This window comes from Shewanella sp. 10N.286.48.B5 (assembly GCF_002874355.2).
In the GTDB taxonomy this organism is placed as follows: Bacteria; Pseudomonadota; Gammaproteobacteria; order Enterobacterales; family Shewanellaceae; genus Shewanella.
In genome coordinates, this window is record NZ_MCVG02000001.1 from 1,845,488 (window position 1) to 2,076,173 (window position 230,686).

General features: G+C 40.4%; 195 protein-coding genes and 1 pseudogene (2 of these 196 cut by a window edge). 106 read left to right on the forward strand and 90 right to left on the reverse strand.

The annotated features are described in order from the left end of the window. The 4 genes from BCU57_RS07955 to lrp all read right to left on the reverse strand — a co-directional run. A protein-coding gene (locus BCU57_RS07955) for a replication-associated recombination protein A (RefSeq protein WP_102437389.1) crosses the window boundary here: on the reverse strand, positions 1-1,031 show its 5' portion. Its footprint begins 301 nt before the window's first position; 1,031 of the gene's 1,332 nt are visible here — the first part of the coding sequence; its start codon is at positions 1,029-1,031; the stop codon falls past the left edge of the window. Positions 1,032-1,037: 6 nt separating this feature from the next. Further along, positions 1,038-1,676: an outer membrane lipoprotein chaperone LolA gene (gene lolA / locus BCU57_RS07960; RefSeq protein ID WP_102437387.1), complete on the reverse strand. Its 639-nt coding sequence runs from the start codon at positions 1,674-1,676 to the stop codon at positions 1,038-1,040. Positions 1,677-1,850: 174 nt separating this feature from the next. Then, complete coding sequence (locus tag BCU57_RS07965) at positions 1,851-4,619, reverse strand: DNA translocase FtsK (protein WP_102437385.1); 2,769 nt, start codon at positions 4,617-4,619, stop codon at positions 1,851-1,853. A 243-nt stretch (positions 4,620-4,862) separates the two neighbouring features. Beyond that, a complete protein-coding gene (lrp, locus tag BCU57_RS07970) occupies positions 4,863-5,369 on the reverse strand; it encodes a leucine-responsive transcriptional regulator Lrp (RefSeq protein WP_076537850.1) in 507 nt (168 codons plus the stop codon). Positions 5,370-5,547: 178 nt separating this feature from the next. On the opposite strand from lrp, the gene ald reads away from it, so the two are divergent. Continuing rightward, positions 5,548-6,663 carry an alanine dehydrogenase gene (ald, locus tag BCU57_RS07975; protein ID WP_102437383.1) on the forward strand — a complete coding sequence of 372 codons (1,116 nt, stop codon included), beginning with the start codon at positions 5,548-5,550 and terminating at the stop codon, positions 6,661-6,663. Positions 6,664-7,059: 396 nt separating this feature from the next. Beyond that, a complete protein-coding gene (locus BCU57_RS07980) occupies positions 7,060-7,479 on the forward strand; it encodes a secondary thiamine-phosphate synthase enzyme YjbQ (RefSeq protein ID WP_102437380.1) in 420 nt (139 codons plus the stop codon). A 25-nt stretch (positions 7,480-7,504) separates the two neighbouring features. On the opposite strand, the gene BCU57_RS07985 is transcribed toward BCU57_RS07980, so the two are convergent. The 4 genes from BCU57_RS07985 to BCU57_RS08000 all read right to left on the reverse strand — a co-directional run bounded on the left by BCU57_RS07985 (position 7,505) and on the right by BCU57_RS08000 (position 14,401). Next, complete coding sequence (locus BCU57_RS07985) at positions 7,505-9,748, reverse strand: EAL domain-containing protein (RefSeq protein WP_102437379.1); 2,244 nt, start codon at positions 9,746-9,748, stop codon at positions 7,505-7,507. Between the two features lie 249 nt (positions 9,749-9,997). Continuing rightward, the gene (locus BCU57_RS07990; protein WP_102437376.1) at positions 9,998-11,215 is read right to left on the reverse strand and encodes an RsmB/NOP family class I SAM-dependent RNA methyltransferase; all 1,218 of its coding nucleotides are present in this window, start codon (positions 11,213-11,215) and stop codon (positions 9,998-10,000) included. A gap of 161 nt (positions 11,216-11,376) precedes the next feature. After that, a complete protein-coding gene (locus BCU57_RS07995; protein WP_102437415.1) occupies positions 11,377-12,642 on the reverse strand; it encodes a sugar MFS transporter in 1,266 nt (421 codons plus the stop codon). Positions 12,643-12,772: 130 nt separating this feature from the next. Next, the gene (locus tag BCU57_RS08000; RefSeq protein WP_102437374.1) at positions 12,773-14,401 is read right to left on the reverse strand and encodes an alpha-glucosidase; all 1,629 of its coding nucleotides are present in this window, start codon (positions 14,399-14,401) and stop codon (positions 12,773-12,775) included. A 501-nt stretch (positions 14,402-14,902) separates the two neighbouring features. Between BCU57_RS08000 and BCU57_RS08005 the strand changes: the two genes are divergently transcribed. From BCU57_RS08005 to BCU57_RS08020, 4 genes are all read left to right on the forward strand, one after another. Then, complete coding sequence (locus BCU57_RS08005; RefSeq protein ID WP_102437372.1) at positions 14,903-17,626, forward strand: TonB-dependent receptor; 2,724 nt, start codon at positions 14,903-14,905, stop codon at positions 17,624-17,626. A gap of 85 nt (positions 17,627-17,711) precedes the next feature. Continuing rightward, a complete protein-coding gene (locus BCU57_RS08010) occupies positions 17,712-19,199 on the forward strand; it encodes a tryptophan halogenase family protein (protein ID WP_102437370.1) in 1,488 nt (495 codons plus the stop codon). Between the two features lie 19 nt (positions 19,200-19,218). Then, positions 19,219-21,114, forward strand: coding sequence for a glycoside hydrolase family 13 protein (locus BCU57_RS08015; protein WP_102437368.1), 1,896 nt, complete (start codon positions 19,219-19,221; stop codon positions 21,112-21,114). A 142-nt stretch (positions 21,115-21,256) separates the two neighbouring features. After that, the gene (locus tag BCU57_RS08020; protein WP_413211420.1) at positions 21,257-23,167 is read left to right on the forward strand and encodes an alpha-amylase family glycosyl hydrolase; all 1,911 of its coding nucleotides are present in this window, start codon (positions 21,257-21,259) and stop codon (positions 23,165-23,167) included. A 144-nt stretch (positions 23,168-23,311) separates the two neighbouring features. On the opposite strand, the gene BCU57_RS08025 is transcribed toward BCU57_RS08020, so the two are convergent. After that, positions 23,312-23,944: a molecular chaperone gene (locus tag BCU57_RS08025; protein ID WP_102437364.1), complete on the reverse strand. Its 633-nt coding sequence runs from the start codon at positions 23,942-23,944 to the stop codon at positions 23,312-23,314. A 187-nt stretch (positions 23,945-24,131) separates the two neighbouring features. On the opposite strand from BCU57_RS08025, the gene BCU57_RS08030 reads away from it, so the two are divergent. Further along, a complete protein-coding gene (locus BCU57_RS08030; RefSeq protein WP_102437362.1) occupies positions 24,132-24,575 on the forward strand; it encodes a hypothetical protein in 444 nt (147 codons plus the stop codon). 153 nt (positions 24,576-24,728) lie between these two features. Here BCU57_RS08030 and BCU57_RS08035 read toward each other — a convergent pair whose 3' ends face one another. Beyond that, positions 24,729-25,271: a 4Fe-4S dicluster domain-containing protein gene (locus tag BCU57_RS08035; protein ID WP_102437360.1), complete on the reverse strand. Its 543-nt coding sequence runs from the start codon at positions 25,269-25,271 to the stop codon at positions 24,729-24,731. A gap of 24 nt (positions 25,272-25,295) precedes the next feature. Continuing rightward, entirely contained in the window at positions 25,296-27,569 is a 2,274-nt protein-coding gene (locus tag BCU57_RS08040; protein WP_102437358.1) for a molybdopterin-dependent oxidoreductase, read from the reverse strand. Between the two features lie 450 nt (positions 27,570-28,019). Here BCU57_RS08040 and BCU57_RS08045 point away from each other — a divergent pair, with 450 nt between their 5' ends. The 4 genes from BCU57_RS08045 to BCU57_RS08060 all read left to right on the forward strand — a co-directional run bounded on the left by BCU57_RS08045 (position 28,020) and on the right by BCU57_RS08060 (position 35,279). Continuing rightward, a complete protein-coding gene (locus BCU57_RS08045; RefSeq protein WP_102437356.1) occupies positions 28,020-30,116 on the forward strand; it encodes a glycoside hydrolase family 97 protein in 2,097 nt (698 codons plus the stop codon). 496 nt (positions 30,117-30,612) lie between these two features. Next, the gene (locus tag BCU57_RS08050; protein ID WP_102437354.1) at positions 30,613-32,181 is read left to right on the forward strand and encodes an MFS transporter; all 1,569 of its coding nucleotides are present in this window, start codon (positions 30,613-30,615) and stop codon (positions 32,179-32,181) included. Positions 32,182-32,244: 63 nt separating this feature from the next. Further along, a complete protein-coding gene (locus tag BCU57_RS08055) occupies positions 32,245-34,752 on the forward strand; it encodes a glycoside hydrolase family 15 protein (protein ID WP_102437352.1) in 2,508 nt (835 codons plus the stop codon). A 173-nt stretch (positions 34,753-34,925) separates the two neighbouring features. Continuing rightward, positions 34,926-35,279: a DUF805 domain-containing protein gene (locus BCU57_RS08060; protein WP_102437350.1), complete on the forward strand. Its 354-nt coding sequence runs from the start codon at positions 34,926-34,928 to the stop codon at positions 35,277-35,279. Positions 35,280-35,382: 103 nt separating this feature from the next. On the opposite strand, the gene BCU57_RS08065 is transcribed toward BCU57_RS08060, so the two are convergent. The 4 genes from BCU57_RS08065 to BCU57_RS08080 form a co-directional block, all read right to left on the reverse strand. After that, positions 35,383-36,324, reverse strand: coding sequence for a DUF808 domain-containing protein (locus BCU57_RS08065; RefSeq protein ID WP_102437348.1), 942 nt, complete (start codon positions 36,322-36,324; stop codon positions 35,383-35,385). A 26-nt stretch (positions 36,325-36,350) separates the two neighbouring features. Further along, on the reverse strand, positions 36,351-37,325 hold the full coding sequence (locus BCU57_RS08070; RefSeq protein WP_241903485.1) for a transporter: 975 nt from the start codon (positions 37,323-37,325) through the stop codon (positions 36,351-36,353). 76 nt (positions 37,326-37,401) lie between these two features. Continuing rightward, the gene (locus BCU57_RS08075) at positions 37,402-38,442 is read right to left on the reverse strand and encodes a LacI family DNA-binding transcriptional regulator (protein WP_102437347.1); all 1,041 of its coding nucleotides are present in this window, start codon (positions 38,440-38,442) and stop codon (positions 37,402-37,404) included. Between the two features lie 88 nt (positions 38,443-38,530). Beyond that, a complete protein-coding gene (locus BCU57_RS08080; RefSeq protein WP_102437345.1) occupies positions 38,531-39,229 on the reverse strand; it encodes a DUF3334 family protein in 699 nt (232 codons plus the stop codon). 305 nt (positions 39,230-39,534) lie between these two features. Here BCU57_RS08080 and BCU57_RS08085 point away from each other — a divergent pair, with 305 nt between their 5' ends. The 11 genes from BCU57_RS08085 to BCU57_RS08135 all read left to right on the forward strand — a co-directional run bounded on the left by BCU57_RS08085 (position 39,535) and on the right by BCU57_RS08135 (position 48,951). Then, positions 39,535-41,181: a methyl-accepting chemotaxis protein gene (locus BCU57_RS08085; RefSeq protein WP_102437343.1), complete on the forward strand. Its 1,647-nt coding sequence runs from the start codon at positions 39,535-39,537 to the stop codon at positions 41,179-41,181. Positions 41,182-41,283: 102 nt separating this feature from the next. Continuing rightward, positions 41,284-41,556 carry an HPr family phosphocarrier protein gene (locus BCU57_RS08090; RefSeq protein WP_102437341.1) on the forward strand — a complete coding sequence of 91 codons (273 nt, stop codon included), beginning with the start codon at positions 41,284-41,286 and terminating at the stop codon, positions 41,554-41,556. A 25-nt stretch (positions 41,557-41,581) separates the two neighbouring features. Further along, positions 41,582-43,276, forward strand: coding sequence for a phosphoenolpyruvate--protein phosphotransferase (gene ptsP / locus BCU57_RS08095; protein WP_102437339.1), 1,695 nt, complete (start codon positions 41,582-41,584; stop codon positions 43,274-43,276). Between the two features lie 74 nt (positions 43,277-43,350). Beyond that, positions 43,351-43,860 (forward strand): PTS glucose transporter subunit IIA, encoded by a 510-nt coding sequence (gene crr, locus BCU57_RS08100; protein WP_102437337.1) that lies wholly within the window; start codon positions 43,351-43,353, stop codon positions 43,858-43,860. Between the two features lie 54 nt (positions 43,861-43,914). Further along, on the forward strand, positions 43,915-44,265 hold the full coding sequence (locus tag BCU57_RS08105; RefSeq protein WP_102437335.1) for an arsenate reductase: 351 nt from the start codon (positions 43,915-43,917) through the stop codon (positions 44,263-44,265). Further along, the gene (gene dapE / locus BCU57_RS08110) at positions 44,265-45,395 is read left to right on the forward strand and encodes a succinyl-diaminopimelate desuccinylase (protein WP_102437333.1); all 1,131 of its coding nucleotides are present in this window, start codon (positions 44,265-44,267) and stop codon (positions 45,393-45,395) included. Before BCU57_RS08105 ends, dapE begins: the two co-directional genes overlap by 1 nt. Then, entirely contained in the window at positions 45,389-46,075 is a 687-nt protein-coding gene (locus BCU57_RS08115) for a M15 family metallopeptidase (protein WP_241903484.1), read from the forward strand. Before dapE ends, BCU57_RS08115 begins: the two co-directional genes overlap by 7 nt. Positions 46,076-46,174: 99 nt before the next feature. Beyond that, positions 46,175-46,981 (forward strand): alpha/beta fold hydrolase, encoded by an 807-nt coding sequence (locus tag BCU57_RS08120; protein ID WP_102437331.1) that lies wholly within the window; start codon positions 46,175-46,177, stop codon positions 46,979-46,981. A 190-nt stretch (positions 46,982-47,171) separates the two neighbouring features. Next, positions 47,172-47,786, forward strand: a complete 615-nt coding sequence (gene can, locus BCU57_RS08125) for a carbonate dehydratase (RefSeq protein ID WP_102437329.1) — start codon at positions 47,172-47,174, stop codon at positions 47,784-47,786. A gap of 175 nt (positions 47,787-47,961) precedes the next feature. Beyond that, positions 47,962-48,705, forward strand: coding sequence for a 3-deoxy-manno-octulosonate cytidylyltransferase (gene kdsB / locus BCU57_RS08130; protein ID WP_102437327.1), 744 nt, complete (start codon positions 47,962-47,964; stop codon positions 48,703-48,705). Between the two features lie 39 nt (positions 48,706-48,744). Then, positions 48,745-48,951 (forward strand): DUF2897 family protein, encoded by a 207-nt coding sequence (locus BCU57_RS08135; RefSeq protein WP_102437325.1) that lies wholly within the window; start codon positions 48,745-48,747, stop codon positions 48,949-48,951. Between the two features lie 236 nt (positions 48,952-49,187). Here the strand turns inward: BCU57_RS08135 and BCU57_RS08140 are convergent, their stop codons facing one another. Together BCU57_RS08140 and BCU57_RS08145 are read right to left on the reverse strand one after the other, a co-directional pair. Continuing rightward, positions 49,188-50,294, reverse strand: coding sequence for an AI-2E family transporter (locus BCU57_RS08140; protein WP_102437323.1), 1,107 nt, complete (start codon positions 50,292-50,294; stop codon positions 49,188-49,190). A gap of 69 nt (positions 50,295-50,363) precedes the next feature. Continuing rightward, positions 50,364-50,597: a sulfurtransferase TusA family protein gene (locus BCU57_RS08145; RefSeq protein WP_102437321.1), complete on the reverse strand. Its 234-nt coding sequence runs from the start codon at positions 50,595-50,597 to the stop codon at positions 50,364-50,366. A 120-nt stretch (positions 50,598-50,717) separates the two neighbouring features. Here BCU57_RS08145 and BCU57_RS08150 point away from each other — a divergent pair, with 120 nt between their 5' ends. The 4 genes from BCU57_RS08150 (at position 50,718) to BCU57_RS08165 (ending at position 55,223) form a co-directional block, all read left to right on the forward strand. Then, positions 50,718-52,187: a M48 family metalloprotease gene (locus tag BCU57_RS08150; RefSeq protein ID WP_372000844.1), complete on the forward strand. Its 1,470-nt coding sequence runs from the start codon at positions 50,718-50,720 to the stop codon at positions 52,185-52,187. Positions 52,188-52,283: 96 nt separating this feature from the next. Continuing rightward, a complete protein-coding gene (gene arsC / locus BCU57_RS08155) occupies positions 52,284-52,640 on the forward strand; it encodes an arsenate reductase (glutaredoxin) (protein WP_102437319.1) in 357 nt (118 codons plus the stop codon). 8 nt (positions 52,641-52,648) lie between these two features. Beyond that, positions 52,649-53,026, forward strand: coding sequence for a DUF2069 domain-containing protein (locus BCU57_RS08160; RefSeq protein ID WP_102437317.1), 378 nt, complete (start codon positions 52,649-52,651; stop codon positions 53,024-53,026). 247 nt (positions 53,027-53,273) lie between these two features. After that, complete coding sequence (locus tag BCU57_RS08165) at positions 53,274-55,223, forward strand: hypothetical protein (RefSeq protein ID WP_102437316.1); 1,950 nt, start codon at positions 53,274-53,276, stop codon at positions 55,221-55,223. A gap of 122 nt (positions 55,224-55,345) precedes the next feature. Here the strand turns inward: BCU57_RS08165 and hda are convergent, their stop codons facing one another. Together hda and BCU57_RS08175 are read right to left on the reverse strand one after the other, a co-directional pair. After that, positions 55,346-56,056, reverse strand: coding sequence for a DnaA inactivator Hda (hda, locus tag BCU57_RS08170; protein ID WP_076537757.1), 711 nt, complete (start codon positions 56,054-56,056; stop codon positions 55,346-55,348). Between the two features lie 53 nt (positions 56,057-56,109). Then, the gene (locus tag BCU57_RS08175; protein ID WP_102437314.1) at positions 56,110-57,240 is read right to left on the reverse strand and encodes a DUF2066 domain-containing protein; all 1,131 of its coding nucleotides are present in this window, start codon (positions 57,238-57,240) and stop codon (positions 56,110-56,112) included. 186 nt (positions 57,241-57,426) lie between these two features. Between BCU57_RS08175 and BCU57_RS08180 the strand changes: the two genes are divergently transcribed. Beyond that, a complete protein-coding gene (locus BCU57_RS08180; protein ID WP_102437312.1) occupies positions 57,427-58,653 on the forward strand; it encodes a uracil-xanthine permease family protein in 1,227 nt (408 codons plus the stop codon). A gap of 158 nt (positions 58,654-58,811) precedes the next feature. Here BCU57_RS08180 and grxD read toward each other — a convergent pair whose 3' ends face one another. After that, positions 58,812-59,153, reverse strand: a complete 342-nt coding sequence (gene grxD, locus BCU57_RS08185) for a Grx4 family monothiol glutaredoxin (RefSeq protein ID WP_076537750.1) — start codon at positions 59,151-59,153, stop codon at positions 58,812-58,814. A gap of 233 nt (positions 59,154-59,386) precedes the next feature. Between grxD and sodB the strand changes: the two genes are divergently transcribed. The 4 genes from sodB to BCU57_RS08205 all read left to right on the forward strand — a co-directional run bounded on the left by sodB (position 59,387) and on the right by BCU57_RS08205 (position 65,196). Continuing rightward, the gene (gene sodB / locus BCU57_RS08190) at positions 59,387-59,971 is read left to right on the forward strand and encodes a superoxide dismutase [Fe] (RefSeq protein ID WP_102437310.1); all 585 of its coding nucleotides are present in this window, start codon (positions 59,387-59,389) and stop codon (positions 59,969-59,971) included. Positions 59,972-60,287: 316 nt separating this feature from the next. Then, positions 60,288-62,222 (forward strand): PrkA family serine protein kinase, encoded by a 1,935-nt coding sequence (locus BCU57_RS08195; RefSeq protein ID WP_102437308.1) that lies wholly within the window; start codon positions 60,288-60,290, stop codon positions 62,220-62,222. 70 nt (positions 62,223-62,292) lie between these two features. After that, positions 62,293-63,564, forward strand: coding sequence for a YeaH/YhbH family protein (locus BCU57_RS08200; protein WP_102437306.1), 1,272 nt, complete (start codon positions 62,293-62,295; stop codon positions 63,562-63,564). Positions 63,565-63,573: 9 nt separating this feature from the next. Beyond that, positions 63,574-65,196, forward strand: coding sequence for a SpoVR family protein (locus tag BCU57_RS08205; RefSeq protein WP_102437305.1), 1,623 nt, complete (start codon positions 63,574-63,576; stop codon positions 65,194-65,196). An 80-nt stretch (positions 65,197-65,276) separates the two neighbouring features. On the opposite strand, the gene fadR is transcribed toward BCU57_RS08205, so the two are convergent. Continuing rightward, entirely contained in the window at positions 65,277-66,008 is a 732-nt protein-coding gene (fadR, locus tag BCU57_RS08210; protein ID WP_102437303.1) for a fatty acid metabolism transcriptional regulator FadR, read from the reverse strand. Between the two features lie 445 nt (positions 66,009-66,453). Here fadR and nhaB point away from each other — a divergent pair, with 445 nt between their 5' ends. Both nhaB and dsbB read left to right on the forward strand, forming a co-directional pair. Beyond that, a complete protein-coding gene (gene nhaB / locus BCU57_RS08215) occupies positions 66,454-68,040 on the forward strand; it encodes a sodium/proton antiporter NhaB (RefSeq protein ID WP_102437301.1) in 1,587 nt (528 codons plus the stop codon). Between the two features lie 110 nt (positions 68,041-68,150). Next, positions 68,151-68,660, forward strand: a complete 510-nt coding sequence (dsbB, locus tag BCU57_RS08220) for a disulfide bond formation protein DsbB (protein ID WP_102437299.1) — start codon at positions 68,151-68,153, stop codon at positions 68,658-68,660. 7 nt (positions 68,661-68,667) lie between these two features. Here the strand turns inward: dsbB and BCU57_RS08225 are convergent, their stop codons facing one another. The 3 genes from BCU57_RS08225 to BCU57_RS08235 form a co-directional block, all read right to left on the reverse strand. Beyond that, a complete protein-coding gene (locus BCU57_RS08225) occupies positions 68,668-69,108 on the reverse strand; it encodes a YcgN family cysteine cluster protein (protein ID WP_102437297.1) in 441 nt (146 codons plus the stop codon). Positions 69,109-69,148: 40 nt separating this feature from the next. Beyond that, positions 69,149-70,123: a lytic transglycosylase domain-containing protein gene (locus BCU57_RS08230; protein ID WP_102437295.1), complete on the reverse strand. Its 975-nt coding sequence runs from the start codon at positions 70,121-70,123 to the stop codon at positions 69,149-69,151. 134 nt (positions 70,124-70,257) lie between these two features. Continuing rightward, a complete protein-coding gene (locus BCU57_RS08235; RefSeq protein WP_102437293.1) occupies positions 70,258-70,536 on the reverse strand; it encodes a YcgL domain-containing protein in 279 nt (92 codons plus the stop codon). A gap of 122 nt (positions 70,537-70,658) precedes the next feature. On the opposite strand from BCU57_RS08235, the gene minC reads away from it, so the two are divergent. Genes minC through minE form a run of 3 tightly spaced genes read left to right on the forward strand, consistent with a single transcriptional unit; the run spans position 70,659 to position 72,425 of the window. Continuing rightward, complete coding sequence (gene minC / locus BCU57_RS08240) at positions 70,659-71,324, forward strand: septum site-determining protein MinC (RefSeq protein WP_076537727.1); 666 nt, start codon at positions 70,659-70,661, stop codon at positions 71,322-71,324. A gap of 28 nt (positions 71,325-71,352) precedes the next feature. Beyond that, complete coding sequence (gene minD, locus BCU57_RS08245) at positions 71,353-72,162, forward strand: septum site-determining protein MinD (RefSeq protein WP_076537724.1); 810 nt, start codon at positions 71,353-71,355, stop codon at positions 72,160-72,162. Between the two features lie 2 nt (positions 72,163-72,164). Next, positions 72,165-72,425, forward strand: a complete 261-nt coding sequence (minE, locus tag BCU57_RS08250; protein WP_076537720.1) for a cell division topological specificity factor MinE — start codon at positions 72,165-72,167, stop codon at positions 72,423-72,425. 117 nt (positions 72,426-72,542) lie between these two features. Here the strand turns inward: minE and rnd are convergent, their stop codons facing one another. The 8 genes from rnd to BCU57_RS08290 form a co-directional block, all read right to left on the reverse strand. Beyond that, complete coding sequence (rnd, locus tag BCU57_RS08255; protein ID WP_102437291.1) at positions 72,543-73,655, reverse strand: ribonuclease D; 1,113 nt, start codon at positions 73,653-73,655, stop codon at positions 72,543-72,545. A gap of 69 nt (positions 73,656-73,724) precedes the next feature. Further along, positions 73,725-75,398 (reverse strand): long-chain-fatty-acid--CoA ligase FadD, encoded by a 1,674-nt coding sequence (fadD, locus tag BCU57_RS08260; RefSeq protein ID WP_102437289.1) that lies wholly within the window; start codon positions 75,396-75,398, stop codon positions 73,725-73,727. A 230-nt stretch (positions 75,399-75,628) separates the two neighbouring features. Then, positions 75,629-76,543: an alpha/beta hydrolase gene (locus BCU57_RS08265; RefSeq protein ID WP_102437287.1), complete on the reverse strand. Its 915-nt coding sequence runs from the start codon at positions 76,541-76,543 to the stop codon at positions 75,629-75,631. A 43-nt stretch (positions 76,544-76,586) separates the two neighbouring features. Then, complete coding sequence (locus BCU57_RS08270) at positions 76,587-77,363, reverse strand: class I SAM-dependent methyltransferase (RefSeq protein ID WP_241901057.1); 777 nt, start codon at positions 77,361-77,363, stop codon at positions 76,587-76,589. Between the two features lie 165 nt (positions 77,364-77,528). Further along, positions 77,529-78,215 carry a M50 family metallopeptidase gene (locus BCU57_RS08275; protein ID WP_102437283.1) on the reverse strand — a complete coding sequence of 229 codons (687 nt, stop codon included), beginning with the start codon at positions 78,213-78,215 and terminating at the stop codon, positions 77,529-77,531. Then, the gene (locus BCU57_RS08280) at positions 78,208-78,606 is read right to left on the reverse strand and encodes a hypothetical protein (RefSeq protein ID WP_102437281.1); all 399 of its coding nucleotides are present in this window, start codon (positions 78,604-78,606) and stop codon (positions 78,208-78,210) included. The genes BCU57_RS08275 and BCU57_RS08280 overlap by 8 nt, the downstream gene beginning before the upstream one ends. Positions 78,607-78,733: 127 nt before the next feature. Continuing rightward, entirely contained in the window at positions 78,734-79,441 is a 708-nt protein-coding gene (gene tsaB, locus BCU57_RS08285; RefSeq protein WP_102437279.1) for a tRNA (adenosine(37)-N6)-threonylcarbamoyltransferase complex dimerization subunit type 1 TsaB, read from the reverse strand. A 147-nt stretch (positions 79,442-79,588) separates the two neighbouring features. Then, entirely contained in the window at positions 79,589-81,532 is a 1,944-nt protein-coding gene (locus BCU57_RS08290; RefSeq protein ID WP_102437277.1) for an ATP-dependent DNA helicase, read from the reverse strand. 585 nt (positions 81,533-82,117) lie between these two features. Between BCU57_RS08290 and hisG the strand changes: the two genes are divergently transcribed. The 8 genes from hisG (at position 82,118) to hisIE (ending at position 89,399) form a co-directional block, all read left to right on the forward strand. Further along, a complete protein-coding gene (hisG, locus tag BCU57_RS08295) occupies positions 82,118-83,017 on the forward strand; it encodes an ATP phosphoribosyltransferase (RefSeq protein WP_102437275.1) in 900 nt (299 codons plus the stop codon). A 26-nt stretch (positions 83,018-83,043) separates the two neighbouring features. Next, positions 83,044-84,330, forward strand: coding sequence for a histidinol dehydrogenase (gene hisD / locus BCU57_RS08300; RefSeq protein ID WP_102437407.1), 1,287 nt, complete (start codon positions 83,044-83,046; stop codon positions 84,328-84,330). Positions 84,331-84,353: 23 nt separating this feature from the next. Further along, on the forward strand, positions 84,354-85,421 hold the full coding sequence (gene hisC, locus BCU57_RS08305; protein WP_102437273.1) for a histidinol-phosphate transaminase: 1,068 nt from the start codon (positions 84,354-84,356) through the stop codon (positions 85,419-85,421). Between the two features lie 126 nt (positions 85,422-85,547). Next, positions 85,548-86,615 carry a bifunctional histidinol-phosphatase/imidazoleglycerol-phosphate dehydratase HisB gene (gene hisB / locus BCU57_RS08310; protein ID WP_102437271.1) on the forward strand — a complete coding sequence of 356 codons (1,068 nt, stop codon included), beginning with the start codon at positions 85,548-85,550 and terminating at the stop codon, positions 86,613-86,615. A 9-nt stretch (positions 86,616-86,624) separates the two neighbouring features. Continuing rightward, positions 86,625-87,263 carry an imidazole glycerol phosphate synthase subunit HisH gene (gene hisH, locus BCU57_RS08315; RefSeq protein ID WP_102437269.1) on the forward strand — a complete coding sequence of 213 codons (639 nt, stop codon included), beginning with the start codon at positions 86,625-86,627 and terminating at the stop codon, positions 87,261-87,263. Beyond that, positions 87,260-87,997, forward strand: a complete 738-nt coding sequence (gene hisA / locus BCU57_RS08320) for a 1-(5-phosphoribosyl)-5-[(5-phosphoribosylamino)methylideneamino]imidazole-4-carboxamide isomerase (RefSeq protein ID WP_102437267.1) — start codon at positions 87,260-87,262, stop codon at positions 87,995-87,997. Before hisH ends, hisA begins: the two co-directional genes overlap by 4 nt. After that, positions 87,979-88,752 carry an imidazole glycerol phosphate synthase subunit HisF gene (hisF, locus tag BCU57_RS08325; protein WP_102437265.1) on the forward strand — a complete coding sequence of 258 codons (774 nt, stop codon included), beginning with the start codon at positions 87,979-87,981 and terminating at the stop codon, positions 88,750-88,752. The genes hisA and hisF overlap by 19 nt, the downstream gene beginning before the upstream one ends. Before the next feature lie 23 nt (positions 88,753-88,775). After that, the gene (gene hisIE, locus BCU57_RS08330; RefSeq protein ID WP_102437263.1) at positions 88,776-89,399 is read left to right on the forward strand and encodes a bifunctional phosphoribosyl-AMP cyclohydrolase/phosphoribosyl-ATP diphosphatase HisIE; all 624 of its coding nucleotides are present in this window, start codon (positions 88,776-88,778) and stop codon (positions 89,397-89,399) included. Positions 89,400-89,522: 123 nt separating this feature from the next. Here hisIE and BCU57_RS08335 read toward each other — a convergent pair whose 3' ends face one another. Then, on the reverse strand, positions 89,523-89,969 hold the full coding sequence (locus BCU57_RS08335) for a DUF4826 family protein (RefSeq protein WP_102437261.1): 447 nt from the start codon (positions 89,967-89,969) through the stop codon (positions 89,523-89,525). A gap of 261 nt (positions 89,970-90,230) precedes the next feature. Between BCU57_RS08335 and BCU57_RS08340 the strand changes: the two genes are divergently transcribed. From BCU57_RS08340 to BCU57_RS08350, 3 genes are all read left to right on the forward strand, one after another. Further along, on the forward strand, positions 90,231-91,262 hold the full coding sequence (locus tag BCU57_RS08340) for a Leu/Phe/Val dehydrogenase (RefSeq protein ID WP_076537679.1): 1,032 nt from the start codon (positions 90,231-90,233) through the stop codon (positions 91,260-91,262). A gap of 347 nt (positions 91,263-91,609) precedes the next feature. Beyond that, positions 91,610-92,032, forward strand: coding sequence for a CBS domain-containing protein (locus BCU57_RS08345; RefSeq protein ID WP_102437259.1), 423 nt, complete (start codon positions 91,610-91,612; stop codon positions 92,030-92,032). A gap of 254 nt (positions 92,033-92,286) precedes the next feature. Then, positions 92,287-92,631 (forward strand): hypothetical protein, encoded by a 345-nt coding sequence (locus tag BCU57_RS08350; RefSeq protein ID WP_102437257.1) that lies wholly within the window; start codon positions 92,287-92,289, stop codon positions 92,629-92,631. Positions 92,632-92,781: 150 nt separating this feature from the next. Here the strand turns inward: BCU57_RS08350 and BCU57_RS08355 are convergent, their stop codons facing one another. Next, positions 92,782-93,174 (reverse strand): PliI family lysozyme inhibitor of I-type lysozyme, encoded by a 393-nt coding sequence (locus BCU57_RS08355; RefSeq protein ID WP_102437255.1) that lies wholly within the window; start codon positions 93,172-93,174, stop codon positions 92,782-92,784. Positions 93,175-94,813: 1,639 nt separating this feature from the next. Continuing rightward, the gene (gene ltrA / locus BCU57_RS08360) at positions 94,814-96,358 is read right to left on the reverse strand and encodes a group II intron reverse transcriptase/maturase (RefSeq protein WP_413211421.1); all 1,545 of its coding nucleotides are present in this window, start codon (positions 96,356-96,358) and stop codon (positions 94,814-94,816) included. A 617-nt stretch (positions 96,359-96,975) separates the two neighbouring features. Between ltrA (BCU57_RS08360) and BCU57_RS08365 the strand changes: the two genes are divergently transcribed. Next, positions 96,976-98,133 carry an acyltransferase family protein gene (locus BCU57_RS08365; RefSeq protein WP_102437046.1) on the forward strand — a complete coding sequence of 386 codons (1,158 nt, stop codon included), beginning with the start codon at positions 96,976-96,978 and terminating at the stop codon, positions 98,131-98,133. A 63-nt stretch (positions 98,134-98,196) separates the two neighbouring features. Here the strand turns inward: BCU57_RS08365 and ltrA (BCU57_RS08370) are convergent. The 5 genes and pseudogenes from ltrA (BCU57_RS08370) to BCU57_RS08390 all read right to left on the reverse strand — a co-directional run bounded on the left by ltrA (BCU57_RS08370) (position 98,197) and on the right by BCU57_RS08390 (position 106,669). Continuing rightward, positions 98,197-99,543 (reverse strand): annotated as a pseudogene (ltrA, locus tag BCU57_RS08370) (group II intron reverse transcriptase/maturase). Positions 99,544-100,364: 821 nt separating this feature from the next. Beyond that, positions 100,365-102,725, reverse strand: coding sequence for a fatty acid cis/trans isomerase (locus BCU57_RS08375; RefSeq protein WP_102436503.1), 2,361 nt, complete (start codon positions 102,723-102,725; stop codon positions 100,365-100,367). 755 nt (positions 102,726-103,480) lie between these two features. Further along, positions 103,481-104,671 (reverse strand): class I SAM-dependent rRNA methyltransferase, encoded by a 1,191-nt coding sequence (locus tag BCU57_RS08380; RefSeq protein ID WP_102436505.1) that lies wholly within the window; start codon positions 104,669-104,671, stop codon positions 103,481-103,483. A gap of 374 nt (positions 104,672-105,045) precedes the next feature. Beyond that, positions 105,046-105,474 (reverse strand): DUF2057 family protein, encoded by a 429-nt coding sequence (locus tag BCU57_RS08385; protein WP_102436507.1) that lies wholly within the window; start codon positions 105,472-105,474, stop codon positions 105,046-105,048. 274 nt (positions 105,475-105,748) lie between these two features. Beyond that, positions 105,749-106,669: a LysR family transcriptional regulator gene (locus tag BCU57_RS08390; RefSeq protein ID WP_102436509.1), complete on the reverse strand. Its 921-nt coding sequence runs from the start codon at positions 106,667-106,669 to the stop codon at positions 105,749-105,751. 212 nt (positions 106,670-106,881) lie between these two features. On the opposite strand from BCU57_RS08390, the gene BCU57_RS08395 reads away from it, so the two are divergent. The 5 genes from BCU57_RS08395 (at position 106,882) to BCU57_RS08415 (ending at position 114,270) form a co-directional block, all read left to right on the forward strand. Continuing rightward, entirely contained in the window at positions 106,882-107,571 is a 690-nt protein-coding gene (locus BCU57_RS08395; RefSeq protein WP_102436511.1) for a type 1 glutamine amidotransferase domain-containing protein, read from the forward strand. A gap of 22 nt (positions 107,572-107,593) precedes the next feature. Next, on the forward strand, positions 107,594-108,751 hold the full coding sequence (locus tag BCU57_RS08400; RefSeq protein WP_102436513.1) for an iron-containing alcohol dehydrogenase: 1,158 nt from the start codon (positions 107,594-107,596) through the stop codon (positions 108,749-108,751). A 392-nt stretch (positions 108,752-109,143) separates the two neighbouring features. Next, on the forward strand, positions 109,144-109,812 hold the full coding sequence (locus BCU57_RS08405; protein WP_102436515.1) for a TetR/AcrR family transcriptional regulator: 669 nt from the start codon (positions 109,144-109,146) through the stop codon (positions 109,810-109,812). Position 109,813: 1 nt separating this feature from the next. After that, positions 109,814-111,166 carry an efflux RND transporter periplasmic adaptor subunit gene (locus tag BCU57_RS08410; protein WP_102436517.1) on the forward strand — a complete coding sequence of 451 codons (1,353 nt, stop codon included), beginning with the start codon at positions 109,814-109,816 and terminating at the stop codon, positions 111,164-111,166. Further along, complete coding sequence (locus BCU57_RS08415) at positions 111,163-114,270, forward strand: efflux RND transporter permease subunit (RefSeq protein WP_102436519.1); 3,108 nt, start codon at positions 111,163-111,165, stop codon at positions 114,268-114,270. The genes BCU57_RS08410 and BCU57_RS08415 overlap by 4 nt, the downstream gene beginning before the upstream one ends. A 183-nt stretch (positions 114,271-114,453) precedes the next feature. Here the strand turns inward: BCU57_RS08415 and BCU57_RS08420 are convergent, their stop codons facing one another. From BCU57_RS08420 to ppsA, 4 genes are all read right to left on the reverse strand, one after another. After that, positions 114,454-114,870: a MarR family winged helix-turn-helix transcriptional regulator gene (locus tag BCU57_RS08420; RefSeq protein WP_102436521.1), complete on the reverse strand. Its 417-nt coding sequence runs from the start codon at positions 114,868-114,870 to the stop codon at positions 114,454-114,456. A gap of 329 nt (positions 114,871-115,199) precedes the next feature. Further along, positions 115,200-115,640, reverse strand: a complete 441-nt coding sequence (locus tag BCU57_RS08425; RefSeq protein WP_241901000.1) for a DUF1285 domain-containing protein — start codon at positions 115,638-115,640, stop codon at positions 115,200-115,202. Then, positions 115,633-118,710, reverse strand: coding sequence for an FAD-binding and (Fe-S)-binding domain-containing protein (locus tag BCU57_RS08430; RefSeq protein ID WP_102436535.1), 3,078 nt, complete (start codon positions 118,708-118,710; stop codon positions 115,633-115,635). Before BCU57_RS08430 ends, BCU57_RS08425 begins: the two co-directional genes overlap by 8 nt. Positions 118,711-118,825: 115 nt before the next feature. Beyond that, entirely contained in the window at positions 118,826-121,195 is a 2,370-nt protein-coding gene (gene ppsA, locus BCU57_RS08435) for a phosphoenolpyruvate synthase (protein WP_102436525.1), read from the reverse strand. A gap of 124 nt (positions 121,196-121,319) precedes the next feature. On the opposite strand from ppsA, the gene BCU57_RS08440 reads away from it, so the two are divergent. Both BCU57_RS08440 and BCU57_RS08445 read left to right on the forward strand, forming a co-directional pair. Next, a complete protein-coding gene (locus BCU57_RS08440) occupies positions 121,320-122,138 on the forward strand; it encodes a pyruvate, water dikinase regulatory protein (protein WP_102436527.1) in 819 nt (272 codons plus the stop codon). 192 nt (positions 122,139-122,330) lie between these two features. Further along, the gene (locus BCU57_RS08445) at positions 122,331-123,395 is read left to right on the forward strand and encodes a 3-deoxy-7-phosphoheptulonate synthase (protein WP_102436529.1); all 1,065 of its coding nucleotides are present in this window, start codon (positions 122,331-122,333) and stop codon (positions 123,393-123,395) included. Between the two features lie 78 nt (positions 123,396-123,473). Here the strand turns inward: BCU57_RS08445 and BCU57_RS08450 are convergent, their stop codons facing one another. Beyond that, positions 123,474-124,754 (reverse strand): HD-GYP domain-containing protein, encoded by a 1,281-nt coding sequence (locus BCU57_RS08450; RefSeq protein ID WP_102436531.1) that lies wholly within the window; start codon positions 124,752-124,754, stop codon positions 123,474-123,476. 287 nt (positions 124,755-125,041) lie between these two features. Between BCU57_RS08450 and BCU57_RS08455 the strand changes: the two genes are divergently transcribed. From BCU57_RS08455 to BCU57_RS08495, 9 genes are all read left to right on the forward strand, one after another. Continuing rightward, positions 125,042-126,121: a TonB family protein gene (locus BCU57_RS08455; protein ID WP_102436533.1), complete on the forward strand. Its 1,080-nt coding sequence runs from the start codon at positions 125,042-125,044 to the stop codon at positions 126,119-126,121. A 378-nt stretch (positions 126,122-126,499) separates the two neighbouring features. Beyond that, positions 126,500-127,111, forward strand: coding sequence for a SixA phosphatase family protein (locus BCU57_RS08460; RefSeq protein ID WP_198589282.1), 612 nt, complete (start codon positions 126,500-126,502; stop codon positions 127,109-127,111). A gap of 203 nt (positions 127,112-127,314) precedes the next feature. Continuing rightward, positions 127,315-127,749, forward strand: a complete 435-nt coding sequence (locus BCU57_RS08465) for an acyl-CoA thioesterase (protein WP_102438169.1) — start codon at positions 127,315-127,317, stop codon at positions 127,747-127,749. A gap of 288 nt (positions 127,750-128,037) precedes the next feature. Next, positions 128,038-128,700, forward strand: a complete 663-nt coding sequence (locus tag BCU57_RS08470) for a response regulator transcription factor (RefSeq protein ID WP_076537614.1) — start codon at positions 128,038-128,040, stop codon at positions 128,698-128,700. After that, complete coding sequence (locus tag BCU57_RS08475; RefSeq protein WP_102438171.1) at positions 128,670-129,311, forward strand: DUF938 domain-containing protein; 642 nt, start codon at positions 128,670-128,672, stop codon at positions 129,309-129,311. The genes BCU57_RS08470 and BCU57_RS08475 overlap by 31 nt, the downstream gene beginning before the upstream one ends. A 189-nt stretch (positions 129,312-129,500) precedes the next feature. Beyond that, positions 129,501-130,346, forward strand: coding sequence for a D-hexose-6-phosphate mutarotase (locus tag BCU57_RS08480; RefSeq protein WP_102438173.1), 846 nt, complete (start codon positions 129,501-129,503; stop codon positions 130,344-130,346). Positions 130,347-130,551: 205 nt separating this feature from the next. Further along, entirely contained in the window at positions 130,552-133,788 is a 3,237-nt protein-coding gene (locus tag BCU57_RS08485) for a YdbH domain-containing protein (protein ID WP_157936434.1), read from the forward strand. Between the two features lie 27 nt (positions 133,789-133,815). Then, the gene (locus BCU57_RS08490; RefSeq protein WP_241901002.1) at positions 133,816-133,998 is read left to right on the forward strand and encodes a YnbE family lipoprotein; all 183 of its coding nucleotides are present in this window, start codon (positions 133,816-133,818) and stop codon (positions 133,996-133,998) included. A 17-nt stretch (positions 133,999-134,015) separates the two neighbouring features. Continuing rightward, positions 134,016-134,348 (forward strand): YdbL family protein, encoded by a 333-nt coding sequence (locus tag BCU57_RS08495; RefSeq protein WP_102438179.1) that lies wholly within the window; start codon positions 134,016-134,018, stop codon positions 134,346-134,348. A 156-nt stretch (positions 134,349-134,504) separates the two neighbouring features. On the opposite strand, the gene BCU57_RS08500 is transcribed toward BCU57_RS08495, so the two are convergent. From BCU57_RS08500 to BCU57_RS08510, 3 genes are all read right to left on the reverse strand, one after another. Next, a complete protein-coding gene (locus tag BCU57_RS08500) occupies positions 134,505-134,912 on the reverse strand; it encodes a hypothetical protein (RefSeq protein WP_102438181.1) in 408 nt (135 codons plus the stop codon). A gap of 13 nt (positions 134,913-134,925) precedes the next feature. Beyond that, positions 134,926-135,564, reverse strand: coding sequence for a GNAT family N-acetyltransferase (locus tag BCU57_RS08505; protein ID WP_102438183.1), 639 nt, complete (start codon positions 135,562-135,564; stop codon positions 134,926-134,928). A gap of 223 nt (positions 135,565-135,787) precedes the next feature. After that, a complete protein-coding gene (locus tag BCU57_RS08510) occupies positions 135,788-137,683 on the reverse strand; it encodes a choice-of-anchor I family protein (RefSeq protein ID WP_102438185.1) in 1,896 nt (631 codons plus the stop codon). A gap of 264 nt (positions 137,684-137,947) precedes the next feature. Here BCU57_RS08510 and BCU57_RS08515 point away from each other — a divergent pair, with 264 nt between their 5' ends. Continuing rightward, positions 137,948-139,159: a multidrug effflux MFS transporter gene (locus tag BCU57_RS08515; RefSeq protein WP_102438187.1), complete on the forward strand. Its 1,212-nt coding sequence runs from the start codon at positions 137,948-137,950 to the stop codon at positions 139,157-139,159. A 53-nt stretch (positions 139,160-139,212) separates the two neighbouring features. Here the strand turns inward: BCU57_RS08515 and BCU57_RS08520 are convergent, their stop codons facing one another. Next, positions 139,213-139,818, reverse strand: coding sequence for a LysE family translocator (locus BCU57_RS08520; protein WP_102438188.1), 606 nt, complete (start codon positions 139,816-139,818; stop codon positions 139,213-139,215). Positions 139,819-140,229: 411 nt separating this feature from the next. On the opposite strand from BCU57_RS08520, the gene BCU57_RS08525 reads away from it, so the two are divergent. Both BCU57_RS08525 and ilvN read left to right on the forward strand, forming a co-directional pair. After that, positions 140,230-141,948, forward strand: coding sequence for an acetolactate synthase 3 large subunit (locus BCU57_RS08525; protein WP_102438190.1), 1,719 nt, complete (start codon positions 140,230-140,232; stop codon positions 141,946-141,948). Then, a complete protein-coding gene (gene ilvN / locus BCU57_RS08530) occupies positions 141,948-142,442 on the forward strand; it encodes an acetolactate synthase small subunit (protein ID WP_076537586.1) in 495 nt (164 codons plus the stop codon). Before BCU57_RS08525 ends, ilvN begins: the two co-directional genes overlap by 1 nt. A 315-nt stretch (positions 142,443-142,757) precedes the next feature. Here the strand turns inward: ilvN and BCU57_RS08535 are convergent, their stop codons facing one another. The 3 genes from BCU57_RS08535 to BCU57_RS08545 form a co-directional block, all read right to left on the reverse strand. Next, on the reverse strand, positions 142,758-143,330 hold the full coding sequence (locus BCU57_RS08535; protein WP_102438192.1) for a YdeI/OmpD-associated family protein: 573 nt from the start codon (positions 143,328-143,330) through the stop codon (positions 142,758-142,760). A gap of 114 nt (positions 143,331-143,444) precedes the next feature. After that, the gene (locus tag BCU57_RS08540; RefSeq protein WP_102438194.1) at positions 143,445-143,888 is read right to left on the reverse strand and encodes a hypothetical protein; all 444 of its coding nucleotides are present in this window, start codon (positions 143,886-143,888) and stop codon (positions 143,445-143,447) included. A gap of 101 nt (positions 143,889-143,989) precedes the next feature. Continuing rightward, on the reverse strand, positions 143,990-144,427 hold the full coding sequence (locus tag BCU57_RS08545) for an alpha/beta hydrolase (RefSeq protein WP_241903511.1): 438 nt from the start codon (positions 144,425-144,427) through the stop codon (positions 143,990-143,992). Positions 144,428-145,333: 906 nt separating this feature from the next. On the opposite strand from BCU57_RS08545, the gene BCU57_RS08550 reads away from it, so the two are divergent. Next, a complete protein-coding gene (locus BCU57_RS08550; protein WP_102438198.1) occupies positions 145,334-146,755 on the forward strand; it encodes a DEAD/DEAH box helicase in 1,422 nt (473 codons plus the stop codon). 209 nt (positions 146,756-146,964) lie between these two features. Here BCU57_RS08550 and BCU57_RS08555 read toward each other — a convergent pair whose 3' ends face one another. Next, positions 146,965-147,357 carry a VOC family protein gene (locus BCU57_RS08555; protein WP_102438200.1) on the reverse strand — a complete coding sequence of 131 codons (393 nt, stop codon included), beginning with the start codon at positions 147,355-147,357 and terminating at the stop codon, positions 146,965-146,967. 83 nt (positions 147,358-147,440) lie between these two features. Continuing rightward, positions 147,441-147,860, reverse strand: coding sequence for a VOC family protein (locus BCU57_RS08560; protein ID WP_102438333.1), 420 nt, complete (start codon positions 147,858-147,860; stop codon positions 147,441-147,443). 368 nt (positions 147,861-148,228) lie between these two features. Here BCU57_RS08560 and soxR point away from each other — a divergent pair, with 368 nt between their 5' ends. Further along, positions 148,229-148,678: a redox-sensitive transcriptional activator SoxR gene (gene soxR / locus BCU57_RS08565; protein WP_102438202.1), complete on the forward strand. Its 450-nt coding sequence runs from the start codon at positions 148,229-148,231 to the stop codon at positions 148,676-148,678. Positions 148,679-148,912: 234 nt separating this feature from the next. Here soxR and BCU57_RS08570 read toward each other — a convergent pair whose 3' ends face one another. From BCU57_RS08570 to ushA (BCU57_RS08585), 4 genes are all read right to left on the reverse strand, one after another. Continuing rightward, complete coding sequence (locus tag BCU57_RS08570; protein ID WP_102438204.1) at positions 148,913-149,380, reverse strand: Hsp20 family protein; 468 nt, start codon at positions 149,378-149,380, stop codon at positions 148,913-148,915. Between the two features lie 305 nt (positions 149,381-149,685). Further along, positions 149,686-151,362 (reverse strand): bifunctional UDP-sugar hydrolase/5'-nucleotidase UshA, encoded by a 1,677-nt coding sequence (gene ushA / locus BCU57_RS08575; protein ID WP_102438206.1) that lies wholly within the window; start codon positions 151,360-151,362, stop codon positions 149,686-149,688. 337 nt (positions 151,363-151,699) lie between these two features. Then, positions 151,700-152,374: an alpha/beta hydrolase gene (locus BCU57_RS08580; RefSeq protein WP_102438335.1), complete on the reverse strand. Its 675-nt coding sequence runs from the start codon at positions 152,372-152,374 to the stop codon at positions 151,700-151,702. 148 nt (positions 152,375-152,522) lie between these two features. Further along, positions 152,523-154,265, reverse strand: coding sequence for a bifunctional UDP-sugar hydrolase/5'-nucleotidase UshA (ushA, locus tag BCU57_RS08585; RefSeq protein WP_102438208.1), 1,743 nt, complete (start codon positions 154,263-154,265; stop codon positions 152,523-152,525). Between the two features lie 470 nt (positions 154,266-154,735). Here ushA (BCU57_RS08585) and BCU57_RS08590 point away from each other — a divergent pair, with 470 nt between their 5' ends. The 7 genes from BCU57_RS08590 (at position 154,736) to BCU57_RS08620 (ending at position 161,875) form a co-directional block, all read left to right on the forward strand. Further along, positions 154,736-154,921 carry a hypothetical protein gene (locus BCU57_RS08590; protein WP_198589927.1) on the forward strand — a complete coding sequence of 62 codons (186 nt, stop codon included), beginning with the start codon at positions 154,736-154,738 and terminating at the stop codon, positions 154,919-154,921. Positions 154,922-155,001: 80 nt separating this feature from the next. Further along, positions 155,002-156,384, forward strand: coding sequence for a site-specific integrase (locus tag BCU57_RS08595; protein ID WP_102438210.1), 1,383 nt, complete (start codon positions 155,002-155,004; stop codon positions 156,382-156,384). 2 nt (positions 156,385-156,386) lie between these two features. Continuing rightward, positions 156,387-158,258, forward strand: a complete 1,872-nt coding sequence (locus BCU57_RS08600; RefSeq protein WP_102438212.1) for a hypothetical protein — start codon at positions 156,387-156,389, stop codon at positions 158,256-158,258. Further along, positions 158,218-160,158, forward strand: coding sequence for a site-specific integrase (locus tag BCU57_RS08605; protein WP_102438214.1), 1,941 nt, complete (start codon positions 158,218-158,220; stop codon positions 160,156-160,158). The genes BCU57_RS08600 and BCU57_RS08605 overlap by 41 nt, the downstream gene beginning before the upstream one ends. Positions 160,159-160,197: 39 nt before the next feature. After that, a complete protein-coding gene (locus BCU57_RS08610; protein WP_133149369.1) occupies positions 160,198-160,401 on the forward strand; it encodes a hypothetical protein in 204 nt (67 codons plus the stop codon). Beyond that, positions 160,398-160,904, forward strand: a complete 507-nt coding sequence (locus BCU57_RS08615; RefSeq protein ID WP_102438218.1) for a hypothetical protein — start codon at positions 160,398-160,400, stop codon at positions 160,902-160,904. The genes BCU57_RS08610 and BCU57_RS08615 overlap by 4 nt, the downstream gene beginning before the upstream one ends. A 65-nt stretch (positions 160,905-160,969) precedes the next feature. Then, positions 160,970-161,875: a glutathione S-transferase family protein gene (locus BCU57_RS08620; protein WP_241903512.1), complete on the forward strand. Its 906-nt coding sequence runs from the start codon at positions 160,970-160,972 to the stop codon at positions 161,873-161,875. A 37-nt stretch (positions 161,876-161,912) separates the two neighbouring features. Here the strand turns inward: BCU57_RS08620 and BCU57_RS08625 are convergent, their stop codons facing one another. The 3 genes from BCU57_RS08625 to BCU57_RS08635 all read right to left on the reverse strand — a co-directional run bounded on the left by BCU57_RS08625 (position 161,913) and on the right by BCU57_RS08635 (position 164,141). Further along, on the reverse strand, positions 161,913-162,140 hold the full coding sequence (locus tag BCU57_RS08625) for a DUF3389 family protein (RefSeq protein ID WP_102438220.1): 228 nt from the start codon (positions 162,138-162,140) through the stop codon (positions 161,913-161,915). Positions 162,141-162,223: 83 nt separating this feature from the next. Continuing rightward, positions 162,224-162,706, reverse strand: a complete 483-nt coding sequence (locus BCU57_RS08630) for an FKBP-type peptidyl-prolyl cis-trans isomerase (RefSeq protein WP_102438222.1) — start codon at positions 162,704-162,706, stop codon at positions 162,224-162,226. Between the two features lie 220 nt (positions 162,707-162,926). Then, positions 162,927-164,141, reverse strand: coding sequence for a lytic murein transglycosylase (locus BCU57_RS08635; protein WP_102438224.1), 1,215 nt, complete (start codon positions 164,139-164,141; stop codon positions 162,927-162,929). A 197-nt stretch (positions 164,142-164,338) separates the two neighbouring features. On the opposite strand from BCU57_RS08635, the gene BCU57_RS08640 reads away from it, so the two are divergent. Together BCU57_RS08640 and BCU57_RS08645 are read left to right on the forward strand one after the other, a co-directional pair. Then, the gene (locus BCU57_RS08640; protein ID WP_076537554.1) at positions 164,339-164,698 is read left to right on the forward strand and encodes a DUF2750 domain-containing protein; all 360 of its coding nucleotides are present in this window, start codon (positions 164,339-164,341) and stop codon (positions 164,696-164,698) included. A gap of 100 nt (positions 164,699-164,798) precedes the next feature. Beyond that, positions 164,799-165,437 carry a hypothetical protein gene (locus BCU57_RS08645; RefSeq protein ID WP_102438225.1) on the forward strand — a complete coding sequence of 213 codons (639 nt, stop codon included), beginning with the start codon at positions 164,799-164,801 and terminating at the stop codon, positions 165,435-165,437. A gap of 69 nt (positions 165,438-165,506) precedes the next feature. Here BCU57_RS08645 and BCU57_RS08650 read toward each other — a convergent pair whose 3' ends face one another. After that, complete coding sequence (locus BCU57_RS08650; RefSeq protein ID WP_102438227.1) at positions 165,507-166,448, reverse strand: chemotaxis protein CheV; 942 nt, start codon at positions 166,446-166,448, stop codon at positions 165,507-165,509. 218 nt (positions 166,449-166,666) lie between these two features. Here BCU57_RS08650 and BCU57_RS08655 point away from each other — a divergent pair, with 218 nt between their 5' ends. From BCU57_RS08655 to BCU57_RS08680, 6 genes are all read left to right on the forward strand, one after another. Further along, positions 166,667-167,215 carry a lipocalin family protein gene (locus BCU57_RS08655; RefSeq protein WP_198589928.1) on the forward strand — a complete coding sequence of 183 codons (549 nt, stop codon included), beginning with the start codon at positions 166,667-166,669 and terminating at the stop codon, positions 167,213-167,215. A gap of 85 nt (positions 167,216-167,300) precedes the next feature. Next, complete coding sequence (locus BCU57_RS08660; RefSeq protein ID WP_102438229.1) at positions 167,301-167,849, forward strand: LON peptidase substrate-binding domain-containing protein; 549 nt, start codon at positions 167,301-167,303, stop codon at positions 167,847-167,849. Positions 167,850-168,097: 248 nt separating this feature from the next. After that, positions 168,098-168,760 carry a sigma-70 family RNA polymerase sigma factor gene (locus BCU57_RS08665; RefSeq protein WP_102438231.1) on the forward strand — a complete coding sequence of 221 codons (663 nt, stop codon included), beginning with the start codon at positions 168,098-168,100 and terminating at the stop codon, positions 168,758-168,760. Next, positions 168,753-169,130 carry a hypothetical protein gene (locus BCU57_RS08670; RefSeq protein ID WP_241903513.1) on the forward strand — a complete coding sequence of 126 codons (378 nt, stop codon included), beginning with the start codon at positions 168,753-168,755 and terminating at the stop codon, positions 169,128-169,130. The genes BCU57_RS08665 and BCU57_RS08670 overlap by 8 nt, the downstream gene beginning before the upstream one ends. Continuing rightward, the gene (locus tag BCU57_RS08675; RefSeq protein WP_241903514.1) at positions 169,015-169,437 is read left to right on the forward strand and encodes a ChrR family anti-sigma-E factor; all 423 of its coding nucleotides are present in this window, start codon (positions 169,015-169,017) and stop codon (positions 169,435-169,437) included. The genes BCU57_RS08670 and BCU57_RS08675 overlap by 116 nt, the downstream gene beginning before the upstream one ends. Positions 169,438-170,030: 593 nt before the next feature. Then, complete coding sequence (locus tag BCU57_RS08680; protein WP_102438235.1) at positions 170,031-170,204, forward strand: hypothetical protein; 174 nt, start codon at positions 170,031-170,033, stop codon at positions 170,202-170,204. A gap of 231 nt (positions 170,205-170,435) precedes the next feature. Here the strand turns inward: BCU57_RS08680 and BCU57_RS08685 are convergent, their stop codons facing one another. Beyond that, the gene (locus BCU57_RS08685) at positions 170,436-171,431 is read right to left on the reverse strand and encodes a 1-aminocyclopropane-1-carboxylate deaminase (protein ID WP_102438237.1); all 996 of its coding nucleotides are present in this window, start codon (positions 171,429-171,431) and stop codon (positions 170,436-170,438) included. Between the two features lie 243 nt (positions 171,432-171,674). On the opposite strand from BCU57_RS08685, the gene BCU57_RS08690 reads away from it, so the two are divergent. Beyond that, complete coding sequence (locus BCU57_RS08690; RefSeq protein WP_076537536.1) at positions 171,675-172,088, forward strand: YccF domain-containing protein; 414 nt, start codon at positions 171,675-171,677, stop codon at positions 172,086-172,088. 97 nt (positions 172,089-172,185) lie between these two features. Here the strand turns inward: BCU57_RS08690 and BCU57_RS08695 are convergent, their stop codons facing one another. Together BCU57_RS08695 and BCU57_RS08700 are read right to left on the reverse strand one after the other, a co-directional pair. Further along, positions 172,186-172,641, reverse strand: coding sequence for an EVE domain-containing protein (locus tag BCU57_RS08695; RefSeq protein ID WP_102438239.1), 456 nt, complete (start codon positions 172,639-172,641; stop codon positions 172,186-172,188). Between the two features lie 44 nt (positions 172,642-172,685). Then, positions 172,686-173,618 (reverse strand): LysR family transcriptional regulator, encoded by a 933-nt coding sequence (locus BCU57_RS08700; RefSeq protein ID WP_102438241.1) that lies wholly within the window; start codon positions 173,616-173,618, stop codon positions 172,686-172,688. Positions 173,619-173,866: 248 nt separating this feature from the next. Here BCU57_RS08700 and BCU57_RS08705 point away from each other — a divergent pair, with 248 nt between their 5' ends. Together BCU57_RS08705 and hppD are read left to right on the forward strand one after the other, a co-directional pair. After that, positions 173,867-175,027: a homogentisate 1,2-dioxygenase gene (locus BCU57_RS08705; protein ID WP_102438243.1), complete on the forward strand. Its 1,161-nt coding sequence runs from the start codon at positions 173,867-173,869 to the stop codon at positions 175,025-175,027. 72 nt (positions 175,028-175,099) lie between these two features. Continuing rightward, positions 175,100-176,140, forward strand: a complete 1,041-nt coding sequence (hppD, locus tag BCU57_RS08710) for a 4-hydroxyphenylpyruvate dioxygenase (RefSeq protein WP_102438245.1) — start codon at positions 175,100-175,102, stop codon at positions 176,138-176,140. 78 nt (positions 176,141-176,218) lie between these two features. Here hppD and BCU57_RS08715 read toward each other — a convergent pair whose 3' ends face one another. From BCU57_RS08715 to speE, 10 genes are all read right to left on the reverse strand, one after another. Further along, positions 176,219-176,935 (reverse strand): RluA family pseudouridine synthase, encoded by a 717-nt coding sequence (locus tag BCU57_RS08715; RefSeq protein WP_102438247.1) that lies wholly within the window; start codon positions 176,933-176,935, stop codon positions 176,219-176,221. 164 nt (positions 176,936-177,099) lie between these two features. After that, entirely contained in the window at positions 177,100-177,978 is an 879-nt protein-coding gene (locus BCU57_RS08720; protein ID WP_102438249.1) for a RimK/LysX family protein, read from the reverse strand. A 54-nt stretch (positions 177,979-178,032) separates the two neighbouring features. Further along, positions 178,033-178,383 (reverse strand): DUF3802 family protein, encoded by a 351-nt coding sequence (locus BCU57_RS08725; protein ID WP_102438251.1) that lies wholly within the window; start codon positions 178,381-178,383, stop codon positions 178,033-178,035. A gap of 57 nt (positions 178,384-178,440) precedes the next feature. Continuing rightward, positions 178,441-179,016, reverse strand: a complete 576-nt coding sequence (locus BCU57_RS08730; protein WP_076537515.1) for a YceI family protein — start codon at positions 179,014-179,016, stop codon at positions 178,441-178,443. Positions 179,017-179,147: 131 nt separating this feature from the next. Then, positions 179,148-179,597, reverse strand: coding sequence for a YaiI/YqxD family protein (locus tag BCU57_RS08735; protein WP_102438255.1), 450 nt, complete (start codon positions 179,595-179,597; stop codon positions 179,148-179,150). 60 nt (positions 179,598-179,657) lie between these two features. After that, positions 179,658-180,296 (reverse strand): pyridoxamine 5'-phosphate oxidase, encoded by a 639-nt coding sequence (gene pdxH, locus BCU57_RS08740; protein WP_102438257.1) that lies wholly within the window; start codon positions 180,294-180,296, stop codon positions 179,658-179,660. A 206-nt stretch (positions 180,297-180,502) separates the two neighbouring features. Then, positions 180,503-181,435 (reverse strand): agmatinase, encoded by a 933-nt coding sequence (gene speB / locus BCU57_RS08745; RefSeq protein ID WP_102438259.1) that lies wholly within the window; start codon positions 181,433-181,435, stop codon positions 180,503-180,505. 30 nt (positions 181,436-181,465) lie between these two features. Beyond that, positions 181,466-182,395 carry an adenosylmethionine decarboxylase gene (locus BCU57_RS08750; RefSeq protein WP_102438261.1) on the reverse strand — a complete coding sequence of 310 codons (930 nt, stop codon included), beginning with the start codon at positions 182,393-182,395 and terminating at the stop codon, positions 181,466-181,468. A 50-nt stretch (positions 182,396-182,445) separates the two neighbouring features. Then, positions 182,446-184,359 carry a biosynthetic arginine decarboxylase gene (gene speA / locus BCU57_RS08755; RefSeq protein WP_102438263.1) on the reverse strand — a complete coding sequence of 638 codons (1,914 nt, stop codon included), beginning with the start codon at positions 184,357-184,359 and terminating at the stop codon, positions 182,446-182,448. 28 nt (positions 184,360-184,387) lie between these two features. Further along, positions 184,388-185,266: a polyamine aminopropyltransferase gene (gene speE / locus BCU57_RS08760; RefSeq protein ID WP_198589280.1), complete on the reverse strand. Its 879-nt coding sequence runs from the start codon at positions 185,264-185,266 to the stop codon at positions 184,388-184,390. A gap of 498 nt (positions 185,267-185,764) precedes the next feature. Between speE and BCU57_RS08765 the strand changes: the two genes are divergently transcribed. The 4 genes from BCU57_RS08765 to BCU57_RS08780 all read left to right on the forward strand — a co-directional run bounded on the left by BCU57_RS08765 (position 185,765) and on the right by BCU57_RS08780 (position 189,242). Next, positions 185,765-186,598 carry a S1 RNA-binding domain-containing protein gene (locus BCU57_RS08765; protein ID WP_102438265.1) on the forward strand — a complete coding sequence of 278 codons (834 nt, stop codon included), beginning with the start codon at positions 185,765-185,767 and terminating at the stop codon, positions 186,596-186,598. 78 nt (positions 186,599-186,676) lie between these two features. Beyond that, positions 186,677-187,339, forward strand: coding sequence for a YceH family protein (locus BCU57_RS08770; protein WP_102438266.1), 663 nt, complete (start codon positions 186,677-186,679; stop codon positions 187,337-187,339). A 170-nt stretch (positions 187,340-187,509) separates the two neighbouring features. Continuing rightward, positions 187,510-188,343, forward strand: coding sequence for an ABC transporter permease subunit (locus BCU57_RS08775; protein ID WP_102438267.1), 834 nt, complete (start codon positions 187,510-187,512; stop codon positions 188,341-188,343). Beyond that, on the forward strand, positions 188,340-189,242 hold the full coding sequence (locus tag BCU57_RS08780; RefSeq protein ID WP_102438269.1) for an ABC transporter ATP-binding protein: 903 nt from the start codon (positions 188,340-188,342) through the stop codon (positions 189,240-189,242). Before BCU57_RS08775 ends, BCU57_RS08780 begins: the two co-directional genes overlap by 4 nt. Positions 189,243-189,940: 698 nt before the next feature. Here BCU57_RS08780 and BCU57_RS08785 read toward each other — a convergent pair. The 3 genes from BCU57_RS08785 to BCU57_RS08795 all read right to left on the reverse strand — a co-directional run bounded on the left by BCU57_RS08785 (position 189,941) and on the right by BCU57_RS08795 (position 192,379). Further along, entirely contained in the window at positions 189,941-190,147 is a 207-nt protein-coding gene (locus tag BCU57_RS08785; RefSeq protein WP_012155714.1) for a cold-shock protein, read from the reverse strand. A 279-nt stretch (positions 190,148-190,426) separates the two neighbouring features. After that, complete coding sequence (gene rlmA, locus BCU57_RS08790) at positions 190,427-191,296, reverse strand: 23S rRNA (guanine(745)-N(1))-methyltransferase (protein ID WP_102438271.1); 870 nt, start codon at positions 191,294-191,296, stop codon at positions 190,427-190,429. Positions 191,297-191,539: 243 nt separating this feature from the next. Further along, positions 191,540-192,379, reverse strand: a complete 840-nt coding sequence (locus BCU57_RS08795) for a hypothetical protein (RefSeq protein WP_102438273.1) — start codon at positions 192,377-192,379, stop codon at positions 191,540-191,542. Positions 192,380-192,662: 283 nt separating this feature from the next. Between BCU57_RS08795 and sbcB the strand changes: the two genes are divergently transcribed. The 4 genes from sbcB to BCU57_RS08815 all read left to right on the forward strand — a co-directional run bounded on the left by sbcB (position 192,663) and on the right by BCU57_RS08815 (position 196,200). Continuing rightward, on the forward strand, positions 192,663-194,075 hold the full coding sequence (gene sbcB / locus BCU57_RS08800) for an exodeoxyribonuclease I (protein ID WP_102438276.1): 1,413 nt from the start codon (positions 192,663-192,665) through the stop codon (positions 194,073-194,075). Positions 194,076-194,117: 42 nt separating this feature from the next. After that, positions 194,118-195,008, forward strand: coding sequence for a cytidine deaminase (cdd, locus tag BCU57_RS08805; RefSeq protein ID WP_102438278.1), 891 nt, complete (start codon positions 194,118-194,120; stop codon positions 195,006-195,008). Between the two features lie 210 nt (positions 195,009-195,218). Continuing rightward, entirely contained in the window at positions 195,219-195,842 is a 624-nt protein-coding gene (locus BCU57_RS08810; protein ID WP_102438280.1) for a LysE family translocator, read from the forward strand. A gap of 46 nt (positions 195,843-195,888) precedes the next feature. Next, positions 195,889-196,200 carry a putative quinol monooxygenase gene (locus BCU57_RS08815; RefSeq protein WP_241900998.1) on the forward strand — a complete coding sequence of 104 codons (312 nt, stop codon included), beginning with the start codon at positions 195,889-195,891 and terminating at the stop codon, positions 196,198-196,200. An 83-nt stretch (positions 196,201-196,283) separates the two neighbouring features. Here BCU57_RS08815 and BCU57_RS08820 read toward each other — a convergent pair whose 3' ends face one another. Then, complete coding sequence (locus tag BCU57_RS08820) at positions 196,284-197,468, reverse strand: GNAT family N-acetyltransferase (RefSeq protein WP_102438284.1); 1,185 nt, start codon at positions 197,466-197,468, stop codon at positions 196,284-196,286. Positions 197,469-197,557: 89 nt separating this feature from the next. Here BCU57_RS08820 and ggt point away from each other — a divergent pair, with 89 nt between their 5' ends. From ggt to BCU57_RS08850, 6 genes are all read left to right on the forward strand, one after another. After that, positions 197,558-199,312 carry a gamma-glutamyltransferase gene (gene ggt, locus BCU57_RS08825; RefSeq protein WP_102438286.1) on the forward strand — a complete coding sequence of 585 codons (1,755 nt, stop codon included), beginning with the start codon at positions 197,558-197,560 and terminating at the stop codon, positions 199,310-199,312. 755 nt (positions 199,313-200,067) lie between these two features. After that, positions 200,068-201,684: a methyl-accepting chemotaxis protein gene (locus BCU57_RS08830; RefSeq protein WP_102438288.1), complete on the forward strand. Its 1,617-nt coding sequence runs from the start codon at positions 200,068-200,070 to the stop codon at positions 201,682-201,684. A gap of 68 nt (positions 201,685-201,752) precedes the next feature. Next, a complete protein-coding gene (locus BCU57_RS08835) occupies positions 201,753-202,952 on the forward strand; it encodes an outer membrane protein (protein ID WP_102438291.1) in 1,200 nt (399 codons plus the stop codon). Between the two features lie 14 nt (positions 202,953-202,966). Beyond that, positions 202,967-203,359: a phosphate ABC transporter substrate-binding protein gene (locus BCU57_RS08840; protein ID WP_076537472.1), complete on the forward strand. Its 393-nt coding sequence runs from the start codon at positions 202,967-202,969 to the stop codon at positions 203,357-203,359. Between the two features lie 268 nt (positions 203,360-203,627). Then, positions 203,628-205,811: a M3 family metallopeptidase gene (locus tag BCU57_RS08845; RefSeq protein WP_102438293.1), complete on the forward strand. Its 2,184-nt coding sequence runs from the start codon at positions 203,628-203,630 to the stop codon at positions 205,809-205,811. A 531-nt stretch (positions 205,812-206,342) separates the two neighbouring features. Further along, positions 206,343-208,412 (forward strand): bifunctional 2',3'-cyclic-nucleotide 2'-phosphodiesterase/3'-nucleotidase, encoded by a 2,070-nt coding sequence (locus tag BCU57_RS08850; RefSeq protein ID WP_102438295.1) that lies wholly within the window; start codon positions 206,343-206,345, stop codon positions 208,410-208,412. A 59-nt stretch (positions 208,413-208,471) separates the two neighbouring features. Here BCU57_RS08850 and BCU57_RS08855 read toward each other — a convergent pair whose 3' ends face one another. Together BCU57_RS08855 and cobB are read right to left on the reverse strand one after the other, a co-directional pair. Next, positions 208,472-208,900 carry an AAA family ATPase gene (locus BCU57_RS08855; protein WP_102438341.1) on the reverse strand — a complete coding sequence of 143 codons (429 nt, stop codon included), beginning with the start codon at positions 208,898-208,900 and terminating at the stop codon, positions 208,472-208,474. A gap of 23 nt (positions 208,901-208,923) precedes the next feature. Next, positions 208,924-209,670 carry a Sir2 family NAD+-dependent deacetylase gene (gene cobB, locus BCU57_RS08860; RefSeq protein ID WP_102438297.1) on the reverse strand — a complete coding sequence of 249 codons (747 nt, stop codon included), beginning with the start codon at positions 209,668-209,670 and terminating at the stop codon, positions 208,924-208,926. Between the two features lie 290 nt (positions 209,671-209,960). Between cobB and fur the strand changes: the two genes are divergently transcribed. Next, positions 209,961-210,392, forward strand: a complete 432-nt coding sequence (gene fur, locus BCU57_RS08865) for a ferric iron uptake transcriptional regulator (RefSeq protein WP_076537462.1) — start codon at positions 209,961-209,963, stop codon at positions 210,390-210,392. A gap of 85 nt (positions 210,393-210,477) precedes the next feature. Here fur and BCU57_RS08870 read toward each other — a convergent pair whose 3' ends face one another. The 9 genes from BCU57_RS08870 to sdhC all read right to left on the reverse strand — a co-directional run bounded on the left by BCU57_RS08870 (position 210,478) and on the right by sdhC (position 220,810). Beyond that, complete coding sequence (locus BCU57_RS08870; protein ID WP_198589929.1) at positions 210,478-210,978, reverse strand: GNAT family N-acetyltransferase; 501 nt, start codon at positions 210,976-210,978, stop codon at positions 210,478-210,480. 196 nt (positions 210,979-211,174) lie between these two features. After that, complete coding sequence (sucD, locus tag BCU57_RS08875; protein WP_102438301.1) at positions 211,175-212,047, reverse strand: succinate--CoA ligase subunit alpha; 873 nt, start codon at positions 212,045-212,047, stop codon at positions 211,175-211,177. Then, positions 212,047-213,213, reverse strand: a complete 1,167-nt coding sequence (gene sucC / locus BCU57_RS08880; protein WP_076537457.1) for an ADP-forming succinate--CoA ligase subunit beta — start codon at positions 213,211-213,213, stop codon at positions 212,047-212,049. The genes sucD and sucC overlap by 1 nt, the downstream gene beginning before the upstream one ends. A gap of 79 nt (positions 213,214-213,292) precedes the next feature. Continuing rightward, on the reverse strand, positions 213,293-214,483 hold the full coding sequence (gene odhB, locus BCU57_RS08885) for a 2-oxoglutarate dehydrogenase complex dihydrolipoyllysine-residue succinyltransferase (protein WP_102438303.1): 1,191 nt from the start codon (positions 214,481-214,483) through the stop codon (positions 213,293-213,295). A gap of 27 nt (positions 214,484-214,510) precedes the next feature. Further along, positions 214,511-217,333 carry a 2-oxoglutarate dehydrogenase E1 component gene (gene sucA / locus BCU57_RS08890; protein ID WP_102438305.1) on the reverse strand — a complete coding sequence of 941 codons (2,823 nt, stop codon included), beginning with the start codon at positions 217,331-217,333 and terminating at the stop codon, positions 214,511-214,513. 254 nt (positions 217,334-217,587) lie between these two features. After that, positions 217,588-218,295 carry a succinate dehydrogenase iron-sulfur subunit gene (locus BCU57_RS08895; protein ID WP_076537448.1) on the reverse strand — a complete coding sequence of 236 codons (708 nt, stop codon included), beginning with the start codon at positions 218,293-218,295 and terminating at the stop codon, positions 217,588-217,590. Between the two features lie 11 nt (positions 218,296-218,306). Beyond that, on the reverse strand, positions 218,307-220,073 hold the full coding sequence (gene sdhA / locus BCU57_RS08900; protein WP_076537446.1) for a succinate dehydrogenase flavoprotein subunit: 1,767 nt from the start codon (positions 220,071-220,073) through the stop codon (positions 218,307-218,309). Then, positions 220,074-220,421 (reverse strand): succinate dehydrogenase, hydrophobic membrane anchor protein, encoded by a 348-nt coding sequence (sdhD, locus tag BCU57_RS08905; protein WP_076537444.1) that lies wholly within the window; start codon positions 220,419-220,421, stop codon positions 220,074-220,076. It lies immediately after the preceding gene. After that, entirely contained in the window at positions 220,415-220,810 is a 396-nt protein-coding gene (sdhC, locus tag BCU57_RS08910) for a succinate dehydrogenase, cytochrome b556 subunit (RefSeq protein WP_102438307.1), read from the reverse strand. The genes sdhD and sdhC overlap by 7 nt, the downstream gene beginning before the upstream one ends. A gap of 415 nt (positions 220,811-221,225) precedes the next feature. Here sdhC and BCU57_RS08915 point away from each other — a divergent pair, with 415 nt between their 5' ends. From BCU57_RS08915 to BCU57_RS08930, 4 genes are all read left to right on the forward strand, one after another. Next, the gene (locus BCU57_RS08915) at positions 221,226-222,512 is read left to right on the forward strand and encodes a citrate synthase (protein WP_102438309.1); all 1,287 of its coding nucleotides are present in this window, start codon (positions 221,226-221,228) and stop codon (positions 222,510-222,512) included. Between the two features lie 1,115 nt (positions 222,513-223,627). Beyond that, positions 223,628-224,716: an efflux RND transporter periplasmic adaptor subunit gene (locus BCU57_RS08920; protein ID WP_372000921.1), complete on the forward strand. Its 1,089-nt coding sequence runs from the start codon at positions 223,628-223,630 to the stop codon at positions 224,714-224,716. A 17-nt stretch (positions 224,717-224,733) separates the two neighbouring features. Beyond that, positions 224,734-228,003, forward strand: a complete 3,270-nt coding sequence (locus BCU57_RS08925) for an efflux RND transporter permease subunit (protein WP_102438313.1) — start codon at positions 224,734-224,736, stop codon at positions 228,001-228,003. Further along, positions 228,000-230,686, forward strand: partial view of an efflux RND transporter permease subunit gene (locus BCU57_RS08930; RefSeq protein ID WP_102438315.1) — the 5' portion only. Its footprint extends 394 nt past the window's final position; the window shows 2,687 of its 3,081 coding nt (coding positions 1-2,687); the start codon lies at positions 228,000-228,002; the stop codon falls past the right edge of the window. The genes BCU57_RS08925 and BCU57_RS08930 overlap by 4 nt, the downstream gene beginning before the upstream one ends.

Here is a 230,686-nt window from a genome sequence, read left to right on the forward strand (position 1 = left end):
GCATTACTTTTTGGCGCACTGGCCAAGTAAACAATCGCTTGGGCGATAGCACGCTCACCTTCAGCAGGCCCAACGCGGTGATAACAATCCCAAGCATTAAGCGCAATATTCATTGCAGTAGGATCGGCGTTTCCTACATCTTCAGAGGCAATAGCTAATAATCTACGTGCAACATAGAGAGGATCACCGCCGCCTTCTAGTATTCGACAATACCAATACAAAGCAGCATCAGGAGCTGAGCCTCTCACTGACTTATGCACCGCAGAAATCAAATCATAAAATTGATCGCCATTTTTATCATAAGCGGCCATTTGATGCCCAGCGACTTGCGTCAGCATCTCTTGAGTAAATTCACCGTTATCAGCAACCAAGTCACTCATTAACTCGAGTAAATTTAATGCTTTGCGCGCATCACCATCACTAATTGAAGCTAACTGCTGCATTACTGTTTCAGGAATAGTAAAACCACGTTTACCAAAACCACGCTCAGTATCCATTAATGCTTGATTGATAATCGCGGCAATATCATCGCCATCTAAGCGATTGATTAAATAAACTCTGGCACGAGACAATAAGGCGTTATTGAGCTCAAAAGATGGGTTTTCAGTGGTCGCGCCAACAAAAATAACAGTACCGTCTTCGATAAAAGGTAAAAACGCATCTTGTTGGCTTTTATTAAAACGATGGACTTCGTCCACAAACAATAATGTACGCTGACCCCGGCTCTGTGCTACCGCTTTAGCTTGCTCAATGGCGGCGCGAATTTCTTTAACCCCTGAGGTAACCGCCGAAATGCGCTCTACATGGGCATTGGCATAATGCGCCACCAATTCAGCTAAGGTGGTTTTACCTGTGCCAGGAGGGCCCCATAACAACATAGAGTGAGCTCGATTGGCCTCAAGTGCTTGGCGCAGTGGTTGCCCTTTACCGAGTAAATGCTGCTGCCCTACATACTCACTTATCTCCCTTGGGCGCATTCTTGCGGCTAAAGGACGAAAGTCTGGGGCAAAATCGAAACCTAAAGTAGACACTATAACCTACTGAGCTAGGCTTGAACGTTGATCGTCAATATCAACGTTTGCCGGTACGGTAAATTCAAATAAGCCGTTTTTGTCTGCCGCAACCTTGGTTTGATTTGTTAACGTGAACTGACTGTAATTGCCTTGCTCATCTAACAAATTAAAATCAGTAAGCTCTGCCTCATTGAAACACACAGTGACAGTCACCACACTTGAATCATCCGCTTTGGGCTTAATGGAATAACAAGCTTTACCTGACTCTGGCTGAATTTGTTCAACACGATATTGAGACCAGGTAGTTTCATCACGGTGCACCAGCAACGCCATTGGCGACGCGTCGATAGCATCAGCAAAGTCCATGACTGAAACTTCTTCAGCAAAAGGGTTATAAATCCATAAATCTTTACCGTCAGCCACAATGAGCGACTCATCAGGCTCAGTTAAATGCCAGTAAAATTTGTTTGGATAAGCAAGGGCAAATACCCCTTTACCTGACTGAATGACTTTATTGTTTATATCGGTAACTTGCTGAGTAAAATCAGCTTTTAATGAGTCGGCTTTGGCTAAGCGATCACGCAATTGCGCTGATTCATCAGCTAACGCGTTGCCTGACAATAATAATGCTAAGGCTGTAACAACAGCAAAACGCTTGTTCATATAAATTCCTAATACTGTATTGCTAATTCTTAGCGATAAACTTTTAAGGCTAGTGGCTATACTTTTTGTCACTAAGGCTTTTTCTTTATAAGGTTGATTATTAATGGCTTCATTATAACGGTTTATTTGGCCAAACTGGCTATAAGCGCAGTGATTGTTATGTTCGGTCCGAGGTTAGTTTCTCGGTGGCGGAGGAGCTAAAACCTCACGATTACCATTATGACCTTGTGTACTGACAATCCCCTGGGTTTCCATCATTTCGATAATCCGCGCCGCGCGGTTATAACCAATTTTAAACTTACGCTGCACACTTGAAATTGAACCTCTGCGGGTTTCAGTGACAAACGCTACCGCTTCATCATATAACTGATCAGTATCATCATCAGATTCTGCAGCTTCACCAGGCAGCAATACTTGCTCACCTTCACTGACGCCATTAAGGATTTCTTCAATATAACGTGGCTTACCACGAGCATGCCAGTCTGCAACGACTTTATGGACTTCATGATCGTCAATGAAAGCACCATGGACACGAATAGGTACGCTGGTACCTGGTGGCAAGTACAGCATATCACCCATACCGAGTAGTGTTTCTGCGCCTTGCTGATCTAAAATGGTTCTAGAGTCAATTCTTGATGACACTTGAAAAGCGATACGTGTTGGCACGTTTGCTTTAATCAAACCAGTAATGACATCCACTGAAGGTCTTTGGGTGGCTAAGATTAAGTGTATACCCGCTGCACGGGCCTTTTGCGCAATACGGGCAATCAGCTCTTCAACCTTTTTACCGACAATCATAATCATGTCAGCAAATTCATCGACCACTACCACAATAGAGGGTAATTTTTCTAACTCAGGGGCCTGTTCATCCATACTTTCAGATGACTTCCATAATGGGTCAACTATCGGTTCACCTGCTTCTATGGCTGATTTAATTTTAGCGTTATAACCTTTTAAATTACGTACGCCAAGCGCTGACATTAACTTGTAACGTCGCTCCATTTCACCAACACACCAACGTAGTGCATTAGCCGCTTCTTTCATATCGGTGACGACTTCACATAACAAATGTGGAATACCGCCATATACGGAAAGCTCCAACATTTTCGGATCAATCATGATAAAGCGCACATCATCAGGACCAGACTTATACAAGATACTGGTGATCATCACGTTGACGCCAACTGACTTACCCGAACCTGTAGTACCGGCAACTAATAAATGCGGCATTTTACCTAAATCAACCACCACGGGATCGCCAGCAATATTTTGTCCCAGCACCATGGATAAATCAGATTTACTTTCTTCAAAGGTTTTAGAGTCTAAAACATCGCGCATAAATACCGTTTCACGGAATTTATTAGGCAATTCAAGACCCACAAAGGCTTTACCTGGAATAACCTCAACAACGCGGACACTTTCTGCTAACAATGAACGGGCTAAATCTTTCGACAAATTAGTGATTTTTGAGGCTTTGACACCAGGGGCTAATTCAAGTTCAAATCGAGTCACCACAGGGCCTGGGAATACCCCAACAACATTAGCGACAATATTAAAGTCAGCCAGCTTAGTTTCAACCAACCTCGCGACAATATCTAGTTCTTCTTTGGTAATTGGGTTTTCTTTTCTATCAGGTACATCTAATAAGGTGATACTTGGCAGTGGCGGCATTTCAACTTTAGTTTGGCCATAAACTATTTGGGGTTCTTGGCCTGGCAACACCACAATTCCTTCAACAATACGCGCTTGCTCAACAGCTTTTGTAGTGGCAGGGTTTGGCTGCGAGGTCGCTGTTGCACCTGTGCTATTAGCTTGACTGAATGCTTCACCTAACGAGTCGCTATGACTAACATGAGCCTCAGACTGTTCACTTAAATGATGATTCGCTTGTGTGAAATCAGCTGCGGGGGCATCCCCTGATGCGATCCAAGCTGGGGTTAAATTATCATCGTCTTGGTGATCATTGCTGGCGTTTAATTTGGGTTCAAGTCTACCATTATGTGGCGTTAATTTAGCCTCATGGTCTATTTCAGCGCCAAAGCTTGGCTCTACATCTTGCTCTAAGTCACCTGCCAAATTAGTTTCTTCTTTGTCGCGACTGGGTTTCACTTTCGATTTAATACGGCTGAAAAGAGAGGGTTTTTCTTCTAATTCATCAGTTTCTATTGCTGCAGTAACTTCAGCCTCATTATGCGGCATACTAGTGAGATCAATTGCTGCAGCATCAAGCTCAGCTTTGTCATGCTTTACGTTGCCAGCATCGTCACCACGGTCCTGTTTAAATTTATCAACGACAGACATAAAGCCGCGGGTATCTTCGGTTTCGTTACTAGCTGATAAATAACTTGGGATACTAATGATCTTTTTAACACACCAAATAGTGGCTAGACCTGTACTTTCAATAACGGTTAGCCAGCTTATACCGGTAGTTAAAGTAAAGCCTGCGCCGATAAAACATAGCAGTAATAAAGTTGTTCCAAGGTTATTAAAGTAAGGCATCATTGCTTGGCTGATCACATCCCCTGCCACTCCGCCAGCAGAAAATACATACATGTCATCGGCATTCATACTCGCTAACGCTGCCAATGCAAATACCACCAGTAAAAAACCGATAATCCTTAAACCGACAGAAAAATAGTCGATTTCAAACAGCTTGTGAGTACGATTAAAAATGAACCAGCCAGAAGCAGCAATAATTATTGGTATGAGATAGGCTATGAAGCCGAAAAAATAAAATAGAACATCTGCTGTCCATGCGCCAACTGCGCCAGTTAGATTACTGATTTCACCTTGGAAATGCGACTGGCTCCAGCCGGGATCATTAGGATCGAAGCTGCTAAGTGCAATAAGAATATAAGTTGCAGTCATGCAACAAATGATCAACCCACCTTCCAAAAGACGCTGAAGGCCACTAAGTGTTTGAAGACTATTTCCCTGAGACAAACGAAAACACCCAAATAAGATTTAAAAAGAATGATAACAATAACAGAATATCAATGTGTATGCAGTGATTATGCAACGCGCGGATGCCAAGCTCAACCTAATGTTTTCAGATAGATGACTGTAGAAGATAAATAATTTTAATCTGGCTTAAGTTGGTTACTTTTAAGCCTAAGATTAAGCTTGCTGTAAATTTTTGGCAAAAAAATAAAGGGCAATGCCCTTTATTTTTATTGGTTATTAAATTTAGTAAGTATCAGCTAATAAATTTAAGGCAACTTTATTAGTTTGCTTAACTTCTTCCATAACCACGTAAGTACGAGTATCAGAAACTGATGGTAACTTAAGTAATGTCTCACCTAACAAACGACGATAAGCTGACATATCTGATACGCGGGTTTTTAGTAGGTAATCAAAATCGCCAGAAACCAAATGACATTCTTGAATATCATCTAACAACTGAACGGCTTTGTTAAAGCGTTCAAAAATATCAGGGGTATCTCGAGTTAAGGTGATTTCCACAAATACAAGTAACGATGCACCTAAGTAATGAGGATTAACTAATGCAGTGTAGCCATTAATGTATCCTTGTTTCTCAAGACGTTTAACTCGTTCTAAACATGGTGTTGGACTCAGGCCAACACGCTTAGATAACTCCACATTTGATATGCGACCATCAATCTGAAGTTCGTTGAGGATATTACGGTCAATCCGATCTAAATCTTTCACAGAATTTTTCTTATTATTTGCCATATTATTAACCTTGCTTTAGCACAAAAACAACATATTCATCTTTTAATGTGTAAAGTTTAGCAGCATAAACTGCGTCAGGGGCACTATACTAGACTTCCCTGAAATAAGCACGTTCAGGTCATCGAATATAATAACTACTGGCTCGTAAAAACGAGTAAAAATCAATTAGAGGCTCAAAATGATTATTGGTATCCCTACTGAAATCAAAAACCATGAATACCGTGTTGGTATGGTTCCTTCAAGCGTTCGTGAATTAACAATTAAAGGTCATGATGTATTTGTTCAATCAGATGCAGGTATTGGCATTGGATTTACTAACCAAGATTATATTGATGCCGGTGCAGAAATCTTAGCAACCGCAGCTGAAGTGTTTGCTCAATCAGATATGATAGTGAAGGTTAAAGAGCCACAAGCTATTGAGCGCGCCATGCTGCGTGAAGACCAAATTCTATTCACTTATTTACACCTTGCACCAGACTTACCACAGACTGAAGATTTGATAAAAAGTAAGGCTGTTTGTATCGCCTATGAAACCGTAACAGATGACCGTGGTGGCCTTCCTTTATTAGCGCCAATGTCAGAAGTTGCTGGGCGTATGTCGATTCAAGCAGGCGCGCGTGCACTTGAAAAATCACTAGGCGGCCGCGGTATGTTACTGGGCGGTGTTCCAGGTGTTGAACCAGCCAAAGTAGTTATTATTGGCGGCGGCATGGTCGGTACTAATGCTGCACAAATGGCTGTAGGCATGGGCGCTGACGTGGTTGTGCTTGATCGTAGCATCGATGCTCTACGTCGTTTAAATGTACAATTTGGTTCTGCAGTTAAAGCCATTTACTCTACTGCTGATGCCATTGAACGCCACGTATTAGAAGCAGACTTAGTCATTGGTGGTGTACTGGTTCCTGGCGCTGCTGCGCCAAAACTTGTGACCCGCGATATGATTAGCCGTATGAAGCCTGGCAGCGCAATTGTTGATGTCGCAATTGACCAAGGTGGTTGTGTTGAAACATCTCATGCAACCACTCACCAAGAACCAACTTATATCGTTGATGATGTAGTTCATTATTGTGTTGCAAACATGCCTGGCGCTGTGGCTCGCACCTCTACTTTTGCATTAAACAATGCCACGCTGCCTTACATTATTAAGCTTGCAAACTTAGGTTATAAGTCTGCATTGCTTCAAGATAAGCACCTACTAAATGGCTTAAATGTCATCCATGGAAAGCTAGTTTGTAAAGAAGTAGCTGAAGCTTTAGCGCTTACATTTACTGAACCAACTAGCATGCTTAGCTAACATAAAAGCCTTAAAAAGCATTAAAAAAGCTGCTCAATGAGCAGCTTTTTTTGTGGGTAAAATGATTATGCGACAATTTGTATCACGCTGAGTTTCACGCTAAAAGTGGCTATTTTCTAGTCTTTTTTCAGTACTATTTATCTGGCTGTTGTTAACTGGATAAAATAGACTATTTTTCTTCCATTATACTCACACAAGAATAAATCAATAGAAAAGCTATACACACCAAGGGTTTCAGTGATTACAACATCAAAAATCACCTCTTTAAAACCATCGTTTTTAGCAACAGGCGTAAATGCTGTAGTATTGTTATAAACTAGTTATTTCCACTATTGGGAAAATGCCTAAATGGTAGTAGCATTCATGGTTATAAAACGACAATTAAAGTAGACAAATATGTGGATACAAAAACAAATATCATTAAAACCCAAGGCCCGTGGTTTTCATATAATCACTGAAGAGGTATTAAACCAATTACCCGAATTAGCAAGGTTTGATATTGGCTTAGTGCACATATTGCTGCAACACACCTCAGCTTCCATTACTGTAAACGAAAATGCAGATCCAACTGTTCGGCAAGACTTTGAAGCATACTTTAATAATGTGGCGCCAGAGAATGAACCATATTACATCCACACTTATGAAGGCAGTGACGATATGCCAGCCCATTTAAAATCAAGTTTACTGGGCTGTGAATTAACCCTACCCATCACCCATGGTCAATTAGCATTAGGAATGTGGCAAGGGCTGTATTTAGGTGAACATCGCAATCATGGCGGCAGCAGAAAACTACTTGTCACAATACAAGGAGAGTAGTTTTACTGTATTACTATTGCTGAATTTATTGTGCGAGTAATTCGATGAGCGCCTGTTTAGGCAAAGGCTTATAGAAATAGTAGCCTTGAATAGCATCAACATTGTTTTGCTTAACAAAATCCAGCTGTGCTTGGGTTTCAACACCTTCTGCAGTGACTGATAAATCAAGTGCATGGCTCATGGTCGTAATTGCTTCCACTAGCGCCTTATGTCTAGGACCCTGCTCAATTTTTTGAATAAAACTTTTATCGATTTTGATTTGATCTACCGGAAAGTTAGCTAAATAGGATAGAGAAGAATAGCCGGTACCAAAATCATCCACTGAAATTTTGATGCCCCAATTTCTTAATCGACTCAGCAGCTGTTCAACCTTCTCATGCTGCTCCATCATTACTGACTCAGTTATTTCTATGGTTAATAAATGAAATGGAAAGTTTGCTATGGATTTTTCCAGCAGATACTCTTCAAAAAAGCTAATGAATTGTTGTTGTAACTCTGCAGTGATAAATTCACTAGTAGAGACATTTACTGACAAACTAATCGCACGTCCTTGTTGCCAATAGTCATAAATTAAATCTAGCGCTTGTCGCCTAATCCATTTACCGATTGGGACAATCAGCCTCGATTGTTCAGCAATAGGTATAAATTCTTCTGGCGAAATGAACTCACCATTAAGCGGCCAACGAAGTAACACTTCAGCGCTATCAACATGCGTCGATTTAGCCGACAAAATGGGCTGAAAATACAGTTCAAAAGCATCATGACTTAAGGCTTTGTTTAATTCCATGTTTAAAAAAGCGGTTCTTTCTGCTTTTTTCTGCATGCTTTGATCAAAAAATTGAGAACCATTTCGGCCTTTAAGCTTAGCATTATGCATTGCTTGGCTGGCGCAATTAATTAAAGCATCAACCTCAGTAGAATCTTCAGGATAACGTGAGATACCAATACTCATAGAAGTTTGGATAGCTTTACGATCAAGCCAAAAAACAGCGCTTACAACTTGATTGATTTGTTTGGCAAGTTCAATGAGTTCGTCTGCCGACACCTTACCTTGTAAAAACACGCCAAATTCATCACCTGCGGTTCTGGCAAAAGTGCACATTTCAGGAAACAACGGGGCTAACCTTTTTGCTACCTCAATTAATAATCGATCACCGCACTCATGACCTAAGCTGTCATTGATAAATTTAAAATTATCAATGTCCATCAATAATATTGAACAACCTATCCCGGTCTGTTTACTTCGCTCCTGCTGCCAGACATAGTCATAGATTTTCTCAACAAAGTAACGTCGATTAGCCAAACGGGTTAACGCATCATTATTGGCCTGAAAATGAATAAGCTTGCTGGCATCTTTGTGTTCACTGATATCAGCAATTAGCCAAGAAAAACAATTTTGTTCACCGTGGTGATCCCTAAAAGCCGTCACGGTCACATCGGCATCAAAGGTTTGCCCATTACGTTTAATGCCTTTGAGCTCACCTTGCCATGTGTTGCCTTTTTTAAGGTTTTTTAATATCGACATTAAACGTGTTGGATCTGAATGCCTAAAAAAAGATTCAGCATCAAATATATCTGAGTCGACAGTAAAATCTTTTGTCATTTGCTTAAACATAGGGTTAACGAACAATATAGATTTATTGTCATTAGCAATTAATAAGCCCATGGGTAATTTACTGAATATTTTACTGGTGAGTGTTTGTAGGTGTAGACCCTGGCTTCGCTCAATGGCAAGACTTGCCAATCGAGCGGCTTCTTGAATCAGTTCTAGATCCAATGCTGATGGTGACTTTTGGGTATCGTAATACTTGGCAAAAGTGCCCAATACGTTGCCAGTAGAGTCGATAATGGGTTCTGACCAGCAAGCTTTTAGCCCTGCCTTTAACGGCAATTCTTTATAAGGTGCCCAATTCGGGTGAGTGGCGATATCTTCAACAATAACTCTTTCGCCGGTGGCTGCTGCAGCGCCGCATGAACCGACTATCGGCCCAATTTCAATGCCATTAATAGCTTGGTTATATTGTTCCGGTAAACTGGGGGCCGCTCCGGTTAACAACCTTTTCTTGTCATTGCTCATTAATAGCACTGACGCTCTGGTGCCAATCTTTTGCGCTTCGATTGATAAAACTAGTGAGTGCAGAATTTCTCGTAACGGGGAACCAGCTAAAAGCATGGTAAGAATTTGGCTATAACGGTCATTACTAGAAGCGCGCGTTGTTAACACATCATAGTTTGCTGATTGTGATGCAAAAGTTTGCCCGCTATCCATAAAGTTCCTTTTGAGAATAAACCATCTGGCTTTATTACTTACCGTTAATGCAGATTATTCACTCTTAAGGTTAATTGCAACACTAAGCGAGTAACTATCTGTTTATTATGAATCTCTTCGACTAGTCACTAACATTTATCACTAAAGCAATGCTACATTTATTGGCTATATATCGCAGGCATAAAAAACAGTGAAGTTATCTAACTGCACTGTTTTTATTCGGTATGATTTTATTTTAAAACAATAAATTTACACTTCGCTTATGCGTTCCATTCTTGCTAAATAAAAACCATCAAAACCATGCTCAGCAACCAAGATTAATTCATCATCTAATAATGTAAAATGTGGGTTTGCAGCTAAAAAGGCATCAACTTGATTTCTGTTTTCATCAGGCATGATTGAACAGGTAGCGTAGACTAATATACCGCCCACTTTTACCATTCGGCTATAGCTTTGCAAAATGTCTTTTTGTAGCTCAATTAATACCGGTAATCTTTCTGGCGTGTCACGCCATTTAGAATCTGGGTTACGTTTTAACACCCCTAAACCTGAACAAGGTACATCGAGTAGGACTCTGTCAGCAGTCAACTTCATCCGTTTAATGGTTTTGCTGCTAGCGATAATGCGGGTTTCAACATTATGCGCGCCTGCTCTTCTTGCTCTAATTTTGAGGTTATCAAGTTTCCATTGCTCAACATCCATAGCAAGTAAACGACCTTTACCTTGCATTTGTGCGGCAATGTGCAAAGTTTTACCACCAGCGCCGGCGCAAGCATCAACAACTCGCATACCTGGTTTTGCATCAACTGCAGCAGCAACGAGCTGCGAGCCGGCATCTTGTTGTTCAAAATAGCCTTGTTTAAAGGCTTCAGTTTTGAATAATGCAGAATCTGAACGTATCTCTAACGCACTTTCAACGCCTTCAACCTCTACAGTAGCGACCAACTCTTTAGTTAACCGTTGCTTTAATTCTTCACGGGTGCCTTTTAAGCTGTTAGCGCGAATATAGCGTTTTGGCGCTGTTGCTAAAGCCGCTCTTTCTGCTGGCCATTTTTCGCCTAGTTGCGCAGCACCTAACTCGTCAAGCCACTCTGGGCAGCCATCCCACAAAGCCGGTTGTGCTTTTGCAACCTCTAGACGCTCGGCAAACTGTGCGCTATCAACTTGTAATGCATATTCCATCTTTGGTAAATCAAGATCGTGGAATAAATGCCAGCCGTTTAATAATTTAGAACCGGTACGTTCAATATCTTCTGCTTTGATATCAACCAAATAGCAGTAAAGGTTCAAACGACGCAAAATATCACCAGTAACGAGAGTAATTCTTGCTAGCTCCGCAGGTGGATATTGCATACCTGAAAAGTTATGTGAATAAGCGCGATCTAAAGGTTTTCCTTCAGTTAGCACCATAGTTAACACATTAATGACCAGTTCAGATGAACTGCCTGAGAGCGGGTAAGTTAGCATTGGGGGATCTCAACGAGTTATAGAAATAAGATAAAACAGAAAAAGCGCATGGATCATAGGAGTTAACCGCCTTTTAAGCAAGTATTGATTCCTATTTATTGGCGGCGAAATAACAAAAAGGCAGCCGTTAGGCTGCCTGATATAAAGCGTCAGCTTAAAGGTTACATTTTAGAGCCTTTCGCGCCGTAAAATATGATAAATGCATAGCACACTACAGGAAGAATAAACGCCGGTTGTATGCCCATGGTATCAGCCATTACCCCTTGTAATAATGGGATGATTGCTCCACCAACAATCGCTAAACATAAAAAGCCACTGCCTTGCGAAGTATGTGGGCCTAAGTCTCTTAAAGCCAAACTAAAAATAGTTGGGAACATAATGGAGTTAAATAAGCCAACCGCTAAAATTGCCCACATGGCCACTTCACCACTGGTATTAATAGCAACTAATACTAAGGTCGCAGCCATTAAACCATTAAAGGCTAACATGGTGCCTGCAGGTATTTTTTGCATAAGCGCTGAACCAATAAAACGACCAATCATCGCCCCGCCCCAGTAATAGGTAATGTATTTTGCTGCATCAGCTTCTTGCAGCCCTACAATGTGCTCTTCACCTAAAAAGTTAACCAAAAAGCTGCCAATTGATACTTCAGCGCCAACATAAACAAAAATGCCCACCGCGCCCAATACTAAGTGAATGCTTTGCAACGCGCTGGTTTTACCTTTGTAAGTAACCTTACCATCTGTTTCAACTGCGGTATGAGATTGGATAATAGGCAACTTTAATTGTGAAAAAATCACAGCTAAAACTGCTAACGTGGCAGATAAAAATAGATATGGCATTTTTACCACGTCAGCTTCAGCTTGTGCATGGCTTAACTCACCAACGGCACCCGTTGCGACTGAAAGAATCAACACAGCGCCAAAATATGGGGCGACAGTGGTGCCTAATGCATTAAAGGCTTGGGTTAAGTTTAAACGACTTGAGGCTGTTTCTTCAGAGCCTAGTGCATTTACATAAGGATTAGCGGCTACTTGTAAAATGGTGATACCTGAAGCCAAAACAAACAATGCCCCTAAGAATAACGCGTAAGTTTCCAATGCTGCAGCAGGGTAAAATAAGGCACAACCGATACTAGCAATAACTAAACCGGACACAATGCCTTTTTGATAACCAATCTTTTTAACCAGACTGCCAGCAGGTAATGACACTAAGAAATAAGCGCCAAAAAAACAAAACTGAATCAGCATGGCTTCAGTGTAACTTAATGAAAATACCGCCTTTAGATGAGGGATTAGTATGTCATTAAGACAGGTAATGAATCCCCACATAAAAAATAGTGAGGTTAACGATACTAGTGCGAAACGGTAACTACCGTCGCCAGTACTGCTAACTGTTGTTGAACCCGTTGGAATAGCTGAAGCCATAATATGAACTCTCTTGTTATCGTTGTTATCACCAATTACTAGCATGTCTACTGGCAACTGAATCTTGTTATTAAAAACCTACAACACATATAAAAACAGCAACCGATTAAGCTGCTGTTTTATCGTTACATTATTTAATTAATGCGAAGAAACTTCCAAATGCGTTTAATGTTAGTTTAGCATCAGCTTGCAAAGATGCAGACTCAAGACCGTGATCATCTTTAACTGCAACAATGTCATATGCAGAGGCATCAAATGTATTGGCACTATTATCTAAGTTAAATACTACCAGCATTTTTTGAGTTTCAAAGGTACGTACAAATACCAAAAGGTTAGAATCCACATCAATAAAGCTAATATCACCCATCACCAATGCAGGATATTGCTTACGCCATTTTAAAAAGCGGCGATAAGCATGTAGATTGGATTGTGTATCTGCTTCTTGAACATCTGCAGCCATAGCTTTATGTGCAGCAGGAATAGGTAACCAAGGTTTACTGCTGTCAGAAAAACCCGCTTGTTGATGATCTTTCGACCACGGTATTGGGGTTCTGCAGCCATCACGGCCTTTAAACATTGGCCAGAAGGTAATCCCAAATGGATCTTGCAGCTCACTGAACTCAATAGGCGCTTCCGTTAAGCCTAATTCTTCACCTTGATAACTGCATACGCTGCCTCGCAGCGAAAACAACATCGCATTGAGCATTTTAACCATGGCGGGATTAGTTTCACCTTTGCCCCAGCGGGTCGCAACGCGTTGCACATCATGATTACCTATGGCCCAGCACGGCCAACCGTCACCAATACTGGCTTCCAGTTCTTCAACTGTTTGGCGAATATAAGCCGCGCTAAAATCATTGGTTAATAGCTCAAAACTATAGGCCATATGCAAACGATCATCGCCTTGGGTATATTCAGCCATGGTCGCTAAAGAATCTTCTGCTGACACTTCGCCTAAAGTCACGGCGCCTGGGTATTGATTAATAAGTGCGCGCAGCTCTTCAATAAAGCCGACAGTTTGTGGACGGGTATTATTGTAATAATGATATTGGTAGGCATAAGGGTTATCTTCACTAAAGCCACGACCTTGGCGTTGATCTTTGGGTTTAGCTGGATTATCACGCAGATGCTCATCGTGATAGCAAAAAGTAATCGCATCTAAGCGGAAACCATCAACGCCTTTTTTAAGCCAAAAATCGACATTTTCAAGCACTGCAGCGCGAACTTCAGGGTTATGGAAATTTAAATCAGGCTGACTTTTTAGGAAGTTATGCAAGTAATATTGCTGACGACGCGGCTCCCACTCCCAAGCACAACCACCAAAAATAGCTAACCAGTTATTAGGCGCGGTGCCATCTTCTTTAGGGTCGGCCCAAACATACCAATCAGATTTGTCGTTATCACGACTTAATTTACTTTGTTTAAACCAGGCATGCTCGTCAGATGTATGACTTAATACCTGATCGATGACTATTTTGATATTGAGCTTATGTGCCTTTTCAATCAGTTCGTCAAAGTCTTCCATTGTGCCGAACATAGGATCAACATCGAGATAATCACTGATGTCGTAACCAAAATCTTTCATTGGCGACTTAAAAAAGGGCGATATCCAGATTGCATCAACATTCAAACTAGCAATGTAATCAAGTTTGGTAATTATTCCTTGTAGATCACCGACTCCGTCGCCATTTGAATCCATTAAGCTTCGTGGATATACCTGATATATCACTCCGCCGCGCCACCATGATAACTGACTCATTACTCGCCCTCTGTAATAAAAGCATTAACCATATAGCTACCTCACTCATGGTTAACCCTATGTTGCGACCTAGTAACTGGTCGTCATTATTATTTAATTGCCTCGAGGATACGTGAATAGTGAAATCAGGTTCAATAGAGCTGCATACGTATGCAAAGAATTAATACGAATTTTAAAAATACAAACCAAGCACTTAAATGCTAATATTCAATAACTTAACCAATACATAAACTATCTTTTGAATGTTAAAAAAAAGTAATAAAGTGGCCATTTAAAGTCTACAAAAGCTTTGAATACGTATGCATAACGTTGTCGATGAAAGAATGCTAGGAGTAGTATCTTTACTGTTCCGCAACAAAGTGGAAATAAACCTCAGCGCTTATGCAGTCATTTAAGCAAGCTGAAGTAAAAATACTATAAAGACTGTAATTATAAATAATAGAAATCTAGCAGCTCGACCTTATAAAAAGGGCTGCTGGCCATTCAGAAGGGGAAAGATGGATGTCGCTATTTAAACCAAGCTTACTAACGTTAGCAATGGTAGCTGCCAGTACAAGTATGTACGGTTACGCTGCTGAAGCAGAAGATGTTGCAACTGCTGATGAATCAATTGAAGTATTAAAAGTCACTGGTATTCGTCGTAGTTTAAAAGAATCACAATCATTAAAAATGTCTTCATCTTCAATCGTTGAAGCTATTTCTGCAGAAGATATCGGTAAATTACCTGATGTCAGTATCGCAGAATCACTTGCACGTCTACCAGGTGTTTCGGCTCAGCGCCTTGATGGCCGCGCAAACGTCATCTCAATCCGCGGCATGGGGCCGGATTTCACTACCGCGACACTTAATGGCCGCGAACAAGCGTCTGTTAACGATAACCGTGGTGTTGAATTTGACCAATACCCTTCTGAATTATTAAATCGTGTTGTGGTATACAAAACACCTGATGCAACCGTTATGGCTCAAGCTATTGGTGGCACGGTTGATATGCAAACAATCAGCCCGCTAACCCATGGTGAACAAACATTCGCTATTGGTTTACGTGGTGAAATGAATGACCTTGGTGCGTTAAATAGCGGTTCTGATGATACCGGTTACCGTGGCAGTATTTCTTATATTGACCAATTTGCTGATGACACTATTGGTATTGCATTAGGTTATGCACGCATGATGTCGCCTAACCAAGAAGAGCGCTGGCAAGCATGGGGTTACCCAGAAAATGATGCTGGTGAAAGTGTATTAGGTGGTGCAAAACCTTTCGTTCGTTCATCAGAACTTGAGCGTGATGGTGTATTAGCTGTATTTGAATATGCACCTAATGATTTTTATCACACTACTGTTGACTTGTATTACAGTCAATTCACTGATGACCAACGTCTACGTGGTATTGAAATCCCAGCTGCTTGGGGTGCTAACGGTGGTATCGAAGCAACTAACATTGAAAATGGTCTTGTTACTGAAGGCGTCATTCGTGGCGCTGAAGTAGTAGTACGTAACGATGTCAACAAACGTGATGCAGAATCGCTATCAGTTGGCTGGAATAACAAATTTCAAATCAATGATAACTGGAATGTTGAAGCTGACATCGGTCTATCTAAAGCCGAACGTACTGATATTGGTATGGAAAGCTACAGTGGTACCGGTCGTGGCACAGGCGTTGGCGCAGTTGATGATTTAGGCTTTGCTTACAATGGTGATGGTAGCTACAACTTTACTCACGGTTTGGATTACTCTGATCCAAATGTCATCAAGCTAGGCGATCCGCTTGGTTGGGGTAGCCCACTGGGAGCGAATACTCAAGACGGCTTCATTAACAAACCAGAAATTGAAGATGAATTACAGTCTTTCCGTTTAGCTGCTGAATATATTTTTGATGACAGTGCGATTCGCAGTGTGAAATTTGGTGTGAATTACACTGAGCGTGAAAAATCAAAATTAGATAAAGGCTACTTCCTAACCCTTAAAGGTTATGACGGCACCGATCCAAACTATGTTATGACGGTCCCTGATAAATACCTATTAAGATCAACTTCACTAGACTTTTTTGGTATGGGTGACGTATTAAGCTATGACTCATTAGCTTTTTACAATGACGGTAACTACATTGAAACAGACGTAGCCGATGTTGATGCTAGCCGTGCAGTTAATTCATGGGATGTCAGTGAAGAAGTCACTACTGCATTTGTAATGGCTACTATTGATACTGATGTTTACGATATACCTTTTACAGGTAACTTCGGTGTTCAAGCGGTTCAAACAGACCAAAGCTCTAATGGTACTGCGTCTACGTTAGAAAATGGCGAACTGGTTACTAACGCCAACTACGACAGCGCATCTTATACTGAATGGTTACCTAGCTTTAACTTAGGTTTTGAAGTTGCTGAAGGCCAAATGTTACGCGTATCTGCAGCTCGTACCTTGACCCGCGCTCGTATGGACCAAATGAACTCCAACATTGGTTATAGTTATGAAGCTAATCCAACAGACGGCGTTAACTGGTCAGGTAATGCGGGTAATACTCAGTTGCGCCCATGGTTAGCACGCCAGTACGATATCAGTTACGAAAACTACTTCAGTGATCAAGGTTACTTTGCATTAGCGGTATTCTATAAAGACTTAGAAAACTACACCTATAAGCAAACAGCATTTATTGACTTTACCGACATCGTTCCACCTCAAAATCCAGGTGATAACCCTGTAGGTCGATTTGAGCAATGGCAAAATGGTGATGGCGGTTATGTTCAAGGTATTGAAGCGTCATTCTCTATGGACTTTGGTATGTGGGCTGATGCGCTAGAAGGTTTTGGTACGGTATTAAGTGGTTCTTACAACGACAGTGAAGTGAAAGAAACCTCTGATAGCGAGCCAACAACTTTACCTGGTCTTTCTGAGAAAACCTTCAATGCGACGGTTTACTATGAAAACTCAGGCTTTGAAGCACGTGTTAGCTCTCGCTACCGTAGTGACTTCTTAGGTGAAGTAACCGCAATCAGCTTAACCCGTCAAAATGTTAATGTTAAAGCTGAGACTGTGGTTGATGCGCAAATCGGTTATGACTTCTCTGAAAGTGGTATTGATGCCTTATATGGTTTATCAGTGTTATTTCAGGTCAGTAACTTAACTAATGAGCCATTCACTTCATACACAGGTGATGATGCTCGTCATGTACGTGATTACCAAAACTATGGTCGTAACTACATGTTAGGCGCGAACTACAAGTTCTAATCTGCATAAGACCAAAAAGCCTCTGTAACCTGTTACAGGGGCTTTTTTACTTTATATCAAACCATTATTTAATGAGGCGATTACTATGAATAACAACAAAATAAAACACATTGTAATTGTAGGGGGTGGTACGTCAGGCTGGATGACCGCCGCCATGTTAGTTAAGCTATTTAAACAGCAGCTCTACATCACCTTAATCGAGTCTGAAGATATCGGCACCATTGGTGTCGGTGAAGCTACTATTCCTCCACTGCAAATATTTAATAATGTACTAGGGATTAAAGAAGCAGATTTTATTAAACAAACCCAAGCCACTTTCAAGTTGGGTATTGAGTTTGAAAATTGGGGCAACCAGCAACAAAGCTACATGCATGCCTTTGGCAATGTAGGTAAAGATATTGGCTTTACCCAGTTCCATCATTACTGGAACAAATCCAAACCCACTGATATTAATCATTTCTGGGATTTTTCATTAAATTACCAAGCAGCTAAAAATAATAAATTCTCCATAATGGATCGCGTTCAAGGCACGCCATTAGCTGGTATCACCCACGCTTATCACTTTGATGCCAGCCTCTACGCTAAGCTATTACGTAACTACAGTGAAAAGCTGTCAGTTAAGCGTATCGAAGGCTTAATCACCTCCACAACCCTTGCCAATGACGGCAGCATTGAATCCGTGTCATTAAAAGATGGCCAGATAATTAGCGCTGACTTTTTTATCGATTGCTCAGGCTTTGCTGCATTATTAATTGAAAAGCAATTAGATGTGGGTTATGAAAACTGGCAGCATTGGCTGCCCTGTGACAGTGCTTATGCCGTACCTTGTGAACGAACTGAAGCATTAACCCCCTATACTCGCTCTATCGCCCATGATGCAAGTTGGCAGTGGCGTATTCCTTTGCAACACCGTACTGGTAATGGCTTAGTTTATTGCAGTCAATATTTATCTGATGAGCAAGCCAAAGCGTTATTGCTTGAAAACCTCGATGGAAAACCGCTGGCAGAGCCCAGAAAAATCAATTTTAAAACCGGACGCCGTGAAAAGCAGTGGCATAAAAACTGTGTTGCCATTGGTTTATCAAGCGGCTTTTTAGAGCCACTTGAGTCCACCAGCTTACATTTAGTTCAATCAGCCATCATACGTCTGTCTAAGCTGTTCCCCCACAATGGCGTTCAGCAAGCTAATGTTGATGAGTTTAATCGCCAGTCGAAACTTGAATTTGAACAGATTCGCGACTTCATTATTTTGCACTATCACCTGAATCAAAAAGAAACACACAATGATTTATGGCAGCAATGCCGTGATATGGCGATACCTGACAGCCTTAAACAAAAAATTGAACTATTTAAAGCCACTGGCACTGTCAGTCGCTACCAAGATGAATTGTTTACAGAAGCTGCTTGGATACAGGTAATGCTCGGCCAAGGCATTATGCCTAATGACTATAACCCGTTAGCTAATAGTGTAAGTGATGCTGACTTACATGATTATCTGGGCAATATTAAGCAAATCATCAATAGGGCTGTTGCTGCTATGCCGTCTCATCAACAATTTATTGATAAATTGTAATTTCATCAAAGGTAAACTTATGACTATTAGAAAACTTGCTCCGCTAGCCTTGATGGTTAATTTATTAATGACTAGCGCTGCTACTGCTGAAATCAATAATGTCACCGTTGAACCACAATCTTGGTGGGCTGATATGCAAAACAGTCAATTGCAGTTATTAGTCTATGGCGAAGGTATTAGCGCCTATGAGGTCAAACTTGTTGAATCTGCCAATGTGGCACTTAAAGCGGTTCATCAGTCAGCAAGTAACAATCATCTTTTTATCGATTTAGACTTAAAGGATGCAAAGCCGCAAACCATTAAAATAGGTTTGTTTGATAACAATCAGCTAGTTCAAACCCTTGAATACCCTATTCAGGCCCGGACGGCAGATTCACGCCAGCGTGAAGGGTTTTCTAATAAAGATGTCATTTATCTCATCACTCCCGATCGTTTTGTAAATGGTAATCCTGACAACGATAATCACCCAGACATGTTAGAAACAGCCAATCGTGACGATAAAGATGGCCGACATGGTGGTGATATTCTCGGTATTCGTCAGTCACTACCCTACTTCAAAGATCTAGGTATCACACAGTTATGGATAAACCCGCTGCTTGAAAATAACCAAGCCCAGTATTCATACCATGGTTACTCCACCACTAATTTTTATAAAATTGACCCACGTTTTGGTAGCAACGAAGAATACAAATCCTTAGTAGAAGAAGCGAAGCAGTTTGGTATTGGTATTATTAAAGATGTGATTGTTAACCATATGGGTTCGGGGCATCGCTGGATGGCTGATTTTCCAACTTCAACTTGGATAAATGGCCAACAAAAATGGCAACAAAACCCTCAAGACATCATGTATACCAGCCATCGCAGAACCACAGTTCAAGATCCATACGCTATGCCATCTGATACTGCAGAATTCGAAAATGGCTGGTTTACTGACACCATGCCTGACATGAATCAAGGTGATCAGTTTATGGCAAAATACTTAATTCAAAACAGTATTTGGTGGATTGAATATGCCGGCCTCAGTGGTATTCGCGAAGACACCTACTCTTATGCAGATAAAGGCTTTTTAACCACTTGGTCAAAAGCCATTATGGATGAGTATCCCAACTTTAATATTGTTGGTGAGGAATGGAGCGATAACCCCATTACAGTAAGCTATTGGCAGGCGGGTAAACACAATGCTGATGGCTATGTCTCACATACCCCGAGCATGATGGACTTTCCACTTTATGAGGTGCTCATTAAAAGCTTAACTGATGAAGAAAGTTGGGGTAGCGGACTTATTAATCTATATGAAACGCTCGCCAATGATGTGGTTTATGCCAAGCCTACTGATTTAGTGTTATTTGAAGGTAACCATGACACTAACCGTTTATACAGTCTGATGAACAATGACCTAGCCCTGTATAAAATGGCCATGGCCTATGTGTTAACCAGTAACCGCATTCCGCAAATTTTCTACGGTACCGAAGTTTTGATGCAAAGTCCGACAAAAGATCGTAATGACGGTTTAGTTCGCAGTGACTTACCCGGCGGATTTGCTGAAGATAAACTCAGTGTATTCAAGCCATCGTCTTTGTCCGCCCAACAACAAGATGCGCTTGCCTTTAATCGCGCGCTTTTAAACTATCGTAAAAACTCATTAGCGATACAACAAGGCAGCCTTAAACACTTTGCTCCTAAAGAGGGTGTTTACCTGCAAGCCCGTGAATATAATCAAGCAGGCAACAAAGAGAGTTTATTGATTATTTACAATAAAAATCAGCAAGAATACCAGCTTGATTTAAGCCGTTTCGCACCAGTGATTAAACAACATACTGTGGCTAAAGATATCATCACACAACAAACGTATTCATTAACTAAGCCGCTCACATTAAAAGAAAAAGGTGTCATTATTCTTAAGTTAATCAAATAACGGTTAAACTCTAGATCATAACTAAAGCTTGTTAATCTCCTTTAGTTAAATAATATAAATCTGCCACGAGAAGCATATGTATTTACAAAAATTCAGCGTAAGTTTACCGATAAAATTGGGCCTGGTATTAACGGGAGTCAGTATGGTTATTGCTGGTTGCGCCACAGATAAAGCCAGTATTAATGAGACGGTTAAACAGAGCGGTACTGAGCAGCTAAGTGCTGCTGCACAACCTTTAACCGGTAAGCCGGTGGTTTATCAGGTTTTTACCCGTCTTTATGGTAATACCAACACTACCAATAAGCCTTGGGGCACTATACAAGACAACGGTGTCGGCAAGTTTAGTGACTTTACCGATATAGCCCTGCAAGACATTAAGTCATTAGGGACAACCCATGTCTGGTATACCGGCGTACCCCATCACGCATTGATCAATAATTACACAGACATTGGGATCAGTAATGACGACCCAGATGTGGTAAAGGGCCGCGCTGGCTCACCTTATGCGGTAAAAGATTACTATAACGTTAACCCTGACTTAGCTAATGACCCGGCTAACAGATTAGCTGAATTTGAAGCGCTTATATCACGTACTCATCAAAACGGCATGCAGGTGATTATCGATATCGTGCCTAACCATGTGGCTCGCCAATATCAATCTGCCCCACAAAATGCGCCGCTTCCAGCTAATCGCAACTTTGGTGAGCAAGACAATACCGCTGTTGAATACGATAAAAACAATAACTTCTATTATATTGTCGGTGAGAGTTTCTCTGTTCCCGATGCCAAAGATAACTATCAGCCCTTAGGCGGTGAGTCTCATCCCCTCGCTGACGGTCAGTTTATTGAAACACCAGCTAAATGGACCGGTAATGGCTCACGTTTAGCCAAGCCAGACGCCAATGATTGGTATGAAACCGTTAAGGTTAACTATGGCGTTAAGCCTGATGGCAGCTACGACTTCCCTACTCTGCCAAGTGAATATGCCCAGATGTCTTCTGCGCAGCATTACCAATTTTGGCAGACTCAACCACTGAGCGATATCCCTGATTCTTGGGTTAAATTTAAACACATCACCGAATTCTGGCTAGCAAAAGGCGTTGATGGCTTCAGGTACGATATGGCCGAAATGGTGCCAGTTGAATTTTGGAGTTATCTCAACAGTAATATCAAACACCTAAACCCCAATGCTTTTTTACTTGCTGAAGTGTATAACCCAAGTCTTTACCGTGATTATATTCATTTAGGAAAGATGGATTATCTGTACGATAAAGTCGATTTATACGACACATTAAAAGACATTATCCATGGTAAAAAGTCGACGGCTGAGATTGCAGCCGATCAAGCAAAAATTGCAGATATTGAGCAGCACATGCTCAACTTTTTAGAAAATCATGATGAGCAGCGAATTAATACTGGCGACTTTGCTGGCAGCGCCGAAGCCGCCTTGCCTGCGATGGTGGTGTCTACCACCATAAGTCGCTCTCCGACCTTGCTTTATTTCGGTCAAGATGTCGGTGAAAAAGCCGAGCAAGATGCCGGTTTTGGCCAAGCCAGCCGTACCAGTATTTTTGATTACGTTGGCGTACCGGCCCATCAACGTTGGATGAATAACGGCAAATTTGATGGCGGTCAATCAACGGATGCTGAAAAAGCACTGCGCAAATATTATCAAACCTTGGTTAACTTAAGTCACACGGCGCCAGCCCTGCAAGGTGAGTACTTCGAGCTTGATACTATTAACCGTTCCGCTAGCCAAAAAACCAATCAACAAGGCTATAACGATAACACCTTTGCTTTTAGCCGTTATAACGACGAGCAGTTTATGCTGGTAGTCAGTAATTTTAGCGACAGCCAAGCTACGAGTATCAACTTACACCTACCTCGAGCATTAATCACTAAAGCCCAAATCAAGGATGGTAGCTATCAATTAGATGACTTGCTCACCATTGGTGCTAACGAAAAACATCCTATGAATGTGGTAAAGCAACAAGCCAGCATAGCGATTAATCTGCAACCACTACAATCTCAAGTGTTAGTTATTACCTGGTAATTAGTATTACTAATTCGTGCTGCTAATTCGTGCTAGCAAGATTTAAACCTGCCTAAGCGCCTTTAAACCTGCAATAATTAACCTTATTGCAGGTTTTTTCATCATCTTTGCTAGCATCTTTAATGCAAGCAATGTCAGTTCAGCTTACTTGTACAATGTGACGGGCTTTAGCTCAAGCTCCTTACTAAGTGTTAGCTCAGTTAACAATAGCTGGCATAACTGGGCTGAAACACCATAAAAGTGACTTGTACTATGCTCAATCACCAAGCTTAAAAAGCGGTCACTCCAGCTAAGCAAGTGTTGTTCTAATAGTTCTTTCACTCTTTGTTGACCGTCTTGCAAGTCAAGTTCTAAGCAATACACCAGTGCAACTAGCATCAAACCAAAATGATCCATTGGTTGATGTTGTGGTAAGTTAAAGTTCAAGTGGTTTTTTTTACAGAAATCCATAAATAACAGGGTTGACTGGTCAAACAAACGATTATTATTGCTTAAATAAACTGATCCCCATGGATAAGCAAGTTTACCTTTTGGCCTGATAAATAAGGCATTGTAATCCTGTTTAATGTCATCCAGCACCAAAGTTTGGCTCAATTGTTTTAAGGTATCTAATTTTTCCCTAAAGTGATTATCTATATTGTTTTCTTTTGTTATAAATAAGGGTAACTCTAGTATTGAAATAGTTTCCTTTAATTCATCACTTGGTTTTTGATAAAATACTTCAGCTAGAAAATTAAACATTCCTGCCATATTTTTAACGTATTCATCGTTATTCATGTTTAAATTCCATTTGTTTAAATTATTTAATTACCATTATTTTATTTCAGGTTATTATAAATGTCTGTGATAGGTTCCTATTTATCTAAACAATTATTAGGACATTTTAATAAAAGTGACTTAGGTAAATATTCGGTCTATGAATATTGTGTAAGATAGATGTGTTACTGCTTATATAGGCAAAGTTATGTTACTGATGAATTTTAAAGAAAGATGGCGTGCTGCAGAGCTTAGTAGTGCTATAGAAGTAAGCCTTAAGCCACACTCAGTATGGGTCGGTTCTTCATACCCAAGGAGCTCACTAGAAACCATTTGCAGAAAGATTTCTCTAATGGTTATTAATGACTTTAGACGCGTAGACAATCTACCTAAGCGTTTGAGTGAACAGGAGTTAATGTCTACATTTTTCAATAGTTTCAGTATTTTGATCAACAATAGTCTTAATGGTGAAATATTAACGAAAGATGATTACATCATCATCGCGCTAGCCAGAGAGTTTTCAGCATTGGTAGATCAATCACATCAACAAGACCTCATTAATCATGCAGTATCAGTTATTCAATTATCCAATAACTGGGATAAACACATTATAAAATCAAATCAACGCGCCAATATTAGATTTACCGTTTAGCCACTGCTTTATTAAATATAACTTAAATTTACCTATTATTTCATTAATAGCACTTTTTATTATTGTTATTACACCGCTAAATACATTTATAAAATTTATTATTTAAATAAAAATGCCAACCCTAGGGTTGGCATTTAAAGTAAGCCTTAAGTATTAGACTCTTAATTTAATAAATACTGTTGTCGGACCTGTGCCTAAATCTTCATAGCCATCACCATTTAAACTTGCCCCTGGCAAATTTAATGCTTCTGATTGATCCATCACATCTAACACTTGCACTGGGCAGCCGGTAACACAAAATGGTTTATCACCGACATCGAGTCTGTCTTTACACATGTCGCATTTCGATAAAATACCACGCTTAGCGTCAAGTTTTGGCGCATCATAAGGACACACCATACGACATGCTCCGCAACCGACACATAGCGTTTCGTCAATATGGACAATGCCATCATCGCGTTTAACCATTGCGCCAACAGGACACTTTTCAACACAAATAGGCTCTTCACAGTGATGACAAGATTGCGATAAAAATACCGCAACTTGCTTACCTAAATGATTGGTTTTTTCACCTTGAGAGATATCTCTTACGGTGACAAATTCATTCGCTTGTCGGCCAGCCTGACATGCCACGGTACAAGCTTCACAGCCAACACAGTTTTCTTGGCGAAATACAAAAACTTTTTGTTCAGTCATTAGAAAGTTCCTTAATGATTATAATTACGCCAGTGCAATATCGACACGGGTTGAGTGGAAGGTAGAACAGTTGTTCATATCAGTTAAATCACAGTTTGCCAGCTGGTTAACTGCGGTATTACTTCCGTTATCATTAAGTTTTTTCCAGGCATTTTTCCAAACAAACAATGTGCCCACAGGTGTCATTGGTTCAACCCTTGCTACATATTGAATTTGTACACTCGGGTTACCATAGCGACTTGCAGTTAACGTCACTTGATCGCCTTCATTAATCCCTTTGCTGCCAGCATCTAAAGGATGAATATAAACAGTATGTTGAGGTAATGTCCCAGCAATATATTTAACATTGGCCCATTGAGAATTACTTAATTTAGGGTGCGCTGGTGATATTAATCTGAACTCACGCGCTTTTTCAGCATCGGTCATCCCTTTATTATCAGCAGCATCGCTTTCAGGGGTGCCGGTATCAATTACTGGATTGAATTTTTCAGGGTCAAAGTACTTGCCGCTGGTGTCTTTAAATTCAATCTTGCCGCTTGACGTTGGGAAGTCGTAATCTTTACGGAATGGATACGGTACAATTGGGCTATCCCACTTTTGCTCTAATAGCGCATCGTAACTAATATTACCTTTCCAAGTATTACGTAAAATTTCATCAATCGACTCATTGAACTCTGCATCTTCAAAACCCATTGCTTTAGCAAGTTCATTAAAGATGACTGTGTCAGGTTTGGATTCATAAAGTGGCATAATGGCTTGCGCACTATGCTTAGAGTAATAACAATGATAACTATCAATGAGATTTGATTGCTCCATAAAACTAGACGTCGGTAGCAAGTAATCAACATAATCCATGGTATCGGTTTGGAATAAATCAATACCCACTAAGAACAAATCGTCACGCATCAAGCCTTTTTCAATCAGATCAGTGTTAGGGGCAATTGCCATTGGGTTACTTGAATATACAATCATTGCTTTAATTGGATCGCACGGCTCACCAAAAGCAAGTGGACCAATTTGACCGTCTTCATGTTGATAATCTTCAGGTAGTAACGACCTGCCAATCTCATTCATATTGACCGTGTCTCTTACTGCATCTTCAGGTGTTAGATGCGGCGCATTACAATAAGCCCAATCAAACATCCCACCAGCTTGAGTATTAAGATACACAACACCTGCACCCACTTTGCCGATATTACCGGTTAACGCTGCAAGCGTTGGAATGGCTTTAACCATTCGGCCACCATTCAAGGTACGTTGTAAACCATAACCAATGCGGATCATGGCACATTCAGCACCTGCATAAGCTCGTGCAAAGGCTTGATATTCGCTTTTGGAAACACCCGTTTCTAATTCAATTTCTTCATGAGTAAACTCTTCAAGACGTGCTAGTAATGCATCATAATCTTGGGTATGGGCTTCAATAAAGTTTGTATCATGTAAACCTTCTTCAATCAGCACTTTACTAATACCCACAACTAAGGTGGCATCGGTACCAGGAGTCGGCTGTAACCAGATATCAGCTTGAGAAGCTAAAGGTGTTCTAGCCGGGTTAACCACTAAAATTTTAGCGCCTTTATCACGGGCTTCATTAATAAATTTAAGGTGGTGAATATTGGTGGCTTGCTCATTGGTACCCCAAGAAACAAAACATTTGGTATTGACGTAATCTTCTGGGCTTGGGCCTGAAAACTCACCCAATATTGAACTCATTCCAGAATAACCGGCACTGGCACAAATATTACGCTCCAAGTTACGACTGCCGATACGGTTAAAGAACCGATTCGGACCCGAGCCAGCACTGATTCCACTATAGCCAGAGTAAGAGTAAGGAATGATTGAATTACCACCATGGGTGTTAATAATCTCGTTTAAGCGGCCTGCAATGGCACTATAGGCCTCATCCCACGAAATAGGTTCGAAGCTTGCACCTGGGCCACGTGGTCCTACGCGTTTCATTGGTTGTTGAATACGGTCTGGGCTATACACAGACTGTAAATAGGCATGACCTTTAACACATGGGGTTCCCGCTGTTACAGGGTGTGTTGTATCACCTGTGATTGATATTGCCACATCATCTTTTGTGGTTACCATCAAGCTACATCTATCACCGCAGTTACGTGGACACGTTGTGTGATAAACACCATCTGGAATGCCTTCTTCAGGTGGTACTTCAATTGGTGGTTCTACTACTGGAGGTTCTTCAATATTCTCATCATCACTAGAACACCCCATAATACTGGCAGAAAATGCAAATGCACTACTCCCCTTAAGAAAACTACGTCTATTCATTGCCATGGTATTTCCTTTTTTTATGTAAAGGAACAATACCAAATCATACTTTCAGCAAATAGAAGTTTAAATTGTAAAATATAGGTAAGTCATAGATTTAGCTGAACTTTTAACACTATCACAATTGCTATTACTGCAAGGCGCATATGCAAAATCTAAATTTAACAGCCATTTTTTGAAACAATTACAGCGAGCGCAATCAAACACATTAACACCTGTATCTAAGAGGCATTTTCAGTACCAAATAAACAACGATACAACTAGTAATTTATTTCTCAATTTTCAATTAAACACCTAATTACAAATACTTCTCATTTCAAATATATTTTATAAACGTAAAAATAAATTCAACCAATTTATGACAATTGAATTGAATACGTATGTAACAAATTGCAGCTGAATAATTAACAGCTCTACTATGGGTTAAGGAAATACAAATAATAAAATGGAGTCACAATGTTATTCGCTTCAAATAACAAGCAGCATTCAATTACATCAAACATCAACTGTAAGCGAGCTCTACTAACGACATTGAGCGCCCTAACACTCTTTGCAACCCATACTCATGTGCATGCCCAAACTGTAACCGTCAGCTCGCCTGATAAAAAAATTCTTGTCAGCCTTACTGATGATGGTGATAGACCAGAGTATAAAGTCAGCTTTAATGGCCAAGATGCAGTATTAAATTCACGTTTAGGTTTGGTATTTCAGTCTTTGGGGGAATTCGGCAGCGGTTTTGAAATTAAGTCATCTGATATTGAGTCATCCTCTACCCGTTGGCAGCAGCCCTGGGGCGAACGAGAATGGGTACTTGATCAGCACAATAAACTCACCACAACATTTTCAAATGGCACCTATGAGTTTATGCTTGAATTTAAAACCTTTGATGACGGTATTGGCTTTAGATATACCGTCCCTAAACAAGCCTCTCTCGCCGATGTTACATCGCTTAATATAATTAACGAGCTCACTGAATTTTCAGTACCTGATGCCCATAATGCAACAGCTTGGTGGATCCCTGGGCGTGGTTGGAACCGTTACGAATATTTATATAACACCACAAGTGTTAATAAGGTCGACCGCGCACATACACCATTCACATACAAATTAAAGAGTGGCACCCATTTAAGTATTCATGAAGCCGCCTTAACCGATTACGCAGCTATGGTGCTAGATCAACGCAGAGACGGCACATTAAAAGCTGATTTAACCCCATGGTCTGACGGTATATTAGTTAAAACAGCACCCGGATTTACCACCCCATGGCGAACCATTCAAATTGCCGAAAAAGCCACTGGTTTACTCAATTCAGATTTAATCCTTAACTTAAACGAACCTAACAAGCTCGGTGATGTGTCGTGGGTTGAACCAGGTAAGTATGTTGGGATTTGGTGGGGAATGCATCTTAATGAAAATACTTGGGGTTCAGGTGATAAACATGGCGCAACGACCAGCGAAACCAAACGTTACATGGACTTTGCTGCTAAGTACGGCTTTGACGGCGTATTAGTTGAAGGCTGGAATGTCGGCTGGGATGGCAGTTGGTTCCATAATGGCGATGTGTTTAGCTTTACTAAACCATATGATGATTTTGATATTGATGCTGTCAGTGAATATGGCGCTAAACAAAACGTGCGCTTAATTGGTCACCATGAAACCTCAGGTTCTGTAACGAATTACCGTAATCAAATGAGTGATGCTTATGATTTATATAAAAAGCAAGGGGTTACTCAAATCAAAACCGGTTACGTAGCTGATGGCGGTGACATCAAGCGTGTTGATGAAAACGGTATTACCCGCCATGAATGGCATGATGGCCAGTTTATGGTGAATGAATACCTGCACAGTATTACCGAAGCCGCAAAGCGTGGCATTAGTATTAATACTCACGAACCCGTTAAAGATACTGGTCTGCGCCGCACCTATCCAAACTGGATTGCCCGAGAAGGCGCCCGCGGCCAAGAATTTAACGCTTGGGGAACTCCGCCCAATAACCCAGAACATACCGCGATTTTACCTTTTACTCGTATGCTGTCAGGGCCAATGGATTTCACTCCAGGGATATTTAATCTCGCACCAGAAGGCTTAGATGCGGTTAATCGGGTGCAAACAACATTAACTAAGCAACTCGCTTTGTATGTAGTGCTTTATAGTCCAATTCAAATGGCGGCGGATTTACCACGTAATTATGTTGAACGCCTTGACGCCTTTCAGTTTATTCAAGATGTCCCCACCGACTGGAGTGAGAGTATTGCGGTTGCTGGTGAAGTCGGTGATTTTGTTGCCTTTGCGCGTAAAGACCGTCACTCTGATGATTGGTATCTTGGCGCACTCACTGATGAACAAGCCCGCAGTTTTGATGTTGTATTATCATTTTTAGATAATAACCAACAATATGAAGCACAAATATATCGTGATGGCGATAAAGCGAACTGGGAAACCAACCCATATGATTACGTCATTGAAACGACAAAAGTGACTTCGAAAGACAATCTGTCACTGGTATTAGCAAAAAGTGGTGGTACTGCGATTCGTTTTAAAGCCTTAAATTAAAGTCTTTTAAAGCGCTTTAAAGACAAAACACAACAATTTTACCCCAATAAAACCTGATGTATTGCAATGTTCACTTTTTGTGTTCATTGCCATCAGGTTTTTGTTCATTTACATTGACCTACCAAATATCGGTTAATGCGCTATTTACCCCCTTCCTGTTACAAATATGATCAGCTTTCGTTGTGCATAAATGATGAATACGTATGTAATTGGTTGTGCCTAAATCCGACACAAGGCTAATATGAAACCTGCTAAATTTCTCCTCTGCTTGTGTGGATGAAATGGGCTAGGTCGTTACTGGCGCATCACCTTCATCGGATTGTGTCAGGTTTTAAGTGCCTTTTTTTACTTCAGCCTTTTTGAAGTGCAAACCAGGTCTTTGGCGAATACCCGTCTTAGGGAGATGTGTATTCGCCATTTTTTTACCTAGTACATTAGCAAACGTGATAATAAGAGTTCAGCCATGAAGTTGAACGACCTATAAAAAGGAAGATACATGTCTACCGATACGATTAGTCAAACATCGACAAATACTCAGCAGCGTCAGCAGCCAGAACTCAACTTTTGGCAAATCTTTAATATGTGCTTTGGTTTTTTGGGGATCCAATTCGGTTTTGCACTGCAAAATGCCAATGTCAGCCGTATTTTCCAAACGCTAGGTGCTGAAATTGACGAAATTCCTATTCTTTGGATAGCTGCTCCGCTGACTGGACTCATAGTCCAACCAATTATCGGTTATTTAAGTGACAACACCTGGAACGGGCTTGGCCGTCGTCGCCCGTATTTTTTAATTGGCGCAATTTGTACCACGCTGGCGTTATTTGTCATGCCGCACTCTCCTACTCTGTGGATTGCTGCCGGTATGTTGTGGATTATGGATGCATCAATCAACATCGCTATGGAGCCATTTCGTGCTTTTGTCGGCGATAACTTACCTAAGAGTCAACGCACTAAAGGCTATGCGATGCAAAGCTTCTTCATCGGCATTGGCGCGGTTGTTGCCTCTGCACTGCCTTATATTCTTACCAATTACTTTGATGTTGCAAACACAGCACCTGCTGGGGAGATTGCCGACTCAGTTCGTTATGCCTTCTACTTTGGTGGCGCAGTATTATTCTTAGCTGTCGGCTGGACGATTGTTAGCTCTAAAGAATATTCGCCAGAAGAAATCAGTGCCTTCCATGCACATGAACAAACCGCTAAGCAAGAAGACCGTATTGATGAAACTCGCAGCCGCACCGCTACGCAATATAAAACAGCAGCACTGGTTTGGATGACTATTGGTGCGATATTTACTGGGTTAGTTTATGGACTCGGTTGGGACAAACAGTTATTTATTCTTAGTATTGGCATCTTTGCTTTTGGCCCATTACAGCTTTATTGCGCTAAGGTACTTGCTGGGGTCAAGGGTAAAAAACGTGACTCTTTAGGTATGGTATTTAACGTCGTTGATGACTTATTTCATATGCCTAAAGCCATGCATCAACTGGCTATAGTACAATTTTTCTCATGGTTTGCACTCTTCGCCATGTGGATTTATACCACCTCAGCGGTGACCTCTTATCATTACGGCAGCTCTGATGTTGTTTCACAAGCTTATAACGACGGCGCTGACTGGGTCGGGATGTTATTCGCTTCATACAATGGCTTTGCCGCCCTTGCTGCTGTGATGATTCCTTTTTTAGCTAAAGCCGTAGGGATTAAATTTACTCACACCATCAACTTAACACTCGGTGGACTAGGGCTGATTAGCTTTTACTTTATTAAAGACCCACAAATGTTATGGATCCCAATGATTGGTGTCGGCATCGCTTGGGCCTCTATCTTATCCGTACCTTATGCCATGCTATCAGGCATATTACCGCCTAAAAAGATGGGTGTATTTATGGGTATTTTTAACTTCTTTATTGTTATTCCACAGTTACTTGCAGCAAGTGTTTTAGGTGTTATTTTAAATGGCTTATTCGATGGTGAACCCATTTTTGCGCTAATTACTGGTGGGGTATTTATGATTATTGCCGGTATTGCGGTGTTATTTGTCGATCTACCCAGCTCACAAGCTTAAACAGAAAATCAAAAACTCATTAAGTTATAAAAATTATTTAAAAATATTTGGGGAACGTTATTCATGAACGCAATGTTAAATATTAATAACTCACAAACAATTTGTTTTAAAAAGTCATTTGTCGCTAAGGCGATCAATACTGCTGTTGTAACGGGTTCATTACTGGCATTATCAGCCTGCTCTGACGCTGAAGTAGCACCAGAACAAACCATTGAAACAGCGGCTGAGATCACCACCATTAAGCAAGTCGCCCCCGGCGCTCCGGGTATCGATCCAACCTGGGCATTTTCTGGTAAGACTGGTATTGGCACCTCTTATGAGCCTTATGTAAACGGTCAATACCAAAGCACAGCAGACAACCCAGTGAGTAAAGTCTGGTTTTCCATAGCCCAAGGTGTGCTAACAGAAACCATGTATGGCTTGATCCACAATGCGCAGTTAAAAGAAATGCAGTTCATCATTACTGGTGATGGCTTTGTTGATACTGAAAAACAAGACACCATCAGTAGCATCGAATATTTACATCAAGATGAACAAGGCCGCCCATTATCATTAGCCTATAAAGTGATCAATAAAGCTAAAAATGGTCAGTACCAAATTGAAAAGCATATCTTTACCGATCCAAACCGTGACAGCATGATGATGAAAGTTATCTTTACCGCTTTTGCTGATGGTATTACCCCACACTTATATGCCAATCCACATGTAGATAATAGTGGCGCCAATGATATCGCCAGTATTGAAAATGGCGCGTTAGTGGCATACACCAATAATGCTGACTCATCAGTAATGACCATCAAATCTGATGTAGAATTTACTCAAGCCAGTGCCGGTTTTGTCGGTAAATCTGATGGATTAGTTGATCTAAAAGACAACGGTCAGCTCAATAACCTCTATAACACCACCAGCAGTGATAACAGTGTTATTGGCAATGTTTCGCTTACTGCTCAATATCCAACCTTAAGCAAATCAGCAGATAACAATACCCTAGAAATGAATATTGCTATCGGCTTTGGTCATGATAAGCAAAGCAGTTTAGCCAATGTCGATGCCACATTGACTAGCGGCTATGACAAGGTATTAAGTGCTTATCTTGGCGATGACAAACATGTCGGCTGGAAAGACTATTTAAGTTCGTTACCGGTATTAAACGACATGAGTGTTAATACCACTGATAACGGTCAATTGCTTTATACCAGTGCTCTTGTGTTAAAAGCTCAAGAAGATAAAACCCACGCAGGCGCATTAATCGCTTCACTGTCTAACCCTTGGGGAGACAGTGTTTCTGCAAAGGTGGGTAGCACCGGTTATAAAGCGGTATGGCCGCGTGATTTTTATCAGTGCGCCATGGCATTTTTAGCCATGGGTGACACACAAACCCCAAAAGTTGCTTTTGAGTATTTAAAGAAAGTACAAGTCAGCCAACAAACACCTGAATATGTCGGTACACCTGGCTGGTTTTTACAAAAAACCCACGTCGATGGTGAAATTGAATGGGTTGGCGTCCAGCTTGATCAAACGGCAATGCCAATTATGCTTGGTTGGAAATTATGGCAAACGGGCGTATTAACTGATGCAGAAATCAGTCAATGGTATAGCGACATGCTTAAACCTGCGGCAGAATTCTTGGTCACTGGCGGCAATGTAAAACTAGATTGGAATGACACCAGTATTACGCCTCCTAGCACCCAACAAGAACGCTGGGAAGAACAAGCGGGCTTCTCACCTTCTACCACTGCTGCGGTTATTGCTGGGCTGGTAGCCGCCAGTGATTTAGCTAAGCTGGCCAAAGATGAAGATGCTGATAAATACCTACAACTGGCGCGTAAGCTAGAAGCCAGTCTTGAATCAACCATGGTGACGACAACGGGTGAGCTTACTCAGGACAATAAACCTTATTATGTTCGAATCAGCCCAAATGGTAACCCAAACAATGCCGACAAGTTATTAGATAACAATGGCAAACCCGGTCTTGATCAAAGAGTCATTCTTGATGGCGGTTTCTTAGAGCTAGTACGTTACGGCGTGAAAGTCGCTAATGACAGTGTGATTCAAAACAGCGTTATGCTAATTGATAACACAAGCCTTGAGCACAACCTAAGAGTTAAGTACGAATTTAAAGCCAAAGATGGCAGTTTAATTCCTGGCTTTAGACGCTATGGTAACGATGGTTATGGCGAAGATATCACTAGCGGTTTAAGTTATGCTGAAAAAGGGAATACTGAAGACCAACGTGGCCGCGTATGGCCTTTCTTTACCGGTGAGCGTGGTCATTATGAACTGGCGTTAGCTAAAGCCAATGACACTCTGACAACTGAAAGCCATCAAGCGCTTATAAACACCTATGTTCAAGGCATGGAAACCTTTGCCAATGAAGGCATGATGTTACCAGAACAAGCTTGGGACGGTGTGGGTAACCCGACGCGTCATAACTACGCCATGGGCGATGGCACCAACTCAGCGACACCACTTGCATGGACACACGCAGAATACGTGAAACTGGTTCGCTCTATGACAGATAAAGCCGTATGGGACTATTACCCTATCGTGGCTGACAAACTGGCTAAATAACCGCAAAGGTTTACATACATTCAAAAGCCGCAAATAAAATTTGCGGCTTTTTTATGCACTTAGGCCAAAAAACGTGCTTAATTGTTGGTATGTCTGACTAAAGTAGTTAATACTATTCTCGCAACAAATTGTTGCAAACCAAACAATAAACAAACAACGTTAAGGAACAACCCATGGATTGGTATATTAAGGTTTTAAAACAATATTTTGATTTTTCAGGACGAGCAAGACGCAAAGAGTATTGGATGTTTGGTCTAATTAATTTAATTTTCTGCATCGTGTTGATGTTAGCGGATCAAGCTCTAGGCACGGTTTTTATATATTCACTATATTCTATCGCTGTTTTAATACCAGGAATTGCTGTTTCTGTAAGACGTCTTCATGATACAGATCGAACTGGTTGGTGGTTATTAATTGGTTTAATTCCACTAGTTGGTATTATCGCTCTTATTGTTTTCTTCTGCTTAGATAGTAAGGAAGACAATGATTATGGCGCCAATCCTAAAGCGGTTAACACTGACGCCTAATATCGAACAACGAGTATGATTACAAAGCTAAGTTAGTAAAAAAAAGCATATTGAATTTCAATATGCTTTTTTATTTGCCCAAACAAAAATCAGACTCCTGAAACTAACTCAATTGCTGTTTTAATTTTAAGCCTGCATTTATTAACAGCAAAGTGACACCACCAGCAATGAGTCCAAATAATGCGTTTAACAAGCTTGGCGTAATAGTTTGTAGTATCACGCCAACATAAGCTAACTCTCCCGCCAATACAGCGATATGGCTAATTTGTTCACTTACGATATGAATCCCATGGGTTAAAATGCCGCCACCCACCATAAACATCGCAATGGTGCCAATAATGGTTAAGCCCTTCATTAGATATGGCGCTGCTGCAAGTAGCCAAAAACCGATTTTGTGCCATATTTTTACTAATGTGCCCTCACCTTTTCTTTGGGTAAGGTAAAGGCCTAGATCATCAATTTTTACTATGCCAGCCACTAAGCCATACACCCCTACAGTCATAATTATTGCTATTACACTTAAGGTTAAAAACTGACTCATTAAACTACTTTGAGAAACAACACCAAGGCTTATCGCTATAATTTCAGCAGAAAGGACAAAGTCAGTTCTAATAGCACCTTGAACCTTCTTCTGTTCAAATGCGGCCAAATCTTGTTTTGATTTTTCAACAATTTGTTCATCTGCCACGGACACTTTTTTATCTTTACGATGTACATAACTATGATGCACCTTTTCAAAGCCTTCATAGCATAAAAAGATGCCGCCAAACATCAGTAAAGGGGTTATTGCCCAAGGAATAAAAGCGCTGATGAGTAAAGCGGCCGGGACTAGAATTAATTTGTTTCTAAAAGAGCCTTTGGCTACCGCCCATACCACCGGTAACTCACGCTCTGATGCAACACCAGACACTTGTTGCGCATTAAGCGCTAAATCATCACCCAATACCCCTGCGGTTTTTCTTGCCGCGACTTTACTCATCGCGGCGACATCATCTAATATTGTTGCAATGTCATCGAGTAAAACTAATAAGCTTGCACCCGCCATAATGGCTTCCTTGTCGTTTCTACTAATCAGTTAAAAGCATATTGCCAAACAAGTCCAAAGGTATCAAAATCATTGCCTATACGGGTAATAACACCGGTACTGGCATACACTTTAATACTGTGTTGTTGATTTAAAGCCAATGAGTAAGTCAATCCAAAACGCGAATTATCCTGACTATCATTCGCATCAATACCATTTTTATCCGTTTCACCACCAACAAAATAATTGCCGCTTAACGACAACCATTGGCCACGAGCAATACTGTAAATAATATGACCTTGCAACGTATATTGGGGGTCTTTTGAAAGTAAAACCTGATTATAAAACTCATCATTATCGCTATAAAAACGAACAGAGCCCATGGCACTGTAATACCAATCGCCTACTTTATAAGAAATACCAATGCCCGGTCTAAATACCCATTGGTTGGCACCAGCATTAATCAGTTTGGTTTCATCATAAGAACCAACAGGAATGCTCAGCTGTAAGCTTGTCCCCATTACGAGTCCTTCACGATATTGCCCAAAGTCTTTTTTTTCAACGGCTGGAGCGCCGTAAAAGTTCCATGTTAGCCGTACATTAGGATCACTATAACCACAACGATCAGCTTCTACAAATTCGCCCAAGTAATTTGCACTGCCTTTCATACAAACTCGTGAAGCAGAAACGTCTAGTTTTGATGAACGGCCCGCAATAGCAAAGCTTGTGGCATAACCCACTACCGCGGCATCAAGTGTGAGCTGGGCATCTTTGAGAGGAACTGAAGGAGATGGCGATAATGCCCCTTCAGAGTGTAAATATCCAAGGGCAACAAAGTGCATGCCAATAGGAATATTGGTGTAACTTCTCGGTTCAAGGTCTTGGGCTTTAATTGATAGTGGAAATAGTAGCAGTTCGATGAGTAAGAGGATGAGCAATAACCAGCTTAATGGCCAGTAAAATAACTGGCGCCAGTAGTGTCGAGTCTCAATGACCAGCAAAAATACACCTTTAAATGTCACATTATTATCCATAATAATTTCAAACCAGCTATGAAATAATAGCTGGTCAAGTGTGAATCCGTCAGTATTTATCTGATTAGCTTTGATCTTGCTCTGCAGTACCACATGATTGACGCACCACTAAATTAGTCGGAATAAGTTGCGGCGCCACTTCTTTCCCTCGAATGAGTTTTAGCAGACTTTCTACCAGGATCTCGCCGGCTAATTTAGTATTTTGCCTAACCGTCGTCAGCGCCGGATTAGCAAAACTCGCCACTGGTATATCATCATAGCCAACCACAACAATATCTTCAGGTACCCTCACACACCGTTGCTTTAAAGCGCGTATCGCACCAATTGCAATTAAATCACTGGCGGCAAAAATAGCGTCAAATGGATGGCCACTATCCAATAAATTAATGGCCGCATCAAAACCTGAGCTTTCAGTGCTAATGGCATCAAACTGAATATTTTTATTGGCTTTAATGCCTACTTTTTTTAATGCATCAACATGGCCTAGATAACGGTCTCTAAATTCTGGGCTATGCTCAGATGCATCACCCAAAAAGGCAATGTTTTGTTTATTTAACGAGATAATATGCTCTGTGGCTATCACCCCACCTTGCTGGTTGTCACAGCCAATTGATAACACTTCTTTGTGGTTAGGCTCTGCGCCCCAAATGACAAAATGGGTATTTTGCTCCAGCAGCTTTTGTAGTTTGTGCCCATAATCCACATAATCGCCATAACCTAATAAAATAATGCCATCGGCTTTATTACTGTCTTCATAATCGGCATGCCAGTCGGTAGAAAGCTGCTGAAAAGATACCAGCAAATCATAACCTTGCTGCGCCGTAGCACGGGTTATAGAGCCTAGCATCGATAAGAAAAATGGATTGATTAACGATTCATCGTTAGTGGGATCTTCACAAATCAATAATGCCAGCGTGTAACTATTTTGAGTACGTAAATTACTGGCGTTTTTATCCACTTTATAGTTAAGTTCTTTCGCAATAGCTTGAATACGTTGCCTTGTTTCAAGATTGACTAAGGGACTATTTCTCAGCGCACGAGAAACAGTCGATTGAGATACACCTGCTTTGTAAGCAATATCAATTGAAGTAGCTTTAGATGTCATATTCGCATCACGCCTTTATTATAGTTTTTTAGGTACTCTGTTATTGTTTATACCTAAAATGACATTAACAATCACCGTTTAATTACTTTTATAAACCTAATTCACTTAACAGATCATCAGCTTCATTTGTAACAGCAACTGCAGCACTTGTTGCTGCCAAATAATCTGCCTGCTTGTTAACACGATTGCCATGGCTTTCAATTAAAGCATCAGGGTCTATATCTTCATCCATGGCAAACTCTTTAAGTTTAATAAACTCCGTTTTATCCATGGCAAATTCAAGATAAAAGATATGATTATCTGCCGTTCTAAAGGTAACTCTTCGAGATACGGCCTCATCTAAATTGGTATCGATTGATATAGTCAGCTCTTTATTGATAGTCAACATTTTAGGCTGGCTTTGACTGATAGAGGTTTGTAATTCCTTAGAAATGGTTTTAATGAAATTACCCAAAATTTGATTCATTAATTCGCCCATCACATTGGCAACATCATCAGATGTATGTGAAATGGCTAGTTCAGATTCAGGCATGCCCATGTTAAGCATGTAGCGACGGTAAATTTCTATAGCCGCTTCTTTGGTAAAATTGATCACCACTAAGCCAGAAAAACCACCATCAAATATAGAAAAACAGCCAAGATCAGGTTTTAAACAGGTGCGAGTGATGTTTTGCACCATACCGGCATGAGTCACTTGACTGTCGCTGGTGCTTGAGAGGACATGGGTTACTGAGTGACATAACTTGAGTAAAATATCATCAGTAGTAACGACTTGCAGAGAATTCATAACAATGTTTGCCTTGTTTTAAAATTGCTTCATTTTAGGCTTATCACTGAACAAATCAAAGCTAAAACATTTTATTAGCAAAAATAAATACCCGCACCAACAAATGCTCAATATAAGCAAATATTTTTAATGGTTTAGATCAATATAATTAAACCTTTCCCCACCTAAAAATGTATCATTTTGTACGAAACCGTTATTAGCTCACAAAAAACCACATAAATTGTTATTTATATAACAATTTATGACAATATTTTACTCATAAATATTTTACTCATAAATATTTACCTAAATACATAAGGTCAAAAATGATTTCCTTTTTAGGGCAATTAACAATTTTAAAACGCCTTTTTATAATGCTAGGCCTAGCAGCTGTTGGTACTGTCATTTTTGCCAGCTTCTCGATTAATGAGCAGTACAACAATTTATTAAAGCAAAAACATCTACAACTTGATGCACAAGTTTCCACGGCGGTATCGATGCTTGATGCACTGAGCGCTAACAAGCTAACAGTTGATAATGACACTAATGATCATCAAAGATTAGCCGAGCAAGCACTCTCAATTATCAATGATATCCGCTACCTGACAGATGATGCCTATATTGTATTCAACCAAGAAGGCAGCGTAATCAGTTTTCCAGCTAACGAGTCAAATTTGGGCCGCAGCGCAGAGTCATTTATTGCAGCTGATGGCAGCCTGCCCTTTGTTGAGTTAAACACTGAAGCTAAAACCAACACAACTGCCCATTTGGATTATCAAGGCAGTGAAGGATATTCGAGTAAAGTTACAACAATTTTGGCTGAAGCGCATTTTTATCCTCAATGGGGCTGGACCATTATCGCTCAAGCAAGCGCCGCCGATGTTAATGAGAGTATGGGCAGTGTGATTATTAATTATTTGATTATTATGTTGATAATCTCCATCCCAATTTTTGGCTTTTTTTTACTGCTTAATGTATCAATCACTTCACCTATTAATGCAGCCATTGCTGCTATGGAAGATATCGCAAAAGGTGAAGGTGATTTATCTAAGCGCTTAAACAACAGTGGTAATGACGAAGTGGCGAAAATGGCTGATGCCTTTAATGCATTTGTCGAAAAAATTTCAACTATGGTGGCCAACTTAAAACCACTAGGTACTGAACTTGATACCGATGCGCAGCAGCTATTGGTGGCCGTGGAAGAATCCAACCAAAGCGCGGAGCTAATACACCGCGAAACCCAAAGTGTCGCCACTGCTGTTAACCAAATGTTAGCCACCACTAATGACATGGCACAAAACACCTATCAAGCTGCAGATGGTGCCAACAACGTTAAACAACAAGCGCAGCAGTCTCAGCAGTTTATGCAGCAAACAGTGCATGAAACCCAAATACTGGTGACTGAACTTAAAAATGCTGAAAGCGTTACTCATGATTTAGGTAAATCTTCAGTTGAAATCAGCAGCATTTTAGACACCATTGGCGCCATTGCAGATCAAACCAATTTATTAGCATTAAACGCTGCAATTGAAGCTGCGCGGGCCGGTGAAAATGGTCGCGGTTTTGCTGTAGTTGCCGATGAAGTTCGCGCCCTTGCCACCCGTACCCAAGCCTCTACCAATGAAATTAATAAAATTATTTCTCAGATCCACAATGGCGTTGAACATGTCATAAAAAGTAATACTGAAACCCAGTTGCAATCTGAGCAATTACAAACTAAAGCAATACAATCGCAACAAGCCATGACTGAAATCTTAACCGTGATTGCCAGTATCAGTGATATGAACACGCAACTTGCCAGTGCTACCGAAGAGCAGTCACATGTAACCGCCGAAATTAGCCGTAATATCACCACGATTTCAGATCTCACTGAGGTAGCGGTTAAATCCAATGAAACGAATAGCCAAGCCGCGCAGTCATTACAGCACATCAGCCAACATGTGACTCAGACCTTGAGTCAGTTTAAAACATAATTTTTTTTAATTTAAAGCCTAAAAAATACGTAAACCCGCTACTTACACTAGCGGGTTTGCGTTATTATCATTTGTATTATTAATGCTAAGAACGTAACTTCAATGTCCGATAGAATCTATTATGAAAAAACCGTTACCATTATCGCTCCCCATGGCATTCATACGCGACCTGCAGCTTTATTAGTAAAAGCGGCAAAAACCTTTGACTGTGATGTCATTGTCGAATGTAATGGTAAACAGGCCAGTGCCAAAAGTTTGTTTAAATTACAAACCTTAGGATTATATTTAGGTCAATCAGTTAAGGTCTTTGCCGTAGGTGATAAAGCAGAAGAAGCCGTTGAGACAGTGTCTGAATTACTCATCACCTTAAGTTAGTAGGATAAAATTTACAGGAAGTCATATGGCGGTATCAGGTATTGTAGTGTCACCAGGAATAGCATTTGGTAAAGCTATTCATATTAATCTGCACCACTCAAAGGTGGACTACAGATTATTGCCTGTCGCACAAATCCCACAAGAATGTGAAAAAGCCACCAAGGCGATTATCTTCCTAAGTCAATATTTAACTGATTGCCAGCAACACCTTGCCGTAGACAGCGAACACTTTAGCCTGATAGATGCTGACATCATGTTACTGCAAGATGATGATTTAGCCGCTGAACTGAAAAAGTATATCACCCGCTTTCGTTTTTCAGCCGAAGTTTCCATTGAGCGGGTATTTGCTCAACATGCGGATGAACTGGCTCAGCTAGATGACCCTTACATGGCTAATCGCAGTAATGATGTTATTTGCTTAGGCAAAAGGTTGATGGCTGCCGTAAATGGTACCTTGCTGTGGGATGTTTCAAAGTTAACTGAAAATGCCATTTTGCTGGCTGAAGACCTCACCCCTGCAGAATTTGCCACTATTCCACTCAATAAAATTAAAGGCATAGTGCTCAAAACAGGTGGGCTTACCAGCCATACTGCTATTTTAGCCAAGGCGGCCGGTATTCCAGCACTGCTAAGTTGTCAGTTTGACAATTTCAATATAAATGATGGTAGCCCACTTATTTTAGATGGCATTAGTGGTGAATTACACATTAATCCCACTGAATCAATTACCCAGCAGCTTCAGCTTAAATCAGCACAAGAAACTCAACGACGCCAAGCACTAAAACAGTATGTGGACCAAGACAGTATCACCCAAGATGGCCATCCTGTGTGCTTACTCGCTAATGTCAGTAGTTTAAATGATGTTAGCCAAATACAAGATGCGGGCGCAGCGGGGATCGGTTTATTCCGCACAGAGTTTTTACTCATGCAAGTGGATAGTGTACCTGATGAAAAACAACAGTTACATTTATACTGCGATGCGCTGCACAGCTTAAATGGAAAGGTGCTGACCATACGTACCTTCGATATTGGTGCAGATAAAGAAATCCCCTGCCTAAGTCAAGATTATGAAGACAATCCGGCACTTGGCGTACGCGGGATCCGCTACAGTTTGCAACATAAATCGCTATTTAGTACTCAAATTAAAGCAGTGTTACGGGCCGCTAATCATGGCCGAGTTCGGCTATTATTTCCTATGGTCAATCAAATAGAAGAATTAGAGCAAGCATTTGAAATCATAGACTGGTGTAAGCAGCAATTAATTGAAGAGGAAAAAGGCTTTGGTGAGATTAATATCGGCATCATGGTTGAAACACCTGCTGCAATATTAAATTTACCCCACCTATTGCCTAAGTTAGACTTTATCAGTATTGGTAGTAATGATTTAACCCAATACACCCTTGCTGCAGATCGAGGTAACCCTGAGCTGGTTAAGGATTATCCCCCCGTATCACCTGCAATGATCAAATTTATCAAAATGGCGGTTGATGAGTGTAAAGCGCATCAAACCAAAGTCTGCTTATGCGGAGAATTGGCCAGCGAACCCAAACTCATTAGCCTACTGGTGGGTTTAGGCATTGATGAGTTAAGCGTTAACAGTGCCAGTTTATTGGATGTAAAAGCCACTATTTGTAACGGCAATTACGCCCAGTTTACTCAACAAGCTGAGCAAGCATTAACCTTAAGTCATATTAACCAGCTCAACGAATTGTTAAATTAATAACAGCGATAGCGATGTGTTATCGTTAACTATTTTAAACATCGAAATAATCATAATAAAAGAGGCTGCATGTAATGGGATTTTTAAGCCGTATACGCAGATTAATATCAGGGCAACCGACCTTAACTGGTGGGATCAAAGTCTACGCGCCAATTTCTGGCGAGCTAGTTGATATCGAGAAAGTACCGGATGTAGTTTTTGCCGAAAAAATTGTCGGCGATGGTCTTGCAATTAACCCAACAGGAAAATTCATCCTAGCGCCGATTGACGGCACCATAGGTAAAATTTTTGAAACAAACCACGCATTCAGTATAGAGTCACACCAAGGACTCGAGCTATTTGTGCATTTTGGGGTCGGCACGGTCGAATTGCGCGGTAATGGCTTTAAACGACTCGCAGAAGAAGGCCAACAAGTTAAAGTTGGCGAACCCATTTTAGAATTTGATTTAGACTATCTAACCGATCAAGTTGAAAGCCTGTTAACCCCTGTAGTGCTCGCTAACATGGAAGATGTGCAATATTTAGATAAAGCCCAAGGCGCAGTAATTGCTGGGAAAGACGTAATATTTACCGTTGAATTATAACGTTAGCAGCAACATAATGACTATCACACCACCATACTGGGAAATCAAACAAAAATGAGTAGTAGTGTTATTTTCGGAATAAAGAATTGCGATACCGTACGTAAAGCCCGTAAGTGGTTAGAAGCAGAAAACCAACCTTTTAGCTTTCACGATTTTAGAGAACAAGGTATCGATGCCAAAACCATTACTCAGTGGACTGAATTAACCGACTGGGAATTATTATTCAATAAACGTAGCACCAGTTTTCGCGCCTTAACTGATGCCCAAAAAGACGGCATAGATAAACAAAAGGCCATCAGCTTGATGGTTGAACACCCAACCTTGATTAAGCGTCCCGTCCTTATTCAAAATAATAAGATCCTTATTGGCTTTAAAGCAGCAGATTATCAAGCGTGGTTTAACTAATGACTCAAGACGTATTAGCATTAACCAAAGAGTTAATCTCACGCCCTTCTGTGACTCCATTAGATGAAGGTTGTCAAACCTTAATGGCTGAGCGCCTTGAAGCTGCTGGGTTTAACATTGAACCTATGGTATTTGAAGACACCACAAATATGTGGGCAAGACGGGGCACCGAAGCGCCTGTTTTTTGTTTTGCTGGTCACACTGATGTTGTGCCCGCGGGCGATTTAAATAAATGGCACACCCCGCCTTTTGAACCTACGGTTATAGATGACTATATTCATGGCCGCGGCGCCGCAGATATGAAAGGTTCACTGGCAGCGATGACTATTGCTACCGAACGTTTTGTGGCTAAGCATCCCGATCATAAAGGCTCTATTGCATTTTTAATCACCAGTGACGAAGAAGGCCCATTTATCAATGGCACCACTCGCGTTATTGATACCCTTGAAGCTCGCAATGAAAAAATCACCTGGTCATTGGTTGGCGAGCCTTCATCGACCCATAAGTTAGGTGATATTGTAAAAAATGGCCGTCGAGGCAGCTTAACCGGTAATCTTACCGTTCATGGCATTCAAGGCCATGTTGCCTACCCGCACCTTGCAGATAACCCAATCCATAAAGCCTCACCCGCATTAGCTGAGCTTGCGCAAATGCATTGGGATAATGGCAATGAGTTCTTTCCACCAACCAGCTTTCAAATAGCCAATATTAATGGTGGTACGGGTGCGTCCAATGTCATTCCAGGTGAACTAGAGGTGATGTTTAACTTCAGGTATTCAACAGAAGTCACTGCTGAGGAACTAATTAAACGCGTGCTCAACATCTTAGATGCCCATGGATTAAATTATGAAATTGACTGGGTGTTTAACGGCCTGCCTTTTCTAACCGGCGGCGGACCCTTGCTTGAAGCCACTAAAGCCGCGATTTTAGAAGTCACTGGTTATGAAACCGATCCTCAAACAACAGGTGGCACCTCTGATGGACGCTTTATTGCACCAACAGGCGCACAGGTTATCGAGTTAGGTCCGGTAAATGCGACCATTCATAAGGTCAATGAATGCGTGAAAGTCTCAGATTTAGAAGTCTTAGCCCTATGCTATGAGTCTATATTGGAAAAGCTTTTGTGCTAAATGTTGATATCAGCAATCCAGCCCTTTATGGGCTGGACGAATCACAACTTGTCACTGTACAAGGGCATTTACTGACTCAAAAAACCGCTGACGCATTTGGCCAAATGCAGCAACACGCAGTCCTTGATGGTATTGCCATTGAGCTTTGTTCGGCTCACCGCAATTTTGCTAAACAAGCCGCAATTTGGAACGCGAAAGCCCAAGGGAAACGGATTCTTTTAGACCACAACAACCAAGTATTGGATTGTCAAAACCTCACTGACGATCAACTTGTTGATGCGATTTTAAATTGGTCTGCCCTACCCGGCGCATCACGCCATCACTGGGGGACTGACATTGATGTCTATGATGGCAATAACATAAATCGGCAACAACTAAAATTAATTAGTGACGAATACTTGATTGATGGCCCTTGCGGCGCCCTTTCAGTATGGTTGCAACATCATGCTCAACAATATGGGTTTTATTTACCTTATCAAGCCGGGCGCAGCGGCGTGAGTCCAGAACCTTGGCATTTAAGCTATTTTCCTGAATCTAGCCTTTATTTAGCCCAATACGATCGCAAAAGCCTCAAACAACTGTTGTCTAATTCTAATATCTCATTAAAATCAGCGCTGATAAATCGACTCGATGAATTAGTTGACCGCTATGTGTATTTTATTGCAGATGCGCCGAAGTGATTTTAAGCCTGTTAAATCAGTATCAAACACTAGATCTGATGAATTTATCATAGTATCCGCAGATTATTTTTATATTGTTAACCTTTATTGAGACCATTCATGCCTAATCAAAGCCAGACCTTTGCTATTAATGAACAACCGCTACATTTTATTGATCAAGGCCAAGGTCCTGTCATCTTGTTTATCCACGGCTTCCTCAGTGATTGTCAACAATGGCAGCCGCAAATAGAATTATTTAGCCTATCTCATCGCTGTATTGCGGTTGATTTATGGGCTCACGGTCAATCAGGTGCACTACCTAGTGGCACCACATCTTTGGTCACTGTCGCTCAGCATTGCTTATCCTTATTAGCCCATTTAAATATTGATCAGTGTATGGTTATTGGTAATGGTTGCGGCGGCGCTATTGCAGCAGAAATGGTCTTAGCCCAACCTAAAACGATTTCAAAATTGGTCCTAGCCAACAGTTTTATTGGCTTTGAACCACAGGTTAATAGTGCCAAATACCAATTATGGATTGATGAGCTTTGCGCAGCTAAACAGTGCAGTGAAGCACTCGCCGATACGATAAGCAGCCAGTTTTTTGCTGCAACCGATGATTCTCAAACATTAATGGCTAACTTTAACCAACAGCTAATGGGGTTATCAGCTCAACGCATTGAACAACTTGCCTTGTTTGCGCCGTTAGTATTTTATAAACGTGACAGCTTAGAATTAGCAGAGCAATTCACCCTGCCATGTTTAATCCTCGTTGGCTCACAAAATAAACTGCGAACGCCGCTAGAAGCCTATTTAATGCAAGACTGTATTAGCGCCAGTAAACAGCTGCAGATCAGTAACGCTGGTCACATGTGTAATCAAGAACAGGCAGACGAATTCAACCAGCTTTTACACGCTTTTTTATAAAGCCTAAAACAACTAATGTTACTGCTAATAAGCTGCACGACTTGATTAAAAGTTATAATAATTACGCATTTTCATCACCTTATATAGATTAAACAGTACATTGCAATATACTGATATAATAATAAAAATTTATAGTGCAACCAGTACTCCTGTTTGTCCGAGTAAACTTAAAAACGGTTATAAAGCATAAATGAAATTATTAAAGCCTCTTTTTGACAATAATCGCCGCTGGGCTGAACGCATTAGTAAGGAAGATCCTGAATTTTTTGCCCAGCTTGCCCAACAGCAAAATCCTGAATATTTATGGATCGGTTGCTCTGATAGCCGCGTACCTTCAAATCAAATTATCGACTTGATGCCTGGCGAAGTATTTGTGCACCGTAATATTGCTAATATGGTGATCCATACCGACCTTAATTGCTTATCTGTCATTCAATACGCTGTGGAAGTGCTCAAAGTAAAACATATTATGGTTGTGGGGCATTATGGCTGTGGCGGTGTAAAAGCGGCTATGAGCAAAGAGCGTTTAGGCTTGATTGATAACTGGTTAGGTCATATTCGTGATATTTACCGCATACACAACAAAAACCTAGAACAACTTAGCCCACAACAACGTTTTGACCGCTTGTGCGAGCTAAACGTTATGGAACAAGTTGCCAATGTCACCAGCACAACGATTGTTCAAGATGCATGGGACAGAGGCCAAGAAATTGCCATTCACGGCTGGATATATGGCATTAATAACGGACTACTTACAGATTTAGATGTCACGGTAAATAGTGAGCATGCCAATAATGCGCTGTAAAAATGTTGATATGGCCAACGAACCATCTCTGCAGATCAGATAATCTTTACAGAGATTAAACTAAATAGGTAACAACCAAATGCTGACTAAGCTAATTGGTTGTATATAATAAAGCATAAGTTACATTCGGGCTCAGTAGCCCCTTTGTTTAGCGTTTCAGATAAGTAGGATATTGATGAAAGTTACTCTTTTAATCCCAGCAAGATATGGCTCAAGTCGTTTTCCAGGTAAACCACTGGCACACATTAACGGCAAACCAATGATACAGCATGTGTGTGAACGTGCGGCACTCGCTAAAGGGTTAGATAATATCTACGTTGCTACTGATGATGTTCGCATAAAAGACACGGTTGAGTCTTTTGGTGGTCAAGTAGTCATGACCAGCTCTGATGCGGCTTCTGGTACTGATCGCATCAATGAGGCCATTGATATACTTGGATTGGACGACAGTGATTTAGTGATTAATGTACAAGGGGATCAACCGTTAATTGACCCTATTTCAATTGAACAAATGATCAGCTTATTTGAACGCCACCCAGGCGAATTCGAAATGGCGACATTAGGTTATAAAATTGATAAAGACAAAGATATTGATGACCCTATGCAAGTAAAAGTGGTTTTTGATAACGAGTTTAATGCCCTGTACTTTTCACGTTCTCGTATTCCTTTTTGCCGTGATAATGACAGTGAGGATTACGCGGTATACAAGCATATCGGCATTTATGCTTACACCAGTAAATTTGTTAAAGCGTTTGCTAAATTGCCCCTCGGTCGCTTAGAGAACCTTGAAAAACTTGAACAGTTACGAGCCCTTGAATATGGCCATAAGATAAAAATCGCCATCAGCGCTTTCAACTCACCAGAAGTTGATACCCCTGAAGATATCCGTAAATGTGAACAACGCTTAGCTGTTGATTAATCAGCAACTTAATGGTCAAAACACCAGTTAAGGATTATCATGAACGATTTAGAAGTTTGGCTTATTATCATTTTAGTCGTCGGTATTATTGCCAGTAATTTAGCGGTATTAAAATATAGCGCTAAGTTTAAAATGCCGCAGTTTGGTGAGCCAAAAACTAAAACTGATAAAGCTGCAGAAGACGAATCAGTAAAAGATCTTAATACCGACCAAGCGCCAACGGATAAGGGTGATAACGACAAGTAACTCAAGTAATTCAAGTAACTACCGGCTTAAATACCTTATGATGCATCAGGTATGACTCATAGGCTTCAGCCCTGGTAAATTAGCCTGACTTGATCGAAAAAAATAAAAAAAGCGAATGACACTGTTTATATGCAGTAGTCATTCGCTTTTTGTAGTTTTCTCTAAATTTATACAAACTATGCCAGTTGAATTAGAGCAGTAGCTTGGCTCAGTTTTAACAGGTTTTGAGTGTCTATTTAGGATTTTGAAACAGACGAAGTCTCTTTATCTAAAGCTAAACTGTTGTTTTGATTACTACTGTTAGGCCAAGCATTAATCACCGCTTTTACCAGTGACGCTAATGGAATTGCAAAGAATACCCCCCACACGCCCCATAAGCCGCCAAAAACCAACACCGCGGCAATAATCATCACTGGGTGTAAATCCACTGCATCAGAAAATAATATTGGCACCAACACATTACCATCAAGGGCTTGGATTATCCCGTAGCCAATCATCACATAACCAAATTCAGGGCTTACGCCCCACTGCACAAAGGCCACTAACGCTATGGGTAATGTCACCAGTGTCGCGCCAACATAGGGGATCAATACGGATAAACCCGTTAGCACCCCTAACAATGCTGAGTAACGCAGTCCCATAATGGCAAAAAATACGTAGCTCACAGTACCAATGATGACAATCTCAATCACTTTTCCGCGAATGTAATTGAAAATTTGTTGGTCCATTTCAAACCAAACTTTACGAGCTAAATCACGATTATTAGGAAAAAAACGTTTACTGCTTTTCAGTAACTGATCTTTATCTTTTAAGAAGAAAAACACCAATAACGGCACTAGAATCACGTATACCATCAATACCAGTAGCGAGGCAGAGTAACCTAAAAGTTGTTTGCCTATATCAAATAAATGCTGGGTATCAACTAACTTTTTAAGCTCTATTACCATGGCATCAATTTGTTCAATGCTGACATATTGTGGGTAATCAACCGTTAATGCCTTAAGTGACTGCATCCCGGTATCAATCATTATCGGTAAGTCCGTAGCTAAGGCAACTCCTTGACGCCATAAGCTAGGGATAAGCCCAAATGCGACTAATACCATAAGGCCGACAAATAACACTAAGATCAGTGAGGCGCCGACTGTGCGATTAATACCAAATTTCGCTATTTGCGCCACAGGCCATTCAAGTAAAAAAGCTAAAATGAGTGCTACAAACAATGGCGCAAGTAAGCCACCAGCAAAATATATTAATAGCCCGATCCCCAATAAAATAAATAATAATGTAATTGCATGTGGATCACTAAAGCGCGCTTTATACCAATCACCTAAAAATGAAAGCATTTTGTTCCTTAAACAGTGTCACAGAAGACTGAGTCATATTAAGAGTTAACTAATCTTAAGTCAGCCTAATTATTCAGTTAAATTGTTACCTTTCGTAACCATAAAAGACAGAGAGTTAGGGCTTTCATCAGTTATTTTGAGCTGATAACCCATTTTTTTTAAAAACTGCGGAACATCTCGACGTGAACCAGAGTCAGAGATACTGAAAGATAGCGATTCACCGAGCTTGAGCTTCTTCAATGCCAACTTGATTTGTACCAAAGGATACGGGCATTGATATGCAGTTAAATCAATTAATTTCATTATAAATTTGCTTAAAAAATTCTCTAGCCATTATCCTAGCAAGGATAGTAAAGTACAAGTAATTCGCTTTAGCTTAAATTGCTTACCACCCTATTTAAATAATTATAATAAAGGTTACATTTGCGCAAATTATCGTTTACCCAATTCTCAAAAAGTGTTGTAACAACTGCAGTTGCCTTAATGCTAACCGCTGGTGTGGCAAAAAGCTTTGCCAGTAACAATCTTCCCGATCTTGGTACTGCCGCAGTCAATACCTTTAGTTTAGAAAAAGAAATGGTATATGGCGATGCCTATATGCGGGTCATTCGTTCATCAGCACCTATTGTTAGTGATCCTGTGCTGAATCAATATATGTCAGAACTTGGCAATAAACTGGTTGCCCACGCCACTGGAGTAAAAACACCCTTTTACTTTTTCTTATTAAAAAATGATGAAATTAACGCCTTTGCTTTTTTCGGAGGCCATGTAGGCGTACATACTGGCTTATTTCTTAATGCCGACACAGAAAGCGAATTAGCCTCTGTACTTGCCCATGAAATTACTCACGTAACGCAACGTCACTTAGCCCGTTCGTTAGAAGCACAAGAAAAAAGTTCTACTGCTACTATTGTGGGGATGTTAGGGGCGATTTTATTAACCATTGCTGCGCCACAAGCAGGTATGGCAGCGTTAGCTACAACCCAAGCGTTATCTACACAATCACGCATTAACTACACACGTTTACATGAAAGAGAAGCTGATAGAATTGGCATGCAAACGCTCGCAGCTGCGGGGTTTGACCCCAATGGCGCCGCCGATTTTTTCTCTAAGCTTGCTATACGCTATCGCTTTACTACTACGCCACCGCAAATGCTACTGACTCACCCATTACCCGAGTCACGTATTACCGATGCCCGTAACCGCGCAACCCAGTTTCCTCATCGATATATCCCTGATCAGTTAAACTACCAACTTGCTAAAGCGCGTATTCAAGTGCGCTTTTCAAGTTACAGTGAACAAGCAGCATTATCTATGTTTGAGCAGCAACTAAAAAAAGAAAACTATAGCTTTAAAAGTGCTGCACTTTATGGGAAAGCATTGGCTCTATTTAGAGCGAAACGCTTTACTGAAGCAGAAGATATTATCGATGACTTGTTAGCAAATAAGCCAAACAATCTGTTTTATATTGATACTAAAACTGATTTGTTAGTTCAAAAGAAAGATTTTGACGGCGCCATTGAGATGTTATTGCATCACAATAAGCTTAAACCTATGTCGCAAGTAATTTCAGCTAACCTTGCCAACGTGTATGTGGAAGCTGAACAACCCGAAAAAGCCATTCCGCTATTAGAAGATCTTATATTTCTAGATAAGCAAAATATATTGCCTTATCAAATTTTAACTCAGGCCTATCGCAAAATGGGTAATAAGGCACTTGAATATTATACTAATGCTGAAGTCATGGCCTTAGCGGCCAATTATGATGGCGCGATTGATCAACTTAACTATGCCTATCGCCACTCAGAAGGCCAATCGTTACAAGTTGCCAGAATTGAGGCGAGGATCCGCCAATTTAGACAAGCTAAACGTGAGCTTGACGCTCTCAAATAATTACCGCTAAGCAATGGTGAGTTAAGTTATCAGATAGCTAACCATTGCTTAGATTTTTTGTTAATATGCCCCAAAATATAAAAAAGAAGCAATCTAATGACAACTGTTACCCTTTATCATAACCCTCGCTGTTCAAAAAGCCGCCAAACCCTTGCGTTACTAGAAGCACAAAATGTTCAAATAAACATTGTTGAATATTTAAAAAACGTTCCTTCTAGCGACGAAATTAGCGCTATTTTAGCCATGTTAGCAATCAGTCCAAGAGAGCTAATGCGCACTAAAGAAACCGAATACAAAGAACAAAACCTTACGGATGTTAATTTAACCGATGAGCAATTAATCAACGCCATGATTAACACCCCTAAATTAATTGAGCGCCCTATTGCTATTGCTATTGCAAACGGCAAAGCTGCAGTAGGTCGACCACCTGAAAATGTGTTAGCCATTTTGTGAGAATAACCATGACAACACATACCTTATTTCAACTATGCCGTGTGGGCTATGTCTCATTATTAATGCTGCTTACTGGCTGGTTTATCCAGCAAGGCATGACAGGTGAATATTCATTAGCCTTTAATTTGTTATGGATAGCCCCTTTGTTACTGCCCATTAAAGGGATATTAACGGGTAAGCCATACACTTATGCCTGGGCAAGTTTCATTTTATGCTTATACCTTTTACATGGACTAACCCTGCTGTATGTCACAGAAGATGCATTATATTTTGCGCTTATTGAATCTGTACTTATTAGCGCACTGTTAGTCGCTTTTCCTTTTTATGCCCGCCTACGTGGTAGAGAACTAGGCTTAGGTTTAAAGAAAAAGTCCAAAGACCAATAATATAAGCTTGCTACTTATAAACTAAATTACTTAAGCGCCTTTGGGCGCTTTTTTATTTAAAAACAGCAAATCACTTCGCCATAACCAAGTACCTAGTAAGTGACAAGTAGATAAAAAGATAAGTAAGTAACAAGTAAAGAAAAGGTTACCAAATAGTTTCACCGTTCTTTTTGCAAGCAAGACTCCATGCTATATTGATTTTTGATAACATTTTTAGATTAGAATGCAAAAGCAACGGAGATTGTGTATGAAAAATAACATGGCTATTACAGCTATACTCGCCTCAGTGACTTTTCTGTCAGCCTGTGGCGGTAGCTCTGACTCATCTTCGCCAGGAGCCCCTGAAACCACATTGCCCATCAATGTCTGCGAAACCAGCTCCGGTTTAACAACCGTTAATAATGGCACAGAATTGAATTTTAATGTTGAACAGCAATATTACGTCAATCAATCCGCCAGTATTACTGTTGGGGTCAGTAACCAAAACAGCAACGACTACCAGTTTAACTGGCAACAAACTGCAGGACCTGCATTAGATATCAGCTCAGAAAACAGCCCAGTGCTGGCATTTTATATTCCTGAAGCTGCAGACTATAGCTTCACTGTCGAGGCAACCAGTGGCCAAATTTCTTACAGCGACAAAATTTCCATCAGTGCTGCGCAAATGTCGCAACAGTTAAATGTCTATAGCGATCATCAAGTTGTTGCAGGTAATGATGTCAGCCTGCGCCTTGGTCAGATCAACAACCAAGTGCCATCTAACATACAATGGTGTTATTTTTCAGACCAACAAATTAGCCTTGATTTAACCAATGCAGAAAGGCCACTATTTACCGCACCAGATAATATTGCAGAAGATACCTTTGTTGGCCTTAAAGTGACCGCAGACTTTGCCGGTGAAACCTTAACCGATGAAGTGTTTGTATTAGTGACGAAACAAAACGCCATCACCTCGCCCTACTTTGATAGCCCCATCGCTAAAACCTATGCCTATAACAGTGCATCACCTTATGCAATTAACGCGCAGCGGTGTGTTTACTCTAACCAGTTAAACCAAACGTGTGAGCTCAATGACTTGCCGTTAATTGGTCAGCAATTAGATTCAGAAACCATTGCTGATGTCATGGATAGAGTGGTTGTTTCCCATGACTGGATGGGCCGAAACTTTGAGCAATTTTTAACTGAAGCGGATCCTAACAGTGATTTTATCAAGTTATTACAATCAGTAAGCGCGGTTGTCATTAGCTATGATATTAGACCATCATTTTACTGGGTGGCTACGGGCGCTATTTACCTCGACCCTGAGTATTTATGGTTAAGCCCGACGGAAAGAGACACCATCAATGAAGCACCTGATTATCGTAGTGACTTTGGTAACGATTTAAAATTTATTATGCCGTGGCGTTATGTGAAAAATAATGACTATGTATCTATTAGTTATGATCGGGCAATCCGTCAATCGCGCACTATTGCAGATCTTACACCGCGCTTAGCCAGTTTGATGTATCACGAATTAGCTCACGCTAATGACTTTTTCCCGCGTTCGACCCATAGCCAGTTACAAGGCCCGACTTTAATTGATGACTTCTATCGTAGAGCAAATAGCAATTCACTGGTATCTGATCAATTGCAGAATATTGAGCCATTAACCAGCGCTGAAATCTATGGTTTAGCCGCCGTCAGCTTTTTAGGTGAAACCGCTGACGCAATTCAAAAAGCCTATGTACCTAGTGATGTCACTAGCTTCTTTTTGACCGATTATGCTAATGATTTTTATAACTACTCGTCGACTCGTGAAGACGCCGCAATGTTGTTTGAAGAAGCCTTTATGAGTCATCGTTATCAAATTCAAAGGGATGTGGCAGTCACAGATACCGATAACTTAATCGTAGATTGGGGGCAGCGAGGCCGCATTGGCGCAGACGAACTCTCAACCCGAGCTGCATTTGTTATTAATCAAATGATGCCTGAAGTAGATGGTGAATCGTTATTAAATGGCTTACCTGCGCCAATAAACATGATTGCCGGCCAAGATTGGTTTGATAATGTCGATATATCACCCAGCCTGTCAAGAAACATGTCTAGAGCCAGCACAATGTCAAACATCAGTTCAGACGCTAACGCTGTGACATCAGATAATAGGCCTGCAATACAAGTGGGTCGTGAGCACAGAGATATGCCTATACCCTCGCGTTAACCAAATCAGAAATTAACCAATTTTTTGTGACTACCAATAAAAAACCACCTTAATCGGTGGTTTTTTATTTTAGATTGTAAGCTTTCATAAAAGCGTAAAACTCAATTATAAAAAATTGTCACTTACAATCGCAGCATTTCTTTAATGAAAGGAATCGTCAATTTACGTTGATGCACCATAGAAGCTTTATCTAGCTTATCAAGCACATCGAATAAGGTACGTAAGTCTCGAGCCATGCGAGTTAACAGAAAGCGCCCCACCTCATCAGAAAGCTGCAAACCACGCATCGCTGCACGCCGCTGTAATGCCACTAACTTTTCTTCGTCTGCCATGGGTTGTAATTGATATATCAAGCCCCACTGCATCCGTGAAATTAAATCAGGTAATGCAAAACCAGCTTCAGTTGGTGATGAGGTGCCACTTACAATCAAGCGACAATCTTGCTGCTCTTCAATACGATTGTATAAATGGAACAGCGCCTCTTCCCATATTGGGTGTCCTGCAATGGCATCAATATCATCGATACAAATTAGTTGTAACGACTCAATACCTTCAAATAGCTCAGGAGAAATACTGGCATGAATGCCAAGTGGGATATATAAAGTACGGCGCTCTAAATCGTTCGCGTGCGCACAAGCTGCGTGCATTAAGTGAGTACGTCCAGATTTTACCGGACCATATAAATACAAACTAGAAGCAAGGCTGCCTTCAGCGGCAGCCTGTAGCTTTTGGATTAACTCATCGTTACCTACTGCAGGGTAATAACTCTGAAATGTTTCATCATCAGGTAAATAAACTGGTAACGATAATTGTTTTGGTGAGTTTTGGGTCACTCAAAAATTCTCTAATAATTAATACAAGCGACAGTTAGTATAACACACTCAATCTAATGCCATTGATAGATTAATGACACTGTTGTTTCAGAATCTAGATTAGGATCAACATTATTGATACTGTTTTCTTGCCCAGCGTTTAAATTGGGTGGAACCACTGTGTTAACAGTATCAATTTGCGTCAGTCTTTTATTAATACTCAGTAATTTTTCTAAATCGCTGGCATCACCAAATAACGATAAGTTGTAAGTAACGGTATCAGCTTTAAACTGGCTTAAACTCACTGACTTAATCGCACTTAATTGGGTTAAGTAAGCTTCAATGTCAACTAATTGCGCCATAGTTTGAACCCCTACTAAGGTTAACTTAGTTTGGGCGCTGTTTCCTGAGTCAGCGAAGGCATATTGGCTAACAAAATATCCCGCTAACCTTGATAAGATTTCATCTGTTGCTTGCTCGTAATCCGCGACTTCTGCTTGGTGGTTAATTAAAGGCTGCATAACACCGCTAGCATTGCCTTTATCAAATAAAGCTACATTAAAGCGCACAAAACCGCCCACTTGATCAATATCGGCCATGGCAAAATAGTCCGCTTGGTAGCGTTTTGATGCGTTGGCAACCACATCGGCAAACATGCCTCGTACATCAGAGACATTAACTTGCATCACATCGTCTAAATCCATCACAGGTAACAGGATTGGAATGCCTTTATTATTGGCATCTAAATCGATTTGCGTTCTAATATCAGATTCAGCTGCATCCGCTAAAATAGCTCTATCGCCAGCATTTTCGATAGACATCCATAACAAAGTTGATGGGCGTTGGCGGCCCCACACTGGTAATTCTGCTTCACGAAGGACCGAAATAATACGTTTATGATCAAAGTTTGCCTTTAACACTAACTCATCATCCACTTGGCTGTAGCCGTATTGAGTCAGTAAGGATTCAGGCTTGTTAATATGACTTTTAATCAATGGGTGTTCAAGCACTGAAGTTAAGCCCGAATTCTTTATAAATACAGTGGATAGCGCTTGTTTTAAGGCAACTTGTCGTTCATTTGTGGCTCGAGAAGTTACCACAACATCAGCTTCATCGAGTAAAGCGATTTCAGCAGCAATAACAGCAAAGCTGTTTAGGGCAAACACACAACCAATAACAATGAACTGAATTAAAAGTTTTAACATGGCAAAGTAAACGCAATCTAAGAAAAGTGTTCGAAGTGTAGCATATTAATTTTACTTCTAAAATTACATTACAGTGCTGTAATTTGCAGCAAAAGGCTGTTAAAGATGATCTAAAATACAGACATTATTAGCAATTTCACTTATCTTAAATTCGAAACTCTCATTTATAATAAACATAGGATTTATATGAAACGCTTGTTCATACCCTTACAGGGCGCACAAATGCTGTTTGTTGCATTTGGTGCCTTAGTATTAATGCCATTGTTAAGTGGGCTTGATACAAGTGTCGCCCTATTCACTGCCGGATTTGGCACATTGTTATTTCAAATCATCACTAAGCGCCAAGTGCCTATTTTTTTAGCCTCATCATTCGCGTTTATAGCGCCAATTATGTATGGGGTACAAACATGGGGCATTCCCGCCACAATGGGTGGACTCATGGTGGCAGGTTTCGTTTATGTGCTGTTAGGTTTGATGGTCAAGGTCAAAGGGAGTGGCTTTATTCATAAGCTTTTACCTCCGGTTGTTGTTGGGCCTGTCATTATCATTATCGGTTTGGGCCTTGCGCCTATGGCCGTTAACATGGCGCTGGGTAAAACAGGTGACGGTAGTAGCGTTATTGTTGAACAAGAAATTGCACTATTTATCGCGCTAATGTCATTAGCGACCACTGTGTTAATTGCCGTTTTTGCCAAAGGTGTGCTTAAGCTAATGCCGATCCTTGCCGGTATTTTGGTGGGTTACGGCTTTAGCTTGGCGTTCGGTATTGTTGATTTTAGTCCAGTTGCGCAGGCAAGTTGGCTTTCTGTTCCCAAATTTGTTGCCCCTGAATTTCACTGGCAAGCGATACTGTTTATGATCCCCGTAGCCATAGCGCCAGCCGTTGAGCATATTGGCGACTTATTAGCGATTTCAAATGTAACAGGTAAGGATTACTTTAAAAAGCCTGGGCTACACCGTACGTTAACGGGTGATGGCGTGGCCACCATTGCGGCCTCAGCACTAGGCGGACCACCAAACACTACCTACAGTGAAGTCACTGGCGCAGTAACACTGACAAAAAACTTTGACCCGCGAATAATGACTTGGACTGCTATCACGGCGATCACGTTAGCGTTTATTGGTAAATTAGGCGCATTGATGCAAACAATTCCGTTACCCGTTATGGGCGGCATTATGTGTTTATTGTTTGGCTCCATCGCCGCAGTTGGCTTAAATACCTTAATTAGAAATCAGGTAGATTTAAATGAGCCACGTAATCTCAGCATTGTTGGGGTGACTTTAGTGTTCGGTATTGGGGGAATGGCTTTTGGTATTGGTGAGTTTAGCCTGACAGGCATTAGCCTATGTGGCTTAGTGGCGATTGTAATGAATTTAGTCTTACCTATGCCAAAAGAGCCTCAAGCCGATTAAGTTTTAATTCCATATTACTATTGTAGGCAACAAATTATAGGCAATAAAAAACCCTTAATTTAAGCAAATTAAGGGTTTTTACTTTAAAAGTTCATCTATTTTGCGTTTAAGCTTTGAAAAATTCGAAGCTAACGCTTACAGGCGCAACAAAAAATGACTTATTCAGCGTCTTCTTCAGTGCGGAACTTATCAGCTGTTGCGGTGATCATTGGCTGTAACTCACCTTTTTGGTACATCTCAGTGATGATATCGCAACCACCGATAAGCTCACCTTCAATCCACAACTGTGGGAATGTCGGCCAATTAGCGAATTTTGGTAATTCAGCACGGATATCTGGATGCTGTAAAATGTCTACGAAAGCAAACTGCTCACCACAGTTGATCATCACTTGCGCGACTTGAGATGAAAAACCACAGCTTGGTAATTTTGGAGAGCCTTTCATATAAACAATGATAGGGTTTTCACTAATTTGCTGCTTAATTTTGTCTACTGTTTCCATTTTTATTCCTAAGTGCTACTTAATAATCTAAGGCTATTGTACGCCAGCTTTCATCATAACAAAATCCCACAGTTTGTAGGGTTTTGTTAGAAAATGATTTTTTCGATTGACTGTATCGACATATTTCATCAAACAATGATTCACATCACAAAAATTTTAAGTACAATGTCAGGGTGAGCATGTCATACCAAAAGGTATATAAAACGATAACCTAAGTCCATGGAGAGATACTAATGGCTTTCGAATTACCAGCATTACCATATGCTAAGAACGCACTTGTACCACATATTTCTGAAGAAACTATCGAATTCCATTACGGTAAGCATCACAACACTTATGTTGTTAAGCTTAATGGTCTTGTTGCAGGTACTGAATTTGAAAACAAAACCTTAGAAGAAGTTGTAAAAACTTCAACTGGTGGCGTATTCAACAATGCAGCTCAGATTTGGAACCACACTTTTTACTGGAACTGTCTAGCGCCTAATGCTGGCGGTGCTCCAACGGGTGCTATCGCTGAAGCAATTAATGCAGCTTTCGGCTCATTTGAAGAATTCAAAGCGAAATTTACTGATTCTGCAGTAAACAACTTTGGTAGTGCTTGGACTTGGTTAGTTAAAAATGCTGACGGCTCTGTGGCTATTGTTAACACAAGCAATGCTGCGACTCCTTTAACTGACGAGTCAGTAACACCATTGATGACTGTTGATGTTTGGGAACACGCTTATTACATCGATTACCGTAACGTTCGCCCTAACTACCTAGCTGCTTTCTGGGAATTAGTTAACTGGGAATTCGTTAACGCAAACTTCGCTGGCTAAATGCTAACAAGTTTACAATGAGATGAATAAAAGGAGCTAATTAGCTCCTTTTTTATTGGTTCATGTTTAGTGTTTCTGTTTTATCGTTACTGCTCAAACCGACCAACTACATTTGCAACAGTTGCATTTGCAACGTTTTATCTTTGTTTTTATTAGAATTTTTTACAACTCCCTATTCGCTAATCTCAAATCCCTGACCTAGACTTTATCTAACGGCCATTAAAAAGCACTACTATTTTGTTTAAATTAAAATCGGCTTAACACCATAAATGCGCTGTCACTCAAGTACTTTCACCTTAGTTTAAAGGGGTTTCTTATGGGCATATTCGAACATTACCAACAACGTTATGAGCAAAAACTAGACGAAGAATACTCACTGCAGCAGTTTCTTGAAATCTGTAAGGAAGACAGAAGTGCTTATGTGTCGGCGGCCGAACGGATGTTAATGGCCATCGGTGAATCTAAAACCATCGATACTTCAAAAGATCCTAAACTCAGTAGAATTTTTTCAAATAGATTAATTTCTTACTATCCAAGCTTTACTGATTTTTATGGCATGGAAGAGTCCATTGAACAAATTGTCTCTTACCTTAAACATTCTGCCCAAGGTCTAGAGGAATCAAAACAAATCCTCTATCTGTTAGGACCAGTAGGTGGTGGTAAATCATCATTAGCAGAAAAACTCAAAGCCTTAATGCAAAAGGTGCCTATTTACATCTTAAGTGCCAATGGCGTTCGCAGCCCCGTTAACGATCACCCTTTATGCTTATTTGATCCCGATGAAGATGCTGAGCTGCTAACTAACGAGTATGCGATTCCACCACGTTATATTAAAACCATCATGTCACCATGGGCAGTAAAACGTTTACATGAATTTGGTGGGGACATTACTAAATTTAAAGTAGTTAAGGTTTACCCTTCGATCTTAGATCAAACCGCTATCGCTAAAACCGAACCCGGTGATGAGAATAACCAAGATATTTCAGCATTGGTGGGTAAAGTTGATATTCGTCAGTTAGAGCATTTTTCACAAGATGACGCTGACGCTTATGCCTACTCGGGCGCATTATGCCGTGCGAACCAAGGGGTGATGGAGTTTGTGGAAATGTTTAAGGCTCCAATTAAGGTGTTGCATCCACTGCTTACAGCCACACAAGAAGGTAATTACAACGGTACAGAGGGCTTATCTGCCTTGCCATATAACGGTATGATTTTAGCTCACTCCAATGAGTCTGAGTGGACCACTTTTAGAAATAATAAAAACAATGAGGCATTTTTAGACCGAGTTTACATCGTAAAAGTGCCCTACTGTTTACGGGTCTCTGAAGAGATGGAAATTTATCAAAAATTACTGTCAAACTCAGAACTATCCAAAGCGCCTTGTGCCCCTGGCACCCTAGAAACTTTAGCTCAGTTCAGTATTCTGTCACGCTTAAAAGTACCTGAGAACTCCTCTATTTACTCAAAAATGCGCGTCTACAATGGTGAAACGTTAAAAGATACTGACCCTAAAGCCAAGTCGTACCAAGAGTATCGTGATTATGCCGGTGTCGATGAAGGAATGCAGGGGTTATCAACTCGTTTTGCATTCAAGATATTATCTAGAGTGTTTAACTTTGACGATACTGAAATTGCTGCAAACCCAGTACATCTATTTTATGTACTTGAAAAGCAAATCGAACAGGAACAATTCCCTGCAGAGTTAAGTGAAAAGTACCTCGAGTTTTTAAAAGGTTATCTCATTCCTAAGTATGTTGAATTTATCGGTAAAGAAATCCAAACCGCATACTTAGAGTCTTATTCAGAATATGGTCAGAACATCTTTGATAGATACGTCACTTATGCAGACTTTTGGATTCAAGATCAGGAGTTTAGAGATCCAGAAACTGGCCAATTATTTGACCGCTCAGCGCTAAATGCTGAATTAGAAAAAATCGAAAAACCAGCTGGTATCAGTAACCCTAAGGATTTTCGTAATGAGATCGTCAACTTTGTATTACGTGCTAGAGCCAATAATGACGGTAATAATCCACTGTGGACCAGTTACGAAAAGCTCAGAGTGGTGATTGAGAAAAAAATGTTCTCCAATACCGAAGATTTATTACCGGTTATTTCTTTTAACGCGAAAACCTCAGCAGATGATCAACGTAAACACGATGACTTTATCAATCGCATGATGGAAAAAGGCTATACCCAAAAACAAGTCAGATTACTTTCAGAGTGGTACTTGAGGGTACGTAAATCGTCATAAGTATTGCTAACTTTGCCCTTACCTTTATGCGCTAAAAACCGTTAAGGGCAAAGTCCATTAGGAGTTGTGTATGGCAAATTTTATTGATAGACGCCTCAATGCAAAAGGTAAAAGTACCGTCAACAGGCAACGTTTTATTGAACGCTACAAAAAGCAAATCAAAAAATCAGTCAGTGAAGCCGTAACCAGAAGAAGTGTTACTGATATCGATAAAGGCGAGAAAATCAGTATCCCAACACGTGACATCAGCGAACCGACATTTCATCAAGGACAAGGCGGTGTGAGAGAGCGTGTCCACCCAGGTAACGATCAGTTTAATAAAGGTGATCAAATTGAGCGCCCCAAAGGCGGCGCAGCCGGACAAGGTAGTGGCGAAGGTGAAGCCTCTAATAGCGGCGAAGGTAAAGATGAATTCTTGTTTGAAATCTCAAATGATGAATATTTAGAGCTGTTATTTGAAGATTTGGCGTTACCGGATTTACAGCAAACTAACGCCAAGCAAATGGTTGAGTTTGAAACATACCGCGCTGGTTACACTAATGTCGGCGTACCAGCCAATATCAATATTGTCCGCTCACTGCGATCTTCATTGGCTAGACGCATTGCCATGACTGCAGGTAAAAAGAAATTACTCGCCGAGCTTATTAAGCAGCTTCACGAGCTTGAAAATACCCCCGGCACCCAAGCTGAGTTGATCATGGATTTAAAACAGCAAATTGAAGATCTTAAAAAGCGTATCGATAGCGTGCCTTTTATAGACAGTTTCGATTTACGTTTTAATAATTTTTCCAAACGTGAAAAACCATCTAGCCAAGCAGTCATGTTTTGCCTAATGGATGTTTCAGGTTCAATGGATCAAGCCACCAAAGATATGGCAAAACGATTTTATATTTTACTGTATTTATTTTTAACCCAGACCTATAAAAATCTTGAAGTGGTCTACATCCGGCATCACACCCAAGCAAAAGAAGTAGACGAACATGAATTTTTCTACTCACAAGAAACAGGCGGTACCATTGTTTCTAGTGCCTTAAATTTAATGCATGAAATTCAGCAAAAACGTTACCCTGCTGATGAGTGGAATATTTATGCCGCACAAGCCTCTGATGGCGATAATTGGGCTGATGACTCACCAGCTTGTAGGCAACTCCTTGCTGAGAAAATATTACCGGTATCTCGCTATTTTAGTTACATCGAAATAACCCGTAGAGCGCATCAAACGCTTTGGCGTGAATATGAAACCTTACAAGCACAATTTGGCAATATCGCCGTACAACACATCAAAGAAGTAGACGATATTTATCCAGTGTTCCGTGAATTATTCAAAAAGCAGCCTAGCTAAGGAGTCACAATGACAAAACCGACTACTGACGACAAAAGTGCTGGCATTGAAGAGCTACAAAACACGGCACAATCAGCCAATATTGCCGAAAAATCACAGCCTAAAGCCCATGGTAAACAGCCTTTAGATGATGGCCCTGATTGGACCTTTGACCTACTCGAAACCTACATGGCAGAAATTGAAAAAGTAGCGGCTTTTTACAAATTAGAAAGTTATCCCAATCAAATTGAAGTGATCACCGCAGAACAAATGATGGATGCCTATGCAGGTATCGGTATGCCTATTGGTTACACCCATTGGTCATTTGGCAAACGTTTTATTGAAACGGAGCAAGGTTACCGTCGCGGTCAAATGGGATTAGCCTACGAAATTGTGATTAATTCCGATCCGTGTATTGCTTATCTAATGGAAGAAAATACCATTACCATGCAAGCCCTTGTGATGGCTCACGCCTGTTTTGGCCATAATAGTTTCTTTAAAAATAATTACTTATTTAAAACATGGACCGATGCTAGCTCGATTATTGATTACTTGGTGTTTGCTAAAAACTACATCCGAGAATGCGAATTAACTTACGGTGTTGAGCAAGTTGAGCTAACCCTCGACTCTTGTCACGCATTAATGAATTATGGTGTTGACCGTTATAAACGCCCTGCTGAAATATCGTTTAAAGAAGAAAAAATGCGCCAAAAAGACCGTGAGAGTTACTTACAGAGTCAGGTTAACGACCTGTGGCGAACCGTACCAGTTAACCCTGATAACATAAAAGCGGAAAATGAAATTAAATTTCCTGAAGAACCACAGGAAAATATCTTATATTTTATCGAAAAGAACGCCCCATTACTTGAACCTTGGCAACGTGAAATCGTTCGAATTGTGCGGAAAATGGCGCAATATTTTTATCCGCAAAAACAAACCCAAGTAATGAACGAAGGTTGGGCCACCTTTTGGCATTACACCATTTTGAATCATATGTTTGATCAAGGCACTGTGACAGATAGATTTATGTTGGAGTTTCTACAAAGTCATACTGCTGTGGTCGCTCAGCCAGCTTACAATAGCCCACATTATAGTGGCATAAACCCCTATGCTTTGGGCTTTAACATGTTTGTTGATATCAGGCGTATATGTGAGCACCCTACTGAAGAAGACAAACGTTGGTTTCCTGAGATAGCCGGAAGCGACTGGTTAACGACGGTTACATTTGCAATGGAAAACTTTAAAGACGAAAGCTTTATAAGCCAATACCTGTCGCCAAAAGTTATGCGAGATTTTAAGCTCTTTAGTGTGTTAGATGATGATAGTTGTAACCGTTTATCTATTTCAGCTATTCATGATGATAGTGGTTACCACTTAATCAGAGAAAAATTATCACAGCAATATAACTTGTCAAATCTAGAGCCAAATATCCAAGTGCAACAAGTAAAAGTTAATGGTGATCGATCATTAACATTACGCTACATCCCCAATAAACGTATTCCACTGAGCCACAGCCACGAAGAAGTGCTAAAGCATTTACACCGTTTATGGGGCTTTGATGTCAGCATTGAGCAACTTGAAGAGTCTGGTAATGTAACTAAGTTGTCGCAATGCCCCCCAGCTAAAGCAGAAACTAAGATGACTACCATGTAATCACTGCTATTGAGTTCCATTAAACTTAAGCCATAAAAAAACCAACCTCGCGGTTGGTTTTTTACTGTATTAATTAGCTATTATTTATTACTGATAGCAATCTCTGCAGGCATATCATCACGCAACTTTTGCCACATAACGCCGCTGTTAATGCCATTTGATTTCATCAACCCATTAACGTCATTGTATTTGTGCTCAATGGCTAAAACTTCAAGCTTTTTGTAAAAATCTAGTGAGATCGCTCGCGCCTCTTCACTCGAGAAATAATAGCGACCTACTCTGCTATACAATCCCTTGAAACCATTAAGAATAAGAACATAGAGCGGGTTTCCTGAAGAAAACGCTAACGCATGATGTAATTCATAATCATAATCAGCATAAGCTTCAGCAGTGTCTTCTAACTGATGAATTTTTGCTAATACCGCTTGAGCTTTTTCTGGGTTATTTCTAATGGCGCCGCGAAAATAAATAATACTCACATTGGCTCGCGCTGAAAGCAGCTGATCAACCAATAACGGGAATCCCTCAGGGTTTAAATCAGCAATAGTTTCTAAAATATTTAAGCCAGAGGTTTCCCAAAAATTATTCACTTGGGTTGGTTTGCCATGTTGAATTTTGAGCCAACCATCACGCGCTAATCGTTGTAACACTTCTCTTAATGTTGTTCTTGTTACGCCAATTAATTCTGATAGTTCACGCTCTGCGGGTAATATCGACCCCGGTGGAAACTTATTTTCCCAGATGGAACGTACAATCCATTTTTCTGCAAAACTTGCAGGACCCTTTGCATTGATAATTGTCAACTTTAACATCCCGTGGTTAACCAATAGACAGATCATACCAGAGGAAATATAAATACACACCATACATAGCAGTTAAAGCCTAGATCTAACCTTGTTACCGGTTACTTTTTCACCAATCGCAGATAAGTTTGTGACGTAGCAGTTATATTCGTTGGCTATTTGTCGAATGATAGATTTTCTTGGATTACAATCAATGAAGTTTGCGCTAAAATACCGCGTCAAACAAAAGGATGTAAGTTAGCGATACAGCTAACGAATTTTGAAACTAACAAATATAATGCGTTTAAATGACTGATAAAAAAGGCTATGACGAAAAATTGTTTACTGAGCAAGATAGTTTAGAAACAATGTAATTCGTCTTATTCAAAGTCAGCTGTAAATACGTCGCTCTATTTGTCACGAAATTCCTTCCAGTAAATTTCACTATCACAAAATCACAACTGGAGAGGCTATTATGCCGTCAACTGCTGGTAATGCATTTTTTCATAACTTCTTGGGTAATTCACCAAGATGGTATAAATATGCAATATTGTTGTTCCTCGTTATAAATCCATTATTATTTTTCTATGTCAGCCCATTCATCGCAGGTTGGGTACTGGTAGTAGAATTTATTTTTACCCTTGCAATGGCACTAAAATGCTATCCATTACAGCCTGGCGGCTTACTCGCCATACAAGCTGTAATTATAGGCATGACCTCCCCCACACAAGTTCTACATGAAATAGAAGCTAACCTAGAAGTATTATTATTATTAATCTTCATGGTTGCTGGTATTTACTTCATGAAGCAATTGCTACTTTTTGTATTCACTAAAATGATCACTAAAGTACGTTCAAAAATTGTTGTTTCATTAATGTTTTGTACCGCTTCTGCTTTTCTGTCGGCCTTTTTAGATGCCCTAACAGTTATCGCGGTTATCATCGCTGTAGCCGTTGGTTTCTACTCGATTTATCACAAGGTGGCATCAGGTAAAGACTTTAGTTCAGATCATGACCACACTAAAGAAGATCGTGAACAGTTATGCGATGAAGAGTTAGAGGCTTTTCGTGGTTTCTTAAGAAACTTACTAATGCACTCTGGTGTAGGTACTGCTCTTGGCGGTGTTTGTACTATGGTCGGTGAACCACAAAACTTAATCATTGCAGCCCAAGCTCATTGGCAATTTGGTGAATTCTTTATTCGTATGTCACCTGTTACCATGCCAGTATTAATCGCGGGTGTAGCCACTTGCTTCATTGTTGAAAAATTTAAATGGTTTGGCTATGGCGCACAACTACCAGATGCGGTTCATAAAATTTTAAGCGATTATGCTGCCTATGAAGATGCAAACAGAACCACTGCCGATAAGATGAAACTGGTTGTTCAGGCTCTTGTAGGTATTTGGTTGGTCGTAGGTTTAGCCTTCCATTTAGCCTCTGTTGGTTTGATTGGTTTATCCGTTATCATCTTAACCACGGCATTTAATGGCGTGACAGATGAACATGCGATTGGTAAAGCATTTGAAGAGGCCTTACCTTTCACAGCCTTACTTGCGGTATTTTTTGCCGTGGTTGGTGTGATTATTGATCAACATTTATTCGCCCCTGTTATTCAATGGGCACTAAGCTTTGAAGGTAACGCCCAGTTAGTGGTGTTCTATATTGCTAATGGCTTATTGTCGATGGTGAGCGATAACGTGTTTGTGGGTACTGTCTATATTAATGAAGTAAAAGCAGCATTAATCAGTGGCCAAATCACCCGTGACCAATTTGATTTATTAGCTGTGGCGATTAACACAGGTACTAACCTGCCTTCTGTTGCGACCCCTAACGGTCAAGCTGCATTCTTATTCTTACTGACCTCTGCTTTAGCACCATTAGTAAGACTGTCCTATGGCCGTATGGTTTGGATGGCACTGCCTTATACGATTGTACTGTCAATTGTCGGTGTTGTTACTATTGAATCTGGCTTCTTAACCGATATGACCCAGTATTTTTATGATAGTCACATCATTATTCATCATACTGCGAAAGACGTTATTGGCGCTGCAAGCGGGCATTAATGTTTAATAATTTGAACATTATCAATTAAGCACCCTCTAATGAGGGTGCTTTTTTATATCCCGTTGAGTTTTCATACTAATAATAAATATAAGATCGAAAGGAGTTTGATTTGAATCGTTTACAGAGTTTCACTCGTTCACGTAGCGCTTGGTTAATATTACTTATGTCAGCAATTGGCCTAGAGGCTGCTGCGCTATTTTTCCAATACGTGATGAATTTAGCCCCATGTGTCATGTGCATTTATGTCAGAGTGGCGGTTTTAGGATTAATTATTGCCGCTATGGTGGGGCTGATAGCACCAAAATTCTGGTTAACCAGAATAATAGCTATCGGAGCTTGGGGAGTCAGTGCTGCCTGGGGATTAAAGTTATCACTTGAACTTAATAAACTACAGGTCGACCCATCGCCTTTCTCCACCTGCTCATTTTTCCCTGAATTTCCAACATGGATGCCACTGGATAAATGGCTCCCAGCAGTGTTTTCCCCTACTGGCATGTGCAGTGACTCGCCTTGGACATTCTTATCAGTAAGCATGGCGCAATGGATGGTTGTCACTTTTATCGTTTATTTAGTCGTACTGGCAGTAATAATCATTCCTGCAGTAAAACCAGCTAAATAAAAAATGACTATTCAACGTCTTTTAATGGCCAAAGTACGATATAGTCTTCTAGCTCACGTACTATGGTTTCATTAATGGTTTTACCCTTCACCGATATGCCAGCTTCATGCATGGCCTCTTTAGAACCTGTCAGTAAAGGATGCCAGCTGGGAAGCGTTTTGCCTTGGTATAAACGCTTATAAGCACAAGAATCTGGTAGCCATGTTAATTCAGCTACATTATCTGCAGTAATGGCCGTACAGGCTGGAACATATTTGAAGCGTTCAGGATAACGTCGACAACCGCCAGATTCATCATCTAACAAATGACAAGCTGCATTGGTGTAATACAACTCTTCTGTTTCATCATCGATTAATTTGTTTAAGCAGCATTTTCCACAACCATCGCACAGTGATTCCCACTGCACGATACTCATTTCTTCGAGTTTTTTTTCATTCCAAAAAGACATAGTTCAATAGTAATAAAATAACATTGCCGCTATTGTACCACTAATTGATTGGCGGATTTTTGATTCGTTCAGAAAGGTAAGTCACAGTTAATAAAAAATGTTCGCTGTTAGACCATTTTTGAAGCAGTTTGAAATTATTATACACCAGATATTGGCGACCTTTTTCACCGTCAGGCATTAACAAAGCAACTTGCATATCATCACGCTTGGGCAAATCATTACCGTTATAGCGACGTACACCAAGCGCTTGCCATTCATTAAACGTTTTAGCATTGTCTATACCGGTATCTTCCACGGCTAATGCTTCAATTGAGCTAACTTGACGCCCCCAGGTTTCATCATTACGCCAACCGGATGCCTGCAGCATTGATGCTGCAGTTGCAAAGGCATCGTACTGATTATTCCAAATATCTTTATTGCCATCGCCATTACCATCTTGCGAAAAAGCTAAGTACTGTGACGGCATTAATTGTAGGTGGCCCATAGCGCCAGTTGATGAACCGATTAATTGCTCGTATTGAACATCATTAGATTCAATGATGCGTAAAGCAGCAATAAATTCATCAATGTAAAATTGCTCACGATTGCCAGAATAAGCATTGGATGCGGTGACAGATAAAATCGGAAAATTACCTTGTTGCTCACCAAACTCTGAGGTTAATCCCCATAGCGCAACTAAAAAACGTGGCTGAACACCATAACGATCGCCAATAGCAACGATAGCGTCTTGTTGCTCTTTGAGCATAGCTCTTGCGGTAACGACGGTTATTTCAGGTACATTTTTAGGTATGTAACTTTCTAGATTCAAACTGGTTTCAGAGCCCTTTACTGTGGCTCTTTTAAACACTTTGATTTTTGAGAAATGTTCATCGATCGTGTTTGAGGAAATACCCGCAGCGATAGCTTTATCTTTAAGTGAGTCTAAATAATCATCAAAACTAATATCTTGCTGCGCAAAAACCAAATTCACAGCCAATAAATAAACTATTACAGATGAAATGATCTTCCAAATCATAAATTGTCCTAAATTAACTCAGCATTGCTATTCTTATTTTTATTAACTAAACGTTAACACGTTTTAGCAGGCACCGGAATAGTAAAATATATAATTATATCATAAACAAACTATAACTATTTTAAAAAATATCGCTAGTCATTTAAACCTAAACTTCTACGATGCTCTGCCAGTAAATTAACAACAGGGGGCGGTATTTGTAAATAGTAACCTTTGTCAGCAAGCTCAGCTTTTACTTTTTCAATGTCGGCCATGGCAAGTTCAGTTCTTTTTAATAAAGGCACCATCATCACCAGTTTTGGGACGCCAAACATTTTCATTAAAGCCTCAGGAACGGCATCGAAATTGTCACGCTTCTCGACAAATAAATAGGTGTCAACTTTTCGACTACTTTTATATACAGTACAAATCATCTTGGGGTTAAATTCCTCTGTTTCTTGCTTGATAGTAAACAACGCACACTATAACATGGACAATGATTAAATTAATTGTAATTCAGTTCTTAGACTGACATTTTTTGGAGAGTAAAGCCTGGATGGCCACACAAAGTCTCGAGTTAAAAGCTACCTCTTTCACGCTTTCAGTACTCCATATCAACACCCATGATTTCAACGCTATTGCAGCTGACTTAGAAAGTAAATTATCCCAAGCGCCACAGTTTTTTATTGGTGCACCGTTAATCTTAAATTTAAGTGCAATTGAGCAAGAAAACATTAATTTAGCCGCATTAAAACAACTTCTTACTGATAACCAACTCATTATAGTGGGTGTAACATCAGCAAATGAAAGCATTAGTAGCCAAGCCAAACTATTAGGCCTTGCAGTGGTTAAATCAGGCAAACAAGCTAAAAGTATGCCTGCGCCATTAAAAGAAACCAAAATAGTTAAGCAAAATATCCGTTCAGGACAACAAATTTACGCAAAAAATGCTGATTTAGTCATTTTTGGTGCGGTTGGCAATGGCGCAGAAGTCATTGCAGATGGTAGCATTCATATATACGGTGCATTACGTGGCAAAGCAATGGCCGGGGCGTCTGGCGATGTTAATAGTATTATTATTGCCAATGCATTAGACCCCGAACTCGTTTCTATTGCTGGGCAGTATTGGTTAGCTGAGCATTTGCAACAAAACTGCAGTGACCAACGCGGCTGCATTCGCTTAAATGGCGAAACACTCATGGTTGAATCATTGCCACAGTAAGTGGCAACTTAAAAGGATATATAACAACATGGCACAGATTATTGTTGTCACATCAGGAAAAGGCGGTGTTGGTAAAACAACCTCAAGCGCAGCAATAGCGACTGGCTTAGCCTTGAAAGGAAAGAAAACAGTCGTCATTGATTTTGATATCGGTTTACGAAACCTCGATTTAATTATGGGTTGTGAGCGACGAGTCGTTTACGACTTTGTCAATGTTATCAATGGTGAAGCCAATCTTAATCAAGCATTAATCAAAGATAAGCGTTGTGACAAACTGTTTATTTTACCCGCGTCACAAACACGTGATAAAGATGCCCTGACTAAAGAAGGCGTTGGCGGAGTATTAGAAGAGCTAAGCAAAGATTTCGATTATATTGTTTGTGACTCACCGGCAGGAATCGAGCAAGGCGCAATGATGGCATTGTATTTTGCTGATATTGCTATTGTTACCACCAACCCAGAAGTCAGTTCAGTACGAGATTCTGACCGTATTTTGGGAATGTTGCAAAGCCGTTCACGTCGAGCTGAACAAAATTTAGAACCTATTCAAGAGTTTCTATTACTAACACGTTATTCTCCTGCTAGAGTTAAAACAGGTGAAATGCTCAGTGTTGAAGATGTGAATGAGATTTTGGCAATTAAATTACTTGGGGTCATTCCTGAGTCACAAGCAGTGCTAAAAGCTTCAAACTCTGGTGTGCCAGTAATTATCGATGACGAAAGTGATGCAGGTCTTGCTTATGCTGATACTGTACAACGTTTACTTGGTGAAGAAGTACCATTTAGATTTCTGACAGAAGAGAAAAAAGGATTCCTAAAAAGGATATTTGGTAGCTAACTATGTCTATACTCGACTACTTTAAAAGTAACAAAAAAACCAACACAGCGGTCACAGCTAAAGAGCGTTTACAAATTATTGTTGCGCACCAACGTGGTGAACGTGACGCGCCAGATTATTTTCCGAAAATGAAACAAGAGATCCTTGAAGTCATTAGAAAATATGTACATATCTCTGAAGATCAGGTATCGGTTCAATTAGAACAAAATGATGAAAACCTATCTGTATTAGAACTAAATGTGACCTTACCTGAAGGTAAGTAAGCCTTAGTTTGTGCCTGAGCTTGTAAAAAATACTCTCTAGTCAGAGAGCGTAAAGAAAAGCCAAGAGTTTACTCTTGGCTTTTTTGTAGCAACAATTTTTACACTTGATGTGTCTATTTAGCTAAACTTGATTGCAACTAGGGCATCTTTTACTAGCTTGGCGCGCCAGCCTTTTAATAACAATGGTTTTTCTGCAGGTTGCTTATTGTACAACCACATTAAAAACTCATGAATTAAACGTTTAGAACCGATAAACTCAATAGCAACGTCATGTTGCTCAGCCACCTGAATAAGAATATTTTTCACTTCTTTAAATGAGGCTTTGTAACCATTTTTCAGAGCGATTACATCTACTGCTTCAGGCAGATTGTTTAAGTCAGCAGTTTGTAACACTTTAATCAGTTCTTTACCGTGAAAGCGTTTTTCATGCTCTGTTAGATCATTTAGCTGATTAAGCTCAATCACTGTCTTAGGTTGTTTTTTAGCTAATGCAATTAAGGCATGATCTTTAATGATAAACCCAAGGGCTGAGTCTTTTTTCAACGCTTTTTGTAAGCGCCAAGTAGCTAATACTTTTAAGTAAGCGAGCTGCTGTGGAAATAGTTGAAACGCATTTTTCACTTTTAAATAAGCAAGCTCTTCATCAGGCGGAGTTAAACGCCCTTCTGTCATGCGCTCACCTTCTTCAAGTAGCCAATCCATACGGTTAGATTGTTGTATTTTCGCTAACAATTGCGGGTAAAGCTTGTAAAGGTAAAACACATCATTTGCAGCGTATTGCAGTTGTGCATCAGTCAGTGGACGTTTCATCCAGTCGGTGCGTGATTCACCTTTATCTATTTCGATATCTAAAAAGGTATTAACCAGTTTCGCGTAACCTAAACCATGCCCTAGGCCTGTAAAGGTCGCTGCAATTTGACTATCAAATAAGGGACTTGGCTGACATTGACCATAGCGCGCGAACACTTCTAAGTCTTCACTGCATGAATGAACAAGTTTAGTGATCTTCGTATCTGACAATAACTGCCAAAATGCTGATAAATCAGCTAAGGCAACGGGATCAATCAACGCTAGCGTCTTACCATCATAGGCTTGAATAAGCCCTAACTTTGCGTAATAAGTTCGTGTTCTAACAAATTCGGTATCAAGCACAAGTAATTCACTTTGCTGATACTGTGCTACTAATTTCGCTAAACTTTCTGGGTCGTTGATATATTCAAACGATAACAAAATACGCTCCAATTTTATCTTTTTAACCAATATAAAGCTAATAAAAAGCCGGCTATTGCCGGCTTTACTTTACGCTGATTTAACTTCGTCTCGAAGTTCTCGTCGTAAAATCTTACCTACATTGGATTTGGGTAACTCATCTCTGAATTCTACCAGTTTTGGTACCTTATATCCTGTTAAATGTTGGCGACAATGCTTAATGAGATCGCGTTCAGTCACAGTGTTATCTTTTGCAACGACAAAAATCTTAACTAATTCCCCGCTTGCATCATTTGGAACACCAACAGCAGCAACTTCAACCACTTTTGGGTGCAATGCCACCACGTCTTCCACTTCGTTAGGGAAAACATTAAAGCCAGAAACTAAAATCATGTCTTTTTTACGGTCAACAATAAAAAAGAAGCCTTGCTCATCCATGTAACCAATATCACCCGTGGCTAACCAACCATCTTTATCAATCACTTTGGCAGTTTCTTCTGGGCGTTGCCAGTAGCCTTTCATTACCTGAGGGCCTTTAGCAAATAACTCACCTGTTTCACCTTGGGCTAATACCTTACCGTCATCATCTCGGACTTGAATGAAAGTCGAAGGAGCAGGAAAACCAATTGAGCCATTGTAACCTTCGAGGTTATAAGGACAACAGGTCACTAGTGGTGATGCCTCGGTTAAACCATAACCTTCTAACAGGCGCGTTTTGGTAATGGCCTGCCATTTATCAGCCACCGCTTTTTGTACCGCCATGCCACCGCCAATTGAGAACTTTAAGCGGCTAAAATCTAAATTTTTAAAATCTTCGTTATTCACTAAGGCATTAAATAAGGTATTAACCCCAGTTAAGGCTGTGAATGGATATTTCTTAAGTTCACCAATAAATGCTGGCAAATCTCTTGGGTTAGTAATAAGTAAGTTTTTACTGCCCTTGTGTAAAAACAATAGGCAATTAACAGTTAATGCAAATATGTGATAAAGCGGTAAAGCGGTAACCACAAACTCTGAGCCATTTTTTAAGGCTGGCGAATAGGCACCATTAGCTTGCAAGACATTACTGACCACATTGCCGTGAGTTAGCATTGCGCCTTTAGAAACACCTGTGGTACCACCGGTGTACTGTAAAAATGATAAGTCATCAGTGGTTATCTCAGGCTTGATATATTGTAAACGGCGACCTTTGGTAAGCGACTGTCTGAAAGATAATGCATGTGGCAAATCATATTTAGGCACCATCTTTTTGATATATTTAACAATAAAGTTAACTAGGGTGCGTTTAGGTGCACTAAGCTGATCACCAAGCCCGGTGATAATCACAGATTCTACCGGTGTTTCTGCAACGACTTCTTCAAGGGTGCGGGCAAAATTAGATACCACCACAATAGCCTTAGCGCCAGAGTCGACTAACTGATGTTTAAGTTCTCTTGGGGTATAAAGTGGATTGACGTTTACCACTACCATCCCTGCACGTAAAATACCAAACAGTGCAATAGGGTATTGCAACAGGTTTGGCATCATTAACGCGACTCTATCGCCTTTTTCAAGCTTGAGTTCGTTTTGTAAATAGGCAGCAAATGCACGACTTCTTTCTTCTAACTTACGATAGGTTAATGTCGCCCCCATGTTGATAAAAGCAGGCTGATCAGCATATTTAGACACTGCTGTTTCAAACATGTCTACCAAAGAGGTAAATTGTTCAGAGTCAATTTCTGCTGGTACATTTTCTGGTAAATTATTAATCCAAGGATGGTCCACAATTTTCTCCTATTTAATTAGCCCATTGCTATGAAGGAGCCCTTCAATATTGGCAAGGTCTAAAAATCACTGCTCTTTAAAACTAGCGTAAAATTTTATTATTGTTAGTCGCAGCAAAGTTGTTTGCGTTAATTTTTATTGTTTAGCCATAAAATCATACGGCCGTTTAAATTCGGACCATAATCACATAAATGAAATAAAAATCCTAGTGATTTCACCACAACAAGATACTAACTTAGAATAAAAGTTCTAATTTTATCGGACACAAGCTTTGCACTACCCATATGTAGGTGGTGATCACCTTCAATTTGTATATGGGATAGGCGACTAAACCATGATAATGCTTGAGGTAAAGCTAATTTTAACTGCTTAAAGCCCTGCTCGCCTAATATTAATAAACACTGGGTATCGCTCATGCTCATTAATGCGTCAACCTGTTCAAAGGTTAAACGATAAGGTGAGTCTAGCTTAAGGCGGGGATCACTTTTCCAACATAATTGCTGATGTTTAATTTCAACATTACGTTTAATGATTAACTCACACCATACTTTATCAAGGCCAGTTAACTGATGACGGGCATTAACCGCCCTGTCGAGGGTAAAGCTTTGCTTAACTATTGCTATGTTTGCCATCGATGATTTAGCGCCATTAAAACGATTATGCTGTTGAAAGCTATTAATCAACCGCTTTTGGGCATGGGTTGGCTTTTCATATAACGGTGCTAATGCTTCAATCAAAATGAGCTTATCGACTTTGTGTGCAAAGCAAGCATTATAAGCCGCAGCAATAATACCACCTAAAGAGTGTCCAATGATGTTGAGGGGGGATGAAGGGCTTATTTGATTGATTAATTCATCCAAGTCATAAATATAATCAAGCCAATGAAGTGGATAACTACCAGGTCTATGTTGTGAATTACCGTGACCTGGCCAATCAATAGCGAGTAGTTGAAATTGGCTTAATATACCCTGAGTATGTAACGCTTTAGCTAAAGGTTCAAAGCTATCAGCATTATCTAACCAGCCATGTAAAGCCAATAAAATAGGCTTATTTTTACAGCCATAGCGTTTGGCGCTTAAACGAATATGAGCCAATTGAAAATCGACTTCTTCAACTGGCAGCGATTGTTCAATTGACTCATTCATAAGCACGTAATTGACTCTTTTTATCTGAATGTCTAACTTAAGATTACTTAGCTTTTTTGATGAATTTTAGCGTCATGCGATCGCTTTCACCAATAGCAAGATACTTGTCTTTATCTTGCTCTTTTAATGCTAAACGCGGTGGTAAAGTCCAAACCCCTTTCTCATAATCTTTGGTGTCTTTAGGGTTAGCATTAATTTCAGAGGTTGCCGCTAGCGTGAAACCCACTTTTTCAGCTAGAGTAATCATTTCAGCTTGATCCATATAACCGCTTTCAAATGACATTCCAGGGTTTGATCTGTGTTCTACTACACCAAACACACCACCCTCTTTTAACACTTTATAAGATGCAGTGAAGGCATTTTCTAATTGCGCTTGCCCAGCCCAATTATGTAGGTTTCTGAAAGTCAGTACATAATCAACACTGTTATCATCCCCTAAAGCTAACGATGCTGGCGGCTGGAATGTAACTGTTGAAGCATTGCCTAATACCGCTTTGTTTTCAGCAAGCCAAGCTTCAAACTTTTTACCGGCTTTAGCGTAATACTGGGTTCTTTTAGTGTCTTCTTTTGGGTTGGTCTCAAAAATCGCACCAATATAATGGCCTTTATCAGCTAGGTATGGTGCTAAAATTTGCGCATACCAGCCACCGCCAGGCCATAATTCAATCACGGTATCATCAGGTTGAATACCTAAAAATGTTAAAGTTTCTGATGGGTTACGGTATTTATCCCGTGCGCTACTTTTCTCGGTTCTGAAATCACTGGCGACGGCTGCAGCCAGTTGCGGGTTAACCTTAACAGCCTGTGTATTTTCAGCCATGCCATGGTTATGAGCTATTGCTGTGTTAGTGACAGCAGACAAGCCTAAAACGCTAAGCCCAATAGCGGTAGATAATAATAACGTACGTTTCATTGTCTTCTCCCTGAAGAAATTGTCTCGAAAATATCAGCAACTGGTACGGCAAAGGTTGCTAAGTCGATCACTTTAGCCGATTGGCAGCTTTTTGTCGTCAACTCTTTTCCAACACATCCATAACATAAAACAACTGAATATCAGCCACATAATCACCCATATCCATGCAGGAATCCAAGTCAGTTGCGACAGTTTAGCTGCATCCCCTTGGCCTACGACTCGAAATAGTACCGTAGGGCTCGCCATGGCATTTAAGACAATCATCAATCCCATGACCCTTAATAGGCTATTAAGTAAAGCATTATGATCAAATTTAAGAGGTAATAAGAATACCACCGCAAGTGAAATTAATATGCCGATGGTGAGTAGATCCCGTGCCCACAGGATTAATGAACCAATAACGGTTATTCCTAAAATGCCTAAGGTAAAGCGGATCCCTGCACGCCAAGTGGCTAGCAAGAAAATCATATAGCCCCACAAGGCAGCACCGGGGTAGCCAGAAAAAGTAATCAATGGCGCAAAACCGCCTTGAGTAAAACAAAGGCCTGCACCATTGGGAAACAACTGGATTTTAGTGACTATGCCGCCAGATAAGATGGCTGCTATGCCATGAGATATTTCATGGAAATAACTTTCAAACCATTTGAATGGAATACTAATGAAAGGCAGTTTGGTAATTAAAAAGGCAAATAATAGTTCGAGAAAAAAGCGACCTTTTGAAGGGATAGCGGATAACTTGTTAGGTAGCGCATCATGCATATAAATCTATTCCTACCATTTGTTGAATATGTTCTCGTTGCGCAGAATGTTGGTTTATTAAATATTCTTGTATCGCACCAGCACTGGCCAATGTCTGACAATGGTCTTTGAATGGCTTATCTCTTGTCGCTGACGCCATGTCATTGTCGTATTGCAATTTAGCATCAAGCTTGGAATCAAATTCTGCGCTAGTTAGCGCCGGTAACTGTTTGCTGTCATCTTTAACGGCATCAAGCGTATCTGTTTGATTAGTTAGTTGAGTTTGATTTTGTAATGCAGAAAGCTTAACAACAGCGTTAGTTGAGATAGCTGAAACGTTTTTATGCCCATTAATATTGCTGGGATTATAGGAGGATAAAGGCTGAACTGAAGTATGTAAAAAAGCATTCATTGTTATCACTCCTATTATAAAAAGCCATTATGGCGCATTTGACAATGGCAACCCAATCGGCCTTATCTGTTACATCAGTGATAGCTGACAATAGCTCCCTATCACTGCTGTAAACTCATGGTGTTATTTATTCACGACCAGGTAATTTTTTCCAGGTGACTTTGTCACGTAAATACACAGGTGCAAGTTCATCCACTGAGGTCGCAAGTCCTTGCTCATGAGCTTTTATAGCTAACTTAATCATAGCTGATGCGTCGGGTAATGTTATCTGGGTCGCCTGTTTTTTCGCTACATCATTTAATAAATCTGGATAGGCTACAAAACCAGTGCCACAAATATGCATTGGCTTTTGCTTATCTAAAATAACGTCAACTGAATCAGGGCTAGAAACATGCTCAGCCCCCACTAGCGTTGCAATGCCGTCGACATTAATAAATTGTCCCCAATAAATTTCACTCATACGGGCATCAATGGCACAAAATATCTGTTCAGCTTGTTCGGTTTCGATGGCCATTTGCGCCATTGCTGCCAAGGTTGATACTCCAATCACGGGAATATCATGACCAAGCGCGAGGCCTTGAGTCATACTGGTACAAATACGAATACCGGTAAAGCTGCCAGGTCCACGACCATAGGCTATTAAATTTACATTTGAAATTTTAATGCCGGCTTCGGTTAGCACCTCATCAACCATAGGTAATATACGTTGGCTATGCTCTCTTGGTGCATCAAACACGCGATTATACTGTTTGTTGTCATGTAACAAAGCCGCTGAACAAGATTCAGTGCAAGTATCTAATGCGAGAATCGTTAAATCTGTATGAAGTTGAGTCATGTAAAAACGTGTTTACCTTACCATTAACTATGGAAAAAATGCTGGGCTAACTAATGCTGAGTATGGTGATTTAGCTAAATAACCTAAAGCCTGCAAGGCATTGTATCGGCACTGAGTCAGCTAAATCATCAACTGCAGTATAATAACTTATGGGATGCTTTTTAAAAAGCTTAACGCTTTATCTAAATCTCGGGTGCGATGCATTGGCGGTAACGAGTTAATAAAAGCTTCACCATAAGCTTTGTTTACGATGCGATTGTCGCACAATATTAACACCCCGCGATCTTTCTCATCTCGAATTAACCGTCCTACGCCCTGCTTTAAACTGATCACCGCTTGGGGCAAAGATATACTGGCAAAGGGATCTTTATTACTGCGTTCAGCATTAGCTGCACGGGCGCGGTACAAGGTATCATCAGGTGAAACAAACGGCAGCTTATCAATAATCACACAGCTAAGTAGCCGCCCTCTTACATCGACACCTTCCCAAAAACTGCTGGTGCCAAGTAATACCCCATTACCGAGTTGCCTGAACTTGTTTAACAGACTTTGTTTACTGGCCGAGCCTTGCACTAACAAGGGGTATTGCACTCGCCTTTGTAATGCGATAGCCACTTGCTGCAACATCTGGTGACTGGTAAATAAAATAAACGTTCGCCCTTGGGCCGCATTAATGGCTTGAATACAAACATCCACCAGCTGATTAACATTAGCTGCAGACTGGCCTGATTTCGCTAAATGGCGCGGCACGCAAAACATGGCTTGATTGGGGTAATCAAATGGGCTATCTAAAATCATTTGCTTGGCTTTCGATAAACCCATTTCATCGGCAAAATGCGTTAACTGGCGATTAACCTGCAAGGTCGCCGAGGTAAAGATCCACTGGGTTTGCTTATCAAATAATTGCTGACATTGTTTAGCAATATTAATCGGCGAGATCCGTAGCATAGTATGCTGCCCGCTGGGCTCAACACTATAAGCTGCATTACTGTCATTGCATTCAAAGTAACTATAAAGATTAGCCACCAGTGTCGATAACTTCACTACAATGTCATCTAAAGATTCACTTCGTCCGACGTGTTCGGTAATAACCTGTGTTAATAAATTGAATTCTTTCAACAATTCCCAAGATGAACTCGCAAGTGATTTATTGGAAATAACCTGTCGCCAGTCAGAAACATCAGCATCAATCAAATCATTTTGCCACGAAGCCAATTTGATTAAACAACGTTGACTTAATTGCTCAAGCTGAATGGTATCGCGCAGCTCGTTGCGATAGACCTCAATGATACGATGAAGTAATCTGTCTAGCTCTCTGGTTGGAATTTGTTGGCCGAAATAATTAATACAAACATCAGGCACCAAATGTGCCTCATCAAAAACGACCACATCAGCATCGGGCAATAACTCGGCAAAGCCAGTGTCTTTTAATAAACGATCGGCAAAAAACAAGTGATGATTCACCACCACAACTTTGGCATCTTGTGCTTTTATTTTGGCTTTACGATTGAAACAATCATCATAAAAACTGCAACGTTTACCGGTACAAGTTTCTTTGGTGCTGGTTACTGTGGCAATGGTGGCTGAGTTTTCAGCCACAGCGGTCAAGTTACCAATATCACCATCTTTGGTCACACTGGCCCATTGATTAATTTTAATGAGTTCATCAACCACTTTCGGTGGCATCTGGCTAATATGTTGTAAGTTTTTGTCCAATTTTAATTGGCATAAGTAATTACTACGGCCTTTTAATAAGGCGGTTTTGGGCGCTACTGAAAACATCTTCAGTAATAAAGGTAAGTCTTTAAAAAATAACTGCTCTTGAAGGTTTTTACTGCCAGTGCTGATGATAATTTGTTTGCCACTTAATAACGCCGGGATCAGATAGGCGTATGTTTTACCCACCCCAGTACCAGCCTCAAGGATCACATTATGCTTTTGATCTATAGCATCGCTCACCGCCAGCGCCATATCGTATTGGCTTTGTCTTGGGCGATAGGAATGGATCCCTCTCGCTAATGCGCCAGTTGGCGAAAAAGCCAGTTGTACTTCTTTTTGTAATCGAGTGGTCACATTTGACTCTTTCAGCATTGATAGTAAGCAACTTATATGTGGCTTATTATCTATTTTAATCGCTTGGGTAACAATCTTTGCCTATCAATTTATCAATTTAAAGTTGCTATTCGAACAGTAATCTAGGCTCACTATTTTACAGCCCTTTTTAAATATCGATAAAATCCTTAACTTTACATAAACTAATGTTTATCATTAACTTGTATATACAAACTGGACAAATAAACGCCTAAAAACCATGTAATCATCAGCCTGATATAAGATATATTTTTTATTTCAAAAAAATACAAAATATGTGTTTATTCTGTATTGCAAACAAACTTAAAAGCGGTTAACGTGTTTGTACACAAATTACAGTCTGTTGCAAAATAGGTTGTAAAAAAATTACATACGTTAATTTAAAGAGAATTTATTATGTTCATCCGAATCAATACAAATCATCATCATCACCATATGCGGTAGCCTTCGGATGCTAACTGCCGAAGGATTATTTCCTTCAGGCGGTGGACAAAATACCCAAACCCCTGAAAGAAATTTCAGGGGTTTTTTAGTTTTAGGTTTTAAATATTTGTTTTTTATATCAATTTTATTAGAGGCTTCATTATGAGCGAAAATAACAGACTACGTATCGCAATCCAAAAATCTGGCCGACTTTCAAAAGAGTCTCAAAAGCTATTAAAAAGCTGTGGCGTTAAATTCAATGTTAATGAGCAGCGCTTGATTGTGCACGCTGACAACATGCCAATCGATTTATTGCGGGTACGTGATGATGATATTCCGGGTCTAGTTATGGATGGTGTGGTTGATTTAGGGATTATTGGCGAGAATGTTCTAGAAGAAGAACAAATAGAGCGTCAATCACTGGGTAAACCATCAGATTGCGTTAAATTACGCGAACTTGATTTTGGTGCTTGTCGTTTATCACTGGCGGTGCCTAATGAATTTAGCTACCAAGATGCCACTTCTTTAGAAGGTTTACGTATTGCCACTTCTTATCCCAACCTGCTACGTCGTTATATGCAAGAAAAAGGCATTAATTACAGTGACTGTATGCTTAAAGGTTCAGTTGAAGTCGCACCACGTGCAGGCCTTTCTGACGGGATCTGTGACTTGGTTTCAACTGGTGCCACCCTTGAAGCCAACGGCTTATACGAAACTGACGTTATCTACCGTTCAATGGCTTGTATTATCCAATCAGCACAAGAGCAAGTGCCTGCTAAACAAGCACTTATCGATAAAATATTATCACGCATGAATGGTGTGGTTCGCGCTCGCGAAAGTAAATATATCCTGCTACACGCACCAACTGAAACATTAGATCAAATTGTGGCTTTATTACCGGGCGCTGAAAACCCAACTGTGCTGCCATTAAACGATGATAGCAATCGAGTTGCTGTTCACGCTGTCAGCACTGAAGATTTATTCTGGGACACGATGGAAGAATTAACCGCCTTAGGGGCAAGTTCAATTCTAGTTATGCCAATTGAAAAAATGGCGGGGTAGCCTTTATGGCAAATGTGAAGCAGCAAATGCAAATTCTTCAATGGACCAAGCTTGATGCTAAGGCGCAGCAACAAGCCTTAGCTCGCTCGCCATTAATTGGTGATGATAGTGTTGAGCAAACCGTGCGCGACATAATTAATGCTGTGGTTAAAAACGGCGATCAAGCGTTAACGCTCTTTAATCAAAAGTTTGATGGCGTTGAAGTCGACACCTTAGGGTTAACTGAGCAGCAAGTTAATGCCGCCTGCGCCCGCGTATCTGATGAGGTGAAGCAAGCCATTGCCGTGGCCTCAGAAAATATTGAACGCTTTCATCAGGCACAAACCTTTAGCCCTATTGATGTTGAAACTCAGCCAGGGATCCGCTGCGAGCTTCGCTCTGAAGCTATTGAAAATGTGGGTTTGTATATTCCAGGCGGCAGTGCGCCGTTGATTTCCACTGTAATGATGCTAGCGCTGCCGGCAAAAATTGCTGGATGCCAACAACGGGTTTTAGTTAGCCCGCCACCAATTAATGATGCCATTGTTTACGCAGCAAAAGTATGCGGCATCACTGAGATTTATCAAGTTGGCGGCGCACAAGCAATTGCCGCCCTCGCCTTTGGCACTGAAAGTATTCCTCAAGTAGACAAAATCTTCGGCCCTGGTAATCGCTTTGTGACTGAAGCAAAACGTTTAGTATCCCAAGATGGTCGCTGCAGTGTATCTATTGATATGCCAGCAGGTCCATCAGAGGTATTAGTGATTGCCGACAAAGACGCTGAGCCTGCGTTTGTTGCGGCAGATTTATTATCACAAGCTGAACACGGCCCTGATTCACAAGTTATGTTAGTTACTGAGTCTATGGCGTTAGCTGAAAAAGTTAATATGGCGCTTGAGTCTCAATTAAAGACCTTATCGCGCAGTGATATAGCAGCTCAAGCACTGAGCTGTAGTCGCAGTATTATTGTGAATGATATTGAGCAAGCGGCTTTAGTGTCTAATTTATATGGGCCGGAGCATTTAATCATTCAAACCAACAACCCACGTGCAGTTCTAAAACAAGTTCGCGGCGCAGGTAGCGTGTTTCTGGGTGCTTATACCCCTGAATCTGTTGGTGATTATGCTAGCGGCACTAACCATGTACTGCCGACATACGGTTATAGCCGCTCTGTATCAAGCTTATCCCTTGCAGATTTTAGCCGCCGCTTTACCGTACAAGAACTGAGCGCCCAAGGATTACAAAGCTTGGGTGAGACAGTGATGGTATTGGCTGAAAATGAATTACTCGATGCCCATAAGCAAGCCGTTGCCATACGTTTAAACAGCCTGTGAAATAAAAGTGAAGTGAGATTAGGATGATGACTGATTCGATGAATATGCCAATAGCAGCCAGACTTGCACGACCAGAACTGCTTGAGTTAACGCCTTACGAAAGTGCAAGGCGTATTGGCGGTCAAGGTGATGTATGGATAAACGCTAACGAGTCGCCATTTAACAATAATGAACTTGATAAGCTCAACCGTTACCCTGAATGCCAGCCAGCAAGTTTGATTAATGCTTATGCTGAATACTCAAAAGTGAGCGCAGATAAAATTGTCACTTGCCGCGGGGCTGATGAAGCTATCGAATTATTAATAAGAGCATTTTGTGTTCCTGCGGTTGATAGTATTGCGTGCTTTGGCCCCACTTATGGCATGTATGCCATCAGTGCTAAAACATTCAATATTGGCATCACCAACTTATCGCTAACCAAAGATTATCAGTTACCTGATGCTTTTGCCCAGCAAGTCGAGAATGCCAAACTGGTGTTTATTTGTAATCCGAATAACCCCACTGGCACCATCATGGATAAAGACACCATTGAAGCCGCTATTGCTGCTATGCCTAATGCCATTGTGGTGATTGACGAAGCCTATATTGAGTTCTCGGCCCAATATTCTGTTGCAGACTTGATTCCTAAGTACCCAAATTTAGTGGTGTTAAGAACATTATCAAAAGCCTTTGCACTGGCTGGCGCACGTTGTGGGTTCTTAATGGCAAATACCGACATCATTGATTTAATCATGCGAGTCATCGCGCCCTATCCGGTGCCTTTACCTGTTCAACAAGTGGCAGAAAAAGCCTTATCCGCAAATGGTATCTCCTTGATGCAACAACAGGTTGAAGCACTAAAAGTGCAAGGTAATAGATTATCCGCAACCTTAACTGAGTTTGGCGCCAAGGTATTACCTGCCAATGGCAATTTCATCTTAGCGGAATTTGAGGATGTAGAACGGGTCGCCGTCGCACTAAAACAAGCGGGCATTGTCGCAAGAGCCTACAAAGACAACAGACTTGCTTCGCGTATTCGTTTTAGTTTTAGCTCACCAGCCGATACCGATAGATTAATCACTATGTTCAGAACGCTAAAAACTCACTCTTAAACTAAATACAAAAAACGCTCAACCCCTATTAAAAATATAATCGCTGGATAAATAGCTACTCATAACGCATTAAATTAAGACGTTAACGTCCTGCGAAACAGAATGATAAAAATTGAAGGAAGTAAGATGAAACAGAAAATACTCTTTATCGACCGAGACGGTACTTTAGTTGAAGAACCAGCAGTAGATAAACAGCTCGATCGTTTAGACAAATTGGTGTTTGAGCCACAGGTTATCCCTTCTCTGCTTAAGCTACAAAAAGCGGGCTATCGCTTAGTCATGGTGTCTAATCAAGATGGTTTAGGCACAGACTCATTTCCACAAGCTGATTTTGATGCACCACATAACATGATGATGGACATTTTTTCGAGCCAAGGGGTGATATTTGATGATGTGGTTATCTGTCCTCATTTTGATGCTGACAATTGCAGTTGTCGTAAACCCAAGCTTGGCTTAGTCAAAGATTACTTAACCCAAGGTAAAGTGGACTTTACGACCTCTGCTGTTATTGGCGATCGCCACACAGATATTGAACTGGCTAATGCCATGGGTATTGCCAGCTTTCAATATCAGCGCGATGGCTTAGATTGGTTAGCTATTACCGATGCACTGCTCAATAAAGGCCGCACATCAGAAGTGGTTAGAACCACCAAAGAAACTGACATTAGAGTCAATGTGAACCTAGATGACACCAGTAAAGGCGTTATCAACACCGGCATTGGCTTTTTTGACCACATGCTTGATCAAATACAAACCCACGGTAATTTCAAAATGGACGTCACTGTTGATGGCGATTTAGAAATTGATGATCACCACAGCGTAGAAGACACCGCCCTTGCCATTGGCGATGCACTGCGCCAAGCATTAGGTGATAAGCGTGGTATAGCCCGTTTTGGTTTCAGTCTGCCTATGGATGAAGCCAGTGGTGAGTGTTTAATGGATATATCAGGTCGTCCTTTTATCAAATTCAATGCTGATTTTGAGCGTGAAATGGTCGGTGAGATGGCCACAGAAATGGTACCGCATTTCTTCCGCTCATTTGCTGATGGCCTTCGATGCACCTTGCATATCAGCACCACGGGCGACAATGATCACCACAAAGTGGAAGCTTTATTTAAAGTGCTGGGCCGCACCCTTCGTCAAGCCGTGAAAGTTGAAGGTGATATTTTGCCATCAAGTAAAGGCGTCCTGTAAGGAGTGAGTATGAATACTGACACTACTGTGATTTTAGACACTGGCTGCGCCAATTTAAGCTCGGTGCGCTTTGCCTTTGAACGCTTAAATGCCGACGTTATCGTGTCACGTGATCATGAGGTTATCAAAGCTGCCACCAGAGTAGTACTGCCTGGCGTAGGAACAGCTGGCGCTGCTATGGATGCCCTCAATAATCGTGATTTAACTGAGGTTATTAAACAGCTCAAGCAACCGGTTATGGGTGTTTGTCTTGGCATGCAAATGATGGCTGACAAGTCTATCGAACACGGTGGCCGCTCAGAAGCAGGCCGCAGTGACAATGATATTACTTGCCTTGGTTTAATCCCAACACAAATTGATCATCTTGATAGTAAAGGACTACCACTACCTCATATGGGCTGGAACCAAATAAGCGTGTCAGATCATCCGCTATTTGAAGGGATAGAAGATGGCAGTTACGTGTACTTTGTCCATAGCTTTAAGGCACCGATAAATAAATACACCATCGCGACATCAGAATACGGTGAAAAGTTTAGCGCCGCCATTGGTAAAGATAATTTCTTTGGGGTGCAGTTTCACCCAGAAAAAAGCGCCAATGTCGGCGCCAAAATATTACAAAATTTCCTAAACATGGGGAAACCAGCATGATCATTCCAGCAATCGATTTAATTGATGGCCAAGTAGTGCGTTTGTACCAAGGTGACTATGCCCAGCAAACCACTTTTAATTTAAGCCCATTAGCACAATTACAGTCATACCAAGACCAAGGCGCAAAGCTATTACACATTGTTGATTTAACTGGTGCGAAAGACCCTGAAAAACGCCAAATAGCACTCATTGGTGAATTAGTAGCGGGCCTGAGCACCGACATACAAGTTGGCGGCGGTATTCGCAGCGAACAGCAAGTTAAAGAGCTGCTTGAGCTAGGAGTTAAACGAGTCGTTATTGGCTCTCTCGCAGTTAAAGAACCAGCATTAGTTAAAAGCTGGTTGCTAAAATACGGTAGCGAAGCCATTTGTTTAGCACTTGATGTCAATATTAACCAGCAAGGCGAGAAAATTGTTGCAGTCTCTGGTTGGCAAACCGGTGGCGGGAAATCACTTGAATCCTTAGTCAGTGAATTTAAAACCGTTGGCCTTAAACATGCTTTAGTCACTGATATTAGCCGTGATGGTACCCTTCAAGGTGCTAACAATGAGCTTTATCAAGAGCTAGCAACCACCTACCCTGACATCAACTGGCAAGCATCAGGTGGCATTGCCTCACTTGATGATGTCGCTGCGGTGAGAGACAGTAACGCCGATGGTATTATCATAGGTAAAGCACTACTTATTCAAAACTTTACCGTTGAGGAGGCAATAACATGTTGGCCAAACGCCTAGTACCTTGCCTTGATGTGCGCGATGGCCAAGTGGTCAAAGGAGTGCAATTTCGTAATCATGAAATTATCGGTGATATTGAGCCCCTTGCGGCGCGTTACGCCCAAGAAGGCGCCGATGAATTAGTCTTTTACGATATTACCGCCAGTGCCCATGAACGGGTCATAGATAAATCCTGGGTAAGCCGGGTTGCTGCGCAAATTGATATTCCGTTTTGCGTCGCTGGCGGCATTAAAACCATTGAGCAAGCTCGGCAAATGCTGGCCTATGGCGCAGATAAAATCTCCATCAACTCGCCAGCGCTTACAGATCCTAGCTTGATATCAAGGCTTCAAGATGAGTTTGGCCGTCAATGTATTGTGATTGGCATTGATTCATTTTATGACGCCGACTCAAACAGCTATAAAGTAAAGCAATTTACTGGTGATGAAGCCGCCACTAAAGACACCCAATGGTACACCCAAGATTGGGTTGAAGAAGTCCAAAAACGCGGCTGTGGTGAAATTGTTTTAAATGTAATGAACCAAGATGGTGTGCGCGGTGGTTACGACATTACACAACTGAGCATCGTCAGAGCCATATGTGATGTACCATTAATAGCATCCGGCGGTGCTGGCACCATGGCACATTTCAAAGAGGTGTTTGAACAAGCGAATGTCGATGCCGCCCTTGCAGCGAGTGTGTTTCATAAAGGCATTATTGATATCAATGAATTAAAACAATACCTAGCCCAGCACAAGATCGCGATCAGGCTATAACTTACAAAACAACAGAGAACACTATGACAACACAAATTACCTTTGATGGCAGTAAGTTAGATTGGGAAAAACAACAAAACTTAATTCCTGCTGTAGTGCAAAACCACCTTACCGGTAAAGTCTTGATGCTAGGTTATATGGACCCAGCAGCACTGGCTAAAACCCTTGAAACAGGCAAAGTCACCTTTTTTAGTCGCTCAAAACAGCGCTTGTGGACAAAAGGTGAAACCTCAGGCAATACCCTAGATTTAGTCGCCATCGATCAAGATTGCGATAATGACAGCTTGCTTGTGCAAGTCATCCCTAATGGCCCAACTTGTCATACCGGCACAGAAAGCTGCTGGGAAGATGGTAATGCCCATAGCTTTATCGATAACTTAACCAATGTGATTATTTCTCGCAAAGGCCAAAGCGCCGAATCAAGTTATACCGCATCTTTATTTGAGCGTGGCACCAAACGAATTGCCCAAAAAGTCGGTGAAGAAGGTTTAGAAACAGCACTAGCGGCAGCCACTAATGATAAAGAAGAATTGATCAATGAAGCTTCAGATCTAATGTATCACTTAATCGTGTTACTTGAAGATCAAAAGCTATCAATGGCACAGGTAAACCAAAACCTAATGCAGCGTCATCTAAATAGTAAGTAGTAGATAAGCCACTTTCTATAGCGTGAATTATTTACTGCAGATTAGGCAACAAAAAAGGCACTATCAAGTGCCTTTGTTATTTTTATTGAAAACAGCTAATTACGGCGTTTTCAAATATAGCTGCTAGGCTTGATCAGCCCAAAGTTTTTCATCACCATGCATCTTATAAAGACTTTCAGCACGAGACACTAATAAGTTAGCAAACTTCAATTGAGTTTCATCTCGGGTCACCCCTGACTTATGTAGGTTTTCTGCTTTAAGTTGCCACATCATTGAAAAATGACGAATCGCATCGCGGGCAGTTGCAGCAACTTTAACATCAACATAATCAGACGGTAAATCACCAGACATCACCCAAAATGTTTGCTTAGTTGGCTGCTTGGACTCCATTTTCCAAATCGCTAAATAAGGCACTAAATAACGGCTTTCATCAGCAATGACTTTTGATGGTATTACACCTTTTTCAGCGAGAAATCGGTTCGCTTTTTGAAATTGTGTTTTTACCCATTCCTGTCTTAATTGCTCAGGATCTTGTTGCGCAGTTGTCGGCTCAGCCACTGATTCACTCATACTACCTTCCTATTTTATTGTTATTTGTTGTCATCATTAATTCAACAATTGCACTCATTTTCAGCTCAAAATGTTACGAAACGATTAAAAAGTTTACGTTTACGTAAAGTGGCAAGCAAAATTGCCACGTAGATCACAAAATTAAATGAATCTAACTTTGTTGAGAGTATCGCTAAATGCTATCGTTCTGCAATAAATATCATAAGCCGTCGTTAATCAGCAGTGGTTGACGACTAATAAATCGCACAGCGGAGATCACAAGTGGCTCTATTTAATCATGTCTCGTTTGATGAACACGAACAGGTCGTGTTTTGTAACGACAAAGAAAGTGGCTTAAAAGCAATTATTGCCATTCACAATACTAACCTTGGGCCAGCAGTTGGCGGGTGTCGTATGTGGAACTACGATTCAGATGATGAAGCACTGACTGACGTATTACGTCTTTCACGTGGTATGACTTATAAAAATGCACTTGCTGGATTAACCATGGGTGGCGGTAAGTCAGTGATCCTTGCCGATCCTAAAACTACAGATCGTGAAGCGTTATTCCGCGCTTTTGGCCGCTGTATTCATACACTTGGCGGTAAATATTTTTCAGCGGAAGATGTTGGCGTAACCACAGCCGATATCATGATTGCTCATGAAGAAACCCCATACATGGCAGGCCTTGAAGGTAAAAGTGGTGATCCTTCACCTTATACTGCTTTAGGTACCTACCTTGGCATTAAAGCAGCGGTAAAACACCAACGTGGTCTTGATAGCTTAAAAGGCCTTAAAATTTCAGTTCAAGGTGTGGGTCATGTGGGATATTACTTATGTAAACACCTGCATGAAGAAGGCGCTGAATTAATCGTAACTGATATTCATCAAGCATCACTTGATAAAGTGGCGACTGAATTTGGCGCGACAGTGGTTGCTCCACAAGACATTTATACTCAAGATGTTGATGTGTATGCGCCATGTGCTTTAGGTGCCACTATCAATGACACGACTATCCCGTTATTAAAAGCAACGATTGTTGCAGGTTGTGCCAATAACCAATTAGCAGAAGTACGCCATGGTGAAACATTAAAAGACATGGGAATTTTATACGCCCCTGACTATGTCATTAATGCTGGCGGTATCATTAATGTTTCGTTTGAAAGTGACTATGATGCAGCTAAATCAACTCAAAAAGTTGAAGAAATCTACAACACGCTACTAAAAATATTTAGCCAAGCTGATGCAGAAAACCGCACCACAGGCGATGTTGCTGATGATATGGCACGTGCCATTATCAATGGCGCAAAGTAACTGTTAGCGCAGTTGATTTAATAGCAGCCGATTAAGTAAAAATACTTAAACGCACATTAATTGCTAAAGAGCACCTATTTAAGGTGCTCTTTTTGTTTCCGACTTCTGACAGGTCAATAAATTAACTTTATACCCATCTTGAATCAATTTTAAATTTATCTTTCAATTCCTGTTTAAACTCAGCTGTTAACTCAGCGATAACTCAGAAATAAGCTTTGAAAGCTTTGAAAGCTTTGAACTGTACACCTCAAAGTAGCTGAATTTAACCTCATAAACTGTATCTTAATTTGATATTTGTTGTCGCTGCAATTGTCTGATATAACTTAATAAAGGAATGGGAGGAAGCGATGAAAACAATTGAACATGTAATGAGTCCTCGAGTTGTCACTGTTGAAATGGATGACAGAATAACTATCGCTAAAAACATTTTTGATAATATGCCATTTCATCATTTAGTGGTGAAGGATGAGCATAATCAAGTTGCAGGTGTTTTATCACGAAAAGATTTATTTAACGCCATAAGTCCCAATTTAGGCACAGCTGCCGAGTTAACCCGCGACATTGATACACTGCAAAAACGAGTTCATCAGGTAATGTCACACCATCCGATCACCATAGGGCCAGAGATAACAATTGAACAAGCCTCACATATATTACTAACTGAAGGTATAACTTGTTTACCAGTACTTAAAAACCAACAGCTTATTGGAATCGTAAGCTGGCGAGATCTGCTATCTCATTATTGTCATTTAGGCTGCAGCGCCGCTTAAAAAGGCATCTAGTGATTGCAGGTATATCACTCTCCACTTATTCGCCCCTTGAGGTTAAAATCATTGCCAATCTCAAGTGTGGCCCCCTGTATTACGCCGAATATACAAGTATTGTCAGCTTTTGAAATAAAAAATATTTTCCTTATCTCAACAAGTACATAGTCTAAGATTCAAAAATAGTTCATCTGATAAACTGGAAAACGTCATATTTGTCTGCTTATCTTAAGGTAGCTTTAGCAGCCAAGGAGTAGGTCATGACAAGTTTTACATATCAGCTGAATCAAGAGAAAATTGAGTTGCATGCCAGTGACTGGAGTGGTGTTGAGCGAGTATTAGTTAACGACAAAGTGGTTTCAAGCAAAATTAACTTTGGTCAGCGCAGTACTCACCAAATTAAGCTACAAAATGGCAAACCTTGCATGTTGCAGTTGCTTATTGATCCCCAAACAGAACAGCTTACCTGTCGGGTGTACAAGCAAAACGAATTGATTGCCAATTTGAAAGAAGGTAAAACCAAGCTGTTAAGCAGTAAAATTATTTTTGAAGCCAGTGTATTACTCGCCTGTTTAGCAAGCTTAGGGCTTTACTGGATGAGTTAGAGGCTTATTGGCTAGTGTGCCTTTGACTTGTTAAATTAACAAGGCTGCTAAAATCTATCTCTCCACACAATAAAAGCCACTTTAAGTGGCTTTTTGGTTATTCATTCATTCATTGAATACAACATAGGAATAAAGGCCGTAAATGCCCTATTAGCATAATGACAAGCTGTCATTATTGATACAAACCAGCTGCGTGTTTTCATAATTACCGCTACCTGCAGTTACTGTGGTAATGGTTATTTTGCGAAGCGGTTCAGACTCAATAGCCACCGACAATATGGTGCCATCTCGGGCAATAATCAGCCCATCAATAAAATCTCCCACATTTAAGTCAGCATATAATTTAATGCTCATAGTACCAATTGATCGTGGTTCAAGCCGCCCTTCTGCAATCACGACCGTTTGATTATTATCCAGTGGATACGCTTTAATAAAGGTGCCGCTAGTTGAGGTGGATATCTGATAACCATCCTTAGCATAGGAAGGACTAGCAAGGAACAAAAGCACAGCGCTTATTAACATCATTAATTTTAACTTCATCATGTCACCTATATATCAGTCAGTAAACTTAACTATAGCAGTTGTTTAGACTTCTTAGAGCAAGATTTCTTTCAAGCTAGATAGTAACTTTCTAACTTACTTTTGATGGCAGATATTAGCTTGCTAAAGCGTTTATGCCCCATAGCCATTTTGAATAAATCAACGTCGCGGTACTGAGTTCACAGCAGATTTATAACGCTGGATTTCACTTAATTTCCAAACTCCGTTTGGATTAACGTCGTGGCGCTTAACAATCCCTCAGCACCCCAACGAAAAATGCTGAAAAACGCATGATTTTCGACGGGGATTGATCCAGCTTCTGACTTCGTTTGTAGACTGCTTCGGTCTTATTCAAAAATGCTAGCGCTTCCGATGGTGCATCCATGCACCGCGGAAGCTAGCTTGGCATCCATGCCAAGCTCACGGCTTTTCTCGATGACCTCAATTCATATTGAGTCTTTTAGCTGATTAGATTCTTGGTATTTTTAGCTTTTTAATTGCAACAAATAAAGTCAAATCGAAGAGAGAATAATTCCAGTGTAGATGCAGCAGCGAGCTTCTGACTGCCAAGGATGGAGGGAATGTCATTATTTGTAGGGAACAAATATGACCAAAACATGGCGAAGTTTCACAGTGTGAAACGCTCTAATCGAGAGGCATGGATGCCGAACTGGCCGTTTAACATGGATGTTATTTGTTTTCGCAGAGCCCACAGGGATGTGTTCACGGCGTGTCTTGGATGCATCTGCACATAAGCCTGCGGCAGGCAATGGATTAGATTGGAGTAATGGCCTGCTGTAACTGAGCCAATTTAAATGAAGTATAAAGTTAGTGATCGTAACACATTTATGCCCAAAACGTGTTTGAAATGGATATCTCTCGAGGTTTAGTCATTTGTATTTACCCTCAATAATCTAATATCACCTTCAATAGAGTGGCCAAATTCGCTATACCACTACACTTTTTCTAATCGATTATGACCGCCTTACTTGTCGTCCAAATGACTGGTTGCCTATACAGGTATAACTGATTTTCTCCAAATTGAGATAATTCTGGCGCCAAAGGATGCGTAAAATGAGCTTTTTACGCATCGATAATTTTGTAACATTCGAGAAAACCCATACATATCAATCTACTGCGAATTTTTTTAAAGTGTTGTATAGACCACGTAAACAAAGACGCATTCTTTCTCCGGCAATATTTTGAGCATTACTTACGTATTTATGAAAAACATTCGATTTACAACAATGACTTAGCAATGGTATCTTTGAGGTTTGAATTGAGCAGCCTGGAACATTATTGTGCTGCTATTGAATAAGCTGTTATACGTTTCTCAAGGATGGAGTATGAAATATATTAAAGGAGCACTATTCAGCTTAGTAATAGGCTATGTCTATTTCCTTCTTACTATCGCTATGATTGGTATTGCTGCCGCAGGTAAAATATTTTGGTGGTTTGAGTGGCAAGACAATTTCCACTTTTATCATATAACTCAAAATTTTATTGGTATAAGTTTAGCTGCATTTATTCCTACTTATATAGTTCATAGCTATGAGCAGCCTAGAAAATGGATTGTCATTTCAGCTGTTATTTTATCTTCTATGATCTTTCACGGTAACATACACTCTATATTTATAGACCCTCAAGGGCTAATTAGGTTTGTACAACAAACTCTGATTAATGGAGATATAGGTTCTATAGGTATCTTTTTAGAAATTACGTTAATGCCTATATTATGGTTATTGGTATTCAAACGTATAATCGGGTAGCCGGAGGTATCTAACCTCCAGCCCCCACACCACCCTGCATGCGGCTCCGCACAGGGCGGTTCATTTAGAGCCCTAACTAAATTTCTGGTTAGGATAATGAACTGCGATCCATCTCTTAGTGAATATAATCCTGCTTTCTTCAGATACTCATTACTCAACGCTTGCTGGATCCCTGGTGTTTTTGAACTTCTCCATGGGCCTTTGCTTGTGATACCACAACCAACGGCCACTTGAATTTTGACGCCACGTTTAAGTAGGTTTTGCACCTTAGTCCGTGGTTTTCGCCACTGACGCCAGTAGCACATACGTACGCGACGACGGATCCAATGGTCTAAGTCGACACACCCTTGATAAGCATTAGCGATGCCAAAATAGTTGATCCAGCCTTGCATGTATTGACGCACTTTAAACAATTGATAACTCATGCTCACGCCCCAGTTTCGGTTCGTCAGCCGCCTCATCTTTTGTTTGAAAATGTGTAATGTTTTAGCATGCCACTGGATCTTTCCTCGGTTAAAGGTAAACCCGAGGAACTTGCTTTGACTTACCTTAACCACTTGGCTTTTCTGTGTATTAACGACCAGTTTTAGCTTAGTAGCAAGATAGTGAGTAATGCTATTAAGTACCCGTTCACCTGCTCGTTGAGATTTAACCAATATGATAAAGTCGTCCGCGTAGCGGGCGAATTTATGCCCTCGGCTTTCCAGCTCTTTATCCAAACTATCCAACATAATGTTTGATAGTAAAGGCGAGAGTGGACCGCCTTGAGGTACTCCTTCAAAGCTTGCTTCAAATTGGTCGTTGACCATCACCCCTGCACGTAGGTATTTACCAATAAGCGCCAAAAGGCGCTTATCCTGTACCTTGCTCTTTATTTGAGTCATGAGTAAATCATGATTAACTCGGTCAAAGAACTTGGACAGATCAACATCAACGGCAAATTTACGTTTCTGTTTGATGATACCCTTAACTTGCAGTACCGCTTGTTTGGCATTTCTATTCGGCCTAAAGCCAAAGCTATTATCCGAGAAAAATGGGTCAAACAGTGGAGTGAGTATTTGGGCTATCGCTTGCTGTAGGACACGGTCAATGACGTTCGGGATCCCCAATTTGCGTTTACCGCCATCGGGTTTATCGATCTCTACACGCCTGACCGCTGAGGGTAGATATTTACCTTGCTCAAGTTGAGTTTTACACTGTTGCCAACCACCTTGTTGCATCCAAATCGGGAAGGCTTCGATAGTCATACCATCGATACCAGCCGCGCCTTTATTGGCTTTAACTTGCCGCCAAGCTCGATGTAAATTCTCAGGTTCGAGTAGTTGCTGGAATAAATCGCTGTTGAAGGCCGGTTGCAGATCAATACGCTGCTGATAGTAATCGTCTGGCGACGTAGTGGGTATCGACAAGTTTGACAAGACTCCTCCTTCTTCTAAATGTTCAGGCCTTCACCATGTACCATCCATTACGATGGGCGTTGGGCTACTATGCCGTCTGCTGACTTCTGCTTAATCACACGCCGAGTTACCTCGTCATGCGCTATCGGTTTCCATCTGATTCGCTCTTTTCAGTCGATGGCGCTGAAAAGCCAAGGCACTTATAAACCAGAGCCTTACTGGTTAATTACCGATCGCGTGTTAAGTAGATCTCCCCAGATAAGAACATGAACTTTCTTTGCACTGCTGCATCATTTACGGTGGCCATTAGATCACGTGGTTTCGTCGTCTTGTGCCAACTCACCTCTAGCCTACGCCTCATATGATGTTCTTGTTCATCAGCTCGCAAATTTGCTAGCGGCTTCCTCCAGACCAATCCTCGCGGATAAGCCCTTGCCATTCGCTAGTAGTTAACGTTTAATAACAGCATGTTAATAAACGGTGACCTTCCTACAGAGGACTTTCACCTCATTAGTTCATGCCCATGCTGGGCGTACACAAACAAATTATGGCAGGGACGCACAAACAACGTGCGCCCCATATTTGAAGCGTTATAAGCCACGCAGATTATGGCACCTGTTAAATTATAAGGTTATCAAATGGAATTGAAAAACACTGTAAGGTTTTCCGAATTAGATTGGCTACGAGTGATATTGATTTTTGCAGTATTCCTTCATCATGTGTGCATGCCTTTTAATGGAGATGGTTGGCACATTATGAATAACGATTCGAGCAAAATGCTCGATGATATCATGGTGTATTTTGAACAATTTAGATTGCCAATCTTATTTTTTATTTCAGGTGTTGGCTCTGTTATCTTGCTATCAAAGGTAACGGTAGTGAAATTTGTCAAGGACAAATTTCTAAGATTATTTATTCCCCTTTTGATTGGCTCTTTGTTAGTGATTCCTCCACAAGTTTACATGGAAAATATTGTTGAGATGCAATCATATTGGCAAGAATACCCATCTCTTGCTTTAAAATTCGAAACTAATCACCTTTGGTTCATAGAGTATCTCTTTGTGTTTTTCTTGCTTGCTATCCCATTAAACAAATTATTTAGCTCATCTTTAGGCGCATCAATAATTAACTTTGTACAAAAATTGTCAAAATACAAAATAGGGCTATATCTACTTGTAACATTACTCATAATAATAAAAGTGTATTTTTCGTTAACTTTTCCAATTGAAGATAAAAAGATAGAAAATTTATCTTCCTCAGCTTTCTATTTTTTCTTTTTTATTTCCGGCATGCTCTTTGTTCGTAGCAACATTATTTGGCAAGCAATATGTGACCAACGATTTTATAATTTACTGTTGTTAGTATTTAGCACGATACTTTTTTATTCTTATTATTACTCCCCTGACTTAAGTGAGTACTTGTCACTAGATATGCGTTGGTCTATTTGGTGGTTGGTTTGTTGCTTAGTTGCATGGTCTGCATTCTTAACTATTTTAGGTTATGCGCAATTCTATTTTACAAAAACACCAAAATGGATAAGTCTTAGTAACGAGTTAATCTACCCTTTTTATATCTTTCACCAAACCGTAATTGTGGTAATAGGCTATTATGTCATCGCATGGCAAGCACCAATATTATTAAAGGTTATTTCTCTTTTCGCTTTATCCTTTTTAGTTACCTCCCTAATTTGTTGGTATCTTATTAAACCATCAAATATTTTAAGGTTTTTGTTTGGTTTAAAGCCTAAAAACAATGTTGTGCCAGTGGCTTATCATCGGGTAGCCGGAGGTATCTAACCTCCAGCCCCCACACCACCCTGCATGCGGCTCCGCACAGGGCGGTTCATTTAGAACACCTAACTAAACTTTCTGGTTAGGATAGTGAACTGCGACCCATCCATCTCTTAGTGAATATAATCCTGCTTTCTTCAGATACTCATTACTCAACGCTTGCTGGATCCCTGGTGTTTTTGAACTTCTCCATGGGCCTTTGCTTGTGATACCACAACCAACGGCCACTTGAATTTTGACGCCACGTTTAAGTAGGTTTTGCACCTTAGTCCGTGGTTTTCGCCACTGACGCCAGTAGCACATACGTACGCGACGACGGATCCAATGGTCTAAATCGACACACCCTTGATAAGCATTAGCGATGCCAAAGTAATTGATCCAGCCTTGCATGTATTGACGCACTTTAAACAGCTGATATTCCATACTAACGCCCCAATTTCGGTTCGTTAGTCGTCTCATCTTTTGTTTGAAAATGTGCAATGTTTTAGCATGCCACTGGATTTTCCCGCGATTAAATGTGAAGCCTAGGAACTTGCTTTGACTTACCTTAACCACTTGGCTTTTCTGTTCATTAACAACCAGTTTTAGCTTAGTGGCAAGGTATTGAGTGATGCTCTTGAGTACTCGTTCTCCCGCTCGAATAGACTTTACCAAAATGATAAAGTCGTCCGCGTAGCGGGCGAATTTATGCCCTCGGCTTTCCAGCTCTTTATCCAGACTATCCAACATAATGTTAGAGAGTAATGGCGAGAGTGGACCACCTTGAGGCACACCTTCAAAGCTTGCTTCAAATTGGCCATTGACCATCACACCTGCTCGTAGGTACTTACCAATAAGCGCCAACAGACGCTTATCCTGCACCTTACTTCTAAGTTGAGTCATCAAGAGATCATGATTAACTCGGTCAAAGAACTTAGACAGATCAACATCGACGGCAAATTTGCGTTTCTGTTTGATGATATCCCTTACTTGCAGTACCGCTTGTTTGGCATTTCTATTCGGCCTAAAACCAAAGCTGTTAGTCGAGAAGAATGGGTCAAACAGTGGCGTGAGTATTTGAGCTATCGCTTGCTGTATCACACGGTCAATGACGTTAGGGATCCCCAATTTGCGTATACCGCCATCGGGTTTGTCGATCTCAACACGCCTTACTGCTGAGGGCTTATACTCACCTCGCTCTAATTGAGATTTACACTGTTGCCAGCCGCCTTGTTGCATCCAAAGCGGGAAAGCTTCGATGGTCATGCCATCGATGCCTGGTGCGCCTTTATTGGCTTTAACTTGACGCCACGCTCGGTGTAGATTTTCAGGTTCGAGTAGTTGCTGGAATAAATCGCTGTTGAAGGCGGGTTACAGATCAATACGCTGCTGATAGTAATCGTCTGGCGACGTAGTGGGTATCGACAAGTTTGACAAGACTCCTCCTTCTTCTAAATGTTCAGGCCTTCACCATATCCCAACCATTACGATGGGCGTTGGGCTACTCGGCAACTGCTCCTGCGTTGCTCTACCTCCTGCATCCATGCAGTCGTATGCCGTCTGCTGCCTTCTGCATAATCACATGCCGAGTTGCCCCGTCATGCGCTATCGGTTTCCATCTGATTCGCTCTTTTCAGTCGATGACGCTGAAAAGCCAAGGCACTTATAAACCAGAGCCTTACTGGTTAGTGACCGATCGCGAGTTAAGCAAATCTCCCCACTCTTTATTGGTAGAGAAGGAGCATGAACTTTCTTTGCACTGCTGCATCATTTACGGTGGCCATTAGATCACGTGATTTCGTCGTCTTGTACCCTTGCTTCGCGGGGCAGACCCTGCCAACTCATCTCTAGCCTACGCCTCATATGATGTTCTTGTTCATCAGCTCGCCTGTTGCCGATAAAAAAGTGCTAGCGGCTTCCTTCAGACCAATCCTCGCGGATAAGCCCTTGCCATTCGCTAGTAGTTAACGTTTAATAACAGTATGTTATTCTCTTTTAGAAAGAGTAACGGTGATCTTCCTACAGAGGACTTTCACCTCATTAGTTCATGCCCATGCTGGGCGTACACAAACAAATCAACGCGGACTAATAAAGCTTGGCTCGGTTCTAAATGAGTGACCATTCCCCCTTGGCCACTCAAACAAAATGATGAGTTAAATTGATAACAAATTTCTCGGAAACAACAGTTAAATTATTTTAAAATCATATACAAGAATACTAGTAATATTGAAGCCAATTATCTTTCATCGCTAATATGATTATCTGTTTTGAATTCGATTGTAATCAAGTATGCCTGCATCTATTGGATGATTTTTTTTGTATTGCGTCATCAAGGTGTCACTGAATGCCCAAAAAGCAGGGTCAGTTCTTCGAACGCCATAGTTATCTAACAATCTTTTGTAATCAGCATTGGTTTTAACCTTAAGAACTTGAGCGACTAATGCGGGCAGCTCAGCTTCTTTTACGCGCCAAAAAGCATTGGGGTAACTTCCAAGTAGGCCGTTAACCAGTGTCACATTATCGCGTTTATATAGCCGGTTGGATTCTTCATCAAATAAGCTAGAGATGTTTTTATGGGCACTGTTTCTTATTAGGGTGAAAAGCTGAGGTTCAACAGAGGTATCTGCAGCTTCAATCACAATATAAGTAAGTTCAGGGAATATAGATGCATTTTCCCCTTGTAGATGATTAATCCTTTGAAGGTGCGCCTTACTCTCATCTGAAAGCTGGGTTGACTCAAGTGCATAACGAGTTGGCGTTACCTTTGCGACTCGCTGTTTGAGCATTTGCAATAATTCATGCTTAGGGTCGTTTGTCGTATAAATAACTTCTGTGGGTTTACTGAACTCATTGATATTGCCTTCAAGATGATCTGTTAAATACAGACTTGCATCTTGATACCAATCAGCAAGCTCTTGGTGACGGTTTTTCGTTGGTAACAAGGTTAAAAAGTTCGACTCACCTTCCATGCGAAGAAGATCCATGTACATGCGAGTAATTAATTGATGGCCAAAATTACCATAGACATCATAACCAGCCACAAGCAGGTAATGAATGCGCTCTAATAACGAATAACTGATAACCCAAGCGGTTTTAGGTTGCTCACCGATTAAGCCTTTCACGACTGATGCATTATCAAAATGGCGAAATACCGTTAGGCTAGCATTAGCATTCGTACCATTGCCGTCCCAAATAAGCTGAGTGGTTAAGTGCTCATTATTTTCGAATTCTTCTTCCAAGAATGCATTTTTAGCCCGAAGAAAGCGGCCCTGTTGTCTAGCATATTTAATCCAATTACTCACAGGCCGCAAAGTATTACTTTCCTCCTCAGCAGGAAGGGTCAGGTTGTCGGCCTGTGAGCGATAAAATTCATTTAATTGTGAGAGGCTAGACATATCAGGGTCGACAAAAAACACCCAAAATCTGTCATTAATAACATCAAGTGCAAGCTGTCCTCGACATACCGGGCCTTTTATATACGCCATAATGGTATTTTGCGCATTATCAAGCATGAACTTATAGCGCGCCTCTACGGGTAATTCTGTGAAGGCGATAAGCGGATTTGCAGCAACTGATGGTTTATAACTTGGTAAAGCGCTAACTGTATAATTTGGTTCAATAAACAATGACTTTATACGCTCAAGCTTTTTATCGCTGAGTGCATATGGCATATGTGTTTTATCGACAATGGTTTCGCGCACTTGTTCTAAGCGATAGTAAAACGAATCTGTCTTTGGATCATCGTAAGGTCGACGTGTTGCGATGACATCGACGACTTCCCCAGGGGCGGTTTTCGATCTAACCAATTTAAAAAAAGTGGGTACCCCTTGCAGGCCAATTTCCTCGTTCTCGAAATATAAATGTGAAACAAACAAATGTTCAAATATATAGCGACTTGTTAGTTGTTGTTTTAATGATTTTTTATTGAGGAATGTTTCCCATTTCTCCACCGCTATAAGTTCATTGCTTGAAGGAGGAGCGACAGCTGTCATTGGTGCTCCATCCACAAGCCACTGCAACAAGATATTATTTTCATTGTTTGATATTTGCGGTAAGCCATAAGGCATCCCCCATTTAGGGAAATCCTCTTCATAGCTGTCCATTTCTTCAATCGATGGGCACTGTTGGTTATGATCAAGGGAGAAGTCCCACGAGTCATCAAGTATGTCTTCTGTTGGTAAAGGATGGCTTTGTTTTAACAGTAGCATTCGCGCAATAACACCGGCTTGTATATTGGCTGCTGGTGATTGTGAGCGTTCATTCAGTACTGGAGTAAAGCCTTTATCACGCCATTGCGCAGTTGTTTGGGCATCGAGAAACATGCGAGTAGTATTTGCAGAAAGTAACCGCGTACCTTGGTACACTTTATCTTTATTCGCACCACGGTCTATACCTTCAGCGGATGACATCTTAAGTTGACAAGGCGCATCGTAACAAGCGTGGCAGACAACACATCGGTTATCGATTATAGGTTTAACCTCATTAATATAGCTTTGAGCTTGAACTGAGTTTGTTTCTACCATGCGCTGTTGGGGCTGCGCTTTACCGTATAACTTATCGTAATTAAAACCCACAAAAATCGCGCAACCTGACAAGATAACACAAAGAAAAATTACCATTGTGCGGCTGTAGTACTTCAAAAAAAAATTATACATAGTCAATTGGCAACCTCTTGGTTTGTTGCGTTTGCATCAAATGATTATTGATGGTTTTGTGGCAAAAAATTTGCTGTTGCTTCAGGAATAATCTTTCCCATCTCATTCAGCGATTCAATTAATCAATGATAAGGAATGAATTTGAATAGAAATATTTTGTTATTGAGTTTAACCTTTGCTGCTTGGGTTGGTATGGCTTGTCACCAATGAGTTATCTTTATCTCATTCTGTCATAGCGAGTAATTTGCCACTCCTTCAATCACTTGGCGTGGGTTTATTGAATATGCGCCTATATGGCCTAACAAGCTAGTTCAATATCAATTTATCTCGAACACATCGAGGTCCAGAACGACAAAACCTAGCCTAAAAGTAGTCTAGTTATACTGTGCTATCAATAAACACAGTAATAGCCTAGTAAAATTGAGCAGATCATCACAGAGCGAATCCAGGCATAAACGAGTGTTATATAAGTGATAGGGTTTTACGCATTCTAAAGCCAGCGTATTTTTAAGTGAAAAGACCACTGAGGGCAGATAAAAAGTCTAACTTTTTTATTGGTTAGTTGAATCATATCTTATGATTCAAGATGCTGCTGTAAAGACAAAAAGTCTGACCTTAATATCTGCCTACTTCAAGTTATTTTTGGCATAAAAAAGGCTACCCGTAGGTAGCCTTAAATCCCCAGCTCTGAAGCAAGCTTCAGCGCAAATGGTGTAAAATTAGCAGACTCTAGCAACTAAGCCTTTTAAATAGAATCCTTCAGGGAAGCCGCTACCGATTGGGTGATCGCTGGCTTGGCTTAAGCGGTCAATAAACTGTACATCACGCTTGGCATCTAAGGCTGCATCTGCCACAACCTTTTGGAATAAGTCCGCAGGCATCAGCCCAGAACAAGAGAATGTCAGTAAAATGCCGCCTGGATTTAATAACTGCATCGCAATCATGTTGATATCTTTGTATCCGCGACAAGCACCGTTTAGTTGGGCTTTATTATCGGCAAATTTTGGTGGGTCTAATACAATAACATCAAAGGTTTTACCCTCGTCACGGTACTGGCGTAATAGCTTAAATACATCAGCTTCATGGTAATTAACATGGTCATCATTAAAGCCATTGATTTGCATATTTTTACGGGCGGTATCTAACGCTAACGCCGACACATCAACGTTTTCAATGCTCGATGCGCCGCCTTTAGCGGCGTATAAGCCAAAGGTGCCGGTGTAACAAAAACAGTTAAGTACTGACTTGTCTTTTACAAATCTGGCAGCAATATTGCGGTTATCACGTTGGTCTAAATAAAAGCCGGTCTTATGACCTTTAGTGACATCAACTGCGATTTTAATGCCGTTTTCTTCAATGATCACTGGCATTTCTGGCAGCTCACCATGAAGTAAACCCGTTACCGGCTTTAACCCCTCTTTTTTACGAGAGTCAACATCTGAGCGCTCATAGATAGCGCAATCAGGATAAAGCTCAGCGAGGACTGATACTAAGGTATCACGCCAGTAATCTGCGCCCGTGTTAAGTAACTGGCACACTAATACATTAGCGTATTTATCAATGGTTATGCCAGGCAGTCCATCTGACTCAGCAGCAACCAGTCTGTAACCGGTTAAACCCTGCTCAGCAATTAATGCTTCACGGCCTGCTTGGGCTCGTTGAATGCGGCGAACAAAAAAGTCTCTATCGATAGCTTCTTCTTTATCAAAGCTCCAAATACGCACTTGAATTTGCGACTCTGGTGACCAAGCACCACGACCTAACCAATGACCATCATGGGCTACAACATCAACAGTTTCACCAGCTTGTGGTTTTCCTTTAATATTGTGTATACCACTTGCAAAAACCCAAGGGTGTTTACGTTCAAGTGATTTCTCACGCTTTGGTCTAAGCTTGATTCTGATAGCCATGATGTTGCCTTTTTCAAATTGGGATACGGATGATAAGGATCCTCAGAAAGGAACGCAAGAAACAATAGTAAAATATAGCGTATAGCAGGCTTTAACGGATTAAAAAGCAAGATGATGTTGCTAAAATGATGTTACTAAGATGAGGTCTAGCATCGCTAAATTTATACACGGCTGATTATATTTTACCGAGTGTAAGCAGTCATTAGGTTATTTTCTTGTTTATATTTACAGCTCAAATATGAGCTCTCTCATTTTTATATCATTATTCTCCTTTAAATTTACAACCCAAAAAACGCTAGTTAAAATAAATTCAATAGCGTTTTTAAATAATTTGAAAATTGAAACAGCAAATTGCAACGACAAAATATTAACCATTACTTTTCATGTAATAACAGGGTAAATAATTGAGATTGGCTTAATAAGGTAATATTTTTATAATTATTACCATCTGTGGTTAATGAAATAATCGGGTTTTGTAAAAAGTCTTTGGCATCATCTGCAGAATACAATTCTGGTATGTCTAAATGATATGTTTCACTGCCCTGTACATCGAGTCTTAAATATAGCGGCTCTGATTTTACCCAATAACCTGAGTCATCGGCATTATCTTGAAATAAATCACTATAGCTAATTTCTAACAAATGTAGCCCTTGGCCTAAGTCTACCTCACGCTGAAACTCTACAATAACACCATTAACGCTATCGACATCAAGATCGTCATGAAAGGTTATGCTGGCGGACTGGGCTGTAAAACTGCTGAGTAATAATCCCATAGCAATCGCTAATGTTAATTTAGTCTTCATGTTCAACTCCAATAAATTAATAGTTAATGTCACTTATATTCAAGCTAGCAACTGTGCTTTCACAACGGTCATTTAATTAGACCTAATGCCGCCATAAAAAATTTCACAAATACACTATTTAATTTATTTGAAGACGAACAATACAATCATTAAAAAATAAAACCTGTTGATAATCAACATCACAAACAATAATAAAATCTGATCAACACTTAAATGTTTATCAAAATTTTAATATCATTAAACATCGCTGCAGATTTACCTAATAGGCTTCAACTCACAAAATCGATTGCTCAAGATTACGTATTTTTTTATCAAAGTACGCTTTTAAGAAATCTAGCAATAAGCGCACTTTTTTAGAATCTGTCGCCCCGGGTGGAAATACCCCATAAATGGTAATGTCACTAAATTGATAATCATCCAATACGGTTTCTAAACTGCCCTGTTTCACTTTTGGCCAAGCATCATAGGTTGGCACTCGCCCTATCCCATGGCCGCCTTCAATGAATGCGGTACGCGCTGAGGCGTTATTGGTGGTAATTGAGCCTTTCATTTCAATACTAAATGAGCGTGAACCCTTATTAAGATGCAGCACTTTTTTTTGTGGTTTATACATCACCCAGTCATGGCTGGATAAATCAGCTGGGGTTTCTGGCCTGCCGTATTTATTAAAATACTCAACCGAGCCACATAGGCAAGTTTTGAGCACACATAATTTAGTTGCCTGTAAGCCTGAGTCAACCAAAGGCGCACCACGAATAGCTAGATCAATGCCTTGATTGATAATATTAACGATTTCATCAGTTAACATCACATCAAGTTCAATTTTTGGGTACAAACGTTTAAATTCATTAAGGGCTGGCACTATGGTTTCTAAGCCAGCGTTGACAGGACAGGTGATCCTAATCAAACCCATAGGCTCACTTTTCATATTCTCAATTTGCTTGTTGGCCGTGTTAGCTTGATCGGCTATCACTTTACAAGATTGATAATAGGCTTCACCTTCTTCGGTCAAACTAATACTTCGAGTAGATCGATTTAACAGTCTTACCTCTAAATGCGCTTCAAGCTTTTTTATGTGATAACTCACTACCGCCCTTGAAAGACCAATATGCTTTGCTGCGCCGCTTAAACTGCCCTGTTCAACAACTTGGGCAAAAACCACCATGCTTTTCAACTGCTCAAATGACACATTCATATTTTAATATCCAAGAGTTTATTTACTGGAATATTGTATCAATTATTTAAACAATGAAGTCAATTATATCTGCATTGTCAGATGCTAATTGGCTTTCTATACTGTAGCCACTTTCAACAAAGAGATAATAACTTTCTCTTTTGAATCACTCTACATCAGAACTTATGCAAGCTTTGTACTTGCCGTAATAACTAAAATAAAAGGGTTTTAAAATGACACAGAAAAAAGTATTAATGGTGCTTACCTCTCATTCAGAACTAGGCAACACGGGTAACAAAACTGGTTTTTGGGTCGAAGAATTTGCCGCTCCATATTATGTGTTTTTAGATGCAGGTTTTGAAATCACCCTCGCATCGCCAGCAGGCGGACAACCACCGATTGATCCAAGCAGTGAACTAGAAGGCTTTCAAACCACTGACACTCAGCGCTTTGATGACGATAGCCAAGCTAAAATGGCACTGGCTAACACCAACGTATTAGCTGATATTGATGCCAGTGATTACGACGCGGTATTTTATCCTGGCGGTCACGGTCCACTGTGGGACTTAACAGATAATGCAGACTCTATTAAATTAATCGCGCAATTTATTGCTCAAAACAAACCTGTTGCTGCGGTATGTCATGCAACGGCAGCGTTACTTAACGTAAAACAAGATGACCAGTACCTTGTAAAAGGTAAAGCGGTAACTGGTTTTACAAATAGTGAAGAAGATGCTGTGCAATTAACTGATGTAGTTCCTTTTTTATTAGAAGATGAATTACTAAAACGTGATGCAGATTACCAAAAAGCAGCTGACTGGCATGCGTTTTCAGTTCAAGATGGGCTAGTTATTACAGGCCAAAATCCTGCAAGCTCATCATTAACAGCACAAAAATTAGTTGCTCAGATCACTGAGTCATAAATTCGTTATTTAGGATATTCTCATGCTTAATTTTACATTCCAAAATACCACTAAAATTCATTTCGGTGAGGGCCAAATTAGCGCTATCTCAAAGGAAATTCCAACATCAGCTAAAATATTAGTTGTTTATGGCGGCGGCTCCATTAAATCAAATGGTGTTTATCAGCAAGTGTCTGATGCGCTCAAAGATCACACATGGTTTGAGTTTTCAGGTATTGAGCCTAATCCACAATACGATACGTTAATGAAGGCACAAACCATCATTGAAGCTGAAAACATCGATTACTTGCTAGCAGTCGGTGGCGGCTCAGTGGTCGATGGGGTTAAATTTATTGCTGCTGCTGCGAAATTTGAAGGTGATGACCCTTGGGATATCGTCGCAAAAGGCGCCAAAATTGAACAAGCATTACCTATTGGTGCCGTATTAACCTTACCTGCTACGGGTTCTGAATCAAATGGCGGCTCTGTTATTACTCGTAATGGTAATAAATTGCCTTTTGGTAGCCCATTAGTACGTCCGTTATTTGCAGTGCTTGATCCTTCAGTCACTTTATCTTTATCAGACCGTCAAATTGGTAATGGTGTTGTTGATGCTTATATCCACATCATGGAACAGTATTTAACCTTTGATGTAAACGCTAAAGTACAGGACCGTTTCAGTGAAGGTTTACTACAAACCTTAATTGAAGAAGGCCCTAAAGCCCTTGCTGCTGAAACAAAAGACGATTTAGAGATTAGGTCTAATATCATGTGGTCTGCCACTATGGCGCTTAACGGCTTGATTGGCGCCGGTGTACCACAAGATTGGTCTACACATATGATTGGCCATGAACTAACAGCAAGCCATGGTATTGATCATGCGCGCACCTTATCAATCGTGCTTCCTGCGGTAATGAAAGTGCGTCGTGAGCAAAAACATGCAAAATTAGTTCAGTATGCTGAACGTGTATTTGGCATCACAACAGGTAGCGATGAGCAAAAAATTGATCAAGCTATTGAGGCTACCGAAAACTTCTTTAAGTTAATGAAAGTCCCTACACGCCTAAGTGATATTGATCTTGGTGCAGAGCAAGTTGACGTATTAGTTGCTGCACTTGAAAGCCATGGCATGACTAAACTTGGCGAACATGGCGATATTGACTTAGCAGTAAGCCGCGAAATTCTCACCACTGCGATCTGATCTATAACTCAATTGACCATTTAGATGAAAGGCTAGCATTGCTAGCCTTTTTTAATGGCAGTTTTTATCTTTCCTCTTAATAGCTCACTGTTCTTTGCTTCTTTGCTTCTTTGCTTCTTTGCAAAATAACACCACTAAGTTTGCCAAGTGGTTTTATAGGTAAAATTATGCTTCGACTTGTAGCTTTAATCATTGACTTCATGGCAGTAAATAGCTATTCCGCTAATCCCAGCCTTCACTAGCGCTTGTATTTGTGATCTAGTTAAATAATTCATCAGATGATGAATATTGAAGAATTAATTCACTAAAACAATCCGCTGCATTGCTTTACCATATTCTACACTTAATGAATTAATGGATACGCTAAGTATCTTCAAAGCTGTGTTGAATTTATGCCTAAAAAAATAATGCCAGTTAAAAAGCCAGTCGGTAGGCCAGCTGTCAAAGCAGATAATCGCTGCGCACTTATCAATGCAGCAAAAACCTTATTTGTCGATAATGATTACGATAAAGTCTCTATTCGAGCCATTGCTGCTAAAGCAAAAGTGGATGCAAGTTTAATCCGCTATTATTTTCAATCTAAATTGGGGCTTTTTGCCGAAATGCTCAAGGAAACCATTGAGCCAGTTCATGCCCAATTAAATAATTCCAAGGAAAAATCGACTCAAGATTCACCAGAAAAAATATTACTGGCCTTTTATAAAATTATGAGTCAAAACCCAGATTTTCCGAAACTCATATTTCGCACCGCCAGCCTTAAAACCACCAAGAAAAACCAAGAGCTGCAAGCCAATTTGTTGAGTTTATTCCCGAAAAATAGGTTAACCATTTTTGAAAAGATGCATCAGCAAAACCGTCTACAGCAAGGTATTGATCCAATGTGCGCCAAAATGAGTTTTATTAGTTTAATGGTATTTCCATTCTTAATGCCTGACATATTTAAACAAGCATTGAATATTAAAACCTCAGCAGAATTTTTACAGCATTTAGCTAAGCAAAATGCACAAATATTACGTCATGGGCTTATTGCCAATGAATCTCAACTCAGTCAGGACGCTTAACATGACCCCGTTAAAAAGACACTATGTTTTTCCAGGCATCATCGCCGGTATTATCATCTTTATCGCTGCGATATCATTACGCTCGTCACCAGAGTTGCAAGCCAACCATGATAAATCACGCCTGGTCGATGTTATTAGCCTGACAAAACAGCCCGTACAACCTGTGATCAAAGCCTATGGTCGTGTGGCTCCAAAGCATATCTGGCAAGGCATTGCCGAAGTGGGCGGCAAAATTACTTATCGCCACCCTGAGCTTGAAACGGGCAGATTGATCAAGGCTGGCACCTTAGTGTTAACCATTGACCCTCTTGAATACCAACTAAAACTTGCTCAAGCTGAAGCTAACTATAATTCAGCTCAAGCGCAGTTAGTACAGCTAAATCAGCAAGAAATAAACTTACAATCAAGCATAGAAATTGAGCGCCAACGACTGACCTTAGTTGATCAAGAATATAAACGTAAACAATCGTTAAATAAGAAAAACTTGATCTCAAAATCAGAACTTGAAACCCAAAAACAAGCTTTACTGGCCCAGCGTAACTTAGTGCAAGACTTAACCAGCAGCTTAAGCTTGTTGCCTGATGATAAAAAAGTCACTGCGGCGCAAGTTAAGGTTAATCAAGCTTTACTGGAAGATGCCCAACGTCAACTCAATAATACTCGCTTTACTTTGCCTTTTGATGCACGCATTGCCGAGGTCAACATTGAGCAAGCTCAAGCCGTCACCAATGGCGCTGTGTTGTTCGAGGCCCATCAATTAGGCGCAGTTGAAATAAAGGCTGAATTGTCATTATTTGATGCCGAAACCTTAATTCATTCAATTAATGAACTGCCAAGAGATACCTCTGCATTACCTTCAATTGAAAAAGTTAATTTTGACACTCATATCACGGTCAATATGGGTAAAACCTTACACCAATGGCAAGCTAAATTGACTCGCGTTGCCGATACCATAAACCCAGATCAAGCGACGATAGGTTTTTATCTTGAAGTTGATCAAGATTTCAACCAAATGAATTTGTTAGCTAAACCGCCATTAACCAAGGGCATGTTTGTCACCTCCTATATTAAAGGTTATCCCTCAGAGCATTACGTTATCCCAGAAAAAGCCTTACATGGTGAGCAAGTTTATTTAATGGATCAAGACAACAAGCTGGTTATTAAACAGGTTGAAGTGCTATTTAGAACCGACAATGGCGTCGCCATTAAAGGCGATATTCACCAAAATGACCGTGTGGTTACCAATGACTTAATTCCTGCCATTAATGGCATGGGGCTTAAATTATCAACAGCGAACGAAACCACTACCCCAGTAACAAGTGATCTAGCGAATGACGAGGAGCAGGCACTGTGATTAATTTTTTCACTCGTCACCCCACCATTGCTAACTTAATGATGTTGGCATTTTTTGTCATGGGCTTAAGCAGTATTGGTAACATTAAACGTGAAACCTTTCCTGAATTTAGTCCGCCTTACATTATCGCCAGTGTGGTTTACCCCGGCGCATCTCCAGCAGAAGTGGAAGAAAGCCTGTGCCTGCGTATGGAAGACGCCATTGATGGCTTAAGTAATATCGAAGAAGTGAAATGTGACGCCCAAGAAGGGATTGCATCATTGACGGTAAAACTTAATGGCGAAGCCGACATTGGCCGCAGTTTGGTTGATATTCAAACCGAAATTAACGCCATTAAAGACTTTCCGGCGCAAATTGACCCACCAACGGTCAAAGAGCTTGATTGGGCTGAACCGGTTGTAGATATTGCCATCGCTGCAGATGCCAGCTTGCCACACCTTAAATCCTATGCTGAGGATTTAAAGCGACGGTTAAAAATCGAGGCGGGCGTGAGCTTAGTGAGCGTGTCTGGCTTTTCAGATCATCAAATACGAGTCGAGTTAAACGAAGCGGATATTCGTCGCTTAGGGCTAACAGTAGCCGAAATAGCTGATAAAGTGGGCAGGCAAAATGTCCAAATGCCCGCTGGCAGTATCGAGCTTTCTGATAAAAACCTGTTGATCCGTTTTGATGAACGACAAATCACCCCTGATAACCTCAGTAAAATCATCGTTTCCTCTAATACTGAAGGCGGCGTGGTTACCTTAGGCGACATTGCTACCATCACCGACTTATTTGAGCTTGAGGAAGAACATACCATCTTTAACGGCCAACCCGCGGCCATGCTTAAAGTGCAAAAAAACAAAGCCGATGATGCCTTAAGAATTAAGTCCAGAGTCACTGAGTTTATCGCACAAGAACGGCTTATAGCCCCCGATGGCGTGACCCTAACCTTAACCAACGATTTATCTTCACTACTGCAAGACCGATTATCAATGCTGCTGCGAAATGGTTGGCAAGGGATCATCTTAGTGTTCTTTTCGATGTGGTTATTTTTCTCGTTACGCTATTCGTTTTGGGTTTCAGCGGGCTTACCTGTAGCCTTTATGGGCGGCTTGTTCTTAATGAGCATGTTTGGCGTGTCAATCAACATTATGAGCCTAGTCGGCTTACTAATGGCAATTGGTATTATGATGGATGATGCCATTGTTATTGCCGAATCCGTTGCTGCCCATGTTGAAAAAGGCTTACCCACCAATGAGGCGGTGATCCAAGGGGTAAATAAAGTCGCCCCAGGCGTATTTTCATCATTTTTAACCACAGTGTTTATTTTTGGCAGTTTATTGTGGTTAGACGGGCAAATGGGCGCGGTATTGTCGGTGGTGCCACTGGTATTAATCATGGTCTTAAGTGTGAGCTTAATTGAAGCATTCTTGATTTTACCGAATCACTTAAGTCACTCGCTAAAATCTAATAAACAGCAGAAACCACCGTTAAAGTTTAAACGGGTCTTTTTAGAAAAGTTTGAACACTTCAAAAACAACACCTTAGTTAATGCCGTTACCTTTGTGGTGAAATGGCGCTATGCCAGCCTTGGGCTTACACTTGGCGGTTTAATGCTGTCTTTTGCCTTAGTGGCAGGTGGCGCGGTAAAGTTTGTCGGCTTTCCTGAACTCGATGGCGATATTGCTGAAGCAAGAATCATTTTGCCACCAGGTTCCACTTTAGAGCAAACCAAAACTGTCGTTAGTCACTTGGTTGCCGCAGCCAATACCGTTGGCGATAAATTAACGCAACAAAATGGCGAACAGTCGAATCTCATCCGCTACGTTACCGAGCAATATAATGTCAATGCGGATGCGGGCGAACAAGGCCCACATGTGGCAACGGTAAGATTAGATTTGTTATCAGCTGAAACCCGCGAAACCCTGATTGATAACTTCATTTCAGCATGGCGCAGCGCCAGTGGTGATATTGCAGAGCCCATCTCCTTGGTATTTAAACAACCGAGTATGGGCCCTGCTGGCCGTGATGTTGAAGTCAGACTGCAGCATGATAATTTAGCCACGTTGAAACTGGCCTCCGTTGATTTGCAATCTTACTTAAGTCAGTTTTCTGGGGTTAATGGCATTTTAGATGACATGCGCCCAGGCAAAGAAGAAGTACTGGTAAAATTAAAAGATGGCGCTGAAAATTATGGTGTTGATGGTGAGATGGTAGCATCGCAACTGCGTGCGGCATACTTTGGCCAAACCGCAGATGATGTGCAATCAGGCCCTGAAAACATCGAAATACAAGTCAGGTTGAATAAACAGCAAGCAGGTAATCTGCAAGCGTTAGCTAACTTCCCAATCATGTTAAGTAACGGTAATCAGATACCATTAAGCGCAGTAGCAACATTAGACTTTGAACGATCTTATGTACGTATTCAGCGCATTGAAAGTCAGCGCACTGTAACCATTATGGCTGACATAGATAATGCCAAAGCCAATGGCAGCGAAATTGTCGCCAAAGTGCAAAATGAATACGCTAATGAATTACGCCAAAAGTATCCGGGACTAAAAGTTGATTATGAAGGCGCAGCCAAAGAAACCGCTAAGACTGGCGCTTCTTTCTTACAGGGTTTTATTATCGGTTTATTTGGATTATTTGCGATTTTAAGTTTTCAATTTAGAAGCTATTTAGAACCTTTTGTGGTGATGTTAGCCATTCCTTTAGCACTCATAGGTGTGTTTTGGGGCCATTTACTCACAGGCCATAATCTATCAATGCCATCAATTCTTGGCTTTGTATCTTTAGCGGGTATTGTGGTTAACGACTCCATCTTGTTGGTGCAATATATCCGCCATCACATAGATATTGGCGATGATATTCAGCAAGCGGTAATTAAAGCGTCTCGAGACAGGTTCAGAGCAGTATTTCTCACCTCACTGACCACTGCTGCGGGACTATGGCCATTACTGTTAGAAACCTCGCTACAAGCGCAGGTTGTAAAACCCATTGTAATATCAATTGTGTTTGGAATATTTACCTCAACCTTGTTGGTACTGTTTATTATTCCCTGTGCGTATGCGGTGTTAGCAGATTTTAATTTAGTCCATAAACACGAGGATTTAGAGGCCTAGTGCTTACTAGGCTATAGCTCTCAGACAAAGTTACAAGCTAAAAATAATGGCTAATAAATAACCCGCAAGCTGTATTAATGGCTAGCGGGTTATTTTTACATGTGTAGATATATGAAAGAGCTAGAAGCTTTAGCTATAGGTTGGCGCTTTAGCCTAACGATCAATAAGCCCCAAACAATGATGTTAATCTGGCTTATTGATTTTATTTAATAATCTCATGAAAGTTTGTTGCTCTTCATAGGATAAGCCACTTAGGCATTTTTGATTAACCCACTCAGCTTCACCAATAAGATCTTGCTCTAAGGCCTTACCGGCATCAGTTAAAAAAATCTGAAAGGCGCGGCGGTTATCAGACTCTTGATGGCGAGTGATATAACCCTGTACTTGCAGTTGATCTAATAGCCTAGTCATAGTGTAATTAGCCACATCACACACTTTAGACAGTTCAGTTTGGCTAATGCCCTCTTCTTGCCACAGTGAAAACAGCACAGGCCAAAGCTTAACGTCAAGTTGGTAACGTTTTAAGCGTTCATCTAGCTCGTTTTGCAGCGTAAGATTAAGATGCGAGATTTGATAATATAGGCTTTCGTATCGTTTCATATAACCACTCCTACAGGCTCATCAATCCTTAGTTAAGCGCAAAAGTTAATCATCAACATAAAATACTTGGTGGCTGGTGCGTAAAAGAACTAACCAAGTTAATCAATGTTGCCCTAAAAATGTAATTGCTACTAATCATTGGTGCTATCACTAACGGATGTGACTAACATCAACAGGCTTAAGTACTGATATTATTTATCTTTATACTTATTAAGCTTGTTAACGTGTAGGTCAGTAAACCCTTGCGGAGCTGCTTTGTTATACAACAGCTTGCTACACAGGCCAATTAGCACCTCACCCTCTTTGTACGTATAAGACCGCTTTTTTAGTCAATCTATTACAAACTGATTTATATAACGGTAATAGCAAGCCCGCCCCAAACAAGCGATGATGCCTCGCTCAATGGGCACTTCAATGGTGTTTTCTAATAGTTTCACAGCCTTAATATCAACAATCTGATGCTCAGTGCCAATGCTACTTATTAAGGTTAGTCCATTATTTGCTAGCGGCTCATAGTCAACGATAAAAATTGCATGGTTATCTACGCTGACTTTAACCTTTTCAACCGGGGTGATAAGAAAATATTCATTATCAATACAATGAAGCACACTGGCAAAAAGCTTAGCAAATTTTGTCGGTAAAGGACTGGCTAAATAGAACCAATCCCCATGATGGTCAATATAAAACAATGGCTCAGTGCTACATAAATCAACTTCTGCACCTAATTGACTGGCAATACTCAATGGTTCATCATTTTTATGTTTAGTCATTAGCAACGTGCTCATCGGCAGCAATCAGTAACTGAAGTAAGGCTTCTACTGGGTGTTTTGGCTTAAAGCCCGCAAAACGTTTCACTTGGCTACGGCAAGAATAGCCTGATACCAATATTTGGCTTTTCTCAGCGATGCTGTCTAAGGTTGGCTGCCAAGACATAGCAAACAGCTTAGATGAGCGGCCCATATTATCCAGTTCATGGCCATAGGTGCCCGCCATACCGCAGCAACCCACGTTGATCATTTCAAACTCAGCGCCAAAATGATTAAATACCGCTTTCCATTCGTTTGCCGTAGCCGGTTTTGCGGTGGATTCTGTACAATGACTAAACCAACTAAATGACGCGCTGGTTTTGTCTAACGCTGGCATGAGTTGAATCGCATCGGTTAACCACTCATTAGCTAACAGTACTTCAAAATTGCCTCGCTGCGCCCCTAGCACCTCTTGATATTCATCTCGATAACAAAGCACTAATGCAGGGTCTAAGCCAACCATCGGCATATCAAGTTGATAAACTTGATTTAAAAAGTCTGCACTTGATTTGGCAGTCGCGGCAAATTTATCTAAAAAGCCTTTAATGTGTGATGGTTTACCATTGGGTTTAAACGGCAATAACACCGGCTTTAAACCTATTTTTTCTATTAATTGTATAAAACGATAAACCAGCTCAGCATCATAAAAACTGTTAAATGGATCTTGCACCACCAGTACATAATTGCCACGCTCTGATGTTGGAATACTTTGCAGCGCCTCTAAATCATAACCACGGCTTGGATGGCCATCCAGACGCTGTTTTAATGTGGGAACTGATAATGCAGGTGAATCTATATAACCAATAGATTTTTTGATAACCCACTGACTTAATTTATTTTGCGAGGCAAAATTGGTTACTTTTGGCATAGCAGCCATAAGCGGCAGCATGTCTTCAATACCTGCAACTAAATAGTCTTTTGCTGGGCGCATATATCGTTTGTAATAGATATTGAAAAATTGCGCGCGAAATTTAGGCACATCCACTTTAACAGGGCACTGCCCTGAACAGGCTTTACAGGCTAAACAGCCTTTTAACGAGTCCATGACTTCATGTGAATAATCATAATCTCGGCCAATGTGAAAGCTGTTTTGCGCTCGCTGCATAAAGCTTAAAGGTTTAGATTGAGCCAGTGCCTCTACATCAACGCCCTCTGCCTCCAGCAGCCTTAACCATTCCCGCATCAAGCCACTTCGGCCTTTAGGTGAATGGATCCGATCGCCGGTAACTTTAAATGACGGACACATGAACGAATAGCTACTGTAGTTAAAACATAAGCCATTACCATTACAATTCATTACATCAGGAAATGCATCACGGACTTGAATCGGAATTTGTCTATCAAAGGTGCCGCGCTTAACGCTATCAACATTAAACATCATTGGGCCACTGCCTTTAGGCGCGACTAGTTTGCCCGGATTTAATCGATTGTCAGGGTCAAATAAGCCTTTAACCTCTTCAAGTTCGCCATATAGTTCATCACCAAATACGGCTGGTCCATATTCACCACGCACCCCTTTACCATGTTCGCCCCACATCAAACCGCCATATTTAAGCGTGAGTTCAGCAACTTGATCGGATAACACTTTTAGCAGCTTTTCATCCGCTTCATCGCACATATCAAGCGCGGGACGCACATGCAGCACTCCTGCATCAACGTGACCAAACATGCCATATTGCAATTTATGGCCATCTAATAAGTCCCTAAACTCCATGATAAAGTCAGCTAAATTTTCTGGCGGTACGGCAGTATCTTCGGCAAATGGCAGTGGTTTTCTGCGGCCTTTAGTTGCGCCTAGCAAGCCTACGGCTTTTTTACGCATGGCGTAAATTTTATTAATACTGGGCTTATCTTCAGTAATTTGATAACCCACAACCCCAGCTTGTTCGCTAGCCAATTGTGCCGCCAGTGTTTTTTCAAGGGCAGCAATGCCTTGCCTAATATCAGCCTCATCCCCAGCGAATTCAACCATATTGAGGCCTTCAATGGTTTTATTGGGTACTGATTCAATGAGGTGAGACACTGAGTGCCAAATAATATCTTCACGGGCCAAATTCAGCACTTTTGAGTCTATGGTTTCGACCACGGTGGCATTGGCTTCAACCAATGATGGTGCATGACGCAATGCTGATTCAAACGAGTCATATTTAATATTTACCATCATCCGCGTATGTGGCAATGGGGTGATATTTAATTTGGCCTCTGTTAATACCGCCAGTGTACCTTCAGAGCCTGCAAGTATGCGTGATAAATCAAATTGGCTTAAATCATCATTCCATACATGTTTTAGATCGTATCCGGTTAAAAAACGATTTAATGGCGGAAACTGTTTTAGAATAAGCTCACGCTTGTCGCGGCAACGCTTGGCAATCGTGCTAATAATATTGGCAGCAAAGCTATTGGTGTTTACGGATTGGGACTCTGACTGATTTAACGCCTCATCTGCCGCTATTGGTGTGCTTGAAAGCACACTACCATCAACCAATACGCTGGTAAGGCCAAGGACATGATCAGATGTTTTACCGTAAACCAGTGAACCCGCACCCGATGCATCAGTGCTGACCATGCCGCCAACCGTTGCACGATTAGAGGTTGATAAATCTGGACTGAAAAAGAACCCATGTGGCCTAAGGGCATCATTAAGTGCATCTTTTACCACACCAGCTTGTACTCGTACCCAGCCTTCTTCTGCATTGACTTCCAGTACTTGATTCATGTGCCTTGAGACATCAAGTATTAAGCCATGGGTCAGTGATTGTCCGTTAGTGCCAGTACCGCCGCCACGGGCACTAAAAGTCACTTGTTTATATTGAGGGTCAGCAGCTAATGTCATCACCAGCTCAACATCCGCTTGGGATAAAGGGTAAATCACTGCTTGAGGTAAAAACTGGTAAACAGAATTGTCGGTCGCTTGAATTAAACGCGCACTATAACGTTTATCAATTTCGCCAGAAAACGAAGATGCTTCAAGCGCATCAAGAAAGCTTAAGTAAATTGGTTCTAACGTCTGTTGATGTGATAGCAGCGGTAACATAGTCAATTTCTGTTTATAGTAATTTAAAGCCATTATAAACAAAAAAAAAGCCGCTAAAAGCGGCTTTTGTTCATGTTGATAAATTAGTTAACTAAAAACTAACTTTTCAAGCATATTAAGCATGTTCTTCTGCTAAATATAACCAAGTGTCGATGACTGTATCAGGGTTAAGTGACACAGTATCAATACCTTGCTCTACTAGCCATTGTGCAAAATCTGCATGATCAGATGGGCCTTGGCCACAAATACCAACATAAGCACCTTTGGCTTTAGCCGCTTTAATCGCTAATGAAAGCAATGCTTTAACAGCATCATTTCGTTCATCGAATAAGTGACTGATAATGCCAGAATCGCGATCTAGACCCAAAGTTAATTGAGTTAAATCGTTAGAACCGATAGAGAAACCATCGAAATGCTCAAGGAATTGGTCAGCTAATAATGCATTAGACGGTAACTCACACATCATGATGACGCGTAAACCATCTTTACCACGCTCTAAACCTTGCTCTTTTAATAATTCGATAACTTGCGCGGCTTCATCAACGGTACGAACGAATGGGATCATAATCTCAACGTTCTTAAGGCCCATATCATTACGCACACGTTTAATTGCTTCACATTCTAGAGCAAAACAGTCACGGAACGATTCAGAGATATAACGACTAGCACCACGGAAGCCCAACATTGGGTTTTCTTCTTCAGGCTCGTAACGGTCACCACCAACAAGGTTAGCGTATTCGTTAGACTTAAAGTCTGACATACGTACGATAACTTTCTTAGGATAGAACGCACTACCGATGGTTGCGATACCTTCCACTAGACGAGCGATATAGTACTCAACTGGTGATTCGTAACCTGCAATCATTTCATTGATTTCTTGCTGCAGCTCAGCAGGTTGTGAATTAAATTCAAGCAGCGCTTTAGGGTGAATACCAATCATGCGATTGATAATAAACTCAAGACGCGCAAGTCCCACACCTTCATTAGGTAAACGGGCGAAATCAAATGCACGATCAGGGTTACCGACGTTCATCATGATTTTCATTGGTAGTTCAGGCAAGGTATCAACACGGTTAGTAATAACTTCAAACTCTTGCTTACCATCGTAGATGAAACCGGTATCGCCTTCAGAACAAGATACAGTCACTACTTGGCCATTTTTGATGCGGTCAGTAACATCACCACAACCAACAACTGCAGGAACCCCAAGCTCACGCGCAATAATTGCTGCGTGACAAGTTCGGCCACCACGGTTAGTGACAATTGCGCTAGCGCGCTTCATGATAGGTTCCCAATCTGGATCAGTCATGTCAGTAACGAGTACATCACCTGGCTCGATTTGATCCATGTCTTCGATAGAGGCTAGCACTTTAGCTACACCAGTACCGATTTTATGACCAATCGCGCGTCCTTCTGAAACAACAGCACCTTTGGATTTTAAGTGGTAGCGTTCAATTAATTGCACGTCTTCACGGCTACGAACAGTTTCAGGACGAGCTTGAACGATATATAACTTACCGTCGTTGCCATCTTTTGCCCATTCGATATCCATTGCACGGCCATAATGTTGTTCAATGATCACCGCTTGCTTTGCAAGCTCCATCACTTCTTCATCATTAATAGAGAAAGTGCCGCGTTCAGCTGCTGCAACATCTTCGATTTTAACTTGCTTGCCGTGAGAAGCATCATCAGAGTAAACCATCTGAATCATCTTGCTACCGATATTACGGCGCACAACGGCTTTATGCCCTTGCGCTAAAATTGGTTTGTGAACATAGAATTCATCAGGGTTAACAGCGCCTTGTACTACCATTTCACCTAAACCAAATGATGAAGTGATAAAGACAACGTCGTTGTTACCTGATTCAGTGTCCATGGTAAACATCACACCAGAAGACGCTTTATCTGAACGTACCATGCGTTGTACGCCAGCAGATAATGCCACACCTTGATGCTCGTAACCTTGGTGAACACGATAGGAAATTGCGCGGTCGTTAAATAGCGATGCGTAAACATGCTTAATCGCAAGCAGTACAGCTTCAAAGCCTTTAACGTTTAGGAAAGTTTCTTGTTGACCCGCAAACGAAGCATCTGGCATATCTTCAGCTGTTGCTGATGAACGCACTGCAAATGAAGCTTCTTGAGTCTCGCTAGAAAGTTGCTCGTAAGCTTCACGAATCGCATCTTCTAGTTCTGGTTGAAATGGGGTGTCGATAACCCATTGTCTGATCTGCGCACCAACTTTTGCAAGTTCGTTTACATCATCAACATCAAGGGTTGCCAAGATGTCGAAAATTTTCTGGTTAACACCACTTTGCTCTAGAAACTCATTAAATGCATGAGATGTAGTCGCAAATCCGCCAGGTACTTGAACACCGGCATTAGCCAGGTTACTGATCATTTCACCAAGTGACGCGTTCTTGCCGCCAACCTTGTTTACATCACCCATGCCTAATTCTTGATACCAGAGTATGTATTGCTGCACAGTTATCTCTCCACAAGTTTATTTCAATGGCCCCTTCACACGAGGGCAGAGGCATTCTACACTCCCCCTCAACAACCGTAAATGTATAATTTTATTTGTAATTTTATTACTACAAGAGGCTGAAATGACACCAAAAGTATTCTATATCTCAGATGGGACCGCGATCACAGCAGAAGTATTTGGCCATGCTGTCCTATCCCAATTTCCAGTTGATTTTGAAGCACTTACAATTCCATTTATTGACAGCATTGCTAAAGCTGAAAAGGTAAAACAACAAATCAATGATAGTTTTATTACAACAAGCTTAAGACCCGTTGTGTTCCATTCCATCGTAAATTCCGACATTCGCGATATTATTTTCTCCAGTGAAGGTTTAGATTATGATTTTTTGAACACCTTTGTTTCGCCATTAGAACAACAACTGGGTATAAAAGCTGCGCCGGTGATCAACCGAACTCACGGTAAAAGCACGACTAACGAATCTTATGATAATCGTATTGATGCGATTAATTTCACTTTAGATAATGATGACGGTCAAACCATGAAACATATGGATAAAGCTGACATTATTTTGCTAGGTGTTTCTCGTTGCGGTAAAACGCCATCGAGTTTGTATCTTTCTATGCAATTTGGCATTAAAGCAGCAAACTACCCTTTTGTTGAAGATGACATGGATAATCTCAAGTTACCTGAAGCGTTAAAACGTAATAAGTCCAAATTATTTGGCTTAACCATTGATCCCCAACGTTTACATGAAATTCGCCAAGGCCGCATGGAAAACAGCCGCTATTCATCACTAAGACAATGCCGGATTGAAGTGAAAGAAGTAGAAATGATGTATAAAAAAGAACGGATCCCGTTTGTTAATACCACATCTCATTCTGTAGAAGAGATTTCAGCTAAAATCCTCGATATTACCGGGCTGAAGCGTCACATGTTTTAATTTTAATGTCGCTGTGGTTATTTAACTGTTAAGCCGAAAATGTGAAATTCATAACATTTTCGGCTAACTTATGTGAATAAAATGATATCAGTTCAAAAACCTGCATGATTTGTCCGTGTCTAACGCCTGCTAATTAGTTATAATCTCGAGCAATATGATGTTAATTCATCGCAAACATGCTCGGTAAAGTGAATGACTATTAAAACAGACGAACTACGTACATCCCTTTTATGTAAGGTTATTTCTCCTGCGCAACTCGCATCTGAATACCCACTGACGCAAGATGCTGCCGATTATTTAGTTGAGCAACGTCATGAAGTTGAAGCCATTATTGCTGGCGAAGATCAACGTTTATTGGTCATCATTGGTCCTTGTTCAATACATGACACCGAAGCCGCTTTAGATTACGCCCAGCGGTTAGCCAAACTTCACCATGAGTTAAAAGACGACTTATGCATTGTGATGCGGGTTTATTTTGAAAAGCCGCGTACTATTGTTGGCTGGAAAGGATTAATCTCAGACCCTGATCTTGATGGTAGTTTTAGCCCAAACAAAGGCTTACGTATGGCGCGTCATTTACTTCAGCAAATCACTGAATTAAAACTGCCTATTGCCACTGAGTTTTTAGATATGGTCAATGGTCAATATATTGCCGATTTAATTACCTGGGGCGCTATTGGTGCCCGCACCACTGAAAGCCAAATTCACCGTGAGATGGCGTCGGCTTTATCTTGCCCTGTTGGCTTTAAAAACGGTACTGACGGCAACATTAATATTGCAGTCGATGCTGTTCGCGCCGCCCAAGTACCACATATATTCTATTCACCAGATAAAGATGGTGCTATGGCAGTTTATCGTACACACGGTAACCCGTATGGCCATATCATTTTACGTGGTGGTAAAACCCCGAACTATTCAGCCGAAGATGTTGAAATCGTCCGCGCCCAGCTCGAAACCGTTGGCGTAACCCAACGTATGGTGGTTGATTTTAGCCATGGTAATAGTGAGAAAAAACATAAAAACCAGCTAAAAGTTGCTGATAGCATCATGGCGCAAATGCGCGCTGGCAGCACTGCGGTTGCAGGGATTATGGCAGAAAGCTTTATGATTGAAGGCAACCAGAAAGTCGTTGAAGGCCAGCCATTAACATACGGTCAAAGTATCACTGATGCTTGCCTGCATTGGGAAGACTCAGAAAAATTATTACGTGATTTAGCCCAAGCCTCTAAAGAACGTAAAGCACTTTTAGCCAAATAACGGCTCAAGTATTAACTTATAAAAAAGCCAGTTAGGGTAACCTAACTGGCTTTTTTATCGCTTTAACTTGTACTGACGTTAACTCACTTTTTGTGCCGACGGCTCCACTGCTTGTAAACAAGGAACATTGGTATAAGCGGGATCGTCATCTAATGAGCTTAATGATAATTGCTGAAATTGTTCATGTACGCTCATAAAGCTCTCAACCAACCTTGGATCAAAATGTTTGCCCTTTCCTGCAACTATCACTCTTACCGCTTCATAATGACTAAAGGGCTTTTTGTAACACCGTGGTGAAGTCAGCGCATCGTACACATCCACTAGCGCGACTATTCTTGCAGACAATGGGATCTCGAGACCTTTTAGCCCTTTAGGGTAACCACTGCCATCCCACTTTTCATGATGCCCACCAGCAATATCACGGCCCATTTTTATAAAACTGCATTGAGGCGCAAATTCAATTAGAGAATCTAACACTTCTGCGCCAATCACTGGGTGAGCTTTAATATTTTCAAACTCTTCAGGGGTTAGTCGACCCGGTTTTAATAAAATAGCATCGGCAATCCCCACTTTACCAATATCATGTAATACAGCTGACAGAGTTATTTCTTCTACAAATGAGCCAGTTAACTCATTAGGCGCATCTTTGTCTAACCCTCTTTGGCTTGCCAATAACGCGGCATAGTGCTGCATACGTAATAAATGAGCGCCTGTTTCATTGTCGCGATATTCTGCCAATTTGGCTAAACCAATCACAGTTGCTCTTCTTGAAGTTAATGTTGACTGTAACGAACTGAATAATTTTTCTAATAAATAACTGATAGAAAGCGTAAGAATGGCATTAGCTGCCACAAAATTAATGCATACAACCGCCCAAATAATACTGTTGTAGCCTTCAATACTCGGCCAAGGCAACCAATTATAATGACCGCAAATACCAACAATAACTAACGACATGGCATTGAGTATTTGCGCCCAATAACTGGCATTACGACCTAATAACACCCCTGTTAATGGAGGAAAAAGAAATAACCAGAAAAAACCGGCACCACTTGGGCCTATCGCCAGTAAGAAGCCTGTTCCAATCATATAGGCAAGTAAGCAACCAATGATGAATCGCAGTCTATTTGCTAAGTTGTTTTTATAAATAATCAGCAATAAGGTGGCATAAACCACTGTATTAAAGATCGCCATCGGCCATAAGCCTTGAACAATACACAAATAAACACTAGTAAAGTAAACGGGAATACAAAGGAAGGCTAACGTGGTAAATATCCGGTCAAATACCACTTTACGCCAAATGCATAATGATTCATTTGATGCGGTGAGCTCTCTTAACAAGCCTGCAAATGGTGACATACTTCATCCTTGAATCGTTCATTGGAACAACCAACCTTGCCTTTTTAAAACAAAAATATGATGCTTTAAGCTTTAAGTATTGTAGAGATAGCGGGAATAGCAACATAAATTGCCGATAAAAACCTGTTACCTATAAATAGATTTGCCGCCACAGCCTTAAACAATTATTGCCCCATGAGCTCAATGTTTTTGCCGCTAACAGCTTGCAAGTTTGACTCAGGTAAAAAAAACCGCCAGCTTAAAGGAAAATATCAAGCACAAAATATTGATTATTTAAAAGGATTTACATGAAATCATCATCATCTCTTAAAACCATAGCTGTACTTGTTAGTAGCTTACTTTTGCCTGTGACATCTTTGGCTGCTAACAGCGATTTTAATACTGCATTTAAAGATTATAATTTAGCATTAGAAAATAATGATGCGGTGTTAGAACTACAATATGCCCGGTTAGCGTTTGATTTAGGTAAGCTCAAATTTGGCGAGGATAATATTAATAGCGCTAATTTAGCCTTAAATTTAGCTACTGCGTTAACTAAAAACGCGCAAAAATCACAAGCAATGACTTTTTACCAATTGGCCTTAGATATTTATCGTACCAATGGTGACGCCATTGACGATATAGAATTAATTGATCCACTCACCTTACTGGCCGATGCCACTACAAATAACAAACAAGCAAGATCTTTACTCAATGAAGCAATAAATATTAGTGAAGACTCTGGCAATCCACTATTACATGCTAAAACCTTGATGCTGGCATTTAAACGCTTGGTGAATACTGAGTTTTATACTTCAAGAGTTAAGCAATTTCTAATTGATGCTGAAACGATATACGTGCAGCATTTACCGGCTAATTCTGCAGATAGAGTCGATGCTACCTATCTGCTCGGCTCAGTATTACTTTGGGAAAAACAATACTCTGAAGCTGAAACTAAACTTTTACAAGCCATTAAAGAGTACAGCGTGCTCGATTATGACCATCCCTTCGAGTTAAGTGCTCACGCTAAATTAGTTGAAATTTACAGCTTGCAAGATGAGCCAACCAAGGCTACCGAGCATTGCGTAGCCATTGGAAATATGACGCCATGGGAAGCTAATCAAGAGCAAACACCACTATTTAGATCTAACCCTAATTATCCCAGATCAAAGCTGATTCAACGAAAAGAAGGCTTAGTTCAATTGTCATTAACGATTGATAAAAATGGCTTTGTCACCAATCCTAAAGTGATAAAATCCAAGGGTGGGAAATCCTTTGAAATAGAAGCATTAAAAGCACTTAAGAAATGGCGTTATGCGCCAAAATTTGTTGATGGCAAACCCGTTGAAGCAGAAACCACCCTGCAACTAGATTTTTCCATCGGATAAATTATTGGACATTCTACTGTTCTTTAAAGTCAGCCATCGCTAGCCACTTGAGTTATTTATCTAGGCTAAGACAGTAATAATAGTCTCGTTAATTGCTGTCCTAGTCTAATGTTAAGTGACTAAAGTTAAGTGACTAAAGTTAAGTGACTCATGTTACTTTACTAAGGTTAAGTGCCTCATGTTACTTTACTAAAGTTAAGTGACTCATGTTACTTTACTAAAGTTAAGTGACTCATGTTACTTTACTAAGGTAAAGTGACTCATGTTATTTGACTAATGTAAGGTGACTCATGTTACTTGACTAAGGTTAAGTGACTAATATTAAGCGACTCTCGTTAATTACTTAATCAACAACTCCCCCCGAAAAGCGATAATAAAATGATGAGCTACCCTTCAGTAAAAATTATATTTCAGTTAAGCATCATATCGATAATTTTCATTGGATTAAGTTCGCCAATTCTCGCCACAGCCAATGAAAAAAACGCCGCGGTAAATAGCCATAATACTCCTGCTATGTCTAACGCTAGCGCATCAACGTCCCATAAAACCAGCACCATTTTTTTGGTTCGCCATGGTGAAAAACAAACTGGTGAAGATCCACAATTAACAGAACAAGGTAAAAATCGCGCCCTTGCTTTAGCGAATACCTTATCAGCAATTAAGCTTGATGCCGTTTATAGCACTCAATACCAGCGCACAGAGCAAACAGCGCTGCCAACAGCTAACTCACAATACCTCAAAATCAGTTACTATAATCCCAGAGAGTTAGCTGAATTTGCCAGCCAATTACAGCTTAATAGTGGCGCTAAGGTATTAGTGGTTGGACACAGCAATACCACCCCTAAACTGGTGAATTTACTGGGCGGCGAACCCGGCACTGAGATTAATGAGAAATCTGAATTTGACCGTTTATATATAGTAACGATATTTGCCCCAAGCAGTTCAGAAAAACCAGCAGCGCAGGTTAGTACCACATTGCTAAAGTATTAGCCTACTAAAGACCTGTGTTATTGGCCTTGTTGATTTAACCTAAAACAAGTTAGAGGCTCATGAAACTTGTGCATATTATTAATTAAACTTTGCTAATCTAAGGCTACTACTCCCTCGCACAGCTACCCTTTATTCCCGCTTAAACGTATAATCGCGCCACCTTGGCGAAGCCGCCACATAAAAGCATAATATTAGGTCGTTATATGCCCTCCACTAGTCAAACAGAAATCACATCACAGCTTAGTTTTCATGAAGATGTCGCTAAGCGAATCGAACAATCAGAGTCGCGAGTGATTAAAGCAATTTTCCCTTCCAATACCAACCATCACAACACCCTTTTTGGTGGCGATGCATTGGCGTGGATGGATGAAACCGCCTTTATTGCGGCCACCCGTTTTTGCCGTAAGTCTTTAGTTACTGTTAGTTCTGATCGCATTGATTTTAAAAAAGCGATACCGGCAGGTAGCTTAGCTGAGTTAATTGCCCGCGTTATCCACGTCGGTAACACATCAATTAAAGTTGAAGTGAATATATTCCTTGAAGATATGTATCAAGACAAGCGTGAGCATGCCATACGCGGGGTATTTACATTCGTCGCCGTTGATGAGCAGCGCGCTCCAACTCAAGTGTGGCCATAAACTCAAATTGCTATAAAAAACTGCCCATCATAAATCGTGATTGACCCTATTCAATGGCGAGTTGCTTATCAAAAAGCAGGTTTAAGTAACGGAATGACTCTTTCGCTCCGTTACTTTCTGTTTTTACGTACAATCATGCCTTTAACCCATAAGCTTATTAGACAAAAGTCTAAAATAATGAGTTAAATTGTTCGTTTGCCGCTTTGTATTTGATAAACCCTAGAATTTTATCTTACTTATCTGTTACATTAAATCTTCTTCACGTGCAAACAAGACTATTAAAAAGCCATGAAGCTACATAACTTAAATATAATTATTGCCGATGACCATCCATTATTTCGAAATGCATTAAGACAAGCGTTAAGTAATGCCTTTCAAGGTACCAATTGGTTTGAAGCAGACAGTGCTGAAGCGCTGCAACATATACTTGATGATAAAGCCAGTGAGCTTGACCTCATTTTACTTGATCTTCAAATGCCGGGATCCCATGGGTACTCTACGCTAATACATTTACGTGGCCATTACCCTGACATTCCTGTGGTGGTGATTTCAGCTCACGAAGATATCCAAACCATCAGTCGTGCTATTCATTACGGTAGCTCAGGCTTTATTCCTAAGTCGGCATCTATGGATACCCTTAAAGAAGCCCTTGATGGCGTTCTTCAAGGAGATATTTGGCTGCCTAAAGGAACTGAAGTACTCCCCGTTTCTGATGATCCTTCAAGCCAAATGGCCAGTAAGCTTTCAGACTTAACCCCGCAGCAATATCGGGTATTGCAAATGTTTGCAGAAGGCTTACTCAATAAGCAAATCGCCTATGACTTTGGTGTATCTGAAGCAACAATTAAGGCCCATGCCACAGCAATATTTCGTAAACTCGGAGTGAGAAACCGCACCCAAGCAGTTATCGCATTGCAGCAATTAGAAATGGAAAAGGTCGACCTATCTTAAGCGAACTCTCTCAACTGCCGTTTTCCCAAGCTTGTGAAAATAATAAAAAACCGATTTTAACTGAGTTAAAGTCGGTTTTTTCAAGTTCAACACAAGTATTAGAAATCGGCAGTGGTACTGGTCAGCATTGTGTTTATTTTGCTAAACATTTACCTCACTTAATCTGGCAAGCTAGCGATCAAAGTGATTACTTAGCCCAGCTTAATAGCCGCATCCACATTGAAGGCCCTGAAAACCTACTAGCCGCAATCGAACTTGATGTCACCAAGGCTTGGCCAAGTGCACAAATTGCGACAAACATTGATGGTTTATTTAGCGCCAATACTCTTCACATTATGAGCGAATCTATGGTAGTCGCCTTTTTTGAAGGCTTAGGGCAATATCTTAATTTACATGCTAATGTCGCAATTTATGGGCCGTTTAATTATCAAGGTCAATTTAGTAGCGACAGTAATGCGCAATTTGATATGTGGCTTAAGCAAAATAACCCTCAAAGCGGTATTAGAGATATAGAGTGGATAACATCACTTGCAAGCGATCAAGGCCTAAGCTTACAAGCCGACACCTCAATGCCGGCCAATAATCGCTTATTACATTTCAGCCGCAGCTAAATTAAATGATTATATTAAAGCGCATCACTTAATACTTAATCTCGGCAACATTAGCATTATTGCTTATCGCTTTTGCCGAACACTAAAACCATAAAATCAAAGCCCAAATAGCTTAAGTTATGTCGCAAAACTTTGTAAGCTAGAGCTTAGTTATTTCTCTAACGATATCTACAACAAGGAACACGCATTATGGGTTCGGTTACCACTAAAAAACACCCAAACGGTTTGGAATTTGTCGAAGTTAATACCCCACTTTGTCAGGCACGTATATTTCATCAAGGGGCTCAAATAGATTTTTTCCAGCCCAAAGATAAAGCGCCTTTGTTATGGGTCTCTGATGCTGATGATTATCAGCCGGGTAACGGTATTCGCGGCGGCATTCCAATATGTTGGCCATGGTTTGGTGCCAGTGACATTGAAGGTTTCCCGCAGCATGGTTTTGCCCGCACCAGTTTATGGTCTTTAGCATCCGTTAAAATGCGCAATCAAATTGTTGATTTAGTGTTTACCTTGAAAGTTTCAGCCGAGCAGCAACAGTATTGGCCACATGATACTGAGGTAAGTGTATTATTTTCACTGTCTGAAACGTTAACTGTCAGCATAGTGAATAAAAACAATGCTGATTACCCAATTAACTTTACCCAAGCATTGCACAGTTATTTTCCTATTGAAGATATTCATCAACTTAAAGCCTCAGGCTTTAAAGATTCCAAATACATAGAATTTGCCAAAGGCCCTTTTGCCCAAGAGTCTGACGACGTGTTATTTGACCGTGAAACTGACCGAGTTTATACAGGTTTAGCACAAACCCAGGTACTGCATACTGCAGCTGGTGATATTGAAGTCAGCCGTGAAAACAGCCAGTCTGCGGTGTTATGGAATCCGTGGATTGATAAGTCCCAGCGTTTATCTCGCTTTAATGATAATGACTATCTCACTATGGTTTGCCTTGAAGCGGCTAACGTATTAGAAGATGAAGTTCACTTGCAAGCAGGTGAAAGTCATACCCTCACAACCCACATTCGCTGGCGATAAGCATAATTTGCATCAGTTATTTCCCTGTTAATAGCACAGCTTAACCTGCTGTTGTTAACAGGGTGATATCAGCGAGTAAACTGCTGTGATAAACTAGCTTACAATCAATATCTTAAAAGACTACTCAGCCCAAATGACAGTTCGCCTTTTTACTGTTAAACGATTCTTTATCCTATGCTTTTTTACCATTGCATTAGGCTTGCTTGTGCTGCAACAAAATTTTCGCCCTATCGCCTTAAAAGTACTTAACACCCTCACCTCGGCTTATGATATTCAGGTTAAAGATCTCGCGGTTAGCTTTGATACTGTTAATAAACTCAATTTTAAATTTATCTCCCTTGAGTATGAAGATAGTGTAATTAGCTTACACAATGCCGAGCTAAGATTAGTCGATGGCTATGGCGCATTAAAAAACATGGCTCTGACAATACAAGATTTTGAGGCTGTTACAGTAGAAAGAATTGATGTTAACTTAGGTTATTCATTTCTTAAGCGCCGTTTTGTGGGTAAAGATAACCAAGCAACAACTGACGCTGATGTCGGCCTGAGTATCAATCATTTGCCGTTCATTGAGCTGGCTAAGATAAATATTTACTGGGCTGATGATAAAGACTTAACTCAGCCGTTAATCGAGGCGCATAATTTAAGCCTTGCTGCCAGTGGTCAAAATCAAAACATAGCAGTTAATCAAACAAGTCGTAAAAAAAGCGCTGCTACATCTTTTGCTACTTCAACTTCAACAATACTGACAGGTAAGCTGTTGCTTATGCAGCAAGAGTTTATTGATATTGCGCTAAGCCTAAATCCACGTGAGTGGCAGCTTAATTCCGATGTCGATATCAATAAAGTGCTCCAAAGCCTGCAATTGCTGGAACAGTCAGTGACTCAGAGAATAACGGCCACCACGAATACAGATGAACAGCAGGGATTACAACTATTATCCCAAGCTTTAGCCCCTGTAATAACGCCTATTTCAGCGGCAAATTATCAATTTAATGGCAACTGGTTAGGGCAAACACGATTAGATTTACCAAGTGGGTCAATCAGCAGTCATCACGAAATTAGCAATATTGAAATCGCGCCAACTGCTGACAATAACGTTAATAGTACTATTAGCTTTAAACCTGAAATGCCCATCAGCCTCGAGGTTAATTATCAGCCACAAGATACACATAATGCTAATCAGCGGGTATCAATTTCTTTAGCGCCGTTTTCGTGGCAGCAATCCACCAGCCCAAAGGCGCTTATAAAACTCAGCGGTTACTTAAATGATATTCAAGGTAATCGTGCAGATAGCGTTGCCAACGTAAATCAAAAAGTCGAAGATCGCCAAAATCTCGAAAAAAACCAAAGTGAGAACAATATACAGTCATTACTGACTCAAGTTGCTAAGCTTAGCCCCGAGACAAATACAGGATTACCTAAGGGTGACGCCACTATTGACTGGTCTTTGGCGTTTAACTCACCGACTTACATGGATATCACACTGGCTAACGATAGCCCAAACTCAAATAGCCATTATGATTTACATTTAGCTTCATTCAATGCACAAATAGCCCATCCACTGCTTACTACTCAGCTCATTTTTACTGATAACAGCGCCGCTATTGCTAATGAAAACTACCAAGTAAAAAGCGCAATAAATGTTGATATCAACCAAGTTAAACCAATTGATTTAAGTCACTTAGATAATGTCGACAGTACTTTAATTATTGATGGCGCAAGCTTAACAGGCCAATTAGCTGTTGAGCATCAGCTAAGTCAAAATCACCCCACAACCAAAGTTAGCCTCAAACAAAACGCTCAATTACAGCTTAGTGATTTAAGCTTAATATCTGCCAACAAACTTATCGCCTTTGAGGGACTTAACTGGCAACAACAAGGGGCTAGCGAGCTTAGTTCAACCATTGACGGCAGCCAAATAAAGCTCAATGACTTCTCATTCGGATTTGATAAGTTTCATCTTCAAGATCTAAGCACAGCAACTGATACGATTAACGCCAAAGAATCGCTTGAAATACATTTAGGCCAATTTGCTGTTGATGCTAAACAAGCAATTGAGTTATTTATGCCAGCGACGTTACCCGTGGATGAATTAACCTCAAAGCTCTTACCTTCAAGTATGAACCAGCCTAAGAATCTAGCTAGTAACAATTCAACTAATGACATCAAAAGCCAACCAAGCTTACTTACGTCATTATTAAATCAGCGCAATAGCAGTGATTTAATCTGGCAATTAAACGATATCCGCATCGATAAATTGATCCCGACTAAATCAAAACTGCGCCGCTATCCACTACTGCGATTAGACAGCTTAACCCTTGAACAAAACCTGCAGTTACACAGCCAGCTGCTCACAGGTAAAGAGCTTTGGCAACTTGATGAGCTAGCACTATCGAGCTACCACCTACTGCAACTACCTAAAAATAATAACCCTTTATCATTAGCCGGTCAGTGGCACACTGACTCTGATTTAGCCCCTCTGCTTGGAGTGTTAGCGCAAACTCAAATGCTGCCGAGTGATTTATCCATTGCAGGCCATAATAAATTGGATGCTGGTTTTGCCCTTGTTGAAAGCCAAGGGGTATCCTTATTTGAAATGAAATTTACTCAGTCACTCTCTGATGTTGAGGCGCAGTACAACGAAATGTTCTTTGATAATGGCAGTATCAATGCCCAATGCCAATTTAACTGGCAACAAGCCCATAGCTCACAATTATTAACAAAAACCTACAGCCAAAGTCGATTATTGTGTCAACAAACTGAGCTAAACATTGCTAACGCCTATGTCGGCATAAACTTAGATGAACTCAATCTCAAAGCCGATATTTCATTAGGTAAAAATGAGCAAATACCTGCCAAAAACTGGTTACAAGAAATCACAGGTTTAAGTGATACAGACGTCAACTTAACAGCACGGGGCAATTTACTGGATGGCGAGTTTTTAATACCTGAGTTTTTTTTAAAATTACACGATAAGTCAGAAGGCTATTTGATGCTTAACGGCATTAGTTTACAAACCTTACTGGCAGCACAGCCTCAAGTAGGCGTATATGCCGATGGGATCTTTGACGGAGTCTTACCCGCGACTTTAGTTGATGGAAAAATTAATATTGCCGGAGGCCATTTAGCCGCCCGAGCCCCTGGCGGCTTAATCAAAGTCTCTAATAACCCAGCACTTGAGCAAGTGAAAGCAAGCCAACCTCATTTAGAGATAGTGGCGCAAGCATTAGAACACTTGCAGTATTCCGAGCTAATAAGCACACTTGATATGCAACAAAATGGCGATGCCCAATTAGCCGTTCAAGTAAAAGGACAAAGCAAAGATATTGAACGACCTATTCATTTGAACTACTCTCATGAAGAGAACCTATTTCAATTATACAAAAGCACGCAGATTGGTAACCAACTGCAAAATGATATTGAACGTTCCGTGAAGTAAAAGGACACCTTTGTGAACACTCAGTCGATTTACCGAATATTTCTTATTGCCGCATCAGTACTGCTGATAGGCGCCTGTACCCCAACCGTTAAAATTGAGCCACCAGATAAGCCTATTGTCATTAATCTTAATGTAAAAATTGAGCATGAAATCATTATAAAAATCGATAAAGAGCTCGATATTCTTTTAGAAGATGATGAGCTGTTTTAATCAATAAGGAAGCAATAATGAACACAAAAATCATGGCTTTAGTTTTAACGTTACTTCTAGGGTTAACACTGAGTTCAAATGTAGCTGCGTTGACATTGCAACAAGCTAAAGACCAAGGATTAGTTGGTGAGCAAACTAATGGTTATCTTGGTTTGGTGGTCAATGATAACGACGCAAAAACATTAATAACTGAGGTAAATAGTAAGCGAAAGCAACATTATCAAAAAATTGCCAAAAAGAATAAATTATCCACTGAAGATGTCGCTGCAAGAGCCGCGCAAAAAGCCATTGCCGCAGCCAGAAAAAGTCATTTTATCCAAACAGCTAAAGGGAAATGGACTCAAAAATAAATGACTAAATACCGATTTCAGTCGATCGATTATGGCTTAGAGCTTGGTATGAGAATTAACTGCATGAGGGATAATTGCATTATATGTACTAGCTCAGACTTTAACAAAACTAACGCGCCTTGGTTTAAAATACCTTGGCGCGCCGCAAACTTAAAATTACATAGTCACCATTGCCCAGTAATCGAGACGCGCCTTAGGATCTAACACCGCTTTTTTACACACTTCTTTGTATTTATTCATTAACGGACCTAAGCCGCTTTGGCCTTGTAAACTGGCAAGCTGCTGGTTTTTCGCTTCTGTGACCGCTTTAGCCGCCTTTTCGGCACTTAAGTAGCCCGCGGCTAATTTTTCAGCTTCAACTGCTGATGTTTTCAATCTTTCACCAACCGGTTTCATCTGCGGCGCATTCATACCCATAATCATGCTAGAGCTAATTTGATAATATGCGGCACATTGGACTAATTCATTAGTAAATGCGGCTTCAGCTTTATCTTGCGCCTGTACGCTTAAGCTAGTGGCAACTAACGTGATCGCAGCGGCGAACTGATATCCTTTTTTAAACATACTGTATCCTTTCTTAGTAATTAATTTCTGAGTGCGCAATGCTATTGCTAAATTGTTGTTGGTAATGAGCTAAACGATGCTTTAAATGCTGCTTAACCGTTGGCCATTCTGAATCAATAATGGAGTAAACAACTGTGTCTCTGACTGTGCCATCTTTCAAAAGTTTATGGTTTCTTAACACCCCATCTTGCTTAGCCCCAAGACGCGTAATTGCCTGCCTTGATGCTTGATTATGCCAATGGGTGCGAAATTCCACCGCCATGACATCCAAGGTTGAAAACGCATAATCGAGTAATAACAATTTGGTTTCGGTGTTAACACCGGTGCGCTGGGCACGTTTTGCATACCAAGTGTAGCCAATTTCTAAGCGACGATTAGGTTGATCCCATTGGCAGATACGGGTGCTACCGATCACCTCACCTGAGGTTTTGTCCCGCACGGCAAAAGCCAATGCTTCGCCAAGTTGTTCTTGGGCTATGGCTTTTTCAACATAAGCTTTCATATCATTGGCATGTGGAACCGAGGTATACCAAAGCTCCCATAAGTTGCCATCAGCAGCTGCAAGACTTAGCGCTGGCACATGCTCGAGTGTTAACGGCTCTAAAATGACATGTTCACCCATTAAAAAAGTATGACTGTCTGCGTATGCCATTGAGTGCTCCTAGATAAATAGTTAACTTGATCAAACAATGACAGAATACATGATCTAGATCAGAATAAAATCACCTTTTTGCTATTAAAAACAACAATAATGTCTTGTCTCATACGAACCAAAAAACCAAAAAGACCAATATCAATTGATATTGGTCTTTGGAGTAAGTGTTCTGGGTCAAGATTGCTGCTCGAGTGTAACGATGGATTTAGCTTATTTTGTGCTAATTAAAACTTATTTGATAAACACTGGTGCTGCCGCTTACTTCATTGCCAATAATTAATAATGGCAAACCTGTAGGGCTATCCTCAGCTAGAATAAATTTCATCCCTTCTGGGCCTAAATCACCCACAAGCTCAGGTTGCCCACTCATGGTTTCGCCGTCTATTTCAAAGTCGATATCAAAATCACGGTTCACCACATAGTCAATAAAACTGACGTCAAAAGGATTAGTAATATCGTAAATCATTATCCCAGATGTACGCTCTAAGCCGATGAAAGCATAATTTTTATCACCGATTCTACCTATCGCTAGCGCTTCAGGCTCAGGACCTTTATCATCACTGCGACTATCGCCTTTGCTTTCTTCATTATGATTGTTGAAGTTTTCACCTAGCACTGCTGCGGTAATCCTCTCAAAGTCATTACCACTATCAAAGACTAATTGACCAGCATGACTCCAGATAGAAAATGAGCGGCCACCATAAGATACAATTTTATCAAAATCGCCGTCATTATCATCATCACCCATGCTAGTGGTAACCTTTATTCGGCCTAATTGAGTTTTATCTTGGGCGGCTAATATTTGCGGGTGGCTTGAGTCTAAAATCAAATCATCGGCGCGGGCTTCTTCAGAAAAACCATCATAATCACGAGCATCACCTTCATTGGCTGTGACAATAAAGTCTTGTCCATGCCATTGATAACTGGCGATAGTGTCAGGCTGATACATCCCATAGACACCAGCATAATTAACGATATTAATGGCATCATCTTTGTCGCTGGCATCAAGCTCATTACCTGCTTTACCGTAATCTTTAAGGCCTAAAGCATTAATGGCTTCGACGGTATTATTCTCTAAGTTAATCACTGCGATAGCATTGTTTTCTTGTAAGCTGACATAAGCAAACTGATTATCTTTGGACACTGCAATATACTCAGGCTCAAGATCCTGTGAAACTGAAGCGTTTGGTCCATTAATCTTAATCATATTACTAAGCTCATTATGGCGAGCTTCACCTAGATTAAATTCATTAAAATCAATCAAAGTAGCAGTATCTGCTGGCAGACCATCGGTAATCTCTATCAACGCAATAGTACCTTCTGGATCAACGCTATAATCAGAGTTTGGCTCACCTTCATTTGCTATAACCAGTTTGGCACCATCATGGGTAAAAACCACATTATCCGGTAATGCCCCTACTTCTACGGCCTTAATAAATTCAGGCTCTGCAGTGGCTGATAATTGATAAAATGCAACGATACCATTGCCTTGGGTCGCATTGCCGGCACTATCAGCTCTTTCAACTGCAGCGGCTAATAAGTCGCCATAAATACTGACACTGTTGACGCTGCCTAAATCATTAATTTCAGCATCTTCAGCAACGTTTACACTTAAGGTTTTAGTAAGGTTGTTTAAAGTAATCGCAGTTATGTCATCGGAACTAACCCTTGCTAACGAAGATAAGTCTAGGACATCTAACATGCCACTTTGTGCATTAACTACATATACGCTGTTGCTAGCCTGATGAAAGTCAACAATTTCTGCTGCGCTTTGGCCAAAAGTTCCTGACTCATAACGACCGATTAGTCCTAACTGCAATTGACCTTGAGCTTCAGCACATAGTATTTGAGTTTGGCCAGTAAGCACTTCATCTGTGTCTAAAACACCATTTATGTTTACATCAATCCCCGTTTCGATCTGTTGACCACCAAATGGACACTGGCTATTACCGGCAGTTAATTCAGTGATTGAGATTAACGAGCTTAAACCATTCGTACCATCAACACCTTGAACGCCATTAAGACCATCATCACCATTACAGCCTGCTAGCAGCATCATTGACATTACTGTGGTTAACGGCAAAAGTGTGGTTAACGGAAAAATTTTCGTTTTCATGCTTTAGTCTCTATTAAGTAATTGTTGCAAAGTTGGGCGCTAAGCTACTCAAGTTCGATGACACTAAAACGACAACAATGTTACTTTAATGTTAAGCCTCAACAGGCTGATTTAGTAAAGATTAAAATACACTTAATTCCTGATATTTTTCGATGCTGATCACCTTTTTCATGGTAAAATTTTGCCAGAATTTCGTACTCTCTTTCCTATAAAATTCTTCGATGTGATCCTATTTTATGTCTATCCAATGAGGTTTTTGTCAGCATGTCTTCTAACTCTCCTTCTGTGACCTCGGCGCAGAACTCCCCAAACCTTGCCATGCTTATTCCGATGCTGGCTGCGATTGTGGCCATCACCCCATTAGCCATCGATATGTATTTACCAGCAATGTCTGCCATTGCTGACAGCTATTCAACCCATGTCACCACAGTGCAGCAATCGTTAAGTATTTACCTTGCGGGCTACGCGCTAGGGATGCTCACTTTTGGCCCGCTTGCTGATCGCTTTGGCCGTAGGCCCTTGGTCATTTTTGGCTTAAGTGGGTTTACCTTAATCAGTTTCTTTATTTCTATCACCGCTAATATTGAGTTATTTTTAGCGCTGCGTTTTTCCCAAGCATTTATTGGCGCAGCTGCCACGGTTGTGGTACCTGGTTATATTAAGGAAGTTTATGGTGACAATACTGCCAAAGGAATGTCTTACGTCAGCTTAATAATGATGTTAGCGCCGTTACTTGCGCCCAGTGTAGGCAGTTTAATTTTAGAAGTGGGTGAATGGCCGTTAATCTTTTTAAGCCAAAGTTGTTATGCTATATTTTTGCTTTTGTTGGTTATTTTTAAATTAAAAATGCCCAGCGACAAAGCAAAAGATGCCCGCAGTAATAAGTCTTTTTTAAACGCCTATAAAACCGTGCTGAGCCGCCAAGGTGTGAAACTCAATATTAGTTGCGGAGTACTGACTTCCTTTGCGTTTTTCTGTTATTTAACAGCTTCGCCTTTCATTTATATGGAAGTCTTTGATTTAGATAAAACCTTATTTTCAATATTATTCAGTACTAATGTCGGCGCTCTGATGTTGGCGAACATTTTAAACTCTCGAATTGTCGGGCGTTTTGGCTCAAACAGAATGCTGTTTGCTGCAACCGTGTTTGCCACCTTAGCAGCCGCAGGTTTGTTGCTGGTGAATCTTTTAGGCTTGAGTTACCACTTTACTGTCGCCATGCTGATCCCATTAATGGGCTGTTTAGGAGTGATGTCAGTTAATGCCGATGCCATTGTGTTGATGAAATTTAAACAAGAAACCGGTACTGCAACGGCTGTAATTGGCACTCTGAGATTTGGCTTTGGCTCATTAGCTGGCCCTTTATTGGCTTTCTTTTATACTGGCACCGCAGTGCCATTTTCGGCGATGATGTTGTTATCAGTAATGCTGGTAATGGGTTGTTTATTGTTTCAACGTACCCAGCCAAGAAACTAATCATCTAGCGGCTTGAACTTGTAATAAAACGGCTCATAAAGAGCCGTTTAAATTCAAACTAACACCATAGGTAATGTGCTTAGTAACATCGCCGCCATCAACCAATTAAAATTTCGCTGACGAATAGGTGTGTTTAACTTCTGACTGATAGAAGAGCCTATCAGTACCCAAAGCAATGACATTGGTAGCCCTACAATATTGAATACCAGCACCCCACCAATTGCCGTTGTCCAATATAAATCACCACTAATAGTAAATGCGCTTAATAAGCTAATTGAAGCCATCCATGTTTTAGGGTTTATCCATTGGAAAAAGGCCGCTTCAACTAAGGTTATCGGCTTAGCCCTTTCGCTGGCTTGATTGCGTCCATGTTGCGTGGCTATTTTGACCGCGAGATAGATCAAATAGCCAATGGATGCATATTTTAACATCTGATGCAGTAGCGGCCATGACTCAAATAAAGACCCTAAGCCCAATAACATAGCCACATGTAAACTTGTTTGGCCTACACGGATCCCAATCATATGCGGCACTGTTTGTTTAACACCAAAATTAGCACCAGAGTTAGCCAATAGCACATTATTAGGACCGGGTGTGCCCGTCATGGTCGCGCAAAATAGTGCGGCCGATAACATCAACATGACAACAGATGGGTCCATATATTTCCTATTTAAACATTTTAATAAAGTCGCCTTAAACTCAGCAAATACCTGTCCGAAAAACAACACAATACAAGCAAGCGTAATATACTCGGTTTAATTCAAGTTTCTGCAGTTTTCACGCTTTTGAATCAATTTAAAACGCCTAATTGTCATTTATCTTAAACAATCATGAAATACTTTCATCTAAATTACTTTAATTCAACAAGACACTTGTATCGTGCTCAAAAATAAATATGATGAAGGTATCTTGGAAATCAGCAAGATACATATTTAGTCAAATTATCTGAGGCGGTTTTCTACTGCGTAGATAAGCGAGTTCGAATTACCGTTCGGGCTTATTTTTAGAACGATTACCGTCGTTGTAGCAAGATACTGTTTACCATAACGGTAACTTAAGAGGATTTAGCAATGGAAAAATTATCCGGCGCCAGCATGATAGTGCGCTCGTTAATCGATGAAGGCGTAAAACACATTTTCGGCTACCCAGGTGGCTCAGTACTCGACATCTACGATGCGCTGCACAAAGATTCTGGCGTAGAGCATATCCTAGTAAGACATGAACAAGCAGCTGTGCATATGGCTGATGGTTATGCCCGCGCCACCGGTGATGTGGGTGTCGTACTGGTAACCTCTGGTCCTGGTGCTACTAACGCCATTACCGGTATTGCTACCGCCTACATGGACTCTATTCCTTTAGTGGTTTTATCAGGCCAAGTTCCGAGTAATTTGATTGGTAATGATGCTTTCCAAGAATGTGACATGATTGGGATCTCACGCCCTATTGTCAAACATAGCTTTTTAGTTAAAGATCCCCGTGAAATCCCCGAAATCATCAAAAAAGCTTTTTATATTGCAGCAACCGGTAGACCTGGCCCTGTCGTAGTTGATTTACCAAAAGATTGCTTAAACCCTGAAGTCCTGCACGAATACATTTACCCTGAAAGCGTTAATATGCGCTCTTACAATCCGACAACCGCAGGCCACAAAGGTCAGATACGCCGTGGATTACAAGCGCTGTTATCGGCTAAAAAACCGGTGTTATATGTGGGCGGCGGCGCTATTATTTCAGGTTGCGACCAACAAATTATTCGCCTAGCTGAAAAGCTCAATATTCCAGTCATTAATACCTTAATGGGCTTAGGGGCATTCCCTGGCACTCACCCACAATGCTTAGGTATGTTAGGCATGCACGGTTTGTATGAAGCTAATATGGCGATGCACAACTGTGACTTAATTTTTGGTATTGGGGTGCGTTTTGATGACCGTACCACCAATAATGTAGAAAAATATTGCCCTAATGCCACCATTTTGCATATCGATATTGATCCGGCATCTATTTCTAAAACCATACGAGTGGATATACCGATTGTTGGCTCTGCTGAAAATATCCTCGATAGCATGTTAGCTTTACTTGATGACACCGAAAAAACCAACGACAGCGAAGCGCTTGATGCTTGGTGGGTTGAGATTAATCAATGGCGCGAAAAAAATTGTTTAGCCTATGACAAATCAAGTAATCGCATAAAGCCACAGCAAGTGATCGAAACACTGCATAAATTAACCAATGGCGATGCCTACGTCACCTCTGATGTGGGTCAGCACCAAATGTTTGCCGCGCTTTACTATCCATTTGATAAGCCACGCCGTTGGATTAACTCAGGCGGGCTTGGCACCATGGGCTTTGGTTTACCTGCAGCCATGGGCGTAAAAATGGCGATGCCAGATGAAACCGTAGTGTGTGTTACGGGTGATGGTTCAATCCAAATGAATATTCAAGAACTTTCAACTGCGCTGCAATATGACACCCCAGTAAAAATCATTAATTTGAATAACCGTTTCTTAGGTATGGTTAAGCAATGGCAAGACATGATTTATTCAGGTCGTCATTCACACTCTTATATGGATTCAGTGCCTAATTTTGCCAAAATCGCTGAAGCTTATGGCCATGTTGGCATGACGATTAGTGATCCTAACGAATTAGAGTCAAAGTTAGCTGAAGCATTGGCAATGAAAGACAAGTTAGTCTTTGTTGATATTAGCGTTGATGAAACAGAGCATGTTTATCCAATGTTGATCCGTGGAGAAGCAATGAAAGATATGTGGTTAAGTAAAACGGAGAGAAGCTAATGCGTCGTATTATTTCTGTATTATTAGAAAACCAACCAGGGGCATTGTCTCGTGTGGTTGGACTGTTTTCTCAGCGTGGCTACAACATCGAAAGCTTAACCGTTGCGCCAACAGAAGACACCACCCTGTCACGCCTTAATATTACGGTGAATGCTGAAGCTGATGTTCACGAACAAATTGAAAAGCAACTTCATAAGTTAATTGATATTTTAAAAGTCTCTAACATAACTGAAAATGCCCATATTGAGCGAGAACTGGCATTGGTCAAAGTTAAAGCCCAAGGAGAGATGCGTGAAGAAGTCAAACGCACTGCTGATATCTTCCGTGGTCAAATAGTGGATGTCACCGCCAGCTTGTATACCATTCAAATGGCCGGTACCAGCGAAAAAATAGATGCCTTCATCAGCGCGCTTGCTGAAGTCACAAAGGTAATTGAAGTTTCTCGCTCAGGCGTTGTAGGTCTTGCCCGTGGCGAGAAAGTCATGAAAGCATAGCAGTTCACTTTTTGCATGGCTAGTAACAAGTCTATGCTTAAAAAAGTGTCACAATAAAGGGAGCTGATTAGCTCCCTTTTTTATGCTTATTATTGTTAACTTATAAATTTGACCTAATTGATTCACTGTTCATGTTTGAGAGCAATAATGTTTGATCATTTTGTAACTCAGCTTTGGACAGAAATGCGTAAGCCCTTAGCTCTGATAATGATGATTAGATTAAATTAGATTAGATTAGATTAGATTAGATTAGATTAGATTAGTGAAAGTATGCAATCGACGCTGCGCTGACGACTTTTTGCCGAACTCCACTTATTAAGGTTTTTGTTCGTTGATAAGCATTTCCATAAATTTTGTAAATCGTCTAAGCCTAGTTTCAGGTTTCTTGGCGCTTATTAATCCATATGCTATTGCGTAGCGGCTAGATTTTGTAAGTGTTTCATAAAACTCTTTCGCTTGAAGGTTGCTGTCTAGGGAGGCTATAAAATCTAAGGGAACCTCCATTTCACTAACCACATAAGCATTCTCCCAGCGCCCGTCGGCTTTGGCAGCACGGATATGAACCAGCCCCGGTTCCATCATTCTATTTTCATTTATCAAACTTTCAGCGTGTTTCGTATTACGCTTAGACCAATTACTTCGTGCTTTTCGGGGAGTAATCCTTTGAATATAAGATTGTTCATCTAGTGACTTTTTAACACCATCTATCCAGCCCCAGCACAAAGATTCAATGACTACGTCATCCCAAGTTATACTCTTAATTCCAGAGCTTTTTTTATATAACTTTATCCATAATTCATTTTCAGAGGCATGATTCAATTTAAGCCATTGCCCAAGATCTTGTGATACTTCAAATGACACAGTGTTGAATAGTTTAGGCTCAGGCATCGAATTAAACTCTTTTCGGTAGAATGCTTATTTAAACGGAAAAATATAGTTGGCTAAAATATGTGAGGCACGAACAAAAAGCCAACTGTAATTTGTCCGACTTCAAAACCCTTGTTATAGGGCAATATGACTAAGGGCCTTAATTTTTTTCATTGTTGATTTAAACGAACCATATATGTCTTCATCAGCTTCGTATAACCCTTGGTTTTGAGATATGAATTCAAGGTTAGCTTCTAATTCATAATACACAGGAGCAATAAACTCAGGTTTATTTTCTAGTATCTCTGCTATTAAAGAAAGAAAACACGAAGCAGCGTCACTTGTCCAATCATCCAAGTTATCAACGTTAATTACGAAGTCTCTAAACGCGAATATATAATACTGGAAAGGTATTTTTGGCATAAATCTGAGTTCATCAAACCTTTCAATAGGGTTTCTAGCGAAATCAGGTTGAACTTCAGAAAGAGATTTACCAAAAAATATCTTGTAGGCGTATCCTGCATCCAGATCATTCGAGTTTTGTACATCTTCCCAGTCGGTTTCTGATGGTATCTGCATAAACACCTGCTACATAACGCTCTAATAATGGACAAAAAATTGTTGGCTAAAATGTTGAGGAACGAAAACCGCAAACTGTTTTTACCATATTAATTAGCCTGTTAGCTACTCTTTTCAACTACCCACTTCTTTAAAGGAACTACCCATTCAGTAATAGGTCTATAAAAAGCACCATGCTCTTCACCTGTAGTAATAGATATTTCATCAAATGAGGTTAATTTAGGGCTTCTATTTCTGAGTATTTCACATGTAGCAGCGCCGTCAGTCGTTTCATAAATGGATAAAAAATCGCCATTAATTTTAATATCTGAATACTTATTTGAAACGATACGCCCACAACCAGCTAATAGAACAGTGTTAACCGGAGTCTCTTCTAGATAATGAGAGGTTAAACTAGTAATAAATGCTCCACGTGAGAACCCTATAATCGTTATGTGGTTAGCTGCGACTCCTTTTTTTAATAGCTTCCTAACATCACTAGCAAGTGATTTGGCATGTACAAAAGGATCCGTTCCTTTGGGCCGATGATAAGCAATCAAATTGTATTGGCTGTCAGCAAGTGATTTCTTTATTGCAGGGAACTCATAAACTCCCCATCTTTCATTCTTTGGAGTCGGATTTGTGCCCTCAACAATAAAACCATGGGAATAAAAAACATACTTTTCATTAGCTTCAATTTGTTCAGGGAATTTATCGTAAACCTCTCCAGCAAAAGATAATGATGAAAATAATATACTTATTAATATTGAAAATTTGATACGTACTCTCCTGTGTAGCTAACGCCCTATTATATTGCATTGCTAACAGTACATTGAGAAGCTATTGGTTTAGCTAAAGCTTGATTAATTTTATGTTGAATGTAAATAACATGAAGAAAAGAGCTAAATATTTGGTTCAGCCATAGTTCGCTTTCTTTTTCAACTCCAATGATTTCGTTAACCCTATTCCTTATTTTTAGCAGCCATGTAACGTGAAAAATAGAAGATAAAACATGCATCCCCTTTGAAAAAATAAGTAACTCTTGACTACCACTTACAACAAAAAATATGACAAGTGTAGTGGAACAGCAAATTTGGCCACATAGACAGAGCTCTAGACATAAGGAAAAGTAAGTCTAATCGCGTGTCTTGAAATTAGCCTCAATCCTGCTCTAGCTTGTTTTGGGCCATAAATGAGTCAGTATATCTCAACCGACTCGAGTTTAGAACGATAAAAACTGACCAACTTTATTGTAATTGATCAAACTTTATTGACTGCCGACAGTTCATATTGATTCACCTTGTTAGCTTTACGCTTAAAGCGAAAACAGCCCTACCCTATATTTTACTCACTCTGTTATACTACACAGCTATTCTTTACCACTGCACCATGATTAACGCTAAACCAAGCATTCATCATCGCTGACAGTGTTGTTAATTATCATTTTACTTTACCCGAGATTACACATGCCATTTTCGAAGCTGGGATTAAGCGATCCAATAATCAGTGCACTTAGTTCTTTAGGTTATACCAAGCCGACTCCCATTCAATCTAAGGCTATACCTGTTGCTTTATCGGGTAAAAATATCATTGCCGCGGCGCAAACGGGTACCGGTAAAACGGCTAGCTTTGTATTGCCGATTATCGAACGTTTTAAAGAACCCCATAACGTACGTGGCAAGCGCGTAAAGGCTCTGGTATTAGCACCTACCCGTGAACTGGTGATTCAGGTTGAGCAGAACATCAAAAAATACAGCCAGAACTTATCAATAAATTCAATGGTCATGTATGGCGGCGTTGACAGTAATGCCCAAAAGCAAAAGCTCATTGAAGGCATTGATATCCTGGTGGCAACACCTGGCCGTTTGCTGGATATGTATACTCAACGTGCCGTTAACTTTGACGAGCTTGAAGTGTTAGTGCTTGATGAAGCCGATAGAATGCTGGATATGGGCTTTATTGAAGACATTAACCGCATCATCGAATTGTTGCCTGATGAACGTCAAAACATGTTGTTTTCAGCCACTTTGTCTAACCAAGTTCGCGCTCTGGCTAAATCAGCTATGCGTAACCCAGTGCAAATTTCAGTGGTTGAAGATGCTGACGCAGCGCCAAAAATTGATCAATGGTTAGTTACCGTTGATAAAGAAAAGAAGTCAGCATTACTAAGCCAGTTGATTAAAGACAACGATTGGAAACAAGCGCTGATCTTTATCGAAACTAAACACGGTGCAGCAAAGCTGGTGACTCAATTAGAAAAGCGCGGCATTATTGCAGAGTCTTTTCATAGTGGTCGTAGCCAGCCGATACGTGAGCAATTACTTAAAGATTTTAAAGATGGAAAAATCACCTATCTTATTGCCACTGGTGTTGCTTCTCGTGGTATTGATATTGATGACTTACCTATCGTCATTAACTACGACTTACCATACCCTGCTGATGATTATGTGCATCGCATTGGTCGTACTGGCCGTGCTGGGGCGTCTGGTATTGCAGTGTCATTGGTGTCAAAAGATGACTTTAAAAATCTCTGCGCAATTGAGCGCCGTTTGGGTCACTTAATTGTCCGTAAAGAAGTTGAAGGCTTTACTACGCGTAAAGAAGTACCGATTTCAATCTTAGATTTTGTCCCTAAGAATGCCAAAGTGCCAAAAGCGAAAACTGATGACAAGCCAACGCTTTCTCGTGGCAAGTCAGATAAGCCAAAGAATAATCATTACGATAAAAATAAAGCCAAACGCTTTAACAAAGAAAGCGCAGCTAAAAGCCCATATAAAACTAGTGACCGCGGCGAGAATAGAAGCTCAAACTCTCGCAAGCCTAGTAAAAATAACACCAGCAGATCAGTGCCCAATGGCACTGGCGCTGTAAACCCTTGGGGTAAATAGGCTGATATTTTTATAGCCGCTAGGTTAAAAGCCACACTTGGTCAATATTGTTTAAAGCGCCGCTAATTTAATAGCGGCGCTTTTTTAATGCTGATTACCTCAGTATGAGTATCTGTAGTTAATGGTTAATGGTTAATGGTTAATGGTTAATGGTTAATTGTGAATGGTTAATGGTTAATTGTTAATTGCGAATGGTTAATTGTGAATGGTTAATTATCACGAATAGTCACTCGCCACGGTGGATTTAATCGATTCTCTCCTGCCCAATACAGCTTTATCTTATTACCTGCAGGATCAAACAGCCTTGCTTCACGCCATAAATAGTCTTGATCTGTGGGCAAAGTTTCAAATTCGATGCCTTTTTTAATCAGCTGATTAACCCATTCATCTAGTTGCTCATGTTCAAAATAGATAACGGTTCGGTTATCACTCATATTCAATTGCAGCTCATCTAAGGTTAATGAAAAACTGGCCTCACCATCAGGACACATAAAACGAGCGGAATGGGCAGTATTAACGATTTGAGTAAAACCGAGAGTTAAATAAAACTCACAGGCTTTAGTCATATTATTAACCGTTAAGGTAACTTGATTAAGATGCATACTGACTCCGACTTAAGATAAATCTCCAACTAATACTGTTCGTTTTTACTGTTGCTTATACTATTTATAAGCGCCAATGAAACTTAAACATAACGATTTCGTTCACTGGGAATATCCGTTAAATATTGGACAAACTCTACCTCAATGCCATCAGGGTCAAGATAATAAACACTGTCAGAGTAAGTATCTTCACGGCCTTTAATCGCTATTTCAAAACCAGCTTGCTCCATTCTTGCCATTAAACTTTTAAGATCTGACACCACATAAGCAAAATGGGCTAAGCCTAAATCATAACCTTCATTGGGACGCATTTTTCCTTTACCGCCATCGTTAAGCGATAAGTAATTATATTCATCACCAAAGTGCAGCCATTTACGCTGCACCCCATGCCACTCACCTTCACCACCGCCGCGAACTTGCCAATGGGGAAAAGCTGCCCGATAAAACGCTAAGCTAGCGTCTAAATTTTGTACTACTAAATTTAAATGCTCTAATCGCATAATCATATTCCTTGTTTTAAAAAGCTGACATTACTTATTAATCATCACTTGATTGAATAGGGTTCGGCTTAGTTCAATAACCGCTGTGATTGCGTTTTCTGCTGACAAATCATGATTCTTAGCGCCACTTGGGGAGCGGCTTGGGTCATCTGAAGCATCATAAGCTTGCTCAGTGACCACTTACTGTGGTAACCGGAGTTGTTGTTCGATGACTGAATGTATTCACTTGTTCAGTTTTAAAAATTAAATACGTCATTTTGTCTCCTGCATTGCAACGATTTTTAAATCAACTTGTTGTAATATAGTGCCACTATAAAACCTCAACCTTGGTTGAGGTAAAGTATTATTTTTACTGTAATAGGAATATTTTGATGCTTGATGAAATGGATTTAACAGTCGGGCAAGTGGCCAAGCGTTGCGGCATAAAAGTCTCAAGCCTGCATTTTTATGAATCAAAAGGCTTGATCACCAGTTTGCGCAATCAAGGCAATCAGCGCCGCTATCGCCGAGATGTGATCAGGCGGATATCCGTGATAAAAGCCGCCCAAACCATGGGAATAAGCTTGCAGGATATCAAGCAGGCATTTAGCCACCTTCCCAATGAACGCACCCCAACCCCTGAAGACTGGGCGTTGCTATCGACCAAGTGGCAAAATCAGTTAACTAGAAAAATCAATTATTTGACTAATTTACGTGACTCTCTAGATGGCTGTATTGGTTGTGGATGTTTATCAATGAAAAACTGCCCCATATACAATCCTAATGATGAACTGGGTAACAATGATGCTGGTGCGGTCATTTTAGATAGAGCGCTTAAATAGGGGCTTGTGACTTTTACGAGCAGTGCTTTTATTGAAAGCGACGTTATCGCGAAGTGCTTTTGTTGAGAGTGACTTTAATGTGGGATCAATAATGTGGCGTCAATTTGTTGTGAGGGGCTTTATAAACAGTCATAAGGCAAAAAGCCCAACTAGGAAAATGAATCTAGTTGGGCAAAAATCAGGGAAGAGATGAAACTAGTGCCCTTTATTATTTACCTAAAGGGCGGTAACGCATTAACTTTCAATCGTATTACTGGTAGCGCTGCGCGCAGAATTGATTTGAATTTTACGTGCTTTTAACGCTTCAGGGATTTCTCTTACTAAATCAACATTTAATAAACCATTTTCTAATTCAGCACCAACAACCTTGACATGGTCTGCTAACTGGAAAGTGCGCTCAAATCCACGCTCTGCGATACCTTGATGTAAGTATTTACGTTCATCGTTTACTGCAGCCACTTTACTGCCTTTGATAAGTAACTTGTCACCTTCGCTAGTGATATCAAGTTCTTGCATACTAAATCCAGCAACCGCCATAGTGATACGGTAGCGATTTTCGCCAAGTAATTCGATGTTGTATGGAGGGTAACCGGTGTTACCATTTTGTACTGCGGCGTGTTCAGCCATTTTAGCTAAACGATCAAAACCAATCGCACTACGATAAAGAGGAGTTAAATCTGGAGTTAAATTAAATTTACGCATTGTCATATCCTTGTCTAAAGCAATATGTGAAAAATAAAATGCCATTATTGGCTGTTTGTCATTACCCTTGCGGCGTAATGCTAGTTAGTACCTCTATTGAGCGTGCCTAACTTACAACTAGATATGAGAACGATATTTTATTTTTCAAGTAAATTAGCAAAAATAATTTTTCCTTCAGCCAATTAATTTAAATATAACCATTAATAATCAATACCTTAAAAAGATAAAATTTTCAAATAAAAAGACAACCAAGTGGTTGCCTTTAGGTTTAAATGCTAACAGAAGCTAACATTAACTCATGGATACTAATAAATACTGCAGCCTAATGAACTTTTAGATTGGGTAAATTTCACTTCATTTTTCGGATTATAATCCTCAATTTGAATATTTTTCTCTTTCTTAACGTATTCATAAAGCTCAATGGCATCTACATAACCCGCTTCAAGAATATTAATCTTAGGGTAATTGTCACCACCTGCTGCGCTAAAACTTGGAATAGAGAACTGATAGGTTGCCGATATATCAAAAGGCTGACCATTAATACTATGAATTTCAACGTCTTGATCACGACATTTTACAGTCATATCAATACCGTAAAATTGCGCATAAGCACCGCTAGTTCGGGTATTGGTAGCCACTTTTGATAAATAGCTAATTAATTTGTCACCTGACATTTCTGCTAAACCAATAGTATTTGAAAATGGTTGCACCGTGAGCACATCACGATAAGCAATATTTCCTGCCGGAATAGAGGCTCTGACGCCACCAGAGTTCATGATACCAAAGTCAGCGCGCACTTTATTACTGTGTACTTTCGCAATTAACCTACCTAAATTGGTTTGCTGGGCACGCACCACCTTGCGATCGCCTTGTAATAGCCCATCTACTTTACCTATGATCACATCAAGCTCTGCGCTGCCTTTTTGCTGATAAGGTAATAACGCCGCTTCAACCTCAGGGTTACGCTCAACATGCTCACCTACTGGCCAAGCAAGCTTTTTACCAAAAGCCATTCGCTTTAAGTTAATTGGAATTAATCGGTAGTCCACTAAATACAATTTACCGTTAATGTATTCAAAATCAGCGCGGCCAACAAAGCGTCCCCACTCATGGGCTTGCATAATCCAAGTGCCATTTTGTTTGTCTGGACGACAAGAGTCACCCGCGGTGAAGGTTTTATCATATTCACTGTTGCGACCAGCCATACACACTGGATTTTGCGAGTGCCCGCCGATAATGGCGTCTAACTGCCCTTCCTCTAACGCTCTAGCCATCGTGACATCACCAGGGGCATTACTGCCAAAATCTGCATCCTGATAATGGCCCATATGGGTAGCTGCAAACACTAAGTCTACAGTTTCATTGGCTTTTATTTGCGGTAACAACTGCTTCATTTCCGCGATAGGATCGGTAAAAATCAACGATTCTGTATGCAATGGATTAGTTAGCTTTGGTGTGTCGTTAGTGGTCAACCCCACTACAGCAATGTCAATATCACCCACTTTGAACACTTTATAAGGTTCAAAATAACGTTGATTAGATTCTTTATCATAGATATTGGCAGCCAACATTGGAAATGTCGCTAACTCTGCTTGCTCTGCCAATACTGACAATGGGTTATCAAATTCATGATTGCCCACCGCCATGGCATCATAACCAATCATATTCATGCCAATAAAATCGGGGATGGCGTTTTGTAAGTCGGATTCTGGTACACCCGTATTGATGTCGCCACCTGATAACACTAAGGTATGCCCACCATTTGCGGCGACCTCTTTACGAATACCATCAATGACAGTAAACCGCGCTGCCATGCCATACTCACCCGCTTTGTTATGCCAAAAACGACCATGATTATCATTGGTATGCACCACAGTAAATTTAGTGCAATTATTATTTTCGCAGTCAGGTTTTCGATCACACGCAGTTAAACTGGTTAATACACCGATGACGACCAGTAGACTCGGAATTTTTCTTATCATTATGTTATCCGTAAACCTTCAATTTAATACAAGTTGCCTGCAATTTGTTTGCAACTAGTTTCACTACATAAAACGAGCTGTATTTTAACAAAAGTTTACTAAATATTGTGATTTATTTTTAAGTTATCACTTTAAATAACAATGATTTAGTTTTTATTAATACACGCAGATTGTCCAATATAATAAAAAGGGATTTAGCCAAATGATTGAGCTGTTCGAATATAAAAAAGGCTCAGCGCCATAACAGCGCTAAGCCTCTTGTTTTTTATAGCATTTAACTATCACAAGTTAATAGTGACATTGTACTTAATTTGAAACAGCCACACTAAAGTGCCAGTTATGCTTTCCCGAGTTTATCGGTTAGCCATTGACCAATGTGGGACAACTGCGCAGGTATAACACTATGTGCCATAGGGTAAGTAAGCCACTTGCTCGAATAGCCTGCTTTAATTAAGGCATCATGGGCCATTTTTCCAGCAAATAATGGCACCACTTCATCTTGCTCACCATGGTTTTGTAATATCGGCGTATCACTGTTAGCTTCGCTTAAGCCCTCAGGTAAAGCCTCTCCTGCGGGTAAATAACATGACAATGCCATAATGCCTGCAAGTTTTTGCTCAAACCTCAACCCAGTAAATAAACTCATGACGCCACCTTGGCTAAAACCTGCCAGCACAATGTTTTGAGCGCTAATACCCGATTCAATTTGTTCATTGATCAGCGCTTTTACTGCGATTTCAGAGGTTAACACCCCATTGATATCGGCTCGATCATGTAAATCCATGCTTTTAATATCATACCAAGATCGCATGATATAGCCGCCATTTATGGTCACCGCTTGTTCTGGTGCATGGGGAAAAACAAATCGAATACTATGATCACTTGGTAAACCTAAAACAGGCACGACGGGCGCAAACCCGGCTCCTGAGTCTCCTAAGCCATGTAACCAAATGACACATGAATTCGCAGGTGTAGCTGGTTCAACTGTTATACGTTCTAGTAGGGTTGTCACCGACGACATAATTAAATCCTTTATGATGAATTGCGGCTATCTTATACCAATCCATAAGCACCGTTAAGCTTGAAACAAAAAAGGTAGCCGTAGCTACCTTTTTCAATTTACACCGTTTTTAACTTACTCATTAGTTAATCAAAAGAAATTATTGAGCACAACTTTTCACTAACGCGCCATTACGGTAGAAATTTAATTGACCTTCTACAGGTGCATAATCGGCAGCTGATAATACAGGGTTTGCCACAAAGTACTCACGAAAAACTGCTGCATCGGTTAATTGGGTATCAATGTAGTTTTTATGTTGATTAATAACTGGATAATCGTCACCACCAGCAGCACTGAAATGGATTAACGAGAAGGTATAATCATCTTCTAAATCGAAACTACGGCCACCAAGAGAAGCAATTTCAACGATTTCAGAGGATTCAGAGGATTCAGCATCAACACCAGCATCACAGTTTACATCCATAGCCACATCGTTAAACTGCGGAAAACCACCACCGGTTTTAACTGCCACAGCAGCTAAATAGTCTTCAACTTCCGCACCTGTCATAGTGACATAAGACACAAAATTACCAAATGGCTGCACTGTTAGCACATCACGGTATGAAATATCACCTTCAGCGATAGAAGCGCGGACACCACCTGAATTCATTACGCCAAAGTCTGCAGTGACATTGAAGTTATTGCTAACAAATTCTGAATAAGCTGTAGTGAGCAGGTTACCTAGGTTTGTTTGCTCAACACGTACCACTTCACGATCGCCTTCAAACTTACCATCAGTATAGGAAATCACCACATCTAACAATTCTTGACCGCGCTGTTGATATGGCAATAAGGTGTCATATACTGTTTGGTCTTTTTCAATTTCTTCAGTAATGAAAACTAACTCGCCACTTTCATCTTCTTGCTTTAAGTTAATTGGGATGAGTGAGTATTCTGCCAGCGTTAGCTCTCCATCCATGTATTCAAAATCAGCACGTCCAACGTACTTGCCCCATTCATGGGCTTGCATGATATAAGTCCCATTTTGCTGATCAGGTTTACAGTCATCACCTGGAGCAAAGTCGGCGTACTCATCCCCTTCCATACATACTGGGTTTTGTGAATGACCACCTATAATCGCGTGCAGTTGACCTTGCTCAACTGAGCGAGCTAGCATCACATCACCAGCGGCTTCTGTACCATGATTACCGTCAGCATAATGACCCATATGGGTTACAGCAAACACCATATCAACGTCTTCATTGGCTTCGATTTCAGCAAGAACAATAGGCAGCTCGTCTTGAGGATCGGTAAATGTCAGTCTGTCGACATTTTCTGGATTAACAATTTTGGGGGTATCAACAGTGGTAAAACCGATAATCGCAATTTTTACGCCATTAATATCAAACACTCGGTAAGGTTCAAAATAGCGCGCGTCTGCATTTTTGTCATAGATGTTAGCTGCAAGCATTGGAAAATTAGCCAATGTTGACTGCATATCAAGGGTGCTTAGAGGATTGTCAAACTCATGGTTACCCACTGCCATAGCGTCATAACCTAATAGGTTCATCCCCATGAAGTCAGGAATGGCTTGCTGCATGTCTGACTCAGGTACACCAGTGTTAATATCACCACCAGATAAAAGAATGGTTTCACCGCCAGCACGCTCTACTTCATGTCGAATTTGATCAATCACAGTTTTACGCGCAGCCATACCATATTCGCCATTGCTGTTTTCCCAAAAACGGCCATGATTATCATTGGTATGAATAACAGTAAAGCTAGTACATGCATCACCAGCAGCTTCACAAGCTGTTAGGTTTTTATCATCGTCATTACTACAACCTGACAATGTCGCGAGTAAAGCAGAGGCCACTAAGCATTTGCACAAGATGTTTTTCATGATCTAACCCTTAATCAATTTAATTTTTATAATGTACGAGCTATCCAGCCCATTGCTGAATGCTAGCAAACATTGCATAAATCTCATGTCAGTTTGATTACAAAAAACCACAATTTACCCAGCCACAACAACAAGATACATCTTGGCAAACATTAAAATCAAAAACAAAACACTCGCACAAAAAAAACAAAACAAGTCAGACATTTCAAGCTGTAACAACACAAATTGTATCTGGTTGATATTTGAACCCATATAGCCATATTTTTCTATTGATGTGAGTTTTTTGTTAAAAGCACCGCAATTAAAGCAACCAATACTCGCTATTCCAATTCAATATTTTCAGTAACAGTAAATACATTTAGGCTCAAGCAGCTTCGAATTAATCGAACGTTATAGCCCATTTAATCCGCTTTTTTTGCTAAAATTTATCACTTAAACTCAGTCATAGAAGTTGAAATTATCAGGTGGCAATGATGGGGTTATTACAAAATGGACACTGGGTCGATCAATGGTACCCAACGAAGGAAAATGGCGGCAATTTTCACCGAGAAGATGCACAATTTAGGCATTGGATAACACCAGACGGCAGTGCAGAAGTAAGTGGTGATGCAGGCTTTAAAGCTGAAGCTGGACGTCACTGTTGCGAAATAAATTAGAAAATGTACTCCTACGCTTTACAGTTGAGAAATATGGCGTTAATCTAGTCTCAATAGAGATAATTTGAGATAGATTCAAAATGTCAGAAATCGCAGTTGTTGGGCACACTTTAAAGAACTTCAAATTTAGATCCCTCACCTCAAATGTAGACAAGAGCACTGGTGAAGTAAAAATAGATAGGGATCTTAATGTACCTGAAAAACATATTGATAAAGTAACATTGCTTTATTACGTAGAGATTGATGATAAAGGGAACTGCGTATCGTACAAACCCATTATCCCTGCCAACAACTACCTTATTCATTTGAAAGTAAATAAAGAGCTTGAAGATACAAGTCACATAACAAATGGGTTAATACATTACTTCTCAAAACTACTAGATTGGAACACCAAATGGGATCACTTTCCTTACCGTGAATCAAGTAGGCCAACTTATAAGTTCAAGAGTTTCTTGGAAGACGCTGCTAAATCCAAAACACCTAATACCAAATTAGCTAGCTCTACAGCAAAGAATTATATGTCCGCAGTCAAAAACATGTATCAACACTATATGTCTGTAGGTTTAAAGTTTGATAACCCACCCATGCAGCATGAGATGGTTAAGGTTGATGTGAAATCACCCTCTTTTTCAATGAATAACACATGGAGAATAAGCGTACAGAGTACCGATCTAAGATTGAAAGTACCTCGTGTGAGTAATGAAGATAGAGAAAGACCGTTGAAGTCTCTTGCTGATGATGAATGGTGCCAAGTTCACTCGTTAATTACGAATAAGAGAAAGATACTCAAAAATATCGGCAATAAAACATATCAAGAAGCTTCAATTCCAATCGAATACTCATATATGTGTATGCTCATGAGGTGGGCAGGTTTACGAAGAGAAGAGGCTGCAACTATTAGAGAAACTCATATCAGAATGCCTACGGATAAAGAGATTGAAATAGGTGAAGTCAAAATTGGAATTGGAGCTGATAGTTACGTTGACACAAAAGGCGACAACCCTAGAACGATCATAATTCCTGCTTTGTTGGTGCGAGAGCTATTTCGTTACACAACTACAGAAAGGTACATCAAGCGCCGAGATAAATTCAAAACTCTTCATTTTGATGAACCCCCTTTGCTCTTTATGAAAAGTAACGGAAAGCAGTACAACAACAATACTTTGAATTGCAGATGGTCTGAGATTAGAACAACTATTCAGAAAGATAATATTGAATTTAAACACAAGCAGCACAACCTACGAGCTACTTACGCTGTAAATAGATTGAAGGCTTATCTAAATGCAGGATATAGACAAGGTGATGCGATAACTAAACTAATGAAAGAAATGGGTCACATAGATTCCGCAACTACAGACTCATATTTAAGACAAGCAACAGGCTCTAAATCCGCAGACCATTTATCAGAATTAGTGACAGAACATTTGTTCGATTATTATGACTCGGATTTTAAGGTTATTTAGTAATGGGAATAAACAACAGGCGAAGTAGGAAGTCCCTTTCGAAGCATGGAGGTGTAACCAAAAACTGCCTTGACGTAACTGCCATAGAAAATGATCACTATTTTGAGAATTTAACCCTTAAAAGTACGGGCAATGGCACACTTTACTTTAAAAGAATGCGGTATTTAGGTTGCCCAGAATTAGGTAGGGGGAAGTTGCATAATTCTAGCTTTAAAAAAGGAAGCAAACTAGTCCACGCTAACAGAGATAAGCAACTAAAAATAATTACAAATGCTCTGAGCAAAATAAAAAGCCCTGATGGAAGGAGAACTGCATATTACAAGATAATTGATTTTATCCGATATTGTGATGATAAAGGGCATGAGGTTGATTTTGACAACCCAGATGAATCCGTAATTAGCTATATGGGTTATTTAAAGAGAAGCGTTGATGCTAGTAGAATAAGCAATGGTACTGCACAATCAAGAAAACATTCGCTCGGGTTACTGCTAAAAGAAGAGAATCACCACAGGCTTCATTCATCCCTACCGTCATTTAATGGAGATCGAAGAAGAACACCTCACTCTACACTGGATGATAAGACGTATACTGACATAGGAAAGCGGCTACTTAAGGCATATTCTTTATATCAAAAAAGTACCTTAAGTGGTGAGTCACTTGAATTTACTCCTCACTATAACGAAAAAGAACTTAAGTCCCTTGATTATAGCGATAAGAGGCTTGCTGAAATAAAGCACGCTATGAGAATGTTTCATTCATCTGAGTCAGCAATAACAAATCACTTTGTTTCACATGCTATCACAATTACCTTCATGTTTACTGGCATAAACACTAATCCATTATTAGAACTAACAATGCTGGATGTAAGGAAAGGTTTTAAAAAAGGGGTTGGTGATTTTTATCAACTGCAATCAGAGAAAGGTCGAAATTTATCCTCAAAGCAAGCTAATGAAGTTGGTTTTACAAAGCGATCAAAAGAGTTTTTTGAGGGTTGGATAAGGATTCTTCCTCACATATATAAAAAGTATGGACAACACTTAACCGATGAATCCCCTCTTTTTCCATACATAAATAGCGATAACCTAGTTGTTTTCTATGAGGGGTGGAACTGTGCTCCTCATACAAAAATAAATAAGGTTTTAAAATACTTTGCACTGCCAAGGGTAAACTCTAGCATTTATAGAAAAACAAGATCTGAAAAACTATACCGAGCAACAAGGGGTGACACTAAACTTGTCGCTGATGCTAATAATAACTCTCAAAAGACTACTGAAAAGGACTATTTATACGGGTCAGATGAAAGAAATCAAGCAACATTAGGGTCAGCATTCAATGCACAATACGAAATAGTAAAAGGCAAAAATAAAAAAGAAGCCCTCAATGATCATGAGGTCAGGATTATAGACCCATTATCAAACTTTGAATATCAAAACCTCATGAATACCCCATCAGGTTCTTGCGACACAGGCAACAAAGACTATGATGCGAAACGTAAAAAGTCCGTTAGGAAAAAAACTGGCAAAAAATCAACATACTGCACAGAGTTTTGGGATTGCTTTGAATGCAATGCTCATGCGGTAATTGCGGATGGCGCTGAGGTTCACAAGCTTCTTTCTCTGCGAGACAGCATAGTTGAAAGAATGGGGTTGCCTGCAATAAACAATCAGATAAACAAAGAGTCAAGAGCCATTATAAATAAGGTTTCACATATATTAGAGAAGATAAAACTCAGAAATAAAATTGAGTATGAAAAGGGCATTGAGCTTAATAAAAAAACACCTCATCCATTATGGGATGATGGATTTTCTTTTGATGATATGAGGCAGGTGTTTAATGCTAGCATTAGCTCTAGAAAAACTAGTAAAGATCAATAACGGCTTAAAGACTCCATACTACGCCATAGATTTCGACGATAATCCAATAGGTGAGATATATGATCTTACATGGCATTTTTTTAGTGTAACTGATTTGGGGGTTGGCAAGCGCCATGACATTCCATTTTCTCACATCAAAGAGGAATGGAGGAAAGGAATTCAGCAAGTTTGTTACAACTATTTAGTTCATCGAGATTGCTACCCTGTTGCTGATTTAATCAATTTAAGAAATAAAATGTTTCTCATAGCAAAACTGATGGGAAGCACTGAGTGGAGTAAACTTGATGATGATGGGTTCTACAGGCAATTTAGAAAAAAAGTAAAAGAGAGCAAGTTTAGCGATAGTATGCTTGAGGCGATCGCTAGAATGATTAAGTTGTTTTTTGTTTTCGGTTTGACAACTAGGGATGTTGGCTCTCATAAAGAGTTTATAAAGAAGTTGGGGCACCCGAAAGGCGGCAGAAAGCAAAACATCGCAATTCCAGAATCAATGATGATTGATATTTATAATAAAGCAATTGATTATGTTGAAAAATATCACGCATTAAGGCATGAAATATCTGAATCTAATAAGTATTACTTAGAGGAAAGACAAAAATACATAGCTCAAGCCAAAGAAACTCCCACAAATAATTTCCCAAGAAGCTTTGCTCGTAAGAATCCAGATTTTGATAGCTCCCTTATCACCGATTACGACTTCATCGATCGCCAACGTGAAAAAGGAAAAAAAACTAAGAAAAAGTTTTTAATTCCTAGCATTCAAACTGCGTGTCTAATTGTAATAATCGGTTTTTCGGGTGTTAGAAAAGGAGAAGCTTTTTCCTTCAATAAAGGTAAATACACAATCATAAATGTAGAAGGAATTGATGTTCCAATATTAATTGGTCATAACACAAAGCCGAATAAAGGAGGAAAGAGGAAAACAGAAATATATCCAACACATGAGGTGGCTTTAAAAGCGATAGAATTAGCATGGGATTGTATTGATTATGCTCGGAAAAAATACCGAGAGTTTGATATGCCTTCTCTAGTGAGTATGACTAAAGAAAAAGTATTAAAAGAGGCTGATTCTCTGTTTTTAAATTTTGATTATACAAGGATAGGTAAATCACTTGTTGTTGACCATTTTGATAGAGACCTACAAGTATTTTCTGAAGCGTTTGATTGCACTGCATCTGAAAAAGATGTAGACGAATTTAATATGCTTAACCCTACCAGATTCGGAGAACTTATCTTCGGACAAGCACTACCTAGCTTTAGCCCACACGCACTCAGAAGAACGTTTGCAGTGTTTATGAGTCGTAATAAATTAGCTGATTTATTAAATATCAGGTATGCAACTAAACATTCAAACTTAATGATGACTGCACTTTATGCCAATCAAGCAGATATTGCGGCATTGCATGATTATGAACTGGATGAAGAGTTAGTAAATACAATGAAACAAGTTAACGAAGACATGATTGCTGATCAGCTTTTTTATATTTTTAACGAAGCTGAAACTCTTTCTGGGGCAGAGGGTGAGTCTATTGTGAGAGAGCGTGAGTTATATTCAGGGAGTATTTATCAATCAAGGGAAGAAATACTAAACAAGATAAAACATGAAAGAATACATTTAGTTGAATTACCAACAGGTTTTTGCACTAAGGCGGAGTGTAAGCGTATATGTAATGAGTATTCTTGTTCTACAAAAATAGTCACACCTGAAAAAGCTCTAGAGCAGAGAGTCGTTAGAGATAGGCTGATTCGTCGATTTGATAAAATAAACAATGGAGACAGGTTCCAAGAAGTAATATTGGAGATGCTTCTTGCAGAAATTTCATCTATCGAAATAACTCTAGAAAAACACAATATTACGTATTCACCATTTAAAGGAGTGATTGCATCACATGAGTCTTGATTGTCGTACATCATTCAAAAAAATATGGGAGAATTGGTTATGAAAAAAGGCAATCATGTAAACCAAATAAGCATGGCTGATACATTTGATTGGAAACTTGGGCATGGCGGTAAACGCAAAGGAGCTGGCAGGAATAAAGCTAACATCCCTACTTCACCAATTCGAGTCCCTGTGGCCTTAATTCCTAAGGTAAAAATTATGATTGAAGAATATAAAAAAGCGGTAGCTGAGGACAGATTATGAAGGATTTTACGTTACCAACACTAACTTCTTTATTGCACCTTAAAGCCAACCCTAAAGTTCAGAATGATAAGGAAATGATGCTCTACCTTGCATTGGAACGGCTTGTTTCAGGTAAGGCAACTCACCCAAAAAATCAAAGTGCGAAAGTTAATTTTGCGGCTATACACCGAGAGGCTGGAGTATCTAACGGCACAATAAAATACTATCCTAACTTCAAAGGGCTAGCCGAAGACGTTATTAAAAAGTATGACTCTATAATTCTTGATACTGAGAACCTTAGCGCAACAGCTACGCTCGAAGTTAAATTGAATAAAATTAGAGCAGAACTTAAAAAAGAAAAAGAGCTAAAGGTTAAATACCATAGTGACAAAGCGATAGCTGAGCAAGCATTAGATACTATAGTTCAACGTGAAACAGAGATTAACTTCAAATTGTACGAGATGGAAAACCAAATGAGGCTACTCTGGCATAGCAACGTCAAAGAATATCCTGAGAAAAAATAAGCTTTTTATTCGCAAATTCGTAGGATTTATTGCTCTTAAGTGAGAAAATGAGAAAGACTCATTAATTGCTTGATTTACATCGTATTTCCAAATTAAAGCGAAATAAAGTCGCAACAGTAGATCACTACCATTTATACGTTTCATTGGCTTGTCCTTGGGCTCATAGAACCTTAATTTTTCTACAACTTAAACAGTTAACCCAAATGATTGATGTCACTGTGGTTGAGCCGCACATGCTCAGTAACGGCTGGGAGTTTGCAGGATCTAATCAGTCGGCAGCTGCTAATGCCATTGAAGGCGCTAATACCGATCCTTTGTTTAATAAAGATTACCTGTATCAAATTTACCAAATGGCCAAAGCTGATTATAACGGTCGTGTCACTGTGCCCGTATTATGGGATAAACACACTAATACCATAGTCAGTAATGAATCATCTGACATTATTCGTATGTTTAATCGGGCGTTTAATCATCTTACGGCTAACCATGACGACTATTATCCAGCAGCACTACGTCAAGATATTGATGAACTGAATGCCATGATTTACGACAACATTAATAATGGTGTATATTGCAGTGGTTTTGCTACTACTCAACAAGCATATGAAGCAGCAATAACGCCACTGTTTGCCAGCTTAGCGCAATTAGAACAACGCTTAGCAACAAAACGCTACTTAATGGGAGATGTGATAACTGAAGCAGATTGGCGTTTATTTACCACTTTAATTCGCTTTGATTGTGTTTATGTAGGCCACTTTAAAACCAATATTAGAACCATTGAGTCCTACCCTTGCCTTTCTGGTTACCTCAGGGACTTATACCAACAGCCTGGCATTGCTGACACGGTAAACTTTGAGCACATCAAGCAGCATTACTACTTTAGCCACCAACAAATTAATCCAACCCAAATCGTGCCAGTTGGCCCAGAGATTGACTATAGCAGTCCCCATAACCGAGATTCACTAGCCTAGGTGTTCCTGTAGTGAAGCTTGTCGCAGCCGAATCAGATTATTCGGCTGCAATGCCCATTATTTCGATGGCTTCATAAAATTGCTGGGCATTATCCAATTTTAAACTCCAGCGCACAGCGCCAGCATCTGCGATTAACATTAAACTGTCACTAAGACATTTCATGTCATCGACCATTGCGGTCAAGACGATGTTATTGGTATTTAATCGACACTGGATTTCAAATGGCGTGACCACTAATTTACCTTGGGAAAATTCAATTATCATTCGGATGCTTCTTTTATTTCAAACAAAAATCCCAAGTATATTAACTACACTTGGGATTACATTTGGGGTAATGCAGCAATAAATTAGTGCTGATGACCACCCTCACCGTGTGAATGACCGTGGGCAATTTCTTCATCTGTTGCTTCACGAAAATCAACCACTTCGATATCAAAGGTTAACTCACGACCAGCCAATGGGTGATTAGTGTCAATCGTTGCCATGAATTTACCCATTTTAACGATAGTCACTTGGCGTTGGCCTTCTTCAGTATTGACAATAGCAGACATGCCCACTTTCCATACTTTAGCGCCTTGTAGGTGTTTTACTGAAACACGTTGCTCAGCACCTTCCATACGCTCACCATAGGTCTCAGCAGCTGGTAATGTAACGGTGAACTTTTCACCCGCATCTTTGCCAGCAATGGCATTTTCTACACCTGGCATCATGTTGTCATGGCCATGTAAATAGGCGATTGGAGAACCACCTTCGTTACTTTCAATCACTTCACCTTGTTCGTCACGAAGGGTGTAGTTGAATCGAACTACCATATTGTCTTGAGCGCTCATCGAATGTCCTTAGTTTACTTCGATATCAATAGTTTCCGCAGCTTAACAAATACCCGATTAAGCTGCCAGTAAAAGCCGAGATAATCGATTGCTATGCTTTTAGCTTATGCTTTTAGCTTATTCTTTAAGCTTATGAACTGAGTTTAAGCACTAAGCCTGCGAACTGGCAGAGAATAAACTCTCAGCGATGCAATCATTATTTTTTAATTGAAGCTACGGATTATAAACTGATCTTAATACCTAACGCGGCGAAGGTTTTTTGATCGGGAAAGCCATCAGCAATCAAGTTTTTACTGCGCTGAAATGCCTGCACTCCTGCAATCGAGTTTCGCCCGAGTACACCATCTGGCTTACCAACATCAAAACCCAGTTCATTTAATTTTGCTTGCATAAGCTTAATGTCGCTGCGATTAAATAGACCATGATCCGGCGCGCTTACTCTCAGCGGCGCTGCACCATTCACCCTATCGGCTAAATGGCCCACGGCAATGGCGTAAAATTCAGAGCGATTCCAGCGCATAATGACATCAAAGTTATCGTAACCTAAGAATGCTGGCCCGGTATGACCAGACGGGACATACAATGAGGCTTCCATCTCTGGAGTCGTCAACGGTGTGCCATTGGCTTGCTTGAGGTTTAATGCAGCCCAATCGGTTAACGGTTTAGGGTGCTTGCGGCCAAGGTATTGGTAATCATAATTTTCAGGCAATAATACTTCTCTGCCCCAGCGTTCATTCGCTTTCCAGCCCAGTTGCTGCAAAAAGTTTGCCGCAGACGTTAGGGCATCGGCAGTGCTATTCCACAAATCGACTTTACCGTCACCATCACCATCAACGGCATATTTAGCGTAATTGGTTGGCATAAATTGAGTATGCCCCATCGCGCCAGCCCAAGAGCCCACCATAGTCGCATCATCAAATTGATACTTTTCTTTAAGCTTTAAAGCTTGCATCAATTCATTGGTAAAATAGCTACTACGACGAGGATCGCAGGCTAATGTCGCTAACGAATTTAACACTGACATTTTGCCCTTATAGCCACCAAAGTTGGTTTCCAGCCCCCAAAAAGCAATGATATATTGGCCTGGTACCCCATACTCAAGGGTAAGCTTATTTAATAATTCTCGATGCTCGGCTAATAAACGCCGCCCCTCTTTAACACGCCAATCAGTCACACGCTTATTGAAGTAATTACCAAAGGTGGTGCTAAACTCTGGCTGCTGATTATCAAGCTCAATCACTCTAGGAATGTACTTTAGATTAGCGACACTGGTATTTATCGTTTGCTCGGATAAGCCTTCACTGCGGGCTGTAACTTTAAGCTTATCCACACACTGGGAAAAATCATCGGACGCTGCAATTGCTTGAAGACTAACAAAGCAGCTAGAAACCACTACAGCCGATTTTAGTAACGCCGGAAATTTGAAACTCACCATAAAAAGAATACTTCGACTAATCAATGAATAGCCACATCCTGACTTATCAAGCAAAAGGAAACAAGATCAAAAAACGCTAAAACTGTGATAATTTGTATTTGTTTATTTCATTTTGCGATAGAAGATTAATAGTGTTTTGTATTGTTTAGCGTTAACGTATAATGCATCAGTTAATTGAAATTTCTAAGAGACTAATCATGATTGAACTAACCCCTGCAGTTGTAAGCTTTATTGAAAATGTGAAAAAGCATCAAGTCCTTTGGGGCTTAGCGGATGAGACTGGTGAAGGTTGGGTTGTCTGTGACTCTTCTGAATTTGAACAAACTGATGTGATGCCTTTATGGTCAACACAAGCTGCGGCGGCAAGCCATTGTACTGAAGAGTGGGCAGACTATGTCGCTGTTGAGATCAGTGTGAATGACTTTTTAGAATTTTGGGTTGGCGATTTAAATGAAGACGGTGTATTAATCGGTCTTGATTGGGTTGCAAACGAAGAATGTTTAGAAGTAGATCCAATTGAATTAGCTAAAGAGCTAGTTGATATTGAAGCCGAATAATTACATTCTTGGCTAAATTAAGCTGCTGCAGTTCGTTACGAACTAAAGCAGCTTTTTTATAAGAAAAATTTACTTGCCAGTTATAACTTAAAGGCCTGTTTTGAATCATTTACCTCCCCTAATTGATATCCCTTTCGATCTTCGCCATCAATGCTGGTTTTGCGCCGAGCCTAGTAACGATGTGTTCAGTTATTATGCTAAAGCATCAACCCCGCACCCTTCATTAACACTGCCAGCATGCAGTGAGTGTGCAAGGTTAGCTAAAAAGAATTTACTGACTTCTATTTGGGATTGCAGAGACGCAGTAAAAGATGACTTAATGCAGATTTATCATAAAGATCTCGCCATTGGCATTAATTGGACCGAAGAAGAGTTGGCTGAGTCAGGTTTTGATTGTCGAATATTATCTGGCTTTAAAGAAAGTGCATGGATGATGTACAACATTGCCAAAGGCCGCATTAATGCAAAAGGTTGGCCCTTGGTGCTCAATGGCATTGATATTGAACAAGGTTATAGCGCGGTATTTGAGTTTGATGGTTTACAGTTTAATAGCCTAAATAAGGCAATTAATCACTATTGTGACACCTTAGCGCTCAACAAATCGCTGTTATGTGAAATACTCAATATTGTCGGCAAAGACAAGTTTTCTTATGCGGTAAGGTTATGTCGAATGAACATTGGCATTACCAAAGAGCATCAAAAGCTGCTTATCGAACATGTTCAAGAAGAGTTTACTTAAATTTGAGCGACTAAAACAGTAAGCCACAACAGAGCGAGCGCTAACAACCGCATCGCTCTGAAGATACACTTAGTCAAGGATCATCTTTAAGCGCTGCTGCACCGCATCAACCAATAAGTCTGGCTGGAATTTAGAAATAAACTTGTCACAGCCCACTTTTTCAACCATAGCATTATTAAAGCTGCCACTTAACGAGGTATTAAGGGTGATATACAGTGACGCCATGCGCTCATCGGCGCGCACTTCAGCTGTGAGTTTATAGCCGTCCATTTCAGGCATTTCTGCATCGGTAATCATCATCAATAACTCATCGGCAACGCTTTTACCTTCTGCTGCCCAACCTTTAAGCATATTCAATGCTTGCAAACCATCAGAGGCCTCTATGATTTTAATCCCCAGTTGACTGAGGGTGTCGCGTACTTGTTTTCTAGCCGTGGCGGAGTCATCAACAATTAATACTTTTCGGCCCGGCATGTGCGCCACTAATTGTTGATCAAGTACGCCTTCTGATAAGGTAATGTCGTAATCAATGATCTCAGCTAGCACCTTTTCGACATCAATAATAGAGACCAATCTTTGTACATCATTATCTTGCAGTTTAGTGATAGCCGTTAAATAGTTATTAGCCCCAGCAGACTTTGGCGGCGGCATAATATCGCCCCAGGTCATATTGACAATATGCTCTACCTTGCCAACTAAAAAGCCCTGCACACTGCGGTTATACTCAGTAATAATCAAATTACAGTCATCTGAGACTGGCATAGGGCTAAAGCCAATAGCACCGCGCAAATTAATCACTGGAATAGACATACCACGAATGTTGGCAACACCACTAATGTTTGGGTTACTGCCAGGTAATGCGCTTAAAGGCGGAAGCTTAACGACCTCTTTGACTTTGAACACGTTAATAGCAAATAATTGGGTGGCACTAATTTTGAACAACAGTAACTCTAAACGGTTCTCACCGACTAATTTAGTACGTTGATCGACTGAATCCAGCATTTTTTTCATTATTATTTCTCGTTAACTCGACCTTGGTTCTACTAGCCATTAAAAAATTTTTAGCGGATACAACAGCGACATTGACTAAATAAGGTTGGCTGTAAAACATCATTTAGAACAGATATTAACCTAATAAATTTTAATATAGATCTTATCGGCAGCATCGTACGTAACATGAGGAATTAGTGCAAATTCAACTCAAGATAAAACTATAGGGATCACAACAAATGACATCGACCAAGGTTTATAACAACATAAAAAGCATCGCCTTGTGTGCCTTGCTAGTTAGCGGAACAAGCGCTTGCACTATGCTCGATAAAAAAGTGACTGTGGTTGAAAACTTTAAACTCAACAATTACCTCGGTAGCTGGTATGAAATCGCCAGACTTGACCATTCATTTGAAAGAGGCCTTTCAAAAGTCACAGCCAACTATTCTGTTGATGGCGATAAAGTTGTGGTCATCAATCGAGGTTATTCAGACGAAAAAGCACGTTGGAGTGAAGCAGAGGGTAAAGCCTACTTCATTGAAACGGACAATATTGGCCGTTTAAAAGTCTCTTTTTTTGGGCCGTTTTATGGTGCCTATCAAATCCATGATTTGATGGAAGATAAAAACGGAAACTATATAAGTTCGTTAGTGATAGGTCCAAACAATGATTATGCGTGGATTTTATCGCGCACACCTAACATCTCTGCCGAGCATAAACTCAGATTCACAGAAAAAATGACCGCATTAGGCATTGATACTCAGCAATTAATTTGGGTAAAACAATAGTGATCATTACCCTCAATATCACCGTATAAACTATTGAAAACATGAATACTACATTCATCATTAAGTTAGTAATAAAGGTGCTGTTATGAAATTGCCTCTGTTCCCATTATCCATTTGCTTGTTACCTCAAGGCTTCACGCAATTGCGCATTTTTGAACCAAGATATAAACGTTTAGTGACTGAATCACTTAAATCAGGTGAAGGTTTTGGCTTATGCATGCTAACCAGTGACAACCAACTCATGCCTTTAGGAACTTGGGTTCATATTATCGATTTTGAAACGCTAGACGATGGACTATTAGGTATTAGTATCGAAGGTAAACAGCGGTTTAAAATCAATCAGTTCGATACTGAAGCTGATGGTTTAAAAAGAGGTGATGTCAGTTTAATCCCCGATTGGCCGCAAACAGATATAAAGCCCAAACAACATTTTTTAAAGAAAACCTTACAAGAGATTTTACAGCAGTACCCACAACAATTATCTCACTATAAAGATGACGACTTTAATAATTTGTCATGGGTCTGTCAGCGCTGGTTAGAGATAATGCCCATTAGCCCAGAGGAAAAGTACCAGTGCATTAATAGTCATAATCACGAAATGACCCAAGCCTTGATCACCAGCATTATTAAGTAATCTTAACGCATTCAAAATCAGGTGGTTAGCGACTTTAACTCAAAGCAAACCACTCAAATTTTTAACTCTTAGTAATAAATGATAAAAAAGTTGCACATTTTTAAGCCTTTTTTGAACCATCTTTCATCCTTTTGCGTATCAACAAGTAACTTTCGGATTTAGTCAGCTTTTAACCTGCTATATAAAACAGATTAATGCAATATATGTGACTAAAGCTCTCTTAACACTGACGATGCGAGTGAAAATAAATGCAAAATTTTCAATCACAAACGGTTCAAAGTCGTTATGATAAAGGTATGTTATCTAAAAATACAAAAGCAATAGATACTGCCATGAAATCAACCGATAAAAATGATGTCGAAGCCCAGATGCTTGCAGGCTTAATGCTACGTGTTGCAAATCATAGAGATAAAGCTGCTTTTGCTAAGCTGTTTGCTCATTTTTCGCCCAAAATACGTTATTTTGGGATCCAACGTTTGAGCCAACAAGGCTTAGCCATGGACTTAGTTCAAGAAACCATGACCCGAGTATGGACTAAAGCCCATCTTTATAATGTTGATAAAGCTGCAGTAAGCACTTGGGTGTTCACAGTCATGCGTAATCAGTGCTTTGACATGTTGCGTAAAGTGCAACATAACCGTGAAGATGCGTTTGGTGACGATATTTGGTCTCTATTCGATTCTGATGGCAGCGATGAAACTGAAAATGACTTCAAATTGTCTGCCACCTTGCTTAAACACGTTGAGTCACTACCGCCGCTGCAAAAACAGGTGGTGCAAGGCATTTACATGCAAGAGCTCACTCAGCAAGAACTGGCAGATAAATTGAAAGTGCCCATTGGCACGGTTAAATCAAGACTCAGATTAGGATTAGAGAAGTTAAAAGGCTTCATGGAGAAACATTATGATTAATTATCACCCCGATGAGCAATTACTTTCTCTCCATGCCAAAGGAGAACTGCCTTTGTCTCTATCATTGGCCGTGTCAGCCCATTGTGAACTGTGTCGTCATTGCGCCGATAAAATTGAGCAACTAACTTTGGTTGCTGCTGAAAACAGCTTAAATGCGCAACCCACAGCATCACTAGATTCAAGCATAAATGAAGCTATGGATGCAGAGCTTGAAGCCATGCTTAACACTATGATGCAAATGGATGATGCCGTTGATGTATCGCCAAAGCAAACCAAGGTCGCAGTCAAGGTCAAAGGTCAAAGGTCAGCAATACAATTTACCGGCTGCATTTCGCCAGCAAGTAGAAAACCATTGGCAAGGTATAGGTAAAGTCAGTCGGTTAAGACTCGACACCGGCGAGAAACAAGCAAGAGCGAGTTTACTGCATATTGATAAAAACGGCGAAATCCCACAGCACACCCATAAAGGCCAAGAGTTGACCTTGTTGTTAGCAGGCGAATTCAGCGATGAATACAACACCTACAGCGCAGGTGACTTTTTGTTACTTAATAGTGACCATGAGCACAGCCCTAAAACAGTTGAGGGGTGTTTATGTTATACCGTTGTTGATGCGCCTTTATATTTTACTAAAGGGATCAGTAAGCTACTCAACCCAATAGGCGAACTGATTTATTAATCAACGGCTTAACACTGACTCTGATTTTAAAGATAAAAGAGTGCTTTAATGACACAAAGCACTCTTTTTTTTTTGCGGTTTTTATAACAGTTATGCTTATCGTCGACTTAGCTAGATTATTTACCCTAACTGAGGATAAGTCGCCACAAAGTACAGTGTGTTGCTGCTTTTGTTGGATAAATATTCAGATAAAGGGCGATTAAGTTCACCTTTTATCCATTAATTGTCCTGAATTGTAAAAAATGTATTGCTATATAAAAAATATATGACTAATATCCTCTGTGTATTTAAGTTTTCTTGTAATTATTTGTTTACCCTTCTGTTAGTCACTCACTACATGCAGTAAACCCACACTACAAGTCATTTGCTAAGTTGTTCTCTGTCATTTGTTTGTCATATGCCTATGTTCAACTAACTACAGCAAGTAAATTGGCGATTAAAAATAGAATTGATCAAACCAGCCTACTTGTAAGTGTAATAAGCACAGTGAACTTAAGCACATAAATCTAAACTTACGCAACACGACTGCTTAAGGATAAATATTGTTATTACTTACTCACCAAAAAGGTGAAAATTAAAAAGGAGTGTGGCACATGTCATACAACATAAATGGTCATGAAATTACAGTTAATTTCCCTGTTAATTCAATATCATCAAATAAAAACTCAATAGCTTTTACCGATAGCCAAGGTAAAACTAAAACAACTTTTTCTAAGCGCACTGAAGCGTTAACATTTATGAAATGGTTACTTACGGCTAACAAGTAAGACTTTTAACGCTTGCGTTATTCATTTGCTCAGTTACTCAATAGACATCGCTTCTCGGTATTTCCTCTCACACCTTACCGGACGTTTATTAGAACTGAGCAACATGAAGTTACCCTCACCCAAGAGCACTTTTCAAATCCTTCTCTAAGCAACTCTCCAACGTCATAATTCAAATCAATTTTCAATATTGTCTCTAATGAATGCTTATCTAGCCTAGATATAAACCCGCTATCATCCTTGCTGTTGATATTTCCTTTTGTAGCGCGCTAACATGCTTGGATTACCCAGCAAGCCCCCTTGATGTAAATACATCACAGGAACAGCAGCACCTTTGTTTAAGTCATCGCCGCTTAGGTTTGCAGTATTTAGATAATGCTCCAGCATGATGAAACCAACTGGGTCATACAACAATTCAAATTCAATACCTTGCTTATTGACGTGTTGCCACATGTCATAACACTGACGGTTCAACTTACCAAAATGATACTTTTTACCATTAGAGATGATCCTTGGATGATAGTCAGTATTATCGGTTAATTGATAAAACTGCTTAGTGAGATATTCATCACCGCCAACACAGCTGCAGGTTAATACCGTTACACTGGGCAGCGAGAGGTCTGAGCTGCTGGCTGTTTTACTGAATTCGACAAAAAAACGTTGTAAGTAAAGTGCCGTGGTACCTGTACCTGAAGGAAGAAATAGCTCTAACTTTTTCATATTATTTTGTTTAAGCCATTCAATAATCTCTCGCCCTAGTTGATCAAGCCCTAGCTGAGCATATTCACAACGCCCGCCTTCGGGAACAAACACCGTACTCTTAACGACAAGCTGTTTGTTCGATTCAAACGGCGCTTGAGTATCTTGTTGTACATAAGTCTCTAGGTTCAGCTCAATACCCGCTGGCTTTTCAATGATGTTGGCGCCGTTGTCTAAGGCCGCTTTATAGTTTCCTTGGGGGTTTTGCTTAAGATAGCCAGCTATATGGTCAACATAATAATCAAGTTGCCAGCCGCGCATTTTGGCTAAGGCAGCTAAAGAGTGCAGCGAATTTGCTTGCGCTGAGCCATAGCCAACCAGTTTTTTTACTAGAGGGAAATCTTGCTCGAGAAAATATTGAAATTTTCGCGCTTTGTTACCACTGAAATCCGGGTGGAGTAAATCATCGCGTTTTACAAATATCGCCTGCTCTGCAAATCGAATGGTTTGTACTGGTGTGGTGGCAAACATGTTTATCTCAACATCAATGAGTAGAGTTATTATTTTAACTAAAAAATGTTGTTTTTAACTAACCTATTTATGCTGAGAGTTTAAGAGACAATATACCTTATAAAATTATCGTTTAAATTCAGCAAGATAAAAAATATAAATAATGTGGCACAGATTTCGCTTCAATAGTGCATAGTTCGACTAACAAACTGTACAAAGCACGATTAAAAATAGTAAGTTATTACAACAAGTAAGGGATTTTAGATGTCAGTATTAAGATTAGTTTTTAATATCGCTTGGTTCATCATGGGCGGCTTTATAATGGGCTTAGCTTGGTGGCTAGCTGGGCTCTTATGTTTTATTAGTATTATCGGTATCCCCTTTGGCCGAGCCTGTTTCGTCATTGGTGAAATGGCATTTTGGCCATTCGGCCAAGAAAATGTAAATCGTAAACACCTATCAGGCACAGAAGACTTTGGTACCGGTCCATTAGGGATGATAGGTAATGTAATCTGGTTTTTATTTTTCGGTATTTGGTTGGCCATCGGTCACCTCACCCATGCTCTAGCTTGTTTTATCACTATCATTGGTATTCCGTTTGCTATACAACATGTGAAGCTGGCTTTATTGAGCCTCACGCCGATTGGACAAACCATAGTGGCAAAAGAAAGCTATTAATCTAAACCAATTTTAATTGCTGTTACTATTGAATGTTAAAAAAGGAGCGCTAATTTATTAGCACTCCTTTTTTATGTTTAAGGCATTTATAAAGCATTTATAAGGCAACGATATAGTTGAACTCTTCTTCTGTCACTGGTTGAACACTCAACCTAGCGCCTTTACTTACTAATACCATGTCAGCAAGTTTTGGATCTGCTTTTAACTGCGCCAAGGTAATAATGCGGGTTAACTTTTGATTAAAACGAATATCTACTGCAACCCATCTCGGTTTTTGTTTATCTGACTTAGGGTCAAAATAAGCACTTTGACTATCAAAAGCACTTAAATCGTTATAAGCATCTGACGTCACTTCAGCAATCCCCACAACAGCGGGAACTTTACAGCTGGAATGGTAAAACAGCACTAAATCCCCTGTTTTTACCTCATCCCGTAAAAAGTTTCGCGCCTGATAATTACGTATCCCTTGCCAGGGTTCTGACTGTGGTAAACATGCTGCTAAATCGTCAATGCTGAACTCATCAGGTTCCGATTTCATTAACCAATACTTCATTTAAATCCTTAACAGTAAAACGATAATACTTATGCAATCCATAACTAACCAATGGCCGAATGACTAATTTTTTGATCATTAGTTGATTGATTAAAAGTTGCAAATTCTTCTGAAATTAACTCAGTAAATAATCGACCCGCCCGCCCAAGTGGCCTTTCTAGGGTAGATACTAACTGCGGGGTAAATCTAAATCTATGGCCACCAACAAAATCTACTATGGCTAAATTCTTGCCCGTAAGCTCATCATTAATAAGAAACTCCGGCATCCAGCCAAAACCTAGCCCTTTTAGTAAGGCATTTTTCTTCATAATAAAGCCTGATAAGTAAAACACTTTGTCGCCGCCAAACTGTAACTCGTCTCGGTGTAGTTTTTGCGGCGATGAGTCTTCAATGGTTAATTCTACATGTTGCTGCAGATCAGTCAGGGTAACACCGGATAACTCAGCAAGAGGATGCTGCGATGAGCAAACCAATAAACTGGTCACTGGTGGCAGTTGTTGGGCAGAAAAATAAGGCCCTGCAAGGTAATCCTTAACCAGCATTAAATCGGCTTTATCTCGCTCAAAACGATGTTGAACGCCGCCTAAAAATTCCATGTTAAGTTGTATCTTGGTAGGAATATTATGCTCAGACATGCGCTTTAACGCTGTCATGATAGGCTCCATTGGCAGCGCGCCGTCAATCACCAATTCAAGCTTTGGCTCCCAACCTTCGCTAAAACGACTGGCTAAATGTTCAATATTGGCTAAATGTTGCAGTAACCGTTGGCCTTCAGCCAAAATCACTTTGCCTTCTGGGGTTAATTCAGCCCGATATTGAGACCGATTAAATAAAGTCACCCCTAGGTGTTGCTCGAGTTTTTTTACTTGATAACTTACTGCTGATTGCGCTTTGTGTAGCCGCTCAGAGGCTTTAGAAAAACTTCCTTCTTCAACAAGTACTTGTAGCACATTAAATGCTTCTACATCGATTTTCATTTAAGCCTCCATGTCCCTATTCTGCCTTTAAGTGTTCTGCAGTCGTGACACTTATGTAAACTTTTATTAACCATCTAAAAATTAGATTGAGTTAAGTGGTTTATTATTCTTTTTTTTGTCCATCCTAGCAACTAAATTGTTAACTAGATCACAAATAGTTTATTAACGCTGCGCTAGAAAAACATTAACAAAGCAGATTAATGAAGCTCAATAACGACAACCAAACGAATAAGAGTTGAGGAGTTACGATGCCGGTTTATGTTCAACAAGGACAAATACCTTCTAAACGCCATATCGCTTTTAAAAAAGACTCTGGCGAGCTTTACCGTGAAGAACTGTTTTCTACTCACGGCTTTGCCAATATTTACTCCAATAAATATCACCATAATATGCCGACTAAGGCATTAGCGGTGGCTCCCTATGCTCTTGAGCACGGCGACGAGTGGCAAGACTCGTTAATCCAAAACTACAAACTCGATTCGCGCCAAGCTGATTGCAGCGGCAACTTTTTCAGTGCCCGTAACAAGATTTTTTATAACAGTGATGTGGCCATGTACACAGCCAAAGTCACTGAAGATACGGCTGAGTTTTACCGTAATGCCTATGCTGATGAAGTGGTCTTTGTCCACCAAGGTGAAGGAACGCTGTTAAGTGAATATGGTCAACTTCGAGTTAAGCAATGGGATTACTTAATCATTCCGAGAGGCACGACTTACCAGCTCAAGTTTAATGATTACAGTAATGTACGCTTATTCGTTATTGAATCAAACTCAATGGTTGAAGTACCCAAACATTTTAGAAATGACTATGGGCAAATGCTGGAGTCAGCGCCATATTGTGAACGTGATATTCGCACCCCTGAACTTACTGATGCTACCGTTGAAAAAGGTGAGTTTCCTTTAGTCAGCAAGTTTGGCGATAAGTATCAACTCACCACCTTAGAGTGGCATCCATTTGATTTAGTGGGCTGGGATGGCTGCGTCTATCCTTGGGCATTTAATATCACCGAATATGCACCTAAAGTAGGAAAAATTCATTTACCGCCTTCTGACCATATCGTGTTTACGGCTAACAATTTTGTGATATGTAACTTTGTACCGCGTCCCTATGACTTCCACCCAGAATCAATTCCAGCGCCTTATTACCACAACAACATCGATAGCGACGAAGTGCTGTATTACGTTGACGGTGACTTTATGAGCCGCACAGGTATTGAAGCAGGTTACATGACCTTGCATCAAAAAGGCGTGCCACATGGGCCACAACCTGGGCGCACCGAAGCCTCTATCGGCAAAACCGAAACTTACGAATATGCCGTAATGGTTGATACCTTTGCGCCACTTAATTTAACCACCCATGTCAAAAACTGCATGAGTGATGATTACAACCGCTCTTGGATTGAAGATTAATCACCAACAGCATCCCTATTACACATCACCACAGAGTGATGAAAAATAAAGATAATTATTAAGGAAAACACCATGGCTAGCGAAACAAACCCACTTGGACTACTAGGTATTGAATTTACTGAATTTGCCAGTCCTGATACTGATTTTATGCATCAAGTGTTTGTCGACTTTGGTTTTTCAATGCTTAAACAAGCTAAACATAGCGATATCGTTTACTACCAACAAAACGATATCAACTTCTTATTGAACAAATCTAAGCAAGGCTTCTCAGCTGAATTTGCTAAGTCTCATGGCCCCGCTATTTGTTCTATGGGCTGGCGTGTTGAAGATGCACAATTTGCTTACACTGAAGCTGTAGCGCGCGGCGCAAAACCGGCTGATGATACGGCTAAAGATATGCCTTACCCTGCTATTTACGGTATTGGTGATAGCTTAATTTACTTCATCGATGTATTTGGCACTGACAATAATATTTATGCTAATGATTTTGAAGATTTAGCTGAACCTATTATTGTAGAAGAAAAAGGCTTTATGGAAGTCGATCACCTGACCAACAATGTTTATAAAGGCACCATGGAAAAATGGGCCAACTTTTATAAAGATATTTTTGGTTTCACTGAAGTGCGTTATTTTGATATTAGTGGTTCACAAACTGCGCTTGTATCTTACGCCCTGCGTTCACCTGATGGCAGCTTCTGTATTCCGATTAATGAAGGTAAAGGCAATGACAAGAACCAAATTGATGAATATTTAGGTGAATATAATGGCCCAGGGGTTCAGCATTTAGCCTTTAGAAGCCGTGATATTGTTGGCTCTTTAGATGCAATGGAAGGTACCGCAATTAAAACGCTGGATATTATTCCTGAGTATTACGACACTATTTTTGACAAGCTACCACAAGTCACTGAAGATAGAGATCGCATCAAGCATCACCAAATTTTAGTTGATGGTGATGACGATGGTTACCTATTACAAATTTTCACTAAAAACCTGTTTGGGCCAATCTTCATTGAAATTATTCAGCGTAAGAACAACCTAGGCTTTGGTGAAGGTAACTTTAAAGCGCTATTTGAATCAATTGAGCGTGATCAAATGAAACGCGGTGTGCTTTAAAGCCTGTTCAGCAGTTTTAATTTGTAAACAAAGCCAGCTTAACTGCTGGCTTTTTCATATCTGAATTTTACTGGAATGCTAAAACGGTGCTTCACACACCATATCAATCATTTCATGAGTTACTGGGTGCTGAAAACGCAGCCTTTGGGCATGTAATAATAGTCGTGGGCCAAAGACTTCTTCTGCAAGCGCCTCTGAAGTGGCATTTTTATATAAATCACAGCCCAAAATAGGATGCTTAACATAGTGACTGTGCAGCCGTAACTGATGTGTTCTACCGGTAATAGGCACAAATTTCACTTTAGTTATTGGTATCGCTTCTTGTAAATGAACTGACTCTATCTCTAACCGCTCTATCACTTCAAATTGACTCTGTGATGGTTTGCCCTTTTCATGGCAAATCTTCATAAACGGAAAATTATCAACATCTTTAGCAATTGGCGCATCAATATAGCCAATTTCTTTATCATGTTGCTGCAGCCCAAAAACATGGCCGAACAAAATCGCACTGTAGGTTTTACTCACAGTTTTATTTTGAAATTGTTTGGTCAGTAAGCCATTAATGGTTTTATTTAACGCCACCAGCATGATCCCTGAGGTACCAAAATCGAGTCGATGGACTAATGTCGCAGTGGGAAAGTCCTGCACTAAACGGTAATGAACAGAGTCTTTATTAAGCGGGTTCTTACCCGATAAACTCAGTAAACCGCTAGGCTTATTTATCAGTAATAAATGCTCATCTTGATACAAAATAGTGATGTGTTCTGAACACGGCGGTGCAATAAATTCAGACATGCTGGCCTTTTTTTTGGGGGGGCAAGGGTTAAGTTTGAAGTTTATGATAGATACAAGCGTTACACTAAATGCTGATGTAAAAATAACAACTTAACGCTAATCGTTTAAATAATATCGACAAAAAAAAACCGCTCAACTGAACGGTATTGAATCTGTAAACAGGCTTACATGTCCACATCGACAATATAGTGGCCTTGCAGCCAATTACGTCCAATAAGCAATTTATAGGTCATTTTACTGCGATCACGTAAATTAACATCAACTTTGAACTCTTGGCCAGGTTCACCTAGCGTCAAGGTCACCATATAACGGATTTCACTGCCTTGTGCATTACGGATTAAGGAAGTGCTATGAATTCGAGCTGTGACCTGTGCTTTTTCACCCTTCTCGTTCATGGTGGTAAAAGTGACATCTTTACCGACATTGTTCTCCATGTTGCTTTTGTCTTCACCAATAATATGCAGGTTAGTAGCGTGTAATGAATTCTCAACGGCGCCGGTATCAATGCGGGTATCAAATATTAACCCTGACTCTACAATGCTAATGTCTGCAGTAGGGCCAATTAGTTTTTGCTCTGAAACATCAACCACATATTTACCTTTTAACCAATTGCGACCTATGAGTAATTTATAATCCATGGAGGCACGATTACGAAGATTAACCTTTACCGTACGGGTGCTGTCACCGAATGTTATAGGTAACTTAACCGCGTAGCGGGTTTCAGTGCCTTGGGAGTTACTGACGGTCGAAGTACCAACAATTTTGGCACTAACTTGCTGCTGCTGACCCTTTTCGTTTTCTGTGGTAAACGAAACGGTTTTACCCACATTATCCTTCATTTTCTTTGCACTGCCGCCTAACACCTTTATATTAAGTGCATGCAATGAAGAGTTTACCGCTCCAGTATCCATACGAGCCTCAAATACAATGCCGCCTTGGCTCACTGACATCATTTCAGTTTGCCCCAACACTTGTTTTTCAGCCGCCACTGATGAAAAAGACATACAAATGAATAGCATTGCACCAACAAGAGATTTAAACATGCAGGTTCCTAATAATGAATATAAATAATTAAAATAATGACGTTAAAAATAGGTTTATCTGAGAAGTTGCTCGATTTCTTTATCGAATAAGTTCTTAATAAGCCCTGAGAACTCAGTGATAAAAATACTCTGCTCCGCCGTAGCATTATGCTTAGCGACACTGGCGAGAATTTCTTCAAGATCATAAACAATGGCATCAATTTCTCGAATGATGTCATTTCTTTGTTCAAATGAAAGCTTGGGGTTTTGACCACATACCATGATGATTTGGGCTGATAACTGATCTTCAAATAATTCTAAAACCGTTTGATTGTTAATGCTGCTGGCTTCAGACTTTTCAAATAGGCCTAAATGTTCAGTTAAATATTGAATTAGATGAATATAACCGTCTTTATCTGTGACCATTACTTACCTTAATGAGGTGGCTTTTGTATGTGATTCACACAAAAGCCACAATTCGTTTTATTGCGATAACGTTAATACAAACGACACGGGTACCGCTAAGCTTATACTGCCAAGGCCAGCGATTTCGCGCAACTTATTCACCCCGTCAGTTAAACCAAAATCTGCCGCTTGCACAATGACAGGAGACATACTGGTCACTACCATTTTTGTGTCTGATAATTTAGCGATCAACACATCAAATGATTGTTTCTTGGTTTTACCATGTAACTCAATTGTGCCATCAATTTGGGTCACTAACGTTGAGCCAACACTCAAATCAGCCACGAGTTGTGGATTAACCATCGAACTTAACTGTAGTTGCGGATATTTAGCCACTTCAAATAACATGGCCTGCATGCGTTCATCACGTATTTCAATACCGGTATCAACACTGACCAAATCAATCGTTAAGTTAAAGGCCCCTGCTGAGGTCAAATTACCACTGACTTGTTTAAAATCATGTACTTCAGCAACATCGGCTTGTTTAATTGAAATGAAGCTCACTTTTGAATGCGCTTGTTTCACTTGCCAATCTGCGGCCAACACTGAGGTGCTGAGTAATACTAATGGTAATACTGCGATCCATTTTTTCATCATTAATCCTTTTTGTGAATAAAAACAGTTAAATTATAGATTAAATTTTCTTAACTGGCTGGAACGCTATTATTATCACCATGATTCCGGTAAGGGTGAAACCTTGCTCTATACAACGACTCAAGAAATTTTTACAAGCGACTCAACCATTTATCTAATGCTTGCCCAAAAGCGTGTTTATCGGCTTGTGAAAAACTATTGGGCCCTGCAGTATGCACGCCGCTGCTTCTTAGCTCTTCCATAAAATCTCTCATGGTCAAACGTTGTTTTATGTTATCAACGGTATAGATATCACCGCGGGGATTAAACACCACGGCGCCTTTTTCAATGGCATCTGCCGCTAACGGAATATCACCGGTAATAACTAAATCACCACTATTTAATTGCTTAACAATGTAATTATCAGCTTCATCAAAACCTGAGCTGACTCTGACCACAGAAATATTAGCCGATGCTGGCACGCGGATCAGTTGATTGGCCACTAATATCAATGGCACTTTTTTGCGGTCGGCGGCGCGAAATAGCATTTCTTTAACCGGATTAGGACAGGCGTCGGCATCAACCCAAATTGTTTTACTCATTCATTTTCTCGTCAATTTTTATCAGTACACATCAAACTTGCACGCAATTTAAGCCGTTTATCAAGGCGCAAGTCTATCGATAAGCCAATCGCTATCTTGTTTTTGATAAATAAAACGGTCATGCAAGCGGCGCTCGCCACCTTGCCAAAACTCAATACTGTCAGCTTTTACGCGGTAACCGCCCCAAAACTTTGGCAACGGCACTTCACCTTTGGCAAATTTATTCTTCATCTCATTAAATTTACCTTCAAGGGCTTGTCTTGCGCTAATTTTACTGGACTGTTTTGACACCCATGCAGCTATTTGACTGTCTTTAGGGCGGCTCATAAAGTACTTAGTCACTTCAAGCATGGATAACGGCTCTGCCACGCCAGTGACGGCGACTTGGCGCTCTAATGGATGCCATGGGAACAACAAACTGATTTTGGCATTGTGAGCCAATTGAGTGGCTTTACGGCTTTCTAGATTGGTGAAGAAAACAAAGCCATCATCATCAAACTTTTTTAATAGCACGATTCGTTGAAAAGGTTGCCCATGCTCATCAACAGTGGCTACGCACATAGCGGTTGGATCGGTTAATTGCGCGTCTTTGGCTTGCTCAATCCAAGTTTCAAATAACGTCATTGGATTAGCAGGGAGATCATTGCGCCTTAAACCACCTTGAGTATATTCACGGCGGATATCTGTTAAATCATTCATATCTTTGCTAAACCTCGTTAGATGCAACTGTCTTTGTATATGTTGCCATTATACTCACGAACACTGATATATGATCATGACAATATTGACAAATATTATCAGCATTGAAAAACAATTCATTTCCGATAAAAAAAACCAACGATGAACGTTGGTTTTATAAAGGAGCATTTTAAGTGTTTAGTCGTTAATTTAAGACTAATTTGCGACTATTTTTTTACTAAACCTTTGCCTGCAGCCCAAACGTGGAGCATTTCCAGCCCTAAGGTTGCCCCTGCTAAAGCGGTAATATCAGCAGAATCATAGGCTGGTGCTACTTCAACTACGTCCATACCAACTATGTTCATGCCACGTAAGCCGCGGATGATCTTCATCGCTTTATCACTGGTTAAGCCACCACAAACTGGCGTACCAGTACCTGGCGCGTAAGCAGGATCTAAACAATCAATATCAAAGGTCACATAAAGCGGCATATCGCCCACTCTCGCTTTAATTTGTTCGACAATTTGTTCAGCAGTTAAATCATTGGCCTGTGCAGCATCAATCACTTTAAATAGATGATCGGCGGCATTAAATTCAGTACGAATACCAATCTGAATTGAATTTTCAGGCGCAATTAAACCTTCATTAGGCGCATGATAAAACATAGTGCCATGGTCGTATTTACTGCCTTGGCTATATGTATCGGTATGTGCATCAAAATGCAGCAAAGCCATTTTGCCGTACTTTTTATGATGAGCACGCAGCAGTGGTAAAGTCACAAAGTGATCGCCACCAAAACTGAGTAGTGCTTTATCTGCATTAAGAATACGGGTGGCAAACGCTTCTAAACGGCTGGTGAAATCTTCTTGATCGCCACAATCAAACACTAAGTCGCCAGCATCAACAATATTGATGGTTTCGCTTAAGCTGAAATCCCATGGCCAACGAGTTTCTTCCCACGCAAGGTTGACTGATGCACGGCGAATGGCTTCAGGGCCCATGCGGCCACCAGAGCGACCCGTGGTGGCCATATCGAAAGGCAAACCAATAACCACCACATCGGCATCGGTTTCAGTGGGTTTAAAATCTAATGGCTGACGTAAGTAGCCAAATGCATTTGAATACAAAGAGTAATCTGCTTTTTCAGCAAAAGTGCTCATAAAAATCTCCGTAATGGCTTAAGCCAATAACTACAAATATTCTGGGATCAACACTTCATGACAAAGCTGCTGATAATGACTGAAATCAATGGTATAGCCTTGCTCAGTAGCTAATGAGCAACTTCCTAAACATAGATGTTCAGGGAACCCCTGAGTATTTCTCGGGGAGTTAAAGCCAATCACATCCCAGCTACCAGGGTTGAGAATGCCCAATAACTTGCCATAAACATCAACAGGATAATCTGCAAGATTGAGGTTCGTTTCAAAGCTCACATAGGAGCTTTTTTCTTGCGGGGTGATATGAATGGTGAAATAGGACTCATCTTTGATGCCATTGATGGAATAACCAAAAGGCTCAAATAAAAAGTCATCAATAATAAAATCAGGAAATAGCACCGACAATTCAAGCAAGTCACGAATACCCTGTGCAGACTGATCTACGCCACGTAAATAATTCGCTGCAGCGCCATTAATGTGATACATCAATAGTTCATTAGTGACGTCAGTTGTTGGCGCAATAAATGGCTTTTTAGTACTGAACAAATAATGATGATGCGAGTCTAAGTGACCAATGCGATAGGCATTTCCGGTTACTGTTTGACGAATTTTAGTCAAATCTTCTTTAAATGAACTTGATTGTAAATGCGACAAATACTCGTTTTTACGCTGGTAACTGGCAAAAGCAATTGCTTGCTCCCCAACGTGGTCGATAAATGACATAACCGCATCAGCAAGGGTTGTCGTGCCGCACGTTAGCATCACAAAGCGATCATCCCAAACAAATAAGCTCGACTCGCTAAGCAAGTAGGCGTCGCAATAATCATTACTCACTGAAGATAAAATTTCAGCATTGGCACAAGCAACGATACCAGCCCAAAAAGGCTGGCCCAAATGCCGTAATCTAACATTGGAGTCAGCAATGATGACTTCAATTTTCTTTTCTGAACCTTCAAAAAACATAAATTAAACCTAAAACAGCGGCGCGCATTATCCGCGCCGCAAAAACACTTTTACGAGAAATCTTCTAAATAGGTATAACCTTTTAGACCTAACTGTAACTCTTCCAAAATTGATGCTCTTTCATCTTCAGCAATATGCTGATTCACAAGCTCTTCATAGGTACGCATAAATGCAACTGCATCAAGATTGACATAACGCAGCACATCAGCAACGGTATCGCCAGCCAACACAGACTCAATATTAGGTAAGCCATTGTCTTCTACACGCACAACCGCAGAATTGGTATCACCAAATAAGTTATGCATATCACCTAAAATTTCTTGATAAGCACCGACCATGAAAAAGCCAATCAAATATGGACTTTCAGCTGACCATGCAGGCACAGGTAACGTCGTTTCAATGCCTTGGCCATCAACATATTGATCAACAATACCGTCTGAATCACAGGTAATATCAAGCATGACCGCGCGTCTTTCAGGTGGCTTATCTAAACCGCTTAACGGCAATATTGGGAACACCTGATCAATCCCCCAAGCATCTGGAATTGATTGAAATAATGAAAAGTTAACAAAGAACTTATCTGCTAATTTTTCATTCAACTCATCAATAATAGGGCGATGGAAACGGTTATTATTACTTAATAAGCTTTTAAGTGCATGACAAACACGTAAATTGGTTTGCTCAGCCCAAGCGCGCTGCATTAAGGTCAATTGACCCATTGAGAATAATGAATGCGCTTCAGCAATATCACTTTGCGTATCATGATAAATTTCGATAATGGCGCGGCTATCTGGGCGCTCACTCATATCCGTCCATGACATCCACATGTTGTGCAGTAATTGCGGCGCACTCTCTTCAGGCGGATGGATCTCTTCAGGATAGTATGACTCGGTGCCAATCACATCAGTAATTAACACGGCATGATGCGCGGTTAAATGGCGACCTGATTCTGAAATAATTCGTGGCATAGGTTGGTCGTACTCATTACAAATATCGGTTAACACATTAACGATATTGTTAGCGTACTCAGCTAAGCCGTAATTCATCGAGTTATTACTTTGGCTTCGGGTACCATCATAATCTACGGCTAAACCACCACCGACATCGAAAGTATCAATCAAGGCGCCCATTTCACGTAATTCACAATAAAAACGTGCGGCTTCACTCACACCTTGGCGAATATCGCGAATATTGGCAATTTGCGAACCTAAGTGGAAATGGATAAGTTGCAATGATTCCATCTTATCGACGCGCTTTAACTCATTGAGCACTTTTAGTACTTGAGCTGCAGATAAACCAAATTTGGATTTTTCGCCGCCACTGGCTTGCCACTTGCCTTTACCTTGGAAAGCTAAACGGGTACGTAAACCTAAACGTGGTGTCACCCCAAGTTTTGCTGACTCTTCGAGAATTAGCTTAAGCTCTGAATACTTCTCAATGACGATATAAACTTTATGACCTAGCTTTTCACCAATTAAGGCTAAGCGAACATACTCTTTATCTTTATAGCCGTTACAAACAATAACTGAGCTGGCTTTTTGCGCCATCGCCAGTACCGCCATTAATTCAGGTTTACTACCTGCTTCAAGGCCAAGTTGTGGCACTTCTTTAGACTTTTGACTGGCAAGAATTTCTTCAACTACGGTTTGCTGTTGATTCACTTTGATCGGATAAACTAATAAATAGTCATTCTGATACTCGTATTTTTGTATAGCGGCATTAAACGCATCACATAAGTTTTCAACTCGGCGATGCAAAATTTGCGGAAAACGCACTAATACAGGTAACGACACCCCAGCTTTAACCATATCTTTGGCGAGTTCATTTAAGCCAATGGTACAGTTTTGTTTGGATGGATCTGGAGTAACAGTCACTTCGCCATCATCTGCAATACCAAAATACTGCTGGCTCCAATGAGTCACGTTATAGCTTGCACGTGCATTTTCGATAGACCAATCTTTCATATTTTTTATTCCGTCTATATCAAGCAAATTATGCAGTGGTTACTTGCGCACTTTTGACTGCATTTTCTACAAAAGCTGGCAATGCAAAACTTGCCATATGAAGAGCAGGCGTATAATAACGAGTATTAATGTTTGCCGTCTCGAACCGTTGGGTTAATGTTGCTAAATCTTGCTGTCTGGCACACACATTATCGGTAGCCCACGCAAATGCCATGGTGCCACCAATATAAGTCGGTACTGCTGCAGTGTAAAACCAGCAGTCTTTTACATAAGGGCTCATTCTACGAACCGTATCTTGTATTTCTTCAGGCTGTAAAAAAGCCACACCATTTTGGGCCACAAAAATCCCCTGCTCAGTTAAGCAGCGTTTACAATTCTCATAAAATGGTGAACTAAACAGTACTTCACCAGGCCCCACCGGATCAGTGCAATCAGAGATAATCACATCAAACTTGTCTTGGCACTGGGCAATAAAATGCATGCCATCATCAATGACCAAGTTTACTCTTGGGTCTTCAAACGCACCTTGAGAATGCTGCGGGAAATAGGTTTTACACATCTCAACCACATTAGCATCGATCTCAACCATAGTAACCTGCTCAATCGCGCTATGTTTAAGCACTTGCCTTAGCATACCGCCATCGCCGCCACCAATAATGAGTACTCGTTTGGCTTTACCATGGGCAATAATAGGTACATGAGTCATCATTTCATGATAAACAAATTCATCTTTTTCAGTGGTTTGAATCGCACCATTTAACGCCATAACACGGCCAAATGTTTTATTTTCAAAAATACTTAAATGCCACTGCTGTGTTTTTTGTTCAAACAAAACCTGCTCAACCTCAAAGTACTGACCATAGCCAGCGTGCAATGTTTCGTAATAAATATCTGATTTGTTTATCATGTTATAAAAGTCCAACGTGGTTATTTTTGTAATAACACCACGTAGAAATAAGTGAGCAAAAAGAGTCATACAAAGCGACCAAAACGATGTGGTCATGAACGACTCAGTTAATAGCAAACAATCAAGCCTCAATACCTGCTGTGCGCTAGCCATAAACATAGCAAACAGTCTCACGGTTATGACACAACAGAAACTTGAAAAGTGCAAATAAAAAAGCGGCGCAATTAAACCCTGCTAACCGGTTAAATGCAAGCAAGAAAAATCCATTTTAATATAAAAATATCTTAATATTTAGCCACTGCAAATTGATGATGTTTTTTTTGTTAAATAACAAAAACTTACTAACCAATAGCAATAGCATGTTATCTGACAGTATAGATGATCGTCATCACCTAAAATTAACTTCAATGAGTTTGTTTAGAAACCCAAGTTACAAGCAAGCTGATTGCGTATATAATCAAACTGTTTTTTCATAACCTAAGTTAACCAGAGTCGCGAATGATACAGATCGGAAAGAAATACTCCCTAGAGGTCGTTAAACAAGTTAATTTTGGCGTTTACCTAAATGCTGAAGAACTTGGGCAAGTGCTGTTACCCAATAAATTTGCCCCTAAAGGCTGTCAAGTCGGCGATATGGTAGATGTTTTTCTTTATCTCGATTCTGAAGATATTGTTATTGCGACCACCCAAACACCTTATGCACAAGTGGGTGAATTTGCTTATTTAGAGGCCATTGCTACTGGTCCTTTTGGCGCATTTTTAGATTGGGGCTTAGATAAAGATTTATTACTGCCTTTTGGTGAGCAGCATCGACACATTGAAGAAGGTAAGTCATACCTAGTTTATGTTCATGCCAATAGAGCCGATGAACGCATTATGGCATCAGCAAAAGTCGATAAGTTTTTAGACAAGACACCTGCTGAATATCAAGTGGGTGAAGAAGTTGACTTAATCATTGGTGGCACCACTGATTTAGGTTTCAAAGCCATTATTAATAATGCCCATTGGGGCGTGCTTTATCAAAATGAAGTATTCCAACGCCTAAGCTTTGGTCAATCAATCAAAGGCTATATCAAGCTAGTTCGTGAAGATGGCAAAGTGGATTTAATTTTACAAAAAGACAGCCAACAAAGCTTTGATAAAAATGCTGAAACCATTATTAATAAACTGCACCGCGCAGGTGGTTTTTTACCATTAAATGACAAAACTGATTCAGCGATTATTTACGAGCAACTCGCCATGAGCAAAAAAGCCTTCAAACGCAGCATTGGCGGTTTATTCAAAGCGAAACAAATTAGCATTGAAGCTGACGGCATTAGATTACTTAAATAGCAGCCTAAATAGCCAAATTATTTGATAAAAAGCATGGTTCTGTTATAACAAACCATGCTTTTTTATTTGGAGTAATTTATGGAACTTAGCAATCTGGAAGCCCGCATTATTGGCTGTTTATTAGAAAAAGAAATTACTACCCCTGAGCAATACCCGCTTTCAATCAATTCAATCACCCTTGCCTGTAACCAAAAAAGTAGTCGTGAACCCGTCATGGCATTAAGCGAGACTGAAGTACAAACCATTATTGATGATTTAGCCAAGAAGCGACTTATCAGTGAGCAGTCAGGTTTTGGCAGTCGAGTGGTAAAATACAAGCATCGTTTTTGTAATACCGAGTTCAGTGACTTACAGCTTAGTAGTGATCAACTTGCAGTGATAATTGTGATGCTGCTACGTGGGCCACAAACGCCCGGTGAGCTCAAAACCCGCTGTAATCGACTACATACTTTTGAAACGCCTCAGCAAGTCGAATCCACATTACAAGCGCTAGCCAGCCGTGAAGAGCCGTTAATCGTCCAATTGCCCCGCGAAGCTGGCCGTCGTGATAATCGTTACGCACAATTATTTTCTGATAAGCAATACCTTGAACAAGGCACAACATCATTCGATGCCAGTGTTGCAAGCACGCCATCATCAGCAGCAGATAAACAAGCCTTAGCCGCTAGAGTGGAGCTACTTGAAACCCAAGTCAGTGAGTTAACTCAGCGCCTTCAAGAACTCGAGCAATTATTAAACTAACACTGTTAATAAATAAGCATCTACACTCAAGCCACTTTTTATACTGCGTGCTCAGCAAACAACACTGTTGAGCACAGCTTGCCGGTAATTTAACAAAAATTAATCTGATAAATAGTAGCGATAAAGTATGATGACTAAAATATTATTGTATTTGCAAGGATTGATACTAAATGGATTCAACTCAAAGACCTTCAGCAATACGCCAATTATGGCTCATTGCCTCCTATGAGGTCAGTAAACGTTTTACCAATACCAAAGGCATTGCAGCATTAATCGCCTTTTCCTTGATCTGGGCGATTATCCTTTTATACCCAGTTAATAGTGCCTCTAGCTACCTACTCGAACCCGCAACCAAAGACTTGGTCCAAGGTCTATACGGCCCTGGCACCTTAGATCAATTATTTAATTGGTCTGTGGCTGAATTTGCAGTGTTTTGGTGTATTGCTTTATATCTGTTTCCTTTTTTCAGTATTTTCATTACTGCAGATCAATTTAGTTCTGATAAACAAAGAGGATCATTCCGATTTTTAAGCCTCAGAGTCAGTAGAGACAGTATTTTCTTTGGCCGTTTTTTAGGGCAAATGCTTATTCAATCAAGCCTATTACTACTGACCATTATCGCCACTCTTGTGATGGTAATAAGTCGTGATGCCAGTTTACTTGGCGATGCAGTAATTAGCGGCTTTGCGGTATTCTTGAGTATCACTATCGTCCTTTTACCCTATACCGCAGTGATGGCAGTGTTATCTTGGTACGCCAACTCTGCCAGAATGGCCAACATTTATGCGGTAATCCTTTGGGCACTCAGCGGTATCGTCATAGCCATTATTAATAGTCAGCTACCTGCAGTTTCGTTCATTAGCTGGGTATTGCCGGGTTCACAGTTATCTTTAATGATTAATACTCAGGGTCTTGGCTCGCTTATTTACGCCCCGATCCCAATCATTCAAGCCATAGTTATCCTTGCACTTGGCCGAATTTACATGCAAAGGAGTGCACTATGAAGTTAATTACCTGTACTAATATTTCTAAGCAATATGGCAATAAAGTGGCGCTATCTAATATCAATCTGTCACTTGATGCTGGTGCGCCTATCGCGCTTGTAGGCCCTAATGGCGCCGGCAAAACTACCCTTTTTAGCTTACTTTGTGGTTTTATTCATCCCAGTAATGGTGAAATAAGCATTTTTGGGGAAAAGCCAGGCAGTGCTAAATTACAAAATATTGTCTCAGCTTTACCACAAGACGCCGCGTTAGACCCCAACTTTAGTATAGTGTCGCAACTTACTTTTTTTGGTAAATTACAAGGTATGTCAGGTAAGAAAGCTAAGCAAGAAGCACTTAGAGTGCTTGAATTAGTTGACTTAACTAGCTCAGCGCAAATGTTACCTAAAAGCCTCAGTCATGGAATGAGTAAACGAGTTTCGATCGCTCAAGCGCTGATAGGTTCGCCTAAACTGGTGTTACTTGATGAACCCACTGCAGGGCTTGATCCTGTTAACGCAAAAAAAATCCGTCAAATAGTAAAAGACTTATCAGTAGAAACGACTTTTGTTATTAGCTCCCATAATTTAGAAGAGCTTGAAAAACTGTGCGATCAAGTTGTCTATTTAGAGAACGGTCAGCTACAACAATCGGTGTCAATGAAAGCTGATGCTGAAACCGCCTTTTTAACCTTGACGATGCAGCAAGCAGACATTAGTGCACTAAGTGATAAGGTGCGTTTACTGCCTAATATCCTCAATGTGAAAATTAACAACGATGAGCAAATAATTATTGAGCACCGTATAGATGTAAGCTTTAGCTTAGAGTTGTCATTACTAACATTATTTACCGAGCAAGGATGGCAATATAAAGCAATGATGAAAGGACGAAGCTTAGAAGAAACACTGTTTTCAAATTAAGCAGCATTAAGTTGATTAAATCTAACAAACCCAGCAATTATTGCTGGGTTTTAATTTTTAAAAGCAATTAACAAAAACGTGCCCCCCGTCACACCTAGCACCCTCAATAATTTCAAATCGCTCTTAATCTGCACTTGCTCCCAAAATAAAAATGTCGATTTTTTAACTGTAAAAACAACATTGAACGATGACTTTATCTGCTTAGTAAACCTGATAGAAGCGTATACATTTTGCAATTAGCTAAATCAAATCAACATAAGAAAACATACAGCTGAAACTGGCTGACTAGGACAAATCAGCAAATTGTAGATTTCCATAGGTGGCTATAACGCCCAAAATCCAAGGTTCAAATAACGAAAATAGAGTGAGAAACAGACTGGGAAAACACTAAGAAATCGGCAGTAACGAAATAGCAATCACAGTAAATAAATAGTAAAAGTATTTCAGATGCAGATAAAAGCGAGGCAAAAAATGGAGTGGATTGATGCTTCTAAGCTGATGGAATGCAACTAAAGAGAGAGTCACCAAATCAACATCTAAACTAGCAGAGCATACTGCAACAACAAGGGTTAAAACAACTTATCAACCTAAGTTATTGAAATAAAGGTATTTAAACAAAGGATAGTTAAAAAAAGCAAAAAAAAACTGTAGTCAAAGACTACAGCTTTATTAATTATACTAGCCGAAGCTAGAAATAATTAAACTACAGTAACGTTCTCAGCTTGAGGACCTTTTTGTCCTTGAGTAACAGTGAACTGTACTTTTTGACCTTCGTCAAGAGTTTTGAAACCGTCTGAGTTGATAGCACGGAAGTGAACGAATACGTCTGGACCAGACTCTTGCTCGATAAATCCGAAACCTTTATCAGAGTTGAACCACTTAACAACACCAGTAACTTGAGACATGATATAAATCCTGTATATATAAATTAAAGCCTTAACGGCAGTAGAGCTGAAAATGCCGGTTTTACTTATGTTCACAGGACGAAACTGGTCGTATTGAAACACATAAACTAAGCCCAACCTTCAAGCCCGATAGATTATGAACCTTTTTGCGGGTATGTCAACTAAATCGCTATATAATTTGATATAGATGCTACAACAACAATATTCAGTGCTCGGACTAACAAAATTCACAACTAAATATCAGATTCAAATAGTAAAATACCAGTTCTATATGACAAATCAATTACGGATGTGAATTTCGATACTAAAGTCTAACTCGCAGCTAAGCCCTTGATTTGAAATTTCAGCCTTTTGCTCAGCTGTTAATTTCCATGCATAGGGAGTCATATTCAAAAAGTTTTCAATATCAACGACTTTAGATAACTCAAGCCGATACTGTAATCGCTCCTGATGTAAGCAGCTAAAGCCCTCAATCTGCGCTTTGGCTTCATCATGGGGTTTGGGCTCACTGTAAATAATTTTTTTCATTGCAAAATGGTGCATTGGCCCAGGTGCTACGGTAATTAAAATAGCCCCTTTTTTAAGTACCCGTTGCAACTCTTCTACTTTTGACGGTGCATAAATACGAATAGCCAAATCAAACGCTGACGCTGAAAACGGCATCTCATAAGCGCTAGCAACACAAAAGTCCATTTGTGGATAACGTTTAGAGGCGTAACGTATCGCAGACTTTGAGATATCTAACCCTTGTAAGTGACATGTTTGTTCAACATTGGCTTTTGGGACGGTAACAAGCGAATTATTGCTTGCATTTAAGGCGCTATTTTCATTTAAAGCGCTATGAAGCCTGTTACTGTAATACCCCTCACCACAACCGATATCAAGCACGCATTGTGCATTAGCAGCATACTTAACCGCGAGCTGATTCACTTTCTCACTGAGCTTTTCATAATAGCCTTGGTTCAGAAATTCTCGGCGCGCTAGCATCATGTCTTTATTATCACCGGGGTCTTTGGAGTTTTTCTTCTGCACTGGAAGCAGGTTCACATAGCCCTCTTTAGCGCAATCAAATTGATGACGATTTTGACAATGCCATGATTTTTGGTGCAGTGATAACTCTGTTTGGCAGATTGGACAAATATATTGCATGACATAACTCTATAGAAATGAAAAAGGTGATTAAGTTGAATTCTAGCTTGTGATTTAAGTTATATTTAGAGATTAGTTAAGACTACAACTAATATAAATAGCACCGAAAACTCAAAAATAGTCTCGGTTACTTATAATGCAGTTACTTACAATGCAGTTACTTACAATGCAGTTACTTACAATGCAGTTACTTACAATGCAGTTACTTACAAATAGTGTCGATTGATCCGCTGTAGCAAATAACTACTCATGTTCTTCAGTTAATTTATCAACCATTTGGCTAACATCCGCCGGAGCAAGCAAGCTAAAGCATTCAAGTTTACGCTGAAGATCTTCAACATTTTTTGATAACTCATTGGCTGCAGTAGCAAAATTAGTGCGCTGCTGCGATTGACTATAAGTTCTGAGTAACCAGCGGTGTTTATGACTGAGTAGATTATCTAACTTTATCAGCTGAGCGGCAATCACTGCGTTAACCTTATTATGCTCTGATGACAAATAAGCGGTTATTTCAGCTCGCACTTGTTCGATCTCACTCATATTTATCGCAATGGTTGCCGGCGCGTCTTCATAGTTAAAGCTGCGGGCTAATATCGCCCTTGCATGCATTAATGCTTTAGGTTCTTGATTAAGTCTAAAATCATCTTCAAGTTTAATGGCATCACCAAGCTGCCCTTTTACCTTAATTTGTAGAGCTTCAGCAAATGAAAAGACTAATGTGGTTCCCTGCCTTAACATGGTCGCGGATTTTTTCGGTGCGACACCTGAGCGAGTATACAAACGAAAGCCTTGGCCTACGCCACGTTTTAGCTGGCTAATGAGATTGTGATCATTATCTACAATCGTATTGACTTGCTCTTGAACAGACACCTTAAAAAGTGGCTGACAAGTTAAAATGATAGTCGCACCTTGCAGCACATTCGCATTATTAAACTTCAGCTCTTTTACTATGACCTCAGCAATAGGCTGGCTCAATGCCGGTAATATCGCAAAATCACTTACTTCATCAGGTAGGCTAAGATGTAAAGTCTGATGCTGATCCACTTCATATTTAACGGGCTGACTTAATAAATGGTTATACATGTACTTACCTCTGATTTTTTTAAATTGTAACCAGCAAAATGATTTGCGTCACCAATTAATACTTAAGCCTATAAAATTAAGTGCTTTTTACATAATTCAGCTTTAATGACAAAGCGGTTTTCATACCATCAACAAGGTTGAATAATTTGCTCAAACGAACCTTAAACCAGCAAAAATGCTCGATGCTAGAGTTAAAATCCAGCCAAACAAGTTACCACAGGTAAACATTCGTAATTAACAGTGCTAAGATGGCAAAACATGAGTTATAGGACAATAGTTAATTATGGCAAGCGCTTTACAACCTACTCTCTTCTGGCACGATTACGAAACCTTCGGGGTAAGCCCAGCAAAAGATCGCCCTTCTCAGTTTGCAGGCATCCGTACTGATTATGATTTAAACATCATTGGTGAGCCTGAAAACTTTTATTGCAAGCAAGCAACTGATTATCTTCCTAAACCAGAAGCAATACTTGTTACAGGGATCACGCCGCAATTAGCCAATTTAAAAGGCATGGTTGAATCAGAGTTTATGGGGCGCATTAATACCATTTTCAGCCAGCCCAATACCTGTGTCGTTGGCTACAACTCACTAAGATTTGATGATGAAGTTAGCCGTTATGGTTTTTACCGTAATTTCATTGACCCTTATGCCCGTGAATGGCAAAACGGCAACACTCGCTGGGATATCATTGATTTAGTCAGAGCCTGTTATGCCTTTAGACCAGAAGGCATCAACTGGCCATTAAAAGAAGATGGCTCGCCAAGCTTTAAATTAGAACAGTTAACCCAAGCTAATGGCTTAAGTCATGAACAAGCCCATGATGCCATGAGTGATGTTTACGCCACCATAGCCATTGCAAAACTCATCAAAGAGAAACAACCTAAGTTATATGATTATTACTTTAACCTTCGTAATAAAAATAAAGTTGCCGAATTAATCCAAGGCGACTTTATGCAGCCTTTGGTACATGTGAGTTCTAAAATCAGTGCAGCTAAAGGATGTGTCACTTTAATCGCGCCTGTTGCGCCGCATCCATCCAATAAAAACGCCATGATTTGTATTAATTTGGCAATGGATATTAGCCCACTGATCGACTTATCGGTAGAAGATATCGTCGAGCGCATGTATACCTCACTTGCCGATTTAGCCCCAGATGAATTACCGATCCCGTTAAAGCAAATCCACGTCAATAAATGTCCATTTATTGGTACGCCTAAGTTACTCACTGAAGAAGTGGCAGCAAGGCACCAATTTGATATGGACTTTGCCCGTCAGCAATACAAACTGTTCAAACAGCACCCTGAGCTACGAGAAAAAATGCAGGCGGTGTTCGAGGCGAATAATCACCCTGCAGCGACAGATCCTGATTTAATGCTTTATAGCGGCGGTTTTTTTAGCCGCGCCGATAAAGCCAAAATGGAAATGATCCGCAATACCAAAGCCGAAAACTTAGCCGCGCTTAATCTAGAATTTGACGATCCCCGCATTGAGCAGATGCTATTTCGCTATCGTGGCCGTAATTACCCAGAAACATTAAGCCACGATGAGTCATTAAGATGGCGAGAGTTTTGCCAACAACGTTTATCAGATGCCGATTATGTGATTAATCTCGAAAACTTGTTGGAAGAAACCAGCGACAATGAACATAAGCAGAAATTACTAAAAGCACTGTGTATGTATTTACAAGCCTTATAACGCAAGCTTTTAGTCATTAATCATTTTATAAAGGAATTGGTCATGCAAAATCGCTTTATTGATAGCATCACCCAACTACCCAGGCCACTGGCAAGCGCATTAATACCATTACTTAATGACGATTTTTGTGGCCATATTGATGCAAGCCAATTAGCTCAGCTCGTCACAGCATCGCAAATAGATGAAGAGCAATTACTACTGAGCTTGTTGCCAATTGCTGCCGCCCTCGCCAAGCCAAGTATTAGTGAATTTTATGTCGGCGCAATCGCCAAGGGTGAAAGTGGTGATATCTATATGGGAGCCAATTTTGAATTAGCTTCTGAAGCTCTATTTCATACCGTCCATGCCGAGCAAAGCGCGATAAGCCATGCATGGCTCAATGGCGAGCAAAAAATTATTGATATTGTTGTCAACTTTACCCCTTGCGGTCATTGTCGTCAGTTTATCAATGAATTGGTCGACGGCATTGGTATTAAAATTCACTTGCCAGGTCAGCAATCACAGTTACTTAGTCATTATTTACCCTATGCCTTTGGCCCTGCTGATTTGCAGGTGACAAAACCTTTATTATCAAAAAGTAACATTGAGTTTAGTTTAAGCTCTGATGATCCCATGATAATTGAAGCCATAGATCAAGCAGGCCTAAGCTATGCGCCTTATACCAATAATTATGCTGCAGTGGTACTAGAAACCAAAGACGGCAAAACCTATTGTGGACGTTATGCTGAAAATGCGGCATTCAACCCATCTATGATGCCAATGCAAATGGCGCTATCTAATTTAATTCGCCATAACCGTGAATACAGTGATATCAACCGCGTTGTGCTCATTGAGTCATCAAAGGGCAAGATAAGCTTAGTCAATGCGACTATGGATACCTTGCAAGCGGTGTGCGCCATAGAACTTGAACATATCGTGGTTGACCCAAGTTAACTTATTAAATCTAAGTGACTAAATTTAAACCACTATATTTAAGCCACTCAATTTTAAAAATAGCATTGAATACAATCCATCGGCACCTTTGCTATGGGTTGTATTCAAATAGCAATAAATTAAAACACAGCCACATTTACACTCACATCTTAAAGCCTTACACTCTGCTCTTCCTTACTCGCTTGTTTCTTTAATGACATTAGAACCTTCATGCCAGATTTAACCGTATTAGCTGTATTTATTCCCACTTTCTTTTTTGTATCGATCACTCCCGGTATGTGTATGACACTGGCAATGACCTTAGGTATGAGCATTGGCGTTAAACGCACCCTTTGGATGATGCTAGGTGAGCTTATTGGCGTGGCATTGGTGGCTATTGCGGCGGTGATGGGCGTGGCTAGCGTGATGCTAAACTACCCTGATATATTTGCAGTCTTAAAATGGTTGGGCGGCGCTTATCTTGCTTATATTGGCATTAATATGTGGCGTTCAAAAGGAAAAATGGCCATTATCGAAGGCCAGCAAACAGATACTAGCATCAGTAATTCCGCATTAATGTCACAAGGTTTTATAACCGCTATTGCCAACCCTAAGGGCTGGGCTTTTATGATTTCACTGCTGCCCCCTTTTATTAATGTAGACCAAGCTGTTGGAACGCAACTTTTCTGGTTATTGTCGATTATCATGCTCACAGAATCAGCTTCGATGTTAGCTTACGCCAGTGGCGGAAAGAGCTTGAGACTTTTTCTATCTCGTGGGGATAATATTAAATTAATGAACCGCATAGCGGGCAGTTTAATGGTCGGTGTTGGCTTATGGTTGGCCTTGGGATAATCTTATAAAACAGATAAGTACAAGACCTACGAACATGAGTAATGACATGAGCAATGCTATAAGTAATAGCATGAATAAAGTCACCTTAACAGGCTATATACTAGTCCCTGAAGCTGAATTAAAAGCGGTGATTGAAGCACTTAAGGTGCATAGCCAACTCACAAAACAAGAACCTGGCTGCTTATCATTTTCAGTCACACAAGATGCAAGCAACCCTTTTAAGTTTTACGTCTCTGAAACCTTTAAAAACCAACAAGCTTTTGATCACCACCAGCAAAGAACAAGTCATTCTAACTGGGCCCTTGTGAGTAAAAATGTCAGCCGTCACTATCAATTCAATAGCCTCATCAAGGATTAAATAGCGGCTTGCAAAGCAGTCATTCAATATCTGTTGATAAAAAGCACACCATTTGGCTTAGTTTGTCAAAGCTAGCCAAAAAGCTATTTATAAGGCGAACTTTCAGCTAACTGCTGCATGTATTGCTTTATGTGCCGTTGCTCCTGCAGGCAATAATCTTCGATAGCATTGCTAAAGCCTTGATGAGTAAGGTTATGATTAGAATAAGTTTCAATGGGGACAAAACCTCTGGCCACTTTGTGCTCACCTTGCGCCCCAGCATCAAACACCATAAGCCCGTTCGCTATGGCGTACTCTATACCTTGGTAATAACAGGTTTCAAAGTGTAAGCCGTCAATAAATTGTAAGCAGCCCCAGTAGCGGCCATATAAATGCGTATCAGTGGCAAAGTATAATGCAGAAGCGATTAATTGTGCCGGCTGGTGCGTTGTTGCATCTGACGCTTTTGTCACTAACAGCAACTTAATACTTGCGCCCATAGTCTTAGCGATTTGATAAAAAAACTCAGCAGATAAATAACCGCCATGACCTGAGCGTTTTAAATAGGTTTGTTGATAACAAGCAATAAAGCCTTGCCATTGCGCAGCGGTGGCTTTATCGCCACCAATAAACTCAAAATCCAAATTGTGCCTAGCTAAAGCCTTGCGCTCTTTAATGATATTTTTGCGTTTACGTGACACTAATTGCTGCAAAAAATCATCAAAGTGCTGATAGCTATGATTATGCCAATGAAACTGAGTGCCTAGCCTTGAAATATTATCTTGAGCTAAATTCAAATAATCAGCCTTGGGTAAAAACAAACAATGCCAAGAAGAGTAATACCCTTGCCCAAGTGTCTGATTTAGAAATTCACTCACTGCAGCGATGATCTCGGCTTTGTTTAAACTTGATTGACAGCAATCAAACCCAATACGCTCACCACTTACTGGTGTAAATGGCACCGCTAGCACTAACTTTGGGTAATAGCTTAAGTCATTACGCTCATAAGCCTCAGCCCACGCCCAATCAAACACGTACTCTCCCCAAGAGTGAGATTTTTCGTAACAAGGCGCAATAGCAACAATAACACCTGCTTGCTTTACCACAATATGTTTGGGCGACCAGCCCGATTGCTCTGAAACACATTGGCTTTGCTCTAATGCATTAAGGTAATCAAATGAAGTAAAGGGGTTTTGATCTGAAAAAATACGTTGCCACTCAGCTTTAGTAATAACAGACACCGAATCATAAAAGCCAATATTCAAGTCAATAGTGTGTGTGATAGACATATTCCCTTAAAAAGCACAGTTACATATTGTGTATTAGATCATAGTTATGGCACATTGCAACACATGATTAAAATTATAAAGGATTGAAAATGAGTTTCTTTTCAAAACTAAAACCGATCGTCATATCAACAAGTATTGCGCTGACGTTGAGCATATCATCTTTTACTTCCCTACAACTGCATGCTGCAAATGAACAATCGATTTATAGCCGTTCTGATACTTCACAACCAATTTGGGCCAAACATGGCATGGTTGCCAGCCAAGAATCACTTGCAACCCGCATTGGTGTCGATATTCTCAAACAAGGTGGTAATGCTGTTGATGCTGCTGTCGCGGTAGGGTTTGCATTAGCGGTCACCTTACCTAGAGCCGGTAATATTGGCGGTGGCGGCTTTATGTTAGTTCATCTTGAAAAAGAAGATAAAACCATTGCTATCGACTACCGCGAAACCGCGCCAGCAAAAGCCCACAAAGATATATTTTTAAATGAACAAGGTGATGTAGTAAAAAAACTTAGCCGTGAACATGGTTTAGCGGTTGGCGTGCCAGGCACTGTGATGGGGTTTGAACTTGCGCTAAACAAGTATGGCACCATGAGTATGAGCGAAGTCGTTAAACCTGCTATTGAACTTGCGCAAAAAGGCATTTTAATTAATTCAGACTTAGCAGATTCACTTGATGGATTAAAACGCCGTATTTCACAATGGCCAAGTTCTGCCAAAATATTTTATAAAAGTAATGGCGACAGTTTTGCCGTTAACGACACCTTAGTGCAAAAAGATTTAGCTCATTCATTATCATTAATTGCTAAGCATGGCAGTAAAGGCTTTTATCAAGGCGAAACCGCTGAGAAAATTGTGGCTGCGATTCAAGCTGCTGGCGGAATAATGAGCATGAATGATTTGAAAAACTATCAAGTCATTGAAAGAACACCTGTAACAGGCGAATACCGCGGCTATAAAGTGGTATCCATGCCACCCCCTTCTTCTGGTGGTATTCATATCATTGAAATGCTTAATGTACTCGAGCACTATCCTATTGAAGAGTTGGGTCACAATACTGCACAAACACTGCATTTAATGACGGAAACCATGAAGCATGCCTATGCTGACAGAAGTGAGTATTTGGGCGATCCTGATTTTCATAACGTGCCGACAGATAAACTCACTAGTCAAAAGTATGCTGATTCAATCGCTAAACAAATTGCCTATAACAAAGCCACGCCTAGTGCCGAAATTAAGCCTGGTGATTTATCCGTTTACGAAAGTAATCAAACCACTCATTACTCTGTGGTCGATAAATGGGGCAATGCTGTATCAAATACCTATACCCTAAACTTCAGTTATGGTTCTGGGCTGGTTGCTGCAGGTACCGGCATTTTACTTAACAATGAAATGGATGACTTTTCCGCAAAACCTGGTATTCCCAATGCCTATGGCTTAATCGGCGGTGAAGCCAATGCAATTGATGCTCATAAAAGGCCACTAAGCTCAATGAGTCCAACGATTGTGATGAAAGACGGTAAACCATTTTTGGTGACCGGCAGCCCTGGTGGTTCACGAATTATCACCACCACATTGCAAGTAATCATGAATGTCATTGACCATAAACTCAATATTGCAGAAGCCACTGCCGCAGCGCGAATTCACCATCAATGGCTGCCTGATTACATTGGTGTTGAAACCAGTTTAAATAACGATACGGTGACTTTACTGGAAGCCAAAGGCCATCAAGTTAAAACCAGTAGCGCAATGGGCAGCACTCAATCCATAGTGATAACCGACAAGGGGTTGTTTGGCACATCTGATCCACGACGAGCAGGTTCAGAAACCCTAGGGCACTAAAAATAAACCTCAAACATCTGCATTAACTATTTATGGACAATCAGCTACAACATAAATAGTTAATGCGCCTTTGTAGCGCTAACATTCATTGTGCTTATTATTTAAACACCGCTATAAACAATAAAATCACTCAAGCTTTGTAGATTAAGCCTGCCGCTATTTTTCATATATCCCAGCAATCCTCCTAACTTTCTACTAATGATGATGTTCAAACTTATGCAATTACAGCTCTATTTATACGCAAGATTGTATTATCAACTTAAAACCCAAACGCAATGTTAATAATAAGTTAACCCAACAACAAAAACTAATTAAATTCCACTTCTTCGCAGCAGATTTTTATATCAATATTTTAACAACTCAAAAAAACATTAAATAAAACTTAAGTATTTGAACATTACTGCCGATACTGTAACAACAAGAACAGACTTAAACATCGTAGCAACTATAATAACCACAAGGTAACAATTTTTATTTATAGTTCAATATCCGTTATAGGTAATTTTAAGCAAATGATGGATGCCACACCTCTAAGGTGGCAATAAGTCAATATGAAAGGCATTAATTTTAAATACTAAAAACGTTTTACAACTTGAGAAAATGAAGTTATCGCACACAAGCAATAGCGATTTGCAATCAAAGATAACAAAAAGTAAAAGTTTCATTTTTAATATCAGCTATTTTACAACAGCCAATCATTATATAACCGAAACTTTAATGACTCACCTTTAGCTAGATAAGTAGGATTATTCGAAATGAAATTAAATAGCTTAAAAATAAAGCATCGGATCGCGTTATTAACCATTGTCGCAATATTTTCATTTATTATCTCGATATTAATTAACAATCAAAGCGTGCAACAAAATGCGCAACGGTTAAATGATCTTCAGTCTCAACTATATCCTGCGTTAAATTTAGCCACTATTAACGAAGGCCTGTTACTTCAATTGGAACAAAATATACAAACAGCGGTAACCACTGGCGAAGAAGAAAGCTTAGAGACTGCCGCCAATATGGTCAAACAAGTTATCAGCAACTTAGACGCAATTAAAAGCTTACTGCCTGCTGAGTCATTTGACGCTAATAATATGCAAAATGATTTATCACTGTATTTTGATAATGCACAACTTTTGGTCGCTGAGTTTTTAAAAAGTGATGTTGATTTTAATAAAATCACCATACAAGCGGCAGCCAATGCCAAACGCTATGAGCAACTTGTTGAAAAATTTAGTCAGAAACACTTAACTTTTTCTCAGCAGTTTGAATCAAGCATTGATACTACGCTGGCCAGTTCAGATACAGCAGCCAGTTCAATGCTTGCTATCGGTATCATTGCATCGATGTTTCTGATTGTGGTTGGTTTATTAGTTAACCGCTCAATCATTGTTACCCTTGAAAGTGTTACTCAGTCACTGCGTAATATTTCTGAAGGTGAAGGTGATTTACGCTCAAGAGTTGATTACCAAGGTAAAGATGAAATTGCAGATTTAGTCCATTGGTTTAACCAATTTGTTTCAAAATTACAGCTCAGCATTGCTGATACCAAGCAAACTACTGACAGTTTAGGGCTCGCTTCACAAACATTACTCAATAGCTGTAAAAATAGTGAACAAACAGTCAATGAGCAAAATCAATCTGTCGAACAAATATCCCATGCGATGAGAGAAATGTTCGTTAGCGTGGCCCACATTGCCGAATATGCCGCCAATGCTGCATCGGAAGCTGATAATGCCAATGAAGAAGCTTTACAAGGTCAGCAAGTGGTCAGTAAAGCCATTACTACCATTAACCAGCTCTCTGAAGAAGTCAGAACAACCTCCGTTGTGGTCAATCAACTTGAAGCCTTTACCAGTAATGTGAATGACATCTTGGATACTATCCGCGGGATTGCAGATCAAACTAATTTACTGGCACTAAATGCGGCGATTGAAGCAGCAAGAGCCGGCGAACAAGGCCGAGGCTTTGCCGTTGTCGCAGATGAAGTTAGAACGCTTGCTTCACGCACTCAAGCCTCAACACAAGAAATTCAACAAGTATTGCAAGAGCTTCGCTCTACTTCAACACAAGCGGTTGATGCAATGCAGCGTGGAATAGAAACCGCAGAAGAAGGCGTAAAAACCACTTCACTAGCAGGAGATGCATTAATCAATATCACTAGTAAAGTCAGTGCTATATCCATAGTTAATGACCAAATTGCCGCGGCCACTGAAGAGCAACACAACACTTCAGAACTCATTCAACAATATGTCGCAGATATTGAAACCAATGCCGCTAAAGTAAAAATGACCACGGATGAAATGGGCGGGATTAGTCATGATATTGAAGGGGTTAGCCAACAGCTTCAATCCATTACAGGTCAATTTAAAGTCTAATAATTAGAAATATAAAGGTAGAAAATCACACTATTTCTGCCTTAAGAATAATAACCAGGAGTAACACTATGAGTTTTAATTTGAAAGCGCTACCTTTAGCAATTTCAGTCGCAATGCTACCAGCACTTGCAGTGGCCAATGACGCTACCGATGAAAAATTAGCCAAACTTGAACAACAAGTTAAATCATTACAAGCAAATCAAACTGCCAATTTGACCGAACGCTTCAAATTCAACGGATTTATGACGGGCGCTTTCATCACTTCCGATAACAACGCAGGTTATGCCGGAGCAACCACTTCAGCCAACTTCAATGAAGGCAGCAAATTTGGTTTACAAGGTACGTTTGCAATTACAGATCAAACCCAAGCGGTTATGCAGTTAATGATGCGTGGAGAAAATGACTGGGATGTCGAGGCTGAATGGGCATATATTTCGCACCGTTTCGACAATGGCATTCAAGCTCGAGCTGGTAAATCACGCTTGCCGTTATTTATGTACTCAGATTACCTTGATATTGGTTATGCCCAGCCATTTGTACGTCCACCATCAGATGTATACGACCCAGTGCCATTTACCTCCTATACAGGTGGAGATGTTAGCTACGATGTTGAATTTGATGATTCAACAATGACCATTCAAGCTTTTGGTGGACAATCTGAAGCTGCTGGCGTTGACATGAAAAATATTTTAGGTGTCAATGTTACTTGGACTGATGAAACTTGGACTCTACGAGGCTTATACGGTGAAGCAATTTTAGACGGTGATGTTAAGCGTCAAATTACACAAGAACTAATGCCAAATACCGAGATCGATGTCACTGTTACGCTACTAGAAATAGATCGAGAAAAAGGCACTTTCGCGGGCGTTGGCGCTAGTTACGATAATGGATCTTTCTTAGCCATTACAGAGTTAACACGCATCGAAGTGGATGGCGCTTATCCTGATTCTGATTCAGGTTACTTAACCTTGGGTTACCGTATCAATGACTTCACACCTTATGTAACAGCTTCTTTCTTCGAAACTAAAGATAACGATAGCAGAACTATTATTGATGAGGCTTCAGCAATTCAAGCCGCTATTTTTAATGGCCAAAGAAAGTCATACAGTGCAGGCCTACGTTGGGATGCACTTGATAATTTAGCCATAAAATTCGACGTCACATACTCTAATGATTTTGGCGAAACATCTGGTGGATTAGAGACTAACATAGCAAAAGAATTTGATGATACTACCGTGTATACCGTTCAATTTGACGCAGTATTTTAATTAGGAGTGATGAAATGAAAAAATTATTATCTATTTTAGCGCTCAGTGTGAGCTGTGTGTTTTCTGTTAATGCTGCCGTAGTAGTGATCGGTAATCCAGCCGCTGCTGATATAAGCAAGTCTGATGCTAAAAAAGCCTTTTTAGGCAAAGGTTCTTCATTTGTCGTTTATGAACTGGAAGAAGGTAATCCTGTGCGTTCTGAATTTCATAGCACTGTTACAGGTAAATCTGATGCCCAACTTAAAGCCTTTTGGTCAAAGCAGGTATTTACAGGTAAAGGGACTCCACCGGCCACTGTAGGTGACGCATCAGGCATGAAAGCGGCTGTGGCTGCTGACGCTAATGCTATCGGATATATTGACGAAGCCGATGTCGATGCCAGCGTAAAAGTAATTTTAAAGCCATAAGCTCATCATAAAGCGCTGAATTAATATACTAAATTAGCGCTACAACAACATAGCTAACAATTCTCAAAGGACCTAACACACGCTAGGTCCTTTTTTGTATCCTTTTGTTACAAAAGTAATGCAAAGGTAAACGAAAGTATGATCGAAATTTGTTAATCTAGCCGCAAATCATAAACAAATAACAATGATGATTTGTAACTCTTTAACGGTTTATACATCGGCATAGGGTTATTTAGACAACCATTTCAAAGCAAACAGGGAAATAATTATGAAGGGACTAACCCTCACACCAGTTTTTTCTGCCATCGCGTTAACTTTAGCGCTAAGTGCATGTTCAGATAATAACGTTGAAAGCGTCCAAACGTCTCAAGCACCCAATGCGGTTGCTACGGCTAGCACCAGCCAAGACGTGAGTAATCCATTTTTTAAACCCTATGATACCTTTATGGAAATCCCAGATTTCGATAACATCAAAAATGAGCATTTCTTACCGGCATTTGAAGCGGGTATTGCTGAGCGCAAAGCAGAAATCAATGCCATTGCCAATAATTCTGATGCTGCGACTTTCGCTAACACCATTGAAGCGATGGAGTTTTCTGGTGCGCTGCTCACTAAAGTATCGGGCGTTTTTTATAATTTAACCGGTGCCCACACAAACCCAGAGATACAAGCAATTTCAAAACAAGTCTCACCTATGTTGTCATCTGCTAGTGATGACATTTATTTAAATGATAAATTATTTCAGCGGGTAAAAGCAGTTTACAACCAAGCTGACACATATCAACTTAATACCGCTCAAACAAAGCTTTTAGAAGATACCTACAAACGCTTTACTCGCGGCGGAGCAAACCTATCAGCTGAAGACAAGAGCACTTTGCGTGCCCTTAATGAACAGATTGGTAAACTAAACTTAGAGTTTGGTGACAACTTACTGGCTGAAACCAATGCCTTTGAGTTAGTTATCGATAACAAAGCTGATTTAGCCGGGCTTCCTCAAGACGTAATCGACACTGCGGCAGCAACAGCTACAAAACGTGGCCATGAAGGCAAGTGGGTGTTTACCACGCAGCGTCCTTCAATTACACCATTTTTAACCTATGCTGAAAATCGCGATTTAAGAGAAGCGCTTTTCAAAGGTTATATTGAGCGTGCCAATAATAATAATGCCAATGATAACAAAGCAGGTTTAGCGAAAATTGCGGCACTTCGCGCACAAAAAGCTAACTTAATGGGCTATAAAACTCATGCTCATTTTGTATTAGAAGAACGCACAGCTAAAAGCCCAGAAAATGTTTACGCCTTACTAGATAAAGTATGGCCTGCAGCGCTCGCACAAGCTAATGCTGAAGTTGCTGATATGCAGGCACTTATCGACTCGCAAGGTGGTGACTTTACTTTACAAGCTTGGGATTGGTGGTATTACTCAGATCAAATCCGCGTTGCAAAATACGACTTTAATGAACAACAAACTCGGCCTTACTTTTCGCTAGAATCAACATTAGAAGGGGTATTTTATACCGCTAATCGCTTATTCGGCATCACAATGAAAGAGCGCACCGACTTACCTAAGTACCACCCAGATGTCAGAACCTGGGAAGTCTATGACAAAGATGGTTCATTAATGGCTATTTTCATGGGTGACTATTACGTACGTGATACTAAGCGAGGCGGCGCATGGATGAATGCCTACCGCTCGCAATACAATATGAATGGCGTTGAATCAAAGCCTATTATTGTCAATGTACTTAACTACCCTCGCCCAACGGGTGATGAGCCTTCACTGCTAACATTTGATGAAGCTAGCACCCTATTCCACGAGTTTGGACATGCGCTACATGGTATGCTATCAAAGGTTGAATATGCTTCTCAATCAGGTACTTCAGTACCGCGAGATTATGTCGAGTTCCCTTCACAAGTGATGGAAAACTGGATGACGCAACCTGAAGTGTTAGCGCAGTTTGCAAAACATTATAAAACCGGCGAAGTGATCCCCACTGAACTTGTTAAGAAAATTCAAGCTGCCAGTAAATTCAACCAAGGGTTTGCTACCGTTGAATATATGGCAGCCACTAAGCTTGATTTAGACTGGCATACATTAACGGACACCAAACTAAGAGATGCCGCCGAATTTGAAGCTGAATCACTTGCCAATATGGGCTTAATTAAAGAAATTGCCCCACGATATCGCAGCAGTTACTTCTCGCATATTTTTGCCGGTGGTTATTCTGCAGGTTATTACAGCTATCTTTGGTCTGATATTTTAGGCGCCGATGCTTTTGAAGCATTTAAAGAAAATGGTATTTTTGACCCAGCAACAGCCCAAGCTTTTAGAGACAATATCTTGTCTCAAGGTGGCAGCGCCGACCCAATGCAGCTTTACCGTCAGTTCCGTGGTAAAGATGCTGGCATTGAACCATTACTAAGAAGTCGTGGCTTATTAGAAGACAAGTAAGTTTAAGCTTGTCGAGCTGTGGGCTTTCGAGCCATAAGCTTGCTGAATGAATATAATAAGTAACAGAGAATAAAAATGTAAAAGGCAATACATATTCAGCCTAATACTTTCTCGGTAGTTTATTTAAACAGCTTTTAAATTTAATCAAAACACCGCTATTTAGCGGTGTTTTTTTCTAATCGCCTTTATTAAGCCACAAAAAATTTATTAAGCATGCTAATGAGATGTGTTTAAACGGGGCTTTAAAATACTAAACATTAGTGAATACGTAAGTAATAAAGTACAAAATACCAGCAAAACAACAGTGAATCCCACTACTGATAAACTTATAAACGTCACAAAAACCTACAAAAAAAACCAAAACAAAACAAATCACTTTATTTAACTCATTACCCCTCAAATCACAACACTGTAACTTACTTTATGTATAATCCAATACGATTGATTCACAGAGTTACTCTATGAATTAACACAACATATTGGAGCAACAAAAAAATCAAGCTCCGGGGTCAGAAAAAAGAGAGATAAACTATGTTAAACAAAAAGTTATTAGCAGTTGTTATCGCTGGTGCATTAGGAATTACTGCTTGCAGTTCGTCTGATGACAATAAGAAAGATCCAGAAGTAAAACCTGTTGAAGTTAATCTGCGCATTCTAGAAACATCAGATCTCCATGCAAACATCATGGATTATGATTATTACAAAACCAAATATGATCCAACCATTGGTTTAGCCCGAACCGCCAGTTTAATAAAACGTCATGGTGCAGATGTTGATAATTTTGTCTTAGTTGATAACGGCGATTTACTCCAAGGTAGTCCTATGGGCGATTACGTTGCGAATAACTTCAAACAAGATAATACCATTGGTGGTACTCACCCAGCTTACAAGGCAATGAACACCTTAGGTTATTCTGTCGGTAATATAGGTAACCATGAATTTAATTATGGTTTAGATTTCTTATATGAATCTATCTCGGGTGCCAATTTCCCTTACATCAACGCTAACGTATTATGCGAAGCTGATTGTTGGGAAGGTAAAGAAAAAGGCGATAATCTTTTCAAACCATACTTAATCGAAGAAAAAACAGTCCTAGATAGTAATGGCGATCAGCAAGTCGTTAAAATCGGTTACATCGGTTTCGTGCCGCCTCAAATTCTTTTATGGGACAAACAAAACCTAACAGGTAAAGTCACTGTTATGGGTATTGTAGAAGCCGCAGAAAAATTTGTGCCAATGATGAAAGCTGATGGTGCAGACATTATTGTTGCGATTCCTCATTCTGGTGTGGGATCTTCAACTAACCCAACAGATATCAATGATGAAAATGCCACATGGGCATTATCAAAGGTTGAAGGTATTGATGCGATTACATTTGGTCATAGCCATTCAGTATTCCCATCAAGTACTTTTGACGGTCTAGAAAACGCTGATATTGAAAAAGGCACTATAAACGGTGTTGCTGCTGTTATGCCTGGTCGCTGGGGTGACAACTTAGGTATTGTTGATTTCAAACTTGAAATGCAAGATGGCAGCTGGGCTGTCGTTGACAGCACGGCTAAGGCAATGCCGATTTACGACAAATCTGCTGATACACCTGAATTAGTTGATGCTGACCGTGGCATTCGTGATGCCGTTGCTATGGAGCATCAAGGTACAAAAGATTATGTTGACCAACCTATCGGTGTCGCTGCTGCTGACATGTATAGTTTCTTAACATTAGTTCAAGATGATCCCTCTGTACAAATTGTCTCAGATGCTCAAATTGCTAAAGTTAAAGCTAACTTAACTGACGAATTAAAAGCTATTCCTGTACTATCAGCTTCTGCTCCATTTAAAGCAGGTGGACGCCATAGCACTACCGCTGATGCAGAGTCTTATGTGCAAGTACCAGCAGGTGATTTGACCTATAAAAATGCTGCTGATTTATACTTGTATCCGAATACTATGGTTGCGGTTAAGGTGACCGGTGCGCAAGTTAAAGATTGGTTGGAATGCAGTGCTAACCAGTTTAATCAAATTGATACTAGCTCTACTGAGCCGCAGTATCTAATCAACTGGGATACACACCGTACTTATAACTTTGACGTTATTGATGGTGTAACTTATAAAGTTGATGTTACTCAACCGAACAAATTTGATGGTGATTGTGCTGTTGTTAATGCAGACGCTAGCCGTATTGTTGATTTAACTTTCACTGATGGTGACACCGTCTTTACTGGTGCAGATTTAGATGCAAAAGAGTTTATCATCGCATCAAATAACTACCGTGCATTTGGTGGTAAATTTGCCGGTACGGGTTCTGATTACGTGGTAATGGAACTACCTGATTCGAACCGTGAAGCCCTAGCTCAGTACATCACTGATGAAACTGAAGCCAATGGTTTAGTTGATCCAAGTGCTGATAATAACTGGGATTTCGTGACCATTAATTCGGCAACAAAGTTAGATATTCGCTTTGAAACCCAAAACAGTGAACTTGCTGATAAATTTATCAGCGGCTATCAAGTGCGACCTATGACAAAGCGCACTGATATCACAGATGAATTTGGTTTTGCGATTTATAATATTGACCTGCAATCCGCTGTTAAAGCTAAATAATCAACCTTTAACATCAAAAAAGGCGCCGCGGCGCCTTTTTAGTTAATCTTAAAACAAGTCTAATCATCAAGTTCAAACATTAATCCCATTTTAGCAATTTGTGCCAATGGCACCTTATGTTGATTACGTTTAGCGCATAATTTTTGATGTTCAACACTGTTAGGCTCACCAGTCACCACTACTCTTACTTGATAACCCAAGGCCTTCGCTGCGGCTTCATAAGCCATATATTCCCAACGGCATACATTGGTATTGTCACAAATAACGTAAGGCTCGTTATGAGCCATCGCATTAATAAATGCGCTTAAATTAGCCTGGTGATACTGGGCGAGTTTTTTTGGATTAAAGCGGTATTCGCCATTACGAACAAAATAACTGTCAGTAGAGAAGTAACCATATTGCCGTATGTGTATGGCGTTATCTACGCCTAACTGTTCAATGAATTCATTAACCCAAGTTGATTTACCACTACCCGGTAAACCGCGCATGATTATCGCAACTTTATCCCTACTCAAGCACTCATTTCCTTTGTCGCGACTTCACTGCCAAGGGTTTTACCGGCTAAAATTGACTCTACTAACGCAGGCACAACATCACCAGCTTTACCGGTAAAATGATATTGAAATTGGCTATGGCGATCTGCCGCTAACAGATTAACTTCTACTGTTTGTGCACCATGATGATTAGCGCTGTCGACAAAGCCCGCTGCGGGATAAACCGTCCCAGAAGTCCCAATAGCGATAAATAAATCACAGTTATCCAGCGCATCATGAATTCTATCCATACCAAATGGCATTTCACCAAACCAGACAATATGCGGCCTTAATCGTTTGGCAGGAATACAGCAGGTACAGCAATTGTCTTCACCAAAAGGTTCTCTAAGGACAAACGTTTGCAATGACTGTGGGCAGCGTCCTTTGGATAATTCTCCATGCATATGTAATAAACGTTTTGAACCTGCCCGCTCGTGTAAATCATCTACATTTTGAGTGATAACCAGTAGCTTGCCAGGAAACTCAGCTTCTAATTTTGCTAATGCTGCATGAGCGGCATTAGGATGAACCTCACCGCTATGGAGGTTTTCCCAACGGCTATTATAAAAACGTTCAACTAAATTGATATCGCGGGCATAACCTTCAGGGGTGGCCACATCTTCAATATGATGTTGCTCCCACAAACCGTCTTCATCGCGAAATGTTTTTATCCCCGATTCAGCGGAAATACCTGCGCCAGTTAAGACCACAATCTGCTGATACATGTGAATTCCTTGTTTTGATTATAATTATCATTACTGGGTACAAAGCTTGATAACCCTATTTAACATTATAGTGATATAAAAGCCGTTAATGCTCAATAATCCCTTAGTATAAGTAAGTTTATTAGGTGAATTTTAACCTATTGGTCAATATTGTATGGCTCATTGGCCAAAATCACTGCTTATATGACGATTAACTCATTTGAAAGGTTCCAGTTTCTGATTGCAACACATATAATGATCTTAATTATCCACGGAGGAACCGATAAGGTTCTGTAATCAAGAGATTAGCGATGACAGATGGAAATCAAGCACTCAAGAAAGCAGGTTTAAAGATAACACTGCCACGAGTTAAAATTCTAGAATTAATGCAAGCCCCTGAAAACCAACATATCAGTGCAGAAGATCTGTACAAAAAATTACTCGATATTGGTGAGGAAATTGGCTTAGCTACTGTTTATCGCGTATTAAACCAATTTGATGATGCGGGTATCCTTAATCGTCACCATTTTGAAAGTGGCAAAGCGGTTTTTGAAATGTCGACCCAAAAGCATCATGATCATCTTGTTTGCTTAACCTGCGATAAAGTAATTGAATTCTCTGATGAGGTCATTGAACGTCGTCAAGACGAAATAGCAATGCGTCATAATATTAAGCTAACTCATCACAGCTTATATTTATACGGTCACTGCACCAATGACAGCTGTGATCACGCTGACGAATAATTATCGCCAAGCCTGATAAATAGTCATTAAAAAACCAGCATACTTGCTGGTTTTTTTGTTTTTACACTCGCCATAAGTTATGCCTTTATAAAGCCATTTGATACACATGTACTTTCGAGCCGAGATATTCGCTTTCTTCATGTATGCTCATACCGAGCTTTTTCGCTATCGCTTCTGAACCTGTATTGCCATGTAAAATAAGGGCTATGACTAAATCAATATCGAACTGTGGCTTTAGTGTATCAACTACCGCTTGCGCTGCCTCATTGCCTATGCCCTTGCCCCAATATTCTGGTAAATAGCGATAACCTATTTCTACTTTATCGTATTCAGGAAGATATTTAGGCCCACAAAAGCCAATGACTTTATTATCTTCCTTATGATGCACCGCCCAACGACCAAAACCATGCTTTTGATAATCAGCTTGAATAATTGAGGTAAAAATCTCTTTTGCTTCAGCTATGCTAGTAAGTGGCTCTTGGGGGATATAAGTTAATATTTCTGGAATGCTATTCATTAAAAATAATGCTTCGGCATCATCTTCAACAAAAGGTCGCAAGATAAGCCTTGGGGTTTCAGTAATAATAGCTGTGGGTTTTATGACGTTGCTCATGATTATCCTTAATCATTTAAATATTAATAGACAGTTAAACACAGAATAACACGCTGTAAAATATGAAATTATGGTTTTTAAAGAAATTATTGCAGGATAAAGCCTAGCGACAAAAAGCATAAAAACAAAAAAGGCGCCGAATGGCGCCTTTTAATTAACTCACTAGAATTTACCAGCCAGTTTTAGTACGCAGTGCTTTACCGATGTCAGCTAAAGAGCGAACTGTGCTTACGCCAGCAGCTTCTAATGCAGCAAACTTATCTTCAGCAGTACCTTTACCACCAGCGATAATTGCGCCAGCATGACCCATACGCTTACCTTCTGGTGCAGTAACACCAGCAATGTAAGATACAACAGGCTTAGTTACATTTGCTTTGATGAATTCAGCAGCTTCTTCTTCAGCAGTACCACCAATTTCACCAATCATTACGATTGCTTCAGTTTGTGGATCGTTTTGGAACATTTCCAATACGTCGATGAAGTTAGTACCTGGAATTGGGTCACCACCAATACCTACACAAGTAGATTGGCCAAAACCTTCGTCAGTAGTTTGTTTAACAGCTTCGTACGTTAATGTACCAGAGCGTGAAACAATACCGACTTTACCAGGCTTGTGGATGTGACCAGGCATGATACCAATCTTACACTCACCAGGAGTGATAACACCTGGACAGTTAGGACCAATCATACGCACGCCAGTTTCTTCAAGTTTAACTTTAACTTGAAGCATGTCTAGAGTTGGAATACCTTCAGTAATGCATACGATTAGCTCAATGCCACCGTCGATTGCTTCAAGGATTGCATCTTTACAAAAAGGTGCTGGTACATAGATAACAGTCGCAGTTGCACCCGTTTCAGCTACAGCATCTTTAACAGTATTAAATACAGGAAGACCTAGGTGAACTTGACCACCTTTTCCTGGAGATACACCGCCAACCATTTTTGTACCGTAAGCAATTGCTTGCTCAGAGTGGAAAGTACCTTGGCCACCAGTGAAACCTTGACAGATAACTTTAGTATCTTTGTTAATTAATACGGACATTATTTGCCCTCCGCAGCAGCAACAACTTTCTCAGCAGCATCTGTTAATGACGCAGCTGCGATAATATCAAGACCAGAACCTGCAAGCACTTCACGGCCTAATTCAGCGTTAGTACCTTCAAGACGGACAACAACAGGAACTTCTACACCGACTTCTTTTACAGCGCCGATAATACCTTCTGCAATCATGTCACAACGTACGATGCCACCAAAGATGTTAACTAAAACAGCTTTAACGTTTGAGTCAGAAAGAATGATTTTAAATGCTTCTGCTACACGTTCTTTAGTTGCTCCGCCGCCAACGTCTAAGAAGTTAGCTGGCTTGCCGCCATGTAGGTTTACGATGTCCATAGTACCCATTGCTAGGCCTGCACCGTTAACCATACAACCCACGTTTCCGTCTAATGCAACGTAGTTAAGTTCAAACTTAGCTGCGTGTGCTTCACGAGCATCATCTTGTGATGGATCGTGCATGTCACGGATTTTAGGTTGACGGAATAAAGCATTTCCATCGATACCAATCTTGCCATCAAGACAATGGATATTACCTTCGTCAGTGATCACAAGCGGGTTGATTTCTAATAAAGCGAAATCATGGTCTTCGAACATTTTTGCAAGACCCATAAACACTTTAGTGAACTGCTTCATTTGAGTTGGGTTTAAACCTAACTTAAAGCCAAGATCACGTGCTTGGTATGGTTGAGGACCTGTTAAAGGATCGATAATTGCTTTGTGAATTAACTCTGGGGTTTCTTCAGCCACAGTTTCAATTTCAACGCCACCTTCAGTTGATGCCATAAACACAACGCGACGAGTCGCACGGTCAACAACAGCACCTAGGTAAAGTTCATTTGCAATATCAGTACAGCTTTCTACTAAAATTTTAGCAACAGGCTGGCCTTTTTCATCAGTTTGGTAAGTCACTAAGTTCTTACCTAACCATTTTTCAGCAAATGCTCTGATTTCTTCTTTATCGCCAGTGACTTTAACGCCACCTGCTTTACCACGGCCGCCAGCGTGTACTTGACACTTAACAACCCACATATCGCCGCCAATGTGACCAGCAGCTTCTACCGCTTCTTGGGCTGTATCGCAAGCGAAGCCTTCTGAAACTGGTAAACCATATTCGGCAAATAAGGATTTTGCCTGATATTCATGCAAATTCATGATGATCTATCCATATACTTCTTTATAAAATCCTACTGGCTCTAACGAGCCAGCTACGAGGGTATTGTCTAGTTGACTCTTAGAGGTCAAGCAATAGACGAGTTGGATCTTCAAGGAAGTCTTTAATAGCGACCAAGAAACCAACCGACTCACGGCCATCAACAATTCGATGATCGTAAGATAATGCTAGGTACATCATAGGTTGAATAACAACCTCACCATTCACAGCCATTGGGCGATCTTTAATAGCATGCATGCCTAAAATCGCGCTTTGTGGAAGGTTTAAAATTGGCGTCGACATTAGCGAGCCAAATACGCCGCCATTAGTCACGGTGAAGTTACCACCGGTCATATCAGCAACAGATAACTTGCCATCACGGCCTTTGATTGCTAATTCACGCACATTTTTTTCAATTTCAGCAAGGCTCATGGTATCGGTATCACGTAATACTGGGGTAACCAGACCACGTGGCGTTGATACCGCAATGCTGACATCAAAGTAGTTGTGATAAACCAGTTCATCACCGTCGATAGACGCGTTAACTTCAGGGAAACGTTTTAATGCTTCAGTCACAGCTTTTACGTAGAAAGACATGAAACCTAAACGAATACCATGACGTTTTTCAAATACTTCTTGGTATTGCTTACGAATATCCATGATTGGCTGCATGTTAACTTCGTTAAACGTTGTTAGCATTGCCGTAGAGTTTTTAGCCTCTAATAAACGATTAGCAATAGTCTTACGTAAACGCGTCATAGGAACACGTTTTTGAGTACGACCTTCAAGTGGTGCAATTGGCGCAGGCGCTGCAGCAGGTTTAGCCGCAGGTGCTGACTTCACAAATGCTTCAACATCTTCTTTAGTCACACGTCCACCAACACCAGTGCCTTTTACTTTGCTTGCATCAAGGTTATGCTCAGCAATGAGACGGCGTACAGATGGGCTTAATGCATCATTTGACTCATCTGTAGATTCAGCTACTGGTGATGCAGCTTCTGCTTCTGCTTTAGTCACTTCTTGGCCTGAAACTGCACCAGCAACGAAGTTTGCAATCACTTGCTCACCAAGAACAGTGTCACCTTCTTGGAATAATAATTCGCTAATAGAACCATCTTCTGGCGCAACAACTTCTAGTACAACTTTATCAGTTTCGATATCAACTAGATTTTGGTCACGAGAAACCTGTTCGCCAGGTTGCACATGCCATGTCGCGATTGTTGCATCTGCAACTGATTCTGGCAGAACGGGTACCTTAATTTCGATACTCATGGAAAGCTTTCCTTTTATAATTTTCTATTACGACAGTTTTAATGCGCTATTAACTAATGCTTCTTGTTGGCGTGCATGCAGAGCAGGATAACCACAAGCTGGTGCAGCAGATGCCTCACGGCCAGCGTAGGTTAGTTCAGCTCCGGCAGGGATAGCTGCCCAGAAATGATGTTGGCTACAATACCAAGCACCTTGGTTCTGAGGTTCTTCCTGACACCAAACAAAATCTTTAACGTGCTGATAGTCAGCAAGTGCGGCTTGCATTTCTTCTTGCGGGAACGGATAAAGCTGCTCCACACGGACAATAGCAACGTTAGTAATTTCTTGTTTACGACGCTTGTCGAGTAATTCGAAATACACCTTACCACTACAGAAGACAACGCGATCAACCTTGCTCGCGTCTAATGCATCAAGCTCACCAATCACACTTTGGAAACTTCCTTCAGCGAGCTCTTCAAGTGTAGAAACCGCTAATGGATGACGTAGTAATGATTTAGGCGACATCACCACCAGTGGACGACGCATAGGACGTACAACTTGACGGCGTAGCATGTGATAAACCTGTGCAGGTGTAGAAGGAACACACACTTGCATATTGTGGTTTGCACAAAGCTGTAAGAAACGCTCAAGACGAGCAGATGAATGCTCTGGGCCTTGGCCTTCATAACCATGGGGAAGTAGCATCGTTAGACCACATAATCGGCCCCACTTTTGCTCACCTGAAGATAAGAACTGATCGATAACCACTTGAGCACAATTAACAAAGTCACCAAACTGCGCTTCCCAGATGGTTAATCCGCCCGGCTCTGCTGTGGCATAACCGTACTCAAATGCCAGTACCGAGGCTTCTGATAATACTGAGTCAGTAATATCAATCTCGCCCTGTTCATCAGCGACATTACGAAGCGGCAAATAAGTCGTACCATCATTTTGATTATGTAAAACTGCATGACGATGGAAGAAAGTACCACGACCAGAATCCTGACCGGTAATACGAACGCGTTTTTTATCTTCCAAAATGGTGGCGTAAGCTAAGGTTTCAGCAAAGCCCCAATCAACCGGTTTTTCACCGTTTGCCATCGATACACGGTCTTTATAAATCTTAGCGACCCGTGATTGCAATTTGTGGCTTTCAGGAATATCTACCATCTTTTGCGCAAGACCAATCAGCTTGTCAAAGTTCATTGCACCTTGATAGCTTTCATCCCACTCACGATTAAGATACGGCGACCAGTCAACAGTGTGTAACGTCATTGGACGCCACTCTTTCACTACACAATCACCTGCATCTAATGCATCACGGTAGTTATTGACAAGGCCAGTAACGTCATCAGCAGAGATACTATCTTCTTGAATTAATCGATCAGCATAAATCTTACGCGGCGTAGGATGCTTCTTAATTTTTGCGTACATTAGCGGCTGCGTTGCACTTGGCTCATCAGCTTCGTTATGACCATGGCGGCGATAACACACTAAATCAATCACCACATCACGCTTAAATTCGTTACGGTAATCCACCGCTAACTGCGAAATAAAGGCAACAGCTTCAGGATCATCTGCATTGACATGGAAAATAGGCGCTTGGACCATTTTGGCAATATCAGTACAGTATTCCGTTGAACGCACATCGGCAGTATTAGAGGTAGTGAAACCCACTTGGTTATTAATAACGATACGAATACTACCGCCAACTTTAAAACCACGGGTCTGAGACATGTTAAATGTCTCTTGCACAATACCTTGTCCAGTAATTGCCGAGTCACCATGAATGGTAATTGGCATAACTTGTAAACCATCGCTACAACCACGTCTGTCTTGACGCGCTCGTACTGAACCAATAACCACAGGGTTAACGATTTCTAAATGTGATGGGTTAAAGGCCAGTGCTAAATGAACGTTTCCGCCTGGCGTTTCGAAATCAGATGAAAAGCCTTGGTGATACTTAACGTCACCAGAACCTTGGATTTCATCATGCTTACCGGCAAATTCATCAAATAATTCAGCAGGACGCTTACCCAGTACGTTAACAAGGACGTTTAAGCGACCACGGTGAGCCATACCGACGACAATTTCTTTGGTACCTGCTTCACCTGCGCGATATAAAATCTCACGCATCATTGGCACTAACGCATCACCACCTTCAAGCGAGAAACGTTTTGCGCCTGGAAATTTTGCGCCAAGGTATTTTTCCATACCTTCAGCAGCATTTAGGCCTTCTAGAATGCGTTTCTTAGTGGTGTTATCGTAATTTGCTTTACCCAAAGACGGTTCAAGACGTTGCTGAATCCAACGCTTTTCATCGGTATCGGTAATATGCATGTATTCAGCACCAATAGAACCACAATAGGTACTTTTTAATGCATGAACTATGTCGGCTAATTTAAGGGTATCACTACCGTATGCAAATGAACCGGTATTGAACTCACGTTGCATATCTTCGGCATCTAAACCATGAAATGATGGGTCTAATTCAGATACTGGCTCACGGTGCCATAAACCTAACGGATCAAGGTTAGCATTTTGGTGACCACGAAAACGGTGAGCGTTAATTAACTGGAGGACTTTTACTTGTTTAGCATCTAACTCTGGGTCAGTAACACGGCTAGCGCCTTTGGCACGACCTTCTAATGCTAAACTGCGGAAATAATCACGTACTTTAGAGTGTGCAGTTTCAGGTAGATCTTGAGAAGTACCATTTACCGCAGGGAGATTATCAAAAACGACTTGCCAATCAGCGGTAACTGAACTTGGATCTTCTTGATAGGCTTCATACATCTCTTCTACGTAGGTCGAATTTGAGCCACTTAAATGTGACGATTCGAGCCAAGCTTTCATGATGCCTTGGTGCATTACTTTTCCTTCCAAACTTGATACACGTGCTTCGCCAATTTCATAATTGCGATACCTGGTTGCACCACAATCGAATCGTATTAACTCTTTCGTTTAACGCTGTTTATCAACTACGGATAATAGCGATATAACTATATAATTTAAACAGTTAATTACAAAGGTCTTCTAACACACACAAAAGAGTCATCCCCATAGTTGAAGATGACTCCCCAATAGAGCTATATAACAATAAATCCCAGCTCTATGTTGCGCATTTACACTGCTCGCTTCAGTAACATTGACTTAATGTGGCCAATGGCTTTAGTTGGGTTTAGTCCTTTAGGACACACATCAACACAATTCATAATACCGTGACAACGGAACACACTGTAAGCATCGTCTAAACCATCTAAACGCTCTTCAGTTGCCGTATCGCGGCTATCAATTAAGAAGCGATATGCATGCAGTAAACCACTTGGTCCGATAAATTTATCAGGGTTCCACCAGAAAGATGGACAAGCAGTAGAACAACAAGCACACATGATACATTCATATAATCCGTCTAAATGAGCACGCTCTTCAGGTGATTGTAAATGTTCACGAGCCGGTGTTTTCTCATCATTGATAAGAAACGGTTTAATTTTTTCGTACTGAGTGTAGAACTGAGTCAGGTCGACAATTAAATCGCGCACAACTGGCATGCCAGGAAGTGGGCGAATTTCAATTTTCTTACCTTTAAAAGTAGAAACAGGCGTAATACACGCAAGGCCGTTTTTACCATTCATGTTCATACCATCACTACCACATACACCCTCACGACATGAGCGTCTAAATGATAATGCAGGATCTAACTCTTTCAGCTTCATCAGTGCATCTAGTACCATCATATCGGTACCTTCTTCCACATCTAAACTGTAATCCTGCATATATGGTTTAGTGTCTACATCAGGATTGTAGCGATAAACTGCAAATTCCAATTTCATCGGGGCTTCTCCTAGTAGGTACGCTTGATAGGCGGGAATGCCGCACGAAGCTTAGGCTCCATGTTGACTTCACGCTTAGTCATTTCTTCTGTGACGGGGTCAAAGACGCTATGACATAACCAATTATCATCATCACGGTCTAAGAAATCCTCACGAGAATGCGCACCACGACTTTCTGTACGGAAGTTCGCAGCATAAGCTGTCGCAATTGCTGTCGCCATCAAGTTATCAAGCTCTAAACATTCAATACGTTGAGTATTAAATTCTGAAGAGTTATCAGATAACTTAGCATTCGCTAAACGATCGCGAATTGCTTTAAGCTCTTTAAGGCCTTCAGCCATTGCATCACCACTTCTAAATACAGAGAAGTTAAGTTGCATACATAACTGTAAGTCTTTACGAATAACAGCAGGATCTTCACCGTCTTTATTGCTTTCCCAGCGATTAAGACGCTCAAGTGATGCTGAAATTTGCTCTTCAGATGGCGCTTTTGGATCCGCAGTCGCATCGAGTGCTTTACCTAAATGCTGACCAGCAGCACGTCCAAATACCACTAAATCCAGTAATGAGTTACCACCAAGGCGGTTTGCACCGTGTACTGATACACAAGCAATTTCACCTACAGCGAATAAACCCACGATATCTTGTTCAGTGCCATCAGCATTTTGACGAACAACTTGACCACTCACTTTAGCGGGTAGACCACCCATCATGTAATGACATGTTGGCAATACAGGAATTGGGCCATCTGCTGGATCAATATGCGCAAAAGTACGAGAAAGTTCACAAACACCAGGAAGACGAGCTTCTAATGTTTCTTTACCTAAGTGATCAAGCTTAAGTAAACAATGCGGCCCTAATGGACCATCTAATCCACGGCCTTCACGAATTTCTGTCATCATCGAGCGAGCAACAACATCACGTGATGCTAAATCTTTTGCATTTGGTGCATAACGTTCCATGAAACGCTCGCCATCTTTATTTAAAAGATAACCACCTTCACCACGACAACCTTCAGTTACAAGCACACCTGCGCCAGCAATACCCGTTGGGTGGAACTGCCACATTTCCATGTCTTGCATTTGAACGCCAGCGCGCATTGCCATACCAACACCGTCACCAGTATTAATATGTGCATTGGTGGTTGAAGCATAAATACGCCCTGCACCACCGGTTGCTAAAATGGTTGCCTTCGCTTTGAAGTAAACAATCTCGCCAGTTTCAATTTCAATAGCCGTACAACCAACTATTGCACCGTCATCGTTTTTCACTAAATCGAGTGCATACCACTCAGAAAATACTTCAGTTTTGTGTTTAACATTTTGCTGATAAAGACAATGAAGTAATGCATGACCTGTACGGTCAGCTGCAGCTGCAGTACGTGCCGCTTGCTCGCCACCAAAGTTTTTTGATTGGCCACCAAACGGACGCTGGTAAATAGTACCGTTTTCAAAACGTGAGAATGGCAAACCCATTTGCTCAAGTTCAATAACCGCCTCTGGACCTGTCTTACACATGAACTCGATTGCTTCTTGGTCACCGATAAAATCAGAACCTTTCACGGTATCGTACATGTGCTGTTCCCAGTGATCTTCATGAGCATTACCCAACGCAACGGTAATACCACCTTGCGCAGATACTGTATGAGAACGGGTTGGGAAAACTTTAGATAAAAGCGCACAGCTCTTACCTTCTTTAGAAATTTGTAATGCCGCTCGCATGCCAGCGCCACCAGCGCCAATCACTACTGCGTCAAATTCGCGAACTGGAATACTCACTTATACACCCCACACAATTAATATGCCTGCAGCTAGATAACAAAAAGCTGCTACGACAAAAACGAACTGAAGTAATCCACGCACTGATACGTTTTTAACGTAATCAGTTAACACTTGCCAAATACCAATCCATGAATGGATAAGTACAGCAACAAGCGCTAATAAAGTGAATACTTTCATTGGTAAGGTACTGAATAACCCCTGCCAAATTTCGTATGTCAATGGAGCGCTACACGCAATAAAACCCACCATAAAAATGGTATAACAGGCTAAAATTACGGCACTAGCACGAATTAAAATAAAATCATGAACACCACTGCGTCCAAGGCTTGCTGCATTTGTTACCATACCCAAATCCCCACGATGATAGAAAACGCCGCTGATAACACAAAGGCGATTTTTGCTGACGCTAAGCCAGAGGCAAGCTCTTCCCAACGACCGGTATCCATAATCAGATGACGTACGCCAACGATTAAGTGATAACCCAACGCGGTTAGAATTCCCCAAATAACAAACTTAACTAGCAGGTTATCAAAAAGAGATTGTAAGCCAGCGAAACTCTCAGGCGATGCTAAAGATTCATTTAGCATCCAAATAAGAATACCGACAGCAAACAGCATGATAACACCGGAAATACGGTGAAGAATTGACGCAATCGCTGTTGCAGGAAAGCGAATGGTCTGTAGGTCTATATGGACAGGTCTTTGCTTTTTCACGTTCTGCTCACTCAGCTCCATTGAGCATTATTTTTATTATTCATCTTGCTTTGCTTCTATTTGTTACACCAAACTACAAATGTAAACAAAATGTTGAAACTTAACAGACTACTATCAAACACTTAACCATTTGAGAATTCACTAATTTAGACAACGTAAAAATGTTTTCAAAAATGTGATGTTTGTCGCCCTTCAGGACGCAGGCAAGTATACTCAAGGCAATTGTCAAATACAAACATCACACTATGTAAAATTTGTTTTTTGATGGTTTTTTTGCAAAAAAACCATTGCTAACAAGGCGTCTAGCAAGCTTTATACCATGGTCTAATAAATTTAAACGCTTATTTAAATTGAAATGTGACACTAATTCACTGTAAAGTAATGTCCGCTTAACATGCCGCACTCACAGAAAAGAATGAAGTAAGGAGAACGGGGTATGGCTGACAATATAGCCAAATTAGAGTTACCGGGGACAGATTCGATCGAATTACCTATCAAGCAGGGAACTGCTGGGTTTGATGTAATCGATATCAGTAAACTTGGAAAGACAGGTCATTTCACCTTCGATCCAGGTTTTTTAGCGACCGCATCTTGCGAGTCTGCAATTACATACATTGATGGCGAAAAAGGTGTACTTACACACCGTGGCTATCCAATTTATGAACTAGCTACTGAATCTAACTATTTAGACGTTTGTTACTTACTGCTTTATGGTGAATTACCAAGCAAAACTCAATACGAAGAGTTTGTGGCTATGGTTAAGAATCACACCATGGTGAACGAGCAATTAGCTTCGTTTTTCAGAGGTTTCCGTCGTGATGCACATCCAATGGCTATGCTATGTGGTGTTACGGGTGCATTATCTGCGTTTTACCAAGATTCTCTTGATGTCAATGATGAAAAACATCGTGAAATTGCGGCTTTCCGCCTTGTTTCTAAGATGCCAACCATTGCAGCAATGTGCTACAAGTATTCAATCGGTCAACCTTTTGTTTACCCACGCAACGACCTAAGTTATGCAGGTAATTTCCTTAGCATGATGTTCGCTGTTCCGTGTGAACAATACCAAGTCAATCCAGTTGTTGAAAAAGCAATGGACAGAATCTTTGTATTACACGCTGATCATGAACAAAACGCTTCTACCTCTACGGTTCGTTTAGCGGGTTCATCTGGTGCTAACCCATTTGCATGTATCGCAGCGGGTATTGCTTCACTATGGGGTCCTGCTCATGGTGGTGCTAACGAAGCTTGTCTAAATATGCTTGAAGAAATTGGCAGTGTTGATCGCATCCCTGAGTTTATTGCTCGTGCGAAAGACAAAGCTGATCCATTCCGCTTAATGGGCTTTGGTCATCGCGTTTACAAAAACTTCGACCCTCGCGCTAAAGTGATGCGTGAAACATGTCATGAAGTGTTAGCTGAGCTAAATGTGAACGATCCTTTGCTAGATGTAGCGATGGAACTTGAACGCATTGCTTTAGAAGACGATTATTTCGTATCTAAAAAGCTTTATCCAAATGTTGATTTCTACTCAGGGATCATCATGAAAGCAATCGGTATCCCTACTAGTATGTTTACAGTGTTATTTGCACTTTCTCGTACTGTTGGTTGGATTGCACATTGGAAAGAAATGCTTGACCAACCAGGTCACAAAATCAGTCGTCCACGTCAGTTATACACTGGCTCAGACGAGCGTGACTTTGTCAGCATAGATAAACGATAACTTAATCGTTTGTGAAAAAAGCGCCTATTTAGGCGCTTTTTTAATGCCTAGAGAAGCTGTTTTGTTAGCGTTGACAGCCTCGCTCAATGAACACAAAAATCCCTTGCTGCGAACTTTGGTTACCATAGCAGCCAAGTATGAATAAAACTGCCAAACACATTTATCCCCGTTTAAAGCTCATTCACCATAGATTGGTCATAAGCCACATTATCTAGGTCCGCTTCATTATTTACTAAATCCTAATAACCGCCACAGGTTAATTTTAGTCGAAATTAAAGGGTCGCCGGCACTTTAGCGCTTGGTTTTGTATTACAAATTAGAATTAAATAAGCTTTAAAATATGTCAAAAGTACGCCATAAATCGGCCTAATTAACCCAATTACATTTGTGTTTATAGAAGGAGTTGCATCAGATTTGTGCTAGGCAATACAACTGCCTATTAGAAATATTGCCGATTTTAATTCATTTGAAGTTAAAGATTAAGCTAGAAAAATACTGTAAATCATCCAAAAACATTCATAAAATAGTCATTTTCATTCACGTTAGGCCCTAATAAACAATAAATTGAGTAAAAATATCAATTAAATCTGATATAAAAAGCTGCTTTTTAAATTATATCGCTATAAAGAAAATCTTTTTGTTCTAAAAAATGGCCATTAGAGATATTAAAACTTACAATTTGGTTTCCTTTTTACCCAGAATTTGGTCTTCTTTATACGCTTTTACACCTTGAAATATTTTCACGTTCATTTTATTTGTATTATTAATAATTTTCTTGTTAAAGCCAAATTAATTCAATGGCCATTTACCCACAATCCTAATCAACAAAAATCAGAACCCTTAACTCAAATCTTAGTAAGCAATTTCACCATTTGTTGAGCATTCCCACTACCCCTTGTTAACATTTAAGTTCCTAAAATACCGCCACCCAATTAAGGCACTGAAAAATAACAATAATTTATTTTGGCACATTACGTGCTTTGTAAACATAAATTCAACATTTGTTACATGTTATAACGTGACGTTTGCATGCTTTGGTTTCAGACTCTGTGGCATGTCACGTCACTTATAACACTTAGTTAATTGGCAGGTATCCCATGGAAAGGTTCAACAACATTAAAAAATTCACCTCATCCGTTTTTTGTATTACGGCATTTTCAATCATGCTTAGTGGCTGTAATGGTGAACAAGAAACAGCTGCAGAAGAAGAAAAATACGCGGTACCTGTTGAGGTATCACAAGTGACTCAAGGAAATGTGTCTTCATTTTATAGCACCACCGCGACGCTAGAAGCGCCCGAGGAAGCCCATGTTGTCACCCGAATTGCAGGCTTAATTACTTCAATAAACGTTGAAGAAGGCGATAGAGTTACAAAGGGCCAAGCACTGGCGACCATTGATGCCAAACGCCAACAATTTGATTATCAGCGTGCGCTTGCTGAAGTTCAGATTATTGAGCAAGAATTAAACCGCTTAAAACAGATGAAAAACAAAGAATTTGTAAGTCAAGATGTGATGGCAAAGCTGGAGTTTAACTTACAAGCCGCAATGGCTCAGCGAGATCTCGCAGAACTATACGTGATTGAAAGCCGCATTGTTTCACCTATCGATGGCATTGTCGCCACCAGGCATGTGAAAAAAGGCAATATGGCCAAAGAGTTTGAAGAGTTGTTTTATATTGTCAATCAAGATGAACTACACGGAATTGTACATTTACCAGAGCAACAACTTAATAGCTTACGTTTAGGACAAGAAGCGCGCATTAGTAATCAATACGCTAATAACAAGGGCTCAACAGAACAAGATATTATCGCTAATGTATTACGAATTAGCCCAATTGTTGATGCCCAAAGCGGTACATTCAAAGTAACTATCGCCATCAACAATAAAGACGCAACATTAAAAGCCGGCATGTTCACGCGTGTTGAGCTTAAATATGATACCCACAATGATGTTGTTACTGTGCCTTTTAACGCCATTATTAACCAAGATGACACCCAAGCACTGTATGTCATTAAAGATAACACCGCTAACCGTCGTGAAGTGATTCTCGGTTATCGCGAAAATGATAAAGTTGAAATTCTATCTGGTGTGCAATCTGGTGAACAAATCGTCATTCGTGGTCAGCAAAACCTTAAAGACCTGTCGTTAGTTGAAATCATCAGTCCGCTTTCTTACGCCAAAAACAGCCTAGCCAGCAAATAGACAAGGATGCGCCTACTATGTCGATAATTAATACTTCGGTAAAACGTCCTGTGTCAGTGTGGATGTTTATGCTGGCAATCATGCTATTTGGTATGGTCGGATTTACCCGCCTTGCGGTAAAACTGTTACCCGATCTTAGTTACCCAAGCGTCACAGTAAGAACCGCCTATGATGGCGCTGCACCTGTTGAAGTTGAACAGTTAATCTCAAAGCCCATTGAAGAAGCCGTCGGTGTGGTTAAAGGGCTGCGTAAAATTAGCTCTATTTCACGCTCAGGTTTATCAGATGTGGTGCTTGAGTTTGAATGGGGCACCAACATGGATATGGCCAGTTTAGAAGTGCGTGAAAAAATTGATACCATCGAACTGCCACTGGATATCAATAAACCATTATTGCTGCGTTTTAATCCAAACTTAGATCCAATTATGCGTGTGGCGCTGTCAGTACCTGATGCCAGTGAAACACAGCTCAAAAGTATGCGTACTTTTGCAGAAGAAGAACTAAAAAGACGCCTAGAAGCACTATCTGGTGTCGCCGCAGTGAGATTATCTGGCGGCTTAGAGCAAGAAGTTCATATCCTGCTAAATCAACAAAAGCTGCAGCAACTAAACCTTAATGCAGACGATATTAAGCGCCGTATTAATGAAGAAAACATCAATTTATCTGCGGGTAAAGTGATCCAAGGTGACAAAGAGTATTTAGTTCGCACCCTAAACCAATTTAATAACCTAGATGAGTTAAGAAATGTCATTGTCTATCGTGATGGTCAAACCTTAATTCGACTTGCTGAAGTTGCCGATATTGTTGACGGTTATAAAGAGCGCAGTGATATCACTCGTATTGGACAGGTAGAGTCTATTGAACTGGCAATATATAAAGAAGGTGATGCCAATACCGTATCGGTCGCCAAAAGGCTCAGTGCTGAGCTTGATGAGATTAACAGTGAAGCTGCAGATAATCAGTTAAAGGTTATTTATGACCAATCTGAGTTTATCCAAAGTGCAGTCAGTGAAGTAACCGCCGCCGCGCTGTTTGGCAGCTTGCTTGCTATGTTAGTTATCTACTTATTTTTACGTGACATTATTGCTACCTTAATTATTTCTATTTCCATTCCATTTTCAGTTATTGCTACTTTTAACATGATGTACTTTGCCGATATCAGTCTCAATATTATGTCTTTAGGCGGTATTGCACTGGCCATAGGCTTATTGGTTGATAATGCCATTGTGGTGCTGGAAAATATTGACCGCTATAAAGCGCAAGGGCTTAAAAAAGTTGCTGCAGCGCTTAAAGGCAGTAAAGAAGTGGCAGGGGCAATCTTTGCCTCAACCTTAACCACCTTAGCGGTATTTGTCCCCTTAGTTTTTGTTGATGGTATCGCAGGGGCATTATTTTCAGATCAAGCATTAACGGTAACTTTTGCTTTATTAGCGTCTTTATTTGTTGCACTAACGGCAATACCAATGCTGGCATCAAGACAGGGTTTTAAACAATTACCCATCGAAAATGAGCCGGAAGTAAAAGCCCTGCCAACCACTAAAAAAGCTAAAGCTGTGCATTATCTTAAATTCGTGTTTGGTTTCCCATTTAAGCTATTACTCAGCTATCTACCTAATGCACTATTAAACCTCATTATCATTTCAGCTCGATTCATTTCTTGGGCATTGTCATTAGTGATGCGTCCATTAAGTGCTGCATTTAACTTTGGCTACCGTTTTGTTGAAAGCATTTATCACCGGGTATTAGCTCATGCGATGACGCATAAAGCTTTGACTGTCATTATCGCAATCATGCTAACTGTTGGTGCTGGCAGCTTATTCCCAAGACTGGGTGTAGAGCTAATTCCACCAATGAATCAAGGTGAATTCTATGTTGAGATCTTACTGCCACCTGGCACCGCGGTACAAAAAACTGATGCTGTATTAGAGCAACTAGCTTACTCCATTAGTGGTCGAGAAGAAGTAAAACACACCTTTAGCCAAGCAGGCAGTGGCGGCTTAATGACATCTGATACCGCCCGAGGCGGCGAAAACTGGGGGCGGTTACAGGTAGTACTGGCAGATCCTCAAGAGTTTAATGCTGTAGCCAATGACTTAAGGGCCACAGCAAGGCGTATTCCAGCCCTTGATGCCACTATTGATCACCCTGAGCTATTTAGTTTTAAAACCCCATTAGAGATCGAGTTATCAGGTTATGACTTACAGCAACTAAAGCACAGTGGCGAACAGTTGGTATCTGCTTTATCAGAGTCAGCCCGCTTTAGTGATATCAATACCTCACTTCGTGATGGTCAACCTGAGATCAGTATTAGATTTGATCATGCCCGGCTTGCGTCATTAAATTTAGAAGCGCCCACCGTTGCTAATCGTATTGCTCAACGTGTTGGCGGTACCATTGCCAGCCAATATACGGTTCGTGATCGTAAAGTAGATATTTTGGTGCGCAGTGAATTGGACGAGCGAAATAATATCTCAGATATTAACTCATTAATTATTAATCCAAACAGTAAGCACCCAATCCCATTAAGCGCAGTTGCTGATGTGTCTCTGCAAGTGGGCCCCTCTGCCATTAATCGTGTCAGCCAACAACGGGTTGCGATAGTGTCAGCTAACTTAAGTTATGGTGATTTAAGTGAAGCTGTAAAAGAAGCGCAGCAAATTTTAAATCAGCAACAGCTCCCCTCTTCTATCCAAGCGCGCTTTGGCGGCCAAAATGAAGAAATGGAACATTCATTTAAGTCTTTAAAAATCGCCTTGGTATTAGCGGTATTTTTAGTCTACTTGGTGATGGCGAGTCAGTTTGAATCCTTATTACATCCATTACTTATTCTGTTTGCTGTGCCTATGGCCGTTGGCGGCAGTATTATTGGCTTGTTTATTACTGGTACCCATATCAGCGTAGTCGTGTTTATCGGCTTAATAATGCTGGCAGGTATTGTGGTCAATAATGCCATTGTATTGGTTGATAGAATTAACCAACTGCGAAAAGAAGGTCATGATAAAGAAGTCGCTATAAGCACTGCAGCTAAATCTCGATTACGCCCAATAATGATGACCACCATGACCACCACCTTAGGCTTGTTGCCAATGGCAATAGGTGTCGGTGATGGTAGTGAAATCCGTGCGCCGATGGCAATAACGGTGATCTTTGGTCTTGGCTTATCTACCATGCTGACCTTATTGGTTATTCCTGCCCTATACGGTTTATTTGATAAAAAAAACTATCAACAAACCGCAATTAATCAAACCAAAAGCACTGAGTCTTTAGATTTGGAGACTCAATCATGAACCTAACAAAACTAGCCATTAAAAGGCCTGTCACCACCAGTATGTTCTTTTTGGCCATCTTACTATTTGGTTTAGCCTCGAGTCGATTATTACCATTAGAAATGTTTCCCGGCATTGATATTCCGCAAATTCAGGTTAACGTGCCCTATAAAGGCTCTACCCCTGCAGAAGTGGAACGAGAGATAACCCGCGTATTAGAAGAGTCGCTAGCCACCATGAGTGGTATTGAAGAGGTCCGCTCAAACTCTTCTCAAGATGGTGCTAACATTCAGCTAAATATGAAATGGGGCGAAGATGTCGCCACAAAAAGCTTAGAAGCACGGGAAAAAATTGATTCGGTAAGACACCTGCTGCCTAAAGATGTGGAACGGGTTTTCATTCAGCAATTTTCTACCGCTGATATGCCCGTGTTAACGATTCGAATCTCCAGTGAACGTGAGTTATCAAATGCTTTTGATCTGTTAGACAAACAACTTCGCAAGCCGCTTGAGCGTATTGAAGGGGTCTCAAAAGTCACCTTGTATGGGGTTGATCAAAAGCAAATTGAAATAAGACTAGATGCCGACAAACTTGCTGCATCTGGCATTAATCCTGCTCAGTTGCAGCAACGTTTACAACAAGAAAACTTTGTCATTAGTGCTGGCACACTTAGAAATAATAATCAGGTGTTTCAGGTATCGCCCAAGGGAGAGTTTTTATCACTTGAAGATATCAAGGCAGTAAAGCTTAATAGCACCACTTCTGTTGGTGATATTGCCTCAGTCAAATTTACCCTCCCTGAAGCCTTTGAAGGGCGTCATTTAGACCAAAAATACGCTGTTGGTTTAGATGTGTTTAAAGAATCAGGCTCAAATTTAGTCGATGTATCTGAACGAGTGTTAGCCGTTATTGAAAAAACGAAACAAGATCAGCAATTTCAAGGCATCAAGTTATTCGTCATGGAAGATCAAGCTTATGGAGTTAAGTCATCACTGCAGGATTTATTGTTATCTGGCTTACTGGGTGCGCTGCTTTCTTTTGGGGTATTGTATTTATTTTTACGTAATTTAAAGATGACGTTAGTGGTCGTGTCATCGGTGCCAATTTCCCTTTGTATGACATTAGCTGGGATGTATTTTCTTGGTTACAGCTTAAATATTCTGTCGATGATGGGATTATTACTGGCTGTAGGCATGTTAATTGATAACGCCGTGGTGGTGACCGAAAGCGTGTTACAACAAAAGCAAAAAATTGCGTTATCAGATGATGGCGCTGCAACTGAAATAACAACAGCGGCCAATGAAAAAGCGGTACTTACTGGGGTAGAGAAAGTCGCCCTAGCCGTCTTGGCGGGCACATTAACCACAGCTATCGTGTTTTTACCTAACATTGTCGGGGTTAAGGTCGAGCTAACGATTTTCCTTGAGCATGTGGCCATTGCGATTTGCATTTCGTTAGCGGCATCATTACTGGTTGCTAAAACCTTAATCCCATTAATGCTTACTAAGTTTGATTTTCATATTGAGACCGAAGCTAAAGTCTCTAAGTTACAGCAGCTTTATCAACGCAGCCTAACCTGGGTACTGGCTCACTCAAAGCTATCAGGGGTTATTGCAGTGGTCATTTTAGTCTCTACCGCATTACCCTTAAGTTTAGTAAAACAAGATCAATCAGAAGGCGAAGGCAAAGATCGCCTCTACATTAATTATCAATTAGAAGGTCGCCACAATTTAAAAGTCACTGAAGCGATGATCAATCAAATGGAAGATTATCTTTATGCCAATAAAGAGGCCTTTATGATTGATTCTGTTTACAGTTATTACTCAGCAGACAATATTCAAACCACGCTACTACTGCAAAAAGATATTGAAACGCCAATGTCTGAATTGAAAGAAACCATACGTGAAGGTTTCCCTAAATATGCCGCAGCCAAGCCACAATTTGGTTGGGGCAATGAAAACTCAGGCTTAAGAGTCACCTTAACCGGTCGCTCGACCTCAGAGTTAATTCGCTTAAGTGAACAAGTCGTACCTCTGCTTAGCGCCATTGAAGGGCTTGAAGATGTGCGCTCTGAAGTCAGTTCTGCTCAGCAAGAAGTGGTGATTACAATCGATCGTGAAATGGCGGCAAGATTAGATTTAAAACTTAACGAAATCGCCTCTCACATTTCCATGGCGCTACGCGGTGCACCGCTTCGTTCTTATAGGCATGATCCTAATGGCGAATTACGCATTGAGCTCGCCTATGATAAAAGCTGGCAGCGATCATTAGAGCAGCTAAAACAATTACCGATCATTCGTAAAGGTGAGCGCCTATATAGCTTAGATAATCTCGCCAATATTAAGATACAGCCCCGCTTTGATACCATACGCCACTTTAATCGCCAAACTGCGCTGTCGATTGGCGCAAACGTGAATGACATTACCACTGAAGAAGCCCAAGAGCAGATTGAAAAGGTAATGGCCAATGTCAACTTCCCTTATGGATATGACTACTCGCTACGTGGCGGGTTTGAGCGTCAAGATGAAGAGCAATCCGTCATGGCAGTAAATATGATTTTGGCATTAATCATGATTTATATTGTGATGGCTGCCTTATTTGAATCACTGTTATTACCAACCGCCATTATCAGTTCAATCTTGTTCTCTATCACTGGGGTATTTTGGGCACTGTGGATTTCAGCAACACCTATGTCGGTAATGGC

Excerpts from the sequence above, each read along its gene's own strand:
- lolA (WP_102437387.1), bottom strand. The coding sequence starts at position 1,676 with ATGAACAAGCGTTTTGCTGTTGTTACAGCCTTAGCATTATTATTGTCA.
- lrp (WP_076537850.1), bottom strand. The coding sequence starts at position 5,369 with ATGGCAAATAATAAGAAAAATTCTGTGAAAGATTTAGATCGGATTGAC.
- ald (WP_102437383.1), top strand. The coding sequence starts at position 5,548 with ATGATTATTGGTATCCCTACTGAAATCAAAAACCATGAATACCGTGTT.
- BCU57_RS07980 (WP_102437380.1), top strand. The coding sequence starts at position 7,060 with ATGTGGATACAAAAACAAATATCATTAAAACCCAAGGCCCGTGGTTTT.
- BCU57_RS07985 (WP_102437379.1), bottom strand. The coding sequence starts at position 9,748 with ATGGATAGCGGGCAAACTTTTGCATCACAATCAGCAAACTATGATGTG.
- BCU57_RS07990 (WP_102437376.1), bottom strand. The coding sequence starts at position 11,215 with ATGCTAACTTACCCGCTCTCAGGCAGTTCATCTGAACTGGTCATTAAT.
- BCU57_RS07995 (WP_102437415.1), bottom strand. The coding sequence starts at position 12,642 with ATGGCTTCAGCTATTCCAACGGGTTCAACAACAGTTAGCAGTACTGGC.
- BCU57_RS08000 (WP_102437374.1), bottom strand. The coding sequence starts at position 14,401 with ATGAGTCAGTTATCATGGTGGCGCGGCGGAGTGATATATCAGGTATAT.
- BCU57_RS08005 (WP_102437372.1), top strand. The coding sequence starts at position 14,903 with ATGTCGCTATTTAAACCAAGCTTACTAACGTTAGCAATGGTAGCTGCC.
- BCU57_RS08010 (WP_102437370.1), top strand. The coding sequence starts at position 17,712 with ATGAATAACAACAAAATAAAACACATTGTAATTGTAGGGGGTGGTACG.
- BCU57_RS08015 (WP_102437368.1), top strand. The coding sequence starts at position 19,219 with ATGACTATTAGAAAACTTGCTCCGCTAGCCTTGATGGTTAATTTATTA.
- BCU57_RS08020 (WP_413211420.1), top strand. The coding sequence starts at position 21,257 with ATGGTTATTGCTGGTTGCGCCACAGATAAAGCCAGTATTAATGAGACG.
- BCU57_RS08025 (WP_102437364.1), bottom strand. The coding sequence starts at position 23,944 with ATGAATAACGATGAATACGTTAAAAATATGGCAGGAATGTTTAATTTT.
- BCU57_RS08030 (WP_102437362.1), top strand. The coding sequence starts at position 24,132 with ATGTTACTGATGAATTTTAAAGAAAGATGGCGTGCTGCAGAGCTTAGT.
- BCU57_RS08035 (WP_102437360.1), bottom strand. The coding sequence starts at position 25,271 with ATGACTGAACAAAAAGTTTTTGTATTTCGCCAAGAAAACTGTGTTGGC.
- BCU57_RS08040 (WP_102437358.1), bottom strand. The coding sequence starts at position 27,569 with ATGGCAATGAATAGACGTAGTTTTCTTAAGGGGAGTAGTGCATTTGCA.
- BCU57_RS08045 (WP_102437356.1), top strand. The coding sequence starts at position 28,020 with ATGTTATTCGCTTCAAATAACAAGCAGCATTCAATTACATCAAACATC.
- BCU57_RS08050 (WP_102437354.1), top strand. The coding sequence starts at position 30,613 with ATGTCTACCGATACGATTAGTCAAACATCGACAAATACTCAGCAGCGT.
- BCU57_RS08055 (WP_102437352.1), top strand. The coding sequence starts at position 32,245 with ATGAACGCAATGTTAAATATTAATAACTCACAAACAATTTGTTTTAAA.
- BCU57_RS08060 (WP_102437350.1), top strand. The coding sequence starts at position 34,926 with ATGGATTGGTATATTAAGGTTTTAAAACAATATTTTGATTTTTCAGGA.
- BCU57_RS08065 (WP_102437348.1), bottom strand. The coding sequence starts at position 36,324 with ATGGCGGGTGCAAGCTTATTAGTTTTACTCGATGACATTGCAACAATA.
- BCU57_RS08075 (WP_102437347.1), bottom strand. The coding sequence starts at position 38,442 with ATGACATCTAAAGCTACTTCAATTGATATTGCTTACAAAGCAGGTGTA.
- BCU57_RS08080 (WP_102437345.1), bottom strand. The coding sequence starts at position 39,229 with ATGAATTCTCTGCAAGTCGTTACTACTGATGATATTTTACTCAAGTTA.
- BCU57_RS08085 (WP_102437343.1), top strand. The coding sequence starts at position 39,535 with ATGATTTCCTTTTTAGGGCAATTAACAATTTTAAAACGCCTTTTTATA.
- BCU57_RS08090 (WP_102437341.1), top strand. The coding sequence starts at position 41,284 with ATGTCCGATAGAATCTATTATGAAAAAACCGTTACCATTATCGCTCCC.
- ptsP (WP_102437339.1), top strand. The coding sequence starts at position 41,582 with ATGGCGGTATCAGGTATTGTAGTGTCACCAGGAATAGCATTTGGTAAA.
- crr (WP_102437337.1), top strand. The coding sequence starts at position 43,351 with ATGGGATTTTTAAGCCGTATACGCAGATTAATATCAGGGCAACCGACC.
- BCU57_RS08105 (WP_102437335.1), top strand. The coding sequence starts at position 43,915 with ATGAGTAGTAGTGTTATTTTCGGAATAAAGAATTGCGATACCGTACGT.
- dapE (WP_102437333.1), top strand. The coding sequence starts at position 44,265 with ATGACTCAAGACGTATTAGCATTAACCAAAGAGTTAATCTCACGCCCT.
- BCU57_RS08120 (WP_102437331.1), top strand. The coding sequence starts at position 46,175 with ATGCCTAATCAAAGCCAGACCTTTGCTATTAATGAACAACCGCTACAT.
- can (WP_102437329.1), top strand. The coding sequence starts at position 47,172 with ATGAAATTATTAAAGCCTCTTTTTGACAATAATCGCCGCTGGGCTGAA.
- kdsB (WP_102437327.1), top strand. The coding sequence starts at position 47,962 with ATGAAAGTTACTCTTTTAATCCCAGCAAGATATGGCTCAAGTCGTTTT.
- BCU57_RS08135 (WP_102437325.1), top strand. The coding sequence starts at position 48,745 with ATGAACGATTTAGAAGTTTGGCTTATTATCATTTTAGTCGTCGGTATT.
- BCU57_RS08140 (WP_102437323.1), bottom strand. The coding sequence starts at position 50,294 with ATGCTTTCATTTTTAGGTGATTGGTATAAAGCGCGCTTTAGTGATCCA.
- BCU57_RS08145 (WP_102437321.1), bottom strand. The coding sequence starts at position 50,597 with ATGAAATTAATTGATTTAACTGCATATCAATGCCCGTATCCTTTGGTA.
- arsC (WP_102437319.1), top strand. The coding sequence starts at position 52,284 with ATGACAACTGTTACCCTTTATCATAACCCTCGCTGTTCAAAAAGCCGC.
- BCU57_RS08160 (WP_102437317.1), top strand. The coding sequence starts at position 52,649 with ATGACAACACATACCTTATTTCAACTATGCCGTGTGGGCTATGTCTCA.
- BCU57_RS08165 (WP_102437316.1), top strand. The coding sequence starts at position 53,274 with ATGAAAAATAACATGGCTATTACAGCTATACTCGCCTCAGTGACTTTT.
- BCU57_RS08175 (WP_102437314.1), bottom strand. The coding sequence starts at position 57,240 with ATGTTAAAACTTTTAATTCAGTTCATTGTTATTGGTTGTGTGTTTGCC.
- BCU57_RS08180 (WP_102437312.1), top strand. The coding sequence starts at position 57,427 with ATGAAACGCTTGTTCATACCCTTACAGGGCGCACAAATGCTGTTTGTT.
- grxD (WP_076537750.1), bottom strand. The coding sequence starts at position 59,153 with ATGGAAACAGTAGACAAAATTAAGCAGCAAATTAGTGAAAACCCTATC.
- sodB (WP_102437310.1), top strand. The coding sequence starts at position 59,387 with ATGGCTTTCGAATTACCAGCATTACCATATGCTAAGAACGCACTTGTA.
- BCU57_RS08195 (WP_102437308.1), top strand. The coding sequence starts at position 60,288 with ATGGGCATATTCGAACATTACCAACAACGTTATGAGCAAAAACTAGAC.
- BCU57_RS08200 (WP_102437306.1), top strand. The coding sequence starts at position 62,293 with ATGGCAAATTTTATTGATAGACGCCTCAATGCAAAAGGTAAAAGTACC.
- BCU57_RS08205 (WP_102437305.1), top strand. The coding sequence starts at position 63,574 with ATGACAAAACCGACTACTGACGACAAAAGTGCTGGCATTGAAGAGCTA.
- fadR (WP_102437303.1), bottom strand. The coding sequence starts at position 66,008 with ATGTTAAAGTTGACAATTATCAATGCAAAGGGTCCTGCAAGTTTTGCA.
- nhaB (WP_102437301.1), top strand. The coding sequence starts at position 66,454 with ATGCCGTCAACTGCTGGTAATGCATTTTTTCATAACTTCTTGGGTAAT.
- BCU57_RS08225 (WP_102437297.1), bottom strand. The coding sequence starts at position 69,108 with ATGTCTTTTTGGAATGAAAAAAAACTCGAAGAAATGAGTATCGTGCAG.
- BCU57_RS08230 (WP_102437295.1), bottom strand. The coding sequence starts at position 70,123 with ATGATTTGGAAGATCATTTCATCTGTAATAGTTTATTTATTGGCTGTG.
- BCU57_RS08235 (WP_102437293.1), bottom strand. The coding sequence starts at position 70,536 with ATGATTTGTACTGTATATAAAAGTAGTCGAAAAGTTGACACCTATTTA.
- minC (WP_076537727.1), top strand. The coding sequence starts at position 70,659 with ATGGCCACACAAAGTCTCGAGTTAAAAGCTACCTCTTTCACGCTTTCA.
- minD (WP_076537724.1), top strand. The coding sequence starts at position 71,353 with ATGGCACAGATTATTGTTGTCACATCAGGAAAAGGCGGTGTTGGTAAA.
- minE (WP_076537720.1), top strand. The coding sequence starts at position 72,165 with ATGTCTATACTCGACTACTTTAAAAGTAACAAAAAAACCAACACAGCG.
- BCU57_RS08265 (WP_102437287.1), bottom strand. The coding sequence starts at position 76,543 with ATGAATGAGTCAATTGAACAATCGCTGCCAGTTGAAGAAGTCGATTTT.
- BCU57_RS08270 (WP_241901057.1), bottom strand. The coding sequence starts at position 77,363 with ATGGCTGAAAATACACAGGCTGTTAAGGTTAACCCGCAACTGGCTGCA.
- BCU57_RS08275 (WP_102437283.1), bottom strand. The coding sequence starts at position 78,215 with ATGCATGATGCGCTACCTAACAAGTTATCCGCTATCCCTTCAAAAGGT.
- BCU57_RS08280 (WP_102437281.1), bottom strand. The coding sequence starts at position 78,606 with ATGAATGCTTTTTTACATACTTCAGTTCAGCCTTTATCCTCCTATAAT.
- tsaB (WP_102437279.1), bottom strand. The coding sequence starts at position 79,441 with ATGACTCAACTTCATACAGATTTAACGATTCTCGCATTAGATACTTGC.
- BCU57_RS08290 (WP_102437277.1), bottom strand. The coding sequence starts at position 81,532 with ATGCTGAAAGAGTCAAATGTGACCACTCGATTACAAAAAGAAGTACAA.
- hisG (WP_102437275.1), top strand. The coding sequence starts at position 82,118 with ATGAGCGAAAATAACAGACTACGTATCGCAATCCAAAAATCTGGCCGA.
- hisD (WP_102437407.1), top strand. The coding sequence starts at position 83,044 with ATGCAAATTCTTCAATGGACCAAGCTTGATGCTAAGGCGCAGCAACAA.
- hisC (WP_102437273.1), top strand. The coding sequence starts at position 84,354 with ATGATGACTGATTCGATGAATATGCCAATAGCAGCCAGACTTGCACGA.
- hisB (WP_102437271.1), top strand. The coding sequence starts at position 85,548 with ATGAAACAGAAAATACTCTTTATCGACCGAGACGGTACTTTAGTTGAA.
- hisH (WP_102437269.1), top strand. The coding sequence starts at position 86,625 with ATGAATACTGACACTACTGTGATTTTAGACACTGGCTGCGCCAATTTA.
- hisA (WP_102437267.1), top strand. The coding sequence starts at position 87,260 with ATGATCATTCCAGCAATCGATTTAATTGATGGCCAAGTAGTGCGTTTG.
- hisF (WP_102437265.1), top strand. The coding sequence starts at position 87,979 with ATGTTGGCCAAACGCCTAGTACCTTGCCTTGATGTGCGCGATGGCCAA.
- hisIE (WP_102437263.1), top strand. The coding sequence starts at position 88,776 with ATGACAACACAAATTACCTTTGATGGCAGTAAGTTAGATTGGGAAAAA.
- BCU57_RS08335 (WP_102437261.1), bottom strand. The coding sequence starts at position 89,969 with ATGAGTGAATCAGTGGCTGAGCCGACAACTGCGCAACAAGATCCTGAG.
- BCU57_RS08345 (WP_102437259.1), top strand. The coding sequence starts at position 91,610 with ATGAAAACAATTGAACATGTAATGAGTCCTCGAGTTGTCACTGTTGAA.
- BCU57_RS08350 (WP_102437257.1), top strand. The coding sequence starts at position 92,287 with ATGACAAGTTTTACATATCAGCTGAATCAAGAGAAAATTGAGTTGCAT.
- BCU57_RS08355 (WP_102437255.1), bottom strand. The coding sequence starts at position 93,174 with ATGATGAAGTTAAAATTAATGATGTTAATAAGCGCTGTGCTTTTGTTC.
- BCU57_RS08365 (WP_102437046.1), top strand. The coding sequence starts at position 96,976 with ATGGAATTGAAAAACACTGTAAGGTTTTCCGAATTAGATTGGCTACGA.
- BCU57_RS08375 (WP_102436503.1), bottom strand. The coding sequence starts at position 102,725 with ATGGTAATTTTTCTTTGTGTTATCTTGTCAGGTTGCGCGATTTTTGTG.
- BCU57_RS08380 (WP_102436505.1), bottom strand. The coding sequence starts at position 104,671 with ATGGCTATCAGAATCAAGCTTAGACCAAAGCGTGAGAAATCACTTGAA.
- BCU57_RS08385 (WP_102436507.1), bottom strand. The coding sequence starts at position 105,474 with ATGAAGACTAAATTAACATTAGCGATTGCTATGGGATTATTACTCAGC.
- BCU57_RS08390 (WP_102436509.1), bottom strand. The coding sequence starts at position 106,669 with ATGAATGTGTCATTTGAGCAGTTGAAAAGCATGGTGGTTTTTGCCCAA.
- BCU57_RS08395 (WP_102436511.1), top strand. The coding sequence starts at position 106,882 with ATGACACAGAAAAAAGTATTAATGGTGCTTACCTCTCATTCAGAACTA.
- BCU57_RS08400 (WP_102436513.1), top strand. The coding sequence starts at position 107,594 with ATGCTTAATTTTACATTCCAAAATACCACTAAAATTCATTTCGGTGAG.
- BCU57_RS08405 (WP_102436515.1), top strand. The coding sequence starts at position 109,144 with ATGCCTAAAAAAATAATGCCAGTTAAAAAGCCAGTCGGTAGGCCAGCT.
- BCU57_RS08410 (WP_102436517.1), top strand. The coding sequence starts at position 109,814 with ATGACCCCGTTAAAAAGACACTATGTTTTTCCAGGCATCATCGCCGGT.
- BCU57_RS08420 (WP_102436521.1), bottom strand. The coding sequence starts at position 114,870 with ATGAAACGATACGAAAGCCTATATTATCAAATCTCGCATCTTAATCTT.
- BCU57_RS08425 (WP_241901000.1), bottom strand. The coding sequence starts at position 115,640 with ATGACTAAACATAAAAATGATGAACCATTGAGTATTGCCAGTCAATTA.
- BCU57_RS08430 (WP_102436535.1), bottom strand. The coding sequence starts at position 118,710 with ATGTTACCGCTGCTATCACATCAACAGACGTTAGAACCAATTTACTTA.
- BCU57_RS08440 (WP_102436527.1), top strand. The coding sequence starts at position 121,320 with ATGACACCAAAAGTATTCTATATCTCAGATGGGACCGCGATCACAGCA.
- BCU57_RS08445 (WP_102436529.1), top strand. The coding sequence starts at position 122,331 with ATGACTATTAAAACAGACGAACTACGTACATCCCTTTTATGTAAGGTT.
- BCU57_RS08450 (WP_102436531.1), bottom strand. The coding sequence starts at position 124,754 with ATGTCACCATTTGCAGGCTTGTTAAGAGAGCTCACCGCATCAAATGAA.
- BCU57_RS08455 (WP_102436533.1), top strand. The coding sequence starts at position 125,042 with ATGAAATCATCATCATCTCTTAAAACCATAGCTGTACTTGTTAGTAGC.
- BCU57_RS08460 (WP_198589282.1), top strand. The coding sequence starts at position 126,500 with ATGATGAGCTACCCTTCAGTAAAAATTATATTTCAGTTAAGCATCATA.
- BCU57_RS08465 (WP_102438169.1), top strand. The coding sequence starts at position 127,315 with ATGCCCTCCACTAGTCAAACAGAAATCACATCACAGCTTAGTTTTCAT.
- BCU57_RS08470 (WP_076537614.1), top strand. The coding sequence starts at position 128,038 with ATGAAGCTACATAACTTAAATATAATTATTGCCGATGACCATCCATTA.
- BCU57_RS08480 (WP_102438173.1), top strand. The coding sequence starts at position 129,501 with ATGGGTTCGGTTACCACTAAAAAACACCCAAACGGTTTGGAATTTGTC.
- BCU57_RS08495 (WP_102438179.1), top strand. The coding sequence starts at position 134,016 with ATGAACACAAAAATCATGGCTTTAGTTTTAACGTTACTTCTAGGGTTA.
- BCU57_RS08500 (WP_102438181.1), bottom strand. The coding sequence starts at position 134,912 with ATGTTTAAAAAAGGATATCAGTTCGCCGCTGCGATCACGTTAGTTGCC.
- BCU57_RS08505 (WP_102438183.1), bottom strand. The coding sequence starts at position 135,564 with ATGGCATACGCAGACAGTCATACTTTTTTAATGGGTGAACATGTCATT.
- BCU57_RS08510 (WP_102438185.1), bottom strand. The coding sequence starts at position 137,683 with ATGAAAACGAAAATTTTTCCGTTAACCACACTTTTGCCGTTAACCACA.
- BCU57_RS08515 (WP_102438187.1), top strand. The coding sequence starts at position 137,948 with ATGTCTTCTAACTCTCCTTCTGTGACCTCGGCGCAGAACTCCCCAAAC.
- BCU57_RS08520 (WP_102438188.1), bottom strand. The coding sequence starts at position 139,818 with ATGGACCCATCTGTTGTCATGTTGATGTTATCGGCCGCACTATTTTGC.
- BCU57_RS08525 (WP_102438190.1), top strand. The coding sequence starts at position 140,230 with ATGGAAAAATTATCCGGCGCCAGCATGATAGTGCGCTCGTTAATCGAT.
- ilvN (WP_076537586.1), top strand. The coding sequence starts at position 141,948 with ATGCGTCGTATTATTTCTGTATTATTAGAAAACCAACCAGGGGCATTG.
- BCU57_RS08535 (WP_102438192.1), bottom strand. The coding sequence starts at position 143,330 with ATGCCTGAGCCTAAACTATTCAACACTGTGTCATTTGAAGTATCACAA.
- BCU57_RS08540 (WP_102438194.1), bottom strand. The coding sequence starts at position 143,888 with ATGCAGATACCATCAGAAACCGACTGGGAAGATGTACAAAACTCGAAT.
- BCU57_RS08550 (WP_102438198.1), top strand. The coding sequence starts at position 145,334 with ATGCCATTTTCGAAGCTGGGATTAAGCGATCCAATAATCAGTGCACTT.
- BCU57_RS08555 (WP_102438200.1), bottom strand. The coding sequence starts at position 147,357 with ATGCATCTTAATCAAGTTACCTTAACGGTTAATAATATGACTAAAGCC.
- soxR (WP_102438202.1), top strand. The coding sequence starts at position 148,229 with ATGCTTGATGAAATGGATTTAACAGTCGGGCAAGTGGCCAAGCGTTGC.
- BCU57_RS08570 (WP_102438204.1), bottom strand. The coding sequence starts at position 149,380 with ATGCGTAAATTTAATTTAACTCCAGATTTAACTCCTCTTTATCGTAGT.
- ushA (WP_102438206.1), bottom strand. The coding sequence starts at position 151,362 with ATGATAAGAAAAATTCCGAGTCTACTGGTCGTCATCGGTGTATTAACC.
- ushA (WP_102438208.1), bottom strand. The coding sequence starts at position 154,265 with ATGAAAAACATCTTGTGCAAATGCTTAGTGGCCTCTGCTTTACTCGCG.
- BCU57_RS08590 (WP_198589927.1), top strand. The coding sequence starts at position 154,736 with ATGATGGGGTTATTACAAAATGGACACTGGGTCGATCAATGGTACCCA.
- BCU57_RS08595 (WP_102438210.1), top strand. The coding sequence starts at position 155,002 with ATGTCAGAAATCGCAGTTGTTGGGCACACTTTAAAGAACTTCAAATTT.
- BCU57_RS08600 (WP_102438212.1), top strand. The coding sequence starts at position 156,387 with ATGGGAATAAACAACAGGCGAAGTAGGAAGTCCCTTTCGAAGCATGGA.
- BCU57_RS08605 (WP_102438214.1), top strand. The coding sequence starts at position 158,218 with ATGCTAGCATTAGCTCTAGAAAAACTAGTAAAGATCAATAACGGCTTA.
- BCU57_RS08610 (WP_133149369.1), top strand. The coding sequence starts at position 160,198 with ATGAAAAAAGGCAATCATGTAAACCAAATAAGCATGGCTGATACATTT.
- BCU57_RS08615 (WP_102438218.1), top strand. The coding sequence starts at position 160,398 with ATGAAGGATTTTACGTTACCAACACTAACTTCTTTATTGCACCTTAAA.
- BCU57_RS08625 (WP_102438220.1), bottom strand. The coding sequence starts at position 162,140 with ATGATAATTGAATTTTCCCAAGGTAAATTAGTGGTCACGCCATTTGAA.
- BCU57_RS08630 (WP_102438222.1), bottom strand. The coding sequence starts at position 162,706 with ATGAGCGCTCAAGACAATATGGTAGTTCGATTCAACTACACCCTTCGT.
- BCU57_RS08635 (WP_102438224.1), bottom strand. The coding sequence starts at position 164,141 with ATGGTGAGTTTCAAATTTCCGGCGTTACTAAAATCGGCTGTAGTGGTT.
- BCU57_RS08640 (WP_076537554.1), top strand. The coding sequence starts at position 164,339 with ATGATTGAACTAACCCCTGCAGTTGTAAGCTTTATTGAAAATGTGAAA.
- BCU57_RS08650 (WP_102438227.1), bottom strand. The coding sequence starts at position 166,448 with ATGAAAAAAATGCTGGATTCAGTCGATCAACGTACTAAATTAGTCGGT.
- BCU57_RS08655 (WP_198589928.1), top strand. The coding sequence starts at position 166,667 with ATGACATCGACCAAGGTTTATAACAACATAAAAAGCATCGCCTTGTGT.
- BCU57_RS08660 (WP_102438229.1), top strand. The coding sequence starts at position 167,301 with ATGAAATTGCCTCTGTTCCCATTATCCATTTGCTTGTTACCTCAAGGC.
- BCU57_RS08665 (WP_102438231.1), top strand. The coding sequence starts at position 168,098 with ATGCAAAATTTTCAATCACAAACGGTTCAAAGTCGTTATGATAAAGGT.
- BCU57_RS08670 (WP_241903513.1), top strand. The coding sequence starts at position 168,753 with ATGATTAATTATCACCCCGATGAGCAATTACTTTCTCTCCATGCCAAA.
- BCU57_RS08675 (WP_241903514.1), top strand. The coding sequence starts at position 169,015 with ATGTATCGCCAAAGCAAACCAAGGTCGCAGTCAAGGTCAAAGGTCAAA.
- BCU57_RS08680 (WP_102438235.1), top strand. The coding sequence starts at position 170,031 with ATGTCATACAACATAAATGGTCATGAAATTACAGTTAATTTCCCTGTT.
- BCU57_RS08685 (WP_102438237.1), bottom strand. The coding sequence starts at position 171,431 with ATGTTTGCCACCACACCAGTACAAACCATTCGATTTGCAGAGCAGGCG.
- BCU57_RS08690 (WP_076537536.1), top strand. The coding sequence starts at position 171,675 with ATGTCAGTATTAAGATTAGTTTTTAATATCGCTTGGTTCATCATGGGC.
- BCU57_RS08695 (WP_102438239.1), bottom strand. The coding sequence starts at position 172,641 with ATGAAGTATTGGTTAATGAAATCGGAACCTGATGAGTTCAGCATTGAC.
- BCU57_RS08700 (WP_102438241.1), bottom strand. The coding sequence starts at position 173,618 with ATGAAAATCGATGTAGAAGCATTTAATGTGCTACAAGTACTTGTTGAA.
- BCU57_RS08705 (WP_102438243.1), top strand. The coding sequence starts at position 173,867 with ATGCCGGTTTATGTTCAACAAGGACAAATACCTTCTAAACGCCATATC.
- hppD (WP_102438245.1), top strand. The coding sequence starts at position 175,100 with ATGGCTAGCGAAACAAACCCACTTGGACTACTAGGTATTGAATTTACT.
- BCU57_RS08715 (WP_102438247.1), bottom strand. The coding sequence starts at position 176,935 with ATGTCTGAATTTATTGCACCGCCGTGTTCAGAACACATCACTATTTTG.
- BCU57_RS08720 (WP_102438249.1), bottom strand. The coding sequence starts at position 177,978 with ATGTTTAAATCTCTTGTTGGTGCAATGCTATTCATTTGTATGTCTTTT.
- BCU57_RS08725 (WP_102438251.1), bottom strand. The coding sequence starts at position 178,383 with ATGGTCACAGATAAAGACGGTTATATTCATCTAATTCAATATTTAACT.
- BCU57_RS08730 (WP_076537515.1), bottom strand. The coding sequence starts at position 179,016 with ATGAAAAAATGGATCGCAGTATTACCATTAGTATTACTCAGCACCTCA.
- BCU57_RS08735 (WP_102438255.1), bottom strand. The coding sequence starts at position 179,597 with ATGAGTAAAACAATTTGGGTTGATGCCGACGCCTGTCCTAATCCGGTT.
- pdxH (WP_102438257.1), bottom strand. The coding sequence starts at position 180,296 with ATGAATGATTTAACAGATATCCGCCGTGAATATACTCAAGGTGGTTTA.
- speB (WP_102438259.1), bottom strand. The coding sequence starts at position 181,435 with ATGAGCACTTTTGCTGAAAAAGCAGATTACTCTTTGTATTCAAATGCA.
- BCU57_RS08750 (WP_102438261.1), bottom strand. The coding sequence starts at position 182,395 with ATGTTTTTTGAAGGTTCAGAAAAGAAAATTGAAGTCATCATTGCTGAC.
- speA (WP_102438263.1), bottom strand. The coding sequence starts at position 184,359 with ATGAAAGATTGGTCTATCGAAAATGCACGTGCAAGCTATAACGTGACT.
- speE (WP_198589280.1), bottom strand. The coding sequence starts at position 185,266 with ATGATAAACAAATCAGATATTTATTACGAAACATTGCACGCTGGCTAT.
- BCU57_RS08765 (WP_102438265.1), top strand. The coding sequence starts at position 185,765 with ATGATACAGATCGGAAAGAAATACTCCCTAGAGGTCGTTAAACAAGTT.
- BCU57_RS08770 (WP_102438266.1), top strand. The coding sequence starts at position 186,677 with ATGGAACTTAGCAATCTGGAAGCCCGCATTATTGGCTGTTTATTAGAA.
- BCU57_RS08775 (WP_102438267.1), top strand. The coding sequence starts at position 187,510 with ATGGATTCAACTCAAAGACCTTCAGCAATACGCCAATTATGGCTCATT.
- BCU57_RS08780 (WP_102438269.1), top strand. The coding sequence starts at position 188,340 with ATGAAGTTAATTACCTGTACTAATATTTCTAAGCAATATGGCAATAAA.
- BCU57_RS08785 (WP_012155714.1), bottom strand. The coding sequence starts at position 190,147 with ATGTCTCAAGTTACTGGTGTTGTTAAGTGGTTCAACTCTGATAAAGGT.
- rlmA (WP_102438271.1), bottom strand. The coding sequence starts at position 191,296 with ATGCAATATATTTGTCCAATCTGCCAAACAGAGTTATCACTGCACCAA.
- BCU57_RS08795 (WP_102438273.1), bottom strand. The coding sequence starts at position 192,379 with ATGTATAACCATTTATTAAGTCAGCCCGTTAAATATGAAGTGGATCAG.
- sbcB (WP_102438276.1), top strand. The coding sequence starts at position 192,663 with ATGGCAAGCGCTTTACAACCTACTCTCTTCTGGCACGATTACGAAACC.
- cdd (WP_102438278.1), top strand. The coding sequence starts at position 194,118 with ATGCAAAATCGCTTTATTGATAGCATCACCCAACTACCCAGGCCACTG.
- BCU57_RS08810 (WP_102438280.1), top strand. The coding sequence starts at position 195,219 with ATGCCAGATTTAACCGTATTAGCTGTATTTATTCCCACTTTCTTTTTT.
- BCU57_RS08815 (WP_241900998.1), top strand. The coding sequence starts at position 195,889 with ATGAGCAATGCTATAAGTAATAGCATGAATAAAGTCACCTTAACAGGC.
- BCU57_RS08820 (WP_102438284.1), bottom strand. The coding sequence starts at position 197,468 with ATGTCTATCACACACACTATTGACTTGAATATTGGCTTTTATGATTCG.
- ggt (WP_102438286.1), top strand. The coding sequence starts at position 197,558 with ATGAGTTTCTTTTCAAAACTAAAACCGATCGTCATATCAACAAGTATT.
- BCU57_RS08830 (WP_102438288.1), top strand. The coding sequence starts at position 200,068 with ATGAAATTAAATAGCTTAAAAATAAAGCATCGGATCGCGTTATTAACC.
- BCU57_RS08835 (WP_102438291.1), top strand. The coding sequence starts at position 201,753 with ATGAGTTTTAATTTGAAAGCGCTACCTTTAGCAATTTCAGTCGCAATG.
- BCU57_RS08840 (WP_076537472.1), top strand. The coding sequence starts at position 202,967 with ATGAAAAAATTATTATCTATTTTAGCGCTCAGTGTGAGCTGTGTGTTT.
- BCU57_RS08845 (WP_102438293.1), top strand. The coding sequence starts at position 203,628 with ATGAAGGGACTAACCCTCACACCAGTTTTTTCTGCCATCGCGTTAACT.
- BCU57_RS08850 (WP_102438295.1), top strand. The coding sequence starts at position 206,343 with ATGTTAAACAAAAAGTTATTAGCAGTTGTTATCGCTGGTGCATTAGGA.
- BCU57_RS08855 (WP_102438341.1), bottom strand. The coding sequence starts at position 208,900 with ATGCGCGGTTTACCGGGTAGTGGTAAATCAACTTGGGTTAATGAATTC.
- cobB (WP_102438297.1), bottom strand. The coding sequence starts at position 209,670 with ATGTATCAGCAGATTGTGGTCTTAACTGGCGCAGGTATTTCCGCTGAA.
- fur (WP_076537462.1), top strand. The coding sequence starts at position 209,961 with ATGACAGATGGAAATCAAGCACTCAAGAAAGCAGGTTTAAAGATAACA.
- sucD (WP_102438301.1), bottom strand. The coding sequence starts at position 212,047 with ATGTCCGTATTAATTAACAAAGATACTAAAGTTATCTGTCAAGGTTTC.
- sucC (WP_076537457.1), bottom strand. The coding sequence starts at position 213,213 with ATGAATTTGCATGAATATCAGGCAAAATCCTTATTTGCCGAATATGGT.
- odhB (WP_102438303.1), bottom strand. The coding sequence starts at position 214,483 with ATGAGTATCGAAATTAAGGTACCCGTTCTGCCAGAATCAGTTGCAGAT.
- sucA (WP_102438305.1), bottom strand. The coding sequence starts at position 217,333 with ATGCACCAAGGCATCATGAAAGCTTGGCTCGAATCGTCACATTTAAGT.
- BCU57_RS08895 (WP_076537448.1), bottom strand. The coding sequence starts at position 218,295 with ATGAAATTGGAATTTGCAGTTTATCGCTACAATCCTGATGTAGACACT.
- sdhD (WP_076537444.1), bottom strand. The coding sequence starts at position 220,421 with ATGGTAACAAATGCAGCAAGCCTTGGACGCAGTGGTGTTCATGATTTT.
- sdhC (WP_102438307.1), bottom strand. The coding sequence starts at position 220,810 with ATGGAGCTGAGTGAGCAGAACGTGAAAAAGCAAAGACCTGTCCATATA.
- BCU57_RS08915 (WP_102438309.1), top strand. The coding sequence starts at position 221,226 with ATGGCTGACAATATAGCCAAATTAGAGTTACCGGGGACAGATTCGATC.
- BCU57_RS08925 (WP_102438313.1), top strand. The coding sequence starts at position 224,734 with ATGTCGATAATTAATACTTCGGTAAAACGTCCTGTGTCAGTGTGGATG.